The sequence below is a fragment of the Aminivibrio pyruvatiphilus genome (assembly GCF_004366815.1).
GTDB lineage: Bacteria > Synergistota > Synergistia > Synergistales > Aminobacteriaceae > Aminivibrio > Aminivibrio pyruvatiphilus.
Genome location: NZ_SORI01000001.1, coordinates 1 through 230,686 on the forward strand (window position 1 = coordinate 1; position 230,686 = coordinate 230,686).

Annotated in this window: 192 protein-coding genes, 1 tRNA gene, 1 pseudogene and 2 riboswitches (1 of these 196 cut by a window edge); of the genes and pseudogenes, 145 read left to right on the forward strand and 49 right to left on the reverse strand. The window is 62.5% G+C overall.

The genetic code is table 11. The features are described 5' to 3' along the window. Positions 1–233: 233 nt before the first annotated feature. Positions 234–397: riboswitch (cobalamin riboswitch) on the forward strand. A gap of 171 nt (positions 398–568) precedes the next feature. The 7 genes from C8D99_RS00005 (at position 569) to hemL (ending at position 7,224) form a co-directional block, all read left to right on the forward strand. Beyond that, positions 569–1,459: a sirohydrochlorin cobaltochelatase gene (locus C8D99_RS00005; RefSeq protein WP_243833778.1), complete on the forward strand. Its 891-nt coding sequence runs from the start codon at positions 569–571 to the stop codon at positions 1,457–1,459. A gap of 5 nt (positions 1,460–1,464) precedes the next feature. Continuing rightward, the gene (locus tag C8D99_RS00010) at positions 1,465–2,454 is read left to right on the forward strand and encodes a FecCD family ABC transporter permease (protein WP_243833779.1); all 990 of its coding nucleotides are present in this window, start codon (positions 1,465–1,467) and stop codon (positions 2,452–2,454) included. Next, positions 2,451–3,224: an ABC transporter ATP-binding protein gene (locus C8D99_RS00015; RefSeq protein ID WP_133955077.1), complete on the forward strand. Its 774-nt coding sequence runs from the start codon at positions 2,451–2,453 to the stop codon at positions 3,222–3,224. Before C8D99_RS00010 ends, C8D99_RS00015 begins: the two co-directional genes overlap by 4 nt. Then, entirely contained in the window at positions 3,209–4,108 is a 900-nt protein-coding gene (locus C8D99_RS00020) for an ABC transporter substrate-binding protein (RefSeq protein WP_166669922.1), read from the forward strand. The genes C8D99_RS00015 and C8D99_RS00020 overlap by 16 nt, the downstream gene beginning before the upstream one ends. Further along, complete coding sequence (locus tag C8D99_RS00025) at positions 4,105–4,797, forward strand: precorrin-2 C(20)-methyltransferase (RefSeq protein WP_133955081.1); 693 nt, start codon at positions 4,105–4,107, stop codon at positions 4,795–4,797. Before C8D99_RS00020 ends, C8D99_RS00025 begins: the two co-directional genes overlap by 4 nt. A gap of 34 nt (positions 4,798–4,831) precedes the next feature. Then, positions 4,832–5,746, forward strand: coding sequence for a hypothetical protein (locus C8D99_RS00030; RefSeq protein ID WP_133955083.1), 915 nt, complete (start codon positions 4,832–4,834; stop codon positions 5,744–5,746). Positions 5,747–5,946: 200 nt separating this feature from the next. Next, complete coding sequence (hemL, locus tag C8D99_RS00035) at positions 5,947–7,224, forward strand: glutamate-1-semialdehyde 2,1-aminomutase (RefSeq protein WP_133955085.1); 1,278 nt, start codon at positions 5,947–5,949, stop codon at positions 7,222–7,224. Here the strand turns inward: hemL and hemB are convergent. Genes hemB through C8D99_RS00085 form a run of 10 tightly spaced genes read right to left on the reverse strand, consistent with a single transcriptional unit; the run spans position 7,211 to position 17,713 of the window. After that, on the reverse strand, positions 7,211–8,206 hold the full coding sequence (gene hemB / locus C8D99_RS00040) for a porphobilinogen synthase (protein ID WP_243833780.1): 996 nt from the start codon (positions 8,204–8,206) through the stop codon (positions 7,211–7,213). The two genes, hemL and hemB, sit on opposite strands and share 14 nt — an antisense overlap. Beyond that, entirely contained in the window at positions 8,203–9,669 is a 1,467-nt protein-coding gene (gene cobA, locus C8D99_RS00045) for a uroporphyrinogen-III C-methyltransferase (protein WP_133955087.1), read from the reverse strand. The genes hemB and cobA overlap by 4 nt, the downstream gene beginning before the upstream one ends. Beyond that, entirely contained in the window at positions 9,666–10,589 is a 924-nt protein-coding gene (gene hemC, locus C8D99_RS00050) for a hydroxymethylbilane synthase (RefSeq protein ID WP_133955089.1), read from the reverse strand. The genes cobA and hemC overlap by 4 nt, the downstream gene beginning before the upstream one ends. Then, on the reverse strand, positions 10,586–11,080 hold the full coding sequence (locus C8D99_RS00055; RefSeq protein WP_243833781.1) for a precorrin-2 dehydrogenase/sirohydrochlorin ferrochelatase family protein: 495 nt from the start codon (positions 11,078–11,080) through the stop codon (positions 10,586–10,588). Before C8D99_RS00055 ends, hemC begins: the two co-directional genes overlap by 4 nt. Beyond that, entirely contained in the window at positions 11,073–12,221 is a 1,149-nt protein-coding gene (locus tag C8D99_RS00060; protein WP_133955091.1) for a glutamyl-tRNA reductase, read from the reverse strand. The genes C8D99_RS00055 and C8D99_RS00060 overlap by 8 nt, the downstream gene beginning before the upstream one ends. Beyond that, positions 12,218–13,939 (reverse strand): cobalamin biosynthesis protein, encoded by a 1,722-nt coding sequence (locus C8D99_RS00065; protein WP_166669923.1) that lies wholly within the window; start codon positions 13,937–13,939, stop codon positions 12,218–12,220. The genes C8D99_RS00060 and C8D99_RS00065 overlap by 4 nt, the downstream gene beginning before the upstream one ends. Further along, positions 13,936–14,709: a precorrin-4 C(11)-methyltransferase gene (gene cobM / locus C8D99_RS00070; RefSeq protein WP_133955095.1), complete on the reverse strand. Its 774-nt coding sequence runs from the start codon at positions 14,707–14,709 to the stop codon at positions 13,936–13,938. Before cobM ends, C8D99_RS00065 begins: the two co-directional genes overlap by 4 nt. Continuing rightward, complete coding sequence (gene cbiE / locus C8D99_RS00075) at positions 14,696–15,943, reverse strand: precorrin-6y C5,15-methyltransferase (decarboxylating) subunit CbiE (RefSeq protein ID WP_133955097.1); 1,248 nt, start codon at positions 15,941–15,943, stop codon at positions 14,696–14,698. The genes cobM and cbiE overlap by 14 nt, the downstream gene beginning before the upstream one ends. After that, entirely contained in the window at positions 15,916–17,064 is a 1,149-nt protein-coding gene (gene cbiD / locus C8D99_RS00080; protein WP_166669925.1) for a cobalt-precorrin-5B (C(1))-methyltransferase CbiD, read from the reverse strand. Before cbiD ends, cbiE begins: the two co-directional genes overlap by 28 nt. A gap of 4 nt (positions 17,065–17,068) precedes the next feature. Next, positions 17,069–17,713 carry a precorrin-8X methylmutase gene (locus tag C8D99_RS00085; RefSeq protein ID WP_133955100.1) on the reverse strand — a complete coding sequence of 215 codons (645 nt, stop codon included), beginning with the start codon at positions 17,711–17,713 and terminating at the stop codon, positions 17,069–17,071. Between the two features lie 110 nt (positions 17,714–17,823). Continuing rightward, positions 17,824–18,000, reverse strand: a riboswitch (cobalamin riboswitch). Between the two features lie 389 nt (positions 18,001–18,389). Between C8D99_RS00085 and C8D99_RS00090 the strand changes: the two genes are divergently transcribed. Beyond that, positions 18,390–19,058 (forward strand): GntR family transcriptional regulator, encoded by a 669-nt coding sequence (locus tag C8D99_RS00090; protein ID WP_133955102.1) that lies wholly within the window; start codon positions 18,390–18,392, stop codon positions 19,056–19,058. On the opposite strand, the gene C8D99_RS15825 is transcribed toward C8D99_RS00090, so the two are convergent. After that, positions 19,059–20,849, reverse strand: a complete 1,791-nt coding sequence (locus C8D99_RS15825; protein ID WP_166669926.1) for a trypsin-like peptidase domain-containing protein — start codon at positions 20,847–20,849, stop codon at positions 19,059–19,061. It lies immediately after the preceding gene. Positions 20,850–20,985: 136 nt separating this feature from the next. On the opposite strand from C8D99_RS15825, the gene C8D99_RS00100 reads away from it, so the two are divergent. Further along, entirely contained in the window at positions 20,986–21,759 is a 774-nt protein-coding gene (locus tag C8D99_RS00100; RefSeq protein WP_133955106.1) for an SH3 domain-containing protein, read from the forward strand. Between the two features lie 88 nt (positions 21,760–21,847). After that, positions 21,848–29,944, forward strand: coding sequence for a hypothetical protein (locus C8D99_RS15095; protein ID WP_166669928.1), 8,097 nt, complete (start codon positions 21,848–21,850; stop codon positions 29,942–29,944). Between the two features lie 42 nt (positions 29,945–29,986). Here C8D99_RS15095 and C8D99_RS00110 read toward each other — a convergent pair whose 3' ends face one another. Continuing rightward, a complete protein-coding gene (locus C8D99_RS00110) occupies positions 29,987–31,018 on the reverse strand; it encodes a tetratricopeptide repeat protein (RefSeq protein ID WP_166669929.1) in 1,032 nt (343 codons plus the stop codon). 168 nt (positions 31,019–31,186) lie between these two features. Next, positions 31,187–33,808 carry a bifunctional acetaldehyde-CoA/alcohol dehydrogenase gene (gene adhE / locus C8D99_RS00115; protein WP_133955110.1) on the reverse strand — a complete coding sequence of 874 codons (2,622 nt, stop codon included), beginning with the start codon at positions 33,806–33,808 and terminating at the stop codon, positions 31,187–31,189. Between the two features lie 395 nt (positions 33,809–34,203). On the opposite strand from adhE, the gene C8D99_RS00120 reads away from it, so the two are divergent. The 3 genes from C8D99_RS00120 (at position 34,204) to C8D99_RS00130 (ending at position 39,850) form a co-directional block, all read left to right on the forward strand. Beyond that, positions 34,204–36,240 (forward strand): methyl-accepting chemotaxis protein, encoded by a 2,037-nt coding sequence (locus tag C8D99_RS00120; RefSeq protein WP_166669930.1) that lies wholly within the window; start codon positions 34,204–34,206, stop codon positions 36,238–36,240. 193 nt (positions 36,241–36,433) lie between these two features. Continuing rightward, positions 36,434–37,540, forward strand: a complete 1,107-nt coding sequence (locus C8D99_RS00125; protein ID WP_133955114.1) for an aminotransferase class I/II-fold pyridoxal phosphate-dependent enzyme — start codon at positions 36,434–36,436, stop codon at positions 37,538–37,540. Positions 37,541–37,720: 180 nt separating this feature from the next. Next, the gene (locus C8D99_RS00130) at positions 37,721–39,850 is read left to right on the forward strand and encodes a methyl-accepting chemotaxis protein (protein WP_243833802.1); all 2,130 of its coding nucleotides are present in this window, start codon (positions 37,721–37,723) and stop codon (positions 39,848–39,850) included. Positions 39,851–39,892: 42 nt separating this feature from the next. On the opposite strand, the gene C8D99_RS00135 is transcribed toward C8D99_RS00130, so the two are convergent. Continuing rightward, positions 39,893–40,651 carry a FadR/GntR family transcriptional regulator gene (locus C8D99_RS00135; protein ID WP_133955118.1) on the reverse strand — a complete coding sequence of 253 codons (759 nt, stop codon included), beginning with the start codon at positions 40,649–40,651 and terminating at the stop codon, positions 39,893–39,895. 172 nt (positions 40,652–40,823) lie between these two features. Here C8D99_RS00135 and C8D99_RS00140 point away from each other — a divergent pair, with 172 nt between their 5' ends. The 11 genes from C8D99_RS00140 to C8D99_RS00190 all read left to right on the forward strand — a co-directional run bounded on the left by C8D99_RS00140 (position 40,824) and on the right by C8D99_RS00190 (position 54,315). Beyond that, positions 40,824–42,311, forward strand: a complete 1,488-nt coding sequence (locus C8D99_RS00140; RefSeq protein WP_133955120.1) for an NAD(P)/FAD-dependent oxidoreductase — start codon at positions 40,824–40,826, stop codon at positions 42,309–42,311. Next, on the forward strand, positions 42,308–43,570 hold the full coding sequence (locus C8D99_RS00145) for an NAD(P)/FAD-dependent oxidoreductase (RefSeq protein ID WP_133955122.1): 1,263 nt from the start codon (positions 42,308–42,310) through the stop codon (positions 43,568–43,570). The genes C8D99_RS00140 and C8D99_RS00145 overlap by 4 nt, the downstream gene beginning before the upstream one ends. Further along, complete coding sequence (locus C8D99_RS00150) at positions 43,567–43,944, forward strand: DUF1667 domain-containing protein (protein ID WP_133955124.1); 378 nt, start codon at positions 43,567–43,569, stop codon at positions 43,942–43,944. Before C8D99_RS00145 ends, C8D99_RS00150 begins: the two co-directional genes overlap by 4 nt. 30 nt (positions 43,945–43,974) lie before the next feature. Next, positions 43,975–44,985: a TAXI family TRAP transporter solute-binding subunit gene (locus C8D99_RS00155; protein ID WP_166669931.1), complete on the forward strand. Its 1,011-nt coding sequence runs from the start codon at positions 43,975–43,977 to the stop codon at positions 44,983–44,985. Between the two features lie 73 nt (positions 44,986–45,058). Further along, positions 45,059–47,032: a TRAP transporter permease gene (locus C8D99_RS00160; protein WP_133955128.1), complete on the forward strand. Its 1,974-nt coding sequence runs from the start codon at positions 45,059–45,061 to the stop codon at positions 47,030–47,032. Between the two features lie 23 nt (positions 47,033–47,055). Further along, positions 47,056–48,321, forward strand: a complete 1,266-nt coding sequence (locus C8D99_RS00165; RefSeq protein WP_166669932.1) for a nickel-dependent lactate racemase family protein — start codon at positions 47,056–47,058, stop codon at positions 48,319–48,321. A gap of 127 nt (positions 48,322–48,448) precedes the next feature. After that, the gene (locus C8D99_RS00170) at positions 48,449–49,564 is read left to right on the forward strand and encodes an MGDG synthase family glycosyltransferase (RefSeq protein ID WP_133955132.1); all 1,116 of its coding nucleotides are present in this window, start codon (positions 48,449–48,451) and stop codon (positions 49,562–49,564) included. After that, positions 49,561–51,342 (forward strand): putative bifunctional diguanylate cyclase/phosphodiesterase, encoded by a 1,782-nt coding sequence (locus tag C8D99_RS00175; RefSeq protein WP_133955134.1) that lies wholly within the window; start codon positions 49,561–49,563, stop codon positions 51,340–51,342. The genes C8D99_RS00170 and C8D99_RS00175 overlap by 4 nt, the downstream gene beginning before the upstream one ends. Before the next feature lie 106 nt (positions 51,343–51,448). Further along, positions 51,449–52,222: an oxygen-binding di-iron domain-containing protein gene (locus C8D99_RS00180; RefSeq protein WP_133955136.1), complete on the forward strand. Its 774-nt coding sequence runs from the start codon at positions 51,449–51,451 to the stop codon at positions 52,220–52,222. A gap of 25 nt (positions 52,223–52,247) precedes the next feature. Continuing rightward, positions 52,248–53,090, forward strand: coding sequence for a methyl-accepting chemotaxis protein (locus C8D99_RS00185; RefSeq protein ID WP_133955138.1), 843 nt, complete (start codon positions 52,248–52,250; stop codon positions 53,088–53,090). A 1-nt stretch (position 53,091) separates the two neighbouring features. Continuing rightward, positions 53,092–54,315, forward strand: a complete 1,224-nt coding sequence (locus C8D99_RS00190; RefSeq protein WP_166669933.1) for an HD-GYP domain-containing protein — start codon at positions 53,092–53,094, stop codon at positions 54,313–54,315. 3 nt (positions 54,316–54,318) lie between these two features. Here the strand turns inward: C8D99_RS00190 and C8D99_RS00195 are convergent, their stop codons facing one another. Beyond that, positions 54,319–55,941, reverse strand: a complete 1,623-nt coding sequence (locus tag C8D99_RS00195) for a DEAD/DEAH box helicase (RefSeq protein WP_338024395.1) — start codon at positions 55,939–55,941, stop codon at positions 54,319–54,321. A 78-nt stretch (positions 55,942–56,019) separates the two neighbouring features. Here C8D99_RS00195 and C8D99_RS00200 point away from each other — a divergent pair, with 78 nt between their 5' ends. The 5 genes from C8D99_RS00200 (at position 56,020) to C8D99_RS00220 (ending at position 62,540) form a co-directional block, all read left to right on the forward strand. Beyond that, positions 56,020–56,463, forward strand: a complete 444-nt coding sequence (locus C8D99_RS00200) for a hypothetical protein (RefSeq protein ID WP_133955144.1) — start codon at positions 56,020–56,022, stop codon at positions 56,461–56,463. A gap of 102 nt (positions 56,464–56,565) precedes the next feature. Beyond that, positions 56,566–58,176, forward strand: coding sequence for a Na/Pi cotransporter family protein (locus tag C8D99_RS00205; protein ID WP_133955146.1), 1,611 nt, complete (start codon positions 56,566–56,568; stop codon positions 58,174–58,176). Between the two features lie 47 nt (positions 58,177–58,223). Continuing rightward, on the forward strand, positions 58,224–59,582 hold the full coding sequence (locus tag C8D99_RS00210) for an MATE family efflux transporter (RefSeq protein ID WP_133955148.1): 1,359 nt from the start codon (positions 58,224–58,226) through the stop codon (positions 59,580–59,582). 144 nt (positions 59,583–59,726) lie between these two features. After that, entirely contained in the window at positions 59,727–61,214 is a 1,488-nt protein-coding gene (locus C8D99_RS00215; RefSeq protein WP_208321017.1) for a UxaA family hydrolase, read from the forward strand. Between the two features lie 24 nt (positions 61,215–61,238). Further along, positions 61,239–62,540, forward strand: a complete 1,302-nt coding sequence (locus tag C8D99_RS00220) for a mannitol dehydrogenase family protein (protein ID WP_133955150.1) — start codon at positions 61,239–61,241, stop codon at positions 62,538–62,540. An 86-nt stretch (positions 62,541–62,626) separates the two neighbouring features. Here C8D99_RS00220 and C8D99_RS00225 read toward each other — a convergent pair whose 3' ends face one another. The 4 genes from C8D99_RS00225 to uxaC all read right to left on the reverse strand — a co-directional run bounded on the left by C8D99_RS00225 (position 62,627) and on the right by uxaC (position 67,000). Beyond that, positions 62,627–63,928, reverse strand: coding sequence for a TRAP transporter large permease (locus C8D99_RS00225; RefSeq protein WP_133955152.1), 1,302 nt, complete (start codon positions 63,926–63,928; stop codon positions 62,627–62,629). After that, positions 63,921–64,442 carry a TRAP transporter small permease gene (locus tag C8D99_RS00230; protein ID WP_133955154.1) on the reverse strand — a complete coding sequence of 174 codons (522 nt, stop codon included), beginning with the start codon at positions 64,440–64,442 and terminating at the stop codon, positions 63,921–63,923. The genes C8D99_RS00225 and C8D99_RS00230 overlap by 8 nt, the downstream gene beginning before the upstream one ends. 62 nt (positions 64,443–64,504) lie before the next feature. Beyond that, complete coding sequence (locus tag C8D99_RS00235) at positions 64,505–65,485, reverse strand: TRAP transporter substrate-binding protein (protein ID WP_133955156.1); 981 nt, start codon at positions 65,483–65,485, stop codon at positions 64,505–64,507. Between the two features lie 102 nt (positions 65,486–65,587). Further along, complete coding sequence (gene uxaC, locus C8D99_RS00240) at positions 65,588–67,000, reverse strand: glucuronate isomerase (RefSeq protein WP_133955158.1); 1,413 nt, start codon at positions 66,998–67,000, stop codon at positions 65,588–65,590. Positions 67,001–67,462: 462 nt separating this feature from the next. Between uxaC and C8D99_RS00245 the strand changes: the two genes are divergently transcribed. Continuing rightward, positions 67,463–76,324: a GH36-type glycosyl hydrolase domain-containing protein gene (locus C8D99_RS00245; RefSeq protein WP_208321018.1), complete on the forward strand. Its 8,862-nt coding sequence runs from the start codon at positions 67,463–67,465 to the stop codon at positions 76,322–76,324. Positions 76,325–76,398: 74 nt separating this feature from the next. On the opposite strand, the gene C8D99_RS00250 is transcribed toward C8D99_RS00245, so the two are convergent. Both C8D99_RS00250 and C8D99_RS00255 read right to left on the reverse strand, forming a co-directional pair. Then, positions 76,399–77,142 (reverse strand): TIGR03915 family putative DNA repair protein, encoded by a 744-nt coding sequence (locus tag C8D99_RS00250; protein ID WP_133955160.1) that lies wholly within the window; start codon positions 77,140–77,142, stop codon positions 76,399–76,401. A 2-nt stretch (positions 77,143–77,144) separates the two neighbouring features. Beyond that, a complete protein-coding gene (locus tag C8D99_RS00255; protein WP_133955162.1) occupies positions 77,145–78,380 on the reverse strand; it encodes a putative DNA modification/repair radical SAM protein in 1,236 nt (411 codons plus the stop codon). Positions 78,381–78,533: 153 nt separating this feature from the next. Here C8D99_RS00255 and C8D99_RS00260 point away from each other — a divergent pair, with 153 nt between their 5' ends. The 9 genes from C8D99_RS00260 to hutH all read left to right on the forward strand — a co-directional run bounded on the left by C8D99_RS00260 (position 78,534) and on the right by hutH (position 88,745). After that, positions 78,534–81,407, forward strand: coding sequence for a diguanylate cyclase (locus C8D99_RS00260; RefSeq protein ID WP_166669934.1), 2,874 nt, complete (start codon positions 78,534–78,536; stop codon positions 81,405–81,407). Then, the gene (locus C8D99_RS00265) at positions 81,404–81,847 is read left to right on the forward strand and encodes a VOC family protein (protein WP_133955166.1); all 444 of its coding nucleotides are present in this window, start codon (positions 81,404–81,406) and stop codon (positions 81,845–81,847) included. Before C8D99_RS00260 ends, C8D99_RS00265 begins: the two co-directional genes overlap by 4 nt. An 84-nt stretch (positions 81,848–81,931) precedes the next feature. After that, complete coding sequence (locus C8D99_RS00270) at positions 81,932–82,126, forward strand: hypothetical protein (protein ID WP_133955168.1); 195 nt, start codon at positions 81,932–81,934, stop codon at positions 82,124–82,126. Positions 82,127–82,176: 50 nt separating this feature from the next. Continuing rightward, the gene (locus tag C8D99_RS00275; protein WP_208321019.1) at positions 82,177–83,187 is read left to right on the forward strand and encodes an HD-GYP domain-containing protein; all 1,011 of its coding nucleotides are present in this window, start codon (positions 82,177–82,179) and stop codon (positions 83,185–83,187) included. After that, positions 83,171–83,623 carry an Hpt domain-containing protein gene (locus C8D99_RS00280; RefSeq protein ID WP_166669935.1) on the forward strand — a complete coding sequence of 151 codons (453 nt, stop codon included), beginning with the start codon at positions 83,171–83,173 and terminating at the stop codon, positions 83,621–83,623. The genes C8D99_RS00275 and C8D99_RS00280 overlap by 17 nt, the downstream gene beginning before the upstream one ends. Positions 83,624–83,715: 92 nt before the next feature. Further along, on the forward strand, positions 83,716–84,900 hold the full coding sequence (locus C8D99_RS00285; RefSeq protein ID WP_133955172.1) for an aminotransferase-like domain-containing protein: 1,185 nt from the start codon (positions 83,716–83,718) through the stop codon (positions 84,898–84,900). A 148-nt stretch (positions 84,901–85,048) separates the two neighbouring features. After that, the gene (gene ftcD, locus C8D99_RS00290) at positions 85,049–85,966 is read left to right on the forward strand and encodes a glutamate formimidoyltransferase (RefSeq protein ID WP_133955174.1); all 918 of its coding nucleotides are present in this window, start codon (positions 85,049–85,051) and stop codon (positions 85,964–85,966) included. Continuing rightward, the gene (gene hutI, locus C8D99_RS00295) at positions 85,963–87,204 is read left to right on the forward strand and encodes an imidazolonepropionase (RefSeq protein WP_133955176.1); all 1,242 of its coding nucleotides are present in this window, start codon (positions 85,963–85,965) and stop codon (positions 87,202–87,204) included. Before ftcD ends, hutI begins: the two co-directional genes overlap by 4 nt. Then, positions 87,201–88,745, forward strand: a complete 1,545-nt coding sequence (gene hutH, locus C8D99_RS00300) for a histidine ammonia-lyase (RefSeq protein ID WP_274542649.1) — start codon at positions 87,201–87,203, stop codon at positions 88,743–88,745. Before hutI ends, hutH begins: the two co-directional genes overlap by 4 nt. Positions 88,746–88,809: 64 nt before the next feature. Here hutH and C8D99_RS00305 read toward each other — a convergent pair whose 3' ends face one another. After that, on the reverse strand, positions 88,810–90,006 hold the full coding sequence (locus C8D99_RS00305; RefSeq protein WP_133955178.1) for a M20 metallopeptidase family protein: 1,197 nt from the start codon (positions 90,004–90,006) through the stop codon (positions 88,810–88,812). A gap of 621 nt (positions 90,007–90,627) precedes the next feature. Here C8D99_RS00305 and C8D99_RS00310 point away from each other — a divergent pair. The 7 genes from C8D99_RS00310 to C8D99_RS00340 all read left to right on the forward strand — a co-directional run bounded on the left by C8D99_RS00310 (position 90,628) and on the right by C8D99_RS00340 (position 97,476). Beyond that, positions 90,628–91,617: a TRAP transporter substrate-binding protein gene (locus C8D99_RS00310; protein ID WP_166669936.1), complete on the forward strand. Its 990-nt coding sequence runs from the start codon at positions 90,628–90,630 to the stop codon at positions 91,615–91,617. Between the two features lie 85 nt (positions 91,618–91,702). Next, positions 91,703–92,992 carry a TRAP transporter large permease gene (locus C8D99_RS00315; RefSeq protein WP_133955181.1) on the forward strand — a complete coding sequence of 430 codons (1,290 nt, stop codon included), beginning with the start codon at positions 91,703–91,705 and terminating at the stop codon, positions 92,990–92,992. 1 nt (position 92,993) lies between these two features. Then, the gene (locus C8D99_RS00320) at positions 92,994–93,572 is read left to right on the forward strand and encodes a TRAP transporter small permease (RefSeq protein WP_133955183.1); all 579 of its coding nucleotides are present in this window, start codon (positions 92,994–92,996) and stop codon (positions 93,570–93,572) included. Positions 93,573–93,770: 198 nt separating this feature from the next. Continuing rightward, a complete protein-coding gene (locus tag C8D99_RS00325; RefSeq protein WP_133955185.1) occupies positions 93,771–94,160 on the forward strand; it encodes a hypothetical protein in 390 nt (129 codons plus the stop codon). Positions 94,161–94,237: 77 nt separating this feature from the next. Then, a complete protein-coding gene (locus C8D99_RS00330; protein ID WP_133955187.1) occupies positions 94,238–95,023 on the forward strand; it encodes an electron transfer flavoprotein subunit beta/FixA family protein in 786 nt (261 codons plus the stop codon). Between the two features lie 12 nt (positions 95,024–95,035). Next, on the forward strand, positions 95,036–96,040 hold the full coding sequence (locus tag C8D99_RS00335) for an electron transfer flavoprotein subunit alpha/FixB family protein (RefSeq protein WP_133955189.1): 1,005 nt from the start codon (positions 95,036–95,038) through the stop codon (positions 96,038–96,040). Next, positions 96,037–97,476 carry an FAD-binding oxidoreductase gene (locus C8D99_RS00340; protein ID WP_133955191.1) on the forward strand — a complete coding sequence of 480 codons (1,440 nt, stop codon included), beginning with the start codon at positions 96,037–96,039 and terminating at the stop codon, positions 97,474–97,476. Before C8D99_RS00335 ends, C8D99_RS00340 begins: the two co-directional genes overlap by 4 nt. A 36-nt stretch (positions 97,477–97,512) precedes the next feature. On the opposite strand, the gene C8D99_RS00345 is transcribed toward C8D99_RS00340, so the two are convergent. The 6 genes from C8D99_RS00345 to C8D99_RS00370 all read right to left on the reverse strand — a co-directional run bounded on the left by C8D99_RS00345 (position 97,513) and on the right by C8D99_RS00370 (position 106,128). After that, positions 97,513–101,025: a DEAD/DEAH box helicase gene (locus tag C8D99_RS00345; RefSeq protein ID WP_133955193.1), complete on the reverse strand. Its 3,513-nt coding sequence runs from the start codon at positions 101,023–101,025 to the stop codon at positions 97,513–97,515. Between the two features lie 14 nt (positions 101,026–101,039). After that, entirely contained in the window at positions 101,040–102,044 is a 1,005-nt protein-coding gene (pdxA, locus tag C8D99_RS00350) for a 4-hydroxythreonine-4-phosphate dehydrogenase PdxA (protein ID WP_133955195.1), read from the reverse strand. A gap of 5 nt (positions 102,045–102,049) precedes the next feature. After that, positions 102,050–103,258, reverse strand: a complete 1,209-nt coding sequence (locus C8D99_RS00355) for a four-carbon acid sugar kinase family protein (RefSeq protein WP_133955197.1) — start codon at positions 103,256–103,258, stop codon at positions 102,050–102,052. Between the two features lie 4 nt (positions 103,259–103,262). Further along, the gene (locus C8D99_RS00360) at positions 103,263–104,549 is read right to left on the reverse strand and encodes a TRAP transporter large permease (protein WP_133955199.1); all 1,287 of its coding nucleotides are present in this window, start codon (positions 104,547–104,549) and stop codon (positions 103,263–103,265) included. 1 nt (position 104,550) lies between these two features. Further along, a complete protein-coding gene (locus C8D99_RS00365) occupies positions 104,551–105,045 on the reverse strand; it encodes a TRAP transporter small permease (RefSeq protein WP_133955201.1) in 495 nt (164 codons plus the stop codon). A gap of 102 nt (positions 105,046–105,147) precedes the next feature. After that, a complete protein-coding gene (locus C8D99_RS00370) occupies positions 105,148–106,128 on the reverse strand; it encodes a TRAP transporter substrate-binding protein (protein WP_133955203.1) in 981 nt (326 codons plus the stop codon). Between the two features lie 394 nt (positions 106,129–106,522). Here C8D99_RS00370 and C8D99_RS15630 point away from each other — a divergent pair, with 394 nt between their 5' ends. The 25 genes and pseudogenes from C8D99_RS15630 to lpdA all read left to right on the forward strand — a co-directional run bounded on the left by C8D99_RS15630 (position 106,523) and on the right by lpdA (position 128,990). Continuing rightward, complete coding sequence (locus C8D99_RS15630; RefSeq protein ID WP_274542650.1) at positions 106,523–106,651, forward strand: hypothetical protein; 129 nt, start codon at positions 106,523–106,525, stop codon at positions 106,649–106,651. Positions 106,652–106,707: 56 nt separating this feature from the next. Continuing rightward, positions 106,708–107,238, forward strand: a complete 531-nt coding sequence (gene pyrR, locus C8D99_RS00375) for a bifunctional pyr operon transcriptional regulator/uracil phosphoribosyltransferase PyrR (protein WP_243833803.1) — start codon at positions 106,708–106,710, stop codon at positions 107,236–107,238. Beyond that, on the forward strand, positions 107,222–108,148 hold the full coding sequence (locus tag C8D99_RS00380; RefSeq protein ID WP_133955205.1) for an aspartate carbamoyltransferase catalytic subunit: 927 nt from the start codon (positions 107,222–107,224) through the stop codon (positions 108,146–108,148). The genes pyrR and C8D99_RS00380 overlap by 17 nt, the downstream gene beginning before the upstream one ends. Next, positions 108,149–109,453, forward strand: coding sequence for a dihydroorotase (locus C8D99_RS00385; RefSeq protein ID WP_133955207.1), 1,305 nt, complete (start codon positions 108,149–108,151; stop codon positions 109,451–109,453). It begins immediately after the preceding gene. Further along, on the forward strand, positions 109,450–110,256 hold the full coding sequence (locus C8D99_RS00390) for an iron-sulfur cluster-binding protein (protein WP_133955209.1): 807 nt from the start codon (positions 109,450–109,452) through the stop codon (positions 110,254–110,256). The genes C8D99_RS00385 and C8D99_RS00390 overlap by 4 nt, the downstream gene beginning before the upstream one ends. Beyond that, complete coding sequence (locus tag C8D99_RS00395; RefSeq protein ID WP_133955211.1) at positions 110,237–111,163, forward strand: dihydroorotate dehydrogenase; 927 nt, start codon at positions 110,237–110,239, stop codon at positions 111,161–111,163. The genes C8D99_RS00390 and C8D99_RS00395 overlap by 20 nt, the downstream gene beginning before the upstream one ends. 22 nt (positions 111,164–111,185) lie before the next feature. Beyond that, positions 111,186–111,917 (forward strand): orotidine-5'-phosphate decarboxylase, encoded by a 732-nt coding sequence (gene pyrF / locus C8D99_RS00400; protein ID WP_133955213.1) that lies wholly within the window; start codon positions 111,186–111,188, stop codon positions 111,915–111,917. Continuing rightward, positions 111,902–112,474 carry an orotate phosphoribosyltransferase gene (pyrE, locus tag C8D99_RS00405; RefSeq protein WP_133955215.1) on the forward strand — a complete coding sequence of 191 codons (573 nt, stop codon included), beginning with the start codon at positions 111,902–111,904 and terminating at the stop codon, positions 112,472–112,474. The genes pyrF and pyrE overlap by 16 nt, the downstream gene beginning before the upstream one ends. Positions 112,475–112,796: 322 nt before the next feature. After that, positions 112,797–113,189: a hypothetical protein gene (locus tag C8D99_RS00410; protein ID WP_133955217.1), complete on the forward strand. Its 393-nt coding sequence runs from the start codon at positions 112,797–112,799 to the stop codon at positions 113,187–113,189. Then, positions 113,186–113,671, forward strand: a complete 486-nt coding sequence (locus C8D99_RS00415; RefSeq protein WP_133955219.1) for a hypothetical protein — start codon at positions 113,186–113,188, stop codon at positions 113,669–113,671. Before C8D99_RS00410 ends, C8D99_RS00415 begins: the two co-directional genes overlap by 4 nt. A 370-nt stretch (positions 113,672–114,041) precedes the next feature. Continuing rightward, positions 114,042–114,974, forward strand: coding sequence for a thiamine pyrophosphate-dependent dehydrogenase E1 component subunit alpha (locus C8D99_RS00420; protein ID WP_274542651.1), 933 nt, complete (start codon positions 114,042–114,044; stop codon positions 114,972–114,974). 32 nt (positions 114,975–115,006) lie between these two features. Next, a complete protein-coding gene (locus C8D99_RS00425) occupies positions 115,007–115,978 on the forward strand; it encodes an alpha-ketoacid dehydrogenase subunit beta (protein ID WP_133955223.1) in 972 nt (323 codons plus the stop codon). A 38-nt stretch (positions 115,979–116,016) separates the two neighbouring features. Further along, positions 116,017–117,045, forward strand: a complete 1,029-nt coding sequence (locus C8D99_RS00430; protein ID WP_133955225.1) for an ATP-NAD kinase family protein — start codon at positions 116,017–116,019, stop codon at positions 117,043–117,045. 113 nt (positions 117,046–117,158) lie between these two features. After that, the gene (locus C8D99_RS00435; RefSeq protein ID WP_133955227.1) at positions 117,159–118,412 is read left to right on the forward strand and encodes a dihydrolipoamide acetyltransferase family protein; all 1,254 of its coding nucleotides are present in this window, start codon (positions 117,159–117,161) and stop codon (positions 118,410–118,412) included. A gap of 58 nt (positions 118,413–118,470) precedes the next feature. Continuing rightward, positions 118,471–118,776: pseudogene (locus C8D99_RS15715) on the forward strand (NUDIX hydrolase); the annotation flags it as partial. A gap of 28 nt (positions 118,777–118,804) precedes the next feature. Next, positions 118,805–118,981 carry a hypothetical protein gene (locus C8D99_RS15495; protein ID WP_243833783.1) on the forward strand — a complete coding sequence of 59 codons (177 nt, stop codon included), beginning with the start codon at positions 118,805–118,807 and terminating at the stop codon, positions 118,979–118,981. A 369-nt stretch (positions 118,982–119,350) separates the two neighbouring features. Next, entirely contained in the window at positions 119,351–120,004 is a 654-nt protein-coding gene (locus tag C8D99_RS00445; protein WP_166669937.1) for a GntR family transcriptional regulator, read from the forward strand. Between the two features lie 182 nt (positions 120,005–120,186). Next, positions 120,187–121,191 (forward strand): thiamine pyrophosphate-dependent dehydrogenase E1 component subunit alpha, encoded by a 1,005-nt coding sequence (locus C8D99_RS00450; RefSeq protein ID WP_133955233.1) that lies wholly within the window; start codon positions 120,187–120,189, stop codon positions 121,189–121,191. 13 nt (positions 121,192–121,204) lie between these two features. After that, positions 121,205–122,176, forward strand: coding sequence for an alpha-ketoacid dehydrogenase subunit beta (locus C8D99_RS00455; protein ID WP_133955235.1), 972 nt, complete (start codon positions 121,205–121,207; stop codon positions 122,174–122,176). A gap of 15 nt (positions 122,177–122,191) precedes the next feature. Next, positions 122,192–122,683: a PPC domain-containing DNA-binding protein gene (locus tag C8D99_RS00460; RefSeq protein ID WP_133955237.1), complete on the forward strand. Its 492-nt coding sequence runs from the start codon at positions 122,192–122,194 to the stop codon at positions 122,681–122,683. A 122-nt stretch (positions 122,684–122,805) separates the two neighbouring features. Next, positions 122,806–123,882 carry a DctP family TRAP transporter solute-binding subunit gene (locus C8D99_RS00465; protein WP_133955239.1) on the forward strand — a complete coding sequence of 359 codons (1,077 nt, stop codon included), beginning with the start codon at positions 122,806–122,808 and terminating at the stop codon, positions 123,880–123,882. A gap of 125 nt (positions 123,883–124,007) precedes the next feature. Next, positions 124,008–124,478 (forward strand): TRAP transporter small permease, encoded by a 471-nt coding sequence (locus C8D99_RS00470; RefSeq protein ID WP_133955241.1) that lies wholly within the window; start codon positions 124,008–124,010, stop codon positions 124,476–124,478. A 12-nt stretch (positions 124,479–124,490) separates the two neighbouring features. Beyond that, entirely contained in the window at positions 124,491–125,789 is a 1,299-nt protein-coding gene (locus tag C8D99_RS00475) for a TRAP transporter large permease (RefSeq protein WP_133955243.1), read from the forward strand. A gap of 69 nt (positions 125,790–125,858) precedes the next feature. Next, positions 125,859–127,175, forward strand: a complete 1,317-nt coding sequence (locus C8D99_RS00480; RefSeq protein WP_133955245.1) for a dihydrolipoamide acetyltransferase family protein — start codon at positions 125,859–125,861, stop codon at positions 127,173–127,175. Between the two features lie 87 nt (positions 127,176–127,262). Next, complete coding sequence (lpdA, locus tag C8D99_RS00485; RefSeq protein ID WP_133955247.1) at positions 127,263–128,990, forward strand: dihydrolipoyl dehydrogenase; 1,728 nt, start codon at positions 127,263–127,265, stop codon at positions 128,988–128,990. A gap of 62 nt (positions 128,991–129,052) precedes the next feature. Here the strand turns inward: lpdA and C8D99_RS00490 are convergent, their stop codons facing one another. After that, positions 129,053–130,033, reverse strand: a complete 981-nt coding sequence (locus C8D99_RS00490) for a lipoate--protein ligase (RefSeq protein WP_133955249.1) — start codon at positions 130,031–130,033, stop codon at positions 129,053–129,055. A gap of 258 nt (positions 130,034–130,291) precedes the next feature. On the opposite strand from C8D99_RS00490, the gene C8D99_RS00495 reads away from it, so the two are divergent. Continuing rightward, positions 130,292–131,164: an MBL fold metallo-hydrolase gene (locus C8D99_RS00495; RefSeq protein WP_133955251.1), complete on the forward strand. Its 873-nt coding sequence runs from the start codon at positions 130,292–130,294 to the stop codon at positions 131,162–131,164. 95 nt (positions 131,165–131,259) lie between these two features. Here C8D99_RS00495 and C8D99_RS00500 read toward each other — a convergent pair whose 3' ends face one another. Continuing rightward, a complete protein-coding gene (locus C8D99_RS00500; protein ID WP_133955253.1) occupies positions 131,260–132,030 on the reverse strand; it encodes a 3'-5' exonuclease in 771 nt (256 codons plus the stop codon). A 92-nt stretch (positions 132,031–132,122) separates the two neighbouring features. On the opposite strand from C8D99_RS00500, the gene C8D99_RS00505 reads away from it, so the two are divergent. Beyond that, on the forward strand, positions 132,123–132,722 hold the full coding sequence (locus C8D99_RS00505; RefSeq protein WP_243833784.1) for a uracil-DNA glycosylase: 600 nt from the start codon (positions 132,123–132,125) through the stop codon (positions 132,720–132,722). Here C8D99_RS00505 and C8D99_RS00510 read toward each other — a convergent pair. Then, the gene (locus C8D99_RS00510) at positions 132,712–133,440 is read right to left on the reverse strand and encodes an anaerobic ribonucleoside-triphosphate reductase activating protein (RefSeq protein ID WP_243833785.1); all 729 of its coding nucleotides are present in this window, start codon (positions 133,438–133,440) and stop codon (positions 132,712–132,714) included. The two genes, C8D99_RS00505 and C8D99_RS00510, sit on opposite strands and share 11 nt — an antisense overlap. Positions 133,441–133,581: 141 nt before the next feature. On the opposite strand from C8D99_RS00510, the gene C8D99_RS00515 reads away from it, so the two are divergent. The 3 genes from C8D99_RS00515 (at position 133,582) to C8D99_RS00525 (ending at position 137,082) form a co-directional block, all read left to right on the forward strand. Continuing rightward, positions 133,582–134,856 carry a hypothetical protein gene (locus C8D99_RS00515; RefSeq protein WP_133955255.1) on the forward strand — a complete coding sequence of 425 codons (1,275 nt, stop codon included), beginning with the start codon at positions 133,582–133,584 and terminating at the stop codon, positions 134,854–134,856. Positions 134,857–134,887: 31 nt separating this feature from the next. After that, complete coding sequence (locus C8D99_RS00520; RefSeq protein ID WP_133955257.1) at positions 134,888–135,262, forward strand: J domain-containing protein; 375 nt, start codon at positions 134,888–134,890, stop codon at positions 135,260–135,262. A 158-nt stretch (positions 135,263–135,420) separates the two neighbouring features. Continuing rightward, the gene (locus C8D99_RS00525) at positions 135,421–137,082 is read left to right on the forward strand and encodes a phosphoenolpyruvate carboxykinase (ATP) (RefSeq protein ID WP_133955259.1); all 1,662 of its coding nucleotides are present in this window, start codon (positions 135,421–135,423) and stop codon (positions 137,080–137,082) included. A 4-nt stretch (positions 137,083–137,086) separates the two neighbouring features. Here the strand turns inward: C8D99_RS00525 and C8D99_RS00530 are convergent, their stop codons facing one another. Beyond that, positions 137,087–137,674, reverse strand: a complete 588-nt coding sequence (locus C8D99_RS00530) for a hypothetical protein (protein WP_133955261.1) — start codon at positions 137,672–137,674, stop codon at positions 137,087–137,089. 251 nt (positions 137,675–137,925) lie between these two features. On the opposite strand from C8D99_RS00530, the gene C8D99_RS00535 reads away from it, so the two are divergent. From C8D99_RS00535 to C8D99_RS00625, 19 genes are all read left to right on the forward strand, one after another. Next, the gene (locus C8D99_RS00535) at positions 137,926–139,338 is read left to right on the forward strand and encodes an MATE family efflux transporter (protein WP_133955262.1); all 1,413 of its coding nucleotides are present in this window, start codon (positions 137,926–137,928) and stop codon (positions 139,336–139,338) included. A gap of 123 nt (positions 139,339–139,461) precedes the next feature. Then, a complete protein-coding gene (locus C8D99_RS00540; protein ID WP_133955265.1) occupies positions 139,462–140,742 on the forward strand; it encodes a DUF1576 domain-containing protein in 1,281 nt (426 codons plus the stop codon). Beyond that, on the forward strand, positions 140,739–141,089 hold the full coding sequence (locus C8D99_RS00545; protein ID WP_133955267.1) for a hypothetical protein: 351 nt from the start codon (positions 140,739–140,741) through the stop codon (positions 141,087–141,089). The genes C8D99_RS00540 and C8D99_RS00545 overlap by 4 nt, the downstream gene beginning before the upstream one ends. Positions 141,090–141,106: 17 nt before the next feature. Continuing rightward, the gene (locus tag C8D99_RS00550; protein WP_133955269.1) at positions 141,107–142,183 is read left to right on the forward strand and encodes an S-methyl thiohydantoin desulfurase domain-containing protein; all 1,077 of its coding nucleotides are present in this window, start codon (positions 141,107–141,109) and stop codon (positions 142,181–142,183) included. Between the two features lie 197 nt (positions 142,184–142,380). Then, the gene (locus tag C8D99_RS00555) at positions 142,381–143,526 is read left to right on the forward strand and encodes a 2-oxoacid:acceptor oxidoreductase subunit alpha (protein WP_133955271.1); all 1,146 of its coding nucleotides are present in this window, start codon (positions 142,381–142,383) and stop codon (positions 143,524–143,526) included. Next, the gene (locus C8D99_RS00560; RefSeq protein WP_133955273.1) at positions 143,523–144,377 is read left to right on the forward strand and encodes a thiamine pyrophosphate-dependent enzyme; all 855 of its coding nucleotides are present in this window, start codon (positions 143,523–143,525) and stop codon (positions 144,375–144,377) included. The genes C8D99_RS00555 and C8D99_RS00560 overlap by 4 nt, the downstream gene beginning before the upstream one ends. Positions 144,378–144,379: 2 nt before the next feature. Then, entirely contained in the window at positions 144,380–144,937 is a 558-nt protein-coding gene (locus tag C8D99_RS00565; RefSeq protein WP_133955275.1) for a 2-oxoacid:acceptor oxidoreductase family protein, read from the forward strand. Continuing rightward, complete coding sequence (locus C8D99_RS00570; RefSeq protein ID WP_133955277.1) at positions 144,934–146,058, forward strand: succinate--CoA ligase subunit beta; 1,125 nt, start codon at positions 144,934–144,936, stop codon at positions 146,056–146,058. The genes C8D99_RS00565 and C8D99_RS00570 overlap by 4 nt, the downstream gene beginning before the upstream one ends. Position 146,059: 1 nt before the next feature. Beyond that, positions 146,060–146,926 (forward strand): succinate--CoA ligase subunit alpha, encoded by an 867-nt coding sequence (gene sucD, locus C8D99_RS00575; protein ID WP_133955279.1) that lies wholly within the window; start codon positions 146,060–146,062, stop codon positions 146,924–146,926. Between the two features lie 7 nt (positions 146,927–146,933). Then, positions 146,934–147,134, forward strand: a complete 201-nt coding sequence (locus C8D99_RS00580) for a 4Fe-4S dicluster domain-containing protein (RefSeq protein WP_133955281.1) — start codon at positions 146,934–146,936, stop codon at positions 147,132–147,134. Between the two features lie 101 nt (positions 147,135–147,235). Next, positions 147,236–148,210, forward strand: coding sequence for a threonine ammonia-lyase (locus tag C8D99_RS00585; protein WP_133955283.1), 975 nt, complete (start codon positions 147,236–147,238; stop codon positions 148,208–148,210). A 62-nt stretch (positions 148,211–148,272) separates the two neighbouring features. After that, positions 148,273–149,643: an allantoinase AllB gene (allB, locus tag C8D99_RS00590; RefSeq protein WP_133955285.1), complete on the forward strand. Its 1,371-nt coding sequence runs from the start codon at positions 148,273–148,275 to the stop codon at positions 149,641–149,643. After that, complete coding sequence (locus C8D99_RS00595; RefSeq protein WP_133955287.1) at positions 149,640–150,305, forward strand: aspartate/glutamate racemase family protein; 666 nt, start codon at positions 149,640–149,642, stop codon at positions 150,303–150,305. The genes allB and C8D99_RS00595 overlap by 4 nt, the downstream gene beginning before the upstream one ends. A gap of 182 nt (positions 150,306–150,487) precedes the next feature. After that, complete coding sequence (locus tag C8D99_RS00600) at positions 150,488–152,077, forward strand: N-acyl-D-amino-acid deacylase family protein (RefSeq protein WP_133955289.1); 1,590 nt, start codon at positions 150,488–150,490, stop codon at positions 152,075–152,077. A gap of 114 nt (positions 152,078–152,191) precedes the next feature. Next, on the forward strand, positions 152,192–153,151 hold the full coding sequence (locus C8D99_RS00605) for a TAXI family TRAP transporter solute-binding subunit (protein ID WP_133955291.1): 960 nt from the start codon (positions 152,192–152,194) through the stop codon (positions 153,149–153,151). 198 nt (positions 153,152–153,349) lie between these two features. Next, positions 153,350–153,715, forward strand: coding sequence for a DUF1850 domain-containing protein (locus tag C8D99_RS00610; RefSeq protein ID WP_274542657.1), 366 nt, complete (start codon positions 153,350–153,352; stop codon positions 153,713–153,715). 23 nt (positions 153,716–153,738) lie between these two features. Further along, a complete protein-coding gene (locus C8D99_RS00615) occupies positions 153,739–155,721 on the forward strand; it encodes a TRAP transporter permease (protein ID WP_133955295.1) in 1,983 nt (660 codons plus the stop codon). Positions 155,722–155,945: 224 nt separating this feature from the next. Beyond that, positions 155,946–157,901: a TRAP transporter permease gene (locus tag C8D99_RS00620; RefSeq protein WP_133955297.1), complete on the forward strand. Its 1,956-nt coding sequence runs from the start codon at positions 155,946–155,948 to the stop codon at positions 157,899–157,901. 86 nt (positions 157,902–157,987) lie between these two features. Beyond that, a complete protein-coding gene (locus C8D99_RS00625; protein ID WP_166669939.1) occupies positions 157,988–158,959 on the forward strand; it encodes a TAXI family TRAP transporter solute-binding subunit in 972 nt (323 codons plus the stop codon). A 66-nt stretch (positions 158,960–159,025) separates the two neighbouring features. Here the strand turns inward: C8D99_RS00625 and cutA are convergent, their stop codons facing one another. From cutA to C8D99_RS00650, 6 genes are all read right to left on the reverse strand, one after another. Continuing rightward, positions 159,026–159,343, reverse strand: coding sequence for a divalent cation tolerance protein CutA (cutA, locus tag C8D99_RS00630; protein ID WP_133955302.1), 318 nt, complete (start codon positions 159,341–159,343; stop codon positions 159,026–159,028). A 1-nt stretch (position 159,344) separates the two neighbouring features. Continuing rightward, positions 159,345–160,442, reverse strand: a complete 1,098-nt coding sequence (locus C8D99_RS00635; RefSeq protein ID WP_133955304.1) for an ABC transporter ATP-binding protein — start codon at positions 160,440–160,442, stop codon at positions 159,345–159,347. Positions 160,443–160,455: 13 nt separating this feature from the next. Further along, positions 160,456–162,663, reverse strand: coding sequence for an ABC transporter permease (locus C8D99_RS00640; RefSeq protein WP_243833786.1), 2,208 nt, complete (start codon positions 162,661–162,663; stop codon positions 160,456–160,458). Between the two features lie 73 nt (positions 162,664–162,736). Next, on the reverse strand, positions 162,737–163,396 hold the full coding sequence (locus C8D99_RS00645) for an extracellular solute-binding protein (RefSeq protein ID WP_243833805.1): 660 nt from the start codon (positions 163,394–163,396) through the stop codon (positions 162,737–162,739). Beyond that, positions 163,372–163,746 (reverse strand): type 2 periplasmic-binding domain-containing protein, encoded by a 375-nt coding sequence (locus C8D99_RS15500; protein ID WP_243833787.1) that lies wholly within the window; start codon positions 163,744–163,746, stop codon positions 163,372–163,374. The genes C8D99_RS00645 and C8D99_RS15500 overlap by 25 nt, the downstream gene beginning before the upstream one ends. Before the next feature lie 81 nt (positions 163,747–163,827). Then, positions 163,828–165,294: a DUF4403 family protein gene (locus tag C8D99_RS00650; RefSeq protein WP_133955306.1), complete on the reverse strand. Its 1,467-nt coding sequence runs from the start codon at positions 165,292–165,294 to the stop codon at positions 163,828–163,830. Positions 165,295–165,586: 292 nt separating this feature from the next. On the opposite strand from C8D99_RS00650, the gene C8D99_RS00655 reads away from it, so the two are divergent. Continuing rightward, on the forward strand, positions 165,587–166,708 hold the full coding sequence (locus tag C8D99_RS00655) for a sodium ion-translocating decarboxylase subunit beta (RefSeq protein WP_133955308.1): 1,122 nt from the start codon (positions 165,587–165,589) through the stop codon (positions 166,706–166,708). A gap of 135 nt (positions 166,709–166,843) precedes the next feature. Here the strand turns inward: C8D99_RS00655 and C8D99_RS00660 are convergent, their stop codons facing one another. Both C8D99_RS00660 and C8D99_RS00665 read right to left on the reverse strand, forming a co-directional pair. Then, positions 166,844–168,205 (reverse strand): glutamine synthetase family protein, encoded by a 1,362-nt coding sequence (locus C8D99_RS00660; protein WP_133955310.1) that lies wholly within the window; start codon positions 168,203–168,205, stop codon positions 166,844–166,846. A gap of 149 nt (positions 168,206–168,354) precedes the next feature. Beyond that, positions 168,355–169,494, reverse strand: a complete 1,140-nt coding sequence (locus C8D99_RS00665) for a DUF362 domain-containing protein (protein WP_133955312.1) — start codon at positions 169,492–169,494, stop codon at positions 168,355–168,357. Between the two features lie 133 nt (positions 169,495–169,627). Between C8D99_RS00665 and C8D99_RS00670 the strand changes: the two genes are divergently transcribed. From C8D99_RS00670 to C8D99_RS00715, 10 genes are all read left to right on the forward strand, one after another. Next, positions 169,628–170,362: a hypothetical protein gene (locus C8D99_RS00670; protein WP_133955314.1), complete on the forward strand. Its 735-nt coding sequence runs from the start codon at positions 169,628–169,630 to the stop codon at positions 170,360–170,362. Continuing rightward, on the forward strand, positions 170,359–171,573 hold the full coding sequence (locus C8D99_RS00675; protein WP_133955316.1) for a tRNA nucleotidyltransferase/poly(A) polymerase-related protein: 1,215 nt from the start codon (positions 170,359–170,361) through the stop codon (positions 171,571–171,573). The genes C8D99_RS00670 and C8D99_RS00675 overlap by 4 nt, the downstream gene beginning before the upstream one ends. A gap of 104 nt (positions 171,574–171,677) precedes the next feature. Next, a complete protein-coding gene (locus tag C8D99_RS00680; RefSeq protein ID WP_133955318.1) occupies positions 171,678–172,736 on the forward strand; it encodes a tetratricopeptide repeat protein in 1,059 nt (352 codons plus the stop codon). A 5-nt stretch (positions 172,737–172,741) separates the two neighbouring features. After that, the gene (locus C8D99_RS15340) at positions 172,742–176,323 is read left to right on the forward strand and encodes a PKD domain-containing protein (protein WP_208321021.1); all 3,582 of its coding nucleotides are present in this window, start codon (positions 172,742–172,744) and stop codon (positions 176,321–176,323) included. Positions 176,324–176,412: 89 nt separating this feature from the next. Next, entirely contained in the window at positions 176,413–177,678 is a 1,266-nt protein-coding gene (locus C8D99_RS00690) for an HDOD domain-containing protein (protein ID WP_133955322.1), read from the forward strand. A gap of 1 nt (position 177,679) precedes the next feature. Beyond that, positions 177,680–179,350, forward strand: a complete 1,671-nt coding sequence (locus C8D99_RS00695) for a diguanylate cyclase domain-containing protein (RefSeq protein WP_133955324.1) — start codon at positions 177,680–177,682, stop codon at positions 179,348–179,350. Between the two features lie 604 nt (positions 179,351–179,954). Then, positions 179,955–181,235: a nickel-dependent lactate racemase gene (gene larA / locus C8D99_RS00700; RefSeq protein WP_133955326.1), complete on the forward strand. Its 1,281-nt coding sequence runs from the start codon at positions 179,955–179,957 to the stop codon at positions 181,233–181,235. A gap of 90 nt (positions 181,236–181,325) precedes the next feature. Next, positions 181,326–182,309: a 4-hydroxythreonine-4-phosphate dehydrogenase PdxA gene (pdxA, locus tag C8D99_RS00705; protein WP_133955328.1), complete on the forward strand. Its 984-nt coding sequence runs from the start codon at positions 181,326–181,328 to the stop codon at positions 182,307–182,309. Between the two features lie 22 nt (positions 182,310–182,331). Further along, complete coding sequence (locus C8D99_RS00710) at positions 182,332–183,591, forward strand: four-carbon acid sugar kinase family protein (protein ID WP_133955330.1); 1,260 nt, start codon at positions 182,332–182,334, stop codon at positions 183,589–183,591. Beyond that, complete coding sequence (locus C8D99_RS00715; protein WP_133955332.1) at positions 183,588–184,853, forward strand: glycerate kinase type-2 family protein; 1,266 nt, start codon at positions 183,588–183,590, stop codon at positions 184,851–184,853. Before C8D99_RS00710 ends, C8D99_RS00715 begins: the two co-directional genes overlap by 4 nt. Before the next feature lie 76 nt (positions 184,854–184,929). Here the strand turns inward: C8D99_RS00715 and C8D99_RS00720 are convergent, their stop codons facing one another. Beyond that, positions 184,930–186,195 (reverse strand): sensor domain-containing diguanylate cyclase, encoded by a 1,266-nt coding sequence (locus C8D99_RS00720; protein WP_166669940.1) that lies wholly within the window; start codon positions 186,193–186,195, stop codon positions 184,930–184,932. Between the two features lie 170 nt (positions 186,196–186,365). Here C8D99_RS00720 and C8D99_RS00725 point away from each other — a divergent pair, with 170 nt between their 5' ends. From C8D99_RS00725 to C8D99_RS00760, 8 genes are all read left to right on the forward strand, one after another. Beyond that, on the forward strand, positions 186,366–187,028 hold the full coding sequence (locus tag C8D99_RS00725; RefSeq protein WP_243833788.1) for a GntR family transcriptional regulator: 663 nt from the start codon (positions 186,366–186,368) through the stop codon (positions 187,026–187,028). Positions 187,029–187,038: 10 nt separating this feature from the next. Continuing rightward, positions 187,039–187,716: a DUF2848 family protein gene (locus C8D99_RS00730; protein WP_243833789.1), complete on the forward strand. Its 678-nt coding sequence runs from the start codon at positions 187,039–187,041 to the stop codon at positions 187,714–187,716. Between the two features lie 12 nt (positions 187,717–187,728). Beyond that, complete coding sequence (locus tag C8D99_RS00735) at positions 187,729–188,532, forward strand: carbon-nitrogen family hydrolase (RefSeq protein WP_133955340.1); 804 nt, start codon at positions 187,729–187,731, stop codon at positions 188,530–188,532. Positions 188,533–188,544: 12 nt separating this feature from the next. After that, the gene (locus C8D99_RS00740; protein WP_133955342.1) at positions 188,545–189,534 is read left to right on the forward strand and encodes a TRAP transporter substrate-binding protein; all 990 of its coding nucleotides are present in this window, start codon (positions 188,545–188,547) and stop codon (positions 189,532–189,534) included. A gap of 64 nt (positions 189,535–189,598) precedes the next feature. Then, positions 189,599–190,087, forward strand: a complete 489-nt coding sequence (locus C8D99_RS00745; protein ID WP_133955344.1) for a TRAP transporter small permease — start codon at positions 189,599–189,601, stop codon at positions 190,085–190,087. Between the two features lie 6 nt (positions 190,088–190,093). Continuing rightward, entirely contained in the window at positions 190,094–191,365 is a 1,272-nt protein-coding gene (locus C8D99_RS00750; protein ID WP_133955346.1) for a TRAP transporter large permease, read from the forward strand. 22 nt (positions 191,366–191,387) lie between these two features. After that, positions 191,388–191,780 carry a cupin domain-containing protein gene (locus C8D99_RS00755; RefSeq protein WP_133955348.1) on the forward strand — a complete coding sequence of 131 codons (393 nt, stop codon included), beginning with the start codon at positions 191,388–191,390 and terminating at the stop codon, positions 191,778–191,780. Between the two features lie 130 nt (positions 191,781–191,910). After that, a complete protein-coding gene (locus C8D99_RS00760; protein ID WP_133955350.1) occupies positions 191,911–193,464 on the forward strand; it encodes a carbon-nitrogen hydrolase family protein in 1,554 nt (517 codons plus the stop codon). Positions 193,465–193,513: 49 nt separating this feature from the next. Here the strand turns inward: C8D99_RS00760 and C8D99_RS00765 are convergent, their stop codons facing one another. Together C8D99_RS00765 and C8D99_RS00770 are read right to left on the reverse strand one after the other, a co-directional pair. Next, on the reverse strand, positions 193,514–195,409 hold the full coding sequence (locus tag C8D99_RS00765) for a S9 family peptidase (RefSeq protein WP_208321022.1): 1,896 nt from the start codon (positions 195,407–195,409) through the stop codon (positions 193,514–193,516). Positions 195,410–195,412: 3 nt separating this feature from the next. Further along, positions 195,413–195,826, reverse strand: a complete 414-nt coding sequence (locus C8D99_RS00770; RefSeq protein ID WP_133955352.1) for a secondary thiamine-phosphate synthase enzyme YjbQ — start codon at positions 195,824–195,826, stop codon at positions 195,413–195,415. A 115-nt stretch (positions 195,827–195,941) separates the two neighbouring features. Between C8D99_RS00770 and C8D99_RS00775 the strand changes: the two genes are divergently transcribed. From C8D99_RS00775 to C8D99_RS00785, 3 genes are read left to right on the forward strand one after another with little or no spacing between them, the layout of a single operon-like run. After that, positions 195,942–198,398 (forward strand): response regulator, encoded by a 2,457-nt coding sequence (locus C8D99_RS00775; RefSeq protein WP_166669941.1) that lies wholly within the window; start codon positions 195,942–195,944, stop codon positions 198,396–198,398. Next, a complete protein-coding gene (locus C8D99_RS00780) occupies positions 198,385–198,909 on the forward strand; it encodes a transcription repressor NadR (RefSeq protein ID WP_133955356.1) in 525 nt (174 codons plus the stop codon). Before C8D99_RS00775 ends, C8D99_RS00780 begins: the two co-directional genes overlap by 14 nt. Positions 198,910–198,957: 48 nt before the next feature. Beyond that, complete coding sequence (locus tag C8D99_RS00785) at positions 198,958–199,968, forward strand: PTS sugar transporter subunit IIC (protein ID WP_133955358.1); 1,011 nt, start codon at positions 198,958–198,960, stop codon at positions 199,966–199,968. Between the two features lie 50 nt (positions 199,969–200,018). Here C8D99_RS00785 and mgtE read toward each other — a convergent pair whose 3' ends face one another. The 5 genes from mgtE to phoU form a co-directional block, all read right to left on the reverse strand. Beyond that, on the reverse strand, positions 200,019–201,374 hold the full coding sequence (gene mgtE / locus C8D99_RS00790; protein ID WP_133955361.1) for a magnesium transporter: 1,356 nt from the start codon (positions 201,372–201,374) through the stop codon (positions 200,019–200,021). 331 nt (positions 201,375–201,705) lie between these two features. Beyond that, complete coding sequence (locus tag C8D99_RS00795) at positions 201,706–203,190, reverse strand: tripartite tricarboxylate transporter permease (protein WP_133955363.1); 1,485 nt, start codon at positions 203,188–203,190, stop codon at positions 201,706–201,708. A 3-nt stretch (positions 203,191–203,193) separates the two neighbouring features. Then, a complete protein-coding gene (locus tag C8D99_RS00800) occupies positions 203,194–203,619 on the reverse strand; it encodes a tripartite tricarboxylate transporter TctB family protein (RefSeq protein WP_208321023.1) in 426 nt (141 codons plus the stop codon). Between the two features lie 30 nt (positions 203,620–203,649). Then, a complete protein-coding gene (locus tag C8D99_RS00805; protein WP_133955367.1) occupies positions 203,650–204,597 on the reverse strand; it encodes a tripartite tricarboxylate transporter substrate binding protein in 948 nt (315 codons plus the stop codon). Positions 204,598–204,659: 62 nt separating this feature from the next. After that, a complete protein-coding gene (gene phoU, locus C8D99_RS00810; protein WP_133955369.1) occupies positions 204,660–205,391 on the reverse strand; it encodes a phosphate signaling complex protein PhoU in 732 nt (243 codons plus the stop codon). Between the two features lie 511 nt (positions 205,392–205,902). Between phoU and C8D99_RS00815 the strand changes: the two genes are divergently transcribed. Then, on the forward strand, positions 205,903–206,667 hold the full coding sequence (locus C8D99_RS00815; RefSeq protein WP_133955371.1) for a fumarylacetoacetate hydrolase family protein: 765 nt from the start codon (positions 205,903–205,905) through the stop codon (positions 206,665–206,667). Between the two features lie 110 nt (positions 206,668–206,777). Here the strand turns inward: C8D99_RS00815 and C8D99_RS00820 are convergent. Further along, positions 206,778–206,863, reverse strand: a tRNA-Ser gene (locus C8D99_RS00820). A 125-nt stretch (positions 206,864–206,988) separates the two neighbouring features. Between C8D99_RS00820 and C8D99_RS00825 the strand changes: the two genes are divergently transcribed. From C8D99_RS00825 to fliI, 27 genes are all read left to right on the forward strand, one after another. Beyond that, positions 206,989–207,402: a CoA-binding protein gene (locus tag C8D99_RS00825; RefSeq protein WP_133955373.1), complete on the forward strand. Its 414-nt coding sequence runs from the start codon at positions 206,989–206,991 to the stop codon at positions 207,400–207,402. Positions 207,403–207,571: 169 nt separating this feature from the next. Next, positions 207,572–207,982, forward strand: coding sequence for an acyl-CoA thioesterase (locus C8D99_RS00830; protein WP_133955375.1), 411 nt, complete (start codon positions 207,572–207,574; stop codon positions 207,980–207,982). After that, positions 207,979–209,859, forward strand: a complete 1,881-nt coding sequence (gene iorA / locus C8D99_RS00835; protein WP_133955377.1) for an indolepyruvate ferredoxin oxidoreductase subunit alpha — start codon at positions 207,979–207,981, stop codon at positions 209,857–209,859. The genes C8D99_RS00830 and iorA overlap by 4 nt, the downstream gene beginning before the upstream one ends. A 1-nt stretch (position 209,860) precedes the next feature. Next, positions 209,861–210,424, forward strand: coding sequence for a 2-oxoacid:acceptor oxidoreductase family protein (locus C8D99_RS00840; RefSeq protein ID WP_133955379.1), 564 nt, complete (start codon positions 209,861–209,863; stop codon positions 210,422–210,424). Between the two features lie 2 nt (positions 210,425–210,426). After that, positions 210,427–210,942: a type II secretion system protein gene (locus C8D99_RS00845; protein ID WP_133955381.1), complete on the forward strand. Its 516-nt coding sequence runs from the start codon at positions 210,427–210,429 to the stop codon at positions 210,940–210,942. Between the two features lie 82 nt (positions 210,943–211,024). After that, positions 211,025–211,567: a signal peptidase I gene (gene lepB, locus C8D99_RS00850; RefSeq protein ID WP_133955383.1), complete on the forward strand. Its 543-nt coding sequence runs from the start codon at positions 211,025–211,027 to the stop codon at positions 211,565–211,567. A 30-nt stretch (positions 211,568–211,597) separates the two neighbouring features. After that, positions 211,598–212,398, forward strand: a complete 801-nt coding sequence (locus tag C8D99_RS00855; RefSeq protein WP_133955751.1) for a YlqF/YawG family GTPase — start codon at positions 211,598–211,600, stop codon at positions 212,396–212,398. Further along, the gene (locus C8D99_RS00860; protein ID WP_133955385.1) at positions 212,389–212,973 is read left to right on the forward strand and encodes a ribonuclease HII; all 585 of its coding nucleotides are present in this window, start codon (positions 212,389–212,391) and stop codon (positions 212,971–212,973) included. The genes C8D99_RS00855 and C8D99_RS00860 overlap by 10 nt, the downstream gene beginning before the upstream one ends. Further along, complete coding sequence (locus C8D99_RS00865) at positions 212,973–214,028, forward strand: flagellar hook-length control protein FliK (protein WP_133955387.1); 1,056 nt, start codon at positions 212,973–212,975, stop codon at positions 214,026–214,028. The genes C8D99_RS00860 and C8D99_RS00865 overlap by 1 nt, the downstream gene beginning before the upstream one ends. Next, positions 214,025–214,303: an EscU/YscU/HrcU family type III secretion system export apparatus switch protein gene (locus C8D99_RS00870; protein WP_133955389.1), complete on the forward strand. Its 279-nt coding sequence runs from the start codon at positions 214,025–214,027 to the stop codon at positions 214,301–214,303. The genes C8D99_RS00865 and C8D99_RS00870 overlap by 4 nt, the downstream gene beginning before the upstream one ends. Beyond that, the gene (locus tag C8D99_RS00875) at positions 214,300–214,674 is read left to right on the forward strand and encodes a YraN family protein (RefSeq protein WP_133955391.1); all 375 of its coding nucleotides are present in this window, start codon (positions 214,300–214,302) and stop codon (positions 214,672–214,674) included. The genes C8D99_RS00870 and C8D99_RS00875 overlap by 4 nt, the downstream gene beginning before the upstream one ends. Next, a complete protein-coding gene (locus C8D99_RS00880; RefSeq protein ID WP_133955393.1) occupies positions 214,671–216,173 on the forward strand; it encodes a YifB family Mg chelatase-like AAA ATPase in 1,503 nt (500 codons plus the stop codon). Before C8D99_RS00875 ends, C8D99_RS00880 begins: the two co-directional genes overlap by 4 nt. After that, the gene (dprA, locus tag C8D99_RS00885; protein WP_133955395.1) at positions 216,170–217,270 is read left to right on the forward strand and encodes a DNA-processing protein DprA; all 1,101 of its coding nucleotides are present in this window, start codon (positions 216,170–216,172) and stop codon (positions 217,268–217,270) included. Before C8D99_RS00880 ends, dprA begins: the two co-directional genes overlap by 4 nt. A 74-nt stretch (positions 217,271–217,344) precedes the next feature. Next, complete coding sequence (locus C8D99_RS00890) at positions 217,345–217,629, forward strand: hypothetical protein (protein WP_133955397.1); 285 nt, start codon at positions 217,345–217,347, stop codon at positions 217,627–217,629. A gap of 9 nt (positions 217,630–217,638) precedes the next feature. Then, positions 217,639–220,074, forward strand: a complete 2,436-nt coding sequence (topA, locus tag C8D99_RS00895; protein ID WP_133955399.1) for a type I DNA topoisomerase — start codon at positions 217,639–217,641, stop codon at positions 220,072–220,074. Continuing rightward, complete coding sequence (trmFO, locus tag C8D99_RS00900) at positions 220,067–221,401, forward strand: methylenetetrahydrofolate--tRNA-(uracil(54)-C(5))-methyltransferase (FADH(2)-oxidizing) TrmFO (protein WP_133955401.1); 1,335 nt, start codon at positions 220,067–220,069, stop codon at positions 221,399–221,401. The genes topA and trmFO overlap by 8 nt, the downstream gene beginning before the upstream one ends. Positions 221,402–221,563: 162 nt before the next feature. Continuing rightward, positions 221,564–222,499 (forward strand): tyrosine recombinase XerC, encoded by a 936-nt coding sequence (locus C8D99_RS00905; protein ID WP_243833790.1) that lies wholly within the window; start codon positions 221,564–221,566, stop codon positions 222,497–222,499. Next, positions 222,459–222,992, forward strand: coding sequence for an ATP-dependent protease subunit HslV (hslV, locus tag C8D99_RS00910; protein ID WP_133955403.1), 534 nt, complete (start codon positions 222,459–222,461; stop codon positions 222,990–222,992). Before C8D99_RS00905 ends, hslV begins: the two co-directional genes overlap by 41 nt. Further along, on the forward strand, positions 222,989–224,410 hold the full coding sequence (hslU, locus tag C8D99_RS00915; protein ID WP_133955405.1) for an ATP-dependent protease ATPase subunit HslU: 1,422 nt from the start codon (positions 222,989–222,991) through the stop codon (positions 224,408–224,410). The genes hslV and hslU overlap by 4 nt, the downstream gene beginning before the upstream one ends. A gap of 115 nt (positions 224,411–224,525) precedes the next feature. Then, a complete protein-coding gene (codY, locus tag C8D99_RS00920) occupies positions 224,526–225,320 on the forward strand; it encodes a GTP-sensing pleiotropic transcriptional regulator CodY (protein ID WP_133955755.1) in 795 nt (264 codons plus the stop codon). Between the two features lie 63 nt (positions 225,321–225,383). Continuing rightward, positions 225,384–225,785: a flagellar basal body rod protein FlgB gene (gene flgB, locus C8D99_RS00925; protein WP_133955407.1), complete on the forward strand. Its 402-nt coding sequence runs from the start codon at positions 225,384–225,386 to the stop codon at positions 225,783–225,785. 2 nt (positions 225,786–225,787) lie between these two features. Further along, complete coding sequence (gene flgC / locus C8D99_RS00930; protein ID WP_133955409.1) at positions 225,788–226,207, forward strand: flagellar basal body rod protein FlgC; 420 nt, start codon at positions 225,788–225,790, stop codon at positions 226,205–226,207. 183 nt (positions 226,208–226,390) lie between these two features. Then, entirely contained in the window at positions 226,391–226,708 is a 318-nt protein-coding gene (fliE, locus tag C8D99_RS00935) for a flagellar hook-basal body complex protein FliE (protein ID WP_243833791.1), read from the forward strand. 11 nt (positions 226,709–226,719) lie between these two features. Continuing rightward, the gene (gene fliF / locus C8D99_RS00940) at positions 226,720–228,291 is read left to right on the forward strand and encodes a flagellar basal-body MS-ring/collar protein FliF (RefSeq protein ID WP_133955411.1); all 1,572 of its coding nucleotides are present in this window, start codon (positions 226,720–226,722) and stop codon (positions 228,289–228,291) included. Between the two features lie 10 nt (positions 228,292–228,301). Further along, complete coding sequence (gene fliG / locus C8D99_RS00945) at positions 228,302–229,318, forward strand: flagellar motor switch protein FliG (RefSeq protein WP_133955413.1); 1,017 nt, start codon at positions 228,302–228,304, stop codon at positions 229,316–229,318. Then, positions 229,311–230,201: a FliH/SctL family protein gene (locus tag C8D99_RS00950; RefSeq protein ID WP_166669942.1), complete on the forward strand. Its 891-nt coding sequence runs from the start codon at positions 229,311–229,313 to the stop codon at positions 230,199–230,201. The genes fliG and C8D99_RS00950 overlap by 8 nt, the downstream gene beginning before the upstream one ends. Continuing rightward, a protein-coding gene (gene fliI / locus C8D99_RS00955) for a flagellar protein export ATPase FliI (RefSeq protein ID WP_133955417.1) crosses the window boundary here: on the forward strand, positions 230,185–230,686 show its start. It continues 827 nt past the right edge of the window; only the first 502 of its 1,329 coding nucleotides appear in the window; it begins with the start codon at positions 230,185–230,187; the stop codon falls past the right edge of the window. The genes C8D99_RS00950 and fliI overlap by 17 nt, the downstream gene beginning before the upstream one ends.

Below are 230,686 nucleotides of genomic sequence, written 5' to 3' on the forward strand. Positions count from 1 at the left end.
GCGAAGGATGTTATGCCGCTTTCACCGCTCTTCAGTTCGATATGGATTTTCTTCGCCTTTTCCGTCATAATGAACGCACCTCTCTGGTGAAGGGTTGTGTCGTCGTAAACACTACCTTAACACTGTTCTCCGAACAGTCCAGAGAGGTTTTTTATTTTTCAGGGTGCGGATTTAGGCTCATGCCCTTCCTTGACAAACTCCGCCGGAAGGTCATAATATCAGGAAGGAAGCCTCAGGGGCTTTCGCCGCATGATGCTCGGGAAGCCGGTGAAAATCCGGCGCGGACCCGCCACTGTAAGCCTGACGAACCCATCGGTCCACTGGAGGGGAAACCTCCGGGAAGGGATGGGGGAGAACGAGGGCAAGCCAGGAGACCGGTCGTGCGGAACCAGGGAAGACTCGCGAGGAATCGAGGCCGCCTTTTCGCAGCACCACCGCCGAAACCGCATCCATTTAAAGGGGCCGATCCGCACAGGACGGCCCCTTTTGTCTTCGGACGCGGGCGGCGGACTCCTTTCCTCCCGGCACGTTCCCCGGTCATCTTTCATCATTTCGGGAGGAGAAAAGGATGAGGAAGAACATGGTAACCGTATTGCTGTTGGGACTTGCGGCTGTCGGCCTGCTTGCGGGTGCGGCCGCCGCGTCGGGAAAGGCCGGAGCAGAAAAGCAGGGGATCCTGCTCGTGGCCTTCGGAACCTCCGAGCCGGAGGCCCGGGGCGCCATCGACAGGATCGTGGAGACTGCCCGGAAAACGTTTCCGGAAGCGGAGGTCCGCCTCTCCTACACGTCGAACATCATCCGCAGGAAGATCCTGAGGGAAGAGGGGCTCGAAATAGACTCTCCCCTCATCGCCCTGGCGAAGATGCAGGACGAGGGATTCACGTCGGTGACGGTGCAGTCCCTCCACATCATCGCCGGAGAAGAATTCCACCAGGTCGCCTCGGTGGTCCGCTCCCTGGGAACGGTCAGGGGCAAGTACGGTTTTTCAAGGATCTCCCTCGGAGCTCCGCTGCTCTCCACGCTGGAGGACTACCGGAAGACGGCGGAGCTTCTGAAGACGAAATACGGCTCCTTCGCTGACGATGGGGGAGCTGTGGTCTTTATGGGCCACGGCACCCACCACGGCGCAAATGCGGCTTATTCCCAGATGCAGATGATCCTCGACGAAGAAGGGCTGCCCTTCGTTCTGGGTGTGGTGGAAGGATTTCCGGATATGGAGGGCGTCAAGCGGCGCCTGGCGTCCCTGAAGCCCCGGAAGGTGACCCTTGTCCCCTTTATGGTGGTGGCCGGCGACCATGCCCGGAACGACATGGCCGACGAGGACGACCCGGAATCATGGATCTCCGTGCTCCGGAAGGAAGGCTACGACGTTGAGGCGGTTTTGCGCGGCCTCGGCGACGGGGAAGGCCTGGCGGAGCTGTTCGCGGACCATATCCGGGAGGCCTCCGGAAGCAGGTAGCGGCAGTGGCGCCGGGAACACCGGGACGAAGGCTGTTTTTCGCGGGGCTGCTCCTTCTTCTTGCGGGAGCGGCCCTGTGGCGTCTTCTCGCGGGAGACATGCCCCTTTCTCCGATGGCGGTGGCGGACATTCTTTTTTCTCCCTCCCCGGCGGCCTCACCCCAGGAGATCCTGGTGGTCCGTTCGGTCCGGCTGCCCCGGCTGCTGGCCTCCCTGGGTGCGGGGGCGTCCCTGGCGGTGTCGGGGGCGGTCCTCCAGGGCGTGCTCGGGAATCCCCTGGCGGAGCCCTACACCCTGGGCATCGCCGCCGGAGCCGCCTTCGGCGCGTCACTGGCCATTTCTCTGGGGGGGATCTGGGTCTCCGGGGCCGCCTTTGCAGGGGCCCTTGCCGCCCTGGGTCTGGCCCTGCTGCTCTCCCGGCTTTCCGGGCGGGGATCCCAGCTTTCCATGGTCCTGTCGGGCATCGTGGTGAGCTCCGTCCTCTCCGCGGGGGTGACCCTCTTCAAGGCCCTGGCGGACGAAAGGGTGTCGGCCATCGTGCTGTGGCTCATGGGGAGCTTCTCCGGTGCGTCCATGAAGGAGGCCCGGGCGGTGTGCGCCGGGGCGGCACTGCTCTTCGGCGCCGCCCTGTGGTGGGGAAGGGACCTGGACGCCATCTCCCTCGGCGAGAGCCGGGCTGTGTTCCTCGGGGTGGAGGAAGGGAAGATCAAGACGGTGCTGCTGGTGCTGGCCTCCCTGGCGACCGCCCTCACCGCGGCCTCCTTCGGCATTATCGGCTTCGTGGGCCTGGTGGGGCCCCACCTCGTGCGGCAGGTCCTGGGACCGTCCCACCGCCCCCTGCTCGCCGCGTCCTTCCTGGGCGGGGCGGTGCTTCTGGCCGGGGCCGACGGCCTGGCGAGGTCCCTGGGGGAGCTGCCCGTGGGCGTGATCACGGCCCTTGCCGGAGGACCGGTCTTCTGCTGGATTCTTGTGAGAGAAAGGGGAAAAGGAGCATGACGGGTGTATCGGTGCGGGATCTTTCGGCAGGGTACGGCGGAAGAACCGTCCTCCGGGAAATCTCCGGGGATTTCCCCCGGGGTGCCCTGACCTTCCTCCTCGGCCCCAACGGCAGCGGAAAAAGCACCCTGCTCCGGGCCCTCGGGGGCGCTCTTTCACACGGCGGAACCGTAACCCTCTGCGGACGGGACGGGGCGTCCCTCTCCTCCCGGGAGCGGGGCCGCCTGGTGGGCGTGGTGACCCAGTCTCCCTCGCTGAACTTTCCCTTCACCGTGGAGGAGGTCATCTCCATGGGGAGGCTGCCCCACAGGAAGATCTTCGGGAGTTCCGACGTCCGGGGCAGGGAGGCGGTGCGGAGGGCGGCGGAGGCCATGGAGCTTGTGGACCTGCTGGACCGGCCCCTGACCACCCTGTCCGGAGGCGAACGCCAGAGGGCCATGATCGCCCAGGCCATCGCCCAGGAGCCCGAGATATTCCTCCTCGACGAGCCCTCCTCCGCCCTGGACCCGAAGCACACGCTGGGCCTCTTCCGGTTTCTCCGGCGCGCCGCGGCGGAGGGAAAGACCGTGGCGGCGGCGGTGCACGACATCAACCTCGCGGCGGAGTTCGGCGACTGCGTCTGGATATTGGGGGAGAACGGCCTCGCGGCGTCCGGGAGGGTAAAGGACGTCCTCACCGGGGAGGTGCTTTCCTCGGTGTACGGCGTCTCTTTCGCGCCCCTCTGGCGGGGGGCCGGAGAAGGGGAGCGGGTGCTGTGGCGGGCCGTCTGACCCTTCCGGCCGTTTTTCTCCTTCTGCTCGCGGCCTGTCTGCCCGTCTCCGGGGAGATCCGGATTTCCGACGACAGCGGCAGGACCGTGGTCCTGGAACACGCAGCCCGGAGGGTGGTCTCCCTCTACGCCGGGCACAGCGAGAATCTCCTGGCCCTCGGCGCGGGGAATGCCATCGCCGGAGTGTCGGCGGCCGATGATCCGGCCCTTTTCCCGGGGGTACCGGTGCTCCCCATGCGGGCTGACGGGGAGCGCATCCTCGCCCTACGCCCGGACCTGGTGCTGCTGAGGCCCCAGGGAGAGGCGGCGGCGGAAGGGGTGATCCGGCTCCTGGAGCGGGGGGGCGTGCCGGTGGCCTCCCTTTCCCCTCCCACCTGGGAGACCATGGAGGCCTACCTCGTCCGCCTGGGAGCCCTCGTCGGCGCGGCAGACCCGGCACGGCCATGGCGGGAGGCGGTGTCCGCCCTGGAGCGCACCGTCCCTGCGGGGAAGCGACCCCGGGTATTCCTGGAGAGCTCCTCCCGGGGGCTTATGACCTGTTCTCCCTCATCATGGGCCGCCCGGGTGATCGCCCTGGCGGGGGGGGAGAACGCCGCGTCGGACGCGGTGCCCCTCCGTTCCGGGAGCCCCCTTGCCCCGTGGGGAGAGGAGCGGCTGCTTGCCCTCGCCGGGGAGGGGATCGACGTCTATCTCGTCCAGGTGGGGGCCATGAACCCGGTGATGGAACGGGATATTCTGGAGCGGCCGTGGATTTCCGGCCTCGGGAACGCCAGGATCGTGCTGGTGCCTGAAGAGCTTGTGAGCCGACCGTCCCTCCTCCGGCTGGAGGACGGGGTGGAATGGCTGCGGAACGTGCTGTACCCTGAAGGAGGAAAAAGGCCATGAAATTCTGGGGAGTGGGCCTCGGCCCCGGCGATCCCGAACTTGTTACGCTGAAAGCGCTGCGCATCCTCCGGGAGGCCGGGGCGGTGTTCGTCCCCCTGTCGGGAAAAGGGCGGGAGAGTGTCGCCGGCGCCATCCTGGGCGCACACCTGGGCCGGGAGACCATCCCCCTCCATTTTCCCATGGTGCGGGACGATGCCCGAAGGGACGCCCTGCTCCGGGAGGAGCTGCGGAGGACCCGTCCCCTCTGGGAAGGAGCGGCCTCCCTTGCCCTGCCGGTGATAGGGGACTCCGCCCTGTACGCGACAGTCGCCTATCTCTACGACCTCCTGAAGGAGGAGATTCCGGAACTAGCCCTGGGGCTCGTTCCGGGCATTTCGGCCCATTCGCTGGCCTCGTCCCGGGCGGGGCGGTTTCTCGCCCTCGGGGACGAGAGCCTGTCGGTGATTCCCGGCACGGCTCCGGCGGAACGGGTGCGGGCCATGCTCGCCGCATCGGACGGGGCGGCCATCTACAAGCCGTCGGCCCTCGGCGGTGAGCTCCGGTCGGTGGTTGAGTCCACGGGCCCGTGGAAAACCATCCTGCGGGTGGACAGGGCGGGCATGGAGGACGAACGGATTTTTGAGGGCGATTCGGCTCTCGACCCCTCGGGTGAATACCTGAGCGTGGTGGAGCTGCTCCGCCGGAGATGACCGGCGGGAGAGCGGGGAAGGAGGGGAAGGGATCATGGAAGGCGCCGACTGGAGCGGGCTGCTGAAGGGGATGGGGCTGCTGGCCCTGTCCGTTTCGGGCGGCCTCGCCCTGGGAAAGGCCATCATCGCCCTGTCCCTCCCCGAACGGCTTCTGGGTTCCCTGCTGCCCCGGCTGCGCCGTCTCCGGATCCCGGCCCAGGCCCTCTTTGCCCTCGGCGTGAGCCTGGGGTCCTCCCGGGCGGGGTCGGCTCTCGTGGCGGAAGCCTACGGCCAGGGGATCCTCTCGGAGCGGGAGGCCCTGTTCGGCACCCTCCTCCAGTCCTTTCCCGGCTATCTGAAGCGCTGGCTCGTCTCCTTTCCCGTGGCGGCGGCCCTCGCCGGGACGGCGGGGGCCATCTACTCCGTGGCCGTGCTGGCCCGGAGCTTCTGCCGTTTTCTGCTCTTCCTGTTCCTGCTCCGGGGGCGGGGGGCCACAGAGAATGAGGAAACCGTCCGCGGAACGGAAGGCCGCAGGGGCCGGGAATTTTCCTTCCTCGGAACCCTGGCGAGAACCCTGCCGGCCGCGTGGGCCTTCTACGCCCTGGCGTACCTGGCCACCCCGGCCCTGCAGGAGTTCATCGAGGCCAGGGGTGCGTCCTTCCCGCTGCTTTCGGCGGCGGGGTGGACCGTGGCTGCGGCATCCTTCGCCCATGTCAACGCGGCCCTCGGCGTGGCGGGGGGCGCTCTGGCGTCGGGGAGCCTCACCACCGCCCAGGCGGTGCTGGCGCTGCTCACGGGAAACATGCTCGCGGTGCTCTCCAGGGTGCTGCGGCAGGACATCGCCTTCTGGATCGGCATTTTCCCGGGGCGGATGGTCCGGTCCCTGTTCGTGTGGAACCTCGTTACCCTGGTGGCGACCATGGCGGCGACGGTGTGCCTGGCGGCAATCCCCGTCCTGTGGGGATGGTAAAAATCCGGGCATTGTTTTTCATTTGGCAGCGGGGAGCGTTGCCATTGCTCGCTTGGGCCGTCGGCGCACATTGTCATCCGTGACAACTGCGCCTAAAACCGACATCCCTGTCGGTTTTCCGGCCCGGGCGCTGCGCCTGGCAACACTCCCTCTGCCGTAAAATATACATGATGTTGGCAGAGAAAGAGAGGTTGATTGCTATGGCGACGAGTGCGGAGTGGTTCACCCGGGCGAAGGAATCCCTCGCCGGGGGAGTGAACAGCCCGGTCCGATGCTGGCGGGGCGTGGGCGGAGATCCCCTGTTCTTTTTCCGGGGGGAGGGCCCCTACCTCTACAGCGTGGAGGGGAAGCGCTACACCGACTACGTGGGGAGCTGGGGCCCCCTCATCCTCGGCCACGGCCACCCCGAGGTGGTGGAGGCCGTCTGCCGCGCGGCGTCAGACTCCACCTCCTTCGGGGCGTGCTGTCCCGCCGAGGTGGAGCTTGCCGAGGAAGTGAAGGGGGTCTTCCCCTCCATGGAGCTGCTCCGGTTCGTCTCGTCGGGGACGGAGGCGGTGATGACGGCCCTTCGGGTTGCCCGGGGGTTTACGGGGCGGGATCTCGTGGTGAAGTTCGAGGGCTGCTACCACGGCCACTCGGACAGCATGCTGGTGAACGCAGGAAGCGGAGCCCTGACCCTCGGGAATCCCGACAGCGGCGGCGTCCCTGCTTCCGTGGCGTCCGCCACTGTGGTGGTGCCCTTCAACGACGGGGAAAAAGTTGCTGAAGCCTTCCGGCTGTTCAGCGGCCGCATCGCCGCAGTGATCGTTGAGCCCTGGGCTGGAAACATGGGCCTGGTGCCTCCCTGCGAAGGCTTTCTTCCCTTCCTGCGGGAAATTACGGAGAAGCACGGCGCCCTGCTGGTCTTCGACGAGGTGATCACAGGATTCCGGGTTTCCGAGGGGGGCGCCCAGCAGAGAGCCGGCATAGTCCCCGACCTCACCTGCCTGGGGAAGATCATCGGCGGGGGCCTTCCCGTGGGGGCCGTGGGCGGCCGCCGGGAGGTCATGGAGGTGCTCGCCCCCCTCGGGCCGGTGTACCAGGCGGGAACCCTCTCGGGAAATCCCCTGGCCATGGCGTCGGGGCTGGCGACCCTCGGGGCGCTGAAGCGGGAAGGGGTCTACGAACGGCTGGAAGAAACGGCCGTCCAGCTCGCCGACGGGCTGAAGGACGCCGCCTCCCATGCCGGGGTCCCCCTTTCGGTCTCCCGGTTCGGCTCGGTACTGGGGCTGTTCTTCGCTCCCCGGCTTCCCCGGAACCTCGGGGAAGTGAAGGGGACGGACGGGGCGAAATATCCCCCCTTCTTCCACGGCATGGAGGAGAGGGGCCAGTACTTCGCGCCGTCGCCCTTCGAGGCAGCCTTCGTCTCCCTGGCCCACGGCCGGGAGGTGGTGGAGGAGACTCTCGCAGCAGCCCGGGAGGTCTTTACCTCCCTGTGACCATGCGGGCCACTTCCACGGCGGCGTAGGTGATCAGGATGTCCGCTCCCGCCCTCCGGAGGGCGAGGTGGGCCTCCAGGAGGCCCCTTGGGCCGTCCAGGGAACCGGCGGCAGCCGCATGGCGGAGCATCATGTACTCGCCGCTCACCAGGTAGCAGGCCAGGGGCAGCAGGGTGGATTCCCGGAGCCGGGAGAGAATGTCAAGATAGAGGAGGGAGGGCTTCACCATGAGGATGTCGGCCCCTTCCTCCTCGTCGAGAAGGGACTCCCGGAGGGCCTCCTTCCAGTTGGTGGAGGCCATCTGGTAGGACCGCCGGTCCCCGAAGGAGGGGGCGCTGCCCGCCGCGTCCCGGAAAGGACCGTAGAAGGCCGACGAGAACTTGGAGCTGTAGCTCATCACCGGCAGGGAGGAGAACCCCCCGTTGTCCAGGGCCCTCCGGAGGGCGGCCACCTGGCCGTCCATCATGGCGGAGGGGGCCACCATGTCCGCCCCCGCCCGGGCGTGGCTGAGGGCGATGCGGCCGAGCTCGAGGACCGTGGGGTCGTTGTCCACGGCGCCGTCCTCCTTCAGGAGGCCGCAGTGGCCGTGGTCGGTGTACTCGCACATGCAGACGTCTGTGGTGAGGTGGATCTCCCGTCCGTACCGCTCCTTCAGCCGTCTGAGGCCCTGCTGCACCGGCTGGTCCTCCGCCCAGGCGGACGTTCCCCGGGCATCCTTCCGGGAGGGGAGCCCGAAGAGCAGGAAGGACCGTATCCCCGCCTCCAGGGCGGCGTCCACGGCCTCGTGGAGGCGGTCGGGGGAGATGTGGTCCACCCCGTGCAGGGAGGAAACAGGGGTTCGCACTCCTGTGCCCGGGACCGTGAAGAGGGGAAGGATCATCTGCCTCGGCTCGAGGGAGACCTCCCGCACCATTTCCGCCAGGACGGGGTGCTCCCGCAGGCGGCGCATTCTGTTCGTTGTTCCGTTCACCATTCCGTTCATTCTTTTTCCTCCGTCGGTTTCCTTTTTTTGAGATCGGCCAGCAGCGCGGCGAGGGATTCCAGGGTCGGTTCGGCCATCACGAGGGCCTTCAGGCCCAGGAGGCCTTCCGCGGCCGCGGCGCAGGGCGTTCCCCATCCCACGGGAACCGCACCCTCCGGCATGGACAGGCCCGATGTGTTCCAGGCCCGGACCAGGGCAGCGCTGCCGAAGACCACCGCGTCCAGCCCAGTCTCCTCCCACAGGGATTCGTAGCTGTCCCATCCGGGGGGGCGGCCGGGGACCATTCGGTAAGCGGGGATGTTCACAACCGCCGCTCCCCGGGCGCGTACGGCGTCTTCCGGCAGGGGGGATCCTGCCTCGTTCCGGAAGAAGACCACCCGTTCCCCGGGCTGAACCCGTCCGGCGAGCAGGGACGCCAGGGCCTCCGACGTGGAGGGCCGGGCTTCACCGTCCGCCCGAAGGCCCGTGCGGGCGAGGGCTGCCGTGGTTCCCGGGCCGATGGAGGCGATCTTCCCCCGGAGGGTCCGCAGGTCGGTCCTTCCGGAGAGGAGGGCGGCGCCCCGGGGGCTCGTGAGCACGATCCAGTCCGCTCCTGCGAGGAGGTCCTCTTCACCGGGGAAAGGCAGTTCTTCCTCCGCGAGGAGGGGAAGGCTGAAGCCGTCGGCTCCCAGGCTTTCCAGGAACCGGGCGGTGTCCCAGCTTTCGGGGGCGGGGCGGACCACGGCGACCTTCAGTTCCGCCAGGGGCCCCCGGTCGGGAGAGAGGGCAAGCCCCGCCGTTCCGCCGGCCGTCACCACGGCGGGACCCCGCAGGGCCGAAGGGCTGCACGACAGGGGAAAACGCACCGTGGAGGCGCATCCCCATCCGCCCCGGGTGACCGCCGCGCAGGGTGTCTCCGGGGCCATGCCGTTCGCCTCCAGGAACCGGGCGAGGTTCCCCCATGACGAGGCCCCCATGTAGACCGCCAGGGTGCCTCCTCCTTCGGCGACGGCCTTCCAGAGGTTTTCCCGGGGAGCACCGTTCTGCTCCGAATGTCCCGTGGCCAGGGTGAGGGAGTCGGCGAGGCCCCGGTGGGTGGGGGGGATGCCCGCTCTTCCCAGCCCTCCGATGGCGGCGGTGATCCCCGGGGTGTAGGTCCAGGGAATGCCCTCTTTTTCCAGGGCGAGGGCCTCTTCGCCCCCCCGGCCGAAGACGAAGGGGTCACCACCCTTCAGCCGGACCACCGTTTCCTTCGCCTTTCCAAGTTCTGTGAGGAGGGCGTTGATCTCGGGCTGTTTCAGGCTCGCCCGGCCCTTCCGCTTGCCGGCGGCGTGGAATTCGCACGTCCGGGGGGCGAGCTGGAGCAGGTCCGGGTGGATGAGGCTGTCGTAGACCACCGCATCGGCCCGCCGGAGAAGGTCGAGTGCCTCGAGGGTGATCCATCGGGGGCCGGCGCATCCCGCCCCTACGAGGTGGACGGTCATGGCCGTCCCTCCGCCTGCGCGAGGCTCTCGGCGAAGAGCCGCACCGCTGGGGGCGTTTCCCGGAACCGTTCGCCCAGGGCCGCCCCCGCCCTGACGGCATCTTCCTCCGAGGTTACGGGGCAGGAACAGGAGAGGCGGACGCTCTCCCGGCCGAGGGGGTCGAGGATCTCCGCCTTGAGGACGAGAATCCGGCCCTCCATGCGGGCAAGGGCGGCAAAGGGGACATGACACCCTACCCCGAGGGTCTTCAGCAGGGACCGCTCCGCGACTGAGCAGAGGAAGGTCTCCCGGTGGGCGACCGAGCGGCCCAGGGAGAAGAGGGGCGAGTTCAGGGGGGCCTCCAGGGCGATGATCCCCTGGCAGGGAGCGGGAAGGAAGGGAAGGCTTTCCGCCCCTGGGGGGCGGATTCCCATACGCTCCAGCCCGGCGGCGGCGAGGACGAGGGCGTCGTACAGGCCGTCCTCCAGCTTTTTCAGGCGGGTGGAGAGGTTCCCCCGGATCTCCCGGACGGCCAGACCGGGCCGCACCCTGAGGAGCTGGGCTTTCCTGCGGGGGCTCGACGTGCCCACCACGGCCCCTTCGGGCAGGGTCTCCAGGGTGAAGCCGCCGCGGGCGACAAGCACGTCTTCCGCGGAATCCCGGGGGAGGACCGAGGCGATCTCGAGGCCGTCCCGGCAGCAGGAGGGAACGTCCTTGAGACTGTGGACGGCCCCGTCACCCTTTCCGCCGAGGAGGGCCTCCTCGATGCAGCCGGAGAAGGCGCCGCTCCCGCCGAAAGAACAGAGGGGGCTGACGGTGTCCCGGTCGCCCCGGGTGGACAGGGGAACGATTTCCACAGCCAGGCCCTTCTCCCGGAGAGGGAGGGCCATCCGTTCAGCCTGCAGCAGTGCGAGGGCGCTGCCCCTGGTAAGCAGTTTCATGGGAGGTTCTCCTTTTCTTCAGTCATGTCTTCGAGGCTTTGCCGGAGCAGATTCTTTAGGGCGGCCGACCCGGCGGGGTCGCCGCCTCCGCTTCCCGCGCCGACCACGAACCCTTTCCACCGGAACTGGGCCGCCAGGGCCCAGGAACCGGATTCCGGGGCGCCGCAGCAGTTGAGCATGCATCCCGTACCCTCCGCCAGGGGAAGGACGTCAGCCGTCTCTTCCGGCGGCAGGGCCAGCAGGGCGAGGCGGTGCTCCGAAAAATCCCTCCGTTCCGCCGTCCGGCGCTCCCACCGGATGGATCCCTCCGCGGCGAGGGCCTGCAGTTCCGGTACCGCTTCAGGAGAGACGAGGTCCACGGAGGCTCCCCCGTCCAGGAGGGTGCGGATCTTCCGGAGTCCCACGGGGCCTCCTCCGACCGCGAGGATGGGGCCCGAGGCCGGTGAGAGGCAGATCATGAGGGAGAAGCTTACGGGCCGGGGGTCAGTCATCGCCGGGCTCCTCCATGTCGCCGGAGAGAATTTTCCAGAGCCTCCGGGCGTGGGGGTCCGATTCGGCGAAGGCGGGGGAGAGGAGGGCCTTCACCACGCTCCACCCCATGCGGCGGAGGGATTCCCGGTCCGCGCCTGTCTTCCGGGCCGTGAGCTCCGTCCGTTCCTCCACGATGCGCTCAGCCCGGAGCAGGACGAGGCGCTTGTAGGTCTCCGCCGAGAGGGAGGTGAGTTCCGCGCAGACGGATCGGGCAGCCTCGGCCGCCTCGCTCTCGAGCCGGCGAAGCTTTGTGCGGTATTCGGCCGTAATCTTTGCCGCCTCCACGGCGAGATCGTCCATGGCCAGGAGGAACGGGGAGGCTGCTGCACTCCGCTCCACCTGGGGAGGGGAGCCGAGGTCGAAAATCCTCTGCCCCTCCCGCCTTTCGGCAAGAGAGAAGAGGGGTTCCGGGGCTCCCGTGCAGAAGAAGAGGGCGCCGAAGGCCGCCGCCTGCCCCCGCCATTCCTCCCAGGGAAGAAAGGACACCCCCAGGGAGTCCGCCAGGGCTTGCCCCCGCCCGGGGGAACGGTTGGTCACCGCCAGGGGAACGGCGAGCCCGGCGAGGACCCGGGCCGTTTCCTCCCCCATCTCCCCGGCTCCCACCACGAGGGAGGAAACGGAAGGGAAGGAAGGGTGATCCCGGAGCTTTTCCGCCATGAGCCGGGGCACGGAGGGTTCCCGGCCGGGGTGGTAGCAGGTCCGCAGCAGCTTCGCCATCCGGAGGCAGCCCTGGAAGAGGCGGTGGAGCCAGGGCCCGCAGAGGTCGCCCGCTCCCCCGTAGCTCTCCCGGACCTGCCCCACGATGGAGGACTCGCCGCAGGCCATACTCTCCAGGCCGAGGAGCACCCGGAGGAGGTGGAGCACCGCCTCCTCGCCGGAGAGGGTCCGGACCCGGGGGTGGAGTATCTCCTCCGGCACGGTGCCGCCCGGGGGCAGGCGGAGGTAGATTTCCGTCCGGTTGCAGGTGGATACGGGGACCGCCTCGAGGATCCGCCCGTCCTCCCTGAGCGCCGGGAGGGACAGCCATGCCCTTTTCGCCCCGTCCCGCTCGGCGGTGGAGGCGGCCGTGTAGTCCAGGGAGAGGCAGAGAAGACTCTTCATGAGTCCGACCCCCGTTCCCCGGCCCGCTCGGCCCGGTAGCCCCTGCGGTCCAGCAGGAGGTCTCCCACGCACTCCACCGACGACCCGGGAAGAAGCAGGAGGGTGCGCATGTCCACGCCGTCCGCCGACAGGTCTTCCAGGGGGAGCCTCCGGACCGAGGCACCGGGCCGTCCGGCGTCCCTGACGAGGTGGACTTCCCCATAGCCGGCGGCGCCGAAGATCTGCCGCACCGCCGCCAGCTTTTCCTCCAGGTCCCGCTTCACCGGGTTGTACAGGGCGGCGGTGAGGCCCGACCGGGCGGCGCCCTCCAGGGCCTGGCGGACGTTCTCCCATGGCTGGAGGTAGTCGGACAGGGAGAGGAGCACCAGGCCGTTCACGTAGGGGGCCCCGGTCATCAGGCCTGCGGCCTGGGCCGCGGTAACCCCCGGGACCACCGATGCGGGGACGCGGCCCCGGGCCGTGCGGAGGGCGAGGGCCGCGAGGCCGAAGAGCACCGGGTCGCCCCCGGAGAGGAGAACCACCCTGTTCCCCTCTTCGGCGAGGGAGACGGCCCGCTCAACCCGCTTCTCCTCCTCCCCCATGGAGTAGGTCTCCACGGTCTTCCCGCGGAGCCAGGCAGGGGGAAGAAGGTCCGCGTAGAGGCGGTATCCCACCACGGCGTCGGCCTCCCCGAGGGCCTGCCGTCCCTCGAGGGTGAGGTACTTCCCGTCCCCGGGGCCTGTGCCGAGGACGGTGAGCTTTCCGCCTTCCCTCCGCGAAAGGAGGGAGAAGGCAGCGGTGACGCCGCAGGATGCGGTCCGCCTGCCGAGGAGACGGCCCGCCGAGGCGGCGCAGGGCTCCGCCACTCCGGGAAGGCCGAGATGGCGGGAGGCCGCCGAGGGGGTGAAGTCCCCGTCCAGGGAGAGGAGTTCCTTCCGGTCCACCACGACCAGGGGGATTCCCAGTTTTCCGGCCAGGGCCGCGAGGCCCGGCTCGTCCCGCTTCTCCTCCACGGTGCGTATCTCCGTCAGGCTTTCGGCGAGGAGCCCCTCAGCCTCCAGGGCCAAAAAGAGTACCCTTCTGAGGGTATCCGCATCCGTACCTCTCCGGCAGCCCATGCCGGCGGCGACGCACCGGGGAACGAGCTGGACCTGCCGGGGGGCGAAGTCCCTTCGATAGGGGGAGAGAATGACCGAGGCCTCGCCGGAAGACGGGACGGGGCGGTATTCCTCCGGCAGGGGAGGCAGGAAAGCGGGCACGTCGGTCCACCATGAGAGAATGCCCTCCTCAAGAAGGGCCCGGTTCACCGCGGGAAGGGCCTCTTTGCCAAGGAGCTTCCAGCCCCGCCTGGAGGCCAGGAGGTCCGGGGCGGTGAGACCGGCCCGGTCGCTGCTGGTGGTGAGCAGGAGGGAGGCGCCGATCCTGCCCGCAAGCTGTTCCGCGTAGTCCCTTCCTCCGCCGAGGTGGGCGCCGGTAACGGGGAGCACCGTGAAACCGTCCTCGGTGACCACGAGAACCGCGGGGTCGGTCTCCTTGTCCCGGAGATGGGGGGCCGCCGCCCGGACCGCCACGCCGAGGGAAGAGACGAAGACCAGGGCGTCCGTTCCCTGCCACCACCGGGCGACCGTTTCGGAGAGGGTGCCGGGGGCCACCCTGACCACCCTTTCGCCCGGTCCCCCGGCAAGCCGCCCAGCCAGCGCCTCGCCGGGATCGGAGAAGCAGAAAAAGGCGGCCTTCATTCCGACCCCTCCCGCCATCCGTGGGAGAAGGAAGGAGAATAGAGGAGGCTGCGGGCGTCCGTCGAGGCAAGGCATTCTCCGGCGATGATGAGGGCATGGCGGGTAATGCCGTGCTGCTTCATGAGGGCGGGGAGTTCCGCCAGGGGAGCGGTGAGGATCTTCTCGTCCTCCCAGGAGGCCCGGTAGACGCATGCCGCCGGGGTCCGGGGGGAGAAGCCTCCTTCCACGAGGTCTTCCGCCACGGCTTCGGCCTGGTCGGCGCTCAGGAAGACCACCATGGTGGTCCCGACAGCGGCGAGGCGGCGGAGATCCTCCTCCGGGGGCACAGGCGTCCGGCCGGCCCTGCGGGTGCAGATCACCGTCTGGTTTCCCCCCGGAACGGTGTACTGGATGCCGAGGGCTGCTGCGGCGGCCTGGAAGCTGCTGACGCCGGGGATGAACTGCACGGACAGGCCCTGTTCCTCCAGGAGGCGCTTCTGCTCCGCCACGGCGCCGAAGATGCTCGGGTCCCCCGTGTGGAGTCGTACCACGGGGACTCCCCGCCCCGCGGCGTCCGCCATGAGGGCCACCTGCTCCTCCAGGGAGAGGCCGGAGGAGTCCGTCCGTTCGCATCCCGGAGAGCAGAAATCGAGAAGAGCGGCGTTCACCAGGCTTCCGGCGTAGAGCACCAGCCCCGCTTCCTCGAGGGCTTTTTTCCCCTTGAGGGTGAGAAGTTCCGGGTCTCCGGGGCCCGCCCCCACAAAGAGTATGGTTTTTTCAGCTGTGTCCATGGTCCGTACCGTCCTTGTCTGCATTCCTGTCCGCATAGACGAGAAACACGGGGTTTGCCGCCGTGAGCATCCATGAACCGCCCGCCTCCGCCGAGGAGGAGGAGGCCACGTGGAGCACTTCGGGACGGCTTCCGAGGTTTTTGAGGGTTTTCCATGCCCGGTCGGCCGTGGAGGGCATGTTCGCCGTCACCAGGAGCCGTCCGCCGGGCAGGAGCTTCTGCCAGGCGGCTTCCAGAACGGCCTCCACGGCTCCGCCGTGGCCGCCCACCACAATCCGGGTGCACCGGGGGAGGGATGACAGGGCCTCCGGGGCCTGCCCTTCCACGAATCGTATCGAGGAGAGGCATCCGGCCCGTTCCGCGTTGTTCCGGGCGGCGTCGAGGGCGTCCACGGAACGCTCCACGGCGAAGACCGTGCCGGTTAGCGTCCGCCGGGCCAGCTCCACGGTGATGCCGCCGGAGCCGGCCCCGATCTCGAGGACGGCCTGTCCGTCCAGGGGATGGAGCAGCGAGGCCACCAGGGTCCGGCAGACCGCCTTGGAGAGGGGTACTCCCGGGGTCCGGACGAACCACCCGTCGGGGAGCACCCCGAGGGTTTGGGGCGGAAGGGGGCCCGGACCGAGAAGGAGAAGGGCCAGATCCCAGGCCTGCCCTTCCCCGGCGAGGGCGAAGAGGGTCGTCCGGAGGATCCGCTCCTCCGGATAGCCCAGGTTCTCCGCCAGCACTGCCACGCGGTCGGGGTACCCCCGGTCCTTCAGGAAGGCTGCCACCGCAGGGCCGGTGTTCTTCCTGTCGAGGAGGAAGAGGGTCCCCCGGTCCTCCCGGACGGATTTGAGGGCGTCCTCCAGAGGCCGGCCGTGGAGGCTCGCCGTCTCAGTGCCGTTCCACTGGATGCCGAGCCGGGCGAAGAGCACCTGGAAGCTGCTCACCCCGGGGATGACCTCCAGCTCCTCCCGGGGGAAGCGGGTTCCCAGCTTTCCGAGGAGGCTGAAGAAGCAGGGGTCTCCTGAGAGAAGGAGGGCGACCCTTCCCGTGTGCCGCTTCTCTTCGAGGCGGTCCAGGAAGGTGTCGAGGCTGCCCTTGAGGGGGAGGAGTTCTTTTCCGGACTCCCGGTAGGGCTCCAGGTGGCGGGGGCCTCCGGCGAGGATGTCCGCCCCGGCGATGGCCTCCCGGGCTGCCGGAAGAAGGTAGTTCCCCGTTCCCGGGCCTACGCCGACGACGGCAATTCGGTCCATGGCCGGGCCTCCTTTCCGATCTCGGGGAAGCTCCCGAGAACCTCCCCGTCCAGGGAGAGCACGGCCACCCCCAGGGGGACCGCGCCGCCCATGTGAAGGGAGCTGCGTCGGTGGGCCCGTTCCGCCACAAGGGAAAAGACGGAGGAGAGGCCCCACTGGCGGAGCAGGGGAACCGCTTCCTCGGCCAGGGGAAGGGAGAGAAGCTCCCGGACCTGTTCCTTCGACGCCCCTTCGGCCCCGGCGCAGGCGGCCAGGGTTTCGAGCCGGGCGTCGCCGAAATCGCAGTGGGTGTTGAAGAGTCCCGCGGCCACCTTGGCCCACTTGCCCACGTGGCCGAAGAGGTGGACCGGTCCCGCTCCACGGGACGAGCACTCCTTCAGGGAATGTCCCACGTGGTCCCCCATGCGGACGATGAGCTCCCGGGGGGTCCCGAAGCGCTCAACCAGGCATTTTTCCCCCACATAGCCGGGAACGAGGAAGACCGTGCCGGGGCGGGGGGAGTCGAAGGCCAGGGCGGAGGAGATGTAGAGGTCGATGGAGGCCAGGTAGGCGGCGGTGGACTTGGGCTCCACGATGCCCGTGGTGCCCAGGATGGAGATGCCCCCCTCGATGCCGAGCCGGGGGTTCCATGTCTTTTTCGCCCGCTCTTCCCCCTCCGGGGCGGACAGGACGATCTCGAGGCCCTGTCCCTCGGGCAGGAGGCCGCCCACCTCCGACTCTATCATGCGCCGGGGGCCGGGGTTGATGGCCCATTCGCCGGGGGGGACGGGAAGTCCCTTCCGGGTGACTCTCCCGATGCCTGGGCCGCCGGAGACGGTTACCCCTGGGCGTGAGGACGGCCGGGCCTCGGCGGCGATGAGCATGCCGGAGGTGCCGTCGGGGTCGTCGCCCGAGTCCTTCCGGACGGCACACCGGGAGCCCTTCTCCGAAAGGGTGCATTCCTCAAGGGGAAGGGTGAGGGATTCCCCTCCGGGAAGGGTCACCGTGACGGAGGACTGGAGGGCGCCGGAAAGGAACATCCGGGCGGCACCTTTCGCCGCCGCCGCGGCGCAGGTTCCCGTGGTGTAGCCTCTCCGCAGGCCCCCGGTGTATCCCAGTCCGTCGAAGGGCTTCCCGTCCACGGTCCTACTCCTTTTCGGCAAGGCGGATAAGGGCGTTCACGATGGCCGCAGCCACCGGGCTGCCTCCCCTGGGGCCGGGGGCGGTGATCCAGGGGCAGGCCAGGGCTGCCGTCTCGTCGTGGGATTCCGCCGCGCCCACGAAGCCCACGGGAATACCCACCACGAGGGCAGGCCTGCAGAGGCCCTTCTTCACCAGGTCGCACACCTCGAAGAGGGCCGTGGGGGCGTTCCCTATGGCCACGATGGAGCCGTCGAGGAGGGGCAGGGCCTTCCGCATGGCCGCCCTGGCCCTGGTGGCGGCGGCCCGCTTCGCGTCCTCCGCCACGTCGGTGTCGTTGAGGAAGCAGAGCACGGGGCTTCCCGTCCGCTCCAGGGCGGAGCGGCGGATTCCCGCCCGCACCATCTCCACGTCGGTGATGACGGGGGCTCCCCGCCGCAGGGCCTCCACGCCGGATTCCACGGCGCCGGGGGAGAACCGGAAGGTCTTCGCCCATTCCACCTCCGTGGTGGCGTGGGCGATGCGCAGCACCACCTCCCGCTCTCCAGGGGAGCCGGCATACTCGCCAAGGAGCCCCTCCAGGATCCGGAAGCTCTTCTTCTCGATCTCCCCGGGGGAGAGAAAACGGTCCGGCGTTTCTCTTTCGTCCATGATGCCTCCTCAAAAACGGGCGGACCCCCGCGCAGGGAGGTCCGCCCCTCGACCTTCTTTCAAACGTGAAAAGATCTCCAGGGAAGCCGACCCGAACCCTCGCAGGCGTCAAACCGAAATGTCCCCTCCAGGGTCTTCTGGCTTCCCTCATCCTCGCCCGCCCCTTCCCGGAAACTCCGGTGGTACGGCGGACTCGTCAGGTACACAGCGGCGGGACCGCGCCGGATTCGCACCGGCCTTCCCCTTGGAGAAGAATCGTTCATTTATGAAAGAACCCGTCTTTTATGAAAAAACCGTCTTTCATATGTGATCATCGTAATCTCAGCGGAGGAAAGTGTCAATCTGTTGCTTGTCGTCCGTTGTCTGTCGACCTGAGTCCAGCGAGGGGAGGATCTGGTCTTAAGACCCTCAAACCAGATCCTTCGGCCAAAAAGCCGGCCTCAGGATGACAGCCCGACGGCCTTGTCATCCCGAACGAGCGAATCGAAAAGCTGTCATTCCGAAGGGCGAAGCCCGATCGCGGAGCATCCCCTGAGGGGAGGAATCTCGCTTTTGACTCTGGGGTTCTCAAGCCTGGGATCCCTCCCCTCCGGGGACCCGGCCTCAGGATGACAATTCTTTGGGTATAGTATAATATGCAATGTATATGATTTCTTGATGCACAGGGGAGGACGCCATGCTGCTGAAGGAAAAGTACAAGACGAAATCCGGTTTCGTGTACGAGCTGATGCGTGAGAAAATCGTGTCCGGGGAGTGGCCCCAGGGAATGAACATCATCGTCGCCTCGGTGGCGAGGGATCTCGGCGTCTCGGCCATTCCCGTACGGGAAGCCATGAAGCTCCTGGAGTCCGAGGGCCTCGTGGTGCTCGAGCCCCACAAGGGGGCCAGGGTGACCGAGTTCGACCCCGGAAAGATCATGGAAGTCATGTCCATCCGGGGCGTCCTCGAGGGGTACGCGGCGAAAGCGGCGATTCCCTTCCTCGGGGGCGACGATTTCACCGATCTTCACCGGAGGGTGGAGGAGATGGACGGTTTCGTCCGGGCCGGGGAATGCGAAAGGTTCATCGCGGCGAACAAGGAGTTCCACAGGACGATCTATTCAAAGGGGGCCTTTCCTCTGCTGAACGAGATGATCTTCAAGCTCTGGGACGGCGGGGGGTTCTCCCACATCGTATTCGCCTTCCGTCCCGAGAGGATGGAAGTGGCCAACAGTGACCACAGAGCCATCCTCGGTGCCCTTGAAAAGGGCGACGGCGACGGTGTCGAGGATCTCATCCGGGAGCACAAGCTCGGTCTCGCCAGGGTGCTGTGCGCCATGGGGAAGAAGGATCCTTCCGACCGCTGATCAGCGGGGAAGGACCCTTTCTTCCGTCCAGCGGTTCCTGAGCTTTTCGGCCTGCTGCCTCTCCTTTTTCGACATCTTTTTCCAGGCTTCTTCCCTCAGCTCTTCCGCGTCGATGATATTCCTGTCCGCGGCCATGTCCAGGTAAGCCCAGGCAGCCGCCGGGTCCCGCTCCACGACGCCGCCGGAGTAATAGAGCGACCCGAGGACGAACCACCCGAATTCGTTCCCCTGCTCCGCGGCCCTGCGGGCCCACCCTTCTGCCGCCTTTCCGTCCGCTTTTACTCCGTGTCCCTTCAGGTACATCCAGGCCAGCAGTCCCTGGGCAAGGGATTCTTCTTCCTCGGCGGCGTCGAGGGCGAGCAGCCGGGCTCTTTCGAGATCCTCATCGACGGCGACCCCCTCGTAATACATCCATGCGAGGGCGGCCTTGCCGAGGGAACTGTCCTCCGCCGCGGCCCGTTCTGCCAGGTCGAGGGCCCGTTCATCATTCTCGTCCATCCCCTCGCCGAAATAGCAGAGAAGGGCCAGAAGCCCCATGCCGTCTGGGTCCCCGCCTTCCGCCGCCTTTTCCGCCCATTCCGCGCATTCGTCCAGGTCCCGTTCGATGCCCCACATCTCGCCGTCGTAGAGCAGCCGGGCCAGAAGGCCCTGTATCTCCGGATCCGCTCCGGGCGCGGACGAAGCTTCCCTCAGAAGGGCGACTCCCCTGCCCGGATCGGCGAAGCCGTCTTCGAAGATCCTGATCAGGCCGAGAAGTGCCTTTGCCCCGGCGTCTCCTCCCGCGGAGCCTTTTTCCAGCCATTCCACCGCCTTTGACACGTCCTTCGGGAATCCGTCGCCGTCGTAATACATGGCCCCCACGGCTGTCTGGGCTTCCGCGTCTCCCTTCCGGGCGAGGTCCAGCAGTTCTCCCGGTTCGAATTCATCCCTTCCGGAGGATTCTCCCTGGGGCAGGGACGGTGCAGGAAGGGGGGACGGGATTTTTCCGAGGACCGTTCCCTGGGCTGAGATTTTCGGGGATATCCCCGCCCTGCGGAGAAAATCCACGATCCGGTCCGCCGGAAGGGAAGCGTTGACGAAGGCACCCTCGTCCTCCTCGGTATAGCCCCAGGTGTTGATGCCCACCACCTCGCCCCGGCTGTTCACCAAAGGGCCGCCGCTGTTCCCCGAGGCGATGGCGGCAGTATGGATTATGTTCCGCTTGCCTTGCTTTTCGACGATGGCGCTGACGGTCCCCTCCGTATAGACCACGGGAGGCGCCGTCCTGAGTTCGCCGTTCAGGATCTCGTCTATGCTTTGGTCGAACTGGGTGACAAGGAGGGGAAAACCCCAGGCGCTCACCCTGTCCATGCGGCTTACCCGGGGAGAGAACACAATGGAGGGAAGGGACGCTACCGGAGAGAAACGGAGCAGGGCGAAGTCGTTCCCTCCAGCCCCCCCGCCGTATTCCCGGCGGACGAGCGTCGCCCGGACAGGTTTCAGAACGGGGTTCACAAGCATAATTTTTCCTTTGCCCTCCACCACGTGGGCGTTGGTCACCACGTACCCGTCGGCGACCACGAAGCCGGTGCCCATACTGGCGGAATCCCCGTGGTCCACCAGGACATAGACCACGGCCCTTTCCATGAGAGCGGCAATTTCCCGCCGCCGGTCCTCGAGGAGTGCGAGAATGTCCGGACCGTCCTGCTGCGCCTCCGCTCCTGGAAGGGCGGAGAAAACAAGCAAAAGGGCCGCGGCAAGGATGAGAACGCGGGTCATCGTTCGGGCATCGGATCGGTGAAGTGCGGGCATGGCTGTTCCTCCCTGGCAATATGCTTTTGGCTCATAGTATTCTCCTGAAGCGGGAGTGTCAAATCTTCCCAGACGGCGGAAGGTGGTATATAGTATTTGAGAGGATCTGAAAACGCAGACTTTTCCAAAAGGGGCGATGGCGATGTTCACCGGAAAATTGAAAGTGTACCTGGCAGTGGTCGGACTGTTTTTTGCGGCCCCGGCCGCATGCCCGGAGGAGATGGATCCGGTTCTGGTGAGGATCACGGGATCGTCCGTGAACATCCGTGCCGAGGCATCGAGAACCGGGAGGGTTATCGGCCGTTTTTCCGGCGGGGAGACCGCCGTGGTGCTGCGTGAGGAGCAGGGGGCCGACCCCTTTCCCTGGTCCCTGGTGATTGCCAGGGTTCCATATCCGGACGGTCCCGTGGTGGAAGGATGGGTCTACGGACAGTACGTGGAACCCCTACCCCAGGGAGAGTGGTCGGGGAGTGTCTCCGGAGCCCAGGGGCTTGCCTTTGACTCTTTTTACCTGGCCACCCAGGAGAGGTTCGGCAGTACCCCGGAAGAGGCGGTGCGGAAGCTGGGAAAGCCCCTTTCGCGGAATGACCGGGAGGTACCCGGGCGGCACGATCCGTCCTACAAAGTGACATTCACCGAGCTGTCCTATCCGGGGCTTGAACTCCGGTATTTCTCAACGAAGGACAGCAGGGCTCTCATCGGTGCCAGGGTGACGGAAGGGGATTACCTTCTCGGCAGGGCGGTCAGACTGGACGCTTCTCCCCGGCAGGTCCTGCTGGAGCTCGGTCCGCCCCAGTTCCAGGACGGCGCGGTCTTCGGCTGGTCCGACGAGGCGGATTACGCCTCCCTGGAGGTGACCTTTTCAGGCGGGAAGGCGCTCCTGGTGGATTTTTCAGTGGTACTCGACTGATCCGACGGCGGCCCTTTCTTCGGAGGGGCCGCTTTTTCTTTTTCCGCCGGTGCTCCCGGTCCGGAACCTTTTTTCGGAGGTGTCCCCCATGAAGCGATCCCTGTTTTCCGTCCTGATACTTCTGGTTGTTCTTTTCCTCCCGTGTGGGGGATACGCCGCCCCTTCCGTCCGGGAGAACGAATACTGGCTGAAGGTCAACCCCATCGGCAGGCCGCCGGCCCAGCCTTCCGAAGCATACAGCCTTCTCGAGTCGAGGCTCCGGAACGTGCTGGCCGGCGACCTTGACGGCATGGAGTTTTTCCGGTCCCTCGGCCGGGACGGCATGGCCATGAGAGATGTGATGGCCTTCAAGGAGGAGTTCATCCGACTGCGGGGTGAAGAGCTGCGGAAGACGGAAGCCCTCTCCCCGGCGGATGCCCTTCCCGGAGCCCTTGAGGCATGGGAGCGGACCTTCGGGGAAGCGGAACGGTCCCTCATGGACGTGCGGCGGAAGGGCGTCGAGCGTGCCTTCGCCGAGGGGGTCCGGCGGTACAGGGACGCCCATCCGGATTTTCCCTATCTCGTCCGCATGGATGCCGGCGCGTCGTCCCGAGAATCCTACGGAGAGCTCCGGTTCGAGGGGGACATCGACATCTCCACCCTGGCGGCCCAGGCGGAGAACGCCGCCGCCCTCAGGGATTTTATCTCTTCCTCCATCCGGGACAGCTTCAACCTGGACATGACGTCCCTGGACGCCCTGGTTACCGCCCACCGGCAGGCCACCCTCGACGTGTACATCACCCAGCCCGCCGCGGACTGGGCGGAGATGGACTCCCTCAAAAGAGGACGGCTGCAGGAGATTGTACTGGAAAACGGGGAGGTGGGCTACCGGGATGTCTCCGACCCGGTGGAGCGGGTCTTCATCTTCGCCAATCTGAAGAACAACCTCCGGATGAGGGGCGGCGCCCCGGACGACCTCGCCCGCCTCATGGACGAGCCTCCCGACAGGATGACCCCGGACATGGAGCCCGCGGTAAGCCTTGAGATGCTTCGCCACATGACCACCGACGCTCTGCAGGCCCGGCTTGCCTACCACGAGAAGATTCTCAAGCTGGCAAAGTACGTGGACCGGAGCGCCGCCATCGCCCAAGGTCCCCTCGGCGATACGGCCCTGGCTGCCTGGGCCCGGCAGGTGACCCTGGTGAAGCAGAACAGGGGGTTGGACGGCGGGCAGAGGCTGAAGCGCATTCTGGAGATCAGCGAACCGCTCCTCGGGGATCCCCGGGACTTCGCTGGCCTCGACCGGGCGATCCTCTCCCTCGGGGAGCGGGCTTCCGCCCTGATCCGGGACAACGTGTCCAAGGGCATTGACGCCCGGCTGAAGCTCATCGACGACGCACGGACCCCCGCGGAAAAGGACGGGGAGCGGAGAAAACTGCTCTCGGAGCTCGAGGAGACCTTCAAGGCCTACGTGGAGAAGGGAGTGGACTTTCCCCCGAAGGCCCACGAGACCATGATCGCCCTCGCCGACGCCCTGAAGGTGACGGTGCTCAACATTCCCGCGTCGGAGCTTGAGCGGATGAAGCGCTACCTGGATCTGGCCGCCGAAAAGCCCGGTTCCCTCGACCTGGCCCTCGGCATGGCGTGGCGCCTCTTCGAGGGAGCCTACACCACCGCCGACGGGGCGATCGACGCCTTCAACAACTGGTTTGACTACCTCGACAACCACACGGTGGCCCGTCTCCGGGCCATGAACCCGGAAGTGTTTCTTCCCGGCCCCGGGGGAAAGACCCGGGCTGTAACCATACCCATCGGCAGGATCAACGACCGGCTCAACGCGTCCATCCTCGGCGCCGCGGGGAACTCCCTTCCCTTCAAGGCCGTCAACCTGGGCCAGGAGCTCTACGCCTACGTGAGCGGATTCCGGGAAGGGAAGGACATGTCCGAATCGGTGTCCAACGTGGCAACCCAGCTCTTCCGGTCCCGGGTTCCGGGAGGGGATATCGTTGAAGCCGTGGTCATGGAGAACTACACCAGGGCGGCCATCGGCGTGGTCTACCTTCTCTTCCCCACGCTCGCCGTCCCCGAGGCCCTCTACGGCATGGGAACCGCCGCCGCCGAGTGGTATGTGGGCGCATGGCAGCAGTGGCAGTACGACGAAATGGTGGATGCACTGTACGAGGGAACGGCCTTCGAACCGACACGGGAGGGGACGTGGAGGGTGAAGTCCATAACGTACAGCCTTCCCGGCGGAGGAGCGGTCACCGTGGGGCGGGACGAGGCCTTTACCCTGCCGGAACTGGTGCCGAAGATCTCCAACATTCTCGTGCCCCAGGTGAGGACCCACCCGTCCATCGCCATGTACCACGAACTCCTGGCGCGGAAGGAGCTCTCCGACGGGCAGAGCGGCATCCCCGTCTGGCCCCGGAGATACCTGAACCTCAGCCTGTACGGGGAGCGGCTGTATGAGAAGTACGTTTCGGAGGTGAAAACGGTGACCAGGCAGTACTTCGCCGACGTCATCGCCGAGCTGGAAAAGCGGAAGGCCTTCGACCAGGGAACGAACGAAAAGAAACTGCGGGAGATAGGTGAGGAACTGGGCTGCGGCGGCTCCCTTCTCGATAAGACCGGAAGCGGGCGGGAAGCCCAGGAGGCGGTTATCGCCGACTGGGAAGAGTGGCTGAAGGTCCATGGCGCCCTTATGGAGTTCCGGGAGCGGTGGAGCGCCTTTTTCATCCTGGTGCGGAAGCCCTCCTGCTCTCCCGAGTCGATCCGGATCGTCCTCGAAGAGGACCGGAAAGACCTCGGGGAGGCGAAAAAGGCCCTCCGGGAGGCGGCCGCCGCCGTGGAGGAGATTGTCGGCCGGAACGGGGCCGATGAAAAGACCCTGCAGCCCGCAGTCCGGACGAGGGCGGGGGCCCTGATCTATCCCTCCGGTACCCCGGAGCGGCGCCGGATGATCAGCGAATACAGGGAATATCTCGAATCCCTCCGCAGCAGGCAGACCCCTCCCGGCGTGCGGATTTCTGGTCCGGACACCGTGGGCGAGGGGATGGAAGAGTTTTTTACTGTCGTCCTGGACAGGGAGCTCCGGTCGGCCCGGTACGACTGGAAGTTCGCCTCCGGCGGTTACGGGGAGGCCCTTGAGGGGGACACGACGTCCCGCATCCGGTGGACTCCCTCGTCCCCGGGAAAGAAGGTCCTGGAAGTGCATGTCCTCGCCGATCTTCCCGGAGCCGACTGGGTACGGGCCGTTCACCCGGTGACCGTCCTCTCCGCAGCCGATACGCCCCGTCCGCGGCTGCGGCTGACCTGCCCCGTGGATTCCTTCCGGGCGGGGGAAATTGTTCCCCTCACGGCGGAGACGGAGGAGTTCGGTCTTGGAGGAGAAGGGTTCGAATGGTACATCTGGTTCGCGGACGGGAGGCGGATCGCCTCCACGGCGGAACGGACCATATCCTTCGACGGAGTGGGCTACGAGGGGCGGACCGTGGAGATCCGGGTGGAGGCACGGACGAAGAACCGTTTCGTCTCGGCATCCGCCCTTTCCCTGGAGGTTCTGCCTCCCGGAGGAGCCGACGGAGATCTCCGGGTCCTCCTCGAACCTGATATCACCGAGGCCGCGGCCGGAACACCCCTCCGGTTTTCGGGCACCGCCTTCCCGAGAAAGGGGGGAGGAACCCTGAAATACCAGTGGTCCGTCAACGGGGAATTCGCCGGGGACGGGGACGCCCTTCATTTCGACACGGCTCCCTGGGAGGGAAAGACGGCGGAGATCGTCTTCTACGCCGCCCAGGTCCTTGACGGGACGGTGCTCTTCGAAGGATCGGCGTCCCGGAAGATCTCGGTCGTCAAGGAGGTCTCGCTGTCCGTGGCGCTGGAACCCCACCCGTCGAAGGTGGGCGATACCGAAACGATCCGGCTCGCCGTGAAGGATCCCCTGGACGGCGTGGAGTATGAATGGCACGAGTGGGACAGCGTCTCCCGGAGATGGAGCTCCGGAGCCGCCGTGGCGGGGAGGCGGCTGGTGAAGTCCGCTCGCGGCCTGGCGGGCCAGTCTCTCAGGTTTCGGGTGACCGCCCGGGACGGAAAGGGGCGGACGGCGGCCGCCGAGTCGGGGCTCATCGAAATCACGGAGCCCTCCTGGCCCGGTCCCGAAGAGGAGGAACCGGAGGCGGACACGGAGAAGCCCGTTTCGGACCCGGAAAAAAAGGACGGCGGGAAGCCTGCCGTTCCAGGAGACGCCGAAGAAGGACCGGAAAAGGATGGAGCGGCTGAAGACGACGGAACGCTGAGGCTCGAACTTCCGGCGACGGTCATGGAGGGAGAGATCGTGACCGTGAAGGCTCTTCTGCCCCCCGGCATGGCCGAACAGGCCGCCGACTCCTTCCGGTGGAGCAGCGACCCCAGCCGGGGACGGCGGTCTTTCGTCATCCTCGGCGAGACCGTTGGAGGAACCGACGGCTTCGGCGGCGGCGGGGGAGAACGGACAGCCCGTCCCGAGACGGAGATCCAGTTCACCCCCCATCAGAACACCCGGGGCGTGAGGGGCAGCGTGGGCGTCACCGTCTACCGGAAGCTGCGGGGGAACCAGAAGGGAGCCCCCATGGAATCTCTCGCCGAAGCGTACAGGTCCGTGGAGGTCCTTCCCATGGGCTGTTCCGTGGCAGCTTCCGCGTCGTGGGCGGGAGGCCCCAACGAAGAGGGGGTGCTTCTCACCCTTGACGAGGATACGTCCCGGGGAAGCGTCCGGGGTGAGTTCCTCCTGCAGATCGGCACATGGAGGGGCAGGACCATCGAATCGGTGAAGAAGCAGGTGGAGACCAACAACCAGTACGGAATCCTCGAGAGGGTCGTCGTGGACGGCTACGAGGGCTATCTCGCCGTGCAGGGCCCGTCGTACAACATCAAGCGATCCCCTGACGGCCGGTTCGTCACCGGCGGCCGGGTGGTGCTGAACGGCCTGGTGATCAGGGGAGAGGCAGCCCTCGACTTCCGTTCGGAGATCAAATTCTCTCTCGCTGAGGACAACATCCCCGAGGACGACCCCGAGACGGCCCGGTTCGCCCGGGGGCTCATGTCGCAGCTCCGGTCCATCCTGGCGAGTATCCGGGTGGTCCCTGACCCGAAGCGGACCACGGGACCGGCGGACGCAGCCGGGGAAGAGAAAAAGGACGCGGCCGTGACGCTCCGGAGGGTGAGTCCTCCGGCAGGCCCCGTGGTCGCCGGAACGCCCGTGGAATTCCTGGCGTCGGCGGAGGGAGCGAAGAAAGTGGAGATGTTCTTCCGGTTCGAGCCGTCCACGGAGGTCTCCTTTTCCCCTCCGGAATCGGAGGAGGGGCGGACGAAAGCCGTCTTTTCCGAACCCGGCACGGTTCGCGTCTGGGCCGTTGCCCTGGACGGGAACGGCACCCTCGGCGAATCGGAACAGGTCGAAATAGAAGTGGTGGGGCCTGAACTGACCGTCACGGCCATGCCCCCGAAGCCGAAGGTAGGGGAGGAAGTGAAAGCGAAGGCCGGGGCGAAGCCCGGACTGCCGGAAGGGGCCTTCGTCGTGTGGACCCTGGAGGGAAAGGCGTCCCGCAGCGGGACGAAAGCCGCGGATTCCACGGAATATTCCTTCCTCCCCCGGGAGGCGGGGAAATACGTCCTGAAAGCGGAGGCCAGAAGTCCGGGAGGGGAGACTCTGGCGGAGAAAACGCTGGCCGTGGAGGTGGCGGGGTACGAAGTGGCCGTGACGGTTCTCGGCCCGGCAGGACCCCGACCGCAGGAATGGGTGCAGGGGCAGGGCCTCCGCACCGTGGAAAAGGACACCTTTCTCCGGGACGAGCACGTCCGGATGAAGGCGGAAGTGAAGGACGCCGATGCGCCGAAGGATCTCCGGTGGAAGTGGATTCCGGGGCCGGAGACGTCCCTGGCGTCTTCGGGCATCGGGCAGGAGGCGACTCTGTACGGCACCGCCGCCGGAACGGCATCGGCCCGGGTGGAGGTGCGGGACACGGAGGACCTTCTTCTGGGCGCGGCTTCCGTCTCTTTCCCCGTGATGGAGCTGCCCCCCGAGCTGAAGGTTCCTCCCCTGAAGGGGGCCGTCAGGGCGGACCCCGAGCCCGGGACGGTGAACGGGAGAATCACCCTCTCCGCTTCCGCGGAAGGGGGCAAGCCCCCCTATACCTTCCGGTGGGGAGGTCCGGTTACCGGGTCGGGGGATATTCACACCTTCATTCCCGACCGGCCGGGGACGTTCCGGTTCACCCTGCTGGTCCTGGATTCGGCGGGGCGGCAGGTCACGGTGAACCGGGATGTGGAAGTGAAGCCCTTCACCGTAGCCATATCCGGCATCCCCCAACGGGCGATTCTCGGGGAAACGGTCTCCTGCCGGGTGGACTACCCTCTCTCCCCTCCGGGATCGAAGGTGAACCGGTCACCGGTGCCGCGGATCCGCCTCTCCGGCAACCCGGAAGTGCAGTGGAACCCCGCGGAGGGGACGGGGCCCGGGTTCAGCGGCCGGGCCGTCCGGCCGGGCGCCGCGGACATCCGGGCCGAAGTGCGGGGGGCCGGAGGAGTGGTCCTCGGCGTCTCCGATCCCGTGCGGATGACGGTGGGCGTGCCGGACCTTTCCCTGGTGCTTCCGGAATACGTGACCCCGGGCGACGGTTTTCGTGCTGCCGTAGAACTCCCGCCGGGAGTGAACGCCGACGAAGTGTTCGATTTTGACTGGAAGGCGGCCTTCCCCGCCGCCCGGCAGTACGGCCGTGAAGGAGGAAGCGCCCTTATCGGTCCCGTGAGCGGGCTCGATCCCGTCCAGGTGTCGGTCGCCGTCCGGGACAAGGGAGGAAAAACGGCGGCGGAGCTTTCGGGGACCGTCCCCGTGCGGCCCCTGGACCTCAGCGTCAGGGTCCGGGCCTTCTCCGAGAGAGGGCAGATCGTGCTGCCCGACGGACGGGTGGACTATCCTCCCCGGGAGGAGTGGATCGAAGGGCAGACGGCCACGTTCAAGGCCGCTGTCTCCCCCGCGAAAGCTGTGACCTGGGAATGGTCCGTGTACGGGCCGGGAAAAATCAGCCTCGCGTCCTGGGACACCGCCTCGGTGATCCTGAACGGAACTGGTTCACTGACCGTCACTGTCGTGGCGAAGGTGGGGGGAAAGGAAGCGGGTCGGGCGGAAGTGACCCTTCCCGTGACCGTGGCAAAGGACAAAATCCAGGCGGCGAGGGAGTACCAGGCCGGACGGAACGAGTGGAACGCCGCCCGCCGTGACCGGGCGGTCATGGCCATGGAAAGGGCGGCTTCACTGGATCCAGGCAATCCCGCCATCGGGCGGGAACTGGCGCGGATGAAGGCCGAGGCGGAAAAGTCCCGGGCCGAAGACGCCCGGAAGCGGGCCGTGGAGGTCTGGAACAAGGCCGCGGAACTCCAGAAGAAGGAGAAGTATGAAGAGGCCCTTGAACAATACCGGGAGGGCCTGAAAATCAACGACGACAAAGCAGTCAGGGATCACGTGAAGAAGCTCGAGGACTTCATTGCCGACCGGAAGCGCAGGCAGGAACAGGCTTCGGCGGACGCGAGGGCCCGGGCGGAGGCAATCTGGCGCCGGGCGGCGGAGCTGCAGAAGGGAAAACGTTATGAAGAGGCCCTGGAGAAATACCGGGAAGGCCTGGCCATTTCACCGGATCCGGTGGTGGAGGAGCACGTCCGGAAGCTGGAGGACTACATCGCCAGGATGAAGAAGCAGTCCGGGACACAACAGCCGCAGCCGAAAACCCCTCAGCAGGTGCAGCCGAAACAGGTCCCGGCGCCTGACCAGAAGCCGGCAGACAAGGGGGCGGGAAAGCTGCCCGCAGGCTGGAAATCCGTGACCGTCGGGAACGTTTCCTTCGGCATCCCCTCCTCATGGAACGGGAAGACCATGAAGGAGCATGACGTGGAACAGCTTCACGTCTACTGGCAGGGGAGCTTCGACAATCCGGTCCACGGGGTCTCCGGAGGGGTGACGAAGAAGTACGGGGAGGCGAAGAAGGAGCTCCGCGGTGCCCGGACGGTCTCCCTCGGAGGGGCGAAGGTGCTCCGGGCGGACGAGGACGGAGCGGTGAACCTTCTCTTCCCGCCCCTTGGCGGCAACAGGGGCGTGGCCCTCGTCCTCTTCCGCGGAAAGGGCGGAAAACAGGAAACCCTGGAAGCCATACTGAAGACTGTCACGGTAAAGTGAAAAAAACGGGGCCCCTTCAGGGGCCCCGTTTTTTCAGAACGATTATTTTACGTTCCGGTACTTCATGTACTTCACCTGGTTGATTTTATAGAGCTCCCGCTGGGCGTAGGCGAGGTTCTTCGCCGCCGCCTGCTCCAGGAGCCGGATGCCCTGCGCCTCGTCCTTCGGTACGCCCCTGCCCTGGTAGTAGACCATGCCGAGATAGGCCATGCCCAGGGGAGACCCCTTGTCGGCGGCCTGCTTGTACCAGTGGAAGGCCTTCTCCCTGCTGAAGACGGCGCCCTCGCCCTTTTCGTAGAGGACCCCCAGGTTTACCATGGCGTCGATGAACCCGTTCTTCGCCGCCTCGTCGAACCAGTAGAAGGCTTTCATGGCGTCCTTGGGCCGCCCCTGCCCCTTATAATGCATCAGGCCCAGGCGGAACTGGGCGAAAGCCCTGTTTTTCTGGGCGGCCTGTTCGTACCAGCGGGCAGCCTCCCCGTAGTCCGGCTTTCCGAGGAAATCACCGTAGTAGAGATGGCCGAGCTGCTCCGCCGCGCTTGAATACTTGTTCCCGGCCGACTGGAGGAAGTAGTCCCGGGCTTTTTTATAATCCTTTTTCGTTCCCTCGCCGTTTTTGTGCATGATACCCATGTTGTACTGTGCCACGGCGTGTCCCTTCGCAGCTGCACGGCCCCACCACTTGAGTGCTTCCGGGAAGCTCTTGACTGCCCCGTTCTCACCTTTGTAGGCGTTCATTCCCATACGGAAGAGCTGTTCCACGGTATAGGACGGCTCTTTGGTCTCCGCCTTGGGTTTCGGTTTCGGCTGCGGTTTCGGGGCCGGTTTGGGAGCCGGCTTGGGTGCCGGTTTCGGCTCCGGCTTGGGTTGAGGCGCAGGTTTTACCTCCTGCTCCGGTTTCTTCGGTTCCGGGGCCTCCTCGCCAAAGACGGGGGGCGGCGGCGGGGCGATCTCCTCTTCGTCTCCGGGAAGAGGAGGCGGGGTGAAGGCTGATGAGGGAAGGGCCGTGAAGAGAGCGGCCCCGAGGAACAGAAGGAAGAGCATCAGCGCTCCGGTTCTCCTGCGTTCGGTCATGGCGGAACCTCCGTTTTAATGCCCTCGGGCAGTCTTGAAAATAATGAAACGACAAAGGGCCCTGGAAGTCAACCGGAAAACGGCCGCAAAATGAACAGGCAGCGGGAGATGTTCCCCGCTGCCTGCGCCTGGTGCAGCCTTACGTTTTCCGGGGCGTAAATCTTTGCTCTATCTGAACGCCCGGAGATAGAGCTCCCGTATCTCGGACATCAGGGGATACCTCGGGTTGTTCCCCGTGCACTGGTCGTCGAAGGCCAGCTCGCTCAGCTCGTCCACCTTCGCCATGAACTCCTCTTCGTTCACTCCCGCCTCGGAGATGGTGGCAGGCAGGTCCAGGGATTTCCTCAGGGCTGCGACGGCGGCGATGAGATTCTCCACCTTCCCGTCCTCGTCCGTGCCCCCCAGGCCGAGATAGTCGGCCACCCTGGCGTACCTCGCCTTCGCCTCGGGGTACTTGTACTGGGGGAAGGCGGCCTGCTTCCGGGGAGAGCCCGTCTTGTTGAACCGGATCACCTCGGTGATGAGGATGCCGTTGGCTACGCCGTGGGCCACGTGGAAGGCCGACCCCAGCTTATGGGACATGGAGTGGCACAGGCCGAGGAAGGCGTTGGCGAAGGCCATGCCCGCCATGGTGGCGGCGTTGTGGACCTGCTCCCGGGCTTCGGGGTTCGCCGCGCCGTCCCGGTAGGAGGCAGGGAGAGAGGTGAAGAGCATCCGGAGGGCCTCCATGGCGATGCCGTTGGTGTATTCCGTGGCCGTGGTGGCGGCGATGGCCTCCAGGGCGTGGGTGACGGCGTCGATGCCCGATGCTGCGGTCACGGAGCGGGGCATGGAGAGCACCAGGTCGGAGTCCACGATGGCGATATCCGGAGTCAGCTCGTAGTCGGCGATGGGATACTTGATGCCCTGGGCGTCGTCGGTGATCACGGCGAAGGGGGTCACTTCCGACCCCGTGCCGGACGTGGTGGGAATGGCCACCATGATCGCCTTCTTTCCCAGGGAGGGGAACCGGCAGACCCTCTTCCGAATGTCCATGAACCGCATGGCGAGCTGGCTGAACTTCACGTCGGGATTCTCGTAGAGCAGCCACATGATCTTGGCCGCGTCTATGGGAGAGCCTCCTCCGAGGGCCAGGACGGCGTCGGGGTTGAAAGCCCTCATGCGCTCCAGTCCCCGGTCAACCGTGGTGAGGTCGGGATCGGGCTTCACGTCGCAGAAGACCTCCACCTCCATGCCGAGGCGCTCCAGGTGGGCGATGACCTTTGCCGGGTATCCCAGGTCGTGGAGGGGCCTGTCGGTGACCAGGAAAGCCTTCTTCCGGCCGGCGAGCTCGTTCAGGGCCTCGCCCAGGCAGCCCGGCTTGAAGTAGACCTGGGAGGGGATGCGGAACCACAGCATGTTCTCCCGCCGTTCTGCCACGGTCTTCACGTTGATCAGGTGCCGGATGCCCACGTTCTCGCTCACGCTGTTCCCTCCCCATGAGCCGCATCCCAGGGTGAGGGAGGGCTCCAGCCTGAAATTGTACACGTCGCCGATGGCTCCCTGGGAACTCGGCATGTTGATGAGCACCCTGCCCGTGGAGAGCCTGCGGCTGTATTTTTTTATCCTGTCCCGGTTCTCCGGCCGTGTGTAGAGCACCGACGTGTGCCCCATACCGGCGAATTCCACCAGGGCCGCGGCCTTTTCCACGGCGTCGTCAAAGTCCTTCGCCCTGTACATTCCGAGGACCGGGGAGAGCTTCTCGAAGCTCAGGGGCTCGTCCCTGCCGATGACCTCCGCTTCGCCGATGAGGACCTTGGCCGTCTCGGGAACCTCGAAGCCGGCGAGGGCCGCGATCTTCCAGGCGGGCTGGCCGACGATGTCCGTGTTCAGGTGCCCGTCGGTGAGGAGGATGTCCCGGAGCATCTCCCGCCGCTGCCCGTCGAGGATGACCGCCCCCCGGCGGGTAAACTCCGCCGCCACGGCGTCGTAGACGTCGTCGCAGACCACCACGGACTGCTCCGAGGCGCAGATGAGGCCGTTGTCGAAGGTCTTGCTGAGCAGGATGGAGTTCACCGCCATTTTTATGTCACAGGTCTCGTCGATCACCGCCGGGGTGTTTCCCGACCCCACGCCGATGGCGGGCTTTCCGGAGGAGTAGGCTGCCCGGACCATGCCGGGGCCGCCGGTGGCCAGGGTCATGCTGATGTCCCGGTGGGCCATGAGGTACTGGGATCCTTCCACGGTGGGGTTGTCGATCCACCCGATGATCCCCTCCGGGGCGCCGGCTTTCACCGCGGCGTCGAGAATCAGCTTCGCGGCCATAACGGTGCATTTCTTCGCCCTCGGGTGGGGGGAAAAGATGATGCCGTTCTTCGTCTTCAGGGCCAGGAGAGCCTTGAAGATGGCTGTGGACGTGGGGTTCGTGGTGGGGATGATCCCCGCCAGCACCCCGATGGGTTCGGCGATGCGGAAGTAGCCGTTGGTCTCGTCCTTTTCGATGACACCGCAGGTTTTTTCATTCCTGTACTTGTTGTAGACGAACTCCGACGCGAAATGGTTTTTGATGACCTTGTCCTCCAGGACGCCCATGCCCGTCTCCTCGAAAGCGGCTTTCGCCAGGGGAATGCGGGCCGCATTGGCGGCCATGGCGGCGGAGAAGAAGATCTCGTTCACCTTCTCCTGGCAGAACGTGGCGAAGCGGCGCTGGGCCGCCCGGGTCCTGGCCACCACGGCATCGATGGATTCGCGGATGGACTGGACGGAATCAAGAACCTGGACGTCTTCCCGGGGGGCTTTCTTCGTGACCATAGCAGACTTCCTCCTGAATTCGATATTTTTTGAACGTAGGGTACTGTGTATTTGTTATTGTAATCACGAACACTAAATAATCAAGGGGTTTTGAATGAAGTCTCAAGAAACGGAACTTTCGTTACAGAAGCACCGGGCACTTTTTGCCTCGGGGAAGAAAACAGTACCCGGTGAGAAGAAGCGGCCCCGGTGCGAGAAAAGTCTGCGGGAACGGTAAATGAGCAAAAACGGGTAATTTGAAAAAAAACTAAATGAGCAAAAACTAAAGCGTCAGGAGGAGATGAAAGATAAAAATATAACAATATGGAGAAAAAACAGTGGTGTGGTAAAGTGATAAAGTATGCATGATGCATGATCCAAAATGGCATGAAAAACTGAAGGGGGAGAGAGTAGAAATGAACACTCTGAGAGGAAGGCTGCTCGGCATTTTTCTTGTGTTGAGTCTCGGAGGTCTGGCGGTCATCGGTTTTCTTGCGGTGAGCAGTTCGAACAGGGCACTCGTTGCCGCGGCGGAGAAGGAAGGGCTTGCCCTCGGCAAGGGGTTGGCGGTGGAGTCGGACATGTTCTTTCGGGAGAGGCTGAATTTCCTGATCCTCCAGTCCCAGAGAAACGTCGTCAGGAGCATGGAGTGGGAGACCCAGAAACCGGGCCTTGCGGAAGCGTCAAAGATCTACGGCGATATTGTGGACATCTGGGTGGTGTCTCCTGACGGCTCCGAAAAACACCTCACCGGGGCAATGACGGACTTTTCCGGAAGCGACGGGGTGAAGAAAGTGTTGTCTGACGGGAAAACCTATGTTTCACCGGTAACGGTTGTGAAGAGTGCGGGAAAAAATGCGGTGATTTTTGCCGTTCCGGTGGAATCCCAGGGGAAACGGGCCGGAGTGCTCGCGGCAGCCTTCGACGTGGCGGGCCTTGACGGTTTCCTTGCACCGGTCCGCTGGGGGGCCACGGGGTACGCCTACGTAACCGACAGGCTGGGCATCATAACCGCCCATCCGAACAAGGGGCACATCGGGGTGCTGGATACTTCAAAGGCTGCCGGTGCCATAACCCCTGAACTGGCTGACGCCATGAAGAAGGGGCTCGCCGGGCAGCAGGGCCTTGCTGCCTACTTCTTCGAAGGGGATGACAAGTATGTGGCTTTCTTCCCCGTCCCCACTGTCGGGGGTGTCCTCGGCATGACTTCCACCGTGGCGGAGTTCCTGGCCCCGGTAAGGGCCATACGGAATACGGTGATCATCGCTGCGGTCGTGGTGGCACTGCTGGTCATCGCCGTCTCCCTCTGGATGGCGGGAAGCATTGCCGCACCCATCAGGCGTGTGGCTGAAAAGATGGAGCTCGTGGCGGCAGGTGACCTGACGTCCACGGTGGACCTCCGGAGCAGCCTGGCGGAAGTCCGTCTGCTTGTGGATGGCATCAACTCCATGATCACCCTGGTGGCCGGGGCGATGAAGGAAATTTCGAAGAGCTCCCGGGATGTCCTTGCCCGGGCGGAGGATATGAGCGCCGCAGCCGAGGAATCCACGGCCTCCATCGAGGAAGTGATGGCTATGGCGGAGAAGGCAAGCGCAAACACCGAATCCGCCGCCGCTTCTGTGGAGGAAACCAACGCGGGAGTCGAAGAAGTGGCCGCTGGCGCCCAGGCGGGGGCGAAGGCCGCGGTTGAAGCCGGGGAAGAAGCGGCCCATATCTCCGATGCGGCCCAGAAGGGCGGCAGGGCTGTCGAAGACATGGCCGGCCTGATCAGCGAAACGGCAAGGGCGGGCGAAGAGGTGAGCAGTGCTGTGACCAACCTTGCAGGCACGGTGAAGAACATCTCCGGTTTCGTGAGCATTATTACGTCCATCGCCGACCAGACGAACCTCCTGGCGCTGAACGCAGCCATCGAAGCGGCGAGGGCCGGAGAAGCCGGACGGGGATTTGCCGTGGTGGCGGAAGAGGTACGGAAACTCGCCGAGGAATCCAACCGCGCGGCGGGCGAGGTGGGAAAGCTCATCGGCGAGATCTCGAGCCGCACCGACAGTGCCCTCAGGGATTCCGCCAACTCGTCGAAGATCCTGAAGGATCTCGTAGCCAGGGCCGACGAGACGAGTACCCTCATAGCCGGCGTTGTCAGGAGGGTAAACAACGTGGCGGAAAACATCCAGACCATCGCCGCCACCATGGAAGAGCAGTCGGCCAGCGCCGAAGAGATGACGGCGGGCATGGACAACGTGGCGAAAAGCAGCGGCGAAATTGCGGAACAGGTCTCCGGAATCGCCGGGGCCATGCAGGAGCAGTCGAAGGTGGTGGAATCCATCGCTTCAGCCTCGGAGGATCTGGTGAATCTGAGCTCCGCCATGGAGCGGGCCGTTTCCCGGTTCCGGACAGGAGAAGAAGTCGGAGGGCTGGTTCCCGTGTCCGCAGTATCGGCAAAAAGGAAAAAATGATTCAAAAAGAGCGCCGGGCCCCCTTCGGGGGCCTTTTTCTTCCCCGGCATCAGCCGGATGACGGGAGAAGAAGCAAAAGAGGAGAGGAAGGGTGTTTTCCTCATCTTTTCCCTTTCCATCGAACCGGGAAGACGGTTATAATGAGCCGGAATGACCGGTCCGTCCGGAATTTTTTATAGAAGGCTGTGATTGAATGAAGGTGCGGGATTTTCTTCTGGAGCGGTACTTCGCCAGATACGAGTTTTCGGTTCGCCATCTGCTGAGCCCCTCGGACTGCGAATCCCTTCGGGCGGAAGAGCTGCTCGAGGGGAGCGGTCCCGGGATTTCCGAACTGTGGAGGGACCTCCGCCTGACGTATACCGAGTCCAGGGGGCACCCCCTGCTTAGGGAGGAGATTGCCGCAGCAGCAGGGGTGACCCCTGGCGATACCCTGGTGCTCAACCCCGAGGAAGGCATCTTCCTCACCATGAACGCCCTGCTGGACGAGAAGGATCACGTGATCATCCTCAGCCCCTGTTACCAGTCCCTCTACGAGATTCCCAAGTCCCTCGGGTGCGAGGTCACCAGGTGGTATCTCAAAAAGGAGAACGGGGCGTGGAAGCTCGATCTTCCCTTCCTCCAGGAAGCGGCAAAGGAGAATACCCGGCTGATCGTCGTCAACTTTCCCCACAACCCCACCGGCTTTCTCCCGACGGAAAACGAGCTGTCCGCCGTGGTGGATTTCGCGTCGAAGAAAGGCATCTTCCTTTTTTCCGACGAGATGTACCGCGGACTGGAGCATGATCCGGAAAAGCGGCTGCCTTCCGTTCCCTCCCTGTACAGGAGGAGCGCGGCTCTCGGGGGACTTTCCAAAACATACGGTCTGCCGGGCCTGCGGATCGGGTGGATCACCTCGAAGGACGGCTGGCTTCTCGACCGGGTGGCTTCACTGAAGGACTACACCACCATCTGTTCCTCCGCTCCCTCCGAAATTCTGGCCATCGCGGCCCTCCGGAGGCGGGACGAGCTTGCCGCGCGGTGCAGGGCCATAGTGCAGAAAAATCTCCCCCTTGCCAGGGAATTTTTCACCCGCCGGAAGGACCGTTTCGAATGGTTCGAGCCGGAAGGAGGTTCCACTGCCTTTCCCAAACTTCTCGGCCCGCAGTCCGTCCGGGACTTCTGCGAACGCGCCGTGGAGGAGAAAAGCCTCATGGTGCTTCCCGATTTTGTGTTCGACGTTGACTGGAACCATTTCCGGATCGGAGTCGGGAGGGAGAACTTCCCTGAAGCCCTGGAGGTCCTCCGGGATTGGATCGGCTGAAAATTTTGACCGCAGCAAAAGAAAGGGCCTCCGGATGCATCCGGAGGCCCTTTCTTTTGCTGACGAATAATTCATGGTATAGTCTTTGTCATTCCGGAAGGCCCCGGGGCGCCCACGGCAACGGGGAAAAGGGGCCTTCCGCCATACTCCTTCGTTGAGGTGATACGATTGTTGAAGAACATGAAGATAGGGACAAAGCTCGCAGCCGGATTCGCTGCAGTCCTGGTCATTTTTTCCGCGGCCGGGTGGTTTGCCTGGCGCAACATGGACAGCGTGATTTCCGAGGTAGGCACTCTCGAACAGCGGTATGTCCCGGGAATCGAACTTTCCAATGAAATTGAGAATATCGCCCAGAACCTCATGCTCCATATCCGTACCTACGTTCTCGCGGACAGCTTCCAGGACCTCCAGGCGGCCCAGGGGGATTTCGAGGCTATTGACGGGGTTCTGAAAAGAGCCGGGGAGCATGCCACGGCCCACCCGGGGCTGGAACGGCTTGCCGAAGGGGTGAAGAGGTCGGAGGAGCAGGTTGCCGAATACCGGAGGCTGCTTGAGGAATCCCAGAAACTGATCGCCAATATGGCCACCCAGAGACGGAAGGCCGCGGAGGCGGGGGAGTCCATGCGAAAGATTGCCTACGATCTTCTGTATGACGAAAAGGACGCCCTGGAAAAGGATCTGGACGACCCCGTCTCCCGGGGCAACGTCCCCACGAGGCTAGAGAACATAGCTCTTCTCGATACGCTGGTGGAGGCCGTTCACAGGGCGGAGTACGAGACCCTCACGGCCATCGCGAACAAGAAAACCGAGATGATCGGCCAGGCGAAAAAGGACCTGGAGGAGGTGCGCCGTACTCTGGCCGAAGTCAGGATGACCGCCTTCGATGAAAAGCTGATCAGGAACCTCGAAAGAGCGGGGAAGGATGTGGATGAGTACGTACAGGCCCTTGACGACTTTTCAGCGGCCTGGACGAACCTGGAAAACCTGGGCAGAGAGCGCACCGCCGCGGGGGAAGCGGTTCTGGCGGCGGCAGGGGACGTGATGAAATTCAGCGTCGACAGAACGCTTGAGATATCGGGAGTGGTGACCGACCAGGCCCGGAGCGTCTCGAACATGCTCCTCCTTTCGGTTTTTATCGCGGTGCTGGTGGGAATGGCGGTGGCGGTGATCATCACCCGCATGATCACCCGTCCTCTCGGAAGGGCCGTGAACCTGGCCGAGAGGGCCGGAAACGGCGACCTGACCGTGGCGAGGGATGATTTCCGGTATGATTCCTCCGATGAAATCGGCACCCTGGCCGATGCCCTGGCCAGGATGACGGCAAGCCAGGCTGAAGCCGTCAGGGAGATCGTGGCCGCTGCGGAAGAGGTGGCCCGGGGAGCGGAAACCCTCGCAGCCCTCTCCCAGGAGACCAACGCCTCCGTTGAGGAAGTGAGGGGTTCCCTGGAGCAGGTGGCCTCCATCTCCGAAAGCAACTCCGCGGCCCTCGAGGAGTCCAACGCAGGTGTGGAGGAAGTGGCCGCAGGCGCCCAGGCGGCGGCCAAGGCCTCTTCCGACGGCGTGGAGGCGGCACACCAGACGGCGTCCATGGCGAAGGAGGCGGTTGAGAGAGTGGAGGAGGTCATCCGGGAAGTTCGCGCCGCCGGCGGGAAGTCCGGAACGAACATGGAGAAGATCCGGGCCCTTGCGGAATCCGTGGAGGAGATTTCCGGTTTTGTCACCGTAATTACCTCCATCGCCGACCAGACGAACCTGCTGGCGCTGAATGCCGCCATCGAGGCCGCCCGGGCCGGGGAGGCAGGCAGGGGATTTGCCGTGGTGGCCGACGAAGTCCGGAAGCTCGCAGAGGACTCCAGCCGGGCGGCCCGGGAAGTGGCGGCCCTCATTACCACTCTCCACGGAAATGCGCGGGAATCCATGGAAGTGACGGAAGAGACCGGCAGAGTGATGCAGTCCACCGTGGCCGAAGCGGCGGATGCCCAGGGCAGGCTGTCCGGGGTGCTCGGAGAAATTGCCAGGATAGAGGAAACCATTGCCCACATCGCGGGACTCTCCCGGTCCCAGGCTTCCGCAAGCGAGGAAATGGCCGGGGCCATCGACCAGGTGTCCCATGCCACCATCGATGTGGTCCAGAGAGTGGACGCCATCCGTGGAGCCTCCGCGGAAACGGCGGCCGCTTCGGAAGGGGTCGCCCGGGAGGCGTCGGCCATGGCGGACAGGGCCGAGCACATGCGGAACCTCCTGTCCCGGTTCATCCTGTCGAAGGACGGGGGGGCGGAAGAAGAAACGGGGATCATCCCGGCGGAATGACATTGCTGCGGCGGACCGGAATCGGGCGGTCCGCCGCACTTTTTACTTCAGGACGGAATCCATCCTCTGGGCGAAGAAGTTGGAGATAGGGGTGACCCGGCTCAGGTCCACGAGAGTGTCGATGGTGAACTTCAGGTGGAGTCTTGAGGCCTCCCGGGCCCGGAGGAGATCCTGGGCCCTTATGGCCGACACGAGGACCCGGTGCTGCTCGAGAATTTTCTCCGTCCGGTCCGGGGCCGCCGAGTCGAGCACTTCCATCCTCATGGCGGAAATTCCTTTCTCGGACATTTCGAGGAGCGATTCGTAGAGCCTGGAAAGCAGGGTGTTCCCCGTTGCCCTGAAGATGGTGGCGTGGAGGACGGTGTTCCAGTAGGCGCCGAGAGGAGCCTCGTGAGGGTCCTGCTCCCGGTGGATCTTTTCGAGCATGGAAATGCATTCGTCCATTTTTTCCAGGTCCCGCTCCCTGCGACGGAGGGCTGCCAGGGCGGCGGCGCCGGGATCCAGGAGCTGCCGTATCTCCATGACCTGGGAGAGCACTTCCATTGGCCATACCTGGGCCTGGCCGAGAACTCTCTTGATCTCATCCGGGTTCCCCTCGGCGAGGAAGATTCCCTGCCTGTCCCTGATCTCCAGCAGGCCGAGGGCTTCGAGGGCGATGAGGCCTTCCCTCAGAAGGGGCCTGGTGGTGCCGAGCAGGGCGGCGAGCTCCCGTTCCGGAGGCAGCTTTCCCCCGGTCACCACGTTGCCCTGTGACACAAGGTCCGTCAAGCGCCTGATCAGGTCCTTTCGCGTTTCGTTCATGGAGTCCTCCCCGCGGTTCAGAATGGTTTTCGGGCCTGACAAAAAGTTAAAAAAAGAACTTGAAATTTTCTGTTGATTCCCCTTGTCTCCCTTCCCGCCACCATGATAATATAAAATCGGTTTGATTGGAATACCTTGGTCGACCAGATGCTTTGAAAGCGGGTGTTACAGGGTGGCTCAGGAGTACGACGTTCTTGTCATTGGAGGCGGGGTGGTGGGCTGTGCCATCGCCAGGGAACTTTCCAGGTTCCGGGTGAGGGCGGCGGTCGTCGAAAAGGAGATGGATGTCGGGCTGGGGACGAGCTGCCGGAACAGCGGTGTGCTCCACGCAGGCTTCAACTACGCTCCGGGATCGCTCAGGGCGGTTCTCGACGTGAAGGGCAACAGTATGATGGACGATCTCTGCCGGGACCTCAAGGTGAAGATCAAGCGGATCGGCAAGCTGACGGTGGCGCTGGACGACGAGGATGAAGCCACCCTCCGCAGGCTGAAGGAGCAGGGGGAGGCCAACGGCGTCCCGGGGCTCGAGCTCATCGGCAGGGAAAGGATGCAGCAGATCCAGCCCGGAGTGGAAGGGACCCTTGCCCTTCATTCCCCGAGCAGTTCCATCATTTCCCCCTACGGGCTTACCATCGGCCTGGCGGAAAATGCCCTCGCCAACGGGGTGAATTTTCACCTCGGGCAGCGCGTGACCGCCCTTTCCCCCCTCGCGGGGGGCGGCTGGTCCGTAACGACCGGGTCCGGGGAGACCTTCACTGCGAAGGTCCTGGTGAACGCCGCCGGACTCTTCTCCGCGGAGGTGTGCCGTATGGCGGGGATCACCGATTACGTGATCTATCCCTGCCGGGGCGAATATTACGTCCTGGACAGGCGCCTCGACGGCACCCTGAAGGCCCTGATCTACCCGGCGCCGAAGAAGAACGCGCCCGGGCTGGGCATTCACCTGACGCCCACCGTGGACGGCAACATCCTCATCGGCCCCAGCGCCGAGTACCTCAACGACCCCGAAGACCACGGCTGCACCGCCGACGTGATGCAGGAACTCCGCAGGGAGGGACGGGAACTCCTTCCCGAGATCCGCATGACTGACTATATCCGGAATTTCTCGGGCATCCGCCCGAAACAGACGCCCCCCGAAGTGGGCGGCAACAAGGACTTTGTCATCGAGGACCGGAAGGACGTCCGGGGATTCATCAACCTGGTGGGCATAGAGAGCCCCGGGCTGACCTGCGCTCCCGCCATCGCGGAGATGGTCCGGGGAATGGTGGAGAAGCATATCCCTCTCATTCCCGACCCCTCCTTCAATCCCGTGCGGCCGGGCAGCCCCCTGTTCTTCTCCGAGCTGCCGGCGGACGAAAAGGCGGCCCTCATCGCCGACAACCCCAATTACGGAGAGATCATCTGCCGGTGCGAAAAGATCACCAAGCAGGAGATCCTGGACGCCATAAGCAACCCTCTCGGCGCCAGGACGCTCGTGAGCATCAAGTACAGGGCCCGGGCCTCCATGGGCCGTTGCCAGGGAGGATTCTGCGTCCCCCGCATCACCCGGATCCTTCGGGACGAGTTCGGCTGGAAGCCGGAGGATTTTCTGAAGCGAAGCGCCGGTTCGCCCCTGTTCGTGGGCAACGTCCGGCCCGGGAAGGGAGGAGCTGCCCGATGAACGGCGAGAGGAAAACAATTCCCGCAGTCCGCAGGGACGTGGTGATCATCGGCGGCGGACCGGCCGGTCTCGCGGCGGCCGTGGCGGCGAAGGAGGCAGGATGCGGCGACGTGCTCCTCATCGAGCGGGACCGCATTCTCGGCGGCATCCTGAATCAGTGCATTCACGACGGCTTCGGGCTGCACACCTTCAAGGAGGCCCTCTCAGGTCCCGAATATGCCGCCCGGTTCATCGACCGGTTCCGGGAACTCGGTATCGCCGCCATGGAGGAGACCATCGTTCTTTCCCTTTCGGCGGACCGGGTTCTTGAGGTGAGCACCAGGGGAACCTACCAGCGCATCGAGGCGGGGGCTGTCATACTCGCCATGGGGTGCCGGGAGCGCACCAGGGGGGCCATCTCCATTCCGGGACACCGCCCGTCGGGGGTGTACACCGCAGGTGCGGCCCAGAACTTCATGAACCTCGAGAACATTATGGTGGGGAGAAAGGTCTGTATCCTGGGCTCCGGCGACATCGGCCTCATCATGGCCAGGAGAATGACCCTCGAGGGCGCGAAGGTGGAGGCGGTCTTCGAGATCCTTCCCTATTCCAGCGGCCTTCCCCGGAATATCCAGCAGTGCCTCAACGACTACGGCATCCCTCTCCATCTCAACACCACGGTGACGGACATCGTCGGCAAGGGCCGCCTCGAAGGCATCAGGGTGGCCCAGGTGGGCGAGGACCGGGCCCCCATTCCCGAAACGGAACGGTACGTTCCCTGCGACACCCTGCTGCTTTCCGTGGGGCTCATCCCTGAAAACGAGCTGACACGGGAGGCGGGGGTCGGGATGGACCCCGTGACCGGCGGGGCTGTGGTGGACGATTCCTTCATGACGTCCGTCCCGGGCATATTCGCCTGCGGCAACGTCCTCCACGTCCATGACCTCGTGGACTGGGTCTCCGTGGAAGCGGCGGAAGCGGGCAGGTTCGCGGCCTGTTTCGTCCGGGAGGGACGCTGTGCCCTGCCGAACCCCATTCCTGTGAGGCCGGGGAACGGCGTGCGGTACACCCTTCCCCAGGCTGTTTCGGGCGAGAGGGATCTGATCCTTTCCCTGCGGGTATCCGCCCCGTGGAGAGACCGCTGCGTGGTGGTCCGGGACGGCGGCAGGGAGATCGCCAGGAAGCGGGAGATGCGGCTCCACCCGGCGGAAATGATCCGGATCGACCTGAAGAAAGAAGCTGTTTCAGGCTGTTCCTCCCTGGAGGTGACGGTTGAATGAGCACGAGAGAATTTACCTGCGTGGTCTGTCCCAACGGCTGTTCTATCGTCGTTGACGTGGACAATGATGAAACGCCTGTGGTCACAAGGGTTCAGGGAAACGTGTGCAAACGGGGGGAATCCTGGGCCCGGCAGGAGGTGGAAAACCCCATGCGCACCATCGCGTCCAGCGTGCCGGTGTGCTGCGGCGATTTTCCCCTTGCCAGCGTCCGGACCAGCCGCCCCATACCCCTTGCAAAAATACGGGAGGTGATGGATGAGATCCGGAAGGTGTCTCTGGAAGCACCGGTGGAGATCGGCGACGTGGTCCTGCCGGCTCCTGCCGGGTGCGATACTGAGGTCATTGCAACAAGGAGGGTTCGGAAAGTCGGTTAAGAGTTCCAGACATAAAAGGAGGGAATGAATGTGAGGAAAAGCATCATAGCAGCAGTGGTCGTTCTCGCGCTCATCTTTGCGGCAGGCCCCATGATCGTCGGAGCCGAGGCCAAGTCCTACCGCCTCAATATCGCCACCGCCACCACAGGCGGAGCCTATTATCCCATCGGCAACGCCATGGCGCAGATCTGGTCCAAGAACATCAAGGAGGTCACCAGGGCCTCGGCACAGTCCACTGCGGGCACTCCCCAGAACGTGGAACTCATGATGAACGAGGAAGTCCAGATCGCCATCGGCCAGAACGGCATCTGCTACTACGCCTTCTACGGCAAGGGAACCTACGAGGGCAAGCCTCCCTACAAGGAGATGCGGGGCATGTTCACCCTCTATCCCAACGTGATGCACTGGATCGTCCGCAAGGACGCCGGGATGAAGTCCGTCGCCGACTTCAAGGGCAAAAAGTTCGTTCCCGGCCAGGTGGCCAGCGCCACCGAGATCAACAGCCGCGAGATGATGGAAGCCTATGGCCTGAACTACATGAAAGACCAGGGAGAAACCAACGTGACCGCCGACTTCCTCGGCTACAACGAGGCAGTGGATCTCCTCAAGAACGCCCAGACCGACGGCACCCATATCGCCGGCGGCGTTCCCACCGCGGCCATCATGGACGTGCTCTCCTCCGGCGCCGGTGAACTCATATCCATGGAAGAAGACAAGATCAAGGAGATCGTGGAGAAGTATCCCTGGTACTTCCCCTTCACCATTCCCGCCGGATCCTACCCGAACCAGGACAAGGACGTCAGGACCCTGGCCCTGTCCAACATCCTCTTTACCGACGTGCGCCAGGACGAAGAGCTCGTCTATCTCCTGACCAAGGCGACCTACGAGTTCCACGACGATCTCGTGGCGGCCCACAAGGCCACGGCCTACACGGTGCTCGAAAACTCGCTGAACGGAATGACCATTCCCCTTCACAAGGGAGCGGTGAAGTACCTGAAGGAAAAGGGAGTCAACGTACCGGATAAGCTCATCGTAGACTAGCACCGGTTTTGCTTTACGGGGGAGGGAACGGGCTGTTCCCTCCCCTCATTCGTCCGTGCGGAGGTAAACGGCTGTGACTGATCAGAACGGCAAGCTCAACGAGAATCAAGAACCGGTTGTTGACATCATATCGGAAGAAGAGGCGGAGAAGGTCCTCGAAAAGGCGGACGCGGAATCCCGCTTCCGGAAATACACGGGAAAGTGGGCGGCGGCCATAACGGTCATCGCCGTGGCCATGTCCCTGTTCCACCTTTACACGTCAGGTTTCGGCACGCTGATGGCCATGAAGCAGCGAAGCGTCCACCTGGCGTTCCTCGTGCTCCTCACGTTCCTTCTCTACCCCGGCTCGAAGCGCGCTCCCAGGGGACGGCCCTCGGCGGTTGACTGCTTCTGGCTCGCCCTCTCCCTGTCGTCGAGCCTCTACATCCTCTTCGCCTTTGATGCCTTCAGTATCCGGGGAACCGCCATAACACCGGACTACGTCATGGGAACCATCCTCATCGTCTGCATTCTCGAGGCGACGAGGCGTACCGTGGGGAAGGAACTGATGATCCTCTCCCTTGTCTTTCTCGCCTACGGCTACTGGGGTGAATACATTCCCGGCGTCCTCGGCCACACCGGGTTCAGCTTCCGGCGCATCGTCTACCAGCTTTTCCTGTCCTCCGAGGGTATTTTCGGCATCTCCCTCGGGGTGTCGTCCACCTATATCTTCCTCTTTATCCTTTTCGGGGCCTTCCTCACCGAGACGGGCATGGGCCGGTTCATCAAGGACCTCGCCATGTCCCTCGCAGGGAGGACCATCGGCGGCGAGGCCAAGGTGTCCATCGTGGCCAGCGGCCTCATGGGAATGATCAACGGAAGCGCCGTGGGCAACGTGGCGGCCACGGGAACCTTCACCATTCCCCTCATGACCGGCGCCGGCTTCAAGCCGGTCTTCGCATCGGCGGTGGTGGCCGTGGCGGGAACGGGAGGCATGATCATGCCCCCCGTCATGGGAGCGGCATCCTTCATCATGGCGGAGTTCCTCGGGGTGCATTACGCCAAGATCATGCTGGCGGCGGCCATCCCGGCGGTGCTCTACTACCTGGCGGAGTACGCGGTCATCCATATCGAGGCCGTCAAGATGGGTATGAAGCCCATCCCCAGGGAAGAAATCATCCCGATCACGAAAGTCATGAGAGAGCGGGGACACCTGCTCGTTCCCATCATCGTCATCGTGTATCTTCTGCTCATCGGCAGAACGCCTCTCTACGCGGCTTTCTACGGCATCATCGCCTCGGTGGGAGTGAGTTTCATCACGAAGGAAACCCGGCTTACCTGGAAATCCTTCCTGAAAGCCATGGAGTCCGGAGCCAGGCAGAGCGTGGGCGTGGGCATCGCCTGCGCTGTTGTGGGCAACATCATCGGAATCACGAACCTCACAGGTCTGGGTCTCGTGCTTGGCGACAATATCGTCTCCCTCGCGGGGGGCAGCATCCTCATCACCACTTTCCTCACCATGATCGTGTGCGTCATCCTGGGCATGGGACTTCCCACAACGGCCTGCTACATCGTCACCGCCACCATCGCGGCACCTGCCCTTGTGAAACTTGGGGTCAACCCCCTGGCGGCCCACATGTTCGCCTACTACTTCGCCTGCCTTTCCAACCTGACACCTCCTGTGGCCATCGCATCCTACGGTGCCGCGGGCCTGTCGGGACAAAGCCCCTCGGCGGTGGGCTGGACGGGGTTCCGGATCTCCCTCGCGGGATTCCTCATCCCCTTCACCTTCATCTATAACCCGGATCTGCTGCTTGTGGGAGCGAACTACTTTTCCATCGCCCTGTCCACCGTGACGAGCTTCGTGGGGGTCATCGCCCTGGCGGCGTCGCTGCAGAACTACCTGTACGTTCCCATGAACGTCCTGCAGCGGCTGGGCATGTTCGTCGGAGCCATTCTGCTCATCTTCCCCGGCGCCGCGACGGACGCGGCCGGAGTCGGCCTTGCGGCAGCCGTGTTCTTCTGGCAGAGGGCGCAGCGGAAGGCCTCGGCCTCCCTGACCGCATAATCCGCAGAAGGGAGCTGAGACCAGTGAAAACGGTGCTGAAATGGGGAAAGGAGGACATCTTCCTCTCCATCCCCGACAAGAATATCCTGGCGGTGCTCGAACCCTCCGGAGGAGAGCCCGTGGCCGACCTGGCGGCGGAGGTCGCCCGGCTGGTGAAGCACCCCACGGCAGGGCCGTCCCTGGAGGAGACCGTCGGCGCAAACAAACCGAAAACGGCCGCGATCATCGTAAACGACATGACCCGGTCCACCCCCACCGCCGAGATGCTTCCTCCCCTGCTGGAGGAACTGGAGCGGCTGGGCGTTCCCTCGTCGGGGATTTCCATCGTTGTTGCCACCGGGACCCACCGCCCCATGAACGACGACGAGACGAGGCAGACCGTGGGCGATGCCGTGTTCGCAAAATACCGGGTGGAGAATCATGACTGCGACTCCCCCGACCTCGTGGACATGGGAACCCTGTCCACCGGAAACCGGCTGATGATCAACAAAACCGTGGCGGAATCCGATCTCAGGCTCGCCATAGGCGAGGTGCTTCTTCACTACTACGCCGGGTTCGCGGGAGGACGGAAGAGCATCCTTCCCGGAGTGGCCGGGCGGGAGACGGTCATGACGAATCACCGCATGATGACAGCCCCCGGGGTGGGCATCGGCGTGGTGGACGGCAACGTCCTCAGCGGCGAGATGGTGGAGGCGGTGGAAAAGTTCTGTCCGCTCCACTTCATCCTCAACTGCGTGTCCGACAGCTCGAAGCATATCGTCCGCGTGGTGGGGGGGCACTGGTACGACGCCTGGAGGGAGGGCATCGCCACCTTCCGCAAGTTCAACTTCGCCCCCATTTCGAAGAAGGCGGACGTGGTGTTCCTGTCGGCAGGGGGATTCCCCAAGGACATCAACATGTACCAGGCCCACAAGGCCCTCTACATGGCGTCGAGGGCCGTCCGTCCGGGAGGAACCCTGGTCTTTTTCGCCGAGCTGGCGGAAGGCTACGGACACAAGGTCTTCGAGGAATGGGCGAAGCGGCGCCTCGGCATTGACGGCGCCATCGCGGCCTTCGAGGCGGATTTCCGGTTCGGCGCCCACAAGCTGTACTACCTGGCCCGGCTGGCGAAGGAATGCACCATCCTGCTGTACTCACGATCCGGCAGGGAGGACAGCGAACTGATGTTCTGCGAGAAGGCGGAGTCCCTGGCGGATATCCTGCCTTCACTGGCGGAAAAGTACGGCGAAGATTTTACGTCCTACGTGATCCCCCAGGGGGGCATCGTCCTGCCCATGGAAGATGTCTGACGGTTTCCCCTTTGCCCTTCATGGGGTACAATGAAGGGCAGTTCATTATAAGGATGCCTTTTCCGGGCGGGCGACTGCCGAAGTCCGCCCGCCCGGACGCTTCCGGAAAGCCCAGGGGGGAAACTCGGTGCGACCCGTTCACGTTATTTATGTCAGTGCCGGAAACGGTCACAGGATGGCGGCGAGAGCCATCAGGGAATCCCTGGACCAGCGCATGGTTCCCAACGTGGTCATGGACCTGCTCGATTTCTCGAGCGACCTCTTCAAATGGTCCTACAGCGATGTCTACGCCTTCGTGAGCGAACATTCCCACCTGGCCTGCAGGATCATGTACGACCTCACCGACAAGAACCGGGAGGAGAGCGCCGCCCTCCGGCTTTTCGAAAAGATCTCCACCGAGAACGTGAAAAAATTCATGCGCTACATCGCCGAGAACGAACCCCGGAAATGCATCTGCACCCACTACTTCCCTCTGAACGTCCTCTCCCGCATGAAGGAAGCGGGGCTGTACAGCGGTCAAATCTACACGGTGATCACCGATTTCGGCCTCCGCCGCATGTGGGTGAAGGACCACGTGGACAGGTACTTCATCTCCGGCGACCGGGTTCTCCGGGGACTCCTGGCCCTCGGCGTCCCCAGGGAGAAGATCTCCATGACGGGGATTCCCGTCTCCCGGAAGTTCGCCTCCCTGAAGCGGGAGGGACGAAACTTCTCGAAGAAGCGCCTTTCTTTCCTCTTTGTGGCCAGCAGCATCCCGAACATCCTTGCTCTGGACATCCTGGCGGCCCTTTCGAGGTCCGGCCACCCCATCGACGTGACCGTGGTGACCGGACGGAACAAGGATCTCCTTGCGGACCTCGAGAACGTCACCGCTGGAGGCGGTCTTTCCCTGAAGGTCAGGGGCTTCGTGGACAACCTGGAGGAGCTCATGGCCCGGGCGTCGGTGCTGATCACCAAGCCCGGCGGCCTGACGGTGAGCGAGGCGCTCTGTGCGGGCGTGCCCATGATCCTCGTCAATCCCATCCCGAAACAGGAGACCAACAATTCCGCCTATCTCCAGGAGAAGGGGGCCGGTATTCTCGCCAGGACCGCCGGGGACGTGGAGCGGATCGTCGATCGCTTTTTCGCCGACCGGTCCGTTCTAGCCGCCATGGAAAAGGCCGCCTCTTCCATCGCCTTTCCCGGCGCCGCTGATGCCGTGGCGTCCCTGATCGCCGGCGGAGAGGGGAGGGACGGGCGATGAAGGAAACGGGAGGAACGGCTCCCCTGAAGGGAAATGCTTTTGCCGAAAGGTTCGGTGAGCTCTTCGGGTGCGGCGAGGGGACCGAGAAAGTGCGGCGGGCCCTGCAGATCATTTCCACCGTGTTTTCCAGCACGGTGGAAGGGATCGTGGTCACCGATCCCACGGGCATCATCCGCATGGTGAACCCTGCCTTTTCCTCCATCACGGGGTACAGCGCCGAAGAGGCGGTGGGAAGAAATCCCCGGATCCTCAAGTCGGACCGGCACCCTCCGAAGTTCTACGAAGACTTCTGGAAGACCCTGATCAACGAGGGGAAGTGGGAGGGAGAGATCTGGAACCGGAGGAAGAGCGGCGAAGTCTACCCCGAGTGGCTCTGCTGCTCGGCCGTCCATGATGAGAACGGGAACGTCACCGACTACATCGCCGTCTTCAACGACCTGTCGGAGGTTCATTTCAAGGATGCGCAGATCGAGCTCCGCTCCAACTTCGACCAGCTTACCGGCCTTGCGAGCAGGACCGTGTTCTACTCCCGCCTGGAAAGTGAGCTGGAGCGGCAGGGCCGGGACGGAAGGCGCCTTGCCCTCCTGGTGCTGGACATCAACCGCTTCAAGAACATCAACGATTCCCTCGGACATTTCGCAGGGGACGACGTGCTGCAGCAGGTGGGCGCGAGGCTGTCCCGCCACCTCGGCGGCAGGGACAGGGCGTCCCGGATCGGCGGCGACGACTTTCACATCCTCATCCCCGAGGCCCGCTCCGTGGAGGAGATTGCCTCCGGGGCGGAGAAAATACTCTCCCTGCTGAACGATCCCGTGGATGCGGCGGGGAACAGGATCTTTCTCAGCGCCTCCCTCGGCATCGCCGTCTTTCCCGATGACGGCAGGACGGCGGAGACGCTGCTCAAAAAAGCCGACATGGCCATGCACAAGGCCAAGGAACTCGGCATAAGCAATTTCCGGTTCTTCACCGGCGAACTGGGAGAGCAGGCATCGTCCAGGCTCCTTCTGGAGAACTCGCTGAGGCGGGGTCTCGAAAGAGACGAGTTCCGCCTGGTCTACCAGCCGAAGTATGACCTCCGGGAGGACCGGGTGTCCGGCATGGAGGCCCTGCTCCGCTGGCATGCCCCCGACCGGGTGATTCCCCCCTGGGAATTCATCCCCCTCGCTGAGGAGACGGGGCTGATCCTGCCCCTGGGCGAATGGGTCTTCCGGGAGGTCTGCCGCCAGGTTTCCCTGTGGACGGACGAAGGGTATCCTCCCCCCGAGGTGGCGGTGAACCTCTCGGCCCGGCAGTTCCACCAGGACGGGCTCGTCTCCGTCCTGAAGGCGGCCATGGATGAATATTCCGTGTCCCCTTCACGGATAGGCATCGAGATCACCGAGTCGGGGATCATGGAGGACCTGGTGGATTCGGTGGCCATTCTCTCGGCGGTCAAGGACCTGGGGATGACGGTCTACGTGGACGACTTCGGCACGGGGTATTCCTCCCTGAACTATCTCAAGCGGCTGCCCATCGACGTGCTGAAGATCGACAAGTCCTTCGTGGAGGGGGTCCTGGAGGACAGGAACGACGCCGCCATCACCCGGGCGGTCATCGGCCTCGGACGATCTCTCGGCATGGCCGTGGTGGCCGAGGGGGTGGAGACGAGAGAGCAGCTTGATTTCCTCAGGCAGAACGGATGTGATGGAATCCAGGGCTACCTGCTGAGTCCTCCTCTTCCGCCCGGGGAAACCCTCCGGTTCAGAAAAGCGGGGCATACCCCTTTGTTTCCCGCATAGGTCGGGATATAATCAAAGGAAAATATTCCGGACGCCGCTTTTTGCCCGGTACCAAAGCATCCGGGAATGAACCTAATACGGTCATTTCGGGAAGGAGTTGGAGTATATGCAGCATGTGAGTTCCCTTTCCCTGTACGATCAGGGCGATCACCGGTTCATCATGCTCGGATGGGAGGAGCAGGAGGAAGAGGTGGCCGTCCAGACGAACCAGTACGTCATCTCGTCGGGAGGAGAAGTGGTCCTTCTCGATCCGGGCGGAGCCCATGTCTTTCCCAGGGTCCTCGCCAACGTGGCCGAACTCTTCGAGCTGAAAAACATCAGGCATATTTTCTACTCCCACCAGGATCCCGACGTGTCGTCGGGGATCACCCTCTGGCTCTCCATGGCCGAGAAGGCCTCGGTGCACATTTCGGGTCTGTGGGTGCGGTTTCTTCCCCATTTCGGAATCTACGACGTGAAGCGCATCGCCCCCATTCCGGACAAGGGCGAGACAGTCACCCTGGGCAACGGGAAGAAGCTTGTCATGATCCCGTCCCACTTTCTTCACTCCACCGGATGCTTCTCCCTCTACGACCCTGCGTCGAAGATTCTCTTCACCGGGGACATCGGCGCGGCCATCTTCCCCCGGGGCGGCCGGTATCCCGTGACGGAGGACCTGGATTCCCACCTGAAGTACATGGAGGGCTTCCACAGGAGGTACATGGCGTCCAACGCCGCATGCCGCCGGTGGGTCAAAATGGTGTCCGCCCTCGACGTGGAGCACATCGCCCCCCAGCACGGCGCTTTCATCAAGGGCCGGCAGAACGTGAAAAAATTCCTTTCGTGGTTCGAGAATCTCTCCTGCGGGGTGGACGTTCTCGACGAAATCTACGGCCGCTGACGGCCCCGGCCGGGAGGACGACGGAATGGAGCGCAAGTATTCGGAAGTGATCCACCAGCTCGGCAGCGCTTATTTTGCCAACACCCTCATGAACTCCTTCATGGCCCAGCTTGACGAGGTGCTGGTGAACCGCGTCCGTTCAGTGGAGGAGGAGATAGCGGAGACGTCGGAGCGGTTCGTGCAGCTCAGCCGCGTTCTCAGCGATCTTCAGGCCGAGTTTGACAGGAGCGGTCGGGAGACCAGGGAAACGGTGGAACAGATCAACCGGATGAACGGCGACCTCGTAACAGAGCTTCAGCGTTCCGGCACCGACCTCGAAGGCATGAGCGAGAACGTGTCCCGGACCGTGGACGCCACCACCGGCACTCTCGAGTCCTTCCTGGAGATCGAAAAAATGTCGAAGGAAATCCAGCGTATCGCCAAGCAGACCAATCTTCTTGCGCTGAACGCTTCCATTGAGGCGGCCCGGGCGGGGGAACACGGAAGGGGATTCGCCATCGTGGCGAAGAACGTCCAGGAACTTGCCGCCGAAACAAAGGCGGCCTCCGAGTCCATCGGAGCCAAGGTGGGGGAGATCTCCGGCTCGGTGGAGCGGGCCATGGAGGACATCCGGGGGATCAGCGACATGTTTGACATGATCCGCCGGTCCCTGACAACCTTCACCAGGTTCCTCGACACCAACAAGGCCTTCATGGAGAGGATGGAGCGGACCATGGCCGACGCCGGGGAGAAGGTCAACAGGAGTTCCGGCGAAATGGAGAGCTCCGTGGAGGTTCTGGGTGATGCCTCCAGGAAATTCGGATCCATGGCGGCCACCATCTCGGCCATCGTCCTGGCCCAGAAGAATCTCAAGAAAATCAGGCTCTGACATGGAAAAACCGCCCTCGGCAGAACCGCAGAACAGATACGGGGAAACCGGCGGGGAGAACGTGGTCGATGTTCCCCTGGACGACCTTTGCCATTACCGGGGAAAGGTGGCCGAGGACATCATTTCGGAGGACGGGGCTCTGCTCCTTCCCAGGGGCAGCGATATCCCGCTGATGCTCCGGACCATGCCCGGAATAACGAAGACTCTCCGGCGCTGGAACAGGGAGTTTATCCCCGTCCAGGTCTCTTCCGACATCACGGAGGAAGAGTTCGAGGCCGTCCTCCGGGCCATCGAGCCGAAAACCCGCATGCTTGACCCGGGACTGGCACGAAGGGCCATCGACCAGGTCGAGGAAGTCTACTCCAGGATTTCGGAGAACGGGCATTCCCGGGAGGGAATGGAAACCCTCGAAAAAGAGGCGGACAGGCTGGCCCGGGACGTGATGCGGTCCCCCCAGATTCTCCTCTGTCTCGGCAAGGTGAAGGATTCCGATGAGTACACCTTCATCCATTCTCTCAACGTGGCCCTTCTCTCTGGATATCTCGCCTCCATACTTCATCCCGGGGACGAAGAACTCGTGAAAACCATGACCTTCGGCGGACTGCTCCACGACCTGGGGAAGGCGAAGGTCCCCCAGGAAATTCTCAACAAGCCGGGCCGTCTGACCTCCGAGGAGTTCGAGATAATGAAGACCCATTCCATCCACGGGATGGTCTCCGCCGTGGCGTCGGGGGTGAGCGACCGGCGGCTGCTCTCGGTGGTGAGGAGCCACCACGAGCGTTGGGGAGGGGACGGGTACCCCGACGGACTGAGGGAGAACCGGATTTCCATCCACGCCAGAATTGCCGCCGTGGCCGACGTGTTCGACGCCCTCACGGCAAAACGGGTGTACAAGGATCCCATGAGGAGCAGGGAAGCGGTCTCCATGATTCTCGAATCTTCCGGAAGCAGCTTTGACGGGGCCATCGTCCGGGCCCTTCTTCTGTCGGTGGGGCTCTATCCCCCGGGAACGGTGGTGGAACTCTCCGATTACAGCGTAGGTGTTGTCACCGGTGTCCGGAACAAAGACCTGCTCCGCCCACAGGTCTGCCTCTCGGTGGATTCCAGGGGGCGCCGGCCGGAGTCGCCTGCCATCATCGATCTTTCCCTCGGGACGGACCTCTTTATCCGTCGGTCCCTAAACGACATGGGAAAGGGCGTTGTCTACGGACGGACCGAATCCTGAGGCTCACCTCAGGGAATCTTCTATTTCCCCTATTTTTTCCTCGAATCCGTAGATGGTGGGATCAATGTCGTCCACCACGGCGTTCAGCTCCTTCATGGACCGGAAGGCGTATCCTTTCGGCAGGCGGTTAGCGTACCGCTTTACCTTCAGCAGGGCCTGGAGGTAGTTTCGCTCGAAGGGGAGAATGACCTGGGCCGCCATGATGGCGCCGGGGCTCGTCTCCGAAAAGAAGAGATAGGCCATCTCCAGGTTCTCCTCGATGTCCATCTCGTCGTACCAGAGAGCCGCCAGCAGTTTCCGGAACTTCTTCTTCTCGTGTCCACCCACCATCTTCCGCACCGCCCGGTCGATCCTGTTCATCCCTGACCGCAGGATGTGCTCCGTGAGATACGGATCTCCCTTCGGCCAGGAGAATCCGGCGATATACTCCGCTTCCGCCTCGGGGAGCACCTGCTTCCGAAGCAGCCGCCCGAAGGAAGGCCGGAGGGAAACCGACGCCGGTTCCGGCGGGGCGTCCACCAGCTCCCGGAAAATATCCCCCGTGGAAAAGCCCCTTCGCTCGAAGGGTGAGTTGAGAAGCCAGGTCACGTAGCCGGGATCGAAGAGCCCCTTCCGTCCCGCCCTGCCTGCCATCTGGGAGAATTCGTTCTTCGAGACGGGCATGTCGGAATGGTAGTGGACGAGCTGGGCGAAGACCACAGTCTCGGCCGGAAGGTTCACTCCCAGGGCGAGGGCGTTGGTGCCGCAGACCACGTCGAGGATCCTCTCCCGGAAGGCCCGTTCCACCAGCAGCTTTTCCTTGGGCAGCATCCCCCCGTGGTAGATGCCGACCCCTGTGAAGAGGGGCGGCTGGATTTTCGGCACCTCGAGAATGGACGCGATCTCCTGGAGACGGTCCCGCTGCCCCGCCGAAATTTTCTTCCGGCTTCTGGAGGCCTGAAAGGCCAGCTCCACAGCTCCCTTCTGTGAGAACAGAAAGACCAGGGCATCCTTCAGCCCGTCGATTCGTGCCGGCTTTGCGGGGGTGAAGATCAGCTCCGTCTCCCGGCGGGTGTTTTCGTGCAGGAAGAATGTCCTCCCCGTTACACCGCTGAGGTAACCGGCCACGGAGGAAGCGCCCCCGAGGGTTGCCGACATGACGAGGACGGCGGTGGTGGGATCCGTGTCCCGGATGCCGTCGATATAGGCCCTTGCCCGGTCGGGATCGTCAAAGATATAGTGGAATTCGTCCACGATGAGTTTCTGGCCCGGGACGAAGGCGTATTTCAGGGAATAGATTTCCTGGGTGCAGCAGATAATGGAGGCTCCCTCGTTTTTCTTGAAGTCCCCCGTCTCGATGCCCACGTCGAACCCCATCTTCCTGAGGTCGAGGTACCGTTCGTTGCTCAGTGCCTTGATCGGGGCGGTGAAGATGATCCGCCCGCCTTCAGGGTAGACCGGGAACCCCTCCTCGTCGAGGATGCCGGCCCAGAGGTAGGCAACAAGCGTCTTTCCCGATCCCGTGGGGGCGGAGAGCACGGCGTTCTTTCCTCGGATGGCCCTATGGGCCCTGAGCTGCCACGGATAGTATGAAAAAGTGTCCAGGGGATGGTCTCCTTCCGCCCGGGGAAACGGGCCTGGGTTTATTTCCGTTTCTCATGGTATCACAAAACGGGGAGGGAAAAACATGATAAGATACTGCAATGAGAAGAAGGAGGTGTCCCCTTGGCCGAGTATCGGGTTGCGGCAGGAGAAGCGGAGGCAGAGGATGGAGAAGTGCTGGTGTTCAGGCTCGAAGCGCGGAAGCCCTATGCTTCCCGGCGCAGGGAGGATGCCTTCTGGATGAAGACCGGCGACGAGGTGACCCAGGCTGCAGCGGACGCCGGGCTGCCCTTTGAGGCGGTGACGTATTTTCTGAAGAAGGCCGGCAGCGTGTCCGGCATGCCGGTCAGCCTGTACGGGCCCCGGAAGGACGACGGATGGAGAGTGCTCACCAGGCCCGGCAGGAGCGGGAAAGGAGGATCCCTCATGGATAAAGAGAAAATCCAGTTCGAGGAAGCGAAGCTCATAGCCGAAGAGATCGCGAAACGGAACAGGGACTATCTGCCCGACGAAGAAGAGGAGATCGTTACCCCCGACGAGCTGGAAAACCTGATAAAGGGTGAATGAGGAGGCGGCTCCCTCCTGTAGTTTCGGAGGAGTGCCCGCCTGTTCTGTCATCCTGCTGTTGTGTAGCCGGAACGAAACGATGAAGGGGCAGGGGATGTTGTTGTGACGTGGGGCAGTGTGTTTCAGATTATCGGCGGCGTGGGGCTTTTCCTGTACGGAATCAAGCTGATGAGCGAGGCGCTCCAGTACCTTGCAGGCGACAGGATGCGGCAGCTCATAGGTTCTCTCACCAAGACCCCGATCCGGGGCGTCTTCATAGGTGCTCTTGTGGCCATGCTCATCCAGAGCAGCAGCGGCACCACGGTCATGACCGTGAGCTTCGTCCACGCGGGGCTCATGACCCTGAAGCAGGCCGTGGGCGTAATCATGGGCGCCAACATCGGAACCACGGTGATCGCCCAGATCGTGGCCTTCAAGATCAAGGACTTCTCCCTTCCCATCCTGGGTATCGGGGTGCTCCTCGTCCTCTTCGGGAGGACCAAGCGGCAGAAATACATCGGCAACGGGCTCGTGGGTTTCGGTCTCCTCTTCCTGGGCATGCAGACCATGGAAGCCTCCATGGCCTTTCTCCGGGACAGGAAGGACCTTTTTCTTGCCTTCAGCTCCAGCCCCCTGCTCGGCGTTTTCGTCGGCACGGCGGTCACCATGGTGGTCCAGGCAAGCTCGGCCACCATAGGTCTGACCATGGCCATGGCGGCCCAGGGACTTCTCACTCTGGACGCCGCAATTCCGATCCTTCTCGGCGACAACATAGGAACCACCATCACCGCGGTCATCGCCTCCATGGGGGCCAACCGGTCGGCGAAACAGGCGGCCACGGCCCATGTGCTCTTCAACGTCATCGGCGCCTGCATCTTCCTCGCCGCCCTTCCCCTCTACAAGCAGGTCATCGTCTCCACCTCGGGGGACATCAGCAGGCAGCTTGCCAATGCCCATACCATATTCAACGTGGCCAACACAATCCTCTTTCTTCCCTTTGTGTCCGTTCTCGTCTGGGTCATCCGGCACCTGGTCCCCGACAGGGGGGAGACCTCGGTGGCCGGGCCTATGTACCTGGACATGAAGCTCATCGGCGCATCATCCGCGGCAGCGGTGGACGCCGTGAAGAAGGAGATTCTCCACATGGGTTCCCTGGCGGCTTCCATGCTCCGGGACGTACGCCGGGCCTTCGAGGAAAACGACCCGAAGATGATCAACGAGGTGACCCAGACGGAGAAGGGCGTGAACGAGATCAACCGGTCCATCACCGCCTACGCCTCGGAAATCTGGCAGAAGGGACTGTCCAGCGACCTGTCCACGGTGCTCGGCTCCTATGTCAACGGCGTGGGTGACATCGAGCGGATAGGCGACCATGCCACGAACCTCATTGAACTGTACGAATACAAGATCGACCACGGGGTCGAGTTCTCCTCCCTCGCCATGGAGGAGTTCCGGGACATGTTCGACAGCGTCGAGGATGCCGTCCGCCTGAGCCTGGAGTCTCTCGACGAGGAGGACGTGGCAAAGGCGAAGGAAGTGGACCGGCTCGAGGATGAAGTGGACCGGAAGGAAAAGACCCTGAGGAAAAACCACATCACCCGGCTCAATCGGGGCGAATGCACTCCCCAGGGAGGCGTGATATTCATCGACATTCTCAGCAACCTGGAGAGAGTCTGTGACCATGCCCACAACCTTTCCTACATCGCCGTGGATATTTCGAAGCTCCACCGGTGACGGCGAAACCGGGGCATAAGGAAGGCGGCAGAGAAGAGCCCGGCGGAATGAACAAGGAAAACTCCCAGTATCTCAGGATGACGCAGATGCCGGTGGGCAGCCTTGTATTTTCCCTGGCGGTACCCACTATCATCAGCATGCTGGTGACGGCGGTGTACAACCTGGGAGATACCTATTTCGTCTCGAAGCTGGGAACAAGCGCTTCGGGAGCCGTCGGCATCGTTTTCTCGCTCATGGCCATTATCCAGGCTGTGGGTTTTACCATCGGCATGGGTTCCGGAGCCCAGATCTCCAGGCTGTTGGGTGCCCAGAAAACGGACGAGGCAAACAGGGTCGCTGCAAGCGGCCTTCTTGCGGCCGCCGCCTTCGGAACGCTTCTCTCCGTTTTCGGCCTGCTCTTTCTTGACGGCCTGATGCGCCTCCTCGGGGCCACGGAGACCATCCTGCCCTACGCAAGGGACTACGCGGCCTATATTCTGTACGCGGCACCGGTCATGGCGTCGTCCTTCCTGCTGAACAACATCCTCCGGGCCGAAGGAAAGGCAAGGTTTGCCATGGTGGGGCTGACGACCGGCGGGCTTCTCAACCTGCTGCTCGATCCGCTGTTCATCTTCGGCTTCGGAATGGGTATCGCGGGGGCGGCCATCGCAACGGCGATCAGCCAGTGCGTCAGCTTCTGCATCCTGCTCTCATGGTTTCTTCGGGGAAAGACCATCGTCAGGCTGGGGGCAGCGGGAATATCGAAGCGTCCCGGGACCTACCTCCACATCCTCAAAAATGGCCTCCCCTCCTTCTGCAGGCAGGCCCTCGCCAGCATCGCCACCATTGCCCTCAACGTCAGCGCCGCCGTCTACGGCGACGCCGCCGTGGCGGCCATGTCCATCGTCGGCAGGCTCTTCATGTTCGTCTTTGCCGTCAATCTCGGCATCGGGCAGGGGTATATGCCCGTCGTGGGGTACAACTACGGCGCCGGACTCTACGACCGGGTGAAAGCCGCGTTCTGCTTCACTCTGAAAGTAACGGGGGTGCTGATGACGGTGGCTGCTCTTGCGGGATTCACGGCCGCGCCGGTCCTGATCAGGCTCTTTATCAGGAATGATGCCGAGGTGGTGCGGATAGGGGCGGGAGCCCTGCGGGCCATGTGTCTCGCCATGCCGCTGGTGCCGCTGGGAGTGGTGTGCAACATGACCTTCCAGTCCATCGGCAGGTCATGGACGGCCACGGCGCTTTCCCTGGCCAGGCAGGGAATTTTCTTTCTGCCCCTGATCCTGGTCCTTCCGGGAGCTCTGGGGATTACCGGAGTCCAGATAACCCAGCCCCTCGCCGACGGGCTGACCTTCCTGAGCTGCCTGCCCCTCACGGTCTGGTTTTTGCGGGATCTCCGAGCCCGACAGGATACCCGCTAACGGCACCGGCCGCCCCAACGGGTGCGGTATGCCCGGGAATGTATTTCCCTTCTTGACTTTTTCATTTTCTCCGCTATGTTGGGGAAAACGTTTAGTGGATGAATGCTTTTATTGCACAATGGATTGACGAGGGAGGGACAACCCATGACATTAATGGAGAAAAACGAAGTCCGCTGCATCCTGCTGAAGGCGGAAGATTCCGTGGCGGTGCTTCCGGAAGGGGGAAAGGCCGGGCAGAGCCTTTCAGGAACCGGCGTGGTGCTGCGGGATGATATTCCGGCGGGACACAAGGCCGCCCTGCGGGACATTCCCAGGGGAGGCCCGGTGGTCAAGTATGGTCATCCCATGGGCCGGGCATCCAGGGATATCGCTCCCGGAGAGAAGGTCCATGTGCATAACGTGGAGTCCGCCCTCCGGGCAGAATGGAGCATGGACTGGAATCCCTCCGGGGCAGGCTTCCGGGAACCTGCCGGTCCTGTGCCTTATTTTTCAGGGTATGCCAGGGAACAGGGCGCGCCGGGAATCCGGAACGAACTCTGGATCATCCCCATCGTGGGATGCGTCAACGAGTACCTGAAATTCCTGGCGGACGGATACACTCCGCCGCCGTGGATAGAAAAAGTCCGGGTGCTCTCTCACCCTTACGGCTGCTCCCAGCTCGGAAAGGACCTGGACATGACTGCGGCAGTCCTCGAGGGACTTGCGAGAAACCCCTGTGCAGCGGGGGTCGTCGTGGCCGGCCTTGGGTGCGAGAATCTCCAGAGGGTTTTCATGGAGACCCGTCTTTCTGACCTCCGGAAGGCCAGGTTCTTTTCTCTCCAGGAAGTGGACGACGACCGGCAGCACCTCTACGGTTTTCTCGACGAGCTTGCGGAGGCGGCTCCCAGGGCGAGGACGGAGTTTCCCCTTTCGGAAGTGACCATCGGGGTGAAGTGCGGCGGCAGCGACGGATTCTCGGGACTTTCGGCCAACCCCCTGGTCGGAGAGGCGGCGGACATGCTCTGCGCCTGGGGCGGCAGGGTTCTCGCCACGGAGATTCCCGAAATGTTCGGCGCCGAGGATGTGCTTGCCTCCCGGATCTCCGACGAAGATGTCTTCAGGGCCTTCTCGGGCACCATCAAGTGGTTTCGGGATTACTATGACGCCCACAACCAGCCGGTATACGAAAACCCGTCGCCGGGAAACAAGGACGGCGGCATCACCACCCTGGAGGAGAAGTCCCTGGGGGCGGTGAACAAGTGCGGTTCCGCTCCGGTGACCGGTGTGCTCACCATGGGGGCCCAGGCCACGAGGAGAGGGGTCTCCGTGGTCTTCGGCCCGGGGAACGACCTCATTTCCGCCACCGTCATGGCGGCGAGCGGCGCCCAGGTGATCCTCTTCACCACGGGGCGGGGAACCCCCTATTCCACGGTGGTTCCCACCATAAAAATCTCCTCAAACACGGATCTGTACAACCGGAAGCGGGGATGGATCGACTTTGACGCCGGCCCTCTGCTCTCCGGGGCCGACAGGAAGGAGACTGCAGCCCGGCTGATCTCCCTGCTTGCGGAGACCGCCTCGGGCCGCCTCACGCGAAACGAGGAGAACCGTACAGGAGAGATCGCCATCTTCAAGGACGGCGTCATCCTCTAGGACCGGGAAGAAAGGAGAACGACCATGAACTATACCGTGCTTCAGTTCGGCGAGGGAAACTTCATCCGGGCGTTTTTCGACTGGATGCTGCAGAAAATAGAAGACGCCACTGGGGATAAATACAAAGTCTTCCTGGTGCAGCCCATCGACATGGGCCGGGTGGAGGAGATCGCCGCCGCCGGGGAGTACCATGTCCTTCTCAGGGGGTACCAGGAAGGGGAATACCGGGAAATACTCGACCCCGTCAGAGTGGTGGCCGGAGGCTCCAACCCCTTCACTCCCGAGGGTCTGAAGGCCATGTTCGAGGCAGCCATGTCCCCCGGCCTCAGGGTGGTGACGTCCAATACCACCGAAGCGGGCATCTTTTTCGAGGAGAAAAAGGCGCCCCACAACTATCCCTCCCTCCTCGCGGCGGCCCTTGAGAAGCGGTCGGCGGCCGGATTGTCCCCCCTGTACATCGTTCCCCTGGAGCTGATAGAGAACAACGGCGCCGCCCTGAAGGACTGCCTGGAAAAATACGGGCGGCTCTGGAACTATGGCCCCGCCTATTTCAGGTACCTCGAGGCGTGCACCTTCTACGACACCCTGGTGGACCGGATCGTCACGGGGTTTCCTGCAAAGGAGTCGGCGGAGGTCTTCCGGAAGATAGGGCATGAGGACAGAAACGTCACTGCAGGGGAGCTCTTCCACCTCTTCGTCCTCCAGGGAGATAAATCAATACTGGATATTCTTCCCTTCCACAAGGCCGGGCTGAACGCCGTGATCACCGAAGACAGGCTCTCCTTCTACCGGGACAGGAAAGTCCGGGTGCTCAACGGGGTCCACACGGCTTCCGTCCCCGTGGCCCTTCTCGCCGGGGTGGAATACGTCAGGGACTTCGTGGAGGATGATCGTTTCGCTCCCAGGCTGAGGAGCCTGGTGCACGACGAAATTGTCCCCGCCTTTTCCGACGATGCCGAGGCGCACCAGTACGGCGAGGATGTTCTCGAGCGGTTCAGGAATCCGGCCCTGGAGCACGCGTTCCGGTCCATCGCCCTCAACTCGGTGGCCAAGTCGAACACAAGGCTCCGGCCCACCCTTGAGGGGTACTTCGAGAAATTCGGCGAGCTGCCCCCCGTCCTGACGGAATGCATCGCCGCCATGACGGAACTGTATGACTGTGACGGCGTGAAGGATCTTCCCGGAGGTCCACTGGAGCTTTCCGACTTCCGCCAGCTTCGGGGCCGGAGCCTCGGGGAAATGACCGACAGCTTTTTCCCCGGCCTTGCCCCGTCCCTCAGAACAGCTCTTATCGACAGGCTCGGCGAGCTGCGGGAACGCACATAGGATGTTCTTTTCCGAATCCGGAGACAAAAACGACCCGGCCTTTCCGCTGAAGAAAGGCCGGGCTGTTCTTTCCGCCGGTGGGCTGCCTATTTCCCCATGACCAGTTCGGGAACGAAGAGGACCACCTGGGGGACGAAGGTAATGAGCAGCAGCACCGCCACCATGGCCGCATAGAAGGGCAGCATGGCCCGGGTCGCCTTCTCGAGGGAGATCTTTCCCACCGCGCAGCCCACGAAGAGGGCCGAGCCTACGGGCGGCGTGCAGAGCCCGATGCCCAGGTTGAGCATCATCATGATGCCGAACTGGACGGGGTGCATGCCCAGGGTCCCCACCACCACGGGGAAGAGGATCGGGGTGGTGATGAGGATCAGGGGGGCCATGTCCATGATGCAGCCAAGGGCGAGGAGAAGCAGGTTGACGAGGAGCAGCAGGAGTACCGGGCTGTCGGTGACTGAAAGCAGGGCGCTTGTGGCCAGGGCGGGGATCTTCAGGTAGGAGAGCAGCCATCCGAAGGCCTTCGCCGCCGCGATGAGGCTCATCACCATGGCCAGGGTCTTGAGGGAGGAATAGAGGATCTTGTTCATCCGCGACAGGGGGATTTCCCTGTAGACGAAGAAGGTGACGAAGAAGGCGTAGACGCAGGCCACCGCCGCCGACTCCGTGGCGGTGAAAACGCCCGAGATGACGCCGCCGATGATGATGACGGCGGTGAAGATTCCGAGGACAGCCTCCCGGGAGATCCTCAGGGCTTCTCTCCAGGTACAGGGCTTTTCCTTGGGGTAGTCCCGCTTCACTGCGATGATGTAGCTGGTGATCATGAGAGCGATGCCGAGGATGACGCCCGGGACGAAGCCGCCGAGGAAGAGCCGCCCCACGGAAACGCCCCCCGCGGCGAGGGAATAGATGATCATGTTGTGGCTCGGCGGGATGATGATGCCCTGGCAGGCGCTTGTGACGGTGACCGCCACGGAGTAGTCGGCGTCGTACCCTTCCTTCTTCATCATGGGGATGAGGATGGTGCCGATGGAGGATACGTCCGCCACGGCGGAGCCCGATATGCCGCCGAAGAACATGCTCGCCAGCACGTTCACCTGGGCAAGGCCTCCCCGGACCCTCCCCACGAGAAGGTTGGAGAAGGCGATGAGCCGCCGGGAGATCCCACCCTCGCCCATCATCTCACCGGCGATGATGAAGAACGGGATGGCGAGGAGGGAAAAGGAATTCACCCCCTGGACCATCTGCTGCATGACGGCCATGAGAGGGATTTTCAGGTACATGGCGGTAATGATGGATGAAACCGCCAGGGAAAAAGTGATGGGCACCTTGAGGACCAGGAAGACTCCGAAAGAGCCGAGGAGCAGCCAGGAAGCGAAAGTCGTGTCAGGCATCGGGAGCGCACCTCCCCCCGGAGAGCTTTTCGTCCATGCCGGCATCTCCCTTGTCCAGGCCGAACAGGTTCATGAATCCCTCGTAGAACACCAGGATGCCCGAGAGGACCAGGGGAAAGTACATCACCGAGGCGGGCATTTCGGTGGCCGGGAGGATGGACCTGCTCGTGAACTGAACGAGGATCCATCCATAGCGGACCATGATGAATCCGAGAAAGAGGGTGACAAGATCCGTGAGCTTCGCCAGGACAAAGTCCGTCCGGGGGGAAATCCGCTCCGGAAGAAGGCAGAGGCTGATATGAAGACGGTGTTTCACTCCCAGGGCAAGGGAGATGAAGGTGAACCAGACCACGATGACGATGGAAACTTCCTCGGACCACGGAATGCCCGAGTTCAGGACGTATCGCATGAAGACGTTGGCGAAGATGAGGACCACCATGGCCGGGAGAAGCAGTTTCGCGAAGGCCACGAGGGTGAGATGAATGAATCTGAAGACGGCAGTGAAAAATTTCAAAATTTTACCCCCCCGGAAAGGAAAAAGGGGAAAGCCTGTACAGGCTTTCCCCTGCGGGACAGCTATTTCACTTCCTGAATCTTCCTGACCACTGCCTGCAGTTCAGGCTTCAGCTCCGAATACAGGGGCTCCATGGCCTTCTGGAACTCTGCCACGGCTTCAGGGGTGAGGTGGGTGATTATGGACCCGGCGGCGGTGACTTTTTCCTCGGACACCTTCTCGAACTCCTTCCAGAGCTTGATCTGGAAGGGCATGGAATCCTTCGCAGACTTCCTGATGATCTCCTGGTCTTCCTTCGAGAGCCTGTCCATGGTGATCTTGCTGGCGATCAGGATCTCGGGAACCCTGGTATGGCCGTCGAGGGTGAAGTATTTCGCCACCTCGTAGTGGCTCGTGGAGAAGTAGCTGGGCCAGTTGTTCTCGGCCCCTTCGATGACGCCTGTCTGGAGGGCGCTGTACACCTCGCCGAAGGGCATGGGGGTGGGAACGGCGCCGAGGGCGGAGACCAGCCCCATCATGAGCTTGCTTTCCTGGACGCGGATCTTCAGTCCCTTCAGGTCGGCCACGGACTTGATCTCTCTCTTGGAGTTGTAGAAATTCCGGGCGCCGGAGTCATACCATGCCAGTCCCACGAAGTTGGCGGGCTCGAGGCTGTTCAGGAATTCTTCGCCGATGGGACCGTTGAGGACCTTCCACATATGTTCCTCGTCCCGGTAGAGGTAGGGCATCTGAAGGGCGTCGAAGGCCGGGGCGAAGGCGGCGAGAGGAGAGATGCTCACCCTGGTGAAGTCCACGGCTCCGAACTGCACCTGCTCGATGACGGCCTTTTCCTCGCCGAGCTGCTTGCTGTGGTAGACCTCGATCTTGATCCTGCCGCCGGTGCGTTCCTCCACCAGCCGGGCGAACTCCATGTCGCCCTTGGTGGTGGGGTAATCCGCCACGTGGGTTTCCCCGAGGCGGAGCACCATCTCCGGAGCCGCCGCCGCCGGAAGGGCCGAAACCGCAACTGCGAGAACAGCGAGAACCAAAAGGAACCGTTTCATTCAATCTCCTCCTTTAAATTTTGAAATAGAAGCCTTGCTTATTGTAGTCGGCCTATTCCGAAAACGCAATCAGAGGCCGGCTCTGTATGAAAATGCGTTTTGTCAGGCGGAATGGAGCCGGAAGTACTCCTTCGCGTTGTTCCAGCAGATGTCCCGGACCATGCCGCCCAGCAGGGCATAGTCCTCCGGAATCTCGCCCCTTTCCACGTCGCCGCCGATGATATTGCAGAGAATTCTCCGGAAGTACTCGTGTCTCGGGTAGGAGAGAAGGCTCCTGGAATCGGTGAGCATTCCCACGAATCCCGAGAGCACGCCCACGGAGGAGAGAGCCTCGATCTGCCTGGTCATGCCGTCCTTCGTGTCGGTGAACCACCAGGCGGAGCCCATCTGCATCTTTCCCGGCGCCGACCCGTCCTGGAAGCACCCAAGGATGGAGGGGATCATGTCGTTGTCCCTGGGGTTCAGGGAGTACACGATGGTCTTTGCCAGCTTTCCGGTCCTCTCCAGCCTGTCGAGGAGCCGCACGAGGGGGCGCCCCTGCTCGAAGTCGCCCATGGCGTCGTATCCCGTGTCGGGCCCGAGCTTTGTCAGCATCCGGGAGTTGTTGTTCCTCAGCGCTCCCAGGTGGAGCTGCTGGGTCCACCCCTGGGAGGCGTCCATGGACAGAAGTTCGTAGAGCACCGCCGAGCGGAACCTGAGGAGGGGTTCCCCGGAGAGGGCACGGCCGCTCCTGAGAATGGCGAAGGAGGTTTCCACCTCTTCCGATGTCCAGTCGGAGGCGTAGCAGGTTTCGATGCCGTAGTCGGAGAGGCGGCATCCGTTGTCGTGGAAGAACTGGTGTCTCTTCCAGAGGCATTCGATGAACCGGCCGAAGGAGTCGATCTTCACCTCCGCCAGTTCCGCCAGCCGGTCAAGCCAGGGATTGAACTTCTCCGGGAGGTGTCCTTCCAGGGCCCTGTCGGGCCGGAAGGCTGGAGCGACAATGGTCTCGAAGCCGCTCTCCCGAATCTGTCTGTGCTCCTCGAGGGTGGAGGAGGGATCGTCGGTGGTGCAGAGGGCCTCCACCTTGAATTTCCTGATCAGGGATCTCGCGGAGTATTCCTTCTTCCCGAGGAGGGCGGTGCAGTGGCTGTAAATCTCGCCCGCGGTGTCGGGATTCAGGAGTTCGTTCACGCCGAAGACCCTCTGGAGTTCGAGATGGGTCCAGTGGTAGAGAGGGTTGCGGACGATCCGGGGTACCACCCCCGCCCAGGCGGCGAACTTGTCCTCGTCCGGGGCGTCGCCGGTGATGAACCGTTCGTCCACGCCGCAGGCCCTCATGGCCCTCCACTTGTAGTGGTCGCCTCCGAGCCAGATTTCCGTGAGGTTCTTGAACTGCCTGTCCGAGAGGATGTCCGAGGGGGGGATGTGGCAGTGGTAGTCGAAGATGGGCATGGGCGCCGCGTATTCATGGTAGAGTTTCTGGGCGGGCTTGGATTCGAGAAGGAAATCCTTGTCCAGGAATTTTTTCGCCATAGCGTCTCCTCCTTGCTGGTGGTTTCGTACTTTGAAAATGTATTTTACTCTATGGTAAGAATTTTTGCACTGGGAAATCGAAAAACTATACACGACGGAAGCTGTATCAGAATTTGAAGGAGTAGATATTGAGGTATCAGGAGAAAAAAGGTTTGGGAACCTTTCCGGAAGTGTCCAGGGTGGCCCGCCTCAGGGAACCGGTGATTGTTTCCGGACTTTTTCCCGTGAGCGGCGGGTAAAGGTGTTCCCCGGTATATCGATTTCCTGCGGAAAAATTTCACCTGCAATATCCATCTCTGCTTTGAGATGACTATATTCCTGTCCCTTTACACCCTGTGCAGGCGGGCTTGACAATCCCCCACTCAAAATATAAAATAATCAATAATATAAATAATATTCTATTTTTTATAAACGTGATCTGAGCGCCTTCCTTCCTCAGGTTCCGCAGAAGGAGACATCACAATGGACAGCAAATCCCTTTGGAAAAAAATCTTGTCCTTCATGAGTTTGCGAAGGTTGCGTTCCACATACATGAGCGGTGCAGAAGATTCTGCAGTGTATAATTCCCGCGGAAAACAGTTTTTCGGACGGGCTCAGGAAGTCTCCTTCGGAACAGAGCTGTTCAGTGCAGATCAGATGGAGCAGCATGGGAAAATTCTTGCGCGCAGGCATCGTGTGCAGTCCGGACATCCACGGGATTCTCTTCTGCCTCTGCTGGATGGAAACGAGAAGCTCCTGCGTGAAGCTTACGGCCAGATGGAGGATGACGCCGAGGCCGGGCGCAGGATAGTGCCGGCCGGAGAATGGCTGCTCGACAACTTTCATTTGATCGAAGAACAGATCAGGACGGCCAGGCGGCATTTGCCGAAGGGATACAGCCGGGAACTGCCGTATTTGACAGGCGATTCGGCGGAGGAGTTCCCGCGGGTGTACGACATAGCCAGGGAGACGATTTCGCATTGCGACGGGCGGGTGGATCCGGAAAACCTCGTCCGCTTCGTCAAGTCCTATCTGTCGGTGACGACGCTCAAGCTGGGGGAGCTCTGGGCTATCCCGATCATGCTGAGGCTGGCGCTGATAGAGAACCTCAGGCAGGTTGCGGATCGGCTGATTGCTGCGCGCGCGTATCGCAACCTTGCGGAATTCTGGGCCGACCGGATGATCCATGTGGCGTCGGAGGATCCAAAGAACCTGATTCTGCCGATCGCCGATATGGCTCGTTCAAATCCGCCCATGGACGCTTCCTTTGTCGCAGAGCTGACTCGCCGGCTACAGGGACAGGGGACCGCTCTGACTCTGCCTTTGACGTGGATGGAGCAGCAGCTGTCGGAGAACGGCCTGACGATCGAACAGTGCGTGCGCTCCGAAAATCAGAGGCAGACGGTGGATCAGGCTTCTATACGCAACAGCATAGGCAGCCTCCGTTTTCTGGGGGCGATGGACTGGCGCAAGTTCGTCGAGACGATGAGTATCGTGGAGCAAACCCTGGAAGAGGATCCCGCCGGGATCTACCGCAGGATGGATTTTACCACCCGCGACCGGTATCGCCATGTTGTGGCGCGGATCGCAAAGAACAGTCCGTGTTCCGAGATTGACGTTGCCCGCAAGGCGATTCAGCTTGCCCGCGAAGGAGCGGCCGAAAGAGGCGACGGCGACAGAACGGCACACGTGGGATTCTATTTGATCGACGAAGGAACGGCTCGTCTTGAACGCGAGTCGGGGGGCCGCTTTTCACTTGCGTTCGGAGCGGCCGGACTTTGCCGCCGCTGCCCATTGGCGCTCTATCTCGTGAGTATCCTGCTGCTGACCGCTGTTCTCTCGGGAGGGCTCGTCGCGAAAACCCTCCTCGACGGGACGGCGACAGGTGCGGCCATTCTGCTTGGACTGCTTTCCTTCCTCTGCGCCGGTCACCTGTCGATCGCACTTGCGAACTGGCTGGCGACGCTGATGGCTTCGCCGCGCCTGCTGCCGCGCATGGACCTCTCCGGGGGCATACCGGCGGAGCTGCTGACCCTGGCAGTTACCCCGACCATGTTCAGCAGCGTTTCCGGCGTTGAAGAGCTGGTCGCGGCAATGGAAGTCCGCTTCCTGGCCAATAGGGACGATCACCTCCTCTTTGGCCTGCTCACTGACTTTCCGGATGCCGCGGAAAAAACGCTGCCGGAAGATGCGTTCCTCCTGAAGACCGCCCGGGAAAGAATCGAGGCGCTGAATGAAAAGTACCGGAGGGCGGAGAGAGATATTTTCTTCCTGTTCCATCGCCCCCGCCGCTGGAATCCACAGGAAGGCGTGTGGATGGGGTACGAGCGAAAAAGAGGCAAGCTCGCCGCTTTGAACGCGTTCCTTCGCGGCGGCGGCGAGGATGCTTTCGCCCTCGTCGTGGGAGAGATATCCGGACTGTCCGGGGTGAAGTATGTAATCACCCTGGACACAGATACACAGCTGCCCCGCGATTCAGCCCGGCAGTTTGTCGGCGTCATGGCGCATCCGCTCAATCGGGCGAGGTACGATGAAGAGCGCAGGCGGGTAACGGCCGGGTACGGCATTCTGCAGCCGCGCGTGGCGGTGAGCATTATCGGAACGAACCGGTCGAGGTATGCGCGCCTGTGGACGAGTGAACTCGGCATCGATCCGTATACAAGGGCCGTCTCCGACGTGTATCAGGACCTTTTCGGCGAAGGTTCCTTCATCGGCAAGGGGATCTATGATATCGACGCGTTCGAGCTGGCTTTGAGAGGGCGCTTTCCCGAAAACCGCATTCTCAGCCACGATCTCCTGGAGGGGTGCTACGCCAGGGCCGGACTGTTGAGCGACGTACAGCTCTACGAAGAGTATCCGTCTCGCTACCAGGCTGATGTGAGCCGGCGTCACCGATGGATTCGCGGTGACTGGCAGATTGCGCAGTGGTGCTTGCCGCGGGTTCCGGAAGCGGACGGGAGGCTGCGGAAAAATCCGCTCTCCATGCTCTCCCGCTGGAAGATCTTCGACAATCTTCGGCGCAGCCTGATGGCACCGGCGCTGATGCTCCTGCTGGCGGCGGGCTGGTTTCTTTCTCCCTCGCCTCTATTCTGGACACTTGCGGCGGCGGGTGTCATCCTGATCCCTTCTTTCATCTCCTCCGCCCTGAACCTCTTTTCAAAACCGAACGATGTCGCTCCCCGGCAGCACTTTGCCGCTGCTCTGGATTCGGCGGCGAGGGGCCTGGCCCGGGACGCGTTTACGTTCATCTGCCTGCCCTACGAGGCGTTCTTCAGCATGGACGCGATAATGCTGACGCTTGTCAGGATGGCGGTCACGAAAAAAACGATGCTCGAATGGAATCCGTCGGGAGGTCCGGAGCGTGCCGGGCACGCGGATCTCAGGGAGGCGTATCGGACTATGTGGAGTGCGCCGGTTACGGCCGTGATCGTATGCCTGGCGATCCCGTCGGCCGGGGTGGGGGCACTGTTTTTCGCGGCTGGCCCCGTACTCGCTCTCTGGTGCGTGTCGCCCGCGGTCGCATGGTGGACAAGCCGGCCTCTGACTCGACGCCGAATGCTTCCGACGGAGGAGCAGCGGGTGTTTTTGCGCAGAATCGCCAGGAAGACATGGTCATTTTTCGAGACGTTCATCGGCCGGGAAGACAACTGGCTGCCTCCCGACAACTATCAGGAGCATCCTGTTGAGGTAATCGCACACCGCACGTCGCCCACCAATATGGGGGTCGCCCTGCTGGCGAATATGTCGGCCTTTGATTTCGGCTATATATCTGCGGGGCGGTTTCTCGAACTGACGGGGCGGACTCTGCGTACCATGGAGGGGCTGGAACGGTATCGAGGGCACTTTTACAACTGGTACGATACACGCACTCTGAAGCCGCTGACGCCTCTGTATGTTTCGACGGTGGACAGCGGAAACCTCGCAGGGTACCTGTTGACGCTCCAGAGGGGAGTGCTGGCGCTTGCAGATCACAGCATCTTCGACCCCCGTTTCTTCGAGGGGCTGAACGATACCCTCGGAATCATAGCCGGGGCCCAGGCGCTCTTTTCGGGAAGCACCCAGCCTTCATGGCTCTCCCGTCTTCGCATGGACATGGAATCCGCTCTCTCCTCTGGGGCTGCGGCGCCCGAGGCTCTGCGGCTCGCACTGGAACGGCTGGAAGAATCAGCCTCAGCAGCCGCCGCTGCCGAGTCGAACGATAGGGATGCCGGGAATAATCTGAAGGGGTGGCTCCAAACCTTTGCAAGGCAATGCAGGGATGGGATTGACGAACTGACGTTTCTCGTTCCCTGGGCGGTGAATTCTTCCTCAGGGTATATCTTCGAAAACCTTCCCGATCCCGGTTCTTTTCCGACACTGCGTGAACTGGCCTTGCTGGAAAAAAAGATTCTTCCTTCGATCGAACTGCGTCGTGCCGCCTGCCCGCCTGAGGAGCGGGACGGACTCGATACGCTCGCCGGTCTTCTCGCTGAGTCGGGAAAACGCGCCCGCAAGAGGATTGAGGACACCGAAGAAATCGCGAATCTGTGCGACGAGCTTGCCCGGATGGAATACGGTTTCCTGTACGATGAAACACGCCATTTGCTGGCTATCGGCTACAATGTCGACGAGCGTCGTCCGGACGCAGGCTACTATGACCTTCTTGCTTCCGAGGCGCGGTTCGCCACGTTCGTGGCCATTTCCCAGGGGAGACTGCCGCAGGAGAGCTGGTTCGCCCTGGGGCGACGGCTTACCGCCGCCGGAGGAATTCCGATGCTTCTCTCCTGGAGCGGGTCCATGTTCGAATACCTGATGCCGCTTCTGGTGATGCCGACCTATGAGCACACGCTGCTCGACGAGACGTACAATGCGGTTGTGGCCATGCAGATCAAGTACGGGGAGATGCGCACCGTCCCCTGGGGTATTTCGGAATCTGGGTACAATGCATTCGATGTTCACCTCAACTATCAGTACAGAGCGTTCGGTGTGCCGGGACTGGGAATACAGCGGGGGCTTGCCGAGGATCTGGTGATCGCGCCCTATGCTTCGATGCTGGCGCTCATGGTGGCCCCGGAAGAGGCGTGTTCGAATCTTGAGCGTCTCTCCGCGGAAGGCTTTGAAAGCTGGTTCGGCTTCTACGAAGCGATCGACTACACTCCGTCGCGCTTACATCGCAACCAGCCGCACGCGACGGTTCGTTCCTTCATGACCCATCATCAGGGAATGGGGCTGCTCTCCCTGGCGAATCTGCTTCTTGACCGTTCAATACAGCGGCGATTCGAGTCCAGCCCGCTGTTTCAGGCGACGCTCCTGCTGCTCCAGGAACAGATTCCAAAAGCGACAGCGTTCTTTGTCGACGCCATTGAACACTTCGAGTCGCGGACTGTTTCGGGGGTTCCCGAGACGTCCATACGCATTTTCCGTACTCCGGATACGCCGAACCCGGAAGTGCAGTTGCTGTCGAACGGAAGGTACCATGTGGCGGTAACGGCTTCAGGCGGCGGCTACAGCCGCTGGAAAGAGCTTGCGGTGACCCGCTGGCGGGAGGATCCAACCCGCGACAACTGGGGCGCTTTCTGTTACATTCGCGACACGGCAAGCGGCGACTTCTGGTCGAATACCTATCAGCCGACACTGAAAAGCCCCGAGCAGTACGAGGCCATCTTCTCGGAGGGGCGGGCGGAGTTCCGTGTCCGCGATCACGAATACGACATCTATACTGAGATCGCCGTCTCGACCGAGGATGATATCGAGCTGCGCCGCATCCGCATCACCAACCGCGCGAGGACGCGCCGTGAGGTCGAGGTAACCAGCTATGCGGAGGTCGTTCTGGCTCCGCCTGCCGCAGACGCTCTTCATCCCGCGTTCAGCAATCTTTTCGTACAGACCGAAATACTCCGCAGAGAACGGGCGATTCTCTGCACCCGCCGTCCGCGGGTCGACGGAGAGGATCCTCCCTGGATGCTTCATATGATGACGGTGCGCGGGGCATCGGTGGGAGAAGCCTCCTACGAGACCGACCGGATGAAGTTCATCGGGTACGGAAACAGCGTCGAAAATCCGCAGGCGCTGGAACGGAGCGGCGGCGCCGGTCCAGCGCCGCTCTCGGACAGCGAGGGCTCGGTGCTGGATCCCATAGTCTCCATCCGCTGCCGGATAACGCTGGCCCCCGAGGAATCGGTCACGGTGAATATCGTCTCGGGCATCGGCGAAACCCGAAAACAAGCGATGGATATGATAGGAAAATATCAGGACAGGCGTCTCGCAGACCGTGTCTTTGATCTTGCATGGACTCACGGACAGGTTCTCCTGCGGCAGATAAATGTGTCGGAGGCCGATGCTCAGCTCTATTCACGGATTGCCGGTTCGATTCTCTACGCCAATGCTGCGCTTCGGGCCGAACAGAATCTCCTCGTTAAAAACCGCCGTGGGCAATCGGGGCTCTGGGGGTACGCGATCTCCGGAGATCTCCCGATTGTGCTTCTGCGAATAACCGATCCGGCCAATATCGACCTGGTGCGTCAGCTTGTGCAGGCACATGCCTACTGGCGCCTCAAGGGGCTGGCTGTCGACCTCGTGATCTGGAACGAGGACCGGGCAGGCTACCGGCAGCTTCTTCACGACAGCATCGTGGGAATTGTCTCCTCGGTTGTCGAAGCACGTTTTACCGATCGGCCGGGCGGTATCTTCGTACGGATTGCTGAACAGATCGCGGAAGAGGACCGCATCCTTTTCCAGACGGTTGCACGGGTCATCGTCTCCGACACCCGGGGAACTCTGGAGGAGCAGACCGGCGGCCGCACCTCCGGGAATGTTTCGGTTCCTCTCTTTGTGCCCGTTCACCCCCCTCTTCCCGAACAGCTTCCGTCGGCCCCGTCGCCGCGCAACGATCTCATGTTCTGCAACGGACTCGGCGGGTTCACTCCCGACGGGCGCGAGTATGTCATCACGACCGCCCGCGGACTGCGGACACCGGCGCCGTGGGTGAACGTCCTGGCCAATCCGGATTTCGGAAGCGTTGTCACCGAGAACGGTTCGGCCTATACGTGGAGCGAGAATGCCCACGAATTCCGCATTACTCCGTGGGGGAACGATCCTGTGAGCGCTTCGGGCGGCGAGGCGTTCTATCTTCGCGACGAGGAGCGCGGACACTACTGGTCGCCCGCTCCGTTCCCGTGCCGGGGAGCGACTCCGTACGTCGCCAGGCACGGGTTCGGCTACACCGTCTTCGAGCACACAGAGCGCGATATCCGTTCCGAATTGTGGATGTATGTGGCCCTGGACGCTCCGGTGAAATTCTTTGTGCTCAGGGTGCACAATCTCTCGGAACGTTCCCGCCGTCTTTCCGCCACAGGGTTTATCGAGTGGGTGCTCGGCGACCTGCGCCCGAAATCGAGTATGCACGTAATAACGGAGGTCGAGCCGAACAGCGGTGCGCTCTTCGCGCGCAATCCGTACAACACTGAGTTTCCCGGCCGAACTGCTTTCTTCGACGTGGACGAGCCGATGCGCAGCGTCTGCGGAAACCGGACGGAGTTCCTGGGACGGAACGGGACGGCGGGCGCACCCGCCGCAATGAAGCGCGCCGGTCTCTCAGGCAGAACCGGGGCGGCTCTTGACCCCTGCGCCGCGATTCAGGTCCGGTTCGATCTGGCCGCCGGGCAGGAGCACGAAATAGTCTTTCGGCTTGGCGCGTGCAAAGATGCGGACGAGGCGGCCAGACTCGTCGCCCTCTTCAAGGGACCATCCGCTGCCCGCGAGGCTCTTGACGCCGTCTGGCAGCACTGGACGCACACCCTTGGCGCGATTAATGCGGAAACGCCCGACCGTTCTCTGGACGTTCTGGTCAATGGCTGGCTTCTGTACCAGACTCTGGCGTGCCGCATGTGGGCGCGAAGCGCGACATACCAGTCGGGAGGGGCGTTTGGCTTTCGTGATCAACTGCAGGATTCCATGGCGCTTGTTCACGCGAAACCCGGTCTTGTTCGGGATCATCTGCTCCTGTGCGCATCCCGCCAGTTTCCCGAAGGGGATGTGCAGCACTGGTGGCATCCGCCGACGGGGCGGGGGGTGCGGACGCGCTGTTCCGACGACTACCTCTGGCTGCCTCTCGCGGCGTCCCGCTACGTCGTCGTGACCGGGGATTTCGGAGTCCTGGACGAAGCCGTTCGGTTTCTTCAGGGCCGTCCCCTCAACAAGGAGGAGGAGTCCTATTACGACCTGCCGGGTTATTCTGAAGAGACTGCGAGCCTGTACCGGCACTGTGTTCTGGCCATAGAGAAAGGACTTTCGTTCGGCGAGCGGGGACTGCCGCTCATGGGCTCCGGCGACTGGAACGACGGTATGGACAAGGTCGGGCTTCAGGGGATGGGGGAGAGCGTGTGGCTGGGTTTTTTCCTCTACGAAGTGCTTTCGCGTTTCGCAGGAGTCGCCCGCGCTTATGGCGATGCATTGTTCGCCGAACGGTGCGAACAGGAGGCTTTTGTGCTGTGTCTCAATATTGAGAAAAGCGGATGGGACGGAGAATGGTATCGGCGTGCCTACTTCGACGACGGCTCTCCTCTCGGTTCGGCGGAGAACAGCGAGTGCCGTATTGACTCAATCTCCCAGAGCTGGTCGGTTTTGTCCGGCGCAGGGGACCATGACCGCACCGTTCAGGCGATGGAGTCGGTGGATACGCATCTGGTCAGCAGGGAAGACCGTCTTGTCAAACTGCTTGACCCGCCCTTCGATAGGTCAGAGCCGAATCCCGGGTATATCAGGGGGTACGTCCCCGGCGTACGGGAGAACGGCGGTCAGTACACCCATGCCGCCGTCTGGGCCTCCATGGCTTTTGCCCGGCTGGGGGATGCGCCCCGCGCGTGGGAAGTTTTTTCGATGATCAATCCGGTGAACCACGGGCGGACCCCTGAAGAGGTCGATATCTACAAAGTGGAACCGTATGTCGTCGCGGCTGATGTGTACGTAGCTCCGCAGCATTTGGGCCGCGGCGGATGGACATGGTACACGGGATCGGCGGCATGGATGTACCGCCTGATCGTCGAGTCGCTTCTCGGACTCGTGGTCGAAGCGAATACGCTGCGTTTCATTCCGTGTCTTCCTCCCGAGTGGGAGGGGTGCACGATACACTACCGGTACATGGATACGGTCTATAACATCAGGATGCTGCAAAACGCCGGCGCGCCACAGGGGACCGCTTCTTCTCCCTTAGGGACACCCCCCCCTGAAACCATGGGGATGACGGTCGATGGCGCCGAACAGAGCGGCGGTATCGTGCCGCTCGTGAACGACCTGCGCGAACATGAGGTGGAAGTACGGTTTTCGGTTGCGCGCGGTTCGAATGCCGCCGGGAGGGAGATTCAATAGAGAGACCGCTCCGCAACTGCGCTTTCTCCGGCAGACTCCTGATTTTTGCCGGTGCGCATGGTGGGCGAATCCATTCACTCGGCAGGAGGCTCTTTTTCCGGAAGGTATTTCCAGTACTTTTTCGGCATGAACTGCCGCTGCAATTCCGCATTTTTCCTGGTCTGCACCGCCGTGGAGGAGAAATATCGCTTCCAGAGGTCCCTGATCTCCCGTTCCCTTCCGGAGAGAGGCAGGGGCCCGCCGGTCCGGAAAGCCGATACACGCCAGATTCCATTTTCATACACCGCCGCCCTGTTTCTGCCCGTGTCGTGGATGATCCACCGCTCACCTCCGAGCCTCCGGGCGAAATGGCCGGCCACAAGGGGAAGGATGTCTCCTTCCGGTTCAAAGGGAGCGTAGAGCACCCCGCCCAGTTCCGAAAACCGGAGAAGGCCGAGAAATCTGTGCCGCTCCCTCGACACGGCCCGCCCCGCCTCGTGTACGGTTCTCACCCTATCGTCCGCCAGGAGTCCCGCCGCCCGGGGTCCCATGGTCCATGCAAGGGCGAAATAGCGGTAGACAGCCATTTCCCTCTCAGGCATGGCGCTGAGAAAGGCGTAGTATCCGGCGGCGAGGATCCTTCGAGAAAATCTGGCGGCGAGGGCGGTGCGCACGGAAGCCGCCAGCCGTTCATCGGTGGCCGTGTGTACGGTTTCGAAGAGGAGGGGCTGGGTCTCGCCTGCCCTGAGGATTCCCTCGGGCCGTTCTTTTTTGAGTGCCGATTCATGGATCAGGCAGAGAAATCCGTTGAAGGTTCCGTCGAAGGTCCAGACGGCCATGATCAGAACTCCAGGCGGAGCTGGCGGAGATTGTCCTTCCCCGGGGGAGGGGAGGCGAGCAGCCTCCTGAGGTCCCCGCCGGCGGGAAAAGCGGGAAATGCCGCACTTTTGCAGGAGATGAAGAACCGGGCCCTTTTCATCACCACGCCCAGTTTTGTCAGGTCGTCGCCGTCGAGGAGGTGCCCCCTCCTGGCGGAAAGAATTCTCCTTGCGGACCTGACGCCGATTCCGGGAACGCGGAGGATTTCCTCGCAGGACGCCCTGTTCACGTCCACCGGAAAGAAGTCCGGGTGGGCCAGGGCCCAGCCCGTCTTGGGGTCCAGGGCTTCGTCGAGGTTGGGCTGCTGGGGGCTCAGGACTTCTTCGGCCTTGAAGCCGTAGAACCGGAGGAGCCAGTCCGCCTGGTAGAGGCGGTGTTCCCTGAGCATGGGCGGCTTCGTGGCGGGGGCGGGAAGGAGAGGGTTTTCCGCCACCGGGATGTAGGCGGAATAGTAGACCCGTTTGAGCCCGAAGCTCCGGTAGAGTCCTTCGGACAGGCGCAGGATGGTGAAGTCGTTCTCAGGGGAGGCGCCCACCATGAGCTGGGTGCTCTGCCCGGCGGGAACGAAGGCCGGCCCTGACCGGCCGGATTTCCGCCATTTCCTCCGCTCTTCGATGGTACCGCCGATGAAGGCCATGGGCCGGAGGATGGAGTCCCGGCTCTTCTGGGGGGCCAGGGCCCGAAGGCTTGTCTCGGAGGGCAGCTCGATGTTCACGCTCATCCTGTCGGCGAGGAGCCCGAGGGTGCCGAGAAGGGAGGGGGAGGCGCCTGGGATGGCCTTGGCGTGGATATACCCTCCGAAACGGTGCTCCTCCCGGAGGATTTTCGCCGTCCGGACGAGCTGCACCATGGTGTCGTCCGGGGAGCCGACGACGGCCGAACTGAGGAAGAGTCCCTCGATGTAGTTCCGGCGGTACATCTGGATGGTCAGATCGGCGAGCTCCCGGGGAGTGAAGGTCGCCCGCGGGATGTCGGCGCTCCGCCGATTCACGCAGTAGGCGCAGTCGAAAACGCAGTCGTTGGAGAAAAGGACCTTGAGCAGGGAGATGCACCGGCCGTCGTCGGACCAGCTGTGGCAGATGCCGCCGAGGGAGGTGCTGCCCACGGCGCCCCGTCGTCCGGCGCTTCCGCTGGACGAGCAGGATACGTCGTATTTCGCTCCTTCCGCGAGGACCGCGAGCTTTCCCAGGGTCTCCATGGCAACCTCCGCAGCATATATGATAACAAAATGTTAGCATTTTGCGGACGAAAAGAAAAGAGGGGGAGGAAAGGGGAAAAAAAGGAATGGAGATCCATTTTTTGGTATAATGTACTAAATGCATCTATCCGAAAGAATCAGGAGAACAGGGCCTTGAGGCGAACACGCAGCCGATTCTCGCTTCCCCGGAGGAAAGGGCGTTTTGATCCGTTCAGGCGCGCCCTCTTCCTTGTGATCCTTGCCGCTGCAGGTGCCGTGGCCGTGCTGTATCACCTTGACGCACGGGCGGTTGCCCGGCAGGAAGAAGCCCTCAACGACCAGCAGTTCCTCTCCGCGACCCTCGCCCGACTTGCCGCCGAGGACCGTTTTTCCTCTGTGGACGCTGCTGCCCGATTCCTTCTGAACAATGTGTTTCCCGGTACCCTCAACGGAATCTTGACCCCCGCGGAAGCCCAGAACTATCTCCAGCCCATGGTGTATAACATGCCGGAGATACTCGGTTTTTACTTCCTTCCAGCCCCGGGTGAAAAAGGGCCCCCGGTCTCGGCCTTCCGCTCCACACCGGCAGGAAATGACGGCAGGACCTTTGCCTTGGAGAGTGCCGCCCGCCTCGGTGACCACCATCTTTCTCCCGAGGAGACCGCGGCATTGTCAGGAGCCGTGAAAGTGTCTTCCCAGCGGCAGATGGCCCTTTTTGCCGACGGGCTCATGGCCGGAGGCACCCTTCGGGGGGTGCTCCTCACCGTGATTGATCTCTCGCCCCTCCTTGCCCGGTATGTCATCCCCATGGCCCGGGGAAAGAAGGGCATCTCCCTGGTGCTTTCCGAGGACGGTTCCCTTGTGTGGCTCAGCGGCCCGTCCGCGCGCTGGTCCGAAGGGAGCTTCGTGGAGGGGACCCCTGAACTGGAGAGCATCCGTTGTCTCGTTTCCGGGGCCGTGTCGGGAAAGAGCAGCCTGGAGCTGCCCGGCGGGGAAGCCGGCAGGAGATTCCTTGTGGCCTGGAATGCCCTCCGGATGGGAGGAAAACGCCTCTCCGTCATCATGGCCTCTCCCGGAGACGAGGTGGATGCTGCCCTCAGGGGTCTGCGAACCCAGAGAAACCTGCTTGTGGGGACCCTTATCCTCCTCGTTGTTCTGGGAAGCGTCTTTTTCACCGGAAAGCAGCGGCAGGAGGAGATCCGGAGAAGAGAAGCCGGTTTCAGGGCCGTCTTCAACAATGCCTCCTCTGGTATCGCCATCCTCGACGGAGAGGGCAGGTTCCTTTCCTGCAACGCCACCTGGGAAGCCATGACGGGCCTGTCGCAGGAACGGCTGCGGCAGAAGACCGTTTTTGACCTTGCCGCTGCCGGCCCGGGTCAGGGACGGGACGAGCTCCGGCAGGCCCTCCTGGAGATGAACGGAACCCGCAGGGCCGATGTGCGGTTTCTGAGGGCGGATGGTCTTGCCTTCTGGGGGGATGTCTCCCTCACTCTTCTGGATAGGGATCCTTCCATGCCCTCCGGGTCCCTTCTGGCGCTCATCACCGATATTTCCGGCATGAAGCGGGCAGAAGACCTCCTGAGACAGAACGCCGCCGCCCTGGAAGCCCAGAAGGCCGAACTGGAAAAACTCGCCTCCGACCAGGGAATGCTGCTGGACCTGTTCGCCCTCTTCGCCGAGGCGGATACCCCTGAGGAGATTCACAGGGCCCTGTTTTCATCCCTTCCGGCCATCGTTTCCTTCAGGAATCTCTTCCTGTGCATTCGGGGCGGCCGGGAGGCCCGCTACACCACCCTGGACGCCATGGGGGAGATTGAACGGACCGGCCAGGCCGGTTTCGGCACGGAAGGGAAAGGCATCGTGGGATATGTTCTCAGGACGGGCAAGCCCTACATTGCCGGCGACCTGGCCATGGACCCCTGGTATGTTCCCCATTCCGACGAGGCCCGGTCCATTGTGGCCGTCCCTATCTCCTACAAGGGCAGGGACTGGGGGGTGCTCTGCCTGGACAGTGCCGACAAGTTCGCCTTCGGGGTACGGGAAAGAGATCTCCTCGGACTCGTGGGGTTTTATGTGGCCCTTCACCTCGAGGAACTGGAAGCCCGGAGAGAGCTCGACAGGAAAGCCAGCCAGCTCGGCTTTCTCCACAGGGTGGTCCAGCATCTGGCGGCGGAACGGACGAACGAGGACCTCTCGGGGAAGATTGTCGGAATTCTTGGTACTGAGCTCGGGTTTCCCACCGTGGGGATTCTGGTTCCCGGCGAGGAGGAGGGGAACTCCAGACTTCTGGCCGGGTATTCCGGAGGGGCGGAGGAAAAGGACGTGCTGCCCTGCATTTCCGGGGCAGCGGACGAAGCCCTCCGGACGGGGAAGCCCGTCGGACTCGAAGGGGACGAAGGGCCGGCCACCCTCGCGGTGCCCATGTCCTTCAACGGCCATGTGTTCGCCGTCCTCGCCGCATGCAACGAGAAAGGATTTTCCCCCTCGGAAAAGGAGCTTCTGGAAATCACGGCGGAGCACGGCGCCACCTTCTGGATCCTGAACAACCTGCTTGCGGAGAGACGCCAGGAAGCCCTCATCGACCCTCTCACCCAGGTGTGGAACCGAAGGTATATTATGGGCCGCCTGGAGGAGGAAAGCTCGAGGATCGCCCGGAGCGGCGGCAGGGGATCGGTGGTGCTGGTGGACCTCGGAGACTTCAAGAGCATCAACGACCGTTTTGGCCATGTGGCGGGAGACGAGGTGCTTCGGGAAACAGCCTCCCTCATGAGCTCAAACCTGAGAACCTGCGATATGATAGGACGGTACGGAGGGGATGAATTCCTTCTCTATCTGCCGGACGTCACCGTGGACCAGGCTGCTTCCGCCATGCGGCGTATGGAGGAGCGGGCTGAAACATTGAAGATTCCGGGTGTGGATGCGGCAGTGGTGCTGGATTACGGCATTGCTTCCTGTCCCGGGGACGGCAACAACCTCGTGGAGGTCATTGGTGTCGCCGATGCCAGGATGTACGAGAACAAGACGAGACGAAAGGCGGAAACGGCATGATCCTGTCGCTGCATCATCCGAGTTTTACCGTGGAGAATCTTGAAAGGTCCGTGGCGTTCTACAGGGATGTCCTCGGCCTCACGCTCGAAGGAATATGGGAGCGGGACCCGGTCTATTCCGAGGGAGTTACCGGCATTCCCGGGGCTCATCTGAAGGTGGCCTATTTCTCCCTGCCCAACGCTTCCTTCGAGCTCGTGGAGTACATGGGCGGAAAGGGAGTCAGGATCGACACGTCCACGAACAACACGGGCAGCGCCCACGTATGTTTCATCACGGATGATTTCGACGCCCTGGCCGACCGCCTCCGCAAGGCGGGAGCGGTCTTCGCCGGCGGTGTCAACGTGATTCCCGGCGGAGCCAACAGGGGAAAGAAGATCGTCTACGTGGAGGACCCTGACGGCAACACCCTGGAGCTCATCTCCTCCACGGTTTCCGGCTAGGGCAAGCAGAGACGGGAGGGCTGTTCCCCGCGGCCCCCCAGGAGTGCGGCAGCACCGGAATGACATGAACAAGGAGGGAAGAACATGCTCGGACAATACTACATGGCCACCGGCATCGGCGCTTTTTCGCTCGTGGCCGGGGCGGTGATCACAGGATTGTTCGGACGGCAGCTCAGAAAGGTGCTGCCCCCGGCGAAGGTGCTCCTGGCCCACAAGGTTTCCGCCCTCGGGGGGGCGTTCCTGGCCCTGCTCCACGTTCTGGGTGTTCACGGATTCTGAAAGGACCATCCGGCCGCAGATTCTGCGGTGAAAAGAAAGGGGGGACCCCCGTGCTGCCGCCGCGCCAGAAAATACTCGTCGCCGAGGATTCCCTTTCCCAGAGGGTCATGATCTCCAGGCACCTGCGAAAATGGGATTACGACGTCCTGGAGGCCTCGGACGGCCTTGAGGCCCTGTCGCTCTTCCGGCGGGAAAGTCCGTCCATCGTGGTCACCGACCTGGACATGCCGGGGATTGACGGGTTCAGGCTGATAGAAGCCATACGGAAAAGCGAGATCTTCAGAACCTTCATCATCGTCCTGAGCGCTTCGGACGACAAGTCAAGCGTCGTTTCCGCGCTGGCCATGGGCGCTGACGATTACCTGGTGAAGCCCTACCATCCGGACGAGCTTGAAGTGCGCCTTTCGGGCGCCGACAGGGTTCTCATGCTCCAGAACCAGGAGCTGCTTATCTTCGCCATGGCCCAGATGGTGGACACGAGGAGCAGGGAAACAGGAGCCCATCTCGACAGGGTGCAGTTTTTCTGCCGGAAGCTTGCCGAAGGACTGGCTGTCATGGGAGAGGAGGTCGTGACCCCGTCCTGGACGAACCAGCTCTTCTCCCTGGCTCCCCTTCACGACGTGGGAAAGATCGGCATCCCGGACGCCATTTTGAACAAGCCGGGCAGGCTGAGCCCGGAAGAATTCGAAGTTATGAAGGAACACGTGACCATCGGCGCCGACATGTTCGCACGGATCCACGAAAAAACCGGATATGCCCCCTTCGCCTTCGCCAGGGATATCATCCGGTACCATCACGAAAAATTCAACGGCTCGGGGTACCCGGAGGGGCTGTCAGGGGAATCCATCCCCCTGGCGGCGAGGATCGTGGCTCTGGCTGACGTCTACGACGCCATCAGCAGCAAACGGGTATACAAGCCGGCCTTTCCCCGGGAAGTCTGCTGGGATATCATCAACGAGGGGAGGGGAACCCATTTCGACCCCCGAATGGTGGACATCTTCAATGAAGAAGAATCCTTCTTCTGGAGTATCGTGGAGGAGTACCGTGACTTTGACCTGTGACCCTGCCGTTAAGGAAGGTAAGGGAATACACCTGAACAACTCTCCTTCGTCGCAGTCCGGGAACGCCGAAGAGCAGGCGAAACGGGAGAGATGGGAAGAAGAACTTTCCAGGGTTCTCGACGAACTTTGCGGGGACGAAGAAGGCCTTGAGGAAATGATCGCCGCCTTTCTTTCCGAGCTGCCCTGCATCCGGCACCGTTCGGCCCTCCTTCTGGCGGAGGGAAAGACCGCGGAGGCGGCCAGGGAGTTCCATAAACTGAAAGGAACCCTCTCCTACCTTGCCGGAACGGAGGAAAGAGAGCTTGCCCGGCGGGCGGAAGCGGAGGCACGGCAGGGGGTACTTTCCCCCCGGGGCGAGACGGTCAGGGAACTGGATCGCTTCCTCGATGCCTTCGACCGTTTTCTTAGGGAGCGGGGAAAGAAATCCGCCGGCTGAGACACTGATTTTTCTTCTTCAAAAGAAACGGCTTTCCCCCCTTGGGGCTGGAGAGTATAATGCCCCGTAACCCAACGACAGGAGGCTACATCATGAACCCGAAATTTGCCCGGCGGATGATTCGTTTCCAGGAGTCCGACCTCACCCCCATTCTTCGCCTCGCGGCCAATCCCGAAGTGATTTCCTTCGCCGGCGGCCTGCCGGCGCCGGAACTCTTCCCCGTCGAAGCCATGAAAAAAATCGCCGTCCGCGTGCTGGACGAGCATGGAAAGAGGGCGCTCCAGTACTCCTCCACCGAGGGGCACCTCCCCCTCCGGGAAAAAATCGCCGCGAGGACCAACAGAAATCTGAAAACGTCCCTCAAGGCTGAAAACATCGTGGTCACCACGGGATCCCAGCAGTCCCTGGACATCCTCGCCAAGATGTATATCGATGACGGCGACTGCATCCTCTGCGAAAGCCCCACGTACCTCGGGGCGCTTTCGGCCTTCAACGCCTGCCAGCCGTCCTACCGGGAAGTGGACACCGACGGCGAGGGAATGGTGATCGCCGACCTGGAGAAGGCCCTGGCGGAAGAGAAGAGGGCAAAACTCATCTACGTGATCCCCGATTTCCAGAACCCCTCCGGGAAAACCTGGTCCCTCGAACGGCGGAAGGCCTTCATGGAGACCGTTTCAAAGCACGACATCCTCGTGGTGGAGGACAACCCCTACGGCGAACTCCGGTTCGAGGGAACCACGCCCCCCTCCCTGAAGTCCATGGACACAAAGGGCCAGGTGGTGGTCCTCGGCACCTTCTCCAAAATCTTCTGCCCCGGTCTCCGGGTGGCCTGGGTCTGCGGAGAGCCCGCCTTCCTCGAGAGCTTCTGCAACCTGAAGCAGGCGGCGGACCTCCACACCTCCACCCTCAGCCAGTACGAGATCGACGCCTTCCTTTCGGAGCACGACATCGAGGACCATGTCCGCACCCTCGTCTCCGTCTACCGGGAGCGGCGGGACATCATGATCCGCACCATGGACGAGGCCTTCCCCTCCGAAGTGACGTTCACCAGGCCCGAGGGCGGCCTCTTCACCTGGGCTGAGATGCCCGAAAAAGTCAGCGGCAGGGATCTCTTCATGAAGGCCCTGGAGAAGAAGGTGGCCTTCGTCCCCGGCGGGGCCTTCTACCCCAACGGCGGCCATGAGAACACCATGCGCCTCAACTACTCCAACATGCCCCCCGAGAAGATCGTGGAGGGCATCCGGCGCCTCGGGGAAGCTCTCCGGGAAGCTCTGTAGAAAAAGACCTGTCCAGGAAGCCCTCTTCGGAGGGCTTCTTTTTCTCTCCGGAAGCCCCTTTTCGCTTTCACCCTTCAGGTTGTACAAAATTCAATGTTATAATGTGACCGGAAAGAAAATAACTCTCCGAAGCAGGAGGTCCAATATCATGGCAGGAAAACTTATCGAGTGCGTGCCGAATTTCAGCGAGGGACGTCGGCAGGACGTCATCGAGTCCATCGCCGCCAATTTTCGTGGAGTGAAGGGGTGCTCCCTTCTCGATTACCGGGCGGACGCCGACCACAACCGCCTCGTGGTGAGCCTTGCAGGCGAACCGGAGGCCGTGGCCGACGCCCTCATCGGGGCGGCCAGGACGGCCATGGCCGCCATCGACATGAACGCCCACCAGGGCGCCCACCCGAGGATCGGGGCGGTGGACGTGATCCCCTTCACGCCCATCCGCGGCATTTCCATGGAAGAGTGCGTCGCCCTCTCCCGCGCCTTCGGTGAGCGCTACTTCGCCGAGCTGGGCATTCCCGTCTATTTCTACGAGGAGTCGGCGAAGCGCCCCGAGCGGAAGCGCCTCGAGGTGATCCGCAAGGGGCAGTACGAGGTTCTGAAAGTGGAATCCGTCACTCCCGAACGGCAGCCCGACGTGGGCGGCCCGGCCCTCCACCCCACGGCGGGGGCCACGGTGGTCGGGGCGCGGCAGTTCCTCGTGGCCTTCAACGTGAACCTGAACACCGCCGACGAGGAGATCGCGAAAAAGATCGGCACCTTCGTCCGGGCGTCGAGCGGCGGCTTCTGCCACGTGAAGGGTATGGGCGTGGCCCTCTCCGAGCGGGGCATGACCCAGGTGAGCATGAACATCGTGGATTACCAGAAGAACGCCCTCTACAGGGTGCTGGAGCTGATCCGCATGGAGGCCCGGCGCTGGGGCGTGGAGGTGGTGGAGACTGAAATTTACGGCATGATTCCCGCCCAGGCCCTTCTGGACAGCGCGGCCTACTATCTGCAGGTGAAGGATTTCGACCCCGACCAGGTGCTGGAGCTGAAGCTCCTCGGAATGGGGGATGGGGCGGAATGATCGCGAAACTTGTGAGGAACGCCGGGATCTATACCCCGGAAGGGGCCTCCCCTTCGGCGGGGAAGGACCAGGGAGCGGTCCGTTTTCTTCCCCGGGGGGCCATGGTGATCCGGGACGGCCTGATCGAGGCCGTGGGGCCGGAGGAGAAGATTCTTTCGTCCCTGTCCGGCAGGGAGTTCGACGAGGAGATCGACTGCGGGGGGCGGTGCGTCATTCCCGGTTTCGTGGACCCCCATACCCACATGTGTTTCGCCCGGAGGCGGGAAGAGGAATTCTCCCTCCGCCTCGCCGGCACGCCGTACCTTGAGATACTCAGGAAGGGAGGGGGGATCCTCTCCTCGGTGCGGAGCGTCAGGGAGGCGACCGACGGCGACCTGTTCGAGAACACCCTGGTCCTCGCCCTCTCGGCCCTGTCCATGGGCACCACCACGGTGGAGATGAAGAGCGGCTACGGACTGGACACGGAGACGGAGCTGCGCATGCTCTCGGTGATCCGGAGGGTGGGGCGGGAGACTCCCCTGGATGTGGTGCCCACCTTCATGGGGGCCCATGCTGTCCCCGAGCTGTACCGGGGCAACGGTGACGGATACGTGGACCTGATCGTGGAGGAGATGCTCCCTGCGGTGGAAGAGCAGGGAATCGCCCGGTTCTGCGACGTGTTCTGCGAGGAGGGGGTCTTCTCCGTTTCCCAGACGGAGCGGATCCTCGCCGAAGCGTCCCGGAGGGGCCTCGGCCTGAAGGTCCACGCAGACGAGGTGCACGACACAGGCGGCGCGGCATTGGCCGCCCGCATGGGCGCAGTCTCGGCGGAGCACCTTCTCGCCGCGGGCGACGAGGGAATTTCGGCCCTGGCGAAGAGCGGCACCACGGCCATTCTCCTTCCCGCCACGGCCTACAGCCTGAGAAAGCCCTACGCCCGTGCCCGGGACATGATCGAGCGGGGAGTTCCGGTGGCTCTGGCCACGGACTGCAACCCCGGGTCGTCCTTCACCGAGTCCATGCCCTTTGTCTTCGGGCTGGCGGTGATGGCCATGGGGCTCACTCCAGAGGAGGCTCTCACGGCCGCCACGAAGAACAGCGCCTGCGCAGTGGGCATGGGGGCGGTCTGCGGAACCCTCGAGCCCGGCAAGCAGGCGGATTTCCTTCTCCTCGACGGGGAGACCCCGGCCATACTCGCTTATCATGCGGGCGTTCCGGCCGTGGAAGGTGTCTACAAGAAAGGGGAGCAGGTGCGGTGAAGACGGCGGACAGGAGCAGGAAGGTACGCCTTGACGGCATGTCCCTCACCCTGGAGGACGTGGCGAACGTGGCCCGCAGGGGATGGGCCGTGGAGCTGGACGAGGAGACTATCCGTAGGGTGGAGGCCTCGTCGGCGGCGGTCAGGGCCTGGGAGAACTCCGACGACGTGGTCTACGGCATCACCACGGGCTTCGGTGACCTCGCGTCGGTGAACATCTCCCGGAAGGACCGGCGGCTGCTGCAGGAGAACCTGCTGAAGAGCCACGCCTGCGGCGTGGGGGCCCCCTTCCCCGAGGACATCACCAGGGCCATGATGCTGCTGCGGATCAACAGCCTGGTCAGGGGGCACTCGGGCATCAGCCTCGCCGTTCTGAACCAGTTCGTCGCCCTGCTGAACCTGGGAATCCACCCCGTGGTCCCCTGCCAGGGATCGGTGGGCGCCAGCGGCGACCTCTGCCCGCTGTCTCACCTGGCCCTCCCGCTCATCGGTCACGGCTCGGTGCGGTACAGGGGACGGACCATGGCGGCGGCGAAGGCGCTCCAGATGGTGGGGCTCGCTCCCGTGCAGCTGGGCGCCAAGGAGGGGCTGGCCCTGAACAACGGCACGGCCTCCATGGGGGCCATGGCGGTGCTTGCCCTGCTGGACGCCGAATGCCTGGCCAAGACCGCCGACATCGCGGCGGCCCTTTCCGTCGAAGCCCTCCACGGGGTTCCCTTCGCCTTTGACGAGCGGACCCACGCCCTTCGGCCCCACGACGGGCAGGGGCGTGTCGCCGGGAACATCCGCAGGCTCATCGAGGGAAGCGAGATACTGGAAAAATACAGGTCCGGAAAGGTCCAGGACGCCTACTCCCTCCGGTGTGTCCCCCAGGTCCACGGAGCCAGCCGGGACGCCCTCGGCTACGTCCGGAGGACCCTGGAGGTGGAAATCAACTCCGTCACCGACAACCCCATTATCTTCCCCGACGACGGGGTGGCCATCAGCGGCGGGAACTTTCACGGGCAGCCCCTCGCCCTGGCCATGGACTTCTTCGGGATCGCCGTGGCGGAACTGGCGAGCATTTCCGAACGGCGCCAGGCACGGCTGGTGGACACGAGCCTGTCGGGCCTTCCTCCCTTCCTCGTGGAGAACAGCGGACTGAACAGCGGTTTCATGATCGCCCAGTACACCTCGGCGGCCCTGGTCTCGGAGAACAAGGTGCTGGCCCACCCATCGTCGGTGGACTCCATTCCCACGTCGGCGAACCAGGAGGATCATGTCTCCATGGGGGCCTATTCCGCCCGCAAGGGACTTTCCATTCTCGACAACGCCCGGAAGGTGGTTGCCATAGAACTGCTGGCGGGTTCCCAGGCCCTGGACTTCAGCCGCCTGCTGAAGCCCGGAGCGGGGACCACGGCGGCCCACGACTGCGTTCGGGGCGCCGTTCCCTACCTGAAGCACGATGAGTTCCTCCAGCCCCTCATAGAGAGGGTGGAGGCCCTGGTCAGCCGGGGAGCGGTGGTGAAGGCGGTGGAGGAAGCCATAGGCCCCCTGGACTGAGAAAATGAAAAAGAGGAAGCCCCCGCGGGCTTCCTCTTTTTATGCCTGCTTTCTTCGGCGCGGATCAGGCGTTCTTGGAGAGCCAGGTCCAGGCGAAGCCCGCCAGGGAGGCCACGCCGGCGGGGAGGGCGTCGTCGTCCACGTTGAACTTGGGGTGGTGGTGGGCGTTGTCCGTTCCCTTTCCGGGGTTCCCCGTTCCGAGGAGGTAGTAGGTGCCGGGGACCTTCTGCTGGAAGTAGCTGAAGTCCTCGGAGCCCATGATGAGGGGCGTTTCCTTCACGTTTTCCGGCCCGAACACTCCGTCGAAAACTTCCTTTGCCACTGCCGTGACCGCCGGTTCGTTGATGGTGGCGGGGATGAAGCGCTTGTAGTCGAGGGTGAATTCGCACCGGCCGATCTGGCAGGCCCCGGCGATGACCCTGCGGATGGCGGATTCAACGTGGTCCTGAACGGCGGGGTTGAAGGAGCGGACCGTGCCGTTCATCTCCACCGAGTCGGGAATGATGTTGAAGACGGAGAGCCCTGCCTTCACCGTCCCGGTGCTCACCACCACCGTCTCCTTGGCGCTCACTTCCCTGCCCACGATGGCCTGGAGGTTGAGCACGATGTTCGCCGCCGTGATGGTGGGGTCGATGCAGAGCTCTGGAGTGGAGCCGTGGCCGCCCTTGCCCTTCAGGGTGAGGTACCAGCCGTCGGCGGCCGCCATGATGGGGCCGGAGCGGTACAGCACCGTTCCCGTGGGGGCCGCGGACCAGCAGTGGATGCCTGCCACGGCGTCCACTCCTTCGAGGGCCCCTTCTTCCACCATGGCTTTGGCTCCCGCTTTCAGGCCGCTTTCCTCGGCGGGCTGGAACAGGAAGCGCACCGTGCCCGGAATTTCATCCCTGATTTCGGACAACACCTTCGCCGCCCCGAGGAGCATTGCCGTGTGGGCATCGTGGCCGCAGGCGTGCATGACTCCGTCCTTCTGCGACCTGTAGGGGAGGTCGTTGTCCTCGTTCATGGGAAGGGCGTCCATGTCGCCTCTCAGGGCGACGCACTTTCCGGGCTTTCCTCCCCGGAGGTCGGCCACCACGCCGCACTCAGTGCCGCCGAAGCCGATCCTGACGATGTCGCACCCCATGGCTTTCAGGGCTTCCACCACGGTTTTGGTGGTTTCCACCTCCTGCCAGGCGATTTCGGGGTGGGTGTGGAAATGGTGCCGGTGGGCCATGATTTCGGTTTTTGATGATGCCGCAAGCTCCTTGATCTTTTCGAGCATTGAAAAGGTCACCTCGTTCACTCAAAGTTGGTCTGCCGAAAATGCAAAATACACACTATCATCCTTTCGGATGGAAATCAAGAACGTATAACGGGCCCTAAATCCGCAGCTTTTCCTGGCAGAGGGAGTGTCGCCGGGCATAAGGTGAATTCGCCCCCCAGGGGCGAAGAGATGATCCCCTGGGGGACAGCGCCCGGGCCGAGAAACCGACATGGATGTCGGTTTCACAGGCAGGCAACCGGCGAACGCAGGGAGCCGAGTTGATCGCCTGGGCAGTTGTCAAGGATGACAATCTGCACCGACGGCCCAAGCGAGCACCGGTGACGCTCCCCGCTGCCTGCGGATTTAGGACGGGGGCTTTCCGGTCGAGCTTTCCGGTCGATTGAAGGAAAACAGGGCGGAGCTGCCCATCCGGGACCATTTCTTCCAGTTTCTTCAAATAAGTATTCCCGGGGGGTATTGACAAAACATTTCACTTTTATGAAAATTAAGTGGTCTTTATTGAAATAATGTTTCGCAGGATGGAACGCTGCTTCCGGGGCGGGAATTCCCGCAGGTGTGCCGAAAAGGGCTTTTCCGCGGCCGCAGGCCGCGATATGTCACCTTAAGGAGGGGTTTTACTTGAAACAGAGATGTGCTGTTCTTGCGGTGTTTCTTCTGCTGGGACTTCTGTTTCTTCCGGCGGCGTGGGGAGCGGTGGAGCTGAAGCTCGGCCATTTCGGCCCGGAAAATCATCCCGCCACCGTCGCCGCGGCGCGGTTCGCCGAAAACGTGGAGAAGAGGACGAACGGCGAGGTCAGGATCGTCGTCTATCCCAACAACGCCCTCGGCAGTCCCCCCGAAGTGCTGGAGCAGGTCATCATGGGCGTCATCGACATGAGCCTTTCGGGCCAGGACCAGATCGCGAAGCATGTGAAGCTCTTCGACTCGGTGGCCATTCCCTTCTCCATGCAGGGGTACGACCACGCCGACAGGATCCTCGACGGTCCCTTCAAGGAATGGGCCGCCCCGGAGCTCGAAAAGATCGGCCTCGTGTACATCAACAGCTGGGAATGGGGATTCCGGCAGATCACCAATTCCAAGCGCCCCATCCTGAGCCCTGACGACGTGAAGGGCCTGAAGATCCGCACCCCGCCGGCCATGGCCTACCAGGCGGCTATCGAGGCCCTGGGAGGCAATGTGCAGACCATCGCCTTCGGCGAGCTTGTCATGGCCATGCGCCAGGGCGTGGTGGACGGCCAGGAGAACCCCATCGGCGTCATCTACGACCTGAAGCTCTACGAATCCCAGAAATACATCACCATCGTGAACTACCTCTACAGCTCCATGACCCACGTGGTGAACAAGAAGGTTTTCGACACCCTCACGGAGGAGCAGCGGAAGATCATCATCGAGGAATCCGACAAGTCCCGGCTGCTCATGAGGGAACTTGTCCGGAAGCAGGAGCAGGACCAGATAGCGGACATGAGGGCGAAGGGAATCCGGATCGACACTCCGGACCTGGCTCCCTTCCAGGCGAAGATGGGCCCCGCCTACGATAAGATAAAGAAGAACATCGGCGAGGAAAACTTCAACAAGTGGATGGAGATGGCCAAGGCCACGGCGAAATAACGGAGCGTCCCGCAGCGGACCGGGCGTCCGGTGAGGCGCCCGGTCCTTCCGCCTGTGCCGGACAGCCCTGACTGGAGGATTTTTCATGCTGACCTTTTCAATTTTTGCCGTCCTTATCGGCCTGTTGGCCATCAACGTACCGGTGGTCGCAGCGATCGGCCTCACCTCAGTGATTTTCTTCGCCCTTCTCGGCCAGGGCAGTTTTCTGGCAATGCTGCCCCACAGGATGTACTTCGGCACCACGGGCTTCACCCTCCTGGCCATTCCCTTCTTCATCCTCGCCGGCAACCTCATGAATACCGGCGGCATCACCAGGCGTATCTTCCGGTTCGCCGGCGCCATGGTGGGGCACATCCCCGGGGGGCTGGGCCAGGTGAACATCGTGGCGAGCGTCATCTTTTCGGGAATGTCGGGCTCGGCGGTGGCGGACGCCGCGGGGCTCGGGCAGATCGAGCACAAGGCCATGGTGGACGACGGGTACGACCCCGTGGTCTCCGCCTCCCTCGTGGCCGCTTCCTCGGTGATCGGCCCTGTGATCCCGCCGAGCATTCCCTTCGTCCTCTACGGGGCCATCACGGGAGTTTCCGTGGCCCGGCTCTTCATGGCGGGGTTTCTTCCAGGCATCATCATGAGCCTCGGCATGATGGCGGCCCTTGCCGTTCTGGCCAAGAGGAGGAACTACCCCTGCTCAGCCTGCAGAACTCCCGCCAGGGAAGCCTGGGCGAGCTTCCGGGGCGCCTTCTGGGCTCTCATGGCTCCGGTGATCATCATCGGCGGCATCATGACCGGCTTCTTCACCCCTACCGAAGCCTCGGTGGCTGTGTGCATCTATGCCGCCATCCTCGGCTTCGCCTACAGGGACCTGAAGCTCCGGGACCTCCCGGGTATCCTGTTCGCGTCGCTCCACCAGTCGGTGAGCCTTCTGTTCATCATCGCGGCCGCCAATTTCTTCGGATGGCTCATCATCCACCAGAAGATCCCCGACAAAATCATCGCCGGGCTGGTGGCCCTCGGGGCGAGCCAGGCCCACGTCCTCCTCATCATGATGGCGGTGGTTCTGCTTCTGGGCTGCTTCATCGAGGGAAACGCCATTTTCCTCATCACCCTGCCCATCTTCATGCCCGTGGCGAAAATATTCGGCATCGACCTCATCAATTTCGGCGTGGTGATGACGCTGCTCATCATGATCGGCAACCTGACGCCGCCCGTGGGGATGTGCCTCTTCGCCGTGGACAGCTATGCCAAAGTGGGGATCCTTCCGCTCTCCCGGGAGGTGCTGCCCTACCTGGCGGTGATTTTCGCCGTCACCCTGCTCATAGCCTTCGTGCCGGGCATTGCCCTTTTCCTGCCCCGGCTCGTGATGGGGGGAATGTGAAATGACGGGCATTTTCCGGTCCGCCGATATTCTGACGCAGCGGGTGCTCCGCATCCTCACCGTCCTGCTGTTCTTCGTGCTTGCCCTTCTCCTGGCGACGAACGTGGCCCTGAGGCTCACCAACGACCTCGCCACGGTCCTCACCGAAAGAGGGTTCTCCTCGGCCGCGGAGATCGTCCGGGGGATCATCCCCATCGGTTCCATGCACTGGTTCGACGAGATAGTGGAGATGTGCTTCGCCGCCCTGATCTTTTACGGCTCAGCGTCCCTGTGGGCGGTGAAGGGGCACTTCTGCGTGGGGGACTGGATCTCCCCCAGGATAAGGAACTTCAGGGCCGGGAGCGCCTATCGCCTGCTGACGGCCCTTCTGGGGGCCGCCTTCATGGCCGTGTTCTTCCGGTATTCCCTGAGGCTGACCCTCCACTCCACGGAACTGACCACGGTGTTCCAGATTCCCAAGTCATTCCTGTACTCCTGCATGCCCGTCTCGTCCTTCATCATGCTCGTCTATTCTCTCGCAGACTGCCTGCGGGAGGGGAAGGCCCTCCTGCGGGGGCAAGGCGGCGGCACTCCGTCATAACAACGGCCCGGCCCTCCGGATCAGTTCCCGGCCGATCCGGAGGGCCGGTTTTCTTCCTGTTTTCTCCCGAAAATACTCCAATGCGGGGTTTTCTTCCCTGTGATATAGTTTCGGCATGACGGGGCTCAACGGGGCCCTGCCCGGGATCGTCCCGCCTGTTCGGGGATGTTTCCGGAGAAGGAAAAAGGAGGAAACGCGATGAAACGAACGGTATGGGCGCTGGTCATGGTCCTCGTTTTTGCGGGAGCCTGCTCCGGACTTTCTTTCGCGGACGGGCAGCGGCAGCTCGGTGAGGCCGTCCTCGGAAGTCTGACGGTGAAGGACGGCGCCGTGGTGGTGAATGTGGCGTCGGGAGGCTGCACGGACACGAATTCCTTCAAGGTGCATGTTGTCAGGTCCGAGGGGACGGAGGGAGGCATTCCCCACTACGTCCTCACCTTCGAGCGGGTCGCCGCCGACGACTGCAAGGCCCTCCTGCTGAACGGCGTGGATCTCGTCTTCGACCTCGAGAAGGATCTGGGGCTCTCGGGGCAGTATACCCTCTCGGTGGCCAACAGGGTCCGCCCCGGGAAAAAACCGCAGCAGTAAGCCTGCGGCAGGTGCGGACGGAACGCCGCCGGCCCCATTCTTTCCGGCGGATGTATTTTGACAGGAGGTTTTAGTACGTGAAAATAGCAGTGCTGATCAAGCAGGTTCCCGATTCCGACGACGTGCGCATGGACCCCGAGACGGGGACCATGGTGCGGGAAGGGATGGGGGCCATCGTCAACCCTCTCGACCTGAACGCCCTCCAGGCCGCCCTCGATCTCCGGTCGGCGGCGGGCGGGGAGGTCACGGTGATCACCATGGGACCTCCCCGGGCCCATGAAGCCCTCCGGGAGTGCCTCTCCATGGGGGCGGACAAAGGAGTGCTCCTCACCGACCGGGCCTTCGCGGGCAGCGATACCTGGGCCACCGCCAAGGTGCTGGCCGCGGCGGTGAAGAAGGCCGGCCCCTTCGATCTCGTCCTCGCGGGCGAGAAGGCCACCGACGGCGAAACGGGCCAGGTGGGCCCCGAGACGGCGGCGCTGCTGGGCATGCCCTTCAGTACCTACGTGAGCGCCCTCTCCCTTGCCGGCGGAGGAGTTGAGGTCGCCCGGACGGTGGAGGAGGGCATCCAGAGGCAGTACCTGCCCTTTCCCTGCCTGCTGACGGTCCTTCATGCCCTGAACGAGCCTTCCATGCCCACCCTCGCGGGAAAGAAGCGGGCCCGGCGGACGGAGATCCCCCTGGAGGGGATAGCCTCCATCGGCCTTTCGCCGGAGGAGACGGGCCTCGGGGGATCAGCCACCCGGGTGGTGAAGATCTCCTACCCGACCATATCGAGAACGACGGAAATGTTCGACGAGAAGCGGATCGACGAGGGCATCGAACGCCTCGTGGCCGTCCTCCGGGACATGGCGGTCATTTAGGGGGGACGGACGATGACGGGCAAACAATTTTTCGTTCTCGGAGAGGTCCGGGAGGGGCATATCCATTCGGTCACCTTCGAGCTGACGGGAAAGGCCAGGGAGCTGGCGGATTCCTGCGGCGGCACGGTGACCACGATACTTCTCTCCGGCGGTCTGGCAGACGACCCGGAGGTTCTTCTCCGGAGCGGGGCGGACCGGGTGATGACGGTGGAACACCCGGTCCTGTCCATGTACAACCAGGAGGCGGAAGTGAAGGTCCTGGCCCATCTCCTGCGGCAGGAGGGGCCGGACGTGGTCCTCGCGCCCGCCACCACGTCGGGGCGGACCACCCTGCCCGCCCTGGCGGCGGAGCTGGAGACGGGGCTCACCGCCGACTGCACCGGGCTGGAGATGGACCGGGAGACGGGACTGCTGCTCCAGACCCGGCCCGCCATCGGGGGCAACGTCATGGCCACCATCAAGACCCCCGTGTGCCGCCCCCAGATGGCCACCGTCCGGCCCCGGACCTTCCGGGCCCCGGACCGTTCGGATGCCCTTTCCGGGGGTAAGGTGGTCCGGCCGGAGATCCCGCCCGAGCTGTTCGGGTCCAGGGTGGTCAACCTGGGCTTTGAACGGGGGGAGGACGGCGGCTCCAATATCCAGGACCTGGACGTGGTGGTCTCCGGGGGCAAGGGGCTGAAGCGCCCCGAGAGCTTCCGGATGCTGGAGGAGCTGGCGGCCCTCCTCGGCGGAGGGGTGGGGGCCAGCAGGCCCGCCGTGGAGGCCAAGTGGATGGGCTACCCCCACCAGGTGGGCCTCTCGGGCAAGGTGGTGGCCCCGAAGGTCTACATCGCCGCAGGCATCTCGGGAGCGGTGCAGCATCTGGCGGGAATGCAGACCGCAGGCTACGTGGTGGCGGTGAACAGGGACCCTGACGCCTCCATCTTCCGGGTGGCCGACCTGGGGCTCTGCGGCGACCTGTTCGATATTCTCCCCCGGCTTACGGAGCGGATCAGGAAAGAGGTGGGCGCGGAATGACCCCGGCGAAGTATTCTCCCGTGACGGAGCGGACCGTTCTGGATCTGGCGGCCCTGGTGGGGAAATCCAACGTGGCGGTGGACATGGAGAAGCGCATCGCCTACTCCTACGACGAAGTGCCCCGGTTCTCCTGGGACCGGGAGTACATCGCCGAGGCGGTGGTCTTTCCCGAGACCACGGAGCACGTGTCGGCGGTGCTTGAGTACGCGAACAGGAACCGCATCCCCGTGACGCCCAGGGGGGCGGGCACGGGGCTTTCCGGCGGGGCCGTGCCCTTCGCCGGGGGGATCGTCCTTTCCTTCGAGAAGATGCGGCGGATCCTCGAGCTGGACAAGAAGAACCTCACCATCACCGTGGAACCGGGGGTTGTGACCGCGGAGATCACGAAAACCGCCCGGCAGGAGGGTCTGCTCTACGCGGGGGACCCCTGCAGCGGCGACGCTTCCTTCGTGGGCGGCAACGTGGCGGAGAACGCCGGGGGCAACAAGGTGGTGAAGTACGGCACCACAGGCAATTCCGTGCTGGCCCTGGAGGCCGTGCTGCCCGACGGCACCGTCACCTGGTTCGGAGGGAAGCGCAGGAAGGACGCCACGGGATACGACTTCGCCCATCTCATCGTGGGGTCCGAGGGGACCCTGGCGGTGGTGACGAAGATCATCCTGAAGCTCCTTCCCCTGCCCGGCAAGGTGGTGGATCTCCTGGTCCCCTTCCCGGACGTGGCATCGGCCATCGACTTCGCCCCCCGGATCCAGAGCGAGGGGAAGGTCATCCCGTCCTCCATCGAGTTCATGGACGGCAAGTCCATCCGGCTGGCGGAGCGGTTCCTCAACACGGTCCTCCCCTATGACGACGCCGGTGCCCACCTCGTCATCCAGCTCGAGGGCAACGACCCGAACGTGCTGGCGGACGACATGGAGCGCATCGGCGACCTGTGCCTTGCCTCCGGGGCGCTGGAGGTCTTCGTGGCGGACAACAAGACCACCAGCGACAAGCTCTGGAAGGCCCGGAAGTGCCTTGCGGAGGCCATCATGGCCTTTTATCCCAAGTACAGCCTGGAAGACCTGGTTGTGCCCACCAGCGAAATCCCGAAGCTCATGGCGGAGACCACCAGGCTCTGCGGAAAATACGGTATCGAGGAGGCCAACTTCGGTCACGTCGGCGACGGGAACATGCACGTGAACCTTCTCTTCCCCGAGGAGCGGCCGGACTGGCACGACATCATCGACGCCCTTCTCGACGAGCTTTACGACTTCACCGCCTCCATCGGCGGGACGCTGAGCGGCGAGCACGGCATCGGCCTCAAGCGGCAGAAGTACATGTGCCGGGTTATGGACGGCGCCCAGATGGAGCTCATCCGGAGGGTGAAGCTCGCCTTCGACCCCAACGAAATCCTGAACCCGGGCAAGATGATTTCCTGTCCCGGACGAGGGGAATAAGCAAAAGAAGGCGCCCCGGAAGCGGGGCGCCTTCTTCTACTCTTCTCCCGTCCGGTCGTCCCGGATGAGGGCCGCCATCTCCTCCAGGGAGATGCGGGCGGCACCTTCGGCCCCCTCCAGGAGGCTTTCCGCGAGTTCTCTCTTGATCCCGTGAAGGTCCACGATCTTTTCCTCCACCGTGTCCTTCGCCACGATCCTGTACACGGTGACGGGGCGCTCCTGGCCGATGCGGTGGGCCCGGTCCGAGGCCTGGTCCTCCACGGCGGGGTTCCACCAGGGGTCCATGTGGATCACGTAATCGGCGGCGGTGAGGTTCAGTCCGGTCCCTCCCGCCCGGAGGCTGATGAGGAAGCATTCCTTTTCTCCCCCCTGGAAGGAGGCGATCTGCCGCTCCCGCTCCCGGGACGGAGTGGAGCCGTCCAGGTAGGCGTAGGACACTCCGAGCCCGTCGAGGTATTCGCGGATAATGGAGAGATGGTCCACGAACTGGCTGAAGACGAGGCAGCGGTGCCCCCCAGCCCGGAGTTCTTCCAGGATCTCGCCGAAGGCCTCGAGCCTGGAGGAGGGGAGTCCCGCCTTTTCCGGAAGGACGAGAGAGGGGCTGCAGCAGGCCCTCCGGAGCCTCATGAGCTCTGCAAGGACCACGAAACGCTTGTCCCGCCCGTCTCCGCCGGACTCGATCTTGCCCGTCGCCTCCCTGCGGACGGCCTCGTAGACCGCCCGCTCCTCCCGGGTCATCTCCACCCTCAGGACGATCTCCGTCTTGGGAGGAAGCTCGCTGAGCACCTGGTCCTTGGTCCGCCGGAGGAGGAAGGGCCGGACGAGCTTTTTCAGCCGCGCCGCCGCCCCCTTGTTTCCGTACTTTTCGATGGGCACGGCGAAGCGCCTGGTGAAGCCGTCCAGGGAGCCGAGCAGGCCGGGGTTGAGAAAGCGGAAGAGGTTCCACAGCTCGCCGAGGTTGTTTTCCACCGGCGTTCCCGTGGTGATGACCCGGAAGTCGCCCCGGAGCTTCATGGCGGCGGCGGACCGTTTCGTGCCGCTGTTCTTGATGGCCTGGGCCTCGTCCAGGACCACGGTATGCCACCCCACCGACTCGAGGAGGACACCGTCGTGCTGCAGGAGGCCGTAGCTGGCCGTCACCACGTCGAAGGGGCCCAGCTCCTCCAGGAGCTTCTTCCTGTCGCCGTTCCGGTACTCCTTCACCGACAGGGAGGGAGCGAACCGGGCCGCCTCGGCCGCCCAGTTCGGACAGACCGACACGGGGGCCACCACCAGGGCGGGGCCGCCGGGAGCGCGGGCAAGGAGGGCGGCGAGGACCTGGACGGTCTTGCCGAGGCCCATGTCGTCCGCAAGACAGGCCCCGGCGCCCCAGGCGGCGAGCCGGAGCAGCCACCGGTAGCCGTCGGCCTGGTAGTCCCGGAGCTCTCCCCGGAAGGCGGCGGGAAGGTCCGGATTCAGCCGTTCCGCCTCCGCGGCGAGGGCCAGCCTCCTGTGCCATTCGCCGTCGCCTGAGAAATCCTCCGCCCCGGATGTGAGCCGTTCCACCAGGGGGGCGGAGAGGGGAGAGAACCGGAGGTCGGTTCCCTTCCAGTCACCGGCGGCGGCAAGATCCCAGAGCCCTCTGCGGAGTTCCTCGGTGAGGGCAAGAAATTCACCGTTCCCGAGGGGCAGGAAGCGGCTTCCTCCCTCCGAGATCATGCGGCAGGCCTCCCGGAGGGAGACCACCGTCTCCTCGTCCACCCGGATTTCCCCGGTCAGGGCGAACCAGTCCTTCACCGACCGGACCGAAGCTCTGACGGACGAGGCGCCGGCCTTTCCCCGGATCGACAGCCTGTCTCCCCGGGGCCATTCGATCACGGCCCGGTCACCGAGCTCTCCGGCCTGGAGGAGGAAGTCGAGGCAGAGCTCGGGGGAGTCGAGGATCCACCGGTAGTCGTCCGTCTGCTCCCCTTCCCCCAGGGCGGGGCAGAGCAGACGGACCTCGTCGGCCCTCCGGATCTCCTCGTCGAGGGAACGGAGCGCTTTCATCCTCTTTCCCCCGGAAAGGCCGAACACCGCTTTCCCTCCCGTTCCCGGCCTGCCGGCCGGAGTCCCCGGTCCGAGGGGCCGGACGGAAAAGGCGGCGGTGAAGCCCTCCCCGCCGGGGGCGAGCTGGATGTAGATCCGCTCGTCCGCAGGAACGCCGGGAAGGTTCCCCGGGCCGTCCAGGCCGGAACTCACGGGAACGAGAGGCGCCAGGGCCTCGAGGGCCCGGAGGGCCTCCCCTTTCCCTTCGGGGGGAACGGGGATTCCTTTCTCGCCGAGTATCCGGGCTATCTCCAGGTGCTTTTCCTCGAATACGACGGCACGGATGCGCTCCGGCCCTTCCTCGACCGCCACAAGACCCTGGAAGGGACCCTTGGACGGGTGGGGCGCCATGCGGAGAAGCACTCCTGAGGGGAGGGTTTCGGTCTCCACCAGGGGAGGCTCGGCCACGATCTCCACCGGCCGGCCGTCGTCAGCCCGGACGACGGCCGGGTGTCCGGCGAGGGCCTTCAGGATCTTGGCCTGGTCGAACTCGAACCATCGCCTGTAATACCATCCCTCGTATCCGCTCGTCTCCCTGACCGCCCCGGCGGCGGCCGTGTCCTGGCGGGTTATCCAGTCCTCCCGGACGAGGTCGTTCCGAAGGCGCTTCAGGGCCACGGGCCGTCCCTTGCTCCAGTTGCCCGAGGGCTGCAGGACCTGCTCCAGGGGAGTGAAGGAGACGGACCGGATGATTCCGTCGTCATCGCACTCCCAGTCGGCTTCCCAGAGAATTCTCCTGGCCCGCTTTTCCTCCCCGCCCCCGGTCTCTCCGAGGGCCGACAGTGCGGAGAGGGCCAGCATCCAGTTTTCCCTGCGGGGAAGAATTCCGTGGAGGGGGAGATTCCTGGCGACAGGGTTTTCCACCGGGAGTCCAAGAATTTCTCCGAGCTCCGTGGCCAGGAGGTGCGTTTTGCCCTTTTCGCGAAGGCCGTCCAGGGCCTTTTCGAAAAGAGGCCGGTACTCGTCCAGCCTTTCGGGGGCACTCCAGGTGACGCAGAGGGCCGCGAAAAAAAGAAAGGAGGGAGAATACCCCTGCTTTTCCAGCACCTTGGGGGAATAGACGGAGAAGAAGGAGCCGCTCCCCTTTCCCCTGTAGTCGGCGAGAAAACGGAAGAGGGCGTACAGAGAGGAGTAGGGGCTCTTCTCCATTCCTGCCGAAAGATAGGCCGAGGCCTTTTTGAACTCCCCTCCGGCAAGGAGAAGCAGGGGGTGGAAGACTCCTGAAAAGGTCTCATAGCAGACTTTCCGGGAACGCTGCTCCTTCCGGAGACGCTTCAGCCCCGTCTCAAAGAGGTCCAGGGCTTCGGCCCGCCTCCCGTCCAGGAAGGCGAGAATTCCCCGGACGCTGAAAACCTCCGGGGAGAGGATATCCCCGGAGGCCATCTCCGCCGCCGCATCCAGCTTTCCGCCCAGGTACGCCTCCTCTGCAGCCCGGATGCGCAGGTCGTCTCCGGAAAGGACACTGCCGTTCTGTTCGGTCACCGGCACGGTCTCCTTTAAAACGGCCTGTAGAGGGGGGCGATGCGGAAGCAGGCGAGCATGGCTTCCTTCATGCTCACCGGGTTGGCTATGCCCTTCCAGGCGATGTCGAAGGCGGTGCCGTGGTCCACGGAGGTCCGGATGAAGGGGAGCCCGAAGGTGACGCTCACCGTCCGGTAGAAATCGTAGGTCTTGGAGGCGATGTGCCCCTGGTCGTGGTAGAGGGAGACCACTACGTCGTACTTCCCCTGGAGGCCGAAGTAGAATACGCTGTCCGCCGGGACCGGGCCCACCACGTTGATGCCGCGCTTCCGGGCTTCCTCCACTGCGGGGGCGAGAAAGCGGGCCTCCTCGTCGCCGAAGAGCCCGCCGTCGGAAGCGTGGGGGTTCAGGGCGGCCAGGGCGATGGTGCCGGCGGGAAGGCCGATGGAGGTCAGGCATTTCGCCGCCGTTTCAATGGAATGGACCACGTCGTCCGTGGTGAGCCGTTCGATGGCCTGCTTCAGGGAGAGGTGGCGGCTGTGGAAGAGGATGCGGAGCTTGTCCACCAGGAACATGGTGTAGCTCTTCGTCGCGCCGGACATTTCGGCGAGCATCTCGGTGTGGCCGATGTAGGGCTCCTTCGCCGCCTTGAGGGCTTCCTTGTTGATGGGGGTGGTGGCCACTCCGGCGGCTGCGCCGGACATGCAGAGCTCCACGGCTTTCCGGATATAGGCCACCGACGCCTTTCCGGCCAGGGCGGACACATGCCCTACCGGGAGGGCTGCCAGGTCCGGGACCATGCCGAGATCTATCACGGGAAGGTCGTCCGGGGATCCTGAAATGCCGGAAGGGTCATTCACCCTGCGGAGTTTCGCCGGAAGGCCGAGCTTTCGGCTCACCGCCTGCAGGACGGAGAGGTCGCCGATGAGGAGGGGAACGCCCTCTTTCCAGACGTCCGGGTCGGCTATGGCCCGGAGGGCGATTTCCGGGCCCACCCCGGCGGGGTCGCCCATGGGTACTGCGATCACTATAGGTTTCATTGCAATCAAGTCCTTTCCTTTCTCAGCCACTGGACGGCCCTGTAGATGCCGTCCTCCTCGCCGATGAGGCCGCCCTTGGTCACCGCCGCGATTCCGGCGAACTCCCCGTCGAGAATCCGCCCGCCCATCATCAGGGGCTGGATCTCCTCTCCGGGGGCCAGGGAGGCGGCGCCGGAACCTTCGAAGAACATGGCGGCGGTATCGCCGCCGGAAAGAAGTATACCGCAAATTTTCTTTCCCAGGATACGGAGGGTCTCCCGCCCGAGATCCGCCAGCACCGCCGCGGTGGCGTTTTCCGAGCCCCGGACGATCTCCGGGGAGGGACGGATCAGCAGGAAATCCGCATGTTCCTGGAGGTCCGCGAGAAAGGCCCGAAGCCTCGGCAGGGCATTTTCGGTCTGCTCGCCGGGCAGGAGGGTGAACCGGGCACATCGCAGTTTTCCTTCCGTCCAGGCGATTTGCCGGGCCGTCTTTTCCGAGGTGCTCCCGATGACTGCGAGGGCGGTTCCGGCCTTTCGCCCGGGGAGCTTGCGGCCCAGGAAGGCGGCGGTGAAGGGGCCGGGGTCCACGGGGATGATCTCTGCCGCCAGGGAGGCGGCGCCTTCGGCCAGGATCTCGATGTCCTCTCCGGTCATGGCGTCGGCCACCACGACCCTGGTCCCGTTCGAAACAAGAGCGGAGAGCGCTTCGGTGACGGCTGCGGGACCCAGTTTCACCGTTTCCATGGCGACGAGCCCGCATGAAAACTTCCCGGAGAAATAGCCGGGAACGTAGCTTGACGACACTGGCCACAGGGGGTCCCGGGCAACTTCGGTCCGCTCGAGGAGGGAGCCGCCGAGGAGATGATATCCTCCCACGGTGGTCCGCCCTGAGGCGGGGTAGGCGGGAACCACCAGGGCGAGGGCTCCCGGCCGGGCGGAGAGAAGCTCCGCCGTCTCGTCGCAGAGGTGCCCCCTCAGGGTGGTGTCGATGCGCTTCCCGATTCCCGCCGAGGGAGGAAGAAGGGAGGCGAACCGGCGGAAAACCTCTTTCGCCTCCCCGGGGGAGCGCCTGCGGGTGTCGCAGTTGATGACGAGCACGTCCCCGTCCCCGGGGACGGGGACTTCCCCGCCGGGACGGATGATCTGCCGGACGGAAAGCCCCCTGTCCTTCAGAAGGATGGACTGGACAGACGATCCCGTAAGGTCGTCGCAGAGGGCGGCAAAAGATCTCATAATCCTATTTCACCAGCCGGATGATCCCCAGGGAAAAGGCCGGGAAGTTGCTGATGAACATGACGGCGATGATCTCCGCCACAAGGAAGGCGAAAATCTTCCGGGTGATGTCCTCGAGGCGCACGTTGTGGTCCTTCACCAGGGACACGGCAACGAAGAGGTTCACCGCCATGGGCGGTGTGATCATGCCAACGGAGGTGTTCACCACCATGATGATGCCCAGCATCAGCGGGTTCATGCCGATGGACGCCGTGATGGGAAGGAGCAGGGGCGCCATGAGGAGAATGATGGCCTGGGTCTCCAGAAAGATGCCCAGGAAGAGAAGGATCAGGTTGATCAGGGTGATCAGGACGAAGGGGTTGGAGGAGACGGAGACGATCCAGGCGGCGATCTCCGCCGACACCCTGCTGACGGTGATGAGCCAGGACATGGACTGGGACGTGGCGATGACGAAAAAGACCACAGACGTGCTGATCCCGGCCTTGATGATCACCGTCCGGATGGTCTTCAGGTCCAGTTCCCTGTAGATGAAAGCGCTGATCAGAAGGCTGTAGATAACGGCCACGGCGCCGGCCTCGGTGGGGGTGAAGACCCCGCCGTAAATGCCGCCGAGGATGATGAGGGGCATGATGATGGCAAGGATTGAATCCTTCACGGCGGCGAAAAGCTGGCCACGGGTGCGGGGTTCCTCCCTGGGGATGTCGAGCCGGGCGGACTGAACGACCACCACCAGGCTGAGCACCACCGCCAGGAGGATGCCCGGACCGAAGCCCGCGAGGAAGAGGTCTCCGATGGAGACTCCGGCCACCACGCCGAAGGTGATCATGGGAATGGAGGGCGGAATGACCACGCCCAGGGTACCTCCGGCCGCTGCGATTGATGCGGCGAAGGCGGGCGGATAGCCTTTTTTGATCATGGAGGGGACCATGATGCCCCCGATAGCCGCCACCGTGGCGGGATTCGACCCGCTGATGGCGCCGAAGAAGGCGCTCGCGAGGATGGTGATGAGCCCGAGTCCACCCCTGTAGCCCCCCACCATGGCCGAAGCAAGCCTGACCAGCCTGCGGGAAATGCCCCCGTGCTCCATGAGCCCTCCGGCGAGCATGAAGAAGGGGATGGCCATGAAGGGAAAGGAATCTGCGGAGGTGAACATGCGCTGGGCCACCACCGCCGGATTGAGGGGAAGGTTCCCGAAGGTTATTCCGGCGATGGAGGCGAGGCCGATGCTCACCGCCACAGGGATGTTCAGAAAGATGAGGATTATGAGGACGGAAAACATGATTGCCGCCATGCTATTTCACCTCCGGAGTCCCGGCGGAAGCCCGTATGGCGTCCGCCGTTTCCCGAAAGGCCTGGAAAGCCCGGAGGGCCACCAGGAACATACCGAGGGGGACGGCGGAATAGGGAATCCACATGGGGATATACAGGGCTGGAGTGGTCTGCCCCATGAAAATCTGGTGGGCGATGATGTTCCTGTAGTAGTACATGATCATCCCGCAGAAGAAGACAATGATTCCGAGACGGAATCCTTCAAGAAAGAGGCGGATTTTCACGCTCCGGAACCGGTCGGTGAAAAAGCTGACCCCCACGTGGGCCCCTCTCTTCATGCCGAGTCCGGCCCCGATATAGGCCATGAAGACCATGATGTACCGGGCCACCTCCTCTCCCCAGAACATGGGGAAGAGGTTCAGGTACCGGGCGAGGGTGGCGGTGAAGACCACCGCCACCATGAGGGGAAAGAGCAGAAGAAGAGCGTACTCCTCAAAATTGTCGGCAATTTTTCGCATAGCGGACCCCCTGTCAAATAACCTCTCTGGTGCGGGACGCACGAGAGGCCGAAAAGCGCGGGGCGTCCCGGAGGAACGCCCCGCGCAATGCCGCAGGAACGATTACTTCTGGGCGTCGACGAGCTTCTGGATGGCCTCTTTGCCCACCTTCTCCTCGAATTCCTTGTAGACGGGCTGCACTGCCTCGAAGAACTTCGCCTTGTCGGGCTCGGTGATTTCCATGCCCTGGGCCTTGAGGTCGCCCACAAGCTGCTTCTCGATTTCGATGCAGAACTCCCGCTCCCAGTGGCGGGCCTTCAGCTCGGCCTCGGTGAAGATCTTCCGCTGTTCTTCCGTGAGGGTTTTCTCCCAGAAGTCCTTGTTGATGAGCAGGATGGCCGGGGCGTAGAAATGTCCCGTCAGGGAGAGGTATTTCTGCACCTCGGCGAACTTGGAGGTGGAGATGATGATCAGCGGGTTTTCCTGGCCGTCCACGGTGCTCTGCTGCAGGGCGGTGAAGAGCTCCCCGAAGGGCATGGGAACCGGATACGCGCCGAGGGTCTTGAATGTGCCCACGTGGATGGGGTTCTCCATGAGGCGGATCTTGAGTCCCTTGAGATCATCGGGAACGGCCACGGGCCTCTTGGAGTTGGTGAGCATCCTGAAGCCGTTTTCCCAGATTCCGAGGCCGACCATGCCCTTGGAAAGGACGGAGTCGAGGATTTTTCTTCCCTCGGGGCCGTCCATCCAGGCGTAGGCTTTCTGGCGGTCCTGGATGATGAAGGGAAGGTCGAAGACGAGGAAGGCATTCGTGAAGTTCGCAAGGGGAGCGGAGGAGACCAGGGTCATCTCCAGGGTTCCCATGGAGACTCCTTCGATGGCGTCCCGCTCCGATCCGAGCTGGGACGAATGGAAAATCTGGAGTTCGATCTGTCCGTTCGTGGCCTCGCCGAGGAGCTTTCCGAGGTGTTCGAGACCCTTGTTGTAATGGGAGTCGGGGGCGATGGTATGGGCTACCCGGACGACGATTTTATCGGCGGCAAGGGCGGTTCCCGCGGCGAAAAGGACTAGGCACACGGCGACAAGACACAGCAGCTTCTTCATGGGTTTATTCCTCCTTGTGTACGGATCTTTTCGATGGGATACGGAACAAAGCTGAAAAAACAGGCCGCATTTCTCTTTCCCGACGAGATTTTCATCCCCCTTCCCTCAGGGGGGCGGCATGAGCGGGCGCCCCCGACCGTAAACTGCTCTTCACAAAGCCGGACAATGTGAAAAGAATAATACTCCGAAAAAAGATTCGATGCTATATTATTAATATATTCACAATTGAAGCGAACATCCTGTGAAACAGGCGGTTCTTTGCGGGTTCCCCCTTCCCGCTGCCTGCGTATTTGGATGCAACATATTTTGATGCAACATATTTTGATGCAACCGCTTGCATCAATTTGGGTTTTGTGGTATCCTTCCTCCAGTTCAGGAAAAGGAGGCGGGTGCCATGAAGAACAGACAGGATGTCCGGTATTGCTGCCCGGCCCTTTTCCGCTTTGTCGAAAATGTTCTCATGCCTTTCTCCCGCCGGGAGAAGGGCTCTTTTTTTACCATACGAAAGGGGATGGGGAAGTGACGGCACAGGCAGAACGCAGATGGGCGGAAAAAGCCTCGGTCCTGGGTGCGGAGGACATGGAGCGGGTGCTCCGGCGGATCGCCGTGGAGATCGTTGAGCGGAACAAAGGGCTGGAGCGGGTGATCCTGCTGGGCATCCAGAGAAGGGGCGTCTATCTCGCGGCCAGGCTCCGGGAGATGATGAAGGAAGCGGAGAAGGTGAAGGTTCCCACGGGCGAACTGGACATCACCCTCTACCGGGACGACATCTCCGTCCTCGCCGACCAGCCGGTGGTGCACAGCACCTCCGTTCCCGGCGACATCACGGGGAAAAAGGTGGTTCTCGTGGACGATGTCCTTTTCACAGGCCGGACGGTACGGGCTGCACTGGACGCCATCACGGACCTCGGAAGGCCCGAGCGGGTTCAGCTTGCCGTGCTGGTGGACAGGGGACACCGGGAGCTGCCCATCGCGGCCGATTACGTGGGGAAGACGGTCCCCACGTCCAGGGCGGAGAACGTGGAAGTCCGCGTGAAGGAACTTGACGGCGAGGACAGGGTTGTTATCTGCGAACGTACGGGAGGGACGGAAAGTGGAGTGGAGGCATAAGAATCTCATCACCCTTGAAGGGTGGACGAGGGAGGATCTCGGCTTTTTTCTCGACCAGACGGAGTACATGGAGGAACTGCTGAACAGGCCCATAAAGAAGGTTCCCGCCCTTCGCGGGAAGATCGTCATGAACTGTTTCTTCGAGAATTCAACCAGGACGAGAGCTTCCTTCGAAATAGCGGGAAAGGTGCTCTCCGCCGACGTCATAAACTGGTCCTCCTCCGGGTCGAGCGCGAGCAAGGGCGAGACCCTGCGGGACACCGTGTGGACCCTGGAGGCCATGGCCGCGGACGCGGTGGTGGTACGCCATGGAGAGGTGGGGGTTCCCGACTATCTCGCGAAGAAGCTCACAAAGGCTTCCATCTTCAACGCGGGGGACGGAACCAACGGGCATCCGACCCAGGCGCTGCTCGACCTGTATACGGCGAGGCAGAAACTGGGAAACCTCGAAGGCGCGAAGATGGCCATCATCGGGGACGTGCTCCACAGCAGGGTGGCCCGCTCGGATATCCAGGCCTTCAGGAAGATGGGCGCCCATGTGACCCTCAGCGGCCCGGCGACCCTTATGCCGGAGAACACGGCGTCCCTCGGCGTGGAGTATGTTTCCGACGCCCGGGAGGCCGCCGAAGGGGCGGATATTCTCTACTTCCTGCGGATGCAGCGGGAACGGCAGGAAGACGGCCTCATTCCATCCATTGACGAATACCATCGCCGCTGGGGCGCCACCGACAGCCTTGTGTCCCTTGCCTCGCCCAGGGCCGTGGTGATGCATCCCGGGCCCATGAACCGAGGAATGGAGATAGCGTCGTCCGTGGCGGACGGCCCCCGGAGCGTCATCCTCGATCAGGTCCGGAGCGGAGTGGCGGTCCGGATGGCCCTTCTCTACCTTTGCCTTGGAGGTGTGCGATAGATGATACTGCTGAGGAATGCCAAAATTTTCGACGGCGAAAACCTCGGGAAGGCATGCGAGGATCTTCTCCTGAAGGACGGCGTGGTCGCCCGCAGGGGCACGGACCTCTCCGCGGAGGGAGCCGAGGTGTTCGACCTCGGGGGGAAGCTGGCATGCCCCGGATTCATTGATCTTCACGTTCATTTCCGGGATCCAGGCTATGAATGGCGGGAGAATACGGAAAGCGGAGCCCGGGCGGCCGCTGGAGGCGGCTACACCACGGTGGTGACCATGCCCAATACCGATCCCGCGGTGGACAATCCCGTGACCGTGGAATACCTGGTAGCCCGGGGAAAGAAGGCCGGGGCTTCGAGAGTGCTTCCGGCGGGGTGCGTCAGCAGGGGGCGCCAGGGAAAGCAGCTCGCGGAACTTGCCTCCATGGCCGAGTCCGGGGCGGCGTTTTTCACTGACGACGGCGCCCCGGTATCGGACGCGAAACTGCTGAGGACAGCCCTTCTCTACACGAGAGACCTTGACGTGAGAATCATGGAGCACCCGGAGGAGCCGTCCCTGAGCGCGAAGTCCCAGGTGAACGAGGGAGCGGTCTCCGCGGCGAGCGGCATGAAAGGATGCCCCGCCTCCGCCGAGGTCATCGACATCCAGCGGGGGATTATCCTGAGCCGGGAGACGGACAGCCCGATCCATTTCACCCACGTCAGCACGGAGCTGGGAATAGAGGCCATCCGGCAGGCAAAGAAAGAAGGGCTTCCCGTTACCTGTGACGTGACTCCCCACCACCTTTCCCTCGACGAGACATACGTCCTTGTCAGCCGGTATTCCTCGGCCTACAAGGTGAATCCGCCCCTCAGAACGCGAAAGGACGTCAAGGCGCTGTGGGACGCCGTCGCCGACGGCACGGTGAACGCCATAGTCACCGACCACGCACCCTACCACCTGGACGACAAGGATGTCCCCTTCCAGGAGGCCCTGAGCGGCATCGCCTCCCTGGAGTGTGCTGTCGCTGTGGTTCTGGACACCTGGGCCAAGACAGGAAAGCCCGTTCCTCTTGAGCGTCTTCTCGGGCTCTTCACCTCCGGCCCCGCCGCCCTGCTTTCCCGTCAGTGGCGCTCCCTGGGGGCGCTGAAGGAAGGATCCCCTGCCGACGTCACGGTGCTCGACCTTGAAGCGATTCACAGGGTGGACGTGAACCAGTGGAAGAGCAAGGCGCGCGTCTGCCCCTGGGACGGCGAAATGCTCCAGGGGTGGCCCGTCATGGCGATGGTGGACGGTAAGGTCGTCATGAACAGGCTGAAGGATAAGGAATGAACTGCGGCGGCGGTTCCCCGCGGGATTATGCGGCGGCGGTCCTCGGGCATCGCCCCCTCGGCGACGGCTCCGGGCTGCTTGCGGTCAGGTGCGGGGAGATAGCATCGTCCGCGGAGCCGGGCCAGTTCGTTCTGATACGGCCGGGAACGGGGAACGATCCCTTCCTGGGGCGCCCTCTCGCGGTGGTGGACGCCGCAGGCGATGTGTTCAAGATGATTTACAGGGTTGTCGGGAGGGGGACCGCCCTCCTGGCTGCAAAACGTCAGGGGGACCCCGTCACGGTGCGGGGCCCCATAGGAAGGGGCTTCTTTTCCGCCAGGGGAGAAAAGCCCCTTCCCCGGAAGGTGATCCTTGCCGGCGGCTCCGTGGGGGCGGCTCCCCTGCTGTTCGCCGCCCGCAGACTGGGCATGTCCCGGATTGAAAGGACCGTCATGGGGGTGGCCGGAAAAGGCTGGGAAGGTTTCGCCGAGTGGCTGAAGGAGGCCTTCCCGGGCGTGGATCTGTACTCCGACGACGGCACCGCCGGGACAAAGGGAACGGTGCTTTCCGGCCTTCCCGATACGCTGCCCGGAGACACGGAACTCTGGGCCTGCGGTCCCCAGGGCATGCTCAGGGCCATAGCTGCGAAGTATCCCCGGGACGGGGGCCGGATACTGGCAGCCCTGGAATCGAGGATGGCCTGCGGCATGGGCGGATGCCTGGGGTGCGTCATCCCCACGGTATCGGGAAACCGGAGGGTGTGCGTGGACGGGCCCGTCTTTACGGCCGAGGAGGTGAAGTGGAATGAACTCTCTTCGTGCTGATCTTTCAATCGCCGTGGGCGGACTGAACCTTGAAACTCCGCTGGTGATCGCCTCGGGGGTGTGGCCCTACGATCCCGCCCTCTGGTCTCCGGAGCGGCTGGAGGGAGTGGGCGCCCTCTGCACCAAGGCCGTGAGCCTTCAGCCCCGGGAGGGGAACCGGGGAGTGCGGGTCTGGGAAACCCCCTGCGGCATGCTGAACAGCATCGGCCTTCAAAACTCCGGCGTCCGCGGATTTCTGAAGAACGCCCTCGCCGTGGTGCGGAACTCGGGCCGTCCCTTCCTCGTGAACATCGTCATGGAATCGGCACAGGAAGTCCGGGAAAACCTCGCCCTTCTCCGGGATGCCCCTGAAGGCATAGAGGCGGTGGAACTAAACATCTCCTGCCCCAACGCCGACTGCGACGGCATGGCCTGGGGCATTTCACCGGAGAGCGCCGCCCGGGCGGTGGCCATTGCCAGGAGCGAGTGGAAGGGGCCCCTGTGGGTCAAGCTCACCCCCCAGGCTCCTGACCTTCCCGCCGTGGCGAAAGCCGCGGAGTCGGAAGGAGCGGACGCCCTGGTGTGCGGCAACACCTGGCTCGGCATGGCCATGGACCTGAAAGGGAAGCGGCCGGCTTTTCAGCGGGTGACGGCAGGCCTTTCGGGGCCGGCGGTGTTCCCCCTGGCGCTCCGGACAGTGTGGCAGGTCTGCGGGGCCGTGTCCATTCCCGTGGTGGGGTGCGGCGGCGTGTCCCGGTGGGAGGACGCGGCGGCCATGATCCTCGCCGGGGCCTCCGCGGTGGAGGTCGGAAGCGCGCTGTTCACCGACTTCGACCTTCCCCGGAAAATTACGGAGGGCCTCGCCGGCTATCTGGCGGAAGAAGGACTGGCGGACCTTGCGGGTCTCGTGGGTCTCGGACGGAAATAAAGGGAAAGACGGGAGGAAGAAGATGGGCAAAGGACTGAATCATCTCATTCTCGCCCTGGACGTGGAACGGGTGGAGGAAGGCAGGGAACTGCTCTCCGCCCTCAGGGGAGAACTGAAATACGTGAAAATCGGCCACCAGCTCTACGCCCGGGGAGGAATTTCCTTCCTGAAGGAGATCATGGCCATGGACTATGCCGTTTTCCTGGACATCAAGGTCCACGATATCCCCAACACCGTTTTCATGGCGGTGGACGCCCTGGCGTCGGAGGGATTGTGGGCCCTGACCCTCCACTGCGGGGGAGGACGGAAGATGCTCGAGGAGGCCAGAAGGGCGAAGGAAAAGGCGGGCTCGGGAACGAACCTGCTGGGAGTGACCGTACTCACCAGCTTTGACGAGGCCTCATGGGAGGAAGTGGCTCCGGGGTGCTCCCTCCCGCTGGCCCTGGAGAAGCGGGCCTCCCTGTGCAGGGAGACGGGCATGGACGGCATCGTCTGCTCTCCCCTGGATCTCCCCGTGGTCACCGCCGCCGGAAAGGGGCTGTTCACCGTGGTGCCCGGCGTCCGTCCGGCGTCCGTGAACGACGACCAGGCCCGAACGGCAACCCCGCAGAGAACCATCGGCAGCGGAGCAGATTATATCGTGGTGGGGCGCCCCATAATGAACGCTCCCGACAGGATCGCCGCGGTGAGAAGCATCGCCGCCGCCGTGGAGGAGGGATTGTCCTGGAGGAGCGGGAAATGCTCGAACAGCTGAAAGAAATGATGAAGGAAAGCGGCGCTCACCTCGAGGGCCATTTCCTGCTCACATCGGGAAACCACAGCAGCGACTACATGCAGTGCGCCCTGCTGCTCCGCTTCCCCCGGTACGCCGCCTTCGCGGGGGAAGCCCTGGCGGAAAAGATTGCGAAATACTCGCCCGATATCATCGCCTCACCGGCCCTCGGCGGGCTTATCATCGGCCATGAAACAGCCAAAGCCCTGGACGTCCCCTTCATCTTCTGCGAACGGCAGGACGGCGCCATGACCCTCCGGCGTTTCCCCTTCCCGGAGGGCAAAAGGGTGGTGGTCATCGAGGACGTGGTGACCACAGGCGTCTCCAGCGGCGAAGTGGGCGCCGTGCTCGCCGCCGGCGGGGCTGAATGGGTGGGGACAGGAGCGGTCATCGACCGGAGCGGGGGAAAATCCTCCCTGCCCTCGGCGCCGGAGTCCCTGTGGAAGGTGGACTTCCCCCTCTGGAAGCCCGGGGAGTGCCCTCTCTGCGCAAGGGGAATCCCCCTGGTGAAGCCCGGCAGCAGGCCGAAAATAAGCTGAAACGCCTCTTTTCCCTTCGCTGAAAACCGAGCCCCCTTTCGCCTAAATCCGCAGCTCTTCCCGGCAGAGGGAGTGTTGCCGGGCATAAGGTGAATTCGCCCCGCCAGGGGCGAAGAGATGACCCCCTGGGGGGCAGCGCCCGGGCCGAGAAACCGACAAGGATGTCGGTTTCAGGTGCAGTTGTCAAGGACGACAATCTGCACCGGCGGCCCAAGCGAGCACCGGTGACGCTCCCCGCTGCCTGCGGATTTGGATTTCGGGGGCTTTTTTTCTTTCCTTCCCTCTGCGGTGATACAATGGACATTTGAAAGGAGCGGAACGGATGAAAAAGAGAGCGGCAGTTTTCTTTCTCGCTGCGGCGGCGGTTGGGGTGCTCCTCGTCCTGGCCCTTGGAGGCCGAAACGGCGGAGACGGGCAGACAGGCGGAAACCACGGGGCGGCACGGGCACTGAGGGCTGCGGCCATCGCCGGGGAACTCGTTTCCGTGGCCAGGTCCCAGCTGGGCTCCCTCTCCGGGGATGCCCGGAAGGACGTGGAGACGATCGTCCGGGAGCTGGAGGACGGGGCGGAACGGGTCCGGCAGCTTCTTGCGGACTCCGCACCGGGAGAAACCATCGATGCGGCCGCTGAAACCCTCGAAAAACTGCTCTCCGAAATCATCACCGATTACCGCCCCGAACCTCCACAACAAAGGGAAGGGAGCGCATCGCCGTGACGACGAACGAGGAAACGGTCCGGATCGCCCAAAGGGTGAACGGAATGGTGAAAGCCTACATGGCAGTTCAGGATGACCTGTTCCGGCCGTCCCTCCGGAAGATTCTCAGGATTCCCGGAATCTACCAGCCGGTGGATTACGAAAAAAACGGGGAGATCCTCGAGGGACTCCTGGAGGATCTCGCCGGGGTCAAGTCGGCCATACGGCACGATGTTCCTGACTCATCCCTGCAGGAAACCCGCTTTCTCGGGGCCCTCAGAGGGTACGTTTCCCTTATGGGCAGTGCGGTCGGGAAGCTGCGGTTCATCTGCGGCAGGCTCGGGGAGCGGAGCAGGGGGGCTGCCTACGGGAAAGAGGAGTACAGGAGCGACATGACGGAGCTGAGGGTCATCCAGAAGAAGCACCTCGAAGCGGGACTGAAGCTCAACGGCATGATGAAGGAGCTGGCGGACGGCGGACAGGAAGAAGGATCGGGAGCCTGAGGTTTCTGCTTCGCATTGAATAAAAAAAGCGTCCCTTTCCGGGAGTATCCGGAAAGGGACGCTTTTTTTAATCCGCAGCCTAAAAACTCCTTTGGACTGATAGCAGAACAGTGATCAGGAACTGCCTGAGAAGAAACAAACCTTCCCGGTGCGGAGCATTGATCAGGAGCAGAAACGCGGGAAAATCCACATCGAAATTCGAAAAAGAACCAGCAGGGCATGGGAATTCAGGGCGGATTCCCGATCTTGACAGTTTTCAATATATCAGATAATTTCTTCTAGAAAAAATTTACTGTCAGATTTGGTAATTTAGTTTTATCCGCAAGGAGGGAAAACGGGTATGGAGATCAGTAGGGAAACGCTACTCGGGATGTACCGGAAGATGCTGACCATCAGGAGATTCGAAGAGAGGGCCGCGGAGCTTTATGCGGCGGGGAGGATGCCGGGATTCGTTCACCTCTATGTGGGCGAAGAAGCTGTGGCGACGGGAGTCTGCGCCTCTTTGACGGACAGGGATTTCATCACGAGCACGCATCGGGGGCACGGGCACGTGATCGCCAAGGGCGGAAAAACCGAGCTGATGATGGCGGAACTGTACGGGAAGGCAACGGGATACTGCAAGGGAAAGGGCGGCTCGATGCACATCGCCGACGTCGACCTCGGCATCCTCGGGGCCAACGGAATTGTCGGGGCCGGGCAGCCGATCTCCGTCGGGGCGGCGTTCGCCTGCAAGTACAGGAAAACGGACGCCGTTGCGGTCTGCTTCTTCGGAGACGGCGCCTCCAACCGCGGCACTTTCCACGAAGCGATGAACATGGCTTCTTCTTTCAAGCTGCCGGTCGTCTTCGTCTGCGAGAACAATATGTACGGCATCTCCAACTACCAGAAGCACCATATGAATATCAGCGACATCGCCGACCGCGCAGGGGCGTACGGTGTGCCGGGGGTCAGCGTGGACGGGAACGATGTGATCGCCGTCTACGAGGCGGCCTCGGAAGCGGTGGCGCGCGCCCGCCGAGGCGACGGGCCGAGCATCGTCGAGTGCAAGACGTGGCGCCAGCGCGGTCATTTCGAGGGTGACCCTGCGAAGTACAAGGATCCGGAGGAGCAGAAAGCGTGGCTCGCAAAGGATCCTATCCCGCGCATCGAGGCCAAGCTGATCGAACTGGGCATGGCGACGCAGGCCGATCTCGACCGGATGAGGGCGAAGGTCAACGAGGAGATCGAGGCGGCAGTGAAGTTCGCCGAGGACAGCCCCGAACCGGGGGACGACGAACTTCTCACCGACGTGTGGGCCGGCTGACCGGCGCGGATGATTGAAGGAGAGTGGCGAAAATGGCACAAATGACCTATATGGAAGCGCTCAGGGACGGAATGCGGATGGAGATGCGCCGGGACAGGAACGTCTTTCTCGCCGGAGAGGACGTGGGGTTCTTCGGCGGGTGTTTCGGCCAGACGGCGGGCCTCTTCGACGAGTTCGGCAAGGAGCGGGTAGTGGATACCCCGATCACGGAGACCGCGATCCTGGGACTCGGCGTCGGTTCTGCCGCAGCAGGGCTCCGTCCGATCGTCGAGCTGATGTTCATGGACTTCATGGGTGTCTGCATGGACGAGATCAACAACCAGGCCGCCAAGATGCGCTACATGTTCGGCGGAAAGGCCAAGCTCCCGATGGTGGTCCGCACCACGTGCGGCGCGGGAATGTCCGCAGCCGGGCAGCATTCGCAGTCGCTGGAGGCCTGGCTTGCCCATATTCCCGGGGTCAAGGTGGTCATGCCCGCGACTCCGGCCGACGCCAAGGGGCTGATGGAAGGTGCCGTCCGTGACGACAATCCCGTCTTCTTCATCGAGCACAAGGGGCTCTTCGGGCTCTCGGGCGAGGTGCCCGAAGGGGAGTACGTCGTGCCTCCGGGGAAGGCGGCCGTGCTCCGAGAGGGGAAGGATGTCTCCCTGATAGCGTGGTCGGCGATGGTCCACAGGGCGCTCGCCGCCGCGGACATTCTGGAGAAGGAAGGGATCTCCGCCGAGGTGGTCGATCTGCGGAGCATCGTGCCGCTGGACAAGAAAGCGGTTCTCGACTCCGTCTGCAAGACGGGGCGGGCCGTCGTCATCCACGAGGCCTGCCGTACCGGCGGCTTCGGCGGCGAGATCGCAGCCATAATCGCCGACGAGGCCTTCGACAGCCTCAACGCGCCGGTGAAGCGGGTCACCGCGCCCGACACGCCGGTTCCGTTCAACGCGCGGCTGGAGAAGCTCTACATACCGAGCGCGGAAAAAGTCGTCCTTACCGTCAAGGAACTCTTTTAATTCCCCTCAGGCGGCCGGGAAAGGGGAGACGCTTCATCATGGGAAAAGACGCTTCTGTAGGAATCATCGCCAACCCCGCGTCGGGAAAGGATATCCGGCGCCTGGTCGCCTACGGCACGGTCTTCGACAATCAGGAGAAGGTGAACATTGTCCGGCGGATCCTGCTGGCCCTCGACGCCCTCGGCGTGGGATGCGTGCTTGCGATGCCGGACTACTACGGAATCGTCCGCAGGGCGGCGGAAGGGGTGCGCTCCGACCGCCCCCTGCGCCTCGACGTCGAGATGCTCGACATGCCTCTCACCGGCACGCAGATCGACTCGCAGCGCGCGGCGGAACTCCTCTGCACGGAGGGGTGCGGCTGCATCGTCACGCTGGGAGGGGACGGAACGAACCGGATGGTCGCGAAGGGGTGCAGAGATGTCCCCCTGATGCCCGTCTCCACGGGGACGAACAATGTTTTCCCCCTGCTCATCGAGGGGACGACGGCGGGGCTCGCCGCCGGAGTGGCGGCGCTTGGCTGCGGCGAGGGCTGTACGGTCCGCAGGAGCAAGAAGCTCACTATCTTCAAGAACGGGGAAGCCTCGGACATCGCCCTCATAGACGCGGTTGTGCTGCAGAGCCGCTTCATCGGCAGCCGTGCGATGTGGGAGGTGGAAAACATGCGCTGCTGTGCGGTAACGAGGGGAGAGCCGCACAACATAGGTGTCGCCTCCGTCGTGGGAAACCTCTCCCCGATCACGCCGGAGGATCCGCACGGCGGTTTTCTGCAGTTCGATCCGCAGCGCGCGGATGTCTTTGCCCCTATCGCGCCGGGGCTCTTTCTGCCCGCGGGGGTGGCGTCGTTCAGGACCTTCCGGTCCGGCGAGGAGATTGAGGTAGCTCCGGTCCCCAGCATCATAGCTCTCGACGGCGAGCGGGAAGTGGATCTGCACGCCGGAGACTCTGCCTCCATCCGGCTCGACAGGGACGGTCCCCGCGTGGTGGACGTGCCCGCCGCACTGCGCTGGGCGGCGGAGAGCGGTTTTTTCCGCGACGCGGTGCGTCTGCGGCGGCTTGCGCCCCTTTGACGCTGCGCACACACTCTGCCCGGGGTCTCCTCTTGATTATTGAGCGGCCCCGGGCATTTGGCGGCGGCGGGAGATGCCTCCGTCCGCCGGCGGACTGAAAGAGAGGCAAGAAGATGGCTGTTGAACTTGTGATGCCCAAAATGGGGCTGACGATGACCGTGGGTTCCGTCGGAAAGTGGCTGAAAAAGGAGGGCGAAGCTGTCGCGAAAGGGGAGCGCGTCGCGGAAGTGCTCACCGAAAAGATCACCAATCTCGTCGAATCTCCGGCGGACGGCGTGCTGCTGCGCATCGTCGCTCCGGAGGGGACCTCGCTCCCCATCGGCGGAGTGATGGGGTATGTCGGTGCGGCAGGCGAGAAGGTTCCCGGCCTGCCGTCCGTCGCCGCCGTTCCGAAGGAGGAGCCCGCCGCCGGGCCGGTTCCGCAGGGCGCATCGGGAGGTTTGGCCGGGGAGCGGCCGTCCCCCGTCAGAATATCCCCTGTGGCGAGGAAAATGGCTCTGGAGCACAACATCGAATATGCGTACCTGAGGGGAACCGGACCCGGCGGGAGAATTACGAAGGAGGATATCGAGGCGGTGCTGGCATCTCCGGATGCCGCTCCGCAGGCTTTTCTTCCCGCAGCCGGATTCGACGGGGCGCCGATCCCCGGAGCGACTTCCCCGGATGAGCCCCTTACGGGCTTCGTCGACGAGCGTCCGTACTCCGGGGTCCGGCGGATCATCGGCGATCGCATGCTCTCGAGCTGGAGCGTTGCGCCCAAGGTGACCCATCACGCACGGGCGGACGCGAAGGCCCTTCTGGAGTTGCGAGCCTCCATCAATGAAATGCTGGAGAAGGAGCAGCGCTTCACCGTGACCGACATGCTGGTGAAGATCACAGCCATGGCGCTCCGGCAGAAGCTCTTCATGAATGTCTCGCTGCGCGGCGAGCGCATCGTCACGTTCCGCGAGGTGCACCTGGGCGTCGCCGTGGCGCTCGAAGGGGCGCTGATCGTGCCGGTGATCCGGAACGCCGACGAAAAGAGCCTGACCCGCATCAGCCGCGAGCTGAAGGACCTTTCCAGAAGAGCGAGGGAGAACGCGCTCGCTCCGGAGGAGATCTCCGGAGGCACTTTTACGCTGACCAACCTGGGTGGATACCGTTCCACGGAGTTCTTCACGCCCATCATCAACCAGCCGGAATCGGCCATTCTGGGTATAGGCAGGACGAACGACATGCCCGCCGCAGTGGACGGAGAGGTCGTGGTGCGGCCGATGATGGCGCTCTCGCTGGCCCACGACCACAGGGTCATAGACGGCGCCCCGGCGGCGGAGTTTCTCGCCCTGCTGATTGAGCTGATCGAAAAGCCGCTTCAGGTCTTACTCTGAGGCGTAGAACAGCGAAAAGCGCCGGCGACGCCGGGAGTACATGGAAAGAGGGTGCGGAATGGATTCGTGGAAGGGGTGCGCGTATACCACGCTGATCGTCTTCGGATACCTGGTGCGGGAGAACAAGGTCCTGATCGTCCGCAGGGCGAACGACCCCTACAAGGGGCAGCGCTCCGTCCCCGGGGGGCGGAAGCAGCGTGGGGAGACCCTGTGCGAGGCGCTGGTGCGCGAAATGGAGGAGGAGACAGGATGCAGGGTGCGAAGCATGGAGTACGCAGGGATGCTCCATGCGCTCGTCGAAGGGCGGGATATGGAGTACCTCTCAGTCTACTTCATCTCGCGCGACTTCGAGGGGGGAGCCCCGCGGCAGCGAGGAGGGGACCGTCGAGTGGATGGATATCGACGAGAGCCTTTCGATGAAGGACATGCACCCGACCTACCTTCGCCTCGTACCGTACATCCTGAAGGGGAACTGCCCGGTGGAGGGATCTGTGCGGATTTCGGCAGACGGCAAGTCGGAGTACAGGCTCTTCGGACCGGGGGAACGCTCCGCTCCGGAAGGGCTGTAGAGACGGGGCGACGAGAAAATGTGGACCGTACCGGGGTGAAGAACAGGGGAAGCTCCTGCGAAGGAGCTTCCCCTGAATTATTTCATCCCCTGGGCTAAGAGACGTTGTCTCCGCCGGGATTTTGATTTCTCCGCAAACCAAGCCGGCGGCGGACAGGAAGAAGGAGCGGGAGCCTATAGTTTCTGCCCCGCAGCAGCAGAAGAATAAAAGTCCCTTTCCGGGAACTCCCGGAAAGGGACTTTTTGTTCATTTTTCTTTTTCAGCTTGACATTTATGTTCTTATGAGGGTATCCTATCAAATGTATATAGGTTGTATTTTCCTTGCATACAAGAAAGAGCGGTCCACCATCCGCGAGAGGGGCGTTCCGAGTGCGCAAAAAAAAGAAAGACCAGGCGTATGAAGAAATCCGGAAACTGGTCCTCCAGAGACGGTCCACCGACCGGTTCTCTTTTTCCGAGAATTCCCTGGCGGCGGAAATGCGCATGAGCCGCACTCCCATCCGGGAAGCCCTGCAGCGCCTTCAGATGGAAGGCTTTATCGAGATTCACCCGAACCGGGGCGTGGTTATTCCCGAGGTTTCGGTGGTCGAGGTGAACGAGACGTTTGCCCTCCGTATGGCCGTCGAAGAGTTCGTCATCCGGGAGATGACGCCGCAGATGACCCCGGAAAACATCGGCGAGATGGACCTGTACCTTTCCCGCCAGAAGGAAGCCATGGAACGGAACGATGTCCTGGAATACCTCAGGCACGACAAGGATTTTCATGACCTCTTCTTCCGTTTATACGCCAATTCCCTGATTTTCAACACCATACAGCGTGTCCTCGACCGGTTTTACTCCATGGGAACCAACGTGCTGAGGCGGCCGGGGAGCGTCCAGCGCTCCTTCGCGGAACACTGTGCCGTCGCCGATGCCGTTCGGAACGGCGACGGTGAAAAGGCTGCCTCGGCCATGCATGCCCACCTGATCACGGGAAAAAACAATGTTCTTTCCATTCCGGGAAATATCGAGAGCGTCGTGTGACGGTCCCGTTGTTTAAACGCTGTGGCATCGAGTTTTCTACTGATAGCATTTCAATTCCGGGTTCAGCTTCAGAAAGGGGGGTGCTTTTCGCCGCTCCGTACTCCTGCGGTGAGCGGCGCGCGGCGGAGCCTGTCCGCCGGGGGCAGAGGAACCAAGACCAGAATTCTGACGAGGTGATCTTCATGTGTGCAATGCCGGTACGGAAAGAGGCGACTCTTCCTCTTGCACGGTACGATAAAGAAACGCTGAAGTTTTTCTATGAGACCATGGTGAAGATCCGCAATTTCGAACTCACCGTGGAGAAATTTTTCTTTGACGGAGAGATCCCCGGGTTCGTCCACCTGTACATCGGCGAGGAAGCCACTGCCACGGGCGTCATGGCGAACCTGAGAAAGACCGACTATATCCAGAGCACCCACAGGGGGCACGGCCACACCATCGCCAAGGGCGCCGACCTGAAGCACATGATGGCCGAGCTGTTCGGAAAGAGCACGGGAAGCTGCAAAGGCAAGGGCGGCTCCATGCACATCGCCGACTTCAGCGTGGGCATGCTGGGCGCCAACGGCATCGTGGGCGGCGGTTTCACCATGGCCACCGGCGCGGCGCTCGCCCAGAAGATGCAGAAGACCGACGGCGTCGCCGTGGCCTTTTTCGGCGACGGCGCCTCCAACAGGGGAACCTTCCACGAGGCCGCCAACATGGCCGCGGCATGGAAACTTCCCGTGATCTTCCTCTGCGAGAACAACCAGTGGGCCTCCACCACCCCCTACCGGACCACCACCTCGGTGGACGACATCGCCGACCGGGCCCAGGGCTACGGCATGCCAGGCGTGATCGTGGACGGCAACGACGTGTTCGCCGTGTACGAGGCCGCGAAGGAGCTCATCGAGCGGGCCCGCAGGGGAGAAGGGCCTGCGATCCTCGAGTGCAAGACCTATCGGATCAAGGGCCATTTCGTTGGCGACCCCGAGATGTACCGCACCAAGGAAGAGGTCCAGAAGGTCCTCGAAGAGACGGACCCCATCCCCCGGTTCGAGGCCAGGGTTCTCAAGGCCAAGGCCATGACGAAAAAAGAGCTTGAGACCATCAGGACCAGGGTGGAGAAGGAGCTTGCCGAGGCGCTGGAGTTCGCCCGTACCTCTCCGGAACCCGAAGTGTCTGCCCTGTATGAAGGGCTCTATGTGTAAGGCGGTGGACAGAATGAAGACAATCACTTTTTCCCAGGCAACCCTTGAAGCCATGCAGGAGGAGATGGCCCGGGACGAACGGGTGTTCGTCATGGGCGAGGACATCGCCCGCCAGGGCGGAATTTTCGGCCAGTTCAAGGGCCTTCCCGCCCAGTTCGGAACCGGACGGGTCATGGACACCCCCATCAGCGAGACGGCCATCGTCGGTGCCTGCATCGGCGCCGCTCTCGCGGGAATGCGTCCCGTGGCGGACATGCACTTCGCCGACTTTGCCGGGGTCTGCTTCGACGAGATTTACAACCAGATGGCCAAGATATACTACATGTTCGGCGGTCAGAAGCCCGTCTCCATGGTGCTCCGGGCCCCGGACGGCCTCGTGAACCAGGCCGCTGCCCAGCACTCCCAGTCCCTCGAGGCCTTTTTCTGCCACATTCCCGGCCTGAAAGTGGTCATCCCCTCCAACCCGGCGGATGCCAAGGGCCTCCTGAAGGCAGCCATCAGGGACGACAACCCCGTCATCTACTTCGAGCACAAGGCTCTCTTCTCCATGAAGGGGGAGGTTCCCGAGGAGGAGTATGTCACTCCCATCGGCAAGGCGAAGGTGGTCCGGGAAGGAAAAGATGTCACCCTCGTGTCCTATTCCATGACCATGAATCTTGCGGTCAAGGCAGCCGACATGCTTGAAAAAGAGGGGATCAGCGTGGAGCTCATCGACCTGAGGACCATTTCTCCCATCGATAAAGAGACGATCCTCAATTCTGTGGCAAAGACGTCCCGGCTCGCCATCGCCCACGAAGCGGTGAAGCAGGGCGGCGTGGGCGCCGAAATATCGGCCATTGTCGCCGAAGAGGCCATCGACTGCCTCGACGCCCCCATCGTCCGGGTGGGCGCTCCCTTCACCCCGGTGCCCTTTGCCCGGCCGCTGGAGCAGGCCTACCGCATCACCCCCGACAAGATCGCCGCGGCGGTCCGGGGAATGATGTAAGAGGGGGAAACGAACGTGTCAGCGGAGAGAGTCTCCTCGGCCCCGGGCACCATCTCGGCGACGGTTCTCGGGAGAATCGCCCCGGGTGAGGACCTTTTTGCCGCCGTCAGGGAAATCTGCACCCGCCACGGTATCCGGTCGGGGCATATCGCCACCATGATCGGCAGCCTCCGGTCGGCGGACGTGGTCTGCGTGACCCCGGACCCCGAAACCCCGGGGAGGGCGGTCTACCTCGAACCGCTCCGCATGGAGGGCTGCATCGAACTGATCACCGTCGCGGGCATTATCGGTGAGGATGACAGGGGAGAACTCTCCGTCCACCTGCACGGCGTTCTCGCGGGAAGCGACATGAAACCCGTGGCGGGACATCTCGCCGACAGGGGAGAAAACCGGGTGCTCGCCACCGCGGAAGTTGTGATCAATGGTTTTTCCGGAGCGGAATTCGTCCGCTCTTTCGACGAAGAAACAGGGTTCGTGCTGTTCAAGGTCCGCCCCGCCGGTCCCTGATCGGGCCGGGCGGGGGTCATCCTGTTGCGGCGGGAGGTGATCGGTCCCGTAGGGCGAACAGGCACCACAACGCGCTGTAGTCAAGAGAAGGTTTCATACCACATACTCAGGAGGTTGAGGGAATGAAAAAGATCGTAGCACTGCTTATCGCTGTTGCAGTCCTGTGTTCGGTGTCCGTGCCGGCGTTTGCCGCCTACAAGGACGAGTACAAGCTCGACATCGTGCCGAGCCTGACCACCGCATGGGGAATGGGCGCCCAGTACTTCGCCGATCTCGTGAAAGAGAGAAGCGGCGGCAAGATCAACATCAAGGTCTATCCCGGATCCCAGCTCACCACCGGAAAGCAGACCAACGCTTTCCTCCTCGTCCGGAACGGCACCATCGACTTCGCCGTCCAGTCTTCCATCAACTATTCGCCCCAGCTTGTCGAGCTGAACCTCTTCGCCCTTCCCTTCTTCATCGCCAACCAGCCCGACCGGTATGCCGCCCTTGACGCCGTCAAGGCTGGAAAAGCCGGCGAAATGGTCATCAAGGCCATCGAAGACAAAGGCGTGAAGTTCCTTGCCTTCGGCGAGAACGGATTCCGTGAGCTCACCAATTCCAAGAAGGCAATCAGGACCCCCGACGACCTCACCGGCATGAAGATCCGGGTTGTGGGCAGCCCCCTGTTCCTCGATACCTTCAGGGCTCTCGGCGCCAACCCCGTGAACATGAACTGGAGCGATACCATGGCGGCCATCCAGCAGGGCGTCGTTGACGGCCAGGAGAACCCCATCAGCACCTTCTATCCCGTGAAGATGCACGACTACCACAAGTTCATGACCGACTGGCACTACGTGGTCGATCCCACCCTCTACGTGGTCAACCCCGCAGTGTGGGCCTCCTTCTCCGCCGAGGACCAGAAGATGATCCAGGAAGCCGCCGTGGAAGCGGGCAAGTACATGATCGCCCTCGCCCGCATCGGCCTCGACGACGGCACTGCCCAGAAGTACCTCGAGAGCATCGGCAAGGTTCCCGAGATCACCGACTGGTACGGCACCCTGAAGAGCGTGGGCATGGATGTGGCCATCCTTACCCCCGAAGAGATGAAGGCCTTCGCCGACAAGACCGCTCCCGTGCTTGAAGCATGGAAGTCCAAGGTGGGCGATGAACTCGTCAAAGCCGCCGAGGCAGATATGGCCTCCGTGGTCAAGAAGTAAGCGGAAGCAGATGAGACTTCCGGGGGGAGGTTTCCTCCCCCCGGGTCCCCGCGGGGGCTTTCTCTTCTCCTTTCAGGAGAAATGGGGAATTCTCCTTGTCTTTTCTTCAGAAGGGATTGTCCGATATGGCCAAGAAAATTTTCGATCATTTTGAAGAGATTCTCGGATCGCTGATCCTCATGGTGATGGCGGTGATCACCTTCGCCAACGTCATCACCAGGTACTTTATCTTCCAGGCGCTGGCGTTCACCGAGGAGGTCACCATCAACCTCTTCGTCTGGCTCGTCATGCTGGGCACGGCCATCGCCTTCAAAAAGGGAACGAACCTCAGCATGACCTTCATCTACGACCTTCTTCCCCGAAAAGGGAAAAAAGCCTGCTTCTTCATCGGCACGATCATGTCCCTGGTGTTTTTCGCCCTTCTTGCCTATCTCGGGTATCTCGAGGTCGTTGATGAAATCGACCTCGGCGTGACCACCGAATCCCTGGCGATTCCCGTGTATTACTACACCATTGCCCTGCCGGTCTTTTCCGTCCTTATTTTTGTGCGCATCGTGCAGGCGGCTCTTGCGACCATCCGCAGGAACGAATTTTAGGAGGGACGAGAGATGGAGTCTTTGATCCGCGAACCCGCATTCTGGACGATCGTCCTTTTCATCCTGCCGCTCCTGCTCAGGGTTCCCATCGCGGTGGCCCTCGGCATGGGAACCATTTTCGTTGTCTGGAACTGGAACATGGGGTACCAGATGCTGTCCTACAGCTTTTTCGCCGGCATCGCGAAATTTCCCCTCCTGGCGATACCCTTCTTCATCCTCGCCGGGGTCATCATGGAAAAAGTCGGCATCGCCGAACGGATCATCAACCTCATCAAGCAGCTCGTGGGTGACATGACCGGCGGCCTTGCCGTGGCAACAGTCATAGTGGCTGCCTTCTGGGGCGCCGTGAGCGGCTCGGGTCCCGCGACGGTGGCGGCTCTCGGCCTCATCCTTATTCCCGGCATGGCCGAGGCGGGATACGACAAGGCCTTCGCTGCCGCCACGGTCTCTGTGGCTTCGGGGCTGGCCATCATCATTCCCCCGAGCATTTCCTTCATCGTCTACGGCGACATCATGCAGCAGTCGGTAGGAACCCTCTTCGCGGCGGGCGTCATTCCGGGCATCGTGGTGGCGTGCTGTCTCTGCGTGGCGGTCTACCTTGTCAGCAGGAAGCGGGGCTACCGGGGCGAGCCCAGAGGAAGCGCATCCGTGGTACTGAAGTCTCTCAGGGACGCCTTCTGGGGCCTGTTTACACCCGTCATCATTCTCGGCGGCATCTACGGCGGCGTCTTCACTCCCACCGAGGCCGCGGCTGTGGCGGTCTTTTACGGCCTCTTCGTCGGCGTGTTCATATACCGGACGCTCACCTTCCGGGTGCTCTACGAGATCCTTGCCGAGACCGTGGCGGGAACCTCGGTGGTCATGATCGTGGTCACCTGCGCAGGCCTCTATTCATGGCTCGGCGCCACGGTGGGACTCATCGACAAGGTGGCGGCCGTACTGCTCGGCATCTCGGAGAATCCCGCGGTCATCCTCCTGATGATCAACATCATCCTTCTTTTCGCCGGCATGCTCCTCGACGCCATTTCCATCGCCTATGTCTTCCTGCCCATCCTGGCCCCCATCATTGTGATCTTCGGGTGGGATCCCATCTGGTTCGGCGTCATGATGACCATCAACATGGCCATCGGGCAGGTGACGCCCCCCGTGGCGGTCAACCTCTTCGTGGGTGCCCGGATCAGCGGCCTGACCATGGAGCAGATCAGCAGGCCCGCGGTTCCCATGCTCATCGCGACTGTAATCGCACTCGTCATCATCACCGCGTTCCCGGGGATCACGCTCTTCCTTCCCAGGCTCATGGGGATGATGTAGGCAGTATGTTCGTACACAGCGTTCCGATCTGTGCGCTTTAGCGCCGTTCTCCAGAAGGAGGGTTCAACAATGGCAACACCGGTAACCATGCCCAAGCTCGGGCTGACCATGAACACGGGGGTGATCTCCCGGTGGAACAAAAAGGAGGGGGAATCCGTCGCGAAGGGCGAGATCCTTATGGTGGTCGCCACGGACAAGCTGACTTTCGATGTGGTGTCCCCTGAAGCTGGTACCCTGCTGCGGATCGTCGTCCCTGAAGGAAAGGACGTCCCCGTGGGGGAAGTTCTCGCCTATCTCGGACAGGCCGGTGAGGCCGTTTCCGGAGTCGCGGCTCCTGAAGCGGCAGGAACCGCCCCTGCGGCGCCAACGTCTGTCGCTTCGGCGGAGAAGGCTTCTTCCCGCAGCGCCGCCCTGCCCGCAGGACTGAGGGCCACACCCCTGGCCCGGAAAATCGCCAGGGAAGAGGGCATCGATCTTTCGGCTGTTGCCGGCTCGGGGCCGGAGGGAAGAATTGTCCGGAAGGACGTGGAAGCTTTCGCAGCTTCCGCCCCGGAGAGCAGAAAGATCAAGACCAGCCCGGCGGCCGCGAAAGCCGCTGCGGATCTCGGCGTGGACGTTTCCTCCATAGCCGCGGACGGACGGGTCATGAAAGCCGACGTCCTGAAGGCCGCATCTCCTGCTTCCGTCAAGGCTGCTCCCAAGGATGTCCGCCTTCCCCTGACACCCATGCGGAAGGTCATCGCTGAGCGCATGAGCCTGAGCAAGGCCACCATCCCCTCCGTGGCCTACGATATGGATGTGGATTTCACAGCCCTCGCCGAATTCCGGGCGAAGGTGAAGGCCGAAGGAGCAAAGCGGGGTGTCAAAATCTCCTACAACCATATCCTCATGAAGATCTGCGCGGCGGCAGTGAAGGACGTCCCCCTGGCGAACTCCTCCTTTGACGGAGACGCCATCGTTCTTCACGGAAACGTGAACATCGGCCTTGCCGTGGCGGTGGACGGAGGGCTTCTCGTTCCCAACGTGAAGGCGGTGCAGGAGAAGAGCCTCCTCGAGGTGGCCGAAGAGACCGAACGGCTCGTGGATCAGGCGAGGTCCGGAAAGCTGGCCCTGGAAGACATGCAGGGCGGAACCTTCACCATTACGAATCTCGGAATGTTCGGGACGAAAAGCTTCACCCCCATCGTCAACCCGCCGGAGGCGTGCATCCTCGGCGTGAACACCATCACTGAAAAGCCCGTGGCGGTGGACGGGGCAGTGGTCATCCGGCCCATGTCCGTGCTCTCCCTGGTGGCTGACCACAGGATCCTCGACGGCGCCGAAGCCGCCCGGTTCCTCGCCAGGGTCAGGGAACTGGCGGAAAACCCCTGGCTTCTTCTTCTGTAGGCCGGGAGGACGAAATGCGGATTGCCCGGCGGGAGATATAGCGTCCCGCCGGGTTTTTTTATTGAACAGAACGGGAGGTTTTTAGAAATGGCTGTTGTGACGATGCCCAAGCTGGGCCTGACGATGAACGAAGGGACGGTCTCCCGGTGGAACAAAAAGGTTGGGGACCGGGTGGAGAAGGGGGAAATCCTTCTCGTGGTGGCGACGGACAAGCTGACCTTCGAGGTGGAGGCCAACGAATCCGGCGTGCTGTCCGAGATACTGGTCAGGGAAGGGGACGCCGCCGCCGTGTCGGCTCCCATAGCCCGGATCGGCGAAGGGGAGACGGGAGATGTTCCGGTGACCGATCCCCACTCTCCCGATGAGGAAAAAACACTTCCGAAGGCCGTTCCGGCCGCTGCACAGGCTGCCCCCGCCGGCACGAAGAGGGTGGCGGTCATCGGCGGCGGTCCTGGAGGGTATGTGGCGGCCATCCGGGCGGCCCAGCTCGGTGCCGAGGTCACCCTCATCGAAAAAGGCGCCCTCGGCGGCGTGTGCCTCAACGTGGGGTGCATTCCCACCAAGGTGCTCCTCCATACAGCGGAAGCCTACACAGCGGCGAAGGAAGGAGCCCTCATAGGGCTCCGGGCGGAGAACGTCTCCGTGGACTGGAGCGGTCTCATGGCGCGAAAGAAGGCCGTGGTGGAAACCCTTGTAGGCGGCGTGGGCACCCTCATGGCGAGCAACGGGATCACCGTCCTCCGGGGAACGGCCTCCTTCGCCTCCGCCAAAGAGATCGACGTGGCCCTCAACGATGGCGGGAAGATGACGGTCAGGGCGGACGCCGTCATTGTCGCCACCGGTTCCGAACCTGCGGTTCCCCCCATTCCGGGCTTCGACCTGGAGGGGGTCATCACGAGCACCGAAGCCCTCTCCCTCGACGGTCTGCCGGAATCGGTGGTCCTCGTGGGCGGCGGCGTCATCGGCATGGAATTCGCCTCCATCTTTTCCACCTTCGGGGTGAAGGTTACCGTGGTGGAAATGCTCCCCGAGATTCTTCCCATGATCGACGGCGAGATAGTTTCGATCCTGAAAGGGGTCCTTTTGAGGAAGGGCGTTGTCTTCCACACCTCCTCGAAGGTGACGGCAGTGGAGAAGAAGGGAAAGAAGCTGGCGGTTTCCGTGGAGACCCCCGAAGGCAAGGCGGTCCTCGAGGCGGAGAAGGTTCTCGTCTCCGTGGGGCGCCGCCCGGTGACGAAGGGACTCGGCCTGGAATCCATCGGCGTCGCCGTGGAGCGGGGCCGCATAAAGACGGACAAAAGAATGGAGACGGCCGTGAAGGGCGTCTACGCCATCGGCGACTGCGCCTCGCCCATCATGCTGGCCCACGTGGCCTCCCGGGAGGGAGAGGTGGCGGCGGAGAACATTCTGGGGCACACGGTCGAAATGGATTACAAGACCGTCCCGAGCGCCGTTTACACCGCTCCGGAAATCGCTTCAGTGGGACTTTCCGAGAAGGAGGCCCTGGAGAAGGGATTCCGGGTGAAGGTCGGCCGGTTCCCCCTCATGGCCAACGGAAAGAGCCTTATCATGAACGAGACCGACGGCATGGTGAAGTACGTGGTGGACGAAAAATACGACGAGATCCTCGGGGTGCACCTCATCGGGCCCAGGGCCACGGACCTCATCGTGGAGGGAGCCCTGGCACTCCGTCTCGAGGCCACCGTGGACGAAATCCTGACCACAGTCCACGCCCACCCCACCGTGGGGGAGGCCCTGCTCGAAGGGGCCATGGCGGTCCGGGGGCAGGCCCTGTCGCTGCCGAAAAAGGCATAAGCCGCTGGGGCGGCCCGTCAGGGGCCGCCCCAGTTCGCAAAATCTAACCGCAGTTTTTCGCCTTACCCGAAAAGAAAGGCCAGGAATTCCTCCAGGTCCGCTCCCCGGAAGAACCGGTCAAGCTGAACGGCGGAAAGGCGCTCCCGGAGGTCCTCCTTCCGGAACGGACAGCCTGCCAGAAATGTTTCCAGCTCCTCCCGGTTTTCCACCCCGAAAAAGTCGCCGAAGAACCGTGCTTCGGCTAGAATTCCGTCCTTCACGTTCAGCAGCGCCTCCACCTTTCCCCAGGGGAAGCGGCGGACCTTCCTCTCGGTGTACTCCGGGGACTCTCCCCAGTTCCATTCCCAGGTGGCGTACTTCGTATCCCTGAGCGTTCCGACGGCCACGATCTCGTCCGGGGAGAGGGGGCGCTGCTCCGTTCCCGACAGGGAGTCCCGGAGGGCGGCGATGAACTCCGCCATGGAGAGTTTCACCGGGAGATGGGGGAGGATGTTGGTCACGCGGCTTCTCACGGACTTGAACCCCTTGGAGGTGAACTTCTCCTCGTCCACGGCGAGGGCCTGACCGAGAACGGAAAGGTCCGAGTCGAAGAGGAGAGTTCCGTGGTGGAGGAGCCGCCGTTTGTCCATGTGCTGGGCGCTCCCCGAAAACTTCTGCCCGTCGATGGCCAGGTCGTTCCTGCTGTTGAACTCGGCCGTCACGCCGAGTTTTTTCAGGGCCCGAACCACGGGCATGGCGTGCCGGGCGAAGTCGAAGGGGGTGCCTTCGTCGTTGGGGACGATGAAGGTGTAATTCAGGTTTCCCAGGTCGTGGTAGACCGCCCCTCCGCCGGAGATCCTCCGGACGACCCGGATTCCCCGCTCCTCCACGAAGGCCCGGTTCACCTCCTGGGCGGTGTTCTGGAACCGCCCCACGATGATGGAAGGTTCGTTCTGCCAGAGCAGGAAGTAGCCGGGGTGTCCCCCGTCCACGGTCCGGTAGAGGTGCTCCTCCATGGCCAGGTTGAATGCGGGGTCGTGGCTCTGCCCCTCGATGTAGTACATTCGATTCTCTCCTCTCGTCCATTCCTATTTTCCAGCATGGAAGCTGAGGGAGGGTTGCCGGGCACAGCGCCCGGGGCAGGAAACCGACAGGGATGTCGGTTTCAGGCGCAGTTGTCACGGATGACAATGTGCGCCGTCGGCCCAAGCGAGCACCGGTAACGCTCCCCGCAGCCCGGTGGTTCTGATGAAAAAACCTCTTGCCAGAAAGGCCGGCAGGCTTCATTATACAAAATATCCTGCAATGGAGGTGGTGCCGAAATGCTTGATTCCCTTGAAATTCTCACGCTGGTGGAGGATTCCGTGCCCATGCACGGTCCCTTCGTCGCCGAACACGGCCTGTCCTTCCTTCTGACCGGAAAGAAGAACGGCACAATCGTCCGGGGGCTTCTGGACGTGGGGCAGAGCCCCGAGGTGCTCTCCCACAACATGAAGGGCCTCGGGATCCGCCCCGAATCCATCGATTTCCTCGTCCTCTCCCACTGCCATTACGACCATACCGGCGGTGTGGCGAAGTTCGTCGCCTCCACCGGAAAGGCCAATTTTCCCGTGGTGGCCCACCCGGCCCTGTTCCGCCCCCATTTCAAGGCGGATCCCGTCCTGTCCTCCAAGGGGATCCAGACCGGTGACGAGCGGGAAGCCATCGAGAAGGCCGGAGGCCGGCTGTTTCTCTCCTCCGACCCCTTTCCCCTGGCCGATGGCCTGGCCACTACGGGGCAGATTCCCCGGGTGACCGGCTATGAAGGTCCCGGAAAGGCCTTTCTCACCCTGGAGGACGGCAGGGTGGCCCCTGACTCCCTTCCCGACGACATGGGCATCACCGCCAGGGTGAAAGGAAAGGGAGTGGTGGTGGTGGCGGGCTGCAGCCACTCGGGGATCGTGAACATACTCAAAAGGGTCCGGGAGCTGTACCCCGACGAGCCCGTGGAAGGCGTCGCGGGGGGGCTTCACCTGGTCAACGGATCCGAAGAGAAGATGGAGAAGACCCTGGAGGGCATCCGGGAGATCGGGCCGAAATGGATCGCCGCGGGGCACTGCACGGGATTCCCCATGCAGGTCAAACTCTTCCAGGCCTTCGGGACGGCCTTCTCTCCCCTGTGCGTGGGAAAGAAATTCGTCGTCGAAGGAGCATAGAGAAGGAAGACCGCCTCTTTCAGTTATTTCCCGCTTTCAGACCGGTGCGGGGGACTGCCTGGCGGCCCTTCCTCCTCACCGGAATGTCCGGGCTGTCAGGCCAGCCCCAGGAGCCTTTCCTCCCGCTCCCTGCACCCTGATGCGGCGGCGAGCCTGGCAGCGTACGCCAGCCGCTCCGAAGTGAACCGGTCTCCCAGGGGCGCCGGCAGAGGGTAGGGCTGCCTCCGGGGAGGCATAAACGGGGTGGACGCGGCCCGGAAGCTGACCTGGTCAGGCTGGGCGTTCCAGACCCTGCTGAAGATGCCGTAGAGCTCGAAACAGTCGCTGAGGCCGAAGTGGGCCAGGGGAGGTCCCAGCAGTTCCTCTGCATCCTCCGTGGCACCTGTGGGGGAGATGCCGCCCTTCACCCGGGCGGAAGCCTCTCCGAGCTTCGGCCACTTCCAGCGGCCTCCCCGCTCCGGGCTTCCCGGAATCCGGCAGAATTCGGTGAGTCCCCTCATGGAGCACCACCATTTCCTTCCCCGGACCGCCTCGGGGGGAAGAAAGGAAATATCGAAGGACAGGTTGTGGACCACGATCCCCTCGGGGTTCCAGCCGTCCCAGAAGGCGGCCAGGCTTGTCCAGTCCTCCAGGAAATGGGGCCCGTACTCCTCCTCCCGCCGGAAATGGCCGATCCTGCCCGGAGTGAGCCCGTGAACCGATTCCGTCCGGGGGTCGGGGCGCTCCTCGGAGTAATAGAACCGGTTGAAAAAATCCAGGATCCGTCCGTCCCCCGTGAAGACGATGGACGACGCGGAAACGGCGGATGCAGCCCGAAAGCCGTTGGTCTCAAGGTCGAAGACGGCGAACCTCCTGTCGGATGCCATGGCGGATCCTCTCCTTGTGCAAAGCAGAATACCAGCCTCCCCCATGGTTCGCGGCGAGGCGGACCGGACTCTCCCGGCAGAGAGAGAAAGGAATGACGATGATGTTCCATGAACCTTTTGATGAACTGCGGCGGAGAACCTCCGCCTGCACGGAATGTCCCCTCTCGGAGAAGCGCTCCAGGGCCGTTTTCGGCGAAGGGCCGGAAACGGCGGAGGTAATGCTGGTGGGCGAAGCTCCCGGCGCCACGGAGGACGAAACGGGCCGGCCGTTCTCCGGACGGTCGGGAAAACTCCTTACCTCCCTTCTTGAGGGGGAGGGGCTGTCCCGGGAGAAGATCTTCATCACCAACATGGTGAAATGCCGTCCTCCCGAAAACCGCCTTCCCGCCAGGGATGAGCTGGCTGCCTGCAGGCCCTTCCTGGCCGCCCAGGTCGCCCGGCTCCGGCCCCGGCTTCTCCTTTCCGTGGGCAATGTGCCGACACGGGCGTTCCTCTCCACCCGGGAGGGAATCAGCACGCTCCGGGGCAGGTTCCATACCTGTCTGTGGGAGGGGATTCCCCTGACGGTGCGTCCGCTCTTTCATCCCAGCTACCTCCTCAGAAACAGGAGCTTTGCGGAGGGCACGCCGGGACACAACACGGTGCAGGATATCCGGGAGATCCTTCGCTTTCTCGGCGACGCTATCCCCTGATTCTGACCTCGTCCGCGAAAAGGAGGACCCTTTCCCTGAAGGCTTCCGCAAACCACACCGGCAGGGGAGGCGTTTCCGCGAAGGCCGGATCGAGGGTGAGCCCCGGGCGGAAGCGCTGCAGTACGTAGAGGGGGGCACCCCGGACCAGGTCTCCGATTCCCGGGGCGTCCTCCAGCCCGTGGATGCCCGGCACCAGGGTGGTCCGGAACTCGAAGGGGATTTTCGACCGGAGCAGGAGGGAGATGCTTTTTTCCACCAGGGAAAGATCTCCGTCCCAGCCGGAGGCAAGGGAATATTTCTCCCGGGGGGCCTTTATGTCCATGGCCACGTATTCTGCCAGGCCCCGGCCCAGCACCTCCTCCAGCACGTCAGGCCGGGCTCCGTTCGTGTCAAGCTTGACCTTCAGGTCGAGGGAACGCAGCTCCCCGAGGAAGGGAACGAGTCCCTCCTGGATTGACGGCTCGCCGCCGGTGATGCAGACACCGTCGAGGAAGTTCTTCCGCCTCTCCAGGTCCCCGATAATTTCATCTGGTTCGAAGGACTCACCTCCCGTTCCCGGCAGGACCAGCCCGGGGTTGTGGCAGAAAGGGCAGCGGAAGGGGCAGCCTTTCAGGAAGATAACTGCGGCCGCCGCCCCGGGGTAGTCAAGAAAGCCGGTCGGGATATACCCTCCGATGGAGACTGTTTCCATGGCGATTCCCCTCCTTTGCGGCTCCATGATATCACCCCTTCGGGAAGAGAGAAATCTCCGCAGGAAAGAAAAGGTATTATAATATAATGTTACAGGCCGCAGCATCGGCCGGAACTGTCGCCCCCGCAGACAGCGGGGGGCAGGGAAAAATTGGGAGGAGAAACGGCAATGCGGCATCCATTCGGCCCCTTTTCGGGCAGAGGCGGCACCGCCGGGCAGACAGCGGCGGGAGGAGAAGAGAAAGCCCAGGGAAGCCCCGGAAGAGGCGCTGCCGGGACCCTCTCCCTTCTGTTTTCCTGTGCGGCGGTCCTGTATCTCCTCTTCAACCCGTACCCCAGCCTCACCCCGTCCCGGGCGCTGGAGATCACCAAAAACTCCAGGGACCTCTCCCCCCTTCTGAGCAACGAGGAGTTCATCAACGCCTACGAGGATGCGGCCAACGCCCGGGATACCGTGGGGTGGCTCGTGGACAGGACCCGGGAGGGCGGTTTCCTCGTGTCGTACATCTATCTCGACGGGAAGGGCGATTTCAAGGGCTGGTTCTTCGAGGTTCCCCCAGGGAGCGGTGAGGCCAGGAGGGTCACCCGGTCCATGGGGGAGCATTATGTCGCTCTGATCGACGACCGCTTCGAGAGAAGCACCCCGGCCGTTTCCGAAAGGGACAGGGTCACCCGCTGGGTGAAGGAGGCGAAAGCCCTGTCAGGCGGCGGTACAGTTCTGGAAGAGATTTCCAGGGAACTCGGCAGGACGGGGGTCAGGAAGGACTACGGATGGATGGCCCGCCCTCTCGGCAACGGAAAATGGCTGGTGGGCTTCGTGTACGAGCCCGAGGGGGCCGGAGCGGGAGAAAAGAGGGGATGGGTGTTTCACGTCAACTCCCGGGCTTCCTCTCTCCTTTCCGGAGGCGGACTTCCCCTGGGGGCGGGATCGGTGGAAGACCTTCTCCGGCTTTTCGGTACCCCTGGAGACGCTCCTCTGCCCAAAGTTCCTGTCCCTGCGGACGAAACGGACTTCATCCCCCTCGGGGTCTTTATGGAGTCCACCCTTACGCGGTTCGGCGGCAGCCCTTCCGAAGCGAGGCTGCGGTTCGGCGAGCCGGGAGCGGTGAGGAGGAGAAATGTGGCGCAGCCTTCTGATCCCCCGGGAGGCAGGCCTGTGCTCACCATGATGTGGCCGGGGCTTTCCCTGGATTTTTCCGGAAGTTCGGGCGCCGAACGGCTGGTGTCCGCTGCGGTGAAGACGGGAAGCCACCCCTTCGGACCGGATCCGGGTATCCGGGTTGGGGATCTCTTCTCCAGGGTGTCTGACCTGCTGGGAGAGCCGAGTGACAGAAATTCCAGGTCGGTGGTCTATTCCGGCCGGGACGTTCCCTTCTGCCTGGTCTTCGACCTGAGGAAGGACGGCCGGATCGCCGGAATGTCCTTCTCCGTGCCGGCGGAATGAACCGCTGCCGGGGTATTTCAAGGAGGTTTCCATGTCCCTGATATTGAAGCTGCTGCTGAAGGCGGCGCCGTTGCTTCTTTTTCTTCTTGTTTCCCGGGCGGTGCGGGAGATGTTCCGGACGCAGCAGGGAGCCGGAAGAGCCTATGACCGCCCGCCCGAAGGAGACCGGCAGGGAGCGGCCGGACCCCGCAGGGCGGGGCGGAGGGATCCCTATGCTGTCCTGGGATGTCCTCCCTCGTCCTCGGACGGGGAGATAAAAAAGCGGTACCGGGAGCTGCTCGGGAAATATCACCCCGACAAATTCATCGGCCAGGATCTCGATGCCGACTTCGTGGAGCTCGCCTCGAAAAAATTCCAGGAGATCCAGGAAGCCTACGAGGCAATCCGGTCACGGAGAGGATTCTGATGCTATGGAAGCATCTGAGGTTATTTTTCATAATAATCTTATAAGAGGGCTTCATTTTCGTTTCGTCCAGTGGTACGGCCCGTGGTACAATGACCCCGTCCGGAGACTGCGCCGGACAAAAATATCCGTCCCCTGCCCGAGGGAAAAGGAGAGTCGCCATGTCAACTCTGGAGTTCTATAAGGATCCCGGTAGCTTCTCTTCCATCAAGTCCCAGGCGCGAACCACCATTGAAACCGCCTTTTTCGGAAACAACGTGGTCCCGGTCGCAAATCTCCGGGAAGCCTACGATCTTGCCCGGACAAGCCCCGGAACCGTGGAGCTCACGGGAATGCCGGTGTACCGTCCCGAGGGGCAGGGACTGCCCTCCGGAAGCAACGTCCTGCTGATGAACGACGGCGCCGTGGTGGGTCGGTGCGCCGCCGCACGGAAAATCGTCGGCGAGCCGGGAGTGAACATGGGAGAGCTTGCTCCCCTTCTCCGGGAGGCGGTGTACGGAAGCCGGTTCCGCACCTTCTATTCCGCCGAGGCCTATATCGGCCTCGAAAAGGATTTCATGGTCAAGGCCCATCTCCTTGCGCCGAAGAACCACGAAAACCTGGTGTACAACTGGATGCTGAACTTCCAGTACCTGAACAAAACCTACATGGACATGTACAGGGAATCCCGGTCTCTTCCCGACGGCGACATCTTCATGTTTGCCGACCCCGACTGGACGTCCCCCGAGTATCCTTTCGGGCTCGCCTTTTTCGACCCTGTCCACAACTGCGCCGCCGTCCTGGGCATGCGCTATTTCGGAGAGCTGAAGAAGGGAACCCTCACCCTCGCCTGGGGAACCGCCGTACGGAACGGCTTCGCGTCCTGCCACGGGGGACTGAAGCGGTACAACCTGAAGAGCGGCCGGTCCTTCGTGTCCGCCGTGTTCGGACTGTCGGGATCGGGGAAATCAACCCTCACCCACGCCCGCCACGGCGGCAGGTACGACATCACCGTCCTCCACGACGACGCCTTCATCATCAACGTGAAGGAGAAGTACGCCATCGCCCTGGAGCCTTCCTATTTCGACAAGGTGCAGGACTATCCCATGGGGTGCGAGGACAACAAGTTCATTATCTCCCTGCAGAACTGCGGCGTGACCAGGGGAGAGGACGGGCTGCTCTACCCGGTGACGGAGGACCTGCGGAACGGAAACGGCCGGGCCATCAAGTCGAAGCTCTGGTCGCCGGTCCGGGTGGACCGCATCGACGAGCCCATCAACGCCGTGTTCTGGCTCATGAAGGACCAGTCCCTGCCGCCTGTTCTTCGTCTCAGGGGGCCCGACCTCGCCGCCGTGATGGGGGCCACCCTCGCCACGAAACGGACCACCGCGGAGCGGCTTGCTCCCGGCATAGACCCCAATGCGCTCGTGATCGAGTGCTACGCCAATCCCTTCCGGACCTACCCCCTCGCCCTGGATTACGAACGGTTCAGGACCCTCTTCGTGGACGGGGTGGACTGCTATATCCTCAACACGGGGGATTTCATGGGGAAGAAGGTCACTCCGTCCGACACCCTGGGGATTCTCGAGGCCATCATCGAGGAGAAGGCCCGCTTCGTGCCCTTCGGTCCCTTCAGCGACATGGAGACCATGGAGCTCGAGCGGTTCCCCGTGGATTTTTCGGACGAGAAGTACCGGAGGGAGTTCTTCGCCCGGTTCCGGGACAGGCTGGCTTTCGTGAAGTCAAGGGAGACCGAGAAGGGCGGCATGGACAGGCTTCCTCCGGAAGCGGAGGCGGCGCTGCGGAAGGCCCTGGACGAGATGGGCTACCCGGTGCAGGAGTAACCGGTCAGGACTGCCGCGGGCCGGGGGATTCCCCGGCCCGTGATTTTTCCGGGCGGGCGAAGTACTCTCTCAGCAGGCTGTTCCCCCGAAAAAGCCGCACCCTCGAGATGACCTGCCTTCTGCAGACCCATTCGAAACCTTCCCGTGCCTTTTCTTCCGTGGTCCTGTCCCGTTCCATGAGGGAGGGCTCCTTTGCGGCGCCGGGCCATGACCGCCACTCTCCCGAAAGGGGCTCCTGGTAAAGGACGAGCCATGAGTAGTCCGACCAGAGCCCCGGAACCCGGTAGCGCCTCCGGCCTTCCCCTTCGGCGTGGATGAGGATGCTCAGTTCGTCCCGGAACCTGGTGGCCGTTCCGCGGTATTCCTTCCCGTCAGCGCGGCCGGTGAAGGAGACGTTTCCGCCGTGGCCGCCGATGCCTGAAGCTTCGCACCACTGCCTGATCTCCTCCAGCAGTCCGTCGAAATCCAGGGGTATCCCCCGGGCTGAGGCGTAAGTTTCCGCGAAGCGCCGCTCAAGGAGAAATTCACCCGGCCGGGGCGCCGGTGCGCAGAAGTCCTGAAACCGTGCGGGGAAAAGGGGCCGTATGTTCATGGGGTCTCCTTCGGATAAACGTGCCGGTCCAAAACTGCGGGTATCTTTCTATGGCCGGCGTTTTCCCAAAATCCGCAGCTTTTCCCGGCAGAGGGAGTGTCGCCGGGAAAAGCGCCCGGGCCGACGGCCCAAGCGAGCACCGGTGACGCTCCCCGCTGCCTGCGGATTTGGATTCTCTGTTTCGGCTTTACTATATTATTCTTTTCCCTATAATCATACTCCTGACGGAAATAACTTCGGAGGCTTCGAGTATGGCACATTCACCAGACAGAACCAACGTCATGGGGACCGATTCCATTCCCCGCCTGATGGTCCGGTTTTCGCTGCCGGCCATCGGCGGGATGCTGGCCAACGCCCTGTACAACATCGTGGACCGCATCTTCGTGGGGCGCACCGTGGGCCCGGCGGGGATCGGCGCCATCAGCGTGGCCTTTCCCTTCATGCTGCTGGTCATCGCCTACGGCCTGCTCATAGGTGTGGGGGCGGGAGCCCTGGTGTCCATATCCCTCGGTGAGAAGCGCCGGGCACGGGCGGAAAAGACCATGGGAAACGCCCTCGTTTTCCTCATCGGCGGAAGCGTCGTCATTGCCGTCCTGGGGGGGATGTACAGCGCCCCGGTCCTGGAGCTTTCGGGCGCGAGCCCCACCATGCTGCCCCTATCAAAGGAATATCTCGACATCATCGTCTGGGGCATCCCTTTTTCGACCCTTGCCTTCGGGCTCAACTATTTCATCCGGGCGGAGGGGAATCCCCGCTATGCCATGTACACCCTCTTCGTCGGTGCCTTTGCCAATATCATCCTGGACGGGATCCTCATCCTGGGCCTCGGAATGGGCATCCGCGGGGCGGCGCTGGCCACGGTGGCCTCCCAGGTGCTTTCCCTCGGATGGGCTGCCGCCTATTATATCCGGAAATGGGGAACCCTCCGGTTCCGGAGGAAAAACCTCCGTCCCGACCGGATAATCGTCGGAAAAATACTGGCCATCGGCGCGGCGCCTTTTCTTACGGAGCTGAGCTTCACCTTCGTCATGGCGCTTTTCAACCGCTTTCTTCGCACCTATGGCGGCGACCTCGCCATATCCGCCATGGGGATCTTCTTCAGTCTCGACAGTCTGCTGTTCCTTCCTGTTCTCGGTCTGGCGGAGGGAGTGCAGCCCCTCATCGGGTACAACTACGGAGCGAGGGACTACGGCCGGGTGATCTCCGCCGTGCGGTCCGCCATGCTCCTGGGGCTCGCCTTTTTCGCGGGGAGCTTCCTGCTCATCATGACAGTGCCGGAACCGCTGATCCGCATCTTCAACGACAACGACCCGGCACTGCTGGCTTTGGCCGTCCGGGGGCTGCGGATCGGCTACAGCGGCGTCCTTTTCGCCTCGGTGAGCATCATCGCCTCTCATACCTTCCAGGCTATCGGGAAGCCGAAAAAGGGAATTTTTCTCACTCTCTCCCGGCATTTTCTCTTCATCCTCGTCCCACTGTACTTCCTTCCGCCTCTCCTTGGGACAGACGGGGTCTGGCTGGCCATTCCCCTCTCCGACCTGGGAGGAGGGCTCCTGGGAGCCTGGTTCCTGAAGCGGGAGTTCGCCCTCATGAGGCGGGACCAGCAGATTGACGAGATGTCGCCTCCTCCGGGGCCGGCAGCACCTCTTTCCGATTCTGTATAATAGCTGGTAGAAACGGAGCCGAAGTTGCAAAGGGAGGTTTTTTATGAATAGAAAGCATGAATCCGCAATGGAAAACAGACGGAAGCCCGCCGGAGAGCAGGCCCCGCCGGGAGGCTTCCGGGCATGAAGTCCTCAGGGAAGATCGGGTTTGAAAAGGCCCTTGTGGGTGAGGGCGGAAAAGTCGCATTCCTCTTTTCCTTCGGAATCGCACTCTGCCTTTTCGGCCTTTCCAGGGACTCCTTCCAGGATATCCTGTCAGGCCTGTGGCGGATTCTCATCGAGCCGGACTATCTCATTTCGGACTACATGGACGTGGGAGGCATGGGAGCGGCCTTCGTGAACAGCGGGCTGCTCACCGTGCTGTTTACGTCCATTCTCGTTTTCCTTCGTGTCCATATCAGGGGCATATCCATAGCCGCCGTCTTTACCGTGGCAGGATTCTCCTTCTTCGGTAAAAATCTGCTGAACGTCTGGTTCATCGTTGGCGGAGTCTGGCTTTACGCCAGAAGCCAGAAAGAACCCTTCCTGAAATTCATCTACATCGCCTTCTTCGGCACAGCCCTGGCTCCGCTGGTAAGCCAGCTCATGTTCGGCTTCCATTTTCCTCCCTACCTCAGAATCTTTCTCGGCTCGGCTGCGGGGCTTTCCGCGGGCTTCCTGCTTCCTCCCCTGGCCGCCGCCTTCCTCTCGGTCCACCACGGCTACAATCTCTACAACGTGGGATTCACCGCCGGAATGGTGGGGACTCTCTACGTTTCCGTCTTCCGTTCCCACGGATTCATCACGGCGAGCAGGATAATCTGGTCCACAGGACACAATGGGCTGCTGTTCCCCGTCTGCGCCGCCTTTTTCCTTTTCCTCGCCGCGGCGGGACTGCTGCTGGGAGGGGGCAAATCGCCCGGCGCACTGCGGTCTCTGTGGAGACATTCCGGCCGCCTCCTGGCGGACTTCGTGGACATGTTCGACTTTCCCGCCACGCTTATAAACATGGGGCTGACGGGCCTGGCGGCAACCGCCTACCTCTACTTCAGCGGCGGAGACTTTAACGGGCCGACCCTGGGGGGGCTTCTGACCATCGCCGGGTTCAGCGCCATGGGAAAGACTCCCCTCAACATCACGCCCATCCTGCTCGGCGTCATGCTGGGCAGCGTCACGAAAGACTGGAGCCTGACCGATCCGCCGATCCAGCTCGCCGCACTTTTCGGAACCACCCTGGCCCCCATAGCGGGGGAGTTCGGCTGGATTGCCGGCGTTCTGGCGGGGTACGTCCATTCTTCGGTGGTGCTGAACGTCGGGGTGCTCCACGCCGGCTTCAACCTGTACAACAACGGCTTCGCCGGGGGCATAGTGGCCGCCATCCTGGTCCCCCTCATCGAGGCCTTCCGAGGGAGGGAGAAGAGATGAGACACGAACGGCTCGTAGTGTCCCGGATCGTGAGCGAGCTCATGAATTTTTTCTTTTCCATGGGGGCCCGGGAGTTCCAGTCCAGGGTCACCCGGAGCGACGAGGGACACGAGATCGTCATCGAGTCGGATTACGCCGGCAGCCAGGGAAGCAAGCTGCGGGAGATGACCCGGCTCCTCCGGATGCCCCGGGCACGGGAGATGGAGGAATACTCCTGGTCCCTGTCGGGGGACATCAGTACCGGCCAGGAGATCTACCTTGTGGGCATCCTGACCGATACGGTGTCGGTGGATCATGACGAGCAGGCGGGAAAGGTGCGCATCGTCCTTTTCCGGAAGCGGAACTGAGGGCAAGGGGGGGTATCATGGCAAAGACGGAACTCACGCGGGAACTGCTCGAAGCCGCCGTGCTCGGGGCGTCCATCCTCGGCGGAGGGGGAGGGGGCACGGTTGAGGAAGCTCTTGAAGTGGGGGAGACGGCGCTCAAGTTCGGTCCCCTGCACCTGGTTGATCCGGAAGACCTGGAAGCATGGGGAACCATCGTCACCTGTTCCACGGTCACGTGCCCTCACCGGAAGGATCCTTTCATCTCCCCCAGGGCGAGGGTGCGTTCCATAGAGCTTCTGCTGGAGAGCGGCGCCCCCCGGCCATCCGGGCTGATTCCCAACGAGTGCGGCAGCACGGGCATCGTGAACGGCTGGATCGAGGGAGCCATCCTCGGAATCCCCCTGGTGGACGCCCCGTGCAACGGCCGGGCCCACCCCACGCCGGAAATGGGTTCCATGGGGCTCCATCTCGTGGAAGGATACGTGTCCTCCCAGTCCTTCGCCGGCGGAAACCCGGCGAAGGGAGCCTACATCGAGGGCATCCTTCGGGGAGCCGTGGATACGGTGTCCAACATGATCCGCCAGGACGCCTGCGTGGTGGGCGGCATCCTGGCGGTGGCGAGGAACCCTGTGAGCGTCGCCTTCGTCAGGGAGAACGGTGCCCCCGGGGCGGTGAAGCAGGCGATCCGCATCGGGAAGGCCATGAAAGGGGCGGCAGAAAAGGGGCCTGAGGCTGTCATCGCGGCGGCGGCGGAGATGCTGTCCGCCACGGTTATCCGGTGCGGGGAGGTGGAGGCGGTGGACCGGTTCACCGCCGGAGGCATAGATACGGGGACGGTCTTTCTGGGCGGACATGAAGTAACCTTCTGGAAGGAATACATGACCCTCGAAAAGGACGGGGAGCGCCTTGCCACCTTCCCCGATCTCATCACCATCCTCGACGGAGACACCGGGAGGGTCATTCCCAGCGACTGTCTCCAGCCCGGGATGAACGCCGTCCTGTTCACCGCGTCCCGGAGGGAGCTGGTTCTCGGGGGAGGAATGCGCTCCGCCGGACTCTTCGAGCCTGCGGAGAGAATCCTCGGGAAACCCATTCTCCCCTTCCTCGCCATCTGACGGGAAAACCTTTCAGCGGGCGGCCTCCGGGCCGCCTTTTTCCTGTGTACCGCACCGGCGGACACAGGAAACCCATATTGTTGCCCGTGGATAAAAAGTTGGTCTGATATTTGACATAATATAATTTGCGTGGTAATCTTTCTACATGGTGTATTCTGCCCGGACCATGTCCGGGCATACAAAATGGAGGTGTATGAATGGGACTTGAAGACCGGGTTCTGACCGGCGTCCATTTCATGCAGGGAAACTATGCTGCAGTCGAAGGCGCCATTGCCGCGGGATGCGACTTTTTCGCCGGGTATCCCATCACCCCTGCGAACGAAGTCTCCGAGGGAATGGCCAGAAGGCTTCCCGCCGTTGGAGGCGTCTTTTTCCAGGGAGAGGACGAACTGTGTTCCATCTATGCCATATCCGCCGCTTCCCTCGCCGGGGCGAAGGCCATGACGGCCACCGCAAGCGCCGGATATGACTACATGCAGGAGGGCATCGAGTACGCCGTGGCCGTGGAGGCCCCCATCGTGGTGGTAGACGTGATGCGCTGCCGGGGCGAGAACTTCGCCACCCAGTCGGACATCATGCAGGTCCGGTGGGCCGCCGCAGGCGACCACGAGATGATCGTCCTCGCTCCGTCCACGGTGCAGGAGACCTTCGACTTCACCGTCCGGGCGTTCAATCTCGCCGAAGAGTACCGGACGCCTGTAATCGTGGTTTCCGAGATGTCCCTCGCCCTCATGAGGGAACGCCTGGATATTCCCGAAGCGTCCGCCATTCCAGTGGTGAACAGGAAACGGACCGCCAAGTCCCCTGCGGACTACCTTCCCTTCCATGCCGATTCCGAGTACGGCGTGCCCGATTTCGCCGAGCTCGGCACGGGCTACAGGGTGATCCACTCAATCAATCCCCACGACGAGAGGGGAGACATCGAGTGGGAACCCCACGCCTTCGAGCGTCTTTACAAGAGGATCACGGGCAAGGTCCGGGAGAACCGCACGAAGATTTCCACGGTCCAGCGGTTCGGCCTCGACGATGCCGATATCGCCCTGGTTGCCTTCGGCAGCGAGGTGCGCCCTGCCATCGACGCCATGGAGATGGCCCGGGAGAAAGGGATCAAGGCCGGCGTGATGAAGCTTGACGCCCCGTGGCCCTTCCCCGAGGAGGCGATCCGGGACCTGGCCTCCAACATGGGTGCCGTGGTCACCGTGGAGATGAACATGGGCAAGTATGCCGGAGAGATCGAGCGGGCGGTGTGCGGCAAGTGCCGTACCGCGAGGGCGACGAAGAACCTCGGTACGCCCCACACTCCGGACGAGATTCTTTCCGTCATCGAGGAGGTGCGGGCATGAGCGCTCCCGAACTGCACACAAACGGCAATCCCCTGCTGAAATACATGAGGCAGGACAAACTGCCCCATTTCTTCTGCCCCGGCTGCGGCTGCGGGCAGGTTGTCAGCGCTTTTCTCCGGGCCACGGAGTCCCTCGGCCTCGACCTGGGCTCCATGGTGGGCATCGGCGGCGTGGGCTGCACCGCCAGGATTCCGGTGTACATCAACATGGACTGCCTCCACGGAGTCCACGGAAGAACCCTCGCCTGGGCGACGGGAATCAAGCTCCACAAGCCGGACACCAAGGTGGTGGTCTTCGCCGGAGACGGCGACGCCCTCTCCATCGGCGGAAACCATTTCATCCACGCCGCCCGGCGCAATCTCGACGTGACCTTCGTGGTGGTGAACAACTTCAACTTCGCCATGACGGGCGGCCAGGTGGCGCCCATGACTCCGGACGGATCGGTCACCATGACCACCCCCTACGGAAGCAGCGAGCCCCCCTTCGACCTGTGCAGGCTCGCGGCCGCCTCCGGTGCGACCTATGTGGCGCGGACCCTGACCTCCAATCCCGCCCAGATGACGACGTTTATCAAGAATGCCCTGAATCACAAGGGATTCTCCGTGGTGGAGATTCTCTCCCAGTGCCCCACCCATTTCGGCCGGTACGCCCTCGGAAGCGGAAGCCCCAAGGGGCTGGTCGAGTGGATCAAGAGCCACACCGTGCCCGCGTCCGCCGCTGAAAAAATGTCTCCCGAGCAGACGGCGGGGAAATACCTCGTTGGCGAGTTCGTGAACGTGGAGAAGCCGGTGTTTCGGGGAAGCACTGTGTATACCCCGTCGTCCTGCGGCTGCGGCGGGAAGGAGGCATAGGCATGAACGCGAAACAGACAAGCATCCGTTTTTGCGGCTTCGGCGGCCAGGGGATCATCCTGTCCTCCGTCATTCTCGGCGAGGCGGCCGTGACCAAGGAAGGCATCTACGCCGCCCAGTCACAGTCCTACGGCTCGGAGGCCAGGGGCGGCCAGTGCCAGTCAGAGGTTGTTCTCTCGAAGAACCCCATCGGCACGCCCACCAATGAACGGAACGACATCCTCGTCGCCATGTTCCAGGCGGCCTACATGAGCCACAGGCATGAACTGAAGAAGGGCGGCACCCTGTTCGTGGACAGCGGCCTTGTGCCCGATCTCGGCGAGGTGGATCCCTCCATAACCGTGTGGAAGGTTCCCGCCACGGAGACGGCCATCCGCCTGGGCAGCAAGATGGCGGGCAACATGGTCATGCTCGGCTTCATCCAGGAAAAAACCGGCCTCGTCTCCAGGGACAACCTCCTGGCGGCCATCCAGGAGTCTGTGAAGAAAAAATACGTGGAGATGAACACCGCCGCCTTCGAAGAAGGCATCCGCATGGCGAAAGAGGATACAGGGGCATGAAGCTCTACGAATTCCAGGGAAAGGCCCTGTTCCGCGAAGCGGGCATTCCGGTGCCCCGGGGTGCCGTGGTCACCGCCGCGGACCGCTCGGGGCTCTTCGCCCCCTCTGCCGTGAAGGCCCAGGTCCTCTCCGGGGGGCGGGGAAAAGCGGGAGGTGTTCTGCTCGTCTCAACCCAGGAGGAAGCCGAAAAGGCAGCCGACTCCATCCTCTCCATGGAGCTGAAGGGAGAGCCGGTCCGGGCTCTTCTCGTGGAGGAGAAGATGAACATCCGGGCGGAGTACTACCTCGCCGTCACCTTCGACGGTGAGGCCGGGACGCCTCTGTTCATGGCCAGCGCCTCCGGCGGAATGGATATCGAGTCGGTGGCGGAGCACACGCCGGAAAAGATTCTCAAGCTCCCCGTGGACCCGCTGTGGGGGCTCACCGACTACAAGCTGCGCGCCATGGCCGACTTCCTCGGCTATGAGAACAAAAAGGAGTTCGCCGCCTTCGCCCGGAAGGTCTGGAACCTCTTCAGGGAAAAGAATGCAGTGCTGGTGGAGATCAACCCCCTGGTGGTCACCGACTCGGGCCTTGTGGCCCTCGACTCGAAGATCGAGATCGACGACGACGCCAGGCCTCTGCTGAAGGACCTTTTCGAGAAGAATCTCTCCGAGCAGTCTGCTCTCACCGGAACTGAAGGCGAAGCGGACCACGGCACCATCACCTACGTACCCCTCGACGGGAACGTGGGCCTTATCTCCGACGGGGCGGGCACCGGCATGCTCACCCTCGACCTCATCCGGGATCTCGGAGGCGATGCGGCGGATTTCTGCGAAATGGGCGGCCTGACGAGCCCCGAAGTGATGTACTCCGCCATGGACCAGGTCTTCTCGGACAAGAAGGACATAAAGAGCCTTCTCGTGGTCCTCATCGGCGGCTTCAACCGCATGGACGAAATGGCCGAGGGCATTACGGCCTTCCTTCGGGATCACCCTGTCTCCATTCCGCTGGTGGTGCGGCTCTGCGGCACCATGGAGGAGGAGGGCAAGGCCATCATGAAAGAGGCGGGCCTTCCCGTCTATGACGATCTTCGAACCGCCGTCGCCGACGCCGTGCGGTTCGCCGCGGGAGGGAACTGACATGGCCATACTAGTGGATCGCGATACCCGGGTCATCGTCCAGGGAATCACCGGAAAATCCGGCATTCTCCAGACGAAGTCCCTCATTGATTACGGCACTGCGGTGGTGGCCGGTGTCACCCCGGGAAAGGCCGGCACCTCCGTGGAAGGGGTTCCCGTGTTCAATTCCGTGGAGGACGCGGTGAAGCAGGTGTCCCCCAACGCCGCCATCAGTTTCGTTCCTCCCCTGTTCGCCAAGGATGCGGCCATGGAGGCCATGGAGGCCGGAATCAAACTTCTCGTCCTCACTATGGAAGGAATTCCGAAGCATGACGTGCTGGACATCCTCTCCTACGCCTCCGGCAGAGGCGTGAGGGTCCTCGGCCCCGGGACCGCCGGGGTCATCTCCCCGGGCAAGTGCAAGCTCGGCGCCCATCCCGCCCGTATGTTCACCGAGGGGAAGGTCGGCGTGGTGTCGAAAAGCGGCGCCCTGTCCTACGAAGTGGGAAAAACCCTCACCGACGCCGGCATCGGCCAGTCCACCGTGGTCGCCCTCGGCGGCGGACCCATCTGGGGAACCACCCAGCGGGACATCGTGAAGCTCTTCAACGAGGATCCCGAGACGGAGATCATCGTCCTCCTCGGCGAGATCGGCGGCGGAACGGAGATCGCCGCAGCGGAATACATCGCCGAATCGGTCCGCAAGCCCGTGGTCTCCCTGATCGTGGGCCGGGCGGCACCGGAGGGTAAATCCCTGGGTCACGCGGGAGCGATCATCCGGGGAAACAAGGGAACTGCGGCGTCGAAAATGGAAGCCCTGGAAAAAGCGGGAGCCTCTTTGGCAACTTCTCCCGCCCAGGTGGTGGAATTAATCCGGAAGCTGGGGTGATGAGATCATGGCTGTGCATGTAAACAAGCGGCTTTGCAAGGGATGCGGCCTGTGCATTTCCGTCTGCCCGAAGAACGTGTACGAAATTTCTTCCGAGACGAACCAGAAGGGGTTCACCGTGGTGGCTGCAGTGCGGGAATCCGACTGCATCAAATGCAAGCGGTGCGAGATAAACTGTCCCGACATGGCGCTCTGGATCGAGGAGTAGAATAAGCGGACGGGAGTCGGGGCGGCGGAAGAAATTCCGGCCGCCCCTGTCCCGTTGAAAATGACCGCCCGAAAAGGGCGCAAGGAGGCGGAAGCAGTACAATGACACGCATTATCGGACTTCAGGACATAAAAACGGCCGCGGGAAGAATCGCCGGCAGGGTGAGGCGGACCCCCATCCTTCGGGGAGACAAGCTCGACGCTCTGTGGGGCGCGGAGGTCTACTTCAAGCCGGAGAATCTCCAGCTTACGGGATCCTTCAAGATCCGGGGAGCCACCAACAAGATCCTCTCCCTCACCGACGAGGAGCGGGCGAAGGGCATCATCGCCTCGTCCTCGGGGAACCATGCCCAGGGCGTGGCCTACGCAGCGAAGATGCTGGGCATCAAGGCCACCCTGGTCCTTCCCGAGAACGCCCCCAAGTCCAAGATCGAGGGAACGAAGGCCCTAGGTGCCGAGGTGGTCCTTTACGGCTTCGACTCCATCCAGCGCTACAAGAAGCTCTACGAGATCAAGGCGGAGAAGGGCTATACCCTCGTCCATTCCTACAACGACCCCGAGCTCATCGCGGGCCAGGGCACCTCGGGCCTCGAGATCATGGAAGACCTTCCCGACGTGGACACTGTGGTGGTGCCCCTCGGCGGCGGCGGACTCCTCGCGGGCGTGGCCGCGGCCATCAAGGAGGCCCGGCCCTCCGTGAGGGTCGTCGCCGTTGAGCCCGCCGGGATCCAGCGGTATGCCGAAAGCCGGAAGGCCGGGAAACCCGTGGAGGTTCCCATGGGGGCCACCCTTGCCGACGGCCTCATGATCACCATGACCGGCGAACACAACTATCCTCTCATCGACAAGTACGTGGACGAGATCGTTCCCGCCTCCGACGAGTTCATTTACAAGGCTCTCATGGAGATTGTCTTCAAGAGCAAGCTGCTCGTGGAGCCCTCCGCGACGGTGGGTGTGGCGGCGGCCCTCGAAGGCAGCTTCAAGGTCAGGCCCGGGGAAAAGATCTGCTTCTTCCTCTCCGGCGGCAACATCGACCCTGACAAGCTCGCGTCGTTCATAGCCCACGAAACGGTGTAAAATAGGACGAAACGGCCCGGACATCTCTCCGGGCTTTTCTTTTATGCGAAGGAGGCGGTACGGTGGTATTCGACCTGGTTATTACAAACGGAACCATAGTGACGGGGAGCGGGGTGTTCAAAGGCAGCGTGGCCATATCGGACGGAACCGTGGCTGCTGTTGCGGCGGCGGGAACGGAACTTCCGGGGAAGAGCACGGTGGACGCCGAAGGGCTCATGGTCCTTCCGGGACTGATAGACGCCCACTCCCACGCCGGCCACGGAGATCCCGACAGGGAGAACTTCACGGCCTACAGCCGGGCGTGTGCCGCCGGGGGAATCACCACCTTCATCGACATGCCCCTCTCCAATCCCTCCACCCTTACGCCTGAGACCCTCCGGGAGAAGATCACCTCCTCCGGCTCGGCCAGCCACGTGGACTACGCCCTTTATGGCGGAGTGGTCCCGGGATACCTTCACCACGTGGAATCCATGGTGAAGGAGGGGGCTGGGGCCTTCAAGTCCTTCACCTGCCGGTGCTCCAACTATCCCATGACGGACGACGGTACCCTTCTGGAAGGTATGACGATTCTCGAAAAAACGGGAGGAATCCTCTCTGTCCACGCCGAGAACGACACACTCATCCAGAATCTGACGGACCGCCTCGTCGCGGAGGGAAAAAACGGCCCGAGGGCCTTCCTGGATTCCCATCCCCCCTATTCGGAACTCGAGGCGGTGCAGAGGGTATTTTTCCTGGCGAAGCAGGCGCCCCGCTGCCGGGTGCATATCGCCCACATGAGCATACCCGAGGGGATGGAACTCCTACGCCGCTGCCGGGGCGAGGGGATGGACAACCTTTCCGCTGAGACCTGCCCCCAGTACCTGGGCATGAGCGAGGACGATCTGGAGGCCATCGGCGCCCTGGCGAAGTGCGACCCCCCGGTCCGCACGGCCGAAGCGGTGGAAAGGCTCTGGGGATATCTGCTCGACGGGACGGTGGACATTGTCGCCAGCGACCACTCTCCCCATCCCTTCTCGAGAAAAACGGAGAGGGAGGCGGACTTCTGGACCGTGGCGGAGGGGTGCACGGGCATCCAGACCATGCTCCCCGTGGTGCTCACGGAAGGCCGGAAGAGGGGCCTCTCCTGGGAGCGGCTCGTGCAGCTCATGGCGGAACGGCCTGCGGACCTCTTCGGGCTCAGGGGGCGGAAGGGCCGGATCGCACCGGGCCACGACGGGGATATCGTTCTTCTCGACCCGGAGAGGGAGTGGGTTCTCGAGGCCGGGGACCTGCAGCACCTGGTAAAGCAGAGCCCCTTCACAGGCAGGACATTCCGGGGCAGGGTCGTGAAGACCTTCGTCCGGGGAGAGCTCGTCTACGACGACGGCGCACCGGACAAGATAGTGAACAGGCCGGGGTACGGCCGGTACTGTCCCATGGAGGTCAGACCGTGAAAATCCTGGTGATCAATCCCAACTCCGACAGGGCCTTCACGGAACTCATAGGGGAAGCGGCCCGGAAGGCCGCCTCGCCGGGAACGGACATCCTGTGCGAAAGCGCCCCCGGAGCACCCGCCTTCATCGAGACCTCCAGGGACGAGCTTCTCTGCGCTCCGGGGATGATGGAGCTCGTCAGCCGCCACGGTGATGCGGATGCCTTCGTGATCGCCTGCACCTGCGACCCCAACCTGGACGCGCTCAGAGAGATGGCCGCCGGTCCGGTGGTCGGGGCGGGGGAGAGCTCCATGCTCTTCGCCCTCCCCCTCGGCGCCCGTTTTTCGGTCATCCAGACCACCGAGGGATCGGTGCAGGCAAAGCGGGAACTCGTCCGGAAGTACGGTCTCCAGGACCGGTGCTCTTCCGTGAGGGCCATCCGGGAGCACGGGGAGGAGTCCCTCGAGGAGCGGCTTCTCGAGGCTGCCCGGCTTGCCAGGGACTGCGACGGGGCGGAGGTCATCACCCTGGGATGCGCGGGCCTCGCGGGCCTTGACACGAGGCTGCAGAAGGCCCTGGGCATACCGGTGATCGACGGGATCGCCGCCGGGGTCCGCCTGGCGGAGGCTCTTGCCGCCGGAGGCGCCTTTACCAGCAGGCGGGGAAAATACAAGGGATCGTAAATTTCGAATCTGAAACAGGGGGGAGCGTCCCCGGTGCTCGCTTGGGCCGCCGGCGCACATTGTCTTCCATGACAACTGCGCCTGAAACCGACGTCCCTGTCGGTTTCCCGGCCCGGGCGCAGCGCCCGGCGACTCTCCCTCTGTCGAGATGTGTTAATTTCTGACAGACCGGAGGAACGATCATGTTTGACATTCTCATCACCGGAGCGCTTGTTGCCGACGGAACAGGCCGGGAGCTTTTCCGGGCCGACGCCGGCATCGTTGACGGGCGGATCGCCCGCATCGGGGCCGATCTCGGGGAGGCCGCCCGGGTCATCGACGGGACGGGGAAGGTTCTCTCCCCCGGATTCATCGACATGCACACCCACATGGACCTGGAGCTGCTCCGGGACCGGAAGCCCGACGCCAAGATCCGCCAGGGAGTCACCACGGATCTCCTGGGCCAGGACGGACTGGGAGCGGCGCCGGTTTCGCCGGCCAACAGGAAACTCCTTGCCGACATCCTCTCGGGACTGAACGGCGTCCTGGAGGACGAACAATGGACCTGGGGCTCCTTCGGGGAGTATCTCAACGCCCTTGAAGGGTGCGGCCTGCCGAACAACGCGGCCGTCCTCCTCAGCCAGGGCCCTGTCCGGATCGAAGCCATGGGCATGGACGAGCGGCCTGCGACGGCACGGGAACTGGACGTCCAGCGTTCCCTCATCAGGGAAGCCATGGAGGAAGGTGCCTTCGGCCTGTCTTCGGGGCTGATCTACCCGCCCTGCCCCTATGCCGGAATGGAAGAGCTGACGGAGCTGAATCGGGAAGTGGCCGCCTTCGACGGAATCTTCGTGGTCCACCAGAGGGACGAGGGATACCATCTTTCCCGCTCCTTCGACGAAATCTGCGAGATTTCCCGCCGCTCGGGGGTCCGGCTTCACGTCTCCCACCTCCAGGCGTACGGAAGGGTCAACTGGCCCATCATGGACGAGGTCCTTGCCAAGGCGGACGCCTTTCTGAAGGATGGGGGGAGCGTCACCTGGGACAGGTACCCCTACCTGGCAGGATGTACAACCCTCACGGCGGTTCTCCCCACCTGGACCTTCAACGAGGGAACGAAAGCACTCATTTCCAATCTCACCGACCCGGCCTACAGGAAAAAAATACACGAGGAGTTCACCAAGGGACTCGACGTGTGGCACAACCGGCAGATTTCCGTGGGGTGGGAGAACATCATCGTCACGGCGGTGCATCTTGAAAGGAACCGGTGGATGGAGGGGCTCTCCTGTCAGGCCATTGCCGACCGGCAGGGAAAGAACCCCGTGGACGCCGTATGCGACCTCCTGGCTGAGGAAAAGCTCGCCGTGACCATGATCAGCTTCTACGGTTCCGAGGACGTGCTCCGGAAGGTGCTCTCCCATCCCTGCGCCACCGTGGGCAGCGACGGTATTTACGGAGGCCGTCCCCATCCGCGGCTCTACGGGTCCTATCCGCGGTTTCTCCGCCAGTATGTCCGGGAGAGCCGCACCTTCACCCTGGAGGAGGCGGTGCGGAAGATTACGTCCTTCCCCGCGAAGATTCTGGGCCTCGGTGACCGGGGAACGGTGGAGGAGGGAAAATGGGCCGACCTGGTGCTCTTCGACCCCGATACCGTGGGCGACAGGTCGACCTACGAGGAGCCGGAACTGTACCCGGAGGGAATCTGCTCGGTCCTTGTCAACGGCGTGGAGGTGGCCGGGGCTGATGGCACCACCGGGAAAATGCCCGGCAAAGTCCTCAGGAAAGGGCGCTGACCCGGCGGGAAAACGGGGCAGTTTCTGGAGTATACCGTGTACATGGTTGACGAAACTGCCAAAACAACATACGATTGACCGGGAAACACATATATTCGATCAGGAGGGGATTCTATGAAAAAGGGTATCAGGGTACTCGCGTTGTTCGGACTCGCAGTGATCTTCACCGCCTCCGCGGCATTTGCCGCTCCCCAGCAGCTCACCATGGGCACCGGGGGAACGGCGGGCACGTACTACCCGTTCGGCGGCGCCATGTCGCAGATCATCAGCGACAACTCGAACGGCACGGTGAACATCACCGCCCAGTCCACCGGAGCCTCCATCGAGAACATCAACCTCCTCGCCGCCGGCGACGTGGACCTCATCATCGTCCAGAACGACCTTTCCGACTACGCAGTCAACGGCACTGAATTCTTCAAGGACAGGAAGATCGGCAACCTCACCGCCATCGCCCGTCTCTATCCCGAGACCATCCACGTGGTCGCCTCCAAGGCCAGCGGCATCAAGACCTTCGCCGACTTCAAGGGCAAAAACATTTCCGTCGGCGCCCCCGGAAGCGGGAACGAAGCCAACGCCCGGCAGATCTTCGACGTTTACGGCCTCACGTACGACGACATCAAGCCCCATTTCATCTCCTACGCCGAGACAACTGACCACTTCAAGGACCGCCTTGTGGATGCCTTCCTTTACACCACGGGAACGCCCAATCCGTCCATCCAGGACATCAGCACCCTCCAGGACATCGTTTTCGTTCCCATCGACGGTGAGATGAGGAACAAGCTCATCGAAAAGTACCCCTTCTTCGCCAAGGACGTACTCCCCGGAAAGACCTACCGCGGACAGGACGAACCCGTGGAGACCGTCGCCGTCCAGGCGATCCTCGCCGCCCGCAAGGAACTCTCCGAGGAAGTCGTCTACACCATCACCAAGGCCCTCTTCTCCAATCTTGAGGCCCTGGGGAACGCCCACCACAAGGGCAAGAGCGTGAAGATCAGCCAGGCTCTCGACGGAATTTCCGTTCCGGTGCATCCGGGAGCGGTCAAGTTCTACAAAGAAGTCGGGCTGATGAAGTAACCGATAGTCCTTTAGCCGGGAGGCCTTCTCCGGAAGGCCTCCCTTCGCTCTTTTTTGCAGGAGGAGGGTGTGTGAACCCTGAACGGAAAGCACCTCGTACTTATTCCTCTCGTCCTCTTCTTCACCGTTCTGTTCTGTTCCCCGGTTCATTTTCTCACACTCCGAGACGGCGACGGCTCAGGCCTCGCCCGCTACAGCCTGAGAGGCGGAGAGGAGTTTGCCGTCCGCTACATCCATTCCGTGCAGAAGACTCCCGTCATCGAAGTGTTCCGCCTTGATTTCCGGCAGGGCATCGAGCTGAGAGAGACGGTGTACCATGATTTCGGCGCCGGCCTGCCGTTTCTCGTGGAAGAGGGGGCGGTATTTTCGAGCGGGAACGGGAAATACAGGATTTCGGGCATACGCAGATCCCTCGGAGATATCGTGTTTCGCGTGGGACGCTTCGCGGACTACCAGCTCCTGATCAGGGGGAGGGAAATTCCCTTCACGAATTTTGAAAAACCGGGCCGGTCTCTTCGATTTTCCGGCGAGAGGCGCCCTTATCTGCTTTCATTTTTTTACTGATTGATTTCTGAGGAGGAACGGTCATGGTGGAAAACAACGAGATCAAACCGCAGGAGGACATTCTGGATTCTTCGGCGGCGGAAAAGGCATCTGAAACCATAGACGTGGAGAAGATCCTTGAGAAATACGACAGGGAGTCGGCAAGCAGAACTCTCAGCACCTTCTGGCAGAACGTGGTGCGGTTTGTCTGCATCGCTTTTTCTCTCTTTCAGCTCTACACGGCCGCCTTCGGCGTTTTCGAGGCCCAGATCCAGCGGGCCATCCACCTCGGCTTCGCCCTGGTGCTCGTGTACCTGCTCTATCCCGCCCGCCTGAGCAAGCGCAAGGAAGGGGTCAAATGGCTGGACGTCCTTTTCGCCCTTCTCGGTCTTGCCGTGGGAGCATACGTCGTGGTGGAGTATACCGACCTCATGATGCGGGCCGGTCTTCCCACCACGGGTGACATCGTCTTCGGCGCGCTGTGTATTCTTCTCGTTCTGGAAGCTTCCCGGAGAGTTGTGGGTATACCCATCACCATTGTGGCCATGTTCTTCCTGGCCTACGCCTACTGGGGGCCCTATTTCCCGGGAATGTTCGCCCACAGGGGCTTTTCCTACACCAGGATCATCACCCATATGTATGTCACCACCGAAGGCATCCTGGGCATGCCCGTGGGTGTGGCAGCAACCTTCGTCTACATGTTTATCCTCTTCGGGGCCTTCCTTCACAAGACAGGCCTCGGCAAGTTCTTCATCGACCTGGCCCTTGCCGCAACAGGGCACAGGATCGGCGGCCCCGCCAAGGTGGCCGTCCTTGCGAGCGGCTTCTTCGGCACCATCTCGGGAAGCTCCGTGGCCAACACGGTGACCACGGGAACCTTCACCATCCCCCTGATGAAGAGCATCGGCTACAAGCCTGAGTTCGCCGGCGCCGTGGAAGCGGCGGCCTCCACCGGCGGCCAGCTCATGCCTCCCATCATGGGCGCCGCGGCCTTCGTCATGTCCCAGTTCATCGGCATCGCCTACATCGAGATCGCCATAGCCGCTGCCCTGCCCGCGCTGCTGTACTACCTCGCGGTGGGTTTCATGGTCCACATGGAGGCCAAGAGGCTGGGGCTCCAGGGCATTCCGAAGGACAGGCTCCCCAACCTGAAGAAGGTCCTCTCCGAAGGCTGGCATCTTCTCCTTCCCCTGTTTGTGATCGTTTACCTTCTGGTGAAGGGCTACACCCCCCTCCGGGCGGCCCTGGTCTGCATCGTCGTCACCGTGGCCATTGCCATGATGAAGAAAAGCACCCGCCTGAACGTGAAGGATATTCTGGACGCCCTCGAGAGCGGCGCCCGGTCCGCCATAGGCGTGTCTGCCGCCTGCGCCTGCGCCGGCATCATCATCGGCGTCGTCACTCTCACCGGCGTGGGCCTGAAGATCGCCAACGGCATCGTGGTGCTCTCGGGAGGCAGCTTCTTCCTCACCCTCTTCCTCACCATGATCGCTTCCATCATTCTGGGCATGGGCCTTCCCACCACGGCGAAGTACATCGTCCTCGCCTCCATGGCGGCCCCGGCCATCATGAAGTTCGGCGTGCCGATCATGGCGGCCCACCTGTTCATCTTCTACTTCGGCATCGTGGCGGACCTGACGCCTCCCGTGGCCCTCGTCTCCTACGCTGCCGCGGGCATAGCCCAGTCAAACCCCATGAAAACAGGATTTACGGGCCTCCGTCTCGCCATGGCCGGTTTCCTCATCCCCTATATCTTCGTCTACAATCCGGGCATCCTGCTCATCGACACCACACCCCTCGACGTGGTGCTTATCGCGGCGACCTCCATCTTGGGAGCCTTTTCCCTTGCCCTGGCAGGTTCCGGGTTCTGGATGCGGCCTCTGAACATCATCGAGCGGCTGGTACTCTTCGGTTCGGCCATCTCCCTCATCTTCCCCGGAACACTCACCGACATCGGCGGCGCAGTGGTTCTCGCCGGAATCTGGTTCCTCCAGAAGCAGGGCCTGAAGCGGGACGCGCTGAAATAGGCCGGATTTCCAGGGTACCGGAATATTTCTGTGTAAAAGAGACCTTCCGAGTCCCAAAAGACTCCCCATCCCCTTGTCGGGGTGGGGAGTCTTTTATCCCGCACCCGACCCATGAATACATTATACATTTTGCTTTTCCCGGAGGGTACGTATAGAATATATTATGCATCTAATATAAGGGGCACTGTGTCAACATTTTTAAACACCACTTTGGAGGGAATTGAATGGCAAGGGAATTCGGCGTTACCGAGTGCGAACCGGCAACCCAGGGAGAGGCGGTCCTGAGGAAAGCCACCAAGGAGTGCGGCTACAGGACGGAGATGGCTCCTTTCTGGACTACGGCGATTATCGTTCTGTCCTGTGTTTTCATCCTGTACCACCTGATCACCTCGAGGTTCGGCATGCCGCCCATGTTCAAGCACAGGGCCATTCACCTCGGCTTCATCCTGTGCCTGGTGTGGATGTACTACCCCGCCTCGAAACGGTCGGTCCAGTCAAGACCAAGCGCCGTGGACATGGTACTTATCGTAGCTTCAATTGCTGTATGCGGCTATACGGTCTTCAACGTGGACGCTTTTGCCCTTCGCGGAGGAGTGGCCCTCCAGCGGGACTACTACTTCGGCGCCGTGGCGATCCTCCTTGTCCTGGAGGCCTGCCGGAGGGTCGCGGGGAAGGGACTGCTCATCCTGGCCATCGTCTTCCTTCTCTACGCCCTTTTCGGCCGGTACATTCCGGGGGTTCTATCCCACAGGGGATACACCATCCAGAGGGTGATCTACCAGATGTACCTCACCACCGAAGGCATTTACGGCCTTCCCATCGGTATTGCCGCCACCTACCTCGTCCTGTTCATCGTCTTCTCGTCCTTCCTTGAAAAGAGCGGTCTCGGCACCCTGTTCAACGACGTTTCCCTTGCCCTCGGCGGGCGGCTCGTGGGCGGCCCAGCCAAGGTTGCCGTCATAGGCAGCGGTCTTGTGGGCATGATCAGCGGCAGCGCGGCCACCAACGTGGCCACGTCGGGAGCCTTCACCATACCGTTGATGAAGAAGATAGGATACAAGCCCTACTTCGCCGGGGCCATCGAAGCCGCCGCCTCCACGGGCGGCCAGATCATGCCCCCCATCATGGGCACCGGTGCCTTCATCATGGCGGAATTCCTCGGCATCCCATACATCTCCATAGCGGCGGCCGCCATCATCCCCGCAGTCCTGTATTTCGCGGCGGTCTATTTTCAGGTTGACCTCAGGGCCCGAAAGATCGGCCTGACGGGCATGGCGAAGGAAGACATCCCCGATGTGAAGAAGACTATTCTCCGGTATGGGCACATGTTCCTCCCCATCATCATCCTCGTGGTCCTGCTCATGCAGCATTTCACACCGCTCTACGCCGCATTTTATTCGATCCTCGTGACCTGGGTCCTTTCCTTCCTCAGGAAAGAAACCCGCATGGGAGTCGACAAGCTCATTCCTCTCGCGGTTTCATCAGCCAGATCATGCCTGAGCCTCAGCGTGGCCATGGCCAATGCCGGCTTCGTGGTGGCCGTTCTGTCCATGACGGGAATCGGCATCATCCTTGCCGACAACATAGTCGCCCTTTCCCACGGAAGCCTCTTCGTCACCCTGGTGCTCTGCATGGTGGTCTCCATCGTCCTCGGCATGGGACTTCCCACGAGCGCCTGCTATATCATCGCCGCCACCATCGCCGTGCCGATTCTCCATGAGATGCAGGTACCCGGTCTCCAGGCCCACTTCTTTGTCTTCTACTTTGCCTGCCTCTCCACGGTGACCCCGCCGGTTGCCCTGGCTTCCTACGTGGCGGCGGGCATGTCCGGCGCGGGGACCAACGAAGTCGGCTGGGCCGCCTTCAAACTTGCCCTTGCCGGTTTCATCGTGCCCTTCTTCTTCATCTACGCCCCTGCCATCCTGCTTGTCGCCGACAGTGCGGCGGTTATCGCCTGGGCGGCCATATCCGGCCTTATGGGTGCGGCACTTCTCTCGGTGGCGGTGGAGGGATTCCTTTTCATTCCCCTGCCGTGGATACTCAGGGTTCTGTTCTTCGGAGCCGCCCTGTCGCTCATCGCTCCCGGAGTGCATTCTGACTTGATCGGCTTTGGTCTTACCGCAGCAGCTTTTGCCGGGACGTTGTTCCTGAGGAAAAGGGAGGTGAGCCGCAGGGAATAGAAATGAGCAGATCTGCGGAGCCTGTCGTTGCAAATTCGTGGGAAAATACCACAAAAGAGGGCTGCGGCCCAAAAGGAGGAGAAGACATGTTGAAAGGCAGAAGAAACCTGATCGTTGCGGCTGGAGTTCTTTTCATGTTCCTGTTTGCGGGTGCGGCCTTCGCCGTGACCCACATCACCATGGGAACGGCGGGAGTGGGCGGCATGAACTACCCCGTGGGCATGGCCATGGCCAAAATCTGGAACGCCAACATCAAGGACATGAAGGCTGTCGCCATCGCCACAGCAGGTGCCGTCCAGAACATCGACATGATCCGGACGAAGGATATCGAAGTGGCGGTCTGCAGGGCCAATGAAGCCTACCGCGCCTTCAACGGCCTTGAGAAATACGAAGGCAAGCCCCACACCTGGCTCCGCGCCCTTACCGGCGGCGTCATGTTCGACGCCAAGACGGTGGTGGCCCTGAAGGACGAGGGCATCAATTCGATCAAGGACTTCAAGGGGAAGAGAGTCGCCGTCGGCCCCGTAGGCAGCGGCGGCGAGCTTGACGCCCGGGAAATTCTCGCGGCCTACGGCCTCACCTACAAGGACATTACTCCCGAGTACGTGGAAGCAAGCCAGGCGGTGGACATGATGTCCGACGGCCTGATCCAGGGCGCCATTCTCGGCTTCACTCCCGGCGCCTCCGCCATCAGCGAACTTATGGTTACCGGCAAGGTCATCATTCTTCCCATCGCGGAAGAGGGATACCAGGCCCTGAAGAAGATCAATCCCCTCATCGACAAGAGAGTCCTCAAGGCCGGAACCTACCCGAACCAGGATTACGACGTGGAAACCTGCGGTGACCCCGCCGACCTCATCATCACCAGGGAAGACATCCCCGAGGACCTCGTCTACCAGATGACGAAATCTCTCTATGAGAACCTGGATGGAGTCCGCAGCGTGGCGGCGGCGGTCCGCGGCTTCGGCCCCGACCTCGTGGCCGAGCCCGATAAGATGCTGATTCCCTACCACCCCGGCGCGCTCCGCTATTTCAAAGAGGCTGGAATCCTGAAGTAAGAACCGAACGGGATACTGCACGAAAAATCGCCCCGGCGCGCCTATGCCGCCGGGGCGATTTTTTTTTCATTCCGCCAGCGGAATAAAATTGATCACGGGTACCTCGTAGGGGTGGACCATCCGTATGATCTGTTCCACCTCTGGGCGGTCTTCGGTACGGCACCGGAATTCCACCTTGATCTCCGGCGCTGCGGAGAGCTTTCCGATCTCGCCGTCATAGGGAGAGGCGCCCTCCAGCGGCATCCATGTCCCCGTTACATACATCAGGGCCATGACACAGGCATAATGCCCCTCCCGGAGGAAGCCTTCCCGGTCCAGGGCACTGCGGAGAGGGGGGACGTACTCCTCCGGGATGTAGACCTCCACTTTCAGATATTCCGGCATTCTATTCCTTCCCCGCAGGCAGGGCCTTGGTAAGCTCGGGAATGAAGGAGACGGAGACGGCATCTCCCTCGGCGAAGATCTGCCGGGCGTCGGGGTTGTCCACCTGGACGAGGATCTCTCCCAGCTCAGTGGAGACGAAGGATTCGATGCTGTGCCCGAGGTAGACGTTGGTGGTCACCCGTCCGTCCAGGATCCCCTCTCCAGGAGGTAGAAGGGTCAGCGATTCCGGGCGGCACATGACCAGGGCGGAATCTCCGGCTTTGAGGCCCGGGGAGAATCGGGGAAGGGTGAAGGTTCTTCCCCTGACCTTGACGGTACAGTGTTCGTCCACCCCCGCCACCTCGGCGGGGAAGAAGGCCACCTTGCCGATGAAACCCGCCACGAAGGCGCTTGCAGGGTCGCGGTAGACCTGGTGGGGCGATCCTATCTGCACGATCTTCCCTTTGTTCATGACGATGATCCTGTCGGAGAGGCTCATGGCCTCCACCCGGTCGTGGGTCACATAGGCGGCGGTGATGCCGAGGGATTTCTGGATGCGTCGGATCTCCACCCGCATCTGCTCCCGGAGCAGGGCGTCCAGGTTCGACAGGGGTTCGTCCAGCAGGAGGACCGCCGGTTCCACGATGAGGGACCGGGCCAGGGCGACCCGCTGCTGCTGACCCCCCGAGAGCCTGGAAGGCGGGCGCTTCGCCAGGGCGTCGAGGCCCACCATGCCGAGAAAGCGCATGACCTTCTCCGTGATCTCCTTCTCCGGCATCTTTCTGAGCCGGAGGCCGTAGGCCACGTTGTCGAAGACGTTCATGTGGGGGAAGAGCCCGTAGCTCTGGAAGACCATGGCAGTGTCCCGTCTGTTCGGGGGGAGGAAGGTGATGTCCTCGCTCCCGATGAGGACCCGGCCCCTGGTGGGCAGCTCGAACCCGGCGATCATGCGCAGCGTGGTGGTCTTGCCGCACCCCGACGGCCCGAGAAGGGTGACCAGCTCGCCGGGGGCGATGACGAAGTCCGCCTGTTCCACGGCGGTGATATCCTTTCCGGACTGGGGATCCTGGAACACCTTCCACACGTTTTCAAGGGTGACTGATTTCGATATGTTTTCCATGGTTTGTCCCACCTTAGATGCTCATGGTCTTTGCGAGATTTTCGTTCTTCCTGACCACCAGCCGGAGGAGCCCGAAGGTCAGAAGGACGATCACGATGAGCGTCGTCGCGAGGACGCTCGCCAGGCCGAACCGCAGGTTTTCCGAGAAGTTGTAGATGAGAACGGTCAGGTGGTACCACTTGGCGGAGATGAGGAAGATGACCGCGCTCACCGCCGTCATGGAGCGGACGAAGGTGTAGGAGAGGCTGGAGATGAAGGCCGGCCGTATGAGCGGGAGGACGATGGTGCGGAATACTGTGGGGGTATCCGCGCCGAGGTCCGAGGCCGCCTCCTCGATGGCCGGGTCGATCTGCTTCAGGGAGGCGAGCCCTCCCTCCACGCCCACGGGAAGTTCCCTGATGACGTAGTTGATCACGATGATGGCCGCCGTGCCCACAAGGATGAGGGGGGCCTTGTTGAAGGCCAGGATGTAGCTGATGCCCACCAGGGTGCCGGGAAGGGCGAAGGGCGTCAGGATGAGCATGTCGAGCAGCCGCTTGCAGGGGAATTTTTTCCTGGCCAGCACGAGGGCGGCGATCATGGCCAGGATGCCCGCTATGGGCGTGGCCGCCCCTGCGAGGGTCATGGTGTCAAGGAGTACCCTCCAGCCCCGTTCGAAGGCCTCCCTGAAGTTGGCCAGGCTGAAGGTGTAGTCGATGCCCCAGTTCTTCACGAAGCACCCGGCGATGATGGTGCCGTAGAGGCTGAAGAGGAAGAGAACGATGAGGACCATCAGGGTGACGAGAACTCGCTTCACTCCCGGCGACACGAGCTCCGTCATCCGCCCTGAGGGTTTCCCCGTGACGGTGACGTAGGATTTGCGGCTCACCCAGTACCGCTGGGCCAGGAAGGCCGACAGGGTTGGAAGGAGGAGCAGCAGGGAAAGGGCGGCCCCATGGCCGAGGCGGTTCATCCCCGTGACCTCCATGTAGGATTCCACGGAGAGCACCCGGAAGCTCCCGGAGAGGATCAGGGGATTCGCGAAATCCGCCAGGGAGTTGGTGAACACCAGGAGCCAGGAGCTGAGCAGCCCGGGCACCGAGAGAGGAAGGGTCACCGTTTTGAAGGTCTCCCACCGGGTGGCCCGGAGGTTCAGCGCCGCGTCCTCCAGGGTGGAATCGATGGCTTCGAGGATGCCCACCATGGTAAGGAAGGCGATGGGGAACATGCCCATGGTCTGGACAAGGGTCAGCCCCCCGAGGCCGTAGATGGTGAAGTTCTCCAGGCCGAGGATCTGTTTCGTGATAAGGCCGTTGTTGCCGAAGAGCAGGATGATGGACAGGGTGAGGGAGAAGGGGGGCGAGATGATGGGGAGGGTCGCCATGGCGGAGAAGAATTTCTTCCCCCGCAGTTTTGTCCTCGAAATGACGAAGGCGAAGAGAAATCCCACCATGGTGGAAGCTGTGGCGGTGAAGGCCCCCAGGGTGATGCTGCCCTTCAGGGCGGTGACGTACTGCCTCGTGGTGAGGATGGATTTCCACGTTTCGAGGGAAAATTTCCCGTCCTTGAGGAATGTCAGCCGGACCGCCTCGAAGAGGGGATAGGCGACGAACACTCCCACGATGGTGAACAGGCCGAGGATGACATAGCCGGTGATGGGATCCCTGCTGTAGCCTGCCACGGCGAAGACCGCGGCGAAGAGGACCAGGGCGAGGAGAAAGAGCCCCCGCAGGAGGGAAAGGAACCGGTCGAAGCCTCCCGGGGAGAAGAGAAACACGGCCGTCCCGGTGACGTCTCCCGTCTCGCCGTCATGGGCGGGAGCGAAAAGCACCCGCCGTTCCTCCCCGCCGAGAAGAAACCTTTGGGCGGGCTGGTATATTTCGTCGTACATGGCGCTCTCAATTCCCCTGGCGAAATCACGGTCCTTCCCGTGGAGGGCGAAAAATTCCCCGAGAGCGGGAGTGGGGGCGAAGACCTTCATGCCTCCCTTGTCCTCCGGAAAGCCCTTGAGAAAGAGAAGCTCGAAATCCCTGGAGGGGCCGCTGATCCTGCGGATCCAGCCGTCAATGGCCTCGTCCTTCGAGGGAACCGAGCCCATGGCGACCTCGGCGGCTTTTTTGTAATGGTTTTCCGCGATGGCGCCGAAGGAGCCGGCCAGGGCGTTGTACATCCAGAAGAGCAGGGCGGCGAAGAGCAGAACGGAGAGGGCCAGGGAGAGAAATTTTCTGGAAGGAATGGTCATCTCCTCCTTTCCGGTGAAAGAATGAAGGGGTCCCGGGCAGGACCCCTTCCAGTTTTCCGACTGCAGGCCGACTTTACCGGGAGGCGCCGATTTCCTTGTTCCACCGGTCGAGAAGCCTGCCCTTGTTGGCGGCGTCCCAGACGTCGTCCTGGTTAACCAGCTTCATCTTCGAGAAGGAGAAGCCCGTCTCCACCGGGGAAGCCTTGTCGCTCAGGGGAATGACGTACCACGTGGCGATGATGTCCATGGCGGACTGGCCGAGAATCCAGTCGTAGAGCTTCTTCGCGTTCACCGGGTCCGGACCGTCCTTCAGGAGGGAGAGGGCGGCGGTCTCGAAGCCCGTTCCGTCGGAAGGAACGGCGATCTCGATGGGGGCGCCTTCCACCTTCAGCTTGACCATGTCGTGAAGGTAGCCGATGGCCACGGGAATTTCGCCGATGGCGCAGTTCTTGCCGGGGGCCGACCCGGAGCGGGTGTACTGGTCGATGCTCCTGTCCAGCTTCTTGAGAAAGTCGAAGGCCTTGTCCTCGTCGTTGTCGAAGACCCGGATCAGTGTGGTGATCATGTTGTAGGCCGTTCCGGAGGTGCCGGGGTTGGCGACCCGGACCTTCTTCTCATACTCGGGTTTCACGATGTCGGCCCAGGATGCGGGCAGGGGAAGGTTCAGCTCGGCGGACCTGTTGGTATTGATGCAGAAGGCGATGGGGCCTACGTACAGGCCGCGATCCAGAATTTCTCGGGATCCTTGAACTGGTCGGGGATGGAGCCTGCCATGCGGGAATTGTAGGGAGCCGTCAGCCCCTTGTTCTTGGCGTCGATGTGGAGGGTGCCCACGCCGCCCACCCAGATGGACGCCTGGGGGTTGGCCTTTTCGGCCTCGATCCGGGCCACCGCCTCGCCGGAGGACAGGCGGACCCATTCCACCACGATGCCGGTTTCTTTTTCAAACTGCTCGAAAAGGGCCTTCGCCAGGGGCTCCTCCATGGTGGTATAAGCCTTCACCTTTTCGGCGGCGAGGGAATTCCCCGCGATCATGGTGACGCACAGCAAAACGAGAACAGCCAGGACAACGATTTTTTTCATTGCTTCATCTCCTCCTGTAGTTTGCGGGCAGCCTCCGGTTGCGCTGTCTCCGCCTGAGTATAGAAAGGGAAGGAGAGCCTGTCAATTCTTCCCTTCCTTTTTGCCAGTGTATTTCAGGGAAACCGTTCCACCCATGGAAAAGGAGAGCCGGAGTCCGTCTCCTGCCAGGGAAAACCGCTCCAGGACAAGGGAGCCCACCGAGCCGTCCATCACCAGTTCGTCGGAGACCTGCCGTCCCCGGACCGCTTCGCCGAGGGAAAGGAGAGTTTTCTCCCGGAGCTCCCCCAGGGGGAAGACCAGGGCATCGCCGATCTCCTTCGCCAGCAGGGGCCTGACAACCCAGGACGCCGCGCGCATCAGGCCGCGGGTGGAATCTTCGTCGAAGTCCACCCCCTCGATGCGCAGAACCTGTTCTTCCCTGGAAAAGACAGGCTTTCCAGCCAGGTAGACCTTTCCCTTCAAAGGTGCGCCGAAGGGAGCCTTTCCCGAAATGCCCGCGGCGGCCACCAGTTTTTCCCCGCTGCCGAAAAGGGAAATCTTCTCCACGGTGACGCTGCCTCCGCCGGGCAGGTCGAGGGGGTCCATGGGGCGGCCGGAGAGAAACTCTTCCAGTGCGCCGTAGGATATGAAGGCGTCAAGGTTGACGAGCACCCCCGGGTCGAGGTTCGGAGGCAGGGGAGAGAGTTCGGGAAGAGGGGGGCGGGAGGAGACTGCCTCAGGCTCGCCGGAGCTGACCATGAGCAGGCAGCGGAGGGCCAGGTTGGCGGAAAGAACGCCCCCCTTCGCTGTAAATGGGGGAATGGATACGGCAAGGGGCCGCACCGAAAGGGCCAGCCGGGGAGAATCCGTCAGCGGGATGGGGGAGTCCAGCTTCTCCCACTGCTCCCTGGCGCGCTCCTTCAGCCGGGCGGAGCGGTTGAGCTCCTCCTCGGCGCGGCGGAGCAGGTCGCCCGAACGTTCTTCGAGGAGGGACGACAGGAAGCGGGCTATCCCGATTTTCTGCCCGAGGATGGTGATGGCCGGATTTTCCTTCCATTCAACGGACAGGGAACCGTCGAGACGGATCATCCAGTCCCTGTCTATCCGGGGCTTCACGTTGAGACGGAGCCTGCCTCCTCCGAAAACTTCCTGTTTCGTGCTCGAGGTGATGCCCAGAATGTTCCCCTTCCACCGGACGAGGCTTTCAAACCTGAAGGGGAGGGTGACGCAGGTCCTGCCGTCCTCCATGGAAACGGTCACGGGGCCGGTCCGTTCCACGAGCACGTCGGCTGCCGATTCACCGTAGCTGTCGTCGAGTTTCTGTCCCTTCACGTTGTACAGGGGGTTTCCCAGGGCGTCTCCGAGGAGCCGCTCCGCCTCCTCGGCACTGATGCTCAGCGGAACGGAGAGGAAGGACTCGGCGGGAGGGGCCGTGGTTATTTTCTTCTCGATTGCCGGCGGGGCTTCCGGGGCAAGGACGACCTCCTTTTCCTCAGTTGTGGCGGAGACGAGGAAAAAGGCAAGGGATCCGAGGGCACATGCCAGAAGGGCAGCTACAATTTTTTTCATGGGAATACCTCTCAGCCGGAAAATTCGCTGTGTTCCGCGTCACCATTATAGCGCGAAAGGGGGACAGCCCGGAAGAACCCGCCCGTGAGACGGGAGAGAGAGGTCCATGAGCCGTCATTGACAATCCTCCTCCGCCGGATACAATGAAGCCGGCGGGAGAGAAAAAGCGTACCGGATGCCGCCGTGGGTCCCGTGCCGGTTTCTGCCCCGGCCGGGATTTTGGACAGAGGCCTTCAGCGGGGAATATCCTGTGCTGGGGGTCATTTTCATCTGAACGAAGGAGAGAAAAACGATGGAGCAGCTTTTCGAAGGTTTTCTGGCCCTCACCGGCAGGCAGGCGGTGATGATGGGTGTAGGCGCGGTCCTGCTCTACCTGGCCATAGTAAAGGAGTATGAGCCGTCACTCCTTCTTCCCATGGGGTTCGGGACGCTGCTGGTGAACATTCCGTTCTCATCCGCCCTGACGCAGATGGCGGGGGACCACCTGCAGCACGGAGCCCTCAGTATCCTCTTCGACGCGGGCATCGCCAACGAAATGTTCCCCCTGCTGATCTTTATCGCCATCGGCGCCATGATCGACTTTACCCCCCTCTTCCAGAACCCGGTGACCTTCATCTTCGGCATTACCGCCCAGGCGGGAATTTTCCTCACCATGGGGCTGGCCCTTCTCTTCGGCTTCGACCTGAAGGAAGCGGCCTCCATAGGCATCATCGGCGCGGCGGACGGTCCCACGTCCATCTATGTTTCCGCCAAGTTCGCCCCGCACCTGCTGGGTCCCATTTCGGTGGCGGCCTATTCCTACATGGCCCTGGTCCCGGTGATCCAGCCGCCGGTGATCAGACTGCTCACCACCTCCGAAGAACGGAAGATCCCCATGCCCTACCATGAAAAGCCCGTTTCAAGGAAGATGAAAATTCTCTTCCCCATCGGGGTCACCCTCGTCGCGGGAATGTTCGCGCCCCCGTCGGCCTCCCTCATCGGTTTCCTCATGTTCGGCAACCTGCTGCGGGAGAGCGGCGTGGTTGACAGGCTCGCGAAGGGGGCCCAGAACGAACTGGCCAACATCGTCACCATCCTCCTGGGGCTTGCCATCTCGGCCACCATGACCGGGGAGCGGTTCATCCAGCCCCAGACGATCCTCATCCTCTCCATGGGACTCGTGGCCTTCATCCTGGACACGGCGGTGGGGGTGCTTTCGGCGAAGGCGATCAACCTGTTCAGGAAACAGAAGCTGAACCCCATGATCGGCGCGTCGGGCATCTCGGCCTTCCCCATGTCCGCCAGGCTCGTGCAGAAAATGGCGGCGGCGGAGGACAGGAACAACTTTATTCTCATGCATGCCGTGGGAGCGAACGTGTCGGGACAGATCGGCTCGGTGCTCGCGGGAGGACTGCTGCTGGCGTTCCTGGGGTAGAGCAATTTTAGGCAGCGGGGAGCGGCAACGCTCCTCTGCAAGAATTCGCTTTGGTCTTTTGAGGCAGAGCAAAGAAAAGGGGCCGTTTCCGGCGGTTGTGCCGGGAAGCGGCCCCTCTCTTTTCTGCCCCGGGAATCAGAAGTACAGCTCGTACTCCTGGGGGGTGGGGGCGTTGTACACGTACTCCGCCTCCTCGGTCTTTCTTTTCGTCCACAGCTCGAGCAATTTCTGGGGGAAGGCGGGGGCCAGGTAGCCGTTGTCCATCCGCAGCCCCTCGAGTACGGAGAAGAGGTTCAGCGGGAAGACCTTGTCCTCCTTCGCCTCGGGGCTGTCGAACCCTGCCGCCACGGGGTCGGCGTTCCTGAGGATTCCGTCGGCCCCGGCGAGGACCATGGCGGAGAGCATGTAGTGGATGTTCGCCGAGGCGTCGCCGGTGCGGTATTCTATCCTGACCTCGTCGCTCTTCAGGTATCCCGGAATGCGGACCGCGGCGCTTCTGGATCCCTTGGCGAAAGTGGCGCTGATGGGGGCTTCGTACCCGGGGACAAGGCGGCGGTAGCTGTTGGTGCCGGGGTTGGTGAAGGCGAGAAGGCTTCCCGTGAGGCTGTGTTCGAGGAGCCCCGCCGTATAGGCCAAGGCCTCCCGGGAAAGCCCGTGAAGGCCGTCGCCGGGGAAGAGGGATTTTCCGCCCTTTTCGAGGTACTGGTGGACGTGCATTCCGCTGCCGGGCATTTTGTAGAGGGGCTTGGGCATGAAGGTGACGGCGAGGCCCATCTCCTCCGCCACGGTCCGGATGATCCACTTGGCCACACAGACGCTGTCGGCGGCCCTGACAAGATCCATGAAGTCAAGCTCGATCTCGAGCTGGGAGGCACCGACCTCGTGGTGGTGGTACTTCACGGGTATTCCCGCCTGCTCCATTATGCGGACGGTGCGGTTCCGGAAGTCGAGGTACCGATCCTCGGGGGGAAGCCTGTGGTACCCCTTGTGGGGACCGAAGCGGGGAACGGAGGCGTATTCTTCTCCAAGGCCTTCGGAGGAGCCGATTGAATAGCCGGCGTGGTCAAGTCCCGTGGAGTACTCCACCGACTCGAAGACGTAGTATTCCAGCTCCACGAGCATCATGGCCCGTTCGGCCAGGTTTTTCTCCCTGAGGAAGGCTGCGGTGCGCTCCGCCACCGACCGTGGATACTGGTCAAAGGTGTTCCGCTCGGTGGAGACCACGTCGCAGATCACGTGCACCGTGCGGAATTCATCCCGCTCCTCGAGGAAGGCGGAAGTCCTGTCAGGAATGGCTACCATGTCGGACTTGTCCACCTTGGCGAAACCGTAGTTCGAGGCATCGAAGCCTATGCCGTCCCGGAAGACCGCTTCGGAGACGTAGCCCCGGGGGATGGTCACCGAGCGCATGCCCCCTGAAATGTCGAACATGAGCAGGTTCAGGAAATCGGCATCGAAACTTTTTTCCGTGAAATCCGGAAAGGCTGACAGGTTCATCTTCATTCCTCCACATTGTGCCCGGTGTCGGACCGTGTATGCCGGAGAATGGCCGGCCCGCTCCACCATTATAGAAGGAGTGCCGGTTTTCTCAATTTCTGCCGGACAATTCGGAATGAAAAGTTTTGAAATCACGGGCTTACATTTTTTCATCTACCAAGGAAATCAAGAACCCTGAGGAGAAAACCCCTGGAAAAACCGATGGCATCCGCAGGACAGACCTCCTGGCAACAGTAGCACCGTATGCATTTTTCATAATCAATGTAAATGGTATTTGGGGTTTTTCTTGTCATGGCTTTCGCCGGACACACTTCCACGCACTTTCCGCACCCTATGCAATCCCGGGGGCGCTGGACGGGGCGGGAGGAAAGATGGCGCTTACCGAAGCCGTCGAGAAGGGCGGGAAGCAGATGGAGGGAATCGAGCCGCGGAATGTCAACCTTTTCAAAGACGAAGTCCGGCGGAAGGTCTCCGGCAGTTGTTCCGAAGTCTTTCGGCACCAGGTTCCGCCGTCGTGCGGAACGATACAGGGGAAAGGCCTGGAGGTCCGCCCCGAGAAGGGTACAGAGGCGCAGGTCCAGTGCCAGCGGATCGGCGGAGGCGGCGAGGAGCCCGAACATGCGGGGCCGTCCGTTCCCCGGACCCCGGCCTTCCATGCCCCCGATGCCGTCCATGATGGTGAGGGTCGGAGCGAGGCTTCTGGCGATGTCCAGGTGGAGGTCGGCGAAGACGTCCCTGTCCAGCCCGACGGTGTAGTGCCACGAGGCCTTCCGCTGCCGGACCACCGTGCCGAAGAGATTTTTCACTCCCAGGGTGAGCATCATCTGGGCGTGGGTCTTGAGCTTGGGCAGGTTGATGATTTTGCCGGCTTCGAGGGCCTTCCTGGAGACTTCCACCCGCTGGAAGACGGATCCCTCGGCCATGGGAAGGGGAACGGGGTCGTCCAGCTCGGCGCAGGGTATGCCCAGTTCCCCGGCGACGGCCGCCATGCCGGTCTTTGCCGCCACGCTGCTGAAACCGTCGAGGCCCGGGCTGTCCCCGATGAAAGGATGGGCTCCCGCCTCCAAAACCCGGAGGGCCGCTGCACGTACCACCTCCGGGTGAGTGGTGACGCACTGTTCCGGAGACGAGGCGGAGAGGAGGTTGGGCTTCAGGAGGACCCTCTCCCCGGGAAGGACGAACCGGCCCATTCCTCCCAGGGATTCCAGGAGGATGTCCAGACGGTCCTCCACTTCCTCCCGTTCGTAGGATCCGCACCGAAAGAGCGCCGCGGACGGCATGTCTGTCATGAATAATCCTCCTTGCACGGTTTAGTATAATAATACTCTACCATCTGCGTCCCTTTTTGCCTCCGGTCCGAACGGCCGGGAGGCGGCGCAGAATGACGGTAACTGAAAGCGACAGGAAAGGACCGGTGAGAGAATGGCCTATGCGTCCCAGCAGTTTTTCCTCCAGAAGCGGGAGGTGGGGCTGATTGCCCCAGTACTGTGCACTCTGCGGATTCTTGGGGAGGATGACATCGGGGAAGCCGTCACCTTCCACAAGCGCATAACGGACGAGATCGGCGACGCCGGATTTTTCGCCGAGGACAACACCATCGTGGAGAGCATCCGGGGAGAAGGGGCGGTGTCCGGGATCTTCGCCGAAGGAAGGCTAATCGCTCTCCGGGCGGTCTCCTACGTGAAGGAGTACGTGGACGATGCGCTGGAGGATCTCGGGCTTGACCCGTCCGAGGCCGGAAACACGGCTGTGATGGATTTCTGCGTCACCGATTCCGCCTTCCGGGGAAACAGCATCCAGTTTTTCACCTATCTCTTTATGGAAAACATCCTCTACCCGAACAGGTACCACCTGCACACCACCGTTTCCCCGAAGAACATCTTCAGCCTCACGAACATCCTGAAGTGCGGCTTCCACGCCATGCGCTTCAAGAGCAAGTACGGCGGCCACCCCAGGTTCGTGCTCTACAAAAACCTTCGGAAGCCCATGGCAGTCCAGACCAGGGGACACAAGGAGATCCTGCTGAGAAACTATGACTACCACCCGAAGGTGTTCGCCGACGGGTACGTGGGGTACAAGGTGAAGCACAAGTCCAACGGCATGGCCCTGCTCTACGGCAAACCCCTCGTCGTCAGGGAGGAGTCGAAGGCGTCATGAAGGACCTTCTTTCCGGAGCGGGGGAGATTCTCCGCCGCCTGGAAGAAGAAGGGCAGGAGGCCCTCCTGGTGGGAGGCATGGTGAGGGACCTGCTCTGCGGCCTTGCTCCCTGCGATGCCGACATCGCCTCCGACGCCCCCCTGCCCGTCCTGGCTTCCCTCTTTCCGTCCGGCAGGCTGATCGGCCCCGAGGGGATGCAGGTCTTTCTCCTCCCCTTCGGGGAGGGGCACTGCGAGGTTTTCCCCTTCCCCCGGGGAGGCTTGAAAGATGATCTTGCCAGGCGGGATTTCACCGTGAACGCCCTTGCCCTCCGAAGGACGGGGGAAGTGGTGGGAAGCAGGAGGGCCATGGCCGATATTGCCGCCCGGGTTCTCCGGTTCAACGGGCCGGCATCGGAACGGCTGGCGGAAGATCCCCTCCGGGCGCTCCGGCTTGCCCGGTTCGCGGCCGTGCTTCCCGGGTTCGTTCCCGATCCCGGAACGGTCCGGGAATGCCGGGAGGCCCGCCCTTCCCTCGAAAAATGTGCCCCCGAAAGGGTGGGGAGGGAAATCCGCCTCGGCATGGAAGGGAACCCCCGGATTTTCCTGGAGACGGTGAAGGAATGCGGTCTCCTGGACGCCCTGTTTCCGGGGATGCCGGCGAGGGAGTTTGACTTCTCCAGGCTGTGCCGTATCCAGGAAGGACTGGCCCGGGAAGGGGCTTCTCTCGAAGTCCGTGCCGCCGCCCTTTTTTCGGTGCCTGGGGGGAGGTCTTCCCGGTCTGACGACGGCCCCTCCAGGGCGGAAGAGGCCCTTCTCGCCTGGAAATGGCCTGCCCGGTCAGCCTCGGAGGCTGCGGAGCTCGCCAGGCACAGGCGCCTTCCCCTGGAAGCGCCGGACCCGGAGAGGACGGCTGCCCTGTTCGAGGCACGGGGAATGCCGTTCATGGACTCCCTTTTCCTTCTCTCCCGGCAGTACTGCGCCGGAGAGCCCCATTTCCGCCGATGGAGCGAGAACAGGGCCCTGTACGTTTCCATGGCCGTACGGGCACTTCGGGACGACGTGCTCCCCTCGGGGGGCGAGATCATGAAAAAATACTCCCTTGCCCCGGGCCCCTTCCTCGGAAAGCTCGCGGGTGCACTGAAACTCCGCAGGCTGCACCCCGGCCTCGCCTCGAAAGAGGACGCCTTCCGCTATATTGAAACCCTTCTCAGGCATTCCGGCCGCTCCTGATCTTTCTTCCCGTACAGAAGAGTGATACAATTCAGCAAAAGGCTCCGCCGGACGAATTTCTGCCGGCGGAGCCTCAAATACCCGCAGCTGGGGGAGGGGTTCCCGTGAAGAAGGCTGCTTCGTGGTTCATTCCGATGGTGTTCCTTGTGCTGCTGACAGCCTCCTCTCCGGGGGAGGCGGGTGCTGCTCCCTCCATCACCGAAGCCTACCTCGCGTCCGGCGTGGAGGCCGGCGGCTCTCCGGTGGGCAGGGTCTCCGCCTACGACCCGTCGGCAAAGGAGTTCGTCGCAGTGGCGGAGGTCAGGGACGCTGAAGCCGGTACGGCCGTCCGATTCGTCTGGTTTTCCTCGCCTCCGGGCAGGGGAAGGGTCAGGCTCGGTGAGCGGACCGTCACCAGCCCCATAAGGGAATCCTCCGTGACCTTCCACTCCTCCCTCTCCCTTGGAGGGAACTGGCCCGAGGGACGGTACGTGGTGGATATCCATCTTCTTCCTGCTTCGCGGCCTTCCGTATCCCTCCGTTTTGACGTGAAAAAAGGGGAATTTCCCGGAAAGGGGAACGGCCCGGACGGAAAAAAGCCCGTTCCCGGCGGCCGGGAAACCGGGGAGAAAACAGCGGCGGAAAAGGAGTCGGCCTTCAGGGAAAATCCGGGCAGCTTCAGGGCGGCCCTGGAACTGGCGCAAGCCTATTCGGACATGGAGGACGCCGCCTCCCTGGCTCTGGCGGTCTCCCTGTTCAGGGGCCTCGCTGCAGCCTCTCCGTCGGACACTGTCCTGGCAGGACTCGCGGACGCCTACTGCAGGTCCGGCCGGTTCGGCCAGGCCTTCGACACCGCCCTCAGGAGAGCGTGGAACCCCATGGTCTCTCCGGCGGGGGCAGTCTCCCAGATTCTGCTCTTTTCTGCGGTGAGCGGCGACCCGGACAGGGGAATCGAATGCCTGCGCTCCATCCTGGAGCTCAGGGAAGACGGAAGAGAGGACGTTCTTCCCGCCCTGGCCGCCCTTTTCCTGGAAAGAGCATCGGTTGCAGGAGATGCCTTCGAGCGGAGGGAGTATGAAAAAGCAGCCGAAGACGTGCTCGAAGAGATCCGGGCATCCTTCCCTTCATCCGTGCCCGCCGTCTCTGAATCCCTCCGCCTGGCGGAGGAGCTGGAAAGAAGATGAGCCCCGTGGCTGCCTGCCGTAAAGATCCTTTCTCCGCTTTTTCCGGGATACCGCCGGTCGTCCTGCTTCTCCTGATTCTTGCCTTTTGTCCCGCCGCGGCCTCCGGGGCCGACGACGGGGCGATCCTCCGGGCGGCTGAAAGGACTGCATCGGGCGTCGCTACGGCTTCCGACGAAGCGCTGCTTTTTATGGAGAACAGGCGGGTGAACCACCTGGCCATGGAGGGGAAGCTGGACGGGGAGACCTACAGGAGGGTCCAGGGTGCCTACGATAAAAAGAACCGTACCCTCGCCGCGGGAGCGGCGGCGGAGGCGGGGCTCTCGGCGGAGCAGGGGCGGAAGAGGGGGCCTTTCCGTCCGGGAACGGATACGGACGTGCAGCTCCGGGGAAAAGACCTGACCGCCGGAGACGTGGAACGGGCGAGGATGGCCTATAACGCCCGGGTGGAGGCCTATCTCCGGGAGAACGGCCTTTCCGTTGAAAAAGGAACCAACTGGGCCGCCAGGACGGAGACGGACATCATGCCCTCCCCGGCGGACATGAAGAGCCCGGGGGAATTCGCACGGGCTGCCGCCTACATCAACGGCGACGGGGGAAACATGTACGCCTCCCCCCTCGCTGCCGAAGCCCAGGGAAAACTCGACGGGGGGGATCCTGTGAGCGTCGCCGAGGGAAGGGCCTACGCCGAGGAGATGAAATCCCGGGTCGATGCCATGAAGCGGGAGAAATCCTCCCTGATGAAACAATACGCGGCCTCCGCGGACCCCGCGGAGCGGAGCTTCCTCGCCGCGGAGGTCCGCAAGGCGGAATCCCATCAGGCGAAGTACATCGACCGCATCAACAGGCTGGAGCGCAGCATCGGGGAAGGGGCCGGCCTTCCTCCCCGGGACGGGGGAACCACTTCACTCCTGGACGCCGCGAGAGCACGGGATTCCGGAGCGGCCTCCAGGAGAGGGGAAGCGGCGGTGGACGCCCTCAGCGGTCATCTTACGGAGAAGGCACTGAAAAACTACGCTTCCACCCTGGGAGAGATCGCGGATGCATCTTCCAGCCCCGCAAAACGGACGGCGCTTCAGAAGGCTGCCGCGGAAACACTGAAGGTGCTGCCTCCCTCCCGGGCCGGAGACGTCCTTGCGGAAATGGAGGCCAGGCACGGCAGGGATTTCGCCCGGGAAATGGCGGCGGAGATGAAAAAGACGGCTGCCGCGGGGGAAAAGACTCCACGGGGAGATCCCGGGGCGAAGGGGAGCACCCTCCTTCGGTCGGCGGGGTTCGTCTCCGCCGCCATCGGCGGGTACAACGCCCTGATGGAAGAGAACCGGCGCACCTCGGGAAACCCGGACTACGGAAAGGTCGCCCTGGGCCTCGCCTGGGACATGACTCTCCGGGGAACGGCCGAAGCGGTCACCACCCAAACGGCCGAATATACGAAGGCCGAGGTGGAACGGCTCCGGGAGTATTACAGAAACCGCGGAGAAGACCCCGACAGCCTCGGCGTGAAAATGAAGATCGCCGCCGGGGCCGCGGCGAAGGGAACCGCCTACGGTGCAGTGAAGGGCGGCTACGAGTTTGCCAAAGTTGCGGGCCGCTGGACCGGCGGCGCCATCGTCGAGGGGGCGGAAACGGTCATATCCCTTGCCGGAGAGGCTCTCGACACCATCAACGTCCTCGAAACCACCTCCGCCGAGCTCCACGCCCAGGGGATGGCGGTGGAGGTGCAGAATGCCCGGTCCGTTTCCTCGGGGAGGGAGCTTGTGCGGGAGCTCCGGAGAACGGCATCCCTGGCGGAGTCCCTCCTCGCGGCCATGGAGCAGAATGTGCGCTGGGCCCGGTCTCTCGACATATGGAGAAGCCGGACGCTGGACTCCCTCCGGGGAAGGGCGGACCGGCTCTCCGGACTTCCTTCCCTGGTGAAGGCCATGGAGAGGGGCGCGAAACACTGGGGGCCGGCACTGAAAAAAACCGAGTCCGACAGTGCAGGGCTCCTCCGGAGGATCGATGGGCTCAGAAAGGACCTTGCCTCCGGGAGCCCGCCCGCCGGGCTGGAGGCGGGCATAGCCACGGCGGCGGAGGACCATGCCCGGAACCGGGCCCTGTTTGAAAAAACCCTTGAGGAGATGGATGTTCTCGGGAAGGTTTCGGAGGCGGAGGAGCTTCTTTTCGCACTGGAGGAGGACCGGGCGGCCCTCCGGGAGGCGGCGGCGCTCTCCCGGGAGGGAGCGGCGGCCATGAAGCGGAACCGGGAGGCGTGGCAGTCCGCCCTCTCGGAGTTCGATCGGGTCAGAAAGGCGCTCCGGAGGGGATACGCCCACTTCTTTGAAAAGAACGGCGTCCCCGGGTGGCTGGTCATCGGAAGGGACGAGCAGGCCGCAGTCCCTCCCGGGAAAAAACTCCCCGGGGATTTCGGCTCCTGGCTCGAGACCCTCCTGCGCATGGAGGGGAGCATCCTGTCCGACCTGAAAAAAATCCCGGCCCCCGACGGAAAGGCAGGAAAGGAAGCGGAGGAAGCCTCGCGAAGAGCCCGTACCCTTGCAGGGGAGCTCCTTCCCCGTGCCCGGGCGGCCCGCGGGGCTCTCGAGGCTTCCGAAGAAGCCCTCGGCGCCCTTCTCGCCGCCGCAGCGTCGGCTCCCCGGATTCCTGTTCTTGCCCTGACCGTCCCTGGGGAGGGAAAACCGGGGCAGAATCTCGCGTTCTCCGCCGTAACGGAAAATGTCCCCCCGTCCGCCGTCATCAGGTGGGATTTCGGCGACGGAACGGCGGGGGAAGGCCCCTCGGCGGTCCATGCATACTCCAGAGAGGGACTCTACCGGGGATCGGCGGTCCTTCTCCTTGAGGGGAAACAGGCAGCCCGGAAGGACTTTTCCGTGAAAGTGGTTTCAGCCGGCGCCGGGACCCAGCCGGGAGTTCTTCCTGCCGTTCCCGGCGTCCACGAAAGGATCCAGGCTCTTTTCGGCCTGTCCGGCATCCCGGAAGGTGAACGGAAGAGCAGGGAGGACGTACCGAACGGGTATTACCTCAACACCGAGATTTTCAGCTCCGAGTGTTTCCTGGTGTACCTCACCCCCGACGGAAAGGAGATCAGGACCGCCTTCAAGGGGGCGAAGAGTATGCCCGGTCCCGGGCCCAACCGCCTGGCAGCCATCGCGGGAACCCTGGCCTACAGCAGGAAAAAACTGGTGGTCGGCTTCTTCAATGACGGAAAAGCGCTCAGGGAAAGGTCGCCTGCGGAGGTCTTTTCCGGCGGAACGGTAGTCAATTATTCCGTCTCTGATCTCCGCCAGGCTCCCGACGCCGAAGAAGCGAAGCGGTTCCACAGGGCCCGTTTCGGCCTTGACGGGGCCATGACGGCGGAGCACCTGAAAGCCCTGGGAATCACAATCCTGGAGAAAGGTTCCCTCCGGCTTTCGAGAAAGGGTCCCGCCTCCGGGGATGAGTTCGGCACATGGGTCTATGGTGCGGTGGAAGGGGACTTTCTCCTGAACTTTTCCGTCAACCGGTGGTCGGTGAGGCCCGATAACTGGAGCCCTCCGGCGTTCGACCCGGACGGGGCGGCGTTGGCCATTGCGGAGATGCTGCTGCCGAAGTGACATTCTCTCAAATGTAATTTCATTCGTGCATGATATAATTATTGCTTACAAGTCAGCCTATCGAGAGATGCAATGAAGGAGTGGTTCTGATGGGACTCCTGAACGTGGAGCAACTGAAGCCCGGAATGATTCTGGAAAAGAATCTCCTGGCTTTCAATGGACGTTTTCTGCTGCCCAAGGGGGCTGTGCTGACGGAAGGACACATCCGGACCATGAAGGTCTGGGGTGTGGTGGAAGCCGACATTGAAGGTGAATCCGACGCCGGGACCGCTGACACCTTGGTGCCGGAGATTCCCGCAGAGATCCTCCGGCAGGCGGAAAACTCACTGAAGGCCCTTTTTGCCCTTCCTCCGATGCGTTCCCCCATGAAGGAAATCTACGCCCTCGCCCTTGAACGGGCGGCGGCGGACCTCAAGGAAGGACGGAACGGCGCTGCCGGGGAACAGGCGGACAAGGGTTTCCCCCAGGGGAAAAAGAAGGGGACGGCGGGGAAAATAAAGGGGAGCCTTACCCCCTCCGATCTGGTGTCCCGGGAACTCCGCCTCGCTTCACTGCCTGACGTCTATTATCAGATCATGGAGGTCATCAACTCGGCCCGGAGCTCAGCCTCTCATATCGCCGAGGCGGTGAGCAGGGACACGAGCCTTCTCGCCAGGCTCCTCAAGCTGGTGAACAGCGCTTTTTACGGTTTTCCCTCCAAGATCGAAACCGTGTCCAGGGCCGTGGCGGTCATCGGAACGAAGGAACTGTCCACCCTCGCACTCGGCATAACGGCAGTCCAGTATTTCAGCGATATCCCCCCCGAGTTCGTGGACATGAAGAATTTCTGGAGGCATTCTGTGGCATGCGGTGTCTATGCCCGGCTGCTCGCCTCGGAAAAAGTGGGGGTGTCGGAGGAGCGCCTTTTTGTTGCGGGGCTGCTTCACGATCTTGGCAAACTCGTCCTCTACCGGCAGATTCCCTTCTCGGCCAGGGAGGCCATGGAGCTCTCCGCGGAAAGAAGAATTCCCATCTGCGAGGCGGAAAGAGAGCTCCTCGGCTTTGACCACGCCCAGGTGGGGGCCCTTCTCCTGAGAGAATGGAAAATTCCCGCCCCCCTGGAAACGGCGGTTCGCTTCCACCACGGTTCCGCGGGTTTTCCCTCCGCCCTCGAGCCCTCCCTTCTGAATGTGGCGGACACGCTCGCAATCGCCATGGGCATGGGAAAAAGCGGCTCCTCAGTTGTCCCCGAAATTGAGCCTGCTGCCTGGGAAGCCACGGGACTTTCCGCCGGGGTCTTCCAGCCGGTGGTCCGGCAGGGGGACAGGCAGATAGACGACATCACGGCGGCTTTTCTCGGAAACGGGGGACGGTGAAGTGGTCTTCCCTGAAGAGCGTATTGCCTGCCTCGAGCGGCGCCTTCGGGTTCTTGAAGAGACGAACGCCTTCCTGTGGAAGGAAAAAAGCTTTGCCGTGGAAAACCTGGAATCGGCGGTCACCCTTGGCAGCTTCGACACGAGCCTCAACCGTCTCGACGATCCCCGGCCCATCCTCGAGGAAATTCTCGCCAGGGCGGCGACCATCCTGCCCTTCAAATCCGCCGCAGTATATCTTGTCACGGAAGATTCCTCCTTCACCCAGGCCCTGTGTTCCCCTCATGGACAGGGAGCGGAACTGGAGGAGCTCGTTTCCCGGAGGATCGAAGACCGTACGTTCGCCTGGGCTCTCAAGAGAAGAAAATCAGTCCTGTCCGGCGTATCCGGACCTGAACCCCTCCATCTCCTCCACGCCCTGTCCACCATATCCCGGACCAGGGGAATGTTCGTCGGCATTCTCGAAGGAGAGTGGCAGCACCTGTCGGATTATTCCCTTTCCCTTCTCTCGGTGCTGCTCTCCGCCGCCGCCGGAGCGCTGGAGAGCTTCGAGCTGTACCGGAATCTCAGGCGGCTGAACAGGGACCTTGCGGATAGGATGTCCCAGCTTGAGGAATCCCGGAGAGAACTGGAGGAATACCGGAAATTCCTCGAGCAGCAGGTGGAGCAGAGGACAAGGGAACTCTCCCGGGCGAACGAGGAGATGAAGATGGAGATCGCAGAGCGGATGCGGGCCGAGGAGGATCTCCGCTCGAGCGAGGAGATGCTCAGGCTCGCCGTGGAGGGCATGGGGGACGGAGTCTGGATCTGGAACAGAACGACCGGCAAGACCGATCTCTCCCCTCTTTCAGCTGAGATCCTGTGCGGAGGTGCTGAAGATCCGGCGTTCTGCATCTCGAAATCGGCGTCTGCCGAAGCCTGGGAGCGGATTATCCACGAGGAAGACCGGGAACGGCTTTCCAGGAGAAAGGAGCGGTGTTTCGCCGGGGACGCGGCGGCGTACAGTGCGGAATACCGGGTTATGGGAAAGGAAGGACAGGAACGGTGGATCCTCGAGCGGGGAAGGGTGGTCCGGAAGGACGGGGATGGGCGGCCTCTCACAATTGCCGGTACCCACTCGGACATCACCGGAAGAAAAAAACTGGAGGACCACATCCGTTTCCAGGCCACTCACGATTTCCTCACCGGGCTGCCGAACCGCTTTCTCTTCGAGGACCGGCTCACCCAGGTTCTGGCCCGGGCGAAGAGGCAGAAGAGAAAGGCCGCCCTTTTCTTCGTGGACATGGACGATTTCAAGAAAGTGAATGACCGGTACGGACATCCTGCGGGTGATGCCGTCCTAAAGGAGGCGGGCGCCCGCATTGTTTCCTGCGTGCGGGAAATGGACACCGTCTGCAGGCTGGGAGGGGACGAGTTCACCGTCATTCTGCCGGACATCGGCGGCGCAGGCGAGGCTGAAATGGTAGCCGGCCGGATCCTTGAAGCCTTCGGAGAGCCTTTTTTTCTCGGGGGAGAGAGCGTATCCCTCTCTCTGTCAGTGGGGATAGGAATCTTCCCGGACCACGGCGAGACCATGGAGCAGCTTCTGGTCAACGCCGACGAAGCTATGTACAGGACCAAGGGACAGGGGAAGAAGATCTGCTTCCTCCCTCCCCGGAACACGTTTGCCCCCTGACGAACACCCTCTCTTCTGACCCCTAAATCCGCAGCTTCTCCTGGCAGAGGGAGTGTCGCCGGGCATAAGGTGAATTCGCCCCGCCAGGGGCGAAGAGAGGATCCCCTGGGGGATAAGGTGAATTCGCCCCGCCAGGGGCGAAGAGAGGATCCCCTGGGGGATAAGGTGAATTCGCCCCGCCAGGGGCGAAGAGAGGATCCCCTGGGGGATAAGGTGAATTCGCCCCGCCAGGGGCGAAGAGAGGATCCCCTGGGGGATAAGGTGAATTCGCCCCGCCAGGGGCGAAGAGAGGATCCCCCCTGGGGGATAAGGTGAATTCGCCCCGCCAGGGGCGAAGAGAGGATCCCCTGGGGGATAAGGTGAATTCGACCCGTCAGGGTCGAAGAGATCATCCCCTGGGGGACAGCGCCCGGGCCGGGCGGCCCAAGCGAGCACCGGTGACGCTCCCCGCTGCCTGCGGATTTAGGTGACCGGTGTGCCGTTGACCTTTTTCCCGTTTTCCGCAACAATACTTCCCGAACATCCGGCAAGCGGAGGTTCTGGAGGCCTGTGCTTTCCCGCCGGTGACCGGTCCGGAACCGGTGAAAAAAGGAGGCGATTCCGGGTGAGGGTATTCCTTCCCTACGGCAGTTCCCACATAACCTGCGAAATACCTGATTCCAGGCTTCGGGCGATCCTCTCCCCGAAGCTTCCGGAAGCGGAGGAGAAGACGGGAGAAGCGATCGTCAGAGCGTCTCTCGCCCGTCCCGCCGGCAGCCCTCCTCTCAGGGAGCTCGCCGGAGGAAAGAAGAACGTGGTCATTCTTTCCAGCGATCATACCCGTCCCGTCCCCAGCGCCGTCATCATGCCCCTTCTCCTGGAGGAAATCCGCGCCGGGAATCCCGGGGCCGACATCACCATACTCGTCGCCACGGGATGCCACAGGAGCACAACGGAGGACGAACTCGAGGAGAGGTACGGCACGGAAATTGTCCGCAGCGTTCGGATCGTGGTCCACGACAGCCTGGACGAGAACAGCCTCGTATCCGTGGGCACCCTGCCCTCGGGAGGAGAACTGGTTCTCAACCGCCTCGCAGTGGAGGCGGACCTTCTCGTTGCGGAAGGATTCATCGAACCCCACTTTTTTGCCGGCTTCTCCGGCGGACGGAAGAGCGTTCTTCCCGGCGTGGCGGCCTACAGGACGGTCCTGGCCAACCACTGCGCCGAGTTCATCGCCTCCCCCGGGGCGAGGACGGGGATCCTCGAGGGAAACCCTATCCACGAAGACATGGTCTACGCCGCCAGGAAAGCGGGGCTCGCCTTCATCTGCAACGTGGTCCTCGACCCGCAGAAGCGCATCACCGCCGCCTTCAGCGGGGACATGGAGAAAGCCCACGAAGAGGGGTGCGCCTTCCTGAGCCGTTTAGCAAAGGTGCAGGCTGTGCCTGCGGACATCGTGATCACGGGCAACGGCGGATATCCCCTCGACCAGAACATCTACCAGGCAGTGAAGAGCATGACCGCTGCCGAGGCCTCCTGCAGGCCGGGAGGGATCATCATCGAGGCGGCGGAATGCAGGGACGGTCACGGAGGAGAGGCTTTCTACCATGCCTTCCGGGATATACCCACCGCCCGGGGGGTGCTGGACAGCATTCTCGCCAGGGGGAGGGACAGCACCGAACCGGACCAGTGGGAGATCCAGATTTTCGCCAGGATCCTCATGAACCATACCGTCATTCTGGTGACGTCGGCGCCGAGGGAGACGGCGGAGTACATGAACATGAAATGGGCTCCCTCCCTGCAGGATGCCCTTGCGCTTGCTGAGGAGATCCTGGGTGACGGGAACGCCGCCGTGACGGTTATCCCCGACGGGGTGTCGGTTATCGTGGATACCCCGGGGAAGTGACGGGAACACGCCGGTCCGAAACAGCCCCCTGTATCGTCCTGCCCGGCCTGGGCCGGGCAGCTATTATTCTATTCCGGAGGAGAGATCGTCATGACAAAGCCCGTAATCGGCATCACCATCGGAGACCCCTCGGGAGTGGGTCCCGAGATCAGTCTTAAAACCCTGAGGAACGAAGAAGTACTGGCCTCCTGCATTCCTGTCCTGTACGGCGACGAGGCGGTCCTCCGCAGGGCGGCCCCTATTGTGGGCTGTTCGGAAAAGATCGCGGCCGTCAGCGGGCCGGAGGAGGCGAAGGCTGGGCAGATAAGCGTCGTATCCCCCGGCGTCCTGACGGGGGACTATGAATTCGCGAAAGTCCAGGGACACTGCGGCAGGGCCGCTTTCGCCTACATCGAGAGGGCCATTGCCGACGCCGCTGCGGGAAAGATTGCCGCCGTGGTCACCGGTCCCATCAACAAGGAAGCTCTCCACGCCGGAGGAATCAATTATTCGGGCCACACGGAAATTTTCGCCGACCTGACGGGAACGAAAGATTACGCCATGCTGCTCATGGGCGGGGGCGTCCGGGTGATCCACGTTTCTACCCACGTGGCTCTCCGGGAGGCATGCGACAGGGCGAAGAAGGAACGGGTCCTGACGGTGATCCGCCTCGCCGACGCAGCGGTGAAGGCCCTCGGGGTGCCGAAGCCCCGGATCGCCGTGGCGGGGCTCAACCCCCACAGCGGCGAAAGCGGACTCTTCGGCCGTGAGGAGATCGAGGAGATCATCCCCGCCATTGAAACCGCCAGGGCCGAGGGGATGGATGTCACGGGCCCCGTGCCTCCTGATACCGTCTTCGTGAAAACCCTCCGGGGCGAGTCGGACATCGTGGTGGCCATGTACCATGACCAGGGACACATCCCTCTCAAGATCACCGATTTCATGGGAGGGGTCAACGTGACGGTGGGGCTTCCCATCATCCGCACCTCGGTGGACCACGGCACGGCCTACGGCAAGGCCGGCAAGGGGACGGCGGACGAATCGAGCATGGTGTCCGCGGTGCGGGCGGCGGTGCAGTTCGCCCGGAACCGCTAGAAGGCTGAAGTGCCTCGCCCCCATGGACAGGCGATACGTCATCATAGCCGATGACCTCACCGGCGCGAACGATGCGGGTATCCAGTTTCTCAAAGCGGGGTATTCCTCCTCGGTGACCCTGGATCCTGCCGCCCTCGGGACACTGGAAGAGGACGGGGCGGCGGTTCTCGATACGGAGTCGAGAAACATCCCGGAGGAGGAGGCAGCCGCCCTCCTGGAAAAAGCTCTCCCCCATCTCGCCCCGCTGAAGGGGAAGGGTATTTTCTTCAAGAAAGTGGACTCCACCCTGAGAGGCAATATCAGGGCGGAGACGTCGGTGCTCCGGGACGGCCTGGGTTTTTCCCTCACGGTCTTCGCCCCTGCCTACCCAGGAAACCGGAGGACTGCCGTGAACGGCCTGCTGCTTCTGGACGGCGTTCCCGTGGCGGAGACGGAAATGGGGCGGGATCCCAGGAAACCGGCGGCCACATCTTCCCTGGCGGAATGCCTTCAGGGAAAGGAGATTGCCGGGGCGAGGCAAGTGTCCCTGGACGAGATACGGAAGGGAATGGTCCCCGCCATCCTCGAAAGAGCCGGATTCAGGAGGAATTTCTGCTTCGATTCCGAAACGGAGGAGGACCTGGAGCTCATCGCCCGGAGCGTTCTCGCCTCCGTTCCCGCTGAAGACGTGCTGTGGGTCGGATCGGCGGGGCTCGCGGGAGCCCTGGTTTCTTCCGTACGGCCCGTACTGCTCGTGGTGGTGAGCCTCAGTCCCAGGAGCGTTCTCCAGGCGGGGCACGTCATTAAAAAGGGGATGGCCGCTCCCGTTCCGGCAGACATCGGCGCTCTTCTCTCCGACGGTCCCGGGGAGGCGGAGCGCCTGGCCCGGGAAGCTGCGGTCCTGCTCCGGCAGGGAAAGAATGTCCTTCTGACCTCCTCCCTGGAGGAACAACAGGTGAAGGCGGGGCGGAACGCAGATGCAGGGGAGCGCATCTGTGCCGTGCTGGCGGATGCGGTTTCCCGCATCCTGGCGGCGTGCGGGGCAGGCGGGGTCTTTGTCACCGGCGGCGAGGCGGCCATCCATGTGGTCCGGGCCCTCGGGGGCAGGGGCGTCTCCCTGGTCGGCGAGGTTGAGCCCGGCATTCCCCTGGTACGGCTCATCGGAGGTCCCCTGGAGGGACTTCCCCTGATCACCAAGGCCGGCGGGTTCGGCGCGCCCGAAACCATGGAGCGATGCATCGGCGTCCTGTCCGCCTTCCGCGGGAAGAAAAATTCGAAAAGCGAGGTGACCGCTGGATCATGAAACGAATTCGCGATGACGCCATGAAGATCGGACTGAAGGCCATCGAGACGGTCCTGCCGGAAAATGCGGTGAGGGCGGCTCTTCGGGGCGGGGAGTTCTCCGGCCGGACCAACGGCGGGGGGAAAGTTGTCCTCGTCGCCATCGGAAAGGCGGCCTGGCGGATGGCGAAGGCCGCCTCCGAAACTCTCGGGGACAGGCTCTCCGGCGGCACGGTGGTCACCAAGTACGGCCACTCCATGGGGCAGATAGAAGGACTGGAAATTTTCGAGGCGGGGCATCCTTTCCCCGACGGGAACACTCTCAGCGGCACGGCCAGGGCACTGGAAAAAGTGAAACATCTTTCGGAAGGGGACACGGTGCTCTTTCTCGTGTCGGGGGGAGGTTCCGCCCTTTTTGAAAAGCCCCGGGACGGTGTGACCCTGGAGGATCTCGTGTCGGTGACGGACCAGCTTCTTGCCTGCGGCGCCGACATCGTGGAGATCAACACGATCCGGAAGCGACTCTCGTCGGTCAAGGGCGGCAGGTTCGCGCGCTTTGTCGAGCCCGCCCGCCTTTTTGCCGTGGTGCTCTCCGACGTGCTGGGAGACCGTCTGGACAGCATCGCTTCCGGTCCGGCCCATCCTGACGGATCCACGGTGCGGGACGCCCTCCGGATCGTGGAAAAGTACGGCCTGTCCCTGCGCCCGGGCCTCCTCGAGGCCCTCGGGGAGGAGACGCCGAAGGAACTGGGCAACGTCTCCACGGTGATTGCGGGAAGCGTGTCCGCTCTCTGCGCCGCCGCGGAAAAAACCGCTTCGGAACTGGGGTACCGGACACTGCTGCTCACCACCACCCTGAACTGTGAGGCCAGGGAGGCCGGATCCTTTTTGGCGTCCATCGCCCGGCAGATCCGGGCGTCCGGCACTCCGCTGCAGCCTCCCTGTGCGGTGGTGCTCGGAGGGGAGACGGTGGTGCACCTCAAAGGAAAGGGCAAGGGCGGACGGAACCAGGAACTGGCTCTTGCCGCAGCCCTGGGAATCAGGGAACTGCAGGACACGGTTCTTCTTTCCCTGGGGTCCGACGGTACCGACGGTCCCACCGACGCCGCGGGTGGGCTCGTGGACGGCCATACCGCCGGGGTTCTCGCGGGCCTGGGCATGGACCCGGAATCCCTGCTTGCGGAGAATGACTCCTACCGGGGCCTTGACGCCTGCGGCTGTCTCGTCAGAACCGGGCCCACGGGGACAAACGTGAACGACCTGGCCGTGCTGCTCTGCAGGTAGCCGGCTTTTCCGGGAAAAGAAGAAGGGCTCCCCCTTCAGGGGGAGCCCTTTGTCATCGAAAGAGGGGGAGAGGAGGCTATTCCCCGGCCGGTGCGGGTTCTGCAAAGACGAAGCAGTCGCCTCCCGCAGTCTTCCCCGAGGAGAGAGCCGTTTCCGCCGACCGGAGGAGGGTCTTCCCGTCCAGTCCGTTTTCGGGGAACAGGCTGATGCCGATGGTGGCCGACAGGGAAATGTTCCCGCTGTACCCCACGGCCGCCGTTCGCACCGCCCCGAGGATCCGGTCCGCCGTCATGGCGGCTTCCTCCCTGTTCCGCAGCTTCGGGAGGATGAGGTAGAAGTTCACTCCCTCCATTCGGTAGAGGATGTCGTCCTGGCGGCAGGCGCCCTGAATTTTTCGGGCCACTCCCTTAAGCAGGAGGTCGGCCATGTCCCGTCCGATGGCCTCGTTCACCGCATTGAAATGGTCCAGGTCGATCATGAAAAAAGCCAGGGATGAACTGGTCCGCTGGGCGTCCGCCAGGGAGAAGAGCAGCTTCCTGTTGAAATGCCCCCTGTTCGACGGGCTTCCGAGGGGGTCGTGGCCTGCCTGGAGCATGATTTCATCCTCCAGTTCCTTCCTGGATGTGGCATCCAGGGCCACCACGATGGCCGACCGTTTTCCCCCGAAGGATCCGGCGAAGGGCGATACCCGGGCCTCCTGGAAATAAGTCCGCCCGCCGACGGAAATCTCGAAGGTGAAAAACTGCGGGGTTTCCGTTTCGATACACCGTTTCACCGGAATGAGGAGTTCACTGCCCCGTTCCGGGGGCAGCACCTCGTCAACTTTCTTTCCCACAAGTCCGGCCGCTTCCTTCACAAGGGGGGTATCCGGCGACCCGGTGACCCGGAGGCATTCCCCGTCTTCCGCCACGACGAGAAGCACCGCGGGAATGGCGTTCAGCAGTGCCTGGAGATCCTCTTCGTTCTTCCTGAGACGAACGTCCGCTTCCTTGTGGGCCGTTATGTCCGCAAGAGTCCAGAGAAATTCGTCGGGAACGCCGGGGGAGTGCTCCAGGCGGCATACCCTGTGGGATACCCACCGCCAGTTCCCGTCTGCTGCGGCGATCCTGTACACCCTGGATGCGCAGTCCGGCACCAGGTCCAGCCCGTCCCTGTCGGCGGGGTGGATGATATCTGCATAGCGGACTTTCCCCGAGGTGAAATCGGAAGGGGTATATCCGAAGGAGGCGATGGCTCCCGAGACGAAGCACGGCACGTCCCTGCTGCCGGAAAGCCAGACCATGGAAACCACCGGACTGATGTTGACCACGTGTTCGAAATTGACTCCGCCGCAACTCTCCATTTCCGCTTCAGCTCCCTTTGCTCTGTTCTTCAACGACCGGAAAGGCATGCCCGCGACCTTCCGGAGCAATTGTACCATACGCTGTCGTACCCTTTCCCTCCGGCCCTCTTGACAGGATGCATTTGATTGATTATTCTTGTGGTATACCATGGAAGGAAGTGGTATACCACTTGAGGAAGGACAATCTTGCCTCCGGGGTGTACGAGAGGATCAAAAAGGGCATTCTCTCCCTGGAGTATCCCCCGGGGTATATTCTGCAGGAGCGGAATCTCGCCGAAGAGCTCGGCATGAGCCGGACTCCGGTCCGGGAGGCGGTCCACCGCCTCTCCCAGGAGGGGTGGCTGCGGGTGAATTCCCGGAAGAACATCCAGGTCCGCCCGGTGTCGTCTTCTGATCTTCGGGAGGTGTTCCAGGCGCGGAAGATTCTCGAGCGGGACGCCCTGGAGCTTCTTCTCGCCACGGGCCTTGCCCGGGAGGCGGGGCGGAAGATGGCCGCCATGGCCGGGGCGATGAATGAGTCCCGGGGAAGCCTGTTTTCCTTCATCACGGCGGACCAGTCGTTTCACTCGGTGCTCTTTCTCGTTCTGGGGAACTCCGTTCTCCGGAAATTCTGGAACGCCGTAAGCGAGGAGATGATCTGGCTGGGCATGCTGGCCATGAACGAGAAACGGTATGACGACGTCCTGGCGGAACACGGCAGAATACTGGCGGCAGTGGAGGAAGGCAGAAAGCGGGCTGCCCGGGAGGCCCTCCTGGAGCATCTCGAAAAAACAGAGGACATACTGTTGCGGAAGATCGACGACGTTTCGTCCTCATACGGAAGAGGGAGCTGACGACATGCGGATGAAAAGTGCTGTACTGAGAAAAGACGGTGTCTCCGGAGAGGTGCTTCTCTCCTGGGATGCCTGCGTGGCGGCGGGGTACACCGGCCGGGACCAGGCGGGAGTGCTCGCCCACGTGGAGGAGCTGCGGAAGATCGGCGTTCCGGCTCCCGAGAAGGTGCCGTCCATGTACTGGGTGGAGCCGGAGCGGGTGTCGAACACGGGCCTGCTGTGGGTGGTGGGCGAATTTTCCTCCGGCGAGGGAGAGGTGTTCCTCGCCCGGGACGAGAGGGGAAACCTCTGCGTGACCGTGGCCAGCGACCATACGGACAGGGCTCTCGAGACGGTGTCGGTGGCCAAGGCGAAGCAGGCCTGCTCGAAGGTCATCGGCTCCCTCTTCTGGAGGGTGGACGAGGTCAGGGGACACTGGGATTCCATCGAACTGAGAACCTGGAATGACGGGAAGCTCTACCAGGAGGGAACCCTCGGGAAAATGCTTCCCCCGGAGAAGCTTTTCGAACTGGCCAGGGAGGACGCCCCGGCCGGGACGGGAAGGCTCGCCCTGTTCAGCGGCACCCTGCCGGTGCTCGGCGAGGGGATCGTCTACGGGACGCGGTACGTCCTCTCCCTGAAGGATCCCGTTCTTGGAAGGGAGATCCGGCACGAGTATTCCGTCCGGGTCCTTCCCGACCGCAATTGAGGAGGTGGTTCCGTGAAGCTTCGAGTCGGCGTGCTGCAGCTTGATGTCGCCCTGGGCGACCGGGAGAAGAACAGGAAAAACGTGGAGAAGTGGATGGCCTCGGTGTCCGTTCCGTCCGACATGCCCACGGCGGTGGTCATACCGGAGATCTGGGACGTGGGGTACGCCCTCGACAGGGCGGCGGAACTCGCGGACCCGGAAGGCAAGGGGGCGGCCGAGTTTCTCGGAAGCCTGGCGAAGAAGTACGGGGTGTGGTTCGTGGGCGGTTCCGTGCTCGCCTCCACGGGGAGCGGCTTCGCGAACCGCGCCCAGGTGATCAACCCCAGGGGCGAGCTGGTGGCCTACTACGACAAGGTCCATCTCATTCGCCTCATGGAGGAGGAAAAGTATTTCACCGGCGGCAGAAAGGAATGCCTCTTCTCCCTCGAGGGAGCGAAGGCGGGCTGCGTCATCTGCTACGACATCCGGTTCTGCGAATGGCTGCGCACCTATGCCCTCCGGGGCACGGAGGTGCTTTTCGTGAGCGCCGAGTGGCCGAGTCCCCGGGCGGATCACTGGAAGACCCTTCTCCGGGCGAGGGCCATCGAAAACCAGATGTACATGGTGGCCTGCAACCGGTGCGGCACCACCGGGGACACCCATTTCGGCGGCGGCTCCATGATCCTCGGCCCCAAGGGAGAGGTCCTCTTCGAGGGCGGGGAAGGCGAAGAGGCGGGGTTTGTCACCATTGACCTCGACGAGGTGTCCAGGACCAGGAATTTCCTGACGGTCTTCAATGACAGGGTACCCGATATCTACGGGACCCATCTTAAATAGGAGGGGAAGAAAATGAAGAAGAGCGGAGTGTTTCTTGCGGCAGTTGCGGTGTTCATGTTCCTTCTGACCGGGGCGGCGTTTGCTGCGGTGGAGTTCAAGTTCGCCCACTCGGGAAGCCTGGAGCACCAGTACCAGATCGGAGCGGAGCAGTTCAAGAAGCTCGTGGAGGAGAAGTCCGGCGGAGAGATGAAAGTCATCATCTTCCCGCAGGCTCAGCTCGGCGGCGAGAGGGACCTGGCCGAAGGAGTCCGCATGGGCACCATCGAAATGAGCTCCGTGGCGGCGGGCAACATGGCAGGGTTCGTTCCCGAGCTCCAGGTGTTCGGCGTGCCTTTCCTCTTCCAGACCAGGGAGCAGGTGTACTCAGTGATCGACGGCCCCGTGGGCAAGGATCTTGCTGACATCATGCTCGGCAAGGGCTTCGTGAACCTCTCCATCTGGGAGGTCGGTTTCAGGAACATCACCAACAACATCCGGCCCGTGAAGACCCCCGACGATATGAAGGGACTGAAGATCAGGGTCCAGGAGTCCAAGATCTGGATCGAGTTCATGAAGAGTCTCGGCGCCGTAGCCACCCCCATTCCCTTCGGCGAGCTCTATACCGCCCTGCAGCAGAAGGTTGTGGACGGCCAGGAGAATCCCGTGGCCACCATCTACTCCATGAAGTTCTACGAGGTGCAGAAATACCTCTCCCTTACGGGGCACACATACGAACCCGCTCTCGTGGTGGCCAACCCCAAGTGGTTCAACGGCCTCGACCCGAAGCACCAGGCCATACTGAAGGAAGCTGCCATGGAAGCGGCCGTCTTCCAGCGGCAGAAGCTTGCCGAGCTGGACAGGGAGCGCTTCGAGGTTATCCGGAAGGCAGGAGTGGAAGTGGAGGAGAACCCCGACAAGGCAGCCTTCGCCAAAGCCACGGAGGATCTTCATAAGGTTCTCGCCGACTCCGTTCCCGAGGCCCTTGTCCAGAAGATAAAGGATGAAGTCGCAAAGGTGAAGTAGCACCCCGCGGCTCCGGGGGGACCTCCCCCGGAGCTTTTTTTTCGAGAGCTCGAGGTGGAGTCAGGTGAAAAAAATACAGACGTTTTTTTCCGTTCTCACGGGAATCTGCCTTGCGGTAGTTTTTGCCGTGACCTTCGGCCAGGTAATCCAGCGGTATGTATTCCAGCTCCCCATGCCCTGGGCGACGGACATAATCCGGATTTTCTTTGTCTACTCAGTGTTTTTCGGCATGGCGGTAGGGGTCTTCAAGAAGGCCCACCTCAACATCGACGTCCTTGTCCAGGTCCTGCCTCCGCGGCTCAAGCCATGGTTCGATCTTCTGTCCAACATCGTGGTCTGCACCTTTCTGACCGTGGTGCTGCGGTACAGCTTTTCCTTCATGACGGCCAATGCCGACCAGGTGACCCCCTACCTCCTTTTCCCCATGAGCTATGTGTACATGGTCATCCCCTTTACGGTAGGCTTTATGGTCCTCTTTCTGGCGCTGGATACGGTGAAGCTCCTGGGGACTATGGCAGGAAGAGGGAACGGCTCCTCTTCCGCCGGGAGGTGACGGGCCATGCTCTGGATAGCCGGCCTGTTCGGCGTTTTCCTGCTGGGAATTCCCATCTCCTTCTCCCTGGGGGCCACGACCCTCGCAGGGCTGCTCGGCATGGGGCTGCCCCTTGAAGTCATTGTCCAGCGGATGTTTACGGGCATCGATAACTTCGCCTTCGTGGCCATCCCCCTGTTCATCCTCGCGGGCAACCTGATGGCCGTGGGCGGTATTTCGAAGCGGATCACCACCTTTTCCGAAGCCCTGGTGGGGCACTGGCCCGGCGGGCTCGGCATGGTGGCCATCGTGGCCTCCATGATCTTCGCGGCGGTCACTGGCTCCGCCATAGCGGCCACGGCGGCCATCGGCGCCCTGCTCATCAGCGAGATGATCTCCAAGGGGTATTCCCGGGCCTATTCGGCATCCCTGGTGGCCACGGCGGGATCCATAGGGCCCATCATCCCGCCGAGCATCCCCCTGGTGGTGTACGGCGTCATCGTGGGCAGCTCCATCGCGAAGCTGTTCATGGGCGGCGTCATTCCCGGTCTTCTCATGGGCTTTTTCCTCATGGTCGCCAACTGGCTCATCAGCAAACGGAGGGGCTACGTGGGACGGGAAAAGCGGGCCTCGGCGGCGGAACTCCGCCAGGGCCTCAAGGATGCCGTCCTCGCCCTTCTCATGCCGGTGATCATCATCGGCGGCATCGTGGGGGGCATCTTCACCCCCACCGAGTCGGCTGCCATCGCGGTAGCCTACGCCCTTCTCCTCGGCGGGCTCGTCTACAGGGAACTCTCCTGGAAGAAGATCGCCCACGCCTTTATCGAGGCGGCCATAACCAACGGGGTCATTCTCACGGTGCTCATGACGGCGAGCCTCTTCATCTGGTTCATGACGGTGAAGATGATCCCCCAGTCCATCACCCAGAGCCTGCTCCAGGTCATCGACACCAAGTGGGGCGCCCTGATGGTGATGAACATCATTCTGCTCATCGCCGGAACCTTCATCGACACCACCAGCGCCCTCACCATTTTCGTTCCCCTCTTCCTTCCCCTGGTGAAGACCTTCGGCATCGACCTGATCCATTTCGGCGTCATGGTGGCGGTGAACCTGACCATCGGCATGTGCACCCCGCCCCTGGGAGTGTGTCTCTTCGTTTCCTGCGAGATTGCAGGCACCTCCCTCCGGGAGATGTTCAGGGACCTGGTGATCATGCTCATACCCCTGCTGATCCTGCTGCTGCTCATAACCTACGTCCCCGCCGTGGTGACATGGCTGCCCGATTTCCTCGGGCTCTGATTTATCCATAAGGAGGATTGTCATGGCAAAACCGGAGATGGAGTTTACCGATACCCTGCCCCTGGGACAGTGGAGACAGGTGGAGGGAGCGGAAAAAGGGGTGTTTGAAAAGATCCTTTCCTGGGACCCCGATACGGGGAACCTGACCCGACTGGTGAAGTTCGCCTCGGGCGTGCGGATCCCGAAGACCCAGGTCCACGATTTCTGCGAGGAGGTGTTCATCCTCGAAGGGTACATGGTGGACACGGCGAAAAAACTGACCGCCCCTTCCGGGTATTACGCCTGCAGGCCGGTGGGCATGATCCACGGCCCATACGAGGTTCCGGTCTCGTGCCTCTGCTTCGAGACCAGGTACCAGGATCCGGCCCGTCCGCTGAACCCCGGCTGCTCCCTGTACGGGATGAAACCGGAATAACCGGCCGAACCGCCCCGGATTTTTTCGGGGCGGTTGTTTTTTCTCAGCGTTCGTCCTTACGCATGTTTTTCTTCCCGGCGCACCGTATAATAGAAAAAAAGGAAACTCTGCATTGAAAGGACGGACGCTCATGGCCCGGAAACGGTACCAGCACGAACTGGAGCTGCGCCAGTTCACCCTTGAAGATTATGACGAAGTGAAGCGGATAATGGACAGAATATACCCGAAAATGGGAGGAGCCTGGACCAGGGAACAGTTCAGGTCGATGATCACCCGCTTTCCCGAGGGGCAGCTCTGTATCGAGGACAAGGGCAGGGTGGTGGCCGGAGCCTTTTCCCTCGTCATAGACTATTCCCGCTTCGGCGACAGGCACACCTACAATGAGGTCGTCGGCGACGGCACCCTGAAAAACCATGATCCGGAAGGGGATTTCCTCTACGGCATCGACATCTTCGTCTCCCCCGACTACAGGGAGAAACGGCTCGGCAGACGTCTCTACGACGCCAGGAAGGAACTCTGCGAAACCCTGAACCTCAAGGGGATCATCATCGGAGGCCGGATTCCCGGCTATGCCGAATGGGCGGACAAAAAAACCCCCCAGCAGTACCTCCGCATGGTAAACAACCGGGAGATCTCCGACCCCGTCCTCACGTTCCAGGTCAGCAACGACTTCCACTACAAGAAGATGGTGGAAAACTACTGGCCGGAGGATTACAGCTCCAAGGGATACGGCGTCATCATGGAGTGGAACAACATCTATTACGAGGAGCGGAAGAGGCTCATCTCCAAGGTGAAGACCTACATGCGCCTCGGGGTCGTCCAGTGGCAGATGCGGAGCTTCGAGTCCTTCGAGGACTTTCTGCAGCAGGTGGAGTTTTTCGTGGACACCCAGGCCGGGTACAATACGGACCTCATGCTCTTCCCCGAACTGTTCAACGCCCCTCTGTTGGCCCAGTTCGACCAGGAGGACCCGGCAGAGGCCATGCGGTCCCTGGCGGGGTACACGGCGGAACTCCGGAAGAGCCTTGTGGAGATGGCGGTCTCCTACAACATCAACATCGTGTCGGGGAGCGTGCCTGAGCTCAGGAACAACCGGCTGTACAACGTCTCCTTCCTCTGCAGGAGGGACGGCACCTGGGACCAGCAGTACAAGCTCCATATCACTCCTGACGAGTACCGGTACTGGGGCCTCCAGGGAGGACACGACCTCCGGGTCTTCCAGACGGACGTGGGGAAGGTGGGCATCCTCATCTGCTACGACGTGGAATTTCCCGAGCTCTCCCGGTACCTGGCCATCAAGGGAATGGACATTCTGCTCATCCCCTTCTGGACGGACACCAAGAACGCCTACCTCAGGGTGCGGCGCTGCGCCCAGTCCCGGGCCATCGAGAACGAATGCTACGTGGCCATCGCCGGGAGCGTGGGGAACATCCCCAAGGTGGAGAACATGGACATCCAGTACGCCCAGTCCGCCATCTTCACCCCTTCGGACTTCGCCTTTCCCCACGACGCCGTGGCGGCGGAGGCGACTCCTAATACAGAAATGGCCCTCATCGCCGACCTCGACGTGGAGCTCCTGAAGGAACTCCGGCTCCAGGGAAGCGTCCGGAACCTGTCAAGCCGCCGGACGGACCTGTACTGGATCGACTGGCTGAAGGAAAAGGAACGGGAAGAGGAAGAGTAGCGAAAAAGGGCGGGCCCGGAAGGCCCGCCCTTTGTACGATGTGTCCCTATTATTCCGCCATGCTCCCGAGGTGCCTGGCAAGGAAGCGCTCCATGGCGCGGTAGAAGTCGAACCGGTTCTCTTCATTGAGAAAACCGTGTCCTTCGTTGTCCTTTACCATGTACTCCACGTCCACTCCCCGCGCGCGGAGGGCTTCCACGATCTGGTCCGATTCCGCCTTCTTGACCCGGGGGTCGTTGGCGCCCTGGGCCACGAAGAGGGGAGCCCGGATCCTGTCTGCGTGAAAGACCGGGGAAACGGATTTCAGCAGGTCCCTGTCCTTCTCCGGGTGGCCGATCTGCTCGTAGAGCATCTGGCGGCCGAGTTCCCAGTAGGGAGGTATCGTCTCCAGGAGGGTGAAGATATTGGATACCCCTACGTAGTCCACGCCGCAGGCGTAGATCTCCGGCGTGAAGGCCAGCCCCGCGAGGACGGCGTACCCCCCGTAGGAGCCGCCGTAGATGCCGATTCTTTCCGGATCTGCGATTTCCTGGTCAATGAGCCATTGTACGCCGTCGGTGATGTCGTCCTGCATGGCCCGTCCCCACTGTTTGAAGCCCGCTTCCCAGAAAGCCCGTCCGTAACCCGTGGAGCCCCGGAAGTTCATCTGGAGCACGGCGAGTCCACGGTTTGCGAGGAACTGGGTTTCGCTGTCGTATCCCCAGGTGTCCCGGGCCCACGGTCCGCCGTGGGGGTTGATCACCACGGGGAGGTTTCTGCCGTCACTCCCGGCGGGGAGGGTGAGATACCCGTGGATGGTCAGCCCGTCCCGGGCTGTGTACTGCACCGGTTTCATGGGGGCGAGTTTCTCCTCGGGCAGCCAGGGAGTGAGGTCGGCGAGTTTCCGGAAGTCCTTCGTCTTCATGTCGTAAAAGTAATAGGTCCCCTGGGTCCGGTCGCTCCCGGCGTGGAGGAGAGCCCTGTCTTCCTCTTTGTTCATGGATGTCACGGTGACCACGTATCCGGGGAGCCGGGACTCGAGCTCCTTCTGGAGTTCCGCCCGCTCTTCGTCGAAGAAATGGTACCGGAACCGGTCGGTGGTGTACCCCGTTCCCGTGATCACTTTCCTTTTCTTCGACCGGAACAGGGCGTACACGTCCACCTCGGGGTGCTCGAAAATGAGCTCCTCGTTTTCCGCCTTTTCGGGGTTGAAGACGAAGATGGCGGAGGTATTCCTTCCCAGGTTGGAGGCAACGTAGAGCTTTTTGTTGTCGAAGGTGAAGAAGAGAGGAGACACGCTCTCCCGAAAGTCGGTGGTGAGGAGCGTCCGGAAGGGGTAATCCTCCCTGTCGCGATAGAGGAGGGACCGGTTGACCCCGTCGGTCCGGATGGCCACCCTGAGCTTCCCCTCGTGGTCGGTCATCCATCCCTCGATGTCCCCGGGGTTTTCCTCGATGAGAGTCAGTTTCCCGGAGGCGATGTTCAGCCTGTAGACATCGAAGAGCCGGGGATCCCTCCGGTTCATTCCGATGAGAACCTCGTCCTCGATCTCCTCCAGGCGGTCCACGATGGAAACCCGTACCTCCTTGAAGGGAGTCAGGTCCCTCGCTTCGGAACCCAGTGCGTCCACGGCGTAGAGGTGGTAGTTCTCGTCCCCGCCCGAGTCCTGCAGGTAGAGAATCCGGTCGTTCCCTGCCCAGAAGTAGGCCAGGATGTCTCTCTCCGTCGCCGACGTAATGCGCGTTGCCGTTTCCTCTCCGACATTCTGCACAAAGATGTTCATTCTTCGTTCCCATGAAGCGCGGTACGATATGCGCGTCCCGTCGGGGGATATCTGGAATCCGCTCCTTTCGGGATTCCGGAAGAAATCCTCCATGGGGATGAGCCCGCCGGCCGCACGGGCCGGAGAGGGGAGAAGGGAGAGAGCCAGAAGAGCCGCCGTTCCCAGAAGTATGGATTTCATCATCGCTTATTCCCCCATGATCTTGACGACCACGCGCTTTCTGCGCCTGCCGTCGAATTCAGCATAGAAACACTGTTCCCAGGGTCCGAGATCGAGTTTTCCGCCTGTCACCGGCAGAATCGCCTGGTGGTGGACCATGATCCGCTTCAGGTGAGCGTCCCCGTTGTCCTCCCCCGTGCTGTGGTGGGCGTAGGACGGATCTTCGGGGGCTGTTTTCTCGAGCCACTCCATAATATCCCCGTGAAGTCCCGTTTCATCATCGTTCACGATGATTCCGGCGGTGATGTGCATGGCCGATACAAGCATCATCCCGTCCGAAACGCCGCTTCGCCCGAGAATCTGCTCAAGCTTCGGCGTGATGCGGACCAGTTCCTTTCGTTTCTTCGTTTCGAACCACAGATATTCCGTATGAATTCTCATTGAATGCCCCCTTTCCCGATTGTAGGATGCAGGGATATGGTAGCATAAATACCGCAGCGGAAAAAACCGGCGGACGGTTTTGCCGGAAGGGCTCCGCGAAAGGGAGGTCAGGCCCGTGAAACACTGCCCGCAGAGCGGAAATGAAGAACAGCTCTTTCCCGGAGAGGACGTGGTCTCCTTTCTCCTCTCCTATATAGGGGAAACGGACGACATCGTGACCGTCAAAGACAAGGACCTGGTCATTCGCTATCTCAACCGGGCCGGGGCGGCCTTCCTCGGGGTTTCCCCGGGAGAAGGTGCGGGCTGCAGATGCTTCGAACTGCTCGGAAGGCAGGATCCCTGCATCGGATGCCTTTCCGGACTGGCGGCGGAAACGGGGATGTTCCAGTTTCGGGAAGTGTTCATTCCGGAGAGAAATACATGGTTCGAGGTGAAGAGCTGGCCGGTCAAGAACGCCGCCGGGGAAACGGCGGCCGTGGTGGAGATCCTGCGGGACTGCTCGGAAAGAAAAAGGGCGGAGGAGGAACTTGCGGCGGCGGTGGTCTCACTTGAGGGAAAGAACAGGGAGCTGGAGGAGGAGAGGAAACGGGCCGAAAGCCTGGTCGCGGAAGCCGGGAGGGCTGAGCGGGTGAAAAGCGCCTTCCTGGCGAACATGAGCCACGAGATCCGCACTCCGCTGAACGGAATTCTCGGGATGACCGACCTTCTTCTGGATTCTCCCATGTCCGGGGAGCAGGAAGAATACGCCGAGACCGTACGGAGGAGCGCCGAGCACCTGCTGTCGCTGGTGGATGATATCCTCGACCTCTCGAAGCTGGAGGCGGGAAAGGTTGAACTTGAATCGGTCCCCTTCGACCTGAGGGAGATGATGGAGGACCTCGTCACCGAGGCGGCGGTCCGGGGAAGGGAAAAGGGCCTCGATACGGTGTTTTCCGTGGATCCGTCCATTCCGTCCATCCTGCGGGGCGACCCGCTGCGTACCCGGCAGATACTGGGCAACCTTCTCGGGAACGCCGTGAAGTTCACGCTCTCGGGGCATGTAAGGCTGGACGTCTCTCCCGTGGAGCCGGGACTCACGGGACTCGTGCTCCGCTTTGCCGTTTCCGATACGGGCATCGGTGTTTCTGAAAACAGCCTGCCTACCCTCTTTCAGCCTTTTTCCCAGGGGGATCCTTCCACGACCCGGCGGTTCGGGGGGACGGGGCTCGGCCTTTCCATCTGCAGGGGGCTCGCGGAGGCCATGGGAGGATCTCTGGGAATGACCCCGCGAAGCGGAGGCGGATCAGTTTTCTGGTGTGAGCTGCCCTTCGGGAGGGTGCCGTTCGGTGATGCGGAAGATCTGCCGGTAGACCAGCGCCTCCTGGGGTTTCCAGTGATCGTGGCGGGAAGCGGGGCCTCCTGGCCGGCTGAAGTGTCAGCCCAGGCGGGGGCGTGGCTCTGCTCCGTCCAGAGCGCGGACAGCCCGGAGGAATTGAGGAGTCTGCTCGAGAAGCGGACAGGGAGATCCGGGGAGGGGCGGTGCGCCGTTTTTCTGGACGGAGAGCGGCTGAGAGAGGCAGCGGGCTGGTCACCCTCAGCTCTTCCTGCGGATCTTCGGAGGGGGGTCCTGTTCTTCTCCGTGGATTCACCCGGGACAGCCAGGGAGACCGGTGATCTTCTCCGGGAGGGCCTTGCAGGCCGCATAACCAGTCCTGTGCGTCGGGCGGCCTTTCGTGAAGCCATTCTTTCGGCGTCTGAGCCTGACCGGGGAAAGAGGCAGGGGTTCCGGAACGCCGGTGAACCGGAAAGCAGCTATCGAAGCGGCATGCTTCCTGCCAGGGTTCTGCTCGCCGAAGACAGCCGGGTGAACAGAAAAGTTGCCGGGAGAATGCTGCAGAAGCTCGGCTGTTCGGTCAGGGCGGCGGCGGACGGGGATGAAGCCCTCCGTATGCTGGAAACGGAGACTTTTGACATCGTTCTCATGGACGTCCAGATGCCTGGAAAGGATGGCATTGAAGTCACCGCCCTCCTTCGGAGCCCGGAATGGACAGGACGCAACGGGGACGTTCCCGTGATCGCCATGACGGCTCATGCCCTGCCGGGAGACCGGGAGAAGTGTCTCGCCGCGGGCATGGACGATTATCTTCCGAAACCGGTCAGGTTCAGGGATCTCGAAGAAAAGCTCTCGGTTCACCTGTCCCGGCGCCCGAAGGAGGGTACTGCCGGGCCGGCGGAAGAAAACAACGGGGTGTACTGCAGAGAGGAAACAGTCCGGAGACTGCGCATCGACGGAGAGGAACTCGACGCCCTGGCAGAGGAATACCTACAGGATGCCCTTGACATCCTCGCTCTGTTGACAGGTGCGGAAGAGCGGGGGGACAGGAAAGCGGCGGCGGAGGCTGTCCATACCCTGAAGGGGATGTCGGCCAACATAGGGGCGGAAAGAGTCCGGGCTGCGGCATGGAGAGCGGAAAAATCGTGGCGGGAGGAAGGGAGCGCCCCCGTGGCGGAAATCCTCCGGTCGGAGCTCCTGAGTTTCAGGAAAGTTCTCGACGAGATCAGGGAAAGGGGGTACGGGGATGAAAACCGATGAGCGGAGAAAAAAAATCGCCGCCGAGCTTTCCGGGGAAGGGGAAGCGATCACGGGAGGCGACCTGGCTTCCCGGTTCGGGGTCAGCAGGCAGGTGATCGTCCAGGACATGGCGGTGCTCAGGGCGGAAGGTCTTCCGGTTGTGGCGACTCCCAGGGGCTATATCCTGCTGCGTCCCGAAAGCACGGGCAGGCTCGTGAAGACGGTGGTCACAAGGCACAGGGATTACGAATCCATGGAGGAAGAACTCCTGATCATGGTGGGGTGCGGGGCGAAGGTGCTCAACGTCATAGTGGAGCATCCCCTCTACGGAGAAATCACCGGCAACCTCATGCTCTCCACTCCGGACGACGTGGCCCGTTTCATGGAGTCAATCAGGAAGAGCACGGGGGAACCTCTGTCCTCCCTGACGGGGGGCGTTCATCTCCACACCCTGGAAGTGGACGGCGAGGAGACATGGGAGCGGCTTCTCGCCGGACTCGGGGAAAAAAACTACTTGCCTGAGAGAATATAAAGGTGTATTCTTTACAGGTGACAAGACACCTGTAAAGGAAGTGGTCCAATGGCAGGAACGGCGTCTTCTCCTCTCCGGGGATACCTGATCAAGGTCTCAAACGGTATGGCCCTCGGTCTTTTTTCCTCCCTCATCATCGGTCTTATCCTACGGCAGTGCGGACAGCTGCTCTCCCTTCCCCACCTCGAACACTTCGGCCGTGTAGCCCAGCTCCTGATGGGCCCCGCCATTGGCGCTGGGGTGGCTTTTGCCGTCGGTGCTCCGCCCCTGGGTATTTTTTCCTCTCTTATCGCCGGGGCCGTAGGCGCAGGGACCTTCTCCGGACCTGTCGCTGCGGTTGGAGAACCTGTAGGCGCCCTTGTGGCCTCCTGGGCCGGCGCGGAAGTTTCCCGAAGGGTCGCAGGGAAGACGGGCGTGGATATCGTGCTCGTTCCCGCCGCCACCATAGTGGCCGGCAGTGCTGTGGGCGTGGTCGCCGGACCGGCAGTTGCCCGGATGATGTACTGGCTCGGCAGCGCCATAAACGCCGCCACCACCCTTCACCCCATCCCCATGGGGATGGTCCTCTCCGTGGCCATGGGGATTGTTCTTACCCTGCCCATCAGCAGCGCTGCCCTTTCCATCTCCCTGGGGCTTTCCGGCCTTGCCGCGGGAGCCTCCACAGTAGGGTGCTGCTGCCAGATGATCGGTTTTGCCGTGGCGAGTTTCCGGGAAAACGGCACGGGAGGGCTCATTGCCCAGGGACTGGGCACCTCCATGCTCCAGATTCCAAACATCATACGGAACCCCTGGATCTGGGTTCCCCCCACTGCGGCGGCAGCCGTGCTCGGTCCCTTTTCCACCGTGCTCTTCCGGATGGAGAACAGCTCCATCGGTGCCGGCATGGGAACCAGCGGCCTGGTGGGACAGGTCTCCACCCTTGATGTCATGGGGCCCTCTGCCTGGCCCGGGATCCTGCTGCTTCACTTCCTTCTCCCCGCCGTTCTTTCTCTTCTCTTCTCGGAAATACTCAGAAGGACGGGACACATCCGGCCCGGCGACATGAAGCTCGAAAAATAAAGGGGCAGCGGACGCTGCCCCTTTTCCGTATGTCCGCTCTTCGTGGAGGATCAGCCCAGCACAAGCACCCTCCGGGCCACTTCGAAGTAGAGCAGCAGGCCAAGGATGTCCACTACCGTGGTGATGAATGGACCGGACATGACCGCCGGGTCGATGTTCAGCTTTTTCGCAGCGAAGGGGAGAAAGGCTCCCACGAGGTTGCCCAGCATGACCACACCCACCACGGACGCCGCCACGGTGAGGGCCACGCCGTATCCCGTCCCCATGGTCCACGCCCGGATGGAGGCCAGCACCGCAAGGGATATCCCCAGGAGGAAGCCGGAGACGATCTCCTTCGAAATGACCCTGAAAAGGTCTTCCCTGACGATTTCCCCCACGGTAAAGCCCCGGATGACCAGCGTGGCGGCCTGGGTGCCCGTGTTGCCGCCGGTGCCGATGAGGAGGGGGATGAAGAAGGCGAGGGCCACCACGCTTTCGAGGACGAAGGAGTACCGTTCCAGGATGAAGGACGAGAAAAGCTGGGTGACGATGCAGACGAGCAGCCAGGTAAGCCGCTTGCGGGTGAGGGTCATGATCCCGGCATCCAGGTAGCTTTCGTCCACCGGCGAGATGCCCGCCATGCGCTCGAAGTCCTCGGTGGCCTCCTCCTGGACGATGTCCAGTATGTCGTCGAAGGTGAGGATTCCCACGAGACGGCTTTCCCTGTCCACCACCGGGATGGTCTGGAGGTCGTATTTCGACATGGTCTTCGCCGCTTCTTCCTGGTCGGTGTCCGTGGTGACGAAGACCGGCAGCCCGTCCATGAAGTCCGTGACGGGAGTGTCGGGGGAGGCGAGGATCAGGTCCTCGAGGTGCACCGTTCCCTTGAGCTTTCTCTCCGGGCTGACCACGAAGGAGGTATAGATGGTTTCCTTCTTCGCCGCCGTTGCCCGGATCCGGGCCAGGGCCTGGGAGGCGGTCATGGTCTCCTTCAGGTCGATGAACTCGGGAGTCATGATGCGCCCGGCGGAATCCGCCTGGTAGTTCAGAAGGGCATTGGCCAGTTTTCTTTCTTCGGGAGAAAGATGGGCCAGGAGTTTTTTTACTGTCTTGGCGGGAAGCTCGTCGAAAAGGGCCGTCCGGTCGTCGTCGGACATCTCCTCGATGATGGCTGCCACTTCCGTATCGGTGAAGCTCCCGAGAAGCTCTTCCCGTTCTGCCCCCTCGAGAAATTCGAAGACTTCTATGGCGATATCCTTGGGAAGAAGGCGGAAGAGGAAGACCCGCTCGGCAGGCGCCTTCTCCGCCAGGACTTCGGCGATGTCGGCGGGTTCCATGGTGCTCAGCAGTTCCTTCAGGCTCTTGAACTGCTTCCGTTCGAAGAGTTTTTCAACGCTTGCGAGAAGCTTGTTCTGGATGTCCTTCATGACCCTTCCCCCTGTCCCATGGCCTGTATGGAGGCGCTTCCGGGGAGGCGTCCTCCGTACCTTTCCTTTTCGTCGGTTGCTTGTCGCGGGATGTCCGGCGGAGAAACGCTCCCGGCATGCGCCGGAATTCCGCCGAAGGGAGGGCGGGCGGCGCTGCTACGTCGTTTCGAAACCCTGTGCAGGTTGCGGTCCACTATCCATGATGCCATCTCCTTGAAACGGGCCGGATTGGGATCAACGGGAAAAAACTATCACAAAGGGAAAGAAATGTCGAGGCAAAAGAGCCCGGAACGAGACATAGGGCCGGCCCGTAAAGGCCGGCCCGCTTTTGTCAGTCCACCTTGTTCCTGCTCTTCTTGAAATGGCCCGAAAAGGCCGGGATCATGAGAAGGATGGTGATGGCCCAGAGGAGCATGCAGAGGGGCCGTTCGAAGAAAATCATGGGGGAGCCTCCGGCCATGATGAGGGACTGGCCGAAGCCCAGCTCCGCTATGGGACCGAGGATGAGCCCGAGAACGAGGGCTCCCGTGGAGAATCCGCCTTTTTCCAGGAAGTAGCCGGCGACACCGAAGCCGATCATGAGCCACACATCGAACATGTTGTTGTTGATGGCGTAGCTGCCGATGACCGAAAGGATGGCAATGCCCGGAATCAGGAGCGCGTTTGGGGTCGATGTGACCTTCGCGAAATAGGGCGCCAGGTACAGCCCCAGGACGAGGAAGATCACGTTTGCGATAAAGAGCGAGAGAATGAACCCATAGGTCATGGCACCGTACTTGGAGAACAGCTCCGGCCCGGGGATGAGTCCCTGGATAAGGAGCCCTCCCATGAGAGCCGCAGCCACGCTGTTGCCGGGAATGCCCAGGGTGAGCAGGGGGATGAGGGATCCGCCCACGCAGCCGTTGTTGGCGCTTTCTGAGGCGGCCACTCCCTTGGGGTTTCCCTTGCCGAAGGTGTCCGAATCCCTGGCGCTCTGCTTCGCGAAGTTGTAGGAGATGAAAGCGGAAATGGTCGCACCGGCTCCGGGCAGCATGCCGACGATGGTCCCGATGATGCTTCCCTTCGTAATCGTTGGCCCGAGCCCCTTGGGAAGCCTGCTTCTCTTGATGGAGGCGATGGTATCGTTCAGGTCGTCAACGATATGGGTCTCCGCCGTCAGGTCCAGGATCTGGCTCACGGAAAAGAGGCCGATGAGGGCGGGCATGAAGGGGATGCCGTCGTAGAGGTCCACGACCCTGAAGGTGAAGCGCATATAGCCCGAGATGGGATCCATGCCGATGGTGGCCAGCACGAGGCCGAGAAATCCCGAGGTCAGCCCCTTGACCATGCTCCCCTTTGTCAGGGTGACGATGCTGGAAAGGCCCATGATGGCCAGGACGAAATATTCCGGAGGACCGAACCTGAGGGAGAACCTGGCCAGGGCGGGGGCCATGAGGAGCAGGGCCACGGTGGAGATGATGCCGCCCCAGAAACTGGCCCAGGTGGCCACGGTGAGCGCCGTGCCGCCTTTGCCCTGCTTCGTCATGGGGTAGCCGTCGAAGGCTGTGGCTGCTGCTGCGGGAGTGCCCGGCGTGGAGAGAAGGATGGAGGAAATGGCTCCGCCGTACATGCCTCCGCTGTAGACTCCGCCCATGAGGGCAAGGCCCATGAGAGGATTCATTCCGAAGGTCACCGGGATGAGCAGGGCCACGGCCATGGTGGCGGTGAGGCCCGGCATGGCGCCCACAATGATGCCCACCACAGTCCCGGAGAAAATGGCGAAGAGAACGCCGGGGTTCATAAGTTCCGAAAGTGCGGGCAGAAAGAATTCTGTCATGGTCTATTCCCCCCAGATGCCCATGGGTACGGGTACCCCAAGGAAATGAACGAACACGAGCCAGACGAAGCCCAGGATCAGGCCTGTGCCCAGGATAATGAAGAAGGGGCGCCGGAATCCGAGCATCCAGGACAGGGCGGCCATGAAAAGGGCGCTGGCCGGGAAAAAGCCGAGATAGGACGTTAGAATGCCATAGGCTGCCAGGGATACCACGGCCAGGGTGAAGTTTTTCGGTGAACGGACCCACCGGACATGGGAGTCGGGCGACGGTGTGTTCTGCAGGAGAAGGATCAGGGACAGCACCGCCAGCATTCCCGCCAGGAAAAAGATATACCGGGCCGCAGCCGCGGCCCGGTCGGGAAAGCTGTTTGCCCCAAGGAACAGGGCGGCGGAAAGTCCCAATCCTCCGGCCGCGAAGATACGGTTCATGGAAGATCGGGTCATGGAAAGAGCCCCGCCCTACCAGGGATCCTTCTCGTACGCCTTGTCGGTTACCACAAGAAGGTCTTCGAGATAGGCCTTGTACTCGCCGGGAGTCATCACGTTCATCTGGAGCTGTTCCTTGGCCGCCGCCTGGAATTCCTCGTCGGCAAGGACCTTCTCGAAGGTCTCCACGAGCATCTTAAGGGCATCCTCGGGAATGCCGGCGGGAGCGGCGAATCCCCTGGAGGAGTCGGAAATAACCTTATAACCCAGTTCTCCGAAGGTGGGAATCTCAGGCACGTTGGGGTGCCTCTTGGCCGTCATCATGGCCAGGACCCGGACTTCGCCGGCCTTGAGGTTCGATTCGATCTGGGAGAGGTTCATGAAGCCCATGGAAACGTGGCCGCCCATGACCGTGGCCTTGGCGTTGGAGGAACCCGTGGAGGGAACGCTCTTCACGGTGCAGCCCGTGGCCTCGTTGAACTGGGCGAGGGCGAAGGCATCGTCGCTGCCGGGACCGGACGTGGAGCCGGTGAGGGTTCCGGGGGCTGCCTTCTCGGCGTCGATGATGTCCTGAATGGAATTGAAGGGGCTGGAAGAGGGAACCACGAGGACGCCGGGGTCGGTGACAAAGTTGAACAGCATGGCGAAGTCACCGAGCGTGTACCTTGCCCGCTTGGCGGACATGTGGGCCGTCAGGTGGGGCGTGTAGAGGGTACCGATGGTGTAGCCGTCCTTCCTCGCCCTGGCGAGGGCGTCAAATCCCCTCTGGCCGCCTGCGCCGTCGATGTTGTTGATAACGAAGGGCTGGGGGAAATGCTTCTCGGCGAACTTGGCGAAGAGTCTCGCCATGGTGTCGGTGCCGCCTCCCGCATTGGAGGCCACGATGATGGTGACAGCCTTCGTCGGGTATTCAGCTGCGAGGGCTGCCCCCGCTCCGAGGGCAAGGCACAGTACGAGGATAGCCAGAATTGCTTTTTTCATGTTCTCGTCTCCTTTCTGAAGTGGGTTCCCTTGATCAGTGTTTCCGTGTCGTTTCCCGGCGTTCAGCCTCCTTTGTTTTCGGAGAGGGCTTTTCTCTTCTCCTCGAGAAGGGGTTTCAGCCGTTCTCCCTTGACCATGAAGAATACCCGTTCCGCCACGTTGGTGGCGTGATCGCCTATCCTGGCGAGATGCCGCGCCACCCAGAGAAGCCCGGCGGCGCACTGGGCGGTGGCCTGGTCTCCCTCGGGCTTGTTGCCTATGATGAGAAGAAGTTCGTCGAAAATGTTCTCGTAGAGGATATCAAGCTCCTCGTCCCTGAAGCAGATGCCCTCGGCAAGGGCGGTGTCGTTCTCTTCGAAGGCCTTGAGGGAATCGGCCACCATCTCGGTGGCGATGACCTTCATCTTCGGTATGTCCACCAGGGGCTTCAGAAGAGGATACCGGTTCAGGACCTTCGCCTTTTTCGCGATGTTCACGCCCTGGTCGCCGATGCGTTCAAGGTCGGTGATGATCTTCAGGACGGCGAAGACGAACCTGAGATCCTCCCGGACGGGCTGACGCATGGCAATGGAGCTGAGGCACTCCTGGTCGATGGATGCCTCGAGATCATCTATGGCGTCGTCCGACCGGATGACTTCGTCCGCCAGGGCGTCGTTCCGCTCTTCCAGCGAGCGGACGGCGCTGGAGAAGGCCCCGCTCGCCATGGACCCCATCTCGCGGACCATGGAAAGGATTTTCGCCCTATCGGCAGAATACAGAAGGGATTCAACCTTCCCGTTTTTCTTCCAGAACATCTCTGCAGTCCCTCCCTCGTCGGTACAGCCTGCCTGCGGGAAGCGTCTTTTCTTTCCGGGCGCCCCGTGGGGGCCCTTGCCTTGTAAGCGGGGGAAAAGTCCACAGCGAGGTTACAGGCGTGTAACGATAATGTTACAAACTACGACATACCGGGAAGATTGTCAAGAAGCGGATCCCTGCCTAAATCCGCAGCTTTTCCTGGCAGAGGGAGTGTCGCCGGGCATAAGGTGAATTCGCCCCCAGGGGCGAAGAGATGATCCCCTGGGGGACAGCGCCCGGACCGAGAAACCGACATGGATGTCGGTTTCAGGTGCAGTTGTCAAGGATGACAATCTGCACCGACGGCCCAAGCGAGCACCGGTGACGCTCCCCGCTGCCTGCGGATTTAGGCCCTGATTTTCCTGAGGCGGAGGGTTAACCTCCCGGTTTCTCATCATTTTTCTCTATGGTAGAATCGTTCCTGTGCCACATTGGAAAAGAACAAAAGAGAACACGCCGGAGGAGAAAATAATGAAAAGAATGTTCGTGCGGTGCGTCATAAAGGGAAAAAGGGAAACGGGCCTGGTGGAGAACGGCATTATTTACCGCCTGGAAGGGGATATGTTCGGTGAATATACCCGGGGGCCCGCCCTCGGGTCAGTGGACGAAGCCGAGCATTTCCTTCCCCCCGTGGAGCCGTCCAAGGTCGCCGCGGTGGGACTCAACTACAGGGACCACGCCATTGAGGTGGGGCTTCCCATCCCCGGGGAACCCCTCCTGTTCCTGAAGCCTTCCACCACGGTCATCGCCCACGGAGATCCCGTGGTCTACCCCGGGCACATGTCGGAGCGGGTGGACTACGAGGCCGAGCTCGCCGTCGTCATAGGAAGAAAGTGCTCCTCCGTGGAGCCCGGTGAGACAAAGGACTGCATCCTGGGCTACACCTGCGCCAACGACGTTACGGCCCGGGATCTCCAGTCCAGGGACGGCCAGTGGACCCGGTCCAAGTCCTTCGACACCTTCTGCCCCCTGGGACCGTGGATCGTCGCCGGCATCGACCCCGCCGATCTCGAAATAGGCATGTTCCTCAACGGGAAACAGGTCCAGCACTCCAGGACCAGCAACTTCATCTTTCCCGTGGACATTCTGGTAAGCCACATCTCGAAAGTCATGACCCTTCTGCCGGGCGACGTGATCATCACCGGCACCCCGTCCGGCATTGGCCCGGTGAAAAGGGGAGATGTCATGCAGGTGAAGATCGAAGGGATCGGGACCCTGGAAAACGTGGTGGAGTAGCGGGGGGCGAAACAACCTTCCGCCATGGGGCTTATGCTGCAGAAAGTCCCCGCCGGCTGACCGGCGGGGACTTTGGCTATCGTACATTGAAGCTGCATATTTTGGAAAAATGGCGGAGGGCAGAGGATTCGAACCCCTGGGGCTTTCGCCCAGCTGATTTCAAGTCAGCCACCATAGACCACTCGGACAGCCCTCCGCGGAACGAGGAGATTATACATGTATTTTCCGTTGTTGCCAACGGATGAAGGGGCGGCGCCTGCGAAAGCTGCGGAGAGTATAATGAACGGGAGTGGACCGATTTTTCCTGAGAGGTGATTCCTGGTGAAAAAAGAAGAAATTCTCGAGAGGTTTGTGTGCACCCCGTCCCGGGTGGCCGTGGTGGGAGCGTCGCCGAAGGAGGACCGCCCGGTGTTCCGGGTGATGAACTATCTTGCCGGGGCCGGCTTCACTCTCTTCCCCGTGAACCCGGGGTATGCCGGAACCGAGATCCTTGGACGCCCCTGTGCCGCCGGGCTCGAATTTCTCGAAGGTGGAGTGGACGTGGTCGCCCTGTTCCTTTCGGCGAAACAGCAGGGGAATGTGGCGGCAGATCTGGAGAAGCTGCCCTCACGGCCCGTGGTCTGGTTCCAGCCGGGTGCGGAGAATGAAGATCTCGCCGCGGAACTGGAGCGGAAAGGATACGATGTAGTGCCGTCCGACTGTCTGATGGCCGACCACATGAACAAATGCAGGTGAGAATTATTTTGTGCTTCTGACGCCATCGGAATGATAAAAATTTCTTGCCCCAGGGTGCGAATTTATATATAATTACAGAAAAGACCGCACTTGCCTCCCTAACTCCTGAGTATTCCCCACAGCCTTTCCCTGGGAGGCAGAAATCCGCACCGCAGAGGAGGTAATTCCGATGTCCTCCGAATACCCGTACACCCTCAGGGTCCGGTACGGCGATACCGACCAGATGGGAGTCGCCTATTACGCCAATTATCTCTACTGGTTCGAGGTGGGCCGGACTGAATTCTGCCGGGCCCACGGAAAGTCCTACGCCGACTGGGAGGGAGAGGGCATTTTCCTTCCCGTGGTGGAATCCCACTGCCGCTATAAGCATCCTGCCCGGTACGAGGACGAGATCACCATCTTCACGAAAATCGCCGAGGTGAAGATATCGTCCGTAATCTTCGAATGCCGCATTGAACGGGCCTCCGACGGCAAACCCCTCGCCTCGGGATGGACCCGCCATGCCTTCGTGGACCGGAACGGAAGGCTTCTTAGAGGAGACAACCCCCTGCGCCGCTGGATCGAGGCGCTTGCGGGATGACGGAGGTGTCGCGTACAGTGAGCACGAAAGCCATACTTTTGGGAAACGAGGCAATCGCCAGGGGAATTGTTGAAGCGGGGTGTCTTGTGGCGTCCGCCTACCCGGGAACGCCGTCGTCCGAAATACTGCCTGCGGTGGCAAAGTTCGCCGACGAACTGGGCTCTCCCATGGCGGTCGAGTGGGGCGTGAACGAAAAGGTGGCCTTCGAGGTGGCCGCCGCCGCCTCCTTCACCGGTGCCCGCTCCTGTGCAGTCATGAAGCAGGTGGGGTTGAATGTGGCGGCCGATCCCTTCATGAGCGCCGCCCACTTTCAGCTCAAGGGCGGCATGCTTCTCGTCGTGGCCGATGACCCGGGGCCTCACAGCTCCCAGACGGAACAGGACAGCCGGTATTTCGCCATGTTCGCGAAGGTACCCTGTTTCGACCCCTGTTCCGCCGTCGAGGCGAAGGAAATGGTTTTCGACGCCTTTGACCTGTCCGAGCGGTTCGGCATCATTACCATTCTCCGTCCCACCGTGAGGGTGGACCACTGCCGCCAGGACGTGGAACTCGGGGAACTCCGCCCTCTGAAGGGGCAGGTGAAGTTCGACAAGGAGCCTTCCCGGTGGGTCTGCCTTCCCGCCAGCGTGAAGGTGAACCATCCCCGGCTGAACGCCAAGGTCGAGGAGATCCGGACCGCCTTCGAGAGCGAGTTCGGGAAGTACAACTACGAAGTTCCCTCCCGTGAGAAGAGCGTCCTGGGCATCGTGGCTTCCGGTGTGTGCTTCTCCGTGGTCAGCGACATCCTGAAGGGGTGGGGCCGGGAGGACGTGGCGGTGCTCAAGATCGGCACCCCCCACCCGCTTCCGGTGCAGATGGTGACTGATTTCATCTCGCGCCACCCGAAGGTGCTCTTCCTCGAGGAAACCTACCCGGTAATGGAAATGCAGCTTCCCGACAGAACGGGCATCCTCGGCAGGTGGAACGGTGTCGTACCGGGGGCCGGAGAGCTTCTTCCCGAGGTTATCGCGGGCATTCTCGCAAAGGTCCTCGGCATGGACCACACCGCCGGGGAAGCATCGCCCCTTCTCAGGGAAGCCCTGGAAGAGCTGAAGATAACTCCCCGGAAACCCATGCTCTGCCCGGGGTGCCCCCACAGGGCGAGCTACTTCTCCATCAGGCAGGCCCTGCCCAACGCGGTGAACCCCTCGGACATAGGCTGCTACACCCTCGGAGTGAACCAGAAGGCTGTGGATGCCGTGATGGACATGGGCGCTTCGGTGACCATGGGTTCCGGATTCTGGCTTGCCCACAAGGCCGCCGGGACGGAACGCCCCATCGTGAGCACCATCGGGGATTCCACGTTCTTCCACATGGGTATTCCCGGCCTCGTGAGCGCGGTCTACAACAGGCACGCCTTTGTCCTCGGAATACTGGACAACAGTACCACAGCCATGACGGGCGGACAGGCGAACCCGGCGGTGGGCGACAAGCTCAGGAAGGGCGACGAAGGCCGGAAGGTGGATATCGAGGCTGTCTGCAGGGGCTGCGGTGTGACCTTCGTCAGAACCATTGAAGCCTATGACGTCGCCTCCGGGAAAGAAGCCGTGAAGGAAGCATGGGAGCACGCCAAGTCCCGCTCGGAACCGGCGGTGATCATTTTCCGGCATCCCTGCATGCTCCTCCGCCCCCAGCAGGCTGTGGTCCAGGTGAAGGTGGATCCGGAGAAGTGTATCGGCTGCAAGTTCTGCATCAATTTCTTCAACTGCCCCGGCCTCGTCTTCGACGAGAAGAGGAGCAAGGCATACATCGACGAGCGGTTCTGCGTTTCCTGCGGGGTCTGCGTTTCCGTCTGTCCCCACGGGGCCATCGGGGAAAATTCCGGGGAGGGTGAATAGCATGCAGTATGTCATCGTGGGCATCGGCGGCCAGGGTATCCTTTTCGCAAGCAAGGTCCTCGGAAAGATCGCTCTCGAGCGGGGCGAATCCGTCATCGGCAGCGAGGTGCACGGCATGGCCCAGCGGGGCGGGTCGGTGATAAGCCACTTCAAGGTGGGGAATTACCGAAGCCCCCTCGTCATGGCAGGAGAGGCGGACATTCTCCTCGCCTTCGACCAGAACGAAGCGGTCCGAAACCTCCATTTCCTGAAGAAAAAGGGCAGTCTCGTGGTGAACGTCCACGATCGTATAGCCCTGGAAAACGCCTCACTCGCAGGGATGATCCGGGACAGGGAGATTTCCGTCCATTCCCTGGAGGGGTATGCTCTGCTGAAAGAGCACATGGGGGGCAACTTCCTCTTTCTCAACGTGCTCCTCATGGGGGCCATGTGCGGTGCCGGGGTGAGCGGCCTTTCCTTCGGGGAGGTTTCCCGGGCGGTGAAGGAGCTTTCTCCTCCCAAGTTCGAGGACGCCAACATGAAGGTCCTGGCTCTTGGAGCCGAGGCGATCCGCGGCGGGAGGTAGCCTTGAGATGTGCTGACAGGGGAGGCCGGTTCCGGCCTCCCCTTTTTCGGGACCGGGGCTTTTCACTGGCCGAACTCCTTGCTGTCCTCGCCATTTGCCTCGTCCTCGGAGGCGGCGCGTCTGTTGCTCTTGTCTCCTCCTTCGCGGGGGCGCCTTCCGACGAAACGGCGGTGCGGGAAGGCAAGTACGCCGCCCAGTGGCTCCAGCGGGTCTTCCACAAGGCCCTGCTTTCGGGCAGGTCCTTTGTTTTCAGGCTTTCTCCCTCGGTGCCCCAGAAAAGGCTGAAGATACAGTGGGCTGACGGGAGCGAGGAAATTTATGACGGAAAGGGGCGCGTCTGGTTCACCAACCGCAGCGCCGTCATGGCTTTCTGCACGTACTCGCCGAAGTGGAACACCATTTCCCCGGCGTTCACCATAGAAGCCGGATCATCACCGGACCGGAGGCGCCCCCTGAAATACATCGTGGTCACTCCCTTCTGCAGGGTTTCCTACAGGGATGATCCTCCCCGGGATTGAAAGACACCTTCTTTCGGGGTATAAAGAGAAACCGGCGTTCCCGTTTTTTCAGGAGCGCACATCGGAAACGGAGGTTGTCCTGATGGCGGCAGCGGCAAAACCATGGTGGAGGGAGACGATCGAGACGGTGCTGTGGGCACTCGTCCTCGCTCTCGTGCTCCGTACGTTTGTTGTTCAGGCGTTCTGGATCCCCAGCGGGTCCATGATCCCCACTCTCGAGGTGGGCGACCGCGTCCTCGTGGCGAAATTCTGGTATCACTTCACTGAGCCGAAGCGCGGACAGCTTTTTGTCTTCAAGTATCCCGTGGACCCCAAGCGGGATTTCGTGAAAAGAATCATCGGCCTTCCGGGAGACGTGCTCGAAATCCGGGGCGGGCTGGTCTACGTCAACGGACAGCCTCTCCGGGAGGAGTACGTTAAGAACCATGATTCTTTCTCCCTGACGGCGGGCCCCGTTTTTGCGGAGGTTCCGGTGAAGATTCCGGAGGGCAGCTATTTCGCCATGGGGGACAACCGTCCGAACTCGCAGGACAGCCGGTTCTGGGGATTCGTACCGAAGCAGAACATCCGGGGACCGGTGTTTTTCCGATACTGGCCCCTGAACAGGATCGGGACGGTGGACTGATTGGGACGGACCGTCTGGTATCCCGGCCACATGGCGAAGGGAAAGCGAAAGCTTGCCGAACTCGCCGAAAAGCTGGATATCATTCTGGAGGTCCGGGACGCCCGGGCTCCCCTGGTGACGTCCTCTCCCCTGTCGGAAGAGCTCTCCCGGATCTGTCCGGTGGCCGTGGTGCTGTCGAAAAAGGACCTGGCCGACGAGAAGGGCACGGCACAATGGCTCTCCTGGTTCGCCTCTTCGGGCAGAAAGGCCTGGGCGGTAAACCTGCTCAAGCCGCGGATGGAGCAGGTACGGAAGGATTTAGCCCCCTTCGGACCCTCCCACAGGGAAGTCCGGCTCGCGGTGGTGGGCATACCGAACGTGGGTAAATCCATGTTCCTGAACGCCCTGGTGGGAAAATCCTCCGCCCAGGTGGGGGGCATTCCCGGAATCACCAGGGGAGTCTCGTGGTACAAGGGGAAGGGCTTCCTGGCGGTGGACTCACCGGGCATCCTCGACCCCCGGTCCGGCGACTCGGTCCAGCGGTGCCTCGCCTGGCTGGGGAGCAGCAAGTCGGAGGTGATCGGGGGGTATGACCTCATCGCCCTCGACCTGATCTCGGCACTCCGGAAGCGGAGCCTCTGGGCCATGGTGGAGGACAAGTGGGGCGTTCCCGCGCCCATGGAACTCTCCGGCGAGGAGATCCTTGAATCCCTGGGGCGAAGGCTCGGGTGCCTTGTCTCGGGAGGGGCCGTGGATATCCTCTCGGCGGGCCGCAAGTTCGTGGAGGCCTTTTCCACCGGCAGGCTCGGCCCGGTGACCCTGGAGCTTCCGGGGGACTCTCCATGGATCTGAGCCGGTGGGGAAGGGTCGCCGGGGCGGATGAAGCCGGACGGGGCCCCCTCGCCGGACCGGTAGTCGCCGCAGCGGCGGTTCTGACCCCTGCCCAGGAAGAGGAACTTCTCTCCCTTGGCCTCACCGATTCAAAGAAACTTACCCCCCGGAGGCGGGAATTCCTTTTTGAGCGGATGCTCATCCTGAAGGTCCAATGGCGGGCCCAGGCAGCCTCACCGGCCAGGATCGACGGAATGAACATCCTCAGGGCGTCTCTCTGGGCCATGGGGCGCAGCGTGGAGAAGCTTCCCCCGTGCTTCGACACGGTCATCGTGGACGGCACCTTCCCCCTTCCGGGGCTTGCCTTCCGCCAGGTTCCCCTTCCGAAGGCCGACAGCCTTGTCCCCGCCGCGGCGGCTGCTTCCGTGGCCGCCAAGGTGCTCCGGGACAGGGTCATGGATATTCTCGACGGCCTGTATCCCGGCTACGGCTTTCGAAAGCACAGGGGATACCCCACGGCGGCCCACAGAAAGGCCCTCGAGGCCCTCGGTCCCTCCCCCGTCCACAGGGCCAGCTTTACCTGGAGGGCACCCTGATGGCAGCCCAGGGCATCGGCGGCATCTCCGGCCCGTCGGTCCGGCCGGGCTTTCCCGAGGGGCAGACCCAGCCCCGGGTGGACGGCAGCCCCCGACAGCCTGGAACCCAGCTTCCCCGGATCGCCGACGGAACCCTGGTGAACGGCCTCGTCATGGAAGCCAGGGAGGAGGGATCCTACCTGGTCCGGGTGGCCGGGCAGGCCCTTCTTGCCCGGGCGAATCTGCCCCTTCTTCCGGGACAGCATTTCCGGGCCGTGTGGGACGCTTCCGGCGATATTCCGGTCCTCCGCCTCTCCGACGCGGAGGCGGCTCTTCTCGGAAAGCTCCCCGCAGGGGACAGGGAAATGGCCTCCGCCCTGTTGTCCCGGGGCCTTCCCCTCGACAGCCAGGCTCTCGCCTCCCTGAGAAGCGCCTGGGCGGGCATGGGCGGACAGCCGTCCCAGCTGGGCCCCCTCGCGGAACTCTGGGCTCGGGGTATTCCGCTCACAGCGGGCAACGTGCAGGTTCTCGCATGGTATTTCACCCTCGGCGAAAAAGACGCCGGTTCCCTGTGGAAAAGGGTACGGGATGAAATCCGCAGCAGGGCGGCCAGGGGGGAAAATCCGCTGGCCATCCTGAAGGAAATGACGGAGGGAGACGACGACCTGGCCGCCTTTCTCCGGGGGCATGCCCTGCTTTCCAGGCCGTCACGGGAAGGGATCGACCCGTCCCTCCTCGCGCCCGCCCTTCTTCCGGCGGGCGAAGGGGAAGGGGCCCTCACGGCACGGATCACCACCGGGGCGTGGAAACGGCAGGGAAAGTCTTTCTGGTCCATTTCCTTCGAGATGGAGGGTGACCGTATCGGCCCCGTCGGGGGGGACGTGGAGAGCGACGGCAAAAATCTCGGGGTTACCCTGAAGGCTGAACGGAACGAGACTTTCGAGGTTTTCCGCATGCGCCGCCATCTTCTGCGGCAGCAGCTCGGGGACCTTCCCCTGGCACTGCAGCATATCGCCGTGGCCCGGGGGCGGAGAGTGCCCCGGATTCCCGGCAGGGGGCTGGACATAACGGTATGAACGGAAAGGGAAAGAAGCGCCTTCAGGCGGCGGCGGTCCAGTACGACGAAAAGCATGACGACGCCCCGAGGGTAACCGCCTCGGGGAAGGGATACGTGGCGGAGAAAATCCTCGAGCTTGCCAGGGAGGCGGACGTTCCCGTGGTGGAGGACGCCGCCCTCGTGAGCGCCCTCATGGTGCTGGAGCTCGGCGAAGAGATCCCCGCGGAGCTCTACGAGGCCGTGGCCCGGATTCTCGCCTTCATCTACAAACTCGACAAAGGAGAAAAACCATGACGGCGGAACATCTCGAACGGGGGCGGCGGGGCGAGGAAATCGCCGCAGCCTACCTGGCTGACCTGGGGTGGAAGATACTCGACCGCAACGTGGTATTCCGGGGCGGAGAGCTTGACGTGGTGGCGCTCTCCGGCGGGGAGCTCGTGGTGGTGGAGGTCAGGACCCGCTCCGAGGGGTGGATGCAGCGGGGCGAGGAATCCGTGGGGCCCAGGAAGCTGGGGCGCCTCGTACGGGCCGGCAGGAGGTACGTGGAGGCCCGGGGGTGGGACGGGCCGTGGAGGATCGACATCCTCTCGGTGACCCTTCATCCAGGGAAGGACGCTTCGGTGGAGCGGTTCGAGGATGTCACGGCGGGGGCGTATCTCACGTGAATCCCGTCTGGGGCATCACCCTGAAGGGCATGGAGGCCCTGAGGGTTGAAGTGGAGGCGGAAATCACCGGGGGCCTGTTCGCCATCTCCATTGTCGGCCTGCCCGATACGGCGGTCCGGGAGTCGAAGGAACGGGTAAGGGCGGCCCTCCGCTCCCTCGGTCTTTCCGTCAGGGGGCGCGTTGCGGTGAACCTCGCGCCGGCGGACCTGCCGAAGGAGGGAGCGATCCTGGACCTTCCCATTGCCCTCGGCATTGCCGGAGCCATGGGAAGCATTCCGGAAGTCCCCAGGGCAATCTTTCTCGGCGAGCTGGCCCTGGACGGACGCCTCCGGGGCGTCCGGGGGGCCGTCGGCGCGGCCATTCTCGCCAGGGATACGGGAATTCCCCTCTTTGTACCCGCGGACAACGCAGACGAAGTCTCCCTGGTGGAGGGATGCGAAGCCTGGGGCGCCGAGAGCCTGGGCGACGTGATCGCCTTTCTTCGTGGGGAAAAAGACCTGGCTCCGGTGGTCCCTGCGGTTCCGGAGGCGGAGCCTGTCGTGGCCGACCCCGATTTCGCCGACATCCGGGGGCAGTCGGGGGCCAAGAGGGCCCTGGAAATTGCCGCCGCCGGGCATCACAACATCCTCTTCACCGGGGCACCGGGCAGCGGCAAGACCCTTCTTGCCCGGGCCCTCCGGGGAATCCTTCCCCCTCTGTCCCGGGAGGAGTTTCTCGAGGCCGCCCTTGTGCGGAGCACCCTGGGCATTCCCTTCGACCGGGGAATGCATCCCCCCTTCAGAACTGTCCATCATACGGCCAGCATCGTCTCCATCTGCGGGGGCGGCGCCACCCTTCGGCCAGGCGAGGTCAGCCTTGCCCACAGAGGGGTTCTGTTCCTCGACGAATTTCCCGAATTCCGCCGCGACCTCCTGGAAGCCCTCAGGCAGCCCCTGGAGGACGGACGGATCACCGTGAGCAGGGCGTCGGGCTCGGTGGCCTATCCCTGCAGGGTTCTTCTCGTGGCCGCGTGCAATCCATGCCCGTGCGGGTGGGACGGCGACCCCGTGGAGCGGTGCACCTGCTCGTCAGCGGAGCGGGAACGGTACCGGAGAAAGATTTCCGGCCCCATCCTCGACAGGATCGACCTTCACCTGGCTGTCCCCAGGCTGCTCCCGGAAGAACTTGTGGCGGTGGAGTCGGAGGGAGGAGAACCAAGCGCCGCCATTGCCGCGAGAGTGAGGGCGGCCAGGGAGATCCAGAGAAAGCGGTGGGCCGGAACAGGGTTCACCTGCAACGCCGAGCTGCCCGAACGGCTTGTGAAACGGGCCCTCTCCCTTTCTCCTGGTGTAAGGCCCTTTCTTGCGTCCATGGCGGAGCGTCTCCGCCTCTCAGGAAGGGGCATCAGCAGGGTCCTCAAGGTCTCCCGGACCATAGCGGACCTGGCGGGAAGCGGCGACGTGGAGGTGCCTCACGTGGCGGAGGCCATGGCCTACCGGGACGGAGGGGAAAACAGATGACAGGTGTCCTGAGAGTACTTCTGCTCCTTGCGGCGTCAGGAGGGTTTCCTCCGGTTCTCTGGGAATCCTTCAGGAAGGAGGATCTCCCGCCCGAGGCGTTTCTTGAGGAAGGACCCGGGCTGTGGGAACGGCTGGGATATTCCGAGACGGTCCGGAACAACCTTGCGCGGCTTGCCCTGGCCGGGTGGCCCGAGCGGGAGGAAGAGCGGGCCCGACGGGCCGGCGTACGGCTCGTTCCCTTCGATTCCAGGGATTATCCCCGGGGACTCGCCGGAACGCCCTCCGCCCCCCTGCTTCTGTACGTCAGGGGAAAATGGCCCGTTGCGGGGCCGTCCGCAGCCGTGGTGGGAACACGAAAATGCAGTTCCTATGGATGGCGGACTGCGGCGGAAATCGGCCGGGCGGTGGCAGGGGCCGGCGGAGTGGTGATCAGCGGCGGAGCCGCCGGCATCGACGGCGCCGCCCACGAAGGGTGCCTCGACGGAGGCGGCGCCACCATCGCTGTGCTCGGTACGGGAGTGGACATGGTCTATCCCCGGGGGCACGAAGGGCTCTTCGGCCGCATAGTCCGGGATGGAGGAGCCCTGGTCGCCGAGTATCCCCTCGGTTCTCCTCCCAGGCAGTGGCGTTTCCCCGAGAGGAACAGGATCATCGCCGGAATGGCCGATCGCCTGGTGGTGGTGGAGGCTCCGCTGAAAAGCGGCGCCATGAGTACCGCCCGCCATGCCCTGGAGGCCGGCAGGGAAGTCTGGGCCGTTCCGGGCAGGATTTCCGAGGAAGGGTGTGCCGGTTCGAACCGGCTGCTCTTTGACGGGGCCCAGCCCCTTGTCTCCGTGGCGGAGTTCGTCTCCGTGGCTTTCGGAAGACAGCTCGGCCTGTTTCCTCCCGGAGAGGAACGTCAAAAAACTCCTTCATTGACTGAAAAAGAGCAAAGAATTCTTTCCGTTCTAAAAAAATATGGAGAAAGAACTGTTGACAACCTCGCCGTTGAATGTACAATGTCTCCCGCTGACGTTTTTTCCTGCCTGGCCCTTCTGGCCGCGGCGGGGCACGTTTTCCCCTCTGGACCGGGGCGGTGGAGTGCCGTTCCCCGATAGACAAGACTGGATCGGAAAGGAAGAGCCTGGTGCCCAAATCACACAATACGGACCGAGCCCGCGGAGGCAGGCTGGTGGATTCGCTCCTCGTCCGCCGCGTTCTCCATGACTGCGAACGAAGATACCTCGCCCCCGAGGCGCAGGGAAGAATATACCGCTACATCGCCACCGAAGAGATCCCCCTCGAGATCACCGAGAGGGCCATCCAGGAGGCCGTGTCCCTCGGCGCCCTGAAAAACTCCGCCGTGGAGGCCTCCCTGTTCGAGGCCATCGTGGACGCCCTTCTTGACGACCGGTCCTTTGAGATTCCCGGCAGCCCCTCGGAGAAGATGTATCCTTCGAGCTGCTGGATCTGCTGAGAAGGCTCCATGGCGAAGGCAGGGAAAAAGGAAAAGACGGCACCGGACACGGCGCCCCTTTCCACTTCTGAAAAAAAGAAGACGGCGGTGACGGCCCCTTCCGCAGGCGGAAAGAAGACTTCCCCCGCCTCCGGGAAGAAACCGGCCGCAGGGAAATCCGCACCCGCCGGAGCGGCGAAAAAGGCGTCCCCTTCCGGCAGGAAGTCTCCGTCTGCCGGGACGGGCAGAAAAGCCTCTTCTGCCGGCAAAAAGACCACAGGAACGAAGAGCGTTCCCAAAGCACCGCGGCAGAAAACATCCGGACGGTCCGGGACAGCTTCCGCCCTCTCTGAGGCGGGGGCCGGAAAGTCCCTCGTCATCGTCGAATCCCCCACGAAAGCCAAAACCCTCACCAAGATCCTCGGGCCGAAATACGTGGTCAAGTCGAGCGTGGGGCATATCCGCGACCTGCCGAAAAGCAGGCTGGCCATCGATGTGGACAACGACTTCGCTCCCGAGTACATTCTCGTCAAGGGCAAGGCCAAGGTGAAGAACGAACTTGCAGGGCTGGCCCAGAAAGCCTCAAGGGTCATTCTCGCCTCGGACCCGGACCGCGAAGGGGAAGCCATCGCATGGCATCTCTGCGAACTGCTCGGCATCGACCCCTCATCCCCCTGCAGGGTCCGCTTCTACGAGATCACCCCAGGGGCCGTCCGGGAAGCGGTCAACAATCCCGAAGAAGTCAACATGAGCAAGGTGGAGGCCCAGCAGGCCCGCCGGATACTCGACAGGCTCGTGGGGTACACCCTGAGCCCGCTGCTGTGGAAAAAAATCCGGAGAGGCCTCTCTGCGGGAAGGGTGCAGTCCGTGGCCCTGGCCCTCATCTGTGCCCGGGAACGGGAGATCCGGGAGTTCGTTCCCAGGGCCTATTGGCTCGTCACCGTCACGGCAGCGGCGGACGACGGCAGGAAGTACGCGCTCCGGGCGGACAGCCTGGACGGGAAATCCCTCTGGAAAGAGGGCAAATCCCTTCTCATAGATTCCGAAGAGGTTGTGGAGGCCATACTCGGCGAGGTGGAGAAATTCCCCCTCACCGTGACCGATTTCAAGGTGAGGGAGAGCCTGAGGGCCGCCCCCGCACCCTTCAAGACGAGTACCCTCCAGCAGGAGGCCGCCCGAAGGAGCAGCCTGTCCCCCCGCAGAACCATGAGCATAGCCCAGGAACTTTTCGAGGGAGTCGCCATTCCGGGGAGGGGGCCCACCGGCCTGATCACCTACATGCGTACCGACAGCCTCAGGATAGCGCCCGAGGCCGTGGAGAAATGCAGGGCCTACATCGCCTCCTCCTTCGAGCCGTCGTACCTGCCTGAAAAGGAGAACGCCTATTCCGCCAAGGGCCGGTCCCAGGATGCCCACGAGGCCATCCGGCCGACGGACGTGACCATCACCCCCGAAAGCCTGGAGGGGATCCTCACTCCCGACCAGATGAAGCTCTATTCCCTCATCTGGCGGCGGTACGTGGCATCCCAGATGACCCCCGCCCGGGTGGCCAACGCCACCCTCGCCGCTTCCGCGGGCAGGGCGGGTTTCCGGCAGCTCGGGGAAACCCTGCTCTTTCCCGGGTGGAGCGCCGTGTGGCCCCTGGACCTCAAGGGAGAATCCCTCCTGCCGGCGGTCCGGGGAGAAGTGCTTGCCGTGGAGGGAACGGAAAAGGAACAGAAATTTACCCGTCCTCCGGCACGGTATTCCGAGGCCACCCTCATCAAGGTCCTCGAGGACGAGGGCGTCGGTCGGCCGTCCACCTACGCCTCCATCGTGGAGACACTCTATGACCGGGGGTACGTGATCCGCAACGAGGAGCGGCGGCTCCAGTCCACTCCCCTCGGGGAGACCGTGGACGAATTCCTGATGAAGTACTTCAACGGCGAAAGCCTCTCCTCCATCGTGGACACAGGGTTTACCGCCCGCATGGAGGAAAGCCTCGACGACGTGGAGGAGGGAAAGACCCCCTGGCTCTCCGTCCTCCGGGATTTCTGGAAAAATTTCACCGTCACCATGTCCGAGGCCGAAACCGCCCCGGCGGCTCAGCTCCCACCCCCGGAACCCATAGGGGAGGACTGCCCCGAGTGCGGCAAACCCCTTGTGCTGAAAAACGGACGCTTCGGCGAGTTCGTCGGCTGCAGCGGCTACCCTGAATGCCGGTTTACCCGTCCCGTCCTCGTCAAAACGGGGGCCGTATGCCCGAAGTGCGGCACGGGGGACGTGGTGAAGCGCAAAAGCAGGAAAGGGAAGCCGTTCTACGGCTGTTCACGCTACCCCGACTGCGATTTCGTCTCATGGAACCCCCCGTCGGGGAAGGACTGCCCCGAATGCGGCGCAGCCATGATGACCACAGGGCGGAAGGGCGGCGAGGAGTGCCCGAAATGCGGGTACGTGCCGCCGAGGGAGACCCGGGACGATGACTGACCGTACCGTATCCGTGGTCGGCGGAGGGCTTGCCGGGTCCGAAGCGGCCTGGATGCTCGCATGCCGGGGAATCCCCGTAACCCTGTACGAGATGCGCCCCCAGGCCACGACGCCGGCCCACAGGACGGACGGACTGGCGGAGGTGGTCTGCAGCAATTCCTTCGGGGCCGATTCCACCACCAGCCCTGCAGGGATTCTGAAGGAGGAGCTCCGCGGCCTCGGCAGCCTCATCCTGAAGTGTGCCGACGCCGCCCGGGTGCCTGCCGGGAAGGCCCTCGCCGTGGACAGGGACATCTTTTCCCGGCTGGTGACGGAGACCCTGGAGAAACATCCCCTCGTCACCGTGGTCAGAGAGGAATGCGTCTCCGTTCCGGAAGGGCCGGCGATCCTTGCCACGGGCCCTCTGACCTCGCCCGCCATGGCCGGGGAGATCCGCAGGATGGCCGGGGAGGAATACCTTTCCTTCTTCGATGCCGTCGCCCCGGTGGTGGAGGCGGACTCCATCGACATGACGAAGGCATTCCGCCTCGGCCGGTGGGGGCAGGAGGACGATTACATCAACTGTCCCTTCACCCGGGAGGAATACGAAGCCTTTATTTCCGCCCTGACCGGCGCCGAAAGAACCCTTCCCCACGATTTCGAGGACTCGCCCTCCTGGTTCGAGGGGTGCCTTCCCGTGGAGGTTATGGCCTCCCGGGGAACGGACACCCTCCGGTTCGGCCCCCTGCGGCCCGTGGGCCTTCCCCTCCCCGGAACGGGGGAAGAAGCCTGGGCAGTGGCCCAGCTCCGGCAGGACAACAGGGAAGGTACCCTCTACAATCTCGTAGGGTTCCAGACCAGCCTCCGGTGGGGCGAGCAGGAGCGGGTCTTCCGGATGATCCCGGGACTTGCCGATGCGGAATTCGCCCGCTTCGGCGTCATGCACCGGAACATCTACGTCAACGCCCCGGCAGTGCTGGACGGCCGTCTCCGGTTCCGGAACGGCCGGGAGGATCTCTTCCTGGCGGGTCAGATCACAGGCGTGGAAGGGTACATGGAAAGCACCGCCATGGGGTGCGTCGCGGCCCTCAACATGGCCGCCCTGCTCCTCGGAAAGCCGTTTCCCGAGTGGCCCCGGGAAACGGCCGCCGGTTCTCTCCTTCACTACCTGGGAGACGCCCTGGAGCGCCGTTTCCAGCCCATGAACGTCAACCTCGGCATCTTCCCCCCCCTGGGGAAAAAAGTCAGGAACAAGGCCCTGCGGTGCGAACAGGTCGCCCAGCGCGCACGGGAGGCCTTTGATCCCTTCCTTGCGGGCCTGGCGGAACTCGCGGGACCTGCCAGATAGCTCCACTTCCGATTTTTCTCTTAATTTTCTCTCCCAAAAGATGGGAAAAAAGAGATGCAGGAAAGAAAAACTCCGGTCAGGGACAGATTTTACATCACTGCCGAAAAAACATTAATTGATTCTTTTGAAAAATATCGAGAATCTAGAAAAAGATGCTAAAATATGCTTATGCAGGAAAAGATATCCGTTTCCCTTGACCAGTTTTTCGATCACCTCCGGTATGAAAAGGAGGCGTCGCCCCACACGGTGACCAATTACTCCGTGGACCTCGCCCAGTTCGCCGAGTTTCTCGAGGTGCAGGGGATAGAGTCCCCGGCGGAGGTGGACGGAAAGACCATACGGTCCTGGCTTCGGGAGATGATGGGCTACGGCTACGCGAAAACGTCGGCGGCCAGGAAGCTTTCCTCGGTCCGGAGCTGGTTCGCCTTCCTGTTTGACCGGGGGCTGATCTCCTCCGACCCCGCGAAGGGAATCCGGGGCCCGAAGCTCCCTTCCAGGCTGCCCCGGGCCCTCTCACGGGAGGACGCCTTCCGGCTGGTGGACGCTGGACAGCAGGGGGAGGATCCCCTCCGGGATACGGCTGTTCTTGAGCTTCTGTACGGCTGCGGCCTCCGGATCGCCGAGCTCGCCTCCCTGCGCTGGCAGGACGTGGACCTGGACGAACGGATGGTCCGGGTTCTCGGCAAAGGAAGCAAGGAACGGATTGTCCCCTTCGGGACGTGTGCGCTGAAAGCCCTCGGGAACTGGAGAGATTCGGGAGAGGGAAGCAGCGGGTTCGTCTTCCCCGGCCGGAGGGGAGGGGCAATTACGGTTCGGACGGTCCACCGGATCGTCCGGAGAGCGGCCCTGAAGGCAGGGGTGGCGAACGTGACGCCCCATGTTCTCCGGCACAGCTTCGCGACCCACCTCCTTGAGGGAGGCGCATCGCTCAGGGTCCTCCAGGAGCTTCTCGGGCACGAGAGCCTGCTCACCACCCAGCATTACCTCGCCGTCGGGGCGGATCACCTGCGGAAGAGCTATGAAATGGCCCACCCCCGGGCGAAAGGAGACAACGGAGATGTTCAAGGGAACGACGATAGTGTGTGTCCGCAGGAATGACATGGTGGCCATGGCCGGCGACGGCCAGGTGACCCTTGGAAACCAGATCATAAAGGCGGGAGCGAAAAAAGTCCGCCGGCTGCACAAGGGAACGGTCCTCGCCGGGTTCGCCGGGAGCACCGCCGATGCCATGACTCTCCTGGAGAGGTTCGAGAGCCGGCTTGAGGAGAATTCGGGAGACCTGATGCGGTCCGCCGTGTCGCTGGTGAAGGAATGGCGGACTGACAAGGCTCTGCGGAGGCTCGAAGCCCTCATGATCGTCGCCGACGCAAGGCTTACCCTGATGCTCTCCGGCGCGGGGGACATCCTGGAACCGGAGAACAACGTGGCTGCCATAGGATCGGGATCCGGTTACGCCCAGGCTGCGGCCCTCGCCTTTCTTGAAAGCGGGAGCCTGCTCCCGTCGCAGATTGCCCGGAGATCCATCGAAATCGCTTCGGAAATCTGCATATATACGGACAACATCGTCACAGTGGAGGCACTGGGAGAATGAACATGCAGGAGAATGACCGGTTCGACCTCACTCCGCGCCAGATCGTGGAGTACCTCGACCGGTATATCGTAGGACAGGAGAAGGCCAAGAAATCCGTGGCCATCGCCCTGAGAAACAGAATCCGGAGAAGGCGCCTTCCCGAAAATATCGCCAAGGAAGTGGCGCCGAAGAACATTCTCATGGTGGGACCCACCGGCGTGGGCAAGACCGAGATCGCCCGGCGCCTCGCCGACCTTGTGAAGGCCCCCTTCGTCAAGGTGGAGGCCACGAAGTTCACCGAGGTGGGCTATGTGGGACGGGACGTGGAATCCATCGTGAGGGACCTGGCCGAGACGGCCGTGGCCATGGTGAAGAAGCGGAAGATCGAGGACGTCCGGATTCCCGCCGCGGAGCGGGCGGAGCAGCGGCTGGCGGACGCCCTGCTGCCCCGGCCGGAGAAAAAAAGCGCCGTGCCCGATTTCATGCGCCTCTTCGGGGGCGGAGGCTCACCGGAAAAGGACCAGGAACGGGAAGATTCCCCCGAGGAGGAGAGGCTCCGGGATTCCACGCGGAAGAAGATCCTCGCCCTGCTCCGGGAGGGGAAGCTTGACGACCGGGAAGTGGAGATCGACGTCACCGAGAGCCAGTCGGTGGGAATTCCCCTTCTCGGAGGAGCCGGGATGGACTCCATGGGCATCAACATCGGTGACATGCTTGGCGGACTGATGCCCAAGAAGACGAAGCGCCGCAGGATGAAGGTCTCCGAGGCGCGGACCATGCTCGCCGCGGAAGAAGCGGAGAAGCTGGTGGACATGGACGCCGTCGTCCGGGAGGCCCTCGACAAGGCACAGGAAGAGGGAATCGTCTTTCTCGACGAGATCGACAAGGTGGTGGCAAGAGGCGGCACCGGCGGCCCCGACGTCAGCAGGGAGGGCGTGCAGCGGGATCTTCTGCCCATCGTGGAAGGTTCCCCGGTCCAGACCAAGTACGGTACGGTGAACACGGACCATATTCTTTTCATCAGCGCAGGGGCTTTCTCCAGCGTGAAGCCCTCGGACCTGGTGCCGGAACTGCAGGGCCGGTTCCCCATCCGGGTTGAGCTTCAGCCCCTGACAAGGGAGGACCTTGCCCGCATCCTGGTGGAGCCCGAAAACAGCCTGCTGAGGCAGTATACGGCCCTTCTCGCCACGGAAGGCGTACATCTGGACTTCACCCCCGGGGCGGTGGCCGAAATGGCCCGCCTGGCTGAGCGGATGAACGGCGAAATGGAAAACATCGGGGCCAGGAGGCTCCATGCCATGATAGAGCACCTTCTGGAGAACATCAGCTTCGGCGCCCCCGAGGAGGGGCAGGGCACGGTCTCCGTAACGCCCGAATTCGTTCGGGAGAGGCTGGAGCCCCTAATTTCGGACAGCGATATCAGAAGATATCTTCTGTAGATTACATTACATAATCCGGTACGGACAGTACGGACGGATACCATATCAGGAGGGATTTTGAGTGGCTACAAAGAAGAACAAAATAGTCGAAGAAGCAAAAGCGGCGGGACCTCATATGATCGATGAGGATCCGGGACTGAAGGATCTCCTCGAGAAAACGCGGCAGGTGGGCAGGGCCCTCCAGAGCCGCCGGGAAGGTACAAGGCCCGATTACAACAAGCTCGCCAAACTGCTGTGCGAGTTCTCCACGGCCAACGTGTACCTTATCAACAGGGAGGGCAAGATCCTCGGCCATTCCTGGATTTCCGAGTACCATTCCGAGGAAGTGTCCAACTTCATCGATAAGGGATATATGCCCGAGGTCTTCGTGGAGAAGATGAACCAGCACCGGGAGACCATGTTGAGCGAGACGGACGGCTACCTGTTCGACGACGCCAACGCCGACGCGCCCGAGAAGCACATGCTGTACATTCCCATTTACGGCGCTGCGGAGAGGCTCGGCACTCTGCTCCTCGTGCGGTTCTTCCAGCCCTTCTCCATGAGGGACCTCGTGCTTGCGGAGTACCTGGCCACCCTCGTGGGCATCGAAATTCTCCACGAGAGGACGAAGAACATCGAAGAACGGTCCAGGGAACGCCTCATCGTCCAGATGGCCATGAGGGCTCTCTCCTACTCGGAAGTGGAATCGGTGAAGCACATCATCAGCGAACTCGGCTCCTTCGAGGGCGTGGTCATCGCCAGCAAGGTGGCCGACCGGGTGGGCGTCACCAGGAGCGTCATCGTGAACGCCCTCCGGAAGCTGGAAAGTGCCGGCATCATCGAAAGCCGGAGCCTCGGCATGAAGGGAACCTTCATCAAGGTGCTCAGTCCTCTCTTCGTGGAAGAACTGGGAGTGCTGCAGAAAGACTGATTCAAGTCCGGGGGAAAGCCCGCCGAAACACACAGTAAGAACCGGGGCGGGAGGGAATGCGCCATGATGGGCGACTTCAACTGGAAAGTAATGGAGAAAAACCTCGAGGGGCTTTCGAAGCGCTTTGAAGCCACGTCGAGAAACATTGCCAACGCAAACACACCTGAGTTCGCCCGGCGGAACGTCTCCTTCGAGGACCAGCTCAGAGATCTCGTGGACGGTCCCCGGAGGCTCCCCATGACCGTTACGGACGAAGGTCATATCCCTTCGGGACCGCTGGCAGTGAGTTCTGTGATTCCCGAGGAGATCAAGGTGTACGACGAGAAATTCCGGCTTGACGGAAACAACGTGGATCCCGAAAGGGAGATGGCCGTCATGTCCCAGACGAGAATGGCCTACAATGCCATGACCCGTTTCGCCGCCAAGAAAAGCTCTCTGTACCGCCTGGTCATAGGAGGAAGATAGCCATGAGAATGTTCCGCGCCATCGACGTGTCAGGGAGCTCTCTCACAGCGCACAGACTCTGGCTCGACTCCATATCGGCGAACCTGGCGAACGTGAACACCACCCGGACCGCGGAAGGCGGCCCATACCGCAGAAAGGTGCCGGTCTTCGCCGAGATGCTCGACAAGACCATCGGCGGCTACGAGGACACCGGGGGAGTCCGGGTAGTGGAAATCGCCGAGGATGACACCCCTCCCCGGCTGGCCTACCAGCCCGACCACCCTGATGCGGACGAGGAAGGGTACGTTGCCTTCCCGAACGTGAACGTGGTCCGGGAAATGGCGGACATGCTCACCGCAAGCCGGGCCTACGAGGCAAACCTTGCGGTGGCCGACGCCGCCCGGAACATGTGGGCAGGGGCCCTGGAAATAATGCGGGGGTAGCATTTCCCCCGCTATCAATCGGGCAGCATATGGAAAGTTCTTGAATTCAAAGGACTTTCGGCTCATGGAACAACAGACGGGAGGCGCATGTATGCACCTCCCGTTTTTGTTATAAATGTCCCTGCTGTGTTAATATATGGCTGCACTATCGATATTGTCAGAAAAAAAGGAGGAGAGGGCCCCATGGGTTCGCTGAACATCGATCTTATGAAGCTCGCTTCACCCGCTGCGGTCCGCGGGCCGGAAGCGGTTCCCGCGAAGGACCGTTCTTCCGGCACGGGCCTTTCTTTTGAAGAACTTCTTCAGGATTCCATGAAGAGAGTAAACGATCTTCAGGTCGAATCCGACGGCCTGGTGAACAAGCTCGCCACGGGAGACGTGGATGACATTTCCAGGGTGGTCCTCGCTTCCCAGAGGGCCGAATTTGCCCTCAGAATGATCACCGAGGTCAGGAACAAACTGCTTGACGCCTACCAGCAACTTGGCCGGATGCCTGTGTAAGGGCTTTGTGAATGGACTGGTTCCGAAGGTTTTCCGCCCGTCTCGGACTCTTCTGGTCTTCCCTCAAGCCGTGGCAGAAACTCTCCATTGTCGGGGCGTCCATATTGGTGGTCTCTGCACTTGTCCTTGCCGTCTACTGGGCGGGCAAACCCTCCTATGAACCCCTTTTCACCGCTCTCGAGGTAGAAGACCAGTCGGCCATCGTGGCCTACCTCCGGGAAAACCGGATCGACTACAAGCTTGACCCGGCGGCGAACGCCATCCTCGTTCCACGGGACATCGTGTACGAAACCCGCCTCAGCCTGGCCCAGGGCGGCCTTCCGAAAGGGGGCAGCGTGGGCTATGAGATCTTCGACACCACGAAGATGGGCCTGAGCGAATTCCAGCAGAAAATAACCTACATACGGGCTCTCGAAGGAGAGCTTGAGCGGACCATCCGCCAGATCGACGCGGTGGATTACGCCAAGGTGAACATCGTCATCCCCGAACAGCGTCTTTTTCTCGAGCAGCAGCAGCCCTCCACGGCATCGGTCCTCGTCCGCCTGAAGACGGGGATGCAGATCGGCCCGGACCAGGTGAAATCCATAGTGCACCTCGTGTCCCACGGAGTCCAGGGCCTGCTCCCCGAGAATATCACGGTGGTGGACACTTCAGGAAAGGTCCTCTCGGACCTGCTCGATCAGGATCTGCTGATCTACGGGCAGGGAGGAGACGGGCGGACTGTTTCCTCGGTCCAGCGGGAGCTTGAGCGGCAGCAGGAACGGGAGCTTGAAAACAAGGTCAGGATCATGCTCGAGCGGGTGTTCGGGCCGGGCAGGGTTGTGGTCCGGATCAAGGTGGATCTCGATTTTGACCGCAGGACCAGCTCCTCCAGGGAGTATATTCCCGGAGAAACAGGCAGGGGGGTCCTCCGGAGCCAGCAGAACATGGAGGAGACCTACACCGGAACGGGCGGCCCCATAGGAGGCGCCCCCGGAACCACAACGAACATCCCCGGCTACGCCATTGCCCAGCAGCAGGGAACGGCGAGCGAATACAACAAGACGGAGACCACCAACAACTACGAGATCACTACCCGTGAGACCCAGCAGGTGGTGACTCCCGGGACCATCAGGCGGCTTTCGGCGTCGGTCCTGGTGGACGGAGAACTCGAGCAGGAACGGCTGACGGAGCTCCGGGCCCTTGTGGCTCCAGCCCTTGGAGTGGACGCCGGCAGGGGAGACCAGCTCGTCATCCAGTCCATGAAATTCTCCACCACCTTTGCCGACAGTCTGGCGGAACAGCTGCAGGCCCAGCAGAGAATGCAGCTTCTCTTCGCACTGGTCGCCACCGCAGTGCTCCTCCTCGCTGCCGCCCTCGCCGGAGTGCTGTGGATGCGGAAGCGCAGGTCCAGGAAAGCCGCGCTCCCTCCCGCGGAGGAACGGAAACGCATACCGAGCATTCAGGAACTTCTTTCGTCCCCGGAGCTGCTTGAAGCCCAGGGAGAGCTGGCCGTACTGGAAGAACAGCTTCGCGCCTACGCGAGAAGCAAACCAGAAGAAATAGCCAACCTTTCCCAGGACTGGCTTGCAGACGAGTCTTAGGAGGCGGGCCATGGCGAAGACAGCGACCAAGGGACTGACAGGAAGAGAAAAAGTGGCCATCCTCATGGTGGCCCTCGGAAACGAAGTGGCCGCCGAAGTCTACAAGAGGCTGGACGATGCCACTATCGAAGTCGTCACACTGGAAATCGCGAACCTGAGAAAGGTGACTCCCGAACAGCGGCTCGGAGTCCTGAAGGATGCCCAGGAAATGCTCCTCGCCAGGGAGTACATGGCCAGGGGCGGCGTGGACTATGCCCGGGATATACTCGAACGGGCCCTCGGCCCTGAAAGGGCGCAGAATCTCCTCACACGGATCACCGCCAGCCTTCAGGTCCGGCCCTTCGACTTCATGCGGCACACCGACGCCCAGCAGATCCTCGGCTTCATCCAGGGAGAACATCCCCAGACCGTGGCCCTCATCATGTCCTACCTCGAACCACAGCAGGCGGCGTCCATCATCGGCGGCCTTCCTGGGGCCATGCAGGCCGAAGTGGCCAAGCGGATCGCCAGGATGGACCGGATCACTCCGGAAGTGCTCCGGGAGGTGGAGCGGGTGCTGGAAAGGAAGCTGAGCACTGTCATGGGACAGGACTTTACCCTTGCAGGCGGCATCGACGCCATCGTGGACATCATAAACAACGCCGACCGCGCCACGGAGCGGAACATCATGGAACACCTGGAAGAAAACGACCCCGAACTCGCGGAAGAAATCAAGCGGCGGCTCTTCGTCTTCGAGGACATCATCAAGATGGACGACCGGTCCCTCCAGAGGGTGCTCCGCGAGGTGGAGATGAAGGAACTGTCCCTGGCCCTCAAGGGAGCCACGGAAGAGCTCCGGGGAAAGTTTTTCAGGAATATGTCCAAGCGGGCCTCCGAAATGCTCAGGGAGGATATGGACTACATGGGCCCCGTCAGGGTGAAGGACGTGGAAGAAGCCCAGCAGAAGGTGGTCAACGTGGTCCGGGCCCTGGAGGATGTGGGAGAAATCGTCATCTCCAGGGGAGGAGAGGAAGAGCTGGTTGTCTAAGCTTCTTCGGCCCAATGTCCTCCGGGCTGTTCGCCTGCTTCCGGAGGCCGTCCGGATCGGGAATGCCCCCGGAGGGGACCGGGAAATCCATGAGACGACACCCCGGGAACCGGAGGCAGGGAACCATCCTGTCGACCTGATTTCCCAGCTTAGTGAAGAACTTTCCCTTCTCAAAACAAGGCTGGAGGAATCGGAAAGGGAAAACCGGGACCTCGCCTCCAGGGCCTCCGTTTTCGAGGAAGAGCTCTCCAGGGAGAGAGTGCGTCTCGAAGAGGAGCGGGGGAAGATGGTGTCCTCTCTCGAGGCGGAAGCAGCCGCAGTGCGGAAAAAGGCGGTTTCCGAAGGGTTCGAGGAAGGACGGAAGGCGGGGTACGAACAGGGCATTGAAAATGCCCGGAAAGATGCGGCAAAGGAAGCCGAGGAAAAAATCCGGTCGGCTGTCTTTCTGCTTGAATCGGTCCACCGGTCCCTCGGCGAACATCTTGATGCTCTCTGTTCACTCCAGATGCCCAGGCTTATCCGCATGTGGGAATTCCTTCTTTCAAGCATGCTCCGCAAAGAGGTCTCCCTCGACGGCGAAACGGCCGTCAGGATGCTCCGGGGAGTTCTGGAGCGCATCAGCGACAAGGAAAGGGTGCTCGTCTACCTGAATCCGGAGGACGTGGACGCCTTACGGGGACGGAAGGACGAATTCGGCGACCTTCTTCGGGGAGTCCGTCACCTCGAGTTTATACCGGACGGGAACGTGGACGCCGGAAGCTGTATTGTGGAGACCAACCTCGGAATTTACGACGCCCGATGGAGGATCCAGCTTGAACAGGTTTCCGGAGAGATAGAGCGTCTGTTCATCGAGGGAGGGACCGGGAATGACGGCAGCTCCTGAGACAGGCCTGCTGTCCATTCTCGAGCAGCGTCTTTCCGGAGTCCAGCTCACCAAGATCAACGGACGTATCGTCCAGGTGGTGGGTCTCGTGGCCGAATCCAGAGGGCCGGACGTCCGGGTGGGCGATCTTTGTTCCATACGGTACCGGAACAGCGCCAGGGCATCCCTTTCGGCGGAGGTTGTCGGCTTCCGGGGTGACAGGGTCCTCCTCATGCCGCTGGGCAACCTCAAGGACATCGGTCCGGGGTGCGACGTCCTCTCCATGGAGCGCCCCCTGGGCGTCCGGGTTGGTGATTCCCTTCTCGGACGGATTCTCGACGGCCTGGGAAACCCCATCGACGACAGGGGACCCGTGGCAGCCTCCGGCTTTTACCCCCTCTATGCAGACCCTCCCCATCCCCTCCGCAGGAAAATGATCACCTCCCCTCTTCCCGTGGGCGTCAAGGTCATCGACGGCCTTCTCACCCTCGGGACAGGGCAGCGGA

What these genes read in the sequence shown, in the direction of transcription:
- C8D99_RS00005 (WP_243833778.1), top strand. Translation starts at nt 569, where the DNA reads ATGAGGAAGAACATGGTAACCGTATTGCTGTTGGGACTTGCGGCTGTC.
- C8D99_RS00015 (WP_133955077.1), top strand. Translation starts at nt 2,451, where the DNA reads ATGACGGGTGTATCGGTGCGGGATCTTTCGGCAGGGTACGGCGGAAGA.
- C8D99_RS00025 (WP_133955081.1), top strand. Translation starts at nt 4,105, where the DNA reads ATGAAATTCTGGGGAGTGGGCCTCGGCCCCGGCGATCCCGAACTTGTT.
- C8D99_RS00030 (WP_133955083.1), top strand. Translation starts at nt 4,832, where the DNA reads ATGGAAGGCGCCGACTGGAGCGGGCTGCTGAAGGGGATGGGGCTGCTG.
- hemL (WP_133955085.1), top strand. Translation starts at nt 5,947, where the DNA reads ATGGCGACGAGTGCGGAGTGGTTCACCCGGGCGAAGGAATCCCTCGCC.
- hemB (WP_243833780.1), bottom strand. Translation starts at nt 8,206, where the DNA reads ATGAACGGAATGGTGAACGGAACAACGAACAGAATGCGCCGCCTGCGG.
- cobA (WP_133955087.1), bottom strand. Translation starts at nt 9,669, where the DNA reads ATGACCGTCCACCTCGTAGGGGCGGGATGCGCCGGCCCCCGATGGATC.
- hemC (WP_133955089.1), bottom strand. Translation starts at nt 10,589, where the DNA reads ATGAAACTGCTTACCAGGGGCAGCGCCCTCGCACTGCTGCAGGCTGAA.
- C8D99_RS00055 (WP_243833781.1), bottom strand. Translation starts at nt 11,080, where the DNA reads ATGACTGACCCCCGGCCCGTAAGCTTCTCCCTCATGATCTGCCTCTCA.
- C8D99_RS00060 (WP_133955091.1), bottom strand. Translation starts at nt 12,221, where the DNA reads ATGAAGAGTCTTCTCTGCCTCTCCCTGGACTACACGGCCGCCTCCACC.
- C8D99_RS00065 (WP_166669923.1), bottom strand. Translation starts at nt 13,939, where the DNA reads ATGAAGGCCGCCTTTTTCTGCTTCTCCGATCCCGGCGAGGCGCTGGCT.
- cobM (WP_133955095.1), bottom strand. Translation starts at nt 14,709, where the DNA reads ATGGACACAGCTGAAAAAACCATACTCTTTGTGGGGGCGGGCCCCGGA.
- cbiE (WP_133955097.1), bottom strand. Translation starts at nt 15,943, where the DNA reads ATGGACCGAATTGCCGTCGTCGGCGTAGGCCCGGGAACGGGGAACTAC.
- C8D99_RS00085 (WP_133955100.1), bottom strand. Translation starts at nt 17,713, where the DNA reads ATGGACGAAAGAGAAACGCCGGACCGTTTTCTCTCCCCCGGGGAGATC.
- C8D99_RS00090 (WP_133955102.1), top strand. Translation starts at nt 18,390, where the DNA reads ATGCTGCTGAAGGAAAAGTACAAGACGAAATCCGGTTTCGTGTACGAG.
- C8D99_RS15825 (WP_166669926.1), bottom strand. Translation starts at nt 20,849, where the DNA reads ATGCCCGCACTTCACCGATCCGATGCCCGAACGATGACCCGCGTTCTC.
- C8D99_RS00100 (WP_133955106.1), top strand. Translation starts at nt 20,986, where the DNA reads ATGGCGATGTTCACCGGAAAATTGAAAGTGTACCTGGCAGTGGTCGGA.
- C8D99_RS15095 (WP_166669928.1), top strand. Translation starts at nt 21,848, where the DNA reads ATGAAGCGATCCCTGTTTTCCGTCCTGATACTTCTGGTTGTTCTTTTC.
- C8D99_RS00110 (WP_166669929.1), bottom strand. Translation starts at nt 31,018, where the DNA reads ATGACCGAACGCAGGAGAACCGGAGCGCTGATGCTCTTCCTTCTGTTC.
- adhE (WP_133955110.1), bottom strand. Translation starts at nt 33,808, where the DNA reads ATGGTCACGAAGAAAGCCCCCCGGGAAGACGTCCAGGTTCTTGATTCC.
- C8D99_RS00120 (WP_166669930.1), top strand. Translation starts at nt 34,204, where the DNA reads ATGAACACTCTGAGAGGAAGGCTGCTCGGCATTTTTCTTGTGTTGAGT.
- C8D99_RS00125 (WP_133955114.1), top strand. Translation starts at nt 36,434, where the DNA reads ATGAAGGTGCGGGATTTTCTTCTGGAGCGGTACTTCGCCAGATACGAG.
- C8D99_RS00130 (WP_243833802.1), top strand. Translation starts at nt 37,721, where the DNA reads ATGAAGATAGGGACAAAGCTCGCAGCCGGATTCGCTGCAGTCCTGGTC.
- C8D99_RS00135 (WP_133955118.1), bottom strand. Translation starts at nt 40,651, where the DNA reads ATGAACGAAACGCGAAAGGACCTGATCAGGCGCTTGACGGACCTTGTG.
- C8D99_RS00145 (WP_133955122.1), top strand. Translation starts at nt 42,308, where the DNA reads ATGAACGGCGAGAGGAAAACAATTCCCGCAGTCCGCAGGGACGTGGTG.
- C8D99_RS00150 (WP_133955124.1), top strand. Translation starts at nt 43,567, where the DNA reads ATGAGCACGAGAGAATTTACCTGCGTGGTCTGTCCCAACGGCTGTTCT.
- C8D99_RS00175 (WP_133955134.1), top strand. Translation starts at nt 49,561, where the DNA reads ATGAAGGAAACGGGAGGAACGGCTCCCCTGAAGGGAAATGCTTTTGCC.
- C8D99_RS00180 (WP_133955136.1), top strand. Translation starts at nt 51,449, where the DNA reads ATGCAGCATGTGAGTTCCCTTTCCCTGTACGATCAGGGCGATCACCGG.
- C8D99_RS00185 (WP_133955138.1), top strand. Translation starts at nt 52,248, where the DNA reads ATGGAGCGCAAGTATTCGGAAGTGATCCACCAGCTCGGCAGCGCTTAT.
- C8D99_RS00190 (WP_166669933.1), top strand. Translation starts at nt 53,092, where the DNA reads ATGGAAAAACCGCCCTCGGCAGAACCGCAGAACAGATACGGGGAAACC.
- C8D99_RS00210 (WP_133955148.1), top strand. Translation starts at nt 58,224, where the DNA reads ATGAACAAGGAAAACTCCCAGTATCTCAGGATGACGCAGATGCCGGTG.
- C8D99_RS00215 (WP_208321017.1), top strand. Translation starts at nt 59,727, where the DNA reads ATGACATTAATGGAGAAAAACGAAGTCCGCTGCATCCTGCTGAAGGCG.
- C8D99_RS00220 (WP_133955150.1), top strand. Translation starts at nt 61,239, where the DNA reads ATGAACTATACCGTGCTTCAGTTCGGCGAGGGAAACTTCATCCGGGCG.
- C8D99_RS00225 (WP_133955152.1), bottom strand. Translation starts at nt 63,928, where the DNA reads ATGCCTGACACGACTTTCGCTTCCTGGCTGCTCCTCGGCTCTTTCGGA.
- C8D99_RS00235 (WP_133955156.1), bottom strand. Translation starts at nt 65,485, where the DNA reads ATGAAACGGTTCCTTTTGGTTCTCGCTGTTCTCGCAGTTGCGGTTTCG.
- uxaC (WP_133955158.1), bottom strand. Translation starts at nt 67,000, where the DNA reads ATGGCGAAAAAATTCCTGGACAAGGATTTCCTTCTCGAATCCAAGCCC.
- C8D99_RS00245 (WP_208321018.1), top strand. Translation starts at nt 67,463, where the DNA reads ATGGACAGCAAATCCCTTTGGAAAAAAATCTTGTCCTTCATGAGTTTG.
- C8D99_RS00250 (WP_133955160.1), bottom strand. Translation starts at nt 77,142, where the DNA reads ATGGCCGTCTGGACCTTCGACGGAACCTTCAACGGATTTCTCTGCCTG.
- C8D99_RS00255 (WP_133955162.1), bottom strand. Translation starts at nt 78,380, where the DNA reads ATGGAGACCCTGGGAAAGCTCGCGGTCCTCGCGGAAGGAGCGAAATAC.
- C8D99_RS00265 (WP_133955166.1), top strand. Translation starts at nt 81,404, where the DNA reads ATGATCCTGTCGCTGCATCATCCGAGTTTTACCGTGGAGAATCTTGAA.
- C8D99_RS00270 (WP_133955168.1), top strand. Translation starts at nt 81,932, where the DNA reads ATGCTCGGACAATACTACATGGCCACCGGCATCGGCGCTTTTTCGCTC.
- C8D99_RS00285 (WP_133955172.1), top strand. Translation starts at nt 83,716, where the DNA reads ATGAACCCGAAATTTGCCCGGCGGATGATTCGTTTCCAGGAGTCCGAC.
- ftcD (WP_133955174.1), top strand. Translation starts at nt 85,049, where the DNA reads ATGGCAGGAAAACTTATCGAGTGCGTGCCGAATTTCAGCGAGGGACGT.
- hutI (WP_133955176.1), top strand. Translation starts at nt 85,963, where the DNA reads ATGATCGCGAAACTTGTGAGGAACGCCGGGATCTATACCCCGGAAGGG.
- C8D99_RS00305 (WP_133955178.1), bottom strand. Translation starts at nt 90,006, where the DNA reads ATGCTCGAAAAGATCAAGGAGCTTGCGGCATCATCAAAAACCGAAATC.
- C8D99_RS00315 (WP_133955181.1), top strand. Translation starts at nt 91,703, where the DNA reads ATGCTGACCTTTTCAATTTTTGCCGTCCTTATCGGCCTGTTGGCCATC.
- C8D99_RS00320 (WP_133955183.1), top strand. Translation starts at nt 92,994, where the DNA reads ATGACGGGCATTTTCCGGTCCGCCGATATTCTGACGCAGCGGGTGCTC.
- C8D99_RS00325 (WP_133955185.1), top strand. Translation starts at nt 93,771, where the DNA reads ATGAAACGAACGGTATGGGCGCTGGTCATGGTCCTCGTTTTTGCGGGA.
- C8D99_RS00335 (WP_133955189.1), top strand. Translation starts at nt 95,036, where the DNA reads ATGACGGGCAAACAATTTTTCGTTCTCGGAGAGGTCCGGGAGGGGCAT.
- C8D99_RS00340 (WP_133955191.1), top strand. Translation starts at nt 96,037, where the DNA reads ATGACCCCGGCGAAGTATTCTCCCGTGACGGAGCGGACCGTTCTGGAT.
- pdxA (WP_133955195.1), bottom strand. Translation starts at nt 102,044, where the DNA reads ATGAAACCTATAGTGATCGCAGTACCCATGGGCGACCCCGCCGGGGTG.
- C8D99_RS00355 (WP_133955197.1), bottom strand. Translation starts at nt 103,258, where the DNA reads ATGAGATCTTTTGCCGCCCTCTGCGACGACCTTACGGGATCGTCTGTC.
- C8D99_RS00360 (WP_133955199.1), bottom strand. Translation starts at nt 104,549, where the DNA reads ATGGCGGCAATCATGTTTTCCGTCCTCATAATCCTCATCTTTCTGAAC.
- C8D99_RS00365 (WP_133955201.1), bottom strand. Translation starts at nt 105,045, where the DNA reads ATGCGAAAAATTGCCGACAATTTTGAGGAGTACGCTCTTCTTCTGCTC.
- C8D99_RS00370 (WP_133955203.1), bottom strand. Translation starts at nt 106,128, where the DNA reads ATGAAGAAGCTGCTGTGTCTTGTCGCCGTGTGCCTAGTCCTTTTCGCC.
- C8D99_RS15630 (WP_274542650.1), top strand. Translation starts at nt 106,523, where the DNA reads ATGAAGAACAGACAGGATGTCCGGTATTGCTGCCCGGCCCTTTTCCGC.
- pyrR (WP_243833803.1), top strand. Translation starts at nt 106,708, where the DNA reads ATGGAGCGGGTGCTCCGGCGGATCGCCGTGGAGATCGTTGAGCGGAAC.
- C8D99_RS00385 (WP_133955207.1), top strand. Translation starts at nt 108,149, where the DNA reads ATGATACTGCTGAGGAATGCCAAAATTTTCGACGGCGAAAACCTCGGG.
- C8D99_RS00390 (WP_133955209.1), top strand. Translation starts at nt 109,450, where the DNA reads ATGAACTGCGGCGGCGGTTCCCCGCGGGATTATGCGGCGGCGGTCCTC.
- C8D99_RS00395 (WP_133955211.1), top strand. Translation starts at nt 110,237, where the DNA reads ATGAACTCTCTTCGTGCTGATCTTTCAATCGCCGTGGGCGGACTGAAC.
- pyrF (WP_133955213.1), top strand. Translation starts at nt 111,186, where the DNA reads ATGGGCAAAGGACTGAATCATCTCATTCTCGCCCTGGACGTGGAACGG.
- pyrE (WP_133955215.1), top strand. Translation starts at nt 111,902, where the DNA reads ATGCTCGAACAGCTGAAAGAAATGATGAAGGAAAGCGGCGCTCACCTC.
- C8D99_RS00410 (WP_133955217.1), top strand. Translation starts at nt 112,797, where the DNA reads ATGAAAAAGAGAGCGGCAGTTTTCTTTCTCGCTGCGGCGGCGGTTGGG.
- C8D99_RS00420 (WP_274542651.1), top strand. Translation starts at nt 114,042, where the DNA reads ATGTACCGGAAGATGCTGACCATCAGGAGATTCGAAGAGAGGGCCGCG.
- C8D99_RS00425 (WP_133955223.1), top strand. Translation starts at nt 115,007, where the DNA reads ATGGCACAAATGACCTATATGGAAGCGCTCAGGGACGGAATGCGGATG.
- C8D99_RS00430 (WP_133955225.1), top strand. Translation starts at nt 116,017, where the DNA reads ATGGGAAAAGACGCTTCTGTAGGAATCATCGCCAACCCCGCGTCGGGA.
- C8D99_RS00435 (WP_133955227.1), top strand. Translation starts at nt 117,159, where the DNA reads ATGGCTGTTGAACTTGTGATGCCCAAAATGGGGCTGACGATGACCGTG.
- C8D99_RS15495 (WP_243833783.1), top strand. Translation starts at nt 118,805, where the DNA reads ATGGATATCGACGAGAGCCTTTCGATGAAGGACATGCACCCGACCTAC.
- C8D99_RS00450 (WP_133955233.1), top strand. Translation starts at nt 120,187, where the DNA reads ATGTGTGCAATGCCGGTACGGAAAGAGGCGACTCTTCCTCTTGCACGG.
- C8D99_RS00455 (WP_133955235.1), top strand. Translation starts at nt 121,205, where the DNA reads ATGAAGACAATCACTTTTTCCCAGGCAACCCTTGAAGCCATGCAGGAG.
- C8D99_RS00465 (WP_133955239.1), top strand. Translation starts at nt 122,806, where the DNA reads ATGAAAAAGATCGTAGCACTGCTTATCGCTGTTGCAGTCCTGTGTTCG.
- C8D99_RS00470 (WP_133955241.1), top strand. Translation starts at nt 124,008, where the DNA reads ATGGCCAAGAAAATTTTCGATCATTTTGAAGAGATTCTCGGATCGCTG.
- C8D99_RS00475 (WP_133955243.1), top strand. Translation starts at nt 124,491, where the DNA reads ATGGAGTCTTTGATCCGCGAACCCGCATTCTGGACGATCGTCCTTTTC.
- C8D99_RS00480 (WP_133955245.1), top strand. Translation starts at nt 125,859, where the DNA reads ATGGCAACACCGGTAACCATGCCCAAGCTCGGGCTGACCATGAACACG.
- lpdA (WP_133955247.1), top strand. Translation starts at nt 127,263, where the DNA reads ATGGCTGTTGTGACGATGCCCAAGCTGGGCCTGACGATGAACGAAGGG.
- C8D99_RS00490 (WP_133955249.1), bottom strand. Translation starts at nt 130,033, where the DNA reads ATGTACTACATCGAGGGGCAGAGCCACGACCCCGCATTCAACCTGGCC.
- C8D99_RS00495 (WP_133955251.1), top strand. Translation starts at nt 130,292, where the DNA reads ATGCTTGATTCCCTTGAAATTCTCACGCTGGTGGAGGATTCCGTGCCC.
- C8D99_RS00500 (WP_133955253.1), bottom strand. Translation starts at nt 132,030, where the DNA reads ATGGCATCCGACAGGAGGTTCGCCGTCTTCGACCTTGAGACCAACGGC.
- C8D99_RS00505 (WP_243833784.1), top strand. Translation starts at nt 132,123, where the DNA reads ATGACGATGATGTTCCATGAACCTTTTGATGAACTGCGGCGGAGAACC.
- C8D99_RS00510 (WP_243833785.1), bottom strand. Translation starts at nt 133,440, where the DNA reads ATGGAGCCGCAAAGGAGGGGAATCGCCATGGAAACAGTCTCCATCGGA.
- C8D99_RS00515 (WP_133955255.1), top strand. Translation starts at nt 133,582, where the DNA reads ATGCGGCATCCATTCGGCCCCTTTTCGGGCAGAGGCGGCACCGCCGGG.
- C8D99_RS00520 (WP_133955257.1), top strand. Translation starts at nt 134,888, where the DNA reads ATGTCCCTGATATTGAAGCTGCTGCTGAAGGCGGCGCCGTTGCTTCTT.
- C8D99_RS00525 (WP_133955259.1), top strand. Translation starts at nt 135,421, where the DNA reads ATGTCAACTCTGGAGTTCTATAAGGATCCCGGTAGCTTCTCTTCCATC.
- C8D99_RS00530 (WP_133955261.1), bottom strand. Translation starts at nt 137,674, where the DNA reads ATGAACATACGGCCCCTTTTCCCCGCACGGTTTCAGGACTTCTGCGCA.
- C8D99_RS00535 (WP_133955262.1), top strand. Translation starts at nt 137,926, where the DNA reads ATGGCACATTCACCAGACAGAACCAACGTCATGGGGACCGATTCCATT.
- C8D99_RS00540 (WP_133955265.1), top strand. Translation starts at nt 139,462, where the DNA reads ATGAAGTCCTCAGGGAAGATCGGGTTTGAAAAGGCCCTTGTGGGTGAG.
- C8D99_RS00545 (WP_133955267.1), top strand. Translation starts at nt 140,739, where the DNA reads ATGAGACACGAACGGCTCGTAGTGTCCCGGATCGTGAGCGAGCTCATG.
- C8D99_RS00550 (WP_133955269.1), top strand. Translation starts at nt 141,107, where the DNA reads ATGGCAAAGACGGAACTCACGCGGGAACTGCTCGAAGCCGCCGTGCTC.
- C8D99_RS00555 (WP_133955271.1), top strand. Translation starts at nt 142,381, where the DNA reads ATGGGACTTGAAGACCGGGTTCTGACCGGCGTCCATTTCATGCAGGGA.
- C8D99_RS00560 (WP_133955273.1), top strand. Translation starts at nt 143,523, where the DNA reads ATGAGCGCTCCCGAACTGCACACAAACGGCAATCCCCTGCTGAAATAC.
- C8D99_RS00565 (WP_133955275.1), top strand. Translation starts at nt 144,380, where the DNA reads ATGAACGCGAAACAGACAAGCATCCGTTTTTGCGGCTTCGGCGGCCAG.
- C8D99_RS00570 (WP_133955277.1), top strand. Translation starts at nt 144,934, where the DNA reads ATGAAGCTCTACGAATTCCAGGGAAAGGCCCTGTTCCGCGAAGCGGGC.
- sucD (WP_133955279.1), top strand. Translation starts at nt 146,060, where the DNA reads ATGGCCATACTAGTGGATCGCGATACCCGGGTCATCGTCCAGGGAATC.
- C8D99_RS00580 (WP_133955281.1), top strand. Translation starts at nt 146,934, where the DNA reads ATGGCTGTGCATGTAAACAAGCGGCTTTGCAAGGGATGCGGCCTGTGC.
- C8D99_RS00585 (WP_133955283.1), top strand. Translation starts at nt 147,236, where the DNA reads ATGACACGCATTATCGGACTTCAGGACATAAAAACGGCCGCGGGAAGA.
- C8D99_RS00600 (WP_133955289.1), top strand. Translation starts at nt 150,488, where the DNA reads ATGTTTGACATTCTCATCACCGGAGCGCTTGTTGCCGACGGAACAGGC.
- C8D99_RS00605 (WP_133955291.1), top strand. Translation starts at nt 152,192, where the DNA reads ATGAAAAAGGGTATCAGGGTACTCGCGTTGTTCGGACTCGCAGTGATC.
- C8D99_RS00615 (WP_133955295.1), top strand. Translation starts at nt 153,739, where the DNA reads ATGGTGGAAAACAACGAGATCAAACCGCAGGAGGACATTCTGGATTCT.
- C8D99_RS00620 (WP_133955297.1), top strand. Translation starts at nt 155,946, where the DNA reads ATGGCAAGGGAATTCGGCGTTACCGAGTGCGAACCGGCAACCCAGGGA.
- C8D99_RS00625 (WP_166669939.1), top strand. Translation starts at nt 157,988, where the DNA reads ATGTTGAAAGGCAGAAGAAACCTGATCGTTGCGGCTGGAGTTCTTTTC.
- cutA (WP_133955302.1), bottom strand. Translation starts at nt 159,343, where the DNA reads ATGCCGGAATATCTGAAAGTGGAGGTCTACATCCCGGAGGAGTACGTC.
- C8D99_RS00635 (WP_133955304.1), bottom strand. Translation starts at nt 160,442, where the DNA reads ATGGAAAACATATCGAAATCAGTCACCCTTGAAAACGTGTGGAAGGTG.
- C8D99_RS00640 (WP_243833786.1), bottom strand. Translation starts at nt 162,663, where the DNA reads ATGACCATTCCTTCCAGAAAATTTCTCTCCCTGGCCCTCTCCGTTCTG.
- C8D99_RS15500 (WP_243833787.1), bottom strand. Translation starts at nt 163,746, where the DNA reads ATGAAAAAAATCGTTGTCCTGGCTGTTCTCGTTTTGCTGTGCGTCACC.
- C8D99_RS00650 (WP_133955306.1), bottom strand. Translation starts at nt 165,294, where the DNA reads ATGAAAAAAATTGTAGCTGCCCTTCTGGCATGTGCCCTCGGATCCCTT.
- C8D99_RS00655 (WP_133955308.1), top strand. Translation starts at nt 165,587, where the DNA reads ATGGAGCAGCTTTTCGAAGGTTTTCTGGCCCTCACCGGCAGGCAGGCG.
- C8D99_RS00660 (WP_133955310.1), bottom strand. Translation starts at nt 168,205, where the DNA reads ATGAACCTGTCAGCCTTTCCGGATTTCACGGAAAAAAGTTTCGATGCC.
- C8D99_RS00665 (WP_133955312.1), bottom strand. Translation starts at nt 169,494, where the DNA reads ATGACAGACATGCCGTCCGCGGCGCTCTTTCGGTGCGGATCCTACGAA.
- C8D99_RS00670 (WP_133955314.1), top strand. Translation starts at nt 169,628, where the DNA reads ATGGCCTATGCGTCCCAGCAGTTTTTCCTCCAGAAGCGGGAGGTGGGG.
- C8D99_RS00675 (WP_133955316.1), top strand. Translation starts at nt 170,359, where the DNA reads ATGAAGGACCTTCTTTCCGGAGCGGGGGAGATTCTCCGCCGCCTGGAA.
- C8D99_RS00690 (WP_133955322.1), top strand. Translation starts at nt 176,413, where the DNA reads ATGGGACTCCTGAACGTGGAGCAACTGAAGCCCGGAATGATTCTGGAA.
- pdxA (WP_133955328.1), top strand. Translation starts at nt 181,326, where the DNA reads ATGACAAAGCCCGTAATCGGCATCACCATCGGAGACCCCTCGGGAGTG.
- C8D99_RS00710 (WP_133955330.1), top strand. Translation starts at nt 182,332, where the DNA reads ATGGACAGGCGATACGTCATCATAGCCGATGACCTCACCGGCGCGAAC.
- C8D99_RS00715 (WP_133955332.1), top strand. Translation starts at nt 183,588, where the DNA reads ATGAAACGAATTCGCGATGACGCCATGAAGATCGGACTGAAGGCCATC.
- C8D99_RS00720 (WP_166669940.1), bottom strand. Translation starts at nt 186,195, where the DNA reads ATGGAGAGTTGCGGCGGAGTCAATTTCGAACACGTGGTCAACATCAGT.
- C8D99_RS00730 (WP_243833789.1), top strand. Translation starts at nt 187,039, where the DNA reads ATGAAAAGTGCTGTACTGAGAAAAGACGGTGTCTCCGGAGAGGTGCTT.
- C8D99_RS00740 (WP_133955342.1), top strand. Translation starts at nt 188,545, where the DNA reads ATGAAGAAGAGCGGAGTGTTTCTTGCGGCAGTTGCGGTGTTCATGTTC.
- C8D99_RS00750 (WP_133955346.1), top strand. Translation starts at nt 190,094, where the DNA reads ATGCTCTGGATAGCCGGCCTGTTCGGCGTTTTCCTGCTGGGAATTCCC.
- C8D99_RS00755 (WP_133955348.1), top strand. Translation starts at nt 191,388, where the DNA reads ATGGCAAAACCGGAGATGGAGTTTACCGATACCCTGCCCCTGGGACAG.
- C8D99_RS00760 (WP_133955350.1), top strand. Translation starts at nt 191,911, where the DNA reads ATGGCCCGGAAACGGTACCAGCACGAACTGGAGCTGCGCCAGTTCACC.
- C8D99_RS00765 (WP_208321022.1), bottom strand. Translation starts at nt 195,409, where the DNA reads ATGATGAAATCCATACTTCTGGGAACGGCGGCTCTTCTGGCTCTCTCC.
- C8D99_RS00770 (WP_133955352.1), bottom strand. Translation starts at nt 195,826, where the DNA reads ATGAGAATTCATACGGAATATCTGTGGTTCGAAACGAAGAAACGAAAG.
- C8D99_RS00780 (WP_133955356.1), top strand. Translation starts at nt 198,385, where the DNA reads ATGAAAACCGATGAGCGGAGAAAAAAAATCGCCGCCGAGCTTTCCGGG.
- C8D99_RS00785 (WP_133955358.1), top strand. Translation starts at nt 198,958, where the DNA reads ATGGCAGGAACGGCGTCTTCTCCTCTCCGGGGATACCTGATCAAGGTC.
- mgtE (WP_133955361.1), bottom strand. Translation starts at nt 201,374, where the DNA reads ATGAAGGACATCCAGAACAAGCTTCTCGCAAGCGTTGAAAAACTCTTC.
- C8D99_RS00795 (WP_133955363.1), bottom strand. Translation starts at nt 203,190, where the DNA reads ATGACAGAATTCTTTCTGCCCGCACTTTCGGAACTTATGAACCCCGGC.
- C8D99_RS00800 (WP_208321023.1), bottom strand. Translation starts at nt 203,619, where the DNA reads ATGAACCGTATCTTCGCGGCCGGAGGATTGGGACTTTCCGCCGCCCTG.
- C8D99_RS00805 (WP_133955367.1), bottom strand. Translation starts at nt 204,597, where the DNA reads ATGAAAAAAGCAATTCTGGCTATCCTCGTACTGTGCCTTGCCCTCGGA.
- phoU (WP_133955369.1), bottom strand. Translation starts at nt 205,391, where the DNA reads ATGTTCTGGAAGAAAAACGGGAAGGTTGAATCCCTTCTGTATTCTGCC.
- C8D99_RS00815 (WP_133955371.1), top strand. Translation starts at nt 205,903, where the DNA reads ATGAAAAGAATGTTCGTGCGGTGCGTCATAAAGGGAAAAAGGGAAACG.
- C8D99_RS00830 (WP_133955375.1), top strand. Translation starts at nt 207,572, where the DNA reads ATGTCCTCCGAATACCCGTACACCCTCAGGGTCCGGTACGGCGATACC.
- iorA (WP_133955377.1), top strand. Translation starts at nt 207,979, where the DNA reads ATGACGGAGGTGTCGCGTACAGTGAGCACGAAAGCCATACTTTTGGGA.
- C8D99_RS00840 (WP_133955379.1), top strand. Translation starts at nt 209,861, where the DNA reads ATGCAGTATGTCATCGTGGGCATCGGCGGCCAGGGTATCCTTTTCGCA.
- lepB (WP_133955383.1), top strand. Translation starts at nt 211,025, where the DNA reads ATGGCGGCAGCGGCAAAACCATGGTGGAGGGAGACGATCGAGACGGTG.
- C8D99_RS00855 (WP_133955751.1), top strand. Translation starts at nt 211,598, where the DNA reads ATGGCGAAGGGAAAGCGAAAGCTTGCCGAACTCGCCGAAAAGCTGGAT.
- C8D99_RS00860 (WP_133955385.1), top strand. Translation starts at nt 212,389, where the DNA reads ATGGATCTGAGCCGGTGGGGAAGGGTCGCCGGGGCGGATGAAGCCGGA.
- C8D99_RS00865 (WP_133955387.1), top strand. Translation starts at nt 212,973, where the DNA reads ATGGCAGCCCAGGGCATCGGCGGCATCTCCGGCCCGTCGGTCCGGCCG.
- C8D99_RS00870 (WP_133955389.1), top strand. Translation starts at nt 214,025, where the DNA reads ATGAACGGAAAGGGAAAGAAGCGCCTTCAGGCGGCGGCGGTCCAGTAC.
- C8D99_RS00875 (WP_133955391.1), top strand. Translation starts at nt 214,300, where the DNA reads ATGACGGCGGAACATCTCGAACGGGGGCGGCGGGGCGAGGAAATCGCC.
- dprA (WP_133955395.1), top strand. Translation starts at nt 216,170, where the DNA reads ATGACAGGTGTCCTGAGAGTACTTCTGCTCCTTGCGGCGTCAGGAGGG.
- topA (WP_133955399.1), top strand. Translation starts at nt 217,639, where the DNA reads ATGGCGAAGGCAGGGAAAAAGGAAAAGACGGCACCGGACACGGCGCCC.
- trmFO (WP_133955401.1), top strand. Translation starts at nt 220,067, where the DNA reads ATGACTGACCGTACCGTATCCGTGGTCGGCGGAGGGCTTGCCGGGTCC.
- C8D99_RS00905 (WP_243833790.1), top strand. Translation starts at nt 221,564, where the DNA reads ATGCTTATGCAGGAAAAGATATCCGTTTCCCTTGACCAGTTTTTCGAT.
- hslV (WP_133955403.1), top strand. Translation starts at nt 222,459, where the DNA reads ATGTTCAAGGGAACGACGATAGTGTGTGTCCGCAGGAATGACATGGTG.
- hslU (WP_133955405.1), top strand. Translation starts at nt 222,989, where the DNA reads ATGAACATGCAGGAGAATGACCGGTTCGACCTCACTCCGCGCCAGATC.
- codY (WP_133955755.1), top strand. Translation starts at nt 224,526, where the DNA reads ATGATCGATGAGGATCCGGGACTGAAGGATCTCCTCGAGAAAACGCGG.
- flgB (WP_133955407.1), top strand. Translation starts at nt 225,384, where the DNA reads ATGATGGGCGACTTCAACTGGAAAGTAATGGAGAAAAACCTCGAGGGG.
- flgC (WP_133955409.1), top strand. Translation starts at nt 225,788, where the DNA reads ATGAGAATGTTCCGCGCCATCGACGTGTCAGGGAGCTCTCTCACAGCG.
- fliE (WP_243833791.1), top strand. Translation starts at nt 226,391, where the DNA reads ATGGGTTCGCTGAACATCGATCTTATGAAGCTCGCTTCACCCGCTGCG.
- fliF (WP_133955411.1), top strand. Translation starts at nt 226,720, where the DNA reads ATGGACTGGTTCCGAAGGTTTTCCGCCCGTCTCGGACTCTTCTGGTCT.
- fliG (WP_133955413.1), top strand. Translation starts at nt 228,302, where the DNA reads ATGGCGAAGACAGCGACCAAGGGACTGACAGGAAGAGAAAAAGTGGCC.